We start from the raw sequence: 230,686 nt of genomic DNA, 5'->3' as shown, positions 1-230,686 counted from the left end.
AAGGGCACCTACAAGGACGGCGGTTCGCTGCAGAAGCGCAGCCAGTACGGTGACTCGCACCTGGTGCAGTGGACCGCCATCAACCAGCTCAAGGAACTGGGGTGCACCGAGTACGACTTCTGCGGCACCCCGCCCAGCGACAAGCTGAAGGACACCTCCAACCCGTTCCACGGGCTGGGCCTGTTCAAGACCAGCTTCAGCAAGACCGTGACCGACTTCGTCGGATGCTACGACCAGGTGCTCAGCCCGCTGAAGTACAAGGCCTGGACGGCCGCGGGGGAGCGGGTCGCCCGCCAGCTGTACACGCGGCGCACGGGCCAGCAGTTCTACTAGACGCCCGCCAGCCAGATTTGTGAGGAGGCCGGAATGACAAACCCACCCGACGGCCGCCGCGGGCCCCACACCGACGGTCTGCCCCGGACCCAGCCGATGTCCCCGCTGCAGGTCCGCCAGAACGTCGCAGCGAAACGCATGCTCCGCCGGCTCGTCCAGGGCGAGAATCCCCCGACCGCGCCGCTGAGCATCGTGGACCGCCTCGCCGGAAGCCCCTACGCCAACCCGATGATCCAGGTCGGCGGCGTGGATGCCTCCGCCCGCAAAACGATCGACTTCGCCCTGAAGCTCGCCGAAGCGATGTTCCGGTACGGTGCCGGCGCCCTTGAGGTCGAAACCAGCATCATCGCGATCACCGCGGCGCTGGGGCTGAAGAACATCGAGGTGGACATCACCAACCAGTCGGTGGCCATCAACTACGCCCCCAAGGATCAGACGCCCATCTCGCTGCTGCGCGTGGTGCGGTCCTGGACCAACAACTACGCCGGCCTTGCCGAAGTCCATCAGCTGGTTACGGACATCGTCGCCGGCGGGGTCGGCCGCGAGGAAGCGGTACGCCGGCTCGAAGACATCACCCACAGCGCGAAGCCGTTCCCGCGCTGGATGGTCACGGTGGCCTTCGGCGTGTTCTCCGCCGTGTTCGTCGGCGTGCTCGGCGGCGGCCTGGCCGCCTCCGGGATCGCGTTCCTGTCCAACCTGCTGGTCAGCCTGCTCGCCCGGCAGCTGGGCCGCTGGCGCACCCCGGACTTCTTCATCACGGCCGCCTGTTCGTTCGTGGTCACCCTCGTCGCCCTGCTGCTGTGGCGGTTCGGCGACCCACTGGGAATCCATATCGCGCCCGCCATCGTCGTGGTCGGCGGCATCCTGCTGCTGCTGCCCACCGGACGGCTCGTCTCCTCCGTGCAGGATGCGATCAACGGCTTCCCGGTGACCGCCGCCGGCCGGTTCCTCTCCACCATGCTCACCTTCGGCGCGCTCGTCGCCGGGATCGCCGTCGGCTTCGTCGTCGGCGCGATGACGGGGATGCAGTCCATCGACGTCACGGAAACATTCCCGCCCCGGTATCCGTTGTGGCTGCTCGTTCCGCTGGTGGCCATCGCCGTCGTCGCGATCGGCGTCACCGAGCAGACCTCGCCCAAGCTGCTGCTTCCGACGGCGGCCGTCGGCGTGGTGGGCCACCTGGCCCTGATCGGGGGCACCGCCGTCGGCATCGGGCCCCGCTTCGCACCGGCCGTGGCCGCCGTCGTGATCGGCCTGCTGGCCCGCGTCGTGGCGCTGCGGATGGGCGCCCCGCAGCTGGTGGTCGCCGTGCCCGCGGCGCTGATCCTGCTGCCGGGCCTGACCATATTCCGGTCGATGTATGTTTTGACGATCGAGGAATCGGAGATCCTGATGGGCGCCGGCGGCATGCTCAGCGCCGGTGCGATCGTCCTCGGAGTGGCCGCCGGCATTGTCCTGGGCGACACGCTCGCCCGGCCGCTGACCCGCAGCCTGGCCAGCAACGAGCGGCGCCGGGCACGGCGCCGCTAGGCCTAGATCTTTCCGATCGGGAGTTTCTTCTCGGCCTGGAAGTCGTCCTCCACGCGGCCGCGCGCCCAGTATCCGGACAGGGAGACCTGTCCGCGTTCGAGACCGCGCTCGGCGAAGAACACCTGCCGCAGGGCCTTCATGTAGCCGCGTTCCCCATGGGCGAAGACGGACACCCTGCCGTCGGGCCACGATGCCGTCCGGACCGCCTCCGGCAGCAGGTCCGCCCCGCCCGCCGGGGCACCCCGCCGCAGGAGCCAGCGGAGTTCGACGCCGGCAGGCGCCTCAAGCGGCAGGATGTCCGCCTCGCTGTCCACTTCAAGGAAGGCCAGTCCGCGGGCGTCCGCCGGGAGCGCTTCAAGGACCGCGCCGATGGCCGGCAGGGCCGACTCGTCGCCCGCGAAGAGGTGCCAGTCGGCCGTCCGGTCGGGGTTGTAGCCGCCGCCGGGGCCGGTGAAGATGAGCTCGTCCCCGGGCCGGGCGGAGGCGGCCCACGGGCCGGCGAGTCCCTCGTCGCCGTGGATGACGAAATCGATGGCGAGCTCCGCGGCGTCTTCGTCCACCCAGCGGACGGTGTAGGTCCGGGTGTGGGGCCACTGGTCGCGGGGATGGGATTCGCGCACGGCCCACAGATCCAGCGGCTGCGGGTAGTCGATGCCCGGCTGCGGGAAGGCGATCTTGATGTACCGGTCGACGTAGGCATTGTTGACGTAGCTCGCGAAGCCGGGTCCGCCGGCCACGATCCGGACCATATGCGGGGACAGCTGCTCGCGGCGCAGGACCGTGAGGGTAGTCTGCGGCCGGGAGTTCCGGTTGGCGGAGGTGGCGGCGGGAACGGAAGTCATGCAGCCAAGCCTAGCCAAGAAACCGGTCAGGGCAGCGGCTGCAGTTCCCAATCGACGGCGCCGTCGCCCTGCTCGGTGAGCAGTTCGTTGGCGCGGCTGAAGGGCCGGGAACCGAAGAAGCCGCGGGCAGCGGAGAGCGGACTGGGGTGGGCGCTGGCGAGCACGGCGGTCTGGCCCAGCAGCGGCCGTACCCCTTCGGCGTCCTTGCCCCAGAGAATCGCCACCAGCGGCACTGGCCTGCCGTCCTCGTTGCGCCGGTCGGCCAGGGCCGTGATGGCGGCGGCGGTCACGTCCTCCCAGCCCTTTTTGCGGTGCGAACCGGCGGCGCCGGCCCGCACGCTGAGGACCCGGTTGAGCAGGAGCACCCCCTGCTCGGCCCAGCGGCCCAGGTCCCCGTGGACCCGCGCCGGTAGCCCCAGATCCGCCTCCAGTTCCTTGTAGATGTTGGCGAGGCTGCGCGGGATGGGCCGGGTCGTGCCGTCCACAGCGAAGGCCAGTCCGATCGCATGCCCCGGGGTGGGGTAGGGATCCTGCCCGACTACGAGGACCCGCACCTCGGAGAACGGCTGCCGGAAGGCCCGCAGCACGCTGGAAGCCGCTGGCAGCACGGCGTGGCCGGCCGCGGCCTCGTCGGCACAGAACCGCAGGGCCGAGCGCAGCTGCGCCTCCACCGGCGCCAGGACCACGGCCCAATCCGGCGCCACGAGGTCCTCCAACGGCGCTGCAGCCATGGCCGCAAAATCTGTCGACGCCGTCCCTTCCGGGCCGCCGGGTCCGGGGGCGAGGGAGAAGAGCGCATCGGTGTCGTAGGGGTCCAGCACCGTCCCATTCTCGCAGGCCCGCGGGCCGCCGGCGCGGACCGGCAAATGACAAGCCTGTTATTCAGCCGTAAAATACAACGCGGACCTATTGGCATAAACGGGGGAGCGGCAGTGGCTGAAGCAGCATCCGAGTACCTGCCGGCGGAGGACGCCGCAGCGCAGACGGACGCGGCCGACTCGCCGCTGAGCAGCCGGGACCGGCAGATGCTGGCCCTGGAACGCCAGTGGTGGAAGTACGCCGGCGCCAAGGAACAGGCGATCCGGGAGCTTTTCGACCTCTCCGCCACGCACTACTACCAGCTCCTGAACGCGCTGATCGACACCGAGGCGGCGCTGGCCCACGATCCCATGCTCGTGAAGAGATTGCGTAGACTACGTACGTCACGACAACGTGCCCGTACTGCACGCCGTTTGGGCTCGGACGCGTAGACACGCGTCAGGTCCGGCCGGAAGCGCGGAAAATCCGCGCGGAGTCCGGCGTCGGACCCCAGCCAGAAAATCAGCAAGGACGTCGTTTTACCATGACCAAATACGCTCGGGACGAATTCGATCGGGTCCCGGAGACCTCCACGCGCCAGGGGGTCCACCGGGCCGTCGCGGCGGCCGGAACGCGCCGCCTGGGCCCCATCCTCGCGGTGGGAGCCGTGGCCCTGGCGATCGGTCTGTTCGCCTTCCTCCTGCTGCCCAAACTGGGTTTCGCCGGCTCCGGCCCCGCCGCCGTCGCCGTTGACCAGGCCGCCAGCAACGCCACCGCATCCCAGGCGCCCACCGCGGGCGCGACCGCGAGCAGCGGCCCGACGGCGAGCAACAGCCCCACCGCCAGCCCCAAGCCAACGGCCACGACGCCAACCGCTTCACCGGAAGCCGGCGTCGACAAGACCCAGCCCGTGGCGATCTACAACGGAACCACGACGCCGGGCCTCGCCGGCCGCGTCGGGTCCACCGTCACCGCGGACGGCTGGGCCGCAGGCCCGGTAGCCAACTGGGGCGGCGCACCGCAGCAGACCTCCGTCGTGTACTACAGCGGTCCGGCGCAGAAGGCTAACGCCGAAGCGCTGGCGGCCCTGCTCGGGATCGGCACCGTGGTGGATTCGGCGGAGTTCCAGATGCCGCTGGTCGTCGTGCTCGGCCCCGGCTTCCAGTAACGCCGCGGTACGGTGCCCGGTTACGCGTGAATAACTTTCGCGGCGGATCGGCGCCGACGCCGGCGCCCGGACCGTGGGCGCCGGTTAGAGTGGCTGCGGACTTCGTTCCGCAACCCCGGGCCACAGTGGGGTGGTCCGGGAGCAAGCTAGCTGAAAGCGTGGAAAACATGGCACTGGGGACCGTCAAGTGGTTTAACGCCGAGAAGGGCTACGGCTTCATCACCGTCGACAGCTCCGGCGCCGACGTCTTCGTGCACTGGTCAGCCATCGTCGCCGACGGCTACCGCTCCCTGGCCGAGGGCCAGCGCGTGGAGCTGGAAGTCGGCGAAGGGGACAAGGGTCCGCAGGCCGAGAACGTCAGGCCCGCCTAGTGCCGCTCGCAGCAGTACCGTCCCGCGAGCCAGCCGGCGCCAGGGCGCGCGGGGCCGCCCGCGGCCTGGCCGCAGGCCGCCGTCCGGCGCGTGCCGCGGCAGCCGCCGTCGTCGCGCTCCTGGCCGGAGCGTCGCTGGCCGCGTGCGCAGGCCCGGCCGGCAACGCCCGGGTGGCGACAGTGGATGCCAGCGGGGACGGCATCCTGCGCATCGGCCTCATCCTGGACAACACCGGAAACCAGGACTTCCTCAACGCATCCCAGCTGGCGGCGGCGAAGCTCGCGGTCAAGGAAATCAACGCCGCCGGCGGGCACAAGGGCAAGCCGGTGGAGCTCCTGCCGGAGGCCATCGGCACCGACACCGGCGCCCGGGCACGGGATCTCGTGGCGGCCAAGGCCGACGTCGTGATCGGACCCACCGACTCCAGCCGCGCAGCGGACGCCATCGACGTGCTGGCACGGGCCAAGGTGGCGGTCATTTCCCCGGCCAACACCGCCCCGGGGCTCACGAGCTACAAGAGCGGCGGCTACTACTTCCGCACCGCCGCGGCGGACATCGCCCAGGCCTCGGTCCTGGTCAAGCTGGCCAAGGACGGCGGCGCGAAGACGATAGCCGTGGTGCACGAGGAAGGCGACTACGGCAAGGACGTCTCCGTCGCCGTGTCGGCGGCCGCCAAGGCCGCCGGACTGGGCACCTCGGTGGACGCCGAGTTCAAACCCGGCCAGGCGCAGCAGGCTGCCGCGACCGCCAAGCAAGCCGCCCCGGACGCCGTCGTGCTCGTGGCCCGCGGCGGGGCCCAGGGCGCGATCGCCGAACTCAACAACGCCGGCCTGGCCGGGTCGAAACTGATCCTCAGCGACGGGGCCGTCAACCAGTACGGTGCCGGCCTCGGGTCGAAAGCCCTGGACGGCGCCCGGGGTCTCCTGCCCGGGACTTTCCCCTCGGCGCACTTCCAGGCCGAACTCGTGGCCGTCGACCCCGGGCTCAAGGACATGGCCTACGCGGCGGAGACCTATGACGCCGTGAACCTGGCCGCGATCGCGGCCGCGGCGGCCCAGGACGACGCCGGGGCTTCCATCGCCTCGAAGCTTCTCGCCGTCTCCGGCGGATCGGTCCCTAACGGCGGCGGTGATTCCGGGGAAACGCTGGCCTGCAAGGGCTACCAGGAGTGCCTGGACGTCCTGCGCCGGGACAAGCGGCCCGACTACGACGGCGAGTCCGGCCCGGTCAACTTCGACAGCAACGGCGACGTCACCGCTGCCGCGTACATGATCTACACGTTCGGCCCGGACAATTCGGCCAAGATGACGGGCGCGGAAACCGCCCGCAGCAGCGCTTCCTGATCGCTCCTAGCGAAGCGCGCCCGGCAGGGCCGCCCCCGCGCCGGCCACTGCTTGCACTCTCCCCGGGGGAGTGCTAATTATTGACTTAGCACTCCCGAGTACTGACTGCTAAGACGACGCCCGGTTTCGCCGGCGGCGGCGGGGCGGCGGAAGGGGCCGGGAGCGAAGAAATACCTGGCTGGGGTGAGATCCCCGGCCCGGCGGCGTACAGAGGCTGCCGGGCAGGGATCGTCCGTCGCGGGCACCAAAGCCACGGTTCATTCTTAACGACTGTCCCGAAAGGACTACTGCCGTTATGGCCAAGATCATTGCATTTGATGAAGAGGCACGCCGCGGTCTTGAGCGGGGCCTGAACATCCTCGCCGACGCCGTCAAGGTCACCCTCGGCCCGCGTGGACGCAACGTCGTCCTCGAAAAGAAGTGGGGCGCCCCCACGATCACCAACGATGGTGTTTCCATCGCCAAGGAGATCGAACTGGACGACCCGTACGAGAAGATCGGCGCCGAGCTGGTCAAGGAAGTCGCCAAGAAGACCGACGACGTCGCCGGTGACGGCACCACCACGGCCACCGTGCTGGCCCAGGCCCTCGTCAAGGAAGGCCTGCGCAACGTCGCGGCCGGCGCTGACCCGCTGTCCCTCAAGCGCGGCATCGAGAAGGCCGTTGACGCGGTCACCCGCGAGCTCCTGGCCTCCGCCAAGGAAATCGAGACCAAGGAAGAGATCGCCGCCACCGCGTCCATCTCCGCCGGCGACAACGAAATCGGCGCGCTGATTGCTGAAGCCCTGGACAAGGTCGGCAAGGAAGGCGTCATCACCGTCGAGGAGTCGAACACCTTCGGCCTCGAGCTGGAACTCACCGAGGGCATGCGCTTCGACAAGGGCTACATCTCCGCCTACTTCGTCACCGACGCAGAGCGCCAGGAAACGGTCCTCGAGGACCCGTACATCCTGATCGTCAACTCCAAGATCTCCAACGTCAAGGAACTGGTTGCGGTCCTCGAGAAGGTCATGCAGTCCAACAAGCCGCTGCTGATCATCGCCGAGGACATCGAGGGCGAGGCCCTGGCCACCCTGATCGTCAACAAGATCCGCGGCACCTTCAAGTCCGTCGCCGTCAAGGCCCCGGGCTTCGGCGACCGCCGCAAGGCGCAGCTGGCCGACATCGCCATCCTCACCGGCGGCCAGGTCATCTCCGAGGAAGTCGGCCTCAAGCTTGAGACCGCCGGCCTCGAACTCCTCGGCAAGGCCCGCAAGGTCGTTGTCACCAAGGATGAGACCACCATCGTCGAGGGTGCAGGCGACGCCGACCAGATCGCCGGCCGCGTCTCCCAGATCCGTGCCGAGATCGAGAACTCCGATTCCGACTACGACCGCGAGAAGCTGCAGGAGCGCCTGGCCAAGCTGGCCGGCGGCGTTGCAGTCATCAAGGCCGGTGCCGCAACCGAGGTCGAGCTCAAGGAGCGCAAGCACCGCATTGAGGACGCCGTCCGCAACGCCAAGGCTGCTGTGGAAGAGGGCATCGTCGCCGGCGGTGGCGTGGCCCTGATCCAGGCCGGCGCCAAGGCTTTCGCCAACCTGCAGCTCGCAGGCGACGAAGCCACCGGTGCGAACATCGTCCGCGTCGCCATCGATGCCCCGCTGAAGCAGATCGCCTTCAACGCCGGCCTCGAGCCGGGCGTCGTGGTCGACAAGGTCCGCGGCCTGTCCGCAGGCCACGGCCTGAACGCAGCCACCGGCGAGTACGTCGACCTGCTGGCCGCCGGCATCAACGACCCGGTCAAGGTCACCCGCTCTGCCCTGCAGAACGCGGCCTCGATCGCCGGCCTGTTCCTCACCACCGAGGCCGTTGTGGCCGACAAGCCCGAGAAGGCCGGTGCCCCGATGGGCGGCGGCGACGACATGGGCGGCATGGGCGGCATGGGCGGTTTCTAACCACCCGGCTACCAAGCCCTGAACTCCTGAGCTGACGGTTCCGTCAGCGACGGCCAGTTCGACGACGGCGGCGGTCCCACCTGCGGGTGGGGCCGCCGCCGGCATTTAACCCCGCCTCCAACCCAAACGCTCCCTCAGGTCTGACGGCGTTTGAGTGGACGCTCCCTCAGGTCTGGTCGGGGTTGAGGGGACGCTCCCTCAGGTTTGGTCGGGGTTGAGTGGACGCTCCCTCAGGTTTGCGGCGGAGGTGAGTGAGAGTTGGGGGGGAGGGCGCCGGATCTGAGGGAGCGTTGGGTGGGCGGGCGCCGGATCTGAGGGAGCGTTGGGCGGGAGGGGGCCGGATCTGAGGGAGCGTTGGGTGGGCGGGCGCCGGATCTGAGGGAGCGTTGGGTGGGAGGGGGCCGGATGTGAGGGAGCGTTGGGTGGCGGGGTCTGGCAGGATAGTGAAGTGACGATTAGAGCAGCAGCCGACGGTTCGGCTTTAGGAAACCCAGGCCCGGCCGGTTGGGCCTGGTACGTGAATGACGACTGCTGGCGGGCCGGCGGATGGCCGCACGGGACCAACAACCAGGGTGAGCTCATGGCGGTCCTGGACCTCTTCCGCGCCACGGCCCACCTGCCGGACGAGGATCTGCACATCCTGTGCGACAGCCAGTACGTCATCAACTCGGTGACGAAGTGGATGCCGGGGTGGAAGCGTAAAGGCTGGCGGAAATCCGATGGCAAGCCGGTGCTCAACGTCGACCTGCTCAAGGACATCGACCAGGCACTTGCGGGGCGCAGGTACACCTTCGAGTGGGTCCGCGGCCATGCCGGCCATGACCTCAACGAGGCAGCGGACGACCGTGCCCGGGCCGCCGCCACCGCCTATCAGCAAGGTGTGGCTGTCCGGCAAGGCCCCGGCTTTGTCCGCGCCGGCGACCCTGCGGCGCCCGCTGCGGGCCACGCTCCCCAGCCCGTGATGTCGGCGGCAGCGGCCCGGCCGACTCGCTCCGACGCCCGACAGCCGGCGGCGGCGCCCACCCTGTTCGGGGGGACGTCACTCCTGGCCGAACCTGACCTGTTCAGTGAACTCGAGGACGAGGCGCTGCCGCAGCCCGCCGGGGCGGATGAACTGCCCGAATTGATCGTGGAGGCCCTGGAGCGCGAACTGCTGCTCCCCGGGACCCGCTCCGACCTGGGCCGCACCTCGGTGCTGCTGCACCCGGACTTCACCGAGATCGGCAGCTCGGGACGCTTCTGGTCCCGCGACGAGATGCTGATGGCGCTGGAGGGAAACCCCGGAAGCCCTGCCGAACTGGAGCTCCTGTCCGCCGACCGCGTCGGCGACAGCTCCGTGCTGCTGACCTACCGCACCCACACCCGGGCCGGGGCGGTGCTGCACAGCTCCCTCTGGGTCCTGGACGGCGCCCAGTGGCGCCTGCGCTTCCATCAGGGCACCCCGGAGGCCTAGGGAGCCTCGTAGCGCGCCTAGCTGAAACGCTGGGCGTTGCTGAGCTCGGTCTGGGCGTAGTTGGCGGCGGCCGAGTTGAGCGCCAGGTTGATTGAGGCTAGCGAAGCCTCGACCTTGGCCTGGGTCAGCGACCATTCGGCGAGCAGGGCCTGGAAGTTGGTGGCGGCCGAGCCGCGCCAGCTGGCCTGCAGCTCGTCCAGCCCGTGCTTCATGGCCTGGACGTCCGCGCTGATGCGGTCGACGGTGGCCTGGACGTTGGCGGACTTGAGCTGGAGCAGGTCGGTGTCGACGGAGATGATGCTCACGGGATTGCCTTTCGGGGATCCTGCAGGCAGCCGGGGAGCCGGCGTTCGTCGCCGGCCGGGGTCCCCGGCTGCCCGGTGTGGGGGTCGTCCGGACCTTCCGGACACTGCGAGCGTAGGCCGGTCCGCGCCGCTGGCCATAGCGGTGCAAGCCGCTATGTGGAAAACCTAGCCGCGGGCTGCGCCGCCGCGTCCAGTCTCCGGACCCGATGCACCCGCAGATGCCTCCGACGCTTCGGCGCCGGCCTCCGACGCCTCGGGGCCGGCTTGCGGCGCTCCGGCTCCGGCGTCGGCCGAGTCGTCGGCCGAGTCGTCGGCCGTCTCCGCCGGCGCCTCCGCGTGTGCCTCCGCTTCCGCCAGATACGGCAGGCTGACCACGAGGGTCGCGCCGCCGCCCTCGGTGGGCTGCACCCGGACCGTGCCTGAATGCGAACCCACGATAGCTGCCACGATCGCCAGGCCCAGGCCGCTGCCGCCCGTTTCCCGGGTCCGGGACGTATCGGCCCGGTAGAAACGCTCAAAGATCCTGGCGGCCTCGTCCTCCGAAACGCCGGGACCGTGGTCGCGGACCTCGATCACCGAGTGGCGGATTCCGGCGTCGTCGGTCCGAACGCCCACGGCGAGTTCGATCGGGGACCCTTCCGGGGTGTACCGCAGGGCGTTGCCGACCAGGTTGCCCACCACCTGCCGGAGCTTGGCCTCGTCGCCCATCACCGGAGCTGCGGCGCCTGCGCCGCCGTCGAGCCCGCGGAGCGAGATCACCCTGCTGCGGTCGCTGGCCTGGGTGTCGACCACGGCATCGTGGGCGATCAGCAGCAGGTCCACGGGCTTTTGCTGCAGCGGGCGCTGCTCATCGATCCGCGCCAGCAACAACAGGTCCTCCACCATGGCACCCATCCGCTTGGCCTCGCTCTCGATCCGGCTCATGGCCGTGCCGACGTCTTCCGGGGTGGACAGCGCGCCGTGCCGGTACAGCTCGGAGTAGCCGCGGATGGTCACCAGCGGGGTGCGCAGTTCATGGGAGGCGTCCGCGGCAAACCGGCGCATCCGCGCCTCGGACGCCATCCGCGCGGCGAAGGCGGCTTCGATGTGCGCCAGCATGGCATTCAGCGACCGGCTGAGCCGGCCGACTTCGGTGTCCGGATTTTCCACCTCCACACGCCGGGAGAGGTCCCCGGCGGCGATCGCGGCCGCGGTTTTCTCCACCCGCGCGAGCGGCCGGAAGGACCGGGTGACGGTCCAGGTGGCGATGAAGAAGGCCAGCACCAGGGTCAGCAGTCCCACCCCGACCACCACGAGCGTGGCGTGCTCCATGACCGAATCCACCGGGTAGAGCGGCAGCCCGATGACGACGACGGCGGCCCGCTGGTTGCCGTCGAGGACGTTGACCGCCACCACGCGCCAGTTCCGCCCGTCGGTGCCGCGGACCTGGAACGGGGCCTCGCCCCGTTCGTGTGCCTGTTCGGGCGTGATGTCGGCGATGGCCGGGCGCGATCCCTTCGAGCCGCCGAAGATGTAGGTGGGCTGGCCCGGGCTGAAGAGCATCAACGAGTAGTCGGTGGGGACGTTCGAGTTCTGGTCCTGCAGCTGGCTGAAGGACTGCTGCTGCCGCGCTGTTCCGACGGCGGCCTTGAGCTTGTCGTCGACCTGGCCCTGCAGGTAGCTGTGCAGCAGCGCGAGCGTGCCCGCGCCCGTGGCGGTGAGTGCCACGAGCATCAGGGCCATCATGATGGCGACCAGCTGCGAGCGCAGCGACGCCGTCTTCCAGCGGTGCAGCAAGGTCAGCGCTTCTCGGCCGTCCGCAGCACGTAGCCGACGCCCCGCTTGGTCTGGATCAGGGCCGGGGCGGAGGGGTCGATGTCCACCTTGCGCCGGAGGTAGGAGATGTAGGACTCGACGATTGAGGCGTCCCCGTTGAAGTCGTACTCCCAGACGTGGTCCAGGATCTGCGCCTTGGACAGCACCCGGTTCGGGTTGAGCATCAGGTACCGCAGCAGCTTGAATTCGGTCGGCGACAGCTCGATCACGGTGCCGCCGCGGCGTACCTCGTGGGCGTCGTCGTCGAGCTCCAGGTCATCGACGCGGATGACGGCGTCGTCGTCCTGGAGCGGCTGGGTGCGGCGGAGCACGGCGCGGATCCGGGCCACGACCTCGTCGAGGCTGAACGGTTTGGTGACGTAGTCGTCGCCGCCGACAGTGAGCCCGGTGACCTTGTCCTCGGTGTCGTCCTTGGCGGTCAGGAACAGCACGGGGAAGTGCTTGCCGGCCGCGCGGAGCCGGCGGGTGACGGTGAAGCCGTCCATGTCCGGCAGCATGACGTCAAGGACGGCGAGGTCGGGGGCGTGGAGTTCGGCGGCGGCGAGGGCGTCGCGGCCGGTGCCGGCGGAGACGACGTCGAACCCGGCGAAGCGCAGCGAGGTGGAGAGCAGCTCGCGGATGTTGGGTTCGTCATCGACGACGAGCAGCTTGGCTTCGGGACCGTTCTTTTTCATGGTTCCCATGATGCTCCCAGACTCTGTGAGTTTTCTGAACAGCAGATGTGTGTTGTTTGGGCGCCAGCTACCCGCCGCCTACCCGCGGCCTAGCCGCCTGCGCCGACGTCCTTGGCGTCCATGATCCGGTAGGCGTAGCCCTGCTCGGCCAGGAAGCGCTGGCGCTTGGCGGCGAAATCCTGGTCCAGCGTGTCCCGGGCCACGAGGGAATAGAAGCGGGCGGCGCGGCCGTCCTGCTTGGGCCGCAGCAGCCGCCCCAGCCGCTGCGCCTCCTCCTGGCGGGAGCCGAAGGACCCGGACACCTGGATCGCCACCGAGGCCTCCGGCAGATCGATGGAAAAGTTGGCCACCTTGGAGACCACCAGGGTCTGGACCTCCCCGGCGCGGAACGCGTCAAAGAGCCGCTGCCGCTCCTTGACCGAGGTGTCGCCCTTGATGACCGGGGCCTGCAGGCGCTCGCCGATTTCGTCGAGCTGGTCGATGTACTGGCCGATCACGAGCAGTTGCTCGCCCGCGTGCTCGGCGACAAGCCGCTCCACGATCCCGGTCTTGGTCTCGGACGTGGCGCAGAGCCGGTACTTGTCCGCGTCCTCGGCCATGGCGTAGGCCACCCGCTCGTCCCGCGGCAGGTCCACCCGGACCTCCACGCAGTCCGCCGGCGCGATGTATCCCTGCGCCTCGATGTCCTTCCACGGGGCGTCGTAGCGTTTGGGCCCGATCAGGCTGAAGACCTCGCCCTCGCGGCCGTCCTCGCGGACCAGGGTGGCGGTCAGCCCGAGGCGCCGGCGGGCCTGCAGGTCCGCGGTCATCCGGAAGATCGGGGCCGGCAGCAGGTGGACCTCGTCATAGATGATGAGGCCCCAGTCGTTGCCGTCGACCAGTTCCAGGTGCGGGTAGAGGCCGCCCCGTTTGGTGGTGAGCACCTGGTAGGTGGCGATCGTGACGGGCCGGACTTCCTTGACCGAGCCGGAGTATTCGCCGATTTCCTCCTCGGTCAGCGACGTGCGCTTGAGCAGCTCGTCCTTCCACTGCCGGGCGGAAACCGTGTTAGTGACCAGGATCAGCGTGGTGGTGGAGCTGGTCGCCATCGCAGCCGCGCCCACCAGGGTCTTGCCGGCGCCGCAGGGGAGGACGACGACGCCGCTGCCGCCGGCCCAGAAGTTCTCCGTCGCCAGCTGCTGGTACGGCCGCAGCTTCCAGCCGGATTCGTCGAGCAGGATCGGGTGCGGGGTGCCGTCGACGTAGCCGGCGAAATCCTCGGCGGGCCAGCCGATCTTCAGCAGCAGCTGCTTAAGCTGCCCGCGCTGGGACGAGTGCACCACCACGGTTTCGGCGTCGATCCGGGGGCCCAGCAGGGGAGCGATCTTCTTGGCCCGGCTGACCTCCTCGAGGACCGGGTAGTCGGAGGTGCGCATCACGAGCCCGTGCTGCGGGTCCTTCTCCAGCCGGAGCCGACCGTAGCGGGACATGGTCTCTTCAATGTCGATCAGCAGCGAGTGCGGTACCGGGAAGCGGGAGTATTTGAGCAGGGTGTCGAGGACCTGTTCGGCGTCCAGCCCGGCCGCCCGGGCGTTCCAGAGGCCGAGCGGGGTGAGCCGGTAGCTGTGGACGTGTTCGGGGGCGCGCTCCAGCTCGGCGAACGCGGCGATCGCGTGCCGCGCCTCCGTCGCCTGGTCGTGGTCCACTTCCAGCAGGATGGTTTTGTCGCTCTGGACGATCAGCGGTCCGTCATTCACTGGAGCAGTTCCTCGGTGGCTTCGATGTCGATGATCCGGTGGATGGAGAGGACGCGCTCGGTTTCCTTGGCCGGATCAAACACCCGCACACGCCCGCCATTCACTGCTACCGGAACAACGGTTTCCCGGGTCGCATTCCCCAGGCTGTCGACGATGTTCATCACGACCCGCTGCTTGAGCCGGATCGCCTTCTGCAGCGTCTCCAGGCCCAGCTGCGTGGCGGCCTCGCCGGGGGTGCCCGTACCGCCGCGGCCGCCCGCCGTTCCGGCGTCGGCGCGGGTGCCGGCGTCCCGCAGCACCGCCAGTTGGGCGTCGACGTCGGCGTCCTCGGGGGCCGTGCGCGGGGCGGTGTAGACAGGGCGGGCGCTGCCGGGCGCGGCGGTGCTGCGCCGCAGCCGAACGGCAGAACCGTCGCCCTCGACCGCGGGGGAGAGGCCGAGCCCGCGCAGCAGCGCGGCGGCGTCCCGGGCCGGCGCGGGGCTGACCAGCACCGTGGGCGCGATCCGGACCAGGCCAAGGCCGGCGGCGGCGGGATTGTTCAGCAGTTCCAGCAACGCCGTCTCATCCTCGCTCTGGATGAAACTGCCCGCGGCGCCCACCCGGAGCCTGGCATGGCGGGCGGCGGTGTCCTCGATGAGGTACTGCAGCGGCTGCGGGACCGCCGTCGCCGAATGGTCGCGGAGGAACTCCAGCAGGGCAGCCGCGTCCTGGCCGGCGTCGAGCGCCCGCCGGACCGAGGCGACGGAGAACCGGTAGATCGTGGCGGGGCCCTGGCCCTCCGCGTCGGACATGGTCAGGAGTTTCTCGCTCAGCTCCGGATCCAGGTAGCCGGGCGCGACGGCGGTCAGGTCCGCCTGGAGCAGCACATGGTTCAGCGCCGCGGGGAGGTGTTCGCCGAGGATGGAGAGGGCCGCGTCGGGCTGTTCGACGGCGATCGCCGCGCCGATCTGGCTCAGGGCGCCGGAGCCGATCAGGCCGAGCATTTCGGCTTCGGCCAGGACACCCTGGACCAGGGAGCTGAAGCGGCGGGCCATCCTTGGCTGGGACCAGTCGGCACGTTCCAGCACGGCGGCGGCGTCGAGCACCGGCGCGTCCCCGTCGGCCGCGGCGGCCTCCCGGGTCAGTTCGTTCAGGATTTCCAGGATCCGTTTCCGGACCACCGGGGCGTCGGGCCGCTGCGCTTCGGCGGAGAGCGCATTGATGGTGCTGCCGGCCATTCCGCGGTGCGCCTGCGCGGCCGGCGTGCCGCTGAGCGGCTGCCCGACCAGCGACGGGACCCGCTCGCTGGCAAGCCACGCGTTGACCAGCCACAGCCACTGCTCCTGCCGGGGCAGGCCCAGCCACTCCAGCTGCGGCGCCTGGACCCAGGCGGAACTGTCCACATCGAGCCGGAGCAGCCCCGCGAGGGCGCACAGCTCGGCCAGCATGCCGGCCTCGTGCACGCCGATCCGCAGCGCGTCGGCGAGCCGCTTCATCTCCCGGACGCCCACCCCGCCGCTGCGCAGGGTGGTGAGGGGCTGCTCACGGACGGTGTGCAGCAGTTCGCCGGCCAGCCGCAGCGTTTCGGCGATGGCGCCGAGCGCGGCGTTCCGGCGCAGGGCCGCGCTGGTCTGCCCCAGGGTCGGCGCCGGCGGGGTCAGCGTGAAGTGCGAGATCACATACCCGCCGCGGAGCGCGACACCGACGCTGTGCGGAAGTTCCACGTGCGCGGCGTCCAGCGGCACCAGCAGCCCGCGGGCCAGCAGCCAGTCGACGGGGCCGACGTCGGGCCCCTCGTTCAGTACCGAGGCGCGGCGCTGCGCCTGCGGCACGGCACCCATGGCCCAGTTTCCGAACCGTGCCAGCAGCGCCGCCGTGCGCTCCGGGGCGGTCGCCAGGAGCGCCTGCAGGGCCTCGGGGGATGCCGTCCAGTGCTGCAGCGACAGTGCCGCTTCCATCGGCGTCGTCGCCGGGGAGACGTCGGCGCCGGCCTGGTGCAGCTCGCCGACCAGGTGCACCACGCGCTGGGCGAAGGCCGGCTGGAGCCGGACCAGCTCGGTGTAGCTTCGCCCCAGGCCCGCGGGGTAGATGCCGATGACGTCCCGGAGGCTGCCCACGGGCAGGTAATGCCGCTGCCGTGCCGCGGCCGCGCCGGTCCCGTGCGGCGGTTCGGCGCGGTGCACGAGGGCCAGGTCCTGGAGCGCCTGCAGGATCGGTTCCAGGGCGGCGAGGGTCGCGCCGTTGATCAGCCGCTTCAGCGTGGCCGCGGACGCACTCTGCCCGGTGTCGGTGTTGGTGCACAGGTACAGCGTCTCCAGGACCTGCATCTGCGGACGGTTGAGACGCTCCAGGGCCCGCTGCACGCTGACCCTGCCGCTGGCCCGGGCGGCGAGGGCAGCGAAATCCGGCACCGGCGGCGACATCAGGTCCGGCCGCGCGGCGAACAGCGCCCGCAACGAGTCGTCGCTGCGGGCCTGCAGTTCCTTGCTCAGCGCGCGGATGAGGGACATCAGTCCAACGTTACCTTTCGCCGGGGCCCGGTGTCCGGCGCCGGCCTGCGACGGCGTCAACCACGAGCACCAGCATCAGCAGGAACGCCACCGGGAGACCGTAGAGCGCGGCGGAGGTGACCCACGCCGGGGCCACCGAGTTGTTCAACGCCATCAGCATGACGGCGCCGACCGCCGCCAGGGACAGCGCGGCGGCGGCTGCCGCAACGATCAGCAGGGGCCGCCGGAAACGCTGGGGAATCATGGAGGCAACGCTAACAGGGCTGCTCTCCCCGTGCCTCAACCCGCCAAAGTGGGCAAGGCAGGATAACCTTGGAGGAACAGACCAACACGGTCCGGGCGGCCACACCCTGAACCCGCATAACCATGCGGATGCGCTGGCCGCCGGACGTGCACCCGCAGAACGAAGAAGGTTGATTACGTGCCCACCGGCAAGGTCAAGTGGTATGACAAGGAAAAAGGCTTCGGATTCCTCGCAGGCGAGGACGGCCAGGAGGTCTTCCTGCCCAAGTCCGCGCTGCCCGAGGGTGTCACGGACCTGAAGGCCGGCACCCGGGTGGAGTTCGGCGTGGCCGACGGCCGCAAGGGCGCCCAGGCCCTGGGCCTGCGGGTGCTGGACAAGACGCCGTCGATCGCGAAGGCCAAGCGGCCCAGCGCCCGGGATCTCGCGCCGCTGGTGCAGGACCTGGTGACGGTGCTCGACAACCTCTCCGGCACGCTGTCCGCGGGCAAATACCCGGAGGGCAACAAGGCCAAGGCCATCGCTGCGGCCCTGCGTAAGGTCGCCGACGAGCTGGACGCGTAAGGCCTCCATGACTCCGGAACCTGAACAGAACGCCGCCCCGGCGGCCGGCGCAGCAGCTGCGGCCGCCGGCGCCAAAGCCTCCAAAGCAGGATCCAAACCCCGCTACGGCGTGCCCGTGTGGCGCACCGGTAAACCCGACGCGTTCCTGGCCGCCGCCGTCGACGCCGCCCGGACCGCCGTGGAGGGCATCGCCCCGGCGGACCAGATCGGCCGGCACCTGGCGGCCAAGAGCGAAGGCGACCGCCTGGTCACCCACCTCTTCGAGTCCAAGCTGCCCGGCTACAGCGGCTGGCAGTGGTACGCGGTGCTGACCCGCAACTCGCGCTCCAAGGTGGTCACCGTCAACGAACTGGGCCTCCTGCCGTCCGAGGACTCCATCCTGGCCCCGGAGTGGGTGCCCTGGGCCGAACGGGTACGGCCCGAGGACGCCCAGCAGGACGAGGCCGCCGCGTCCGGCGCCGGCGATGCTTCCGGGGAAGCCCCGCAGGATGGGGCCTCCGGCGACGATGCCCCCGCCAACGACGATGCCCCCGAGGACGGCGCCGCTGAGGCCGACCCTGAGGACGACGCCGCTGAGGCCGCCCCTGAGGACGACGCCGCTGAGGCCGCCCCCGAGGACGACGACGCCCCCGCGGAAGCGCCGTCCCAGGTAGAGGCCGACTAGCGGTTTGGGACGGTTCGGGGGAATGCGGCGGCGGAAGGCCAGGACATGAGGTCCACCTTCAAGTCCCTGCACATCCTGAACTACCGGATCTGGTTCATCGGCGCCCTCGTCTCGAACATCGGGACCTGGATGCAGCGCACCGCCCAGGACTGGCTGGTCTTTGACCACCTGACCGGCCAGGACGCCGGGGCCATGGGCATCACGATGGCCCTGCAGCTGGGCCCGCAGCTGTTCCTCGCGCCGGTCGCCGGCCTGGTCGCCGACCGTTTCAACCGCAAACGCCTGCTGGTGCTCACCCAGTCGGCGATGGCCCTGCTGAGCGCGGCGCTGGGCGTCCTGGTGGTCTCCGGGGCCGCGCAGCTCTGGCATGTCTACGTCTTCGCGCTGCTGCTGGGCGTCGTCTCCGCCGTGGACGCACCCGTGCGGCAGACGTTCGTCTCCGAACTGGTACGCGACGACTACCTGCCCAATGCGGTCGCCCTCAACAGCGCCTCCTTCAACGTGGCACGCATGATCGGGCCGGCCGTCGCCGGGATGCTCACCGTGGCCATTGGCCCGGGCTGGGTCTTCCTGGTCAACACCGTCACGTTCGTGGCGCTGTTGCTGAGCCTGGCCAAGATCCCGTCCGCCTCGCTGCGCCAGCTGCCGCGCGCGGCCGCCGGCAAGGGCCGGATCCGGGAGGGCCTGCGCTACGTGCGGTACCGGCCCGACATCGTGGTGGTGCTGGTGGCGGTCTTCATCGTCGGCACGCTCGGGCTGAACTTCGTCCTGTTCATCGCCGCCATGGTGGGCACGGAGTTCGGCCTCGACGCCGGCGCCTTTGGCCTGATGAATTCGATCATGGCGATCGGCTCCGTCGCCGGCGCCCTGCTCTCGGCGGGACGGAAGAAACCCCGCATGCGGGTGATCTTCGGTGCGGCCGGAGCCTTTGGGGTGACCTCCGGCCTCGCAGCCCTGGCGCCGGACTACTTCTGGTACGGCATCGCCCTGGTGCCGGTCGGCCTGTTCGCGATCACCATGATGACCAGCGCGAACGGCTACGTGCAGACCACCACGGACCCGGTCATGCGCGGCCGGGTGATGGCTCTCTACATGGCAATCTTCATGGGCGGCACGCCCATCGGCGCCCCGCTGGTCGGCTGGGTGGCGAACGTCGCCGGCGCACGCTGGTCGATGGGCGTCGCGGCGGCCTCCGGCGTTGCCGCGGCACTGATCGGCATGGTCTGGATTGTCCGGGCCAAACACCTGCGGATTGCCTTTAACCGGCGCGCCCGCGGGCTCCGGTTCTTCCGGGTGGTGCCCGACGGCGGCGACCGCCATGCGGAGACCGCGGAAACCACAGACGGCGCCGCCCGGGGGACGAACCCGGGCGACGCCGTCGAACGCTGACGCGTCCCCGCCGGCCTACTTCTGCAGTTCACCCACGACGAAGTCGATGCACTCCAGCAGCGCGGACACATCGTCCGGCTCGATGGCCACGAAGGTGGCGATCCGCAGCTGGTTGCGGCCGAGCTTGCGGTACGGCTCGGTGTCCACGACGCCGTTGGCGCGCAGCACCTTCGCGATCGCAGCGGCGTCGATCGACTCGTCGAAGTCAATCGTGGCGATGACATTGGACCGGTCCTCTGCGCGGCCCACGAACGGCGTGGCGTAGGGGGAGGCTTCGGCCCAGCGGTAGATCCGCCCGGCCGAGTCCGCGGTCCGTGCGGCGGCAAAGTCGAGGCCGCCGTTGGCGTTGAGCCACCGCACCTGTGCATCCAGTGTCACCAGCGTGGCCAGGGCCGGGGTGTTATAGGTCTGGTTCAGCCGGGAGTTGTCGATCGCCGTCTGCAGGTCCAGGAAGTCGGGGATCCAGCGGCCGCCGGCTTTGATCCGCGCGGCCCGCTCCAGGGCGGCCGGGGAGAACAGCCCGAGCCACAGGCCGCCGTCGGAGGCGAAGTTCTTCTGCGGGGCGAAGTAGTACACATCGGTCTCCGCGACGTCCACGTCCAGGCCGCCGGCCGCGGACGTGGCGTCCACCAGCACGAGCGAGCCCTCGTCCGCGCCGGCGACGCGCTTGACCGGGGCTGCGACGCCGGTGGAGGTTTCATTGTGCGGCCAGGCATAGACGTCGACGCCGGCTTCCGCGCTCGGCACCGGCCGGGTTCCCGGATCCGAGGTGATGATCGAGGACTCCGCCAGGAACGGGGCCTTGTTGGTGGCGGCGGCGAACTTGGAACCGAACTCACCGAACGACAGGTGCTGTGCCTTGTTCTCGACCAGGCCGAAGCTGGCGATATCCCAGAACGCGGTGGAGCCGCCGACGCCGAGGATCACCTCGTAGCCTTCGGGGGCGCGGAAGAAATCACTCAGGCCCGTCCGGACCGAACCCACAAGGTTCTTCACCGGCGCCTGGCGGTGCGAGGTGCCCAGCAGTCCCGACGCGTCGGCGAGGGCCTGCATCTGCTCCGGCCGCACCTTCGAGGGGCCGGCGCCGAACCGGCCGTCCTTGGGCAGGAGGTTCGCTGGGATGGTGATGCTGCTGTCGCTCACTGTGGCTCCATTTTCGCTGGGTGCGTGGCGGGCTGGGGTCGGTCCCGGCGCGGTGGGGCCGGAACCTGCTCCTTCATTCTGCCCGACCGGCCGATGCGGGCGGGAAAAATGTCCGTCACAGTCCGGTCATCGAGACCCGGTCCCGGGCGGGTGGACCCGCGGCCGGCGCCGGGGCGGGGGAGCGGGCTGCCAAGCGGCGGCCACGCCCGGAATTATCCGGACTAATTCACAATAGGCTAGGCTGAACGGTGACGTACGGCGGATCCCGCCTGGGCGCGCGCCGCGCGCTGTACGGTGGGAAAGACGCAAGGGCGGCGCCCGAGGAGCTGAGCTGAATGACGGATCTGATCGACACCACGGAGATGTATCTTCGGACCATCCTGGAACTCGAAGAAGAGAACATCGTCGCCCTCCGCGCCCGCATCGCCGAGCGGCTGCGCCACTCAGGCCCGACCGTGTCCCAGACCGTCGGGCGCATGGAGCGCGACGGCCTCGTCGTCGTGTCCGGCGACCGGCACCTTGAACTGACCGCCGTCGGCCGGAAGCGCGCCATCGAAGTCATGCGCAAGCACCGCCTCGCCGAACGGCTCCTTGCTGACGTGATCGGCCTCGACTGGGCCTACGTCCACGAGGAGGCGTGCCGCTGGGAGCACGTGATGAGCGAGCGGGTCGAGCGCAGGATCTTCGAACTGCTGGACCACCCCACCGTCTCGCCCTACGGAAACCCCATCCCCGGCCTCGCCGAGATCGGCGGCCTGCCGCTCGAACCGGCACAGGGGCACGGCGTGGTGAACCTGCTCGACGCCATGGCCGGCTACGCGGAGGGCGCCCGGATCACCGTGAACCGGCTGGCCGAGCCGATCCAGGTCGAGCCGGAACTGCTGGCCCAGCTCGATGAGGGGGGCATCCGCCCGGGCGCCGCCGTGTCGCTGGAGCGCGTCGGCGAATACATCTCCGTCCGGGTTCCCGACATCCAGGGGGCCCTTGAGCTGCCGCCGGAGGTCGCCGCCCATGTCTTCGTTACTCTGGGGTAGCTCCCGTCCCGGGGCAGGCCGCCGGACACCTGGAAAGTTGTCCACAACCCGATAACGGAATTATCACTACGGGTCTTAATCCTCTATAGTTGATGACTAGCACTGATACTAAACCGTTATCTGATCCGAAGCCGAGCTCTGCCAGCGGATCAGTAGGCGAATCATCCTTCTGGCAGAGGCGGGGGAACCACTAACGGCTGCTGCGGCAGCCTTGGGGTGAAGTCCGCTAGCGGCAAGCAAACACCACGAGGATGTCCTTGGATTCCCCTGTGCCTGGATGCTTGCACCGGCGGACCGGGTCTTTGATCTCTCTGACCCGAATCCGACAGCTAACTTCGCAGGCTAGCCAGAGAGGAACCCTTCTTGACCACCCAGACCGTCAGGGGCCGCCGTCGTGCGACCGGCCCCGCTCCGGAGCCGCGCCCGGCCGCCGTCGTCCTTACCGGCCGCCCGCGTGACGCGCACCGCGACGAGCGCCGCGGCCGGCGCAGCCCGTTCCGCCAGGTAACTGACTTCGCCGCCGTCAGCGGAGTGGGTCAGAAGGCCGGCATTGCCCTGGCCGCCACCGGCCTGGTCCTGACCGTCGCCGTGCCTGCCACCGGCCCCGCGACAGCCACCGGCGCCGCCCGCACCGGTTCGGTCTCCGCCGCGGCGCAGCCTGAAGTGAAGGCCGCCGCCGCCGAGATCAACTTCAACCGCACCGCCGTGACCACCAAGGGCGACCCGGACGGCCGGCTCAAGCAGCTGCTCAGCGCCCAGTCGGTCGGTTCCATCACGCGCGCCGCCTCCGCCGGCAGCCTGGGAGCCCCGCTTGATTCCATGGTCACCGCCTCGGCCTTCGGTTACCGGGTCAGCCCGATCACCGGCGGGGCCGGCGAGTTCCACCGCGGCCAGGACTACGCCGCCCAGTGCGGCACCGCCGTGCACGCCGCCGCGAGCGGCACCGTTACCTTTTCCGGCTGGCACCCCTACGGGGGCGGCAACCGGGTCGTGATCGACCATGGCAACGGCCTGGAGACCACGTACAACCACTTGTCGTCGTCCAGCGTCCACGTGGGCCAGCAGGTCTCACGCGGCGATGTGGTGGCGATGAGCGGAACCACCGGCGCATCCACCGGCTGCCACCTCCACTTCGAGGTGATGGTCAACGGGGAAGTCGTGGATCCGCTCGGCTGGCTCTAGCTAGCCGAGGGGCAGCTCACATTTTTTTGACACGCCCGTGATCTGAATGTGACATTGAGCCCCAACTGCTGTACCGTTTGAACCACGCCAACTTCTCCGAAGTTGGCGCTCTTGAGTGGATTGCCTAACTCTGCCACCGCTCAAGGTCCGTTCGCATCACATCGTCTGGCAGGGGCGGGGGAACCAATTTTGGTCTTCGCAAGAAGACCTAGGGGTTAAGTCGCAAAGCTTCCCAGGAAGCGGCGCGGCCGGGTGACTCCCATCCGAATCCGACAGCTCACCTCGTAGGCATTGGGAGAGGCTACTTTCGTGTCTTCACGCCACAATGCTGCGCGTTCTCGCGCTGGCGAGGCTCCAGTGAGCCCGCTTACCTCCGTGTCCCGCGTTGCCCTTGCCGGCGCCCGGTCCGGAGTTCTGAACGCAGTTCCCGCTTTTGGCGCGTCTTCGCAGTACACCCTTCGCTAAAGAAACCCGTTTCGGGGCGATCCGGCGTACCCCCAAGATGCCGGAGCGTCCTTTTGTCCCGCCTTGTTGCGCGGACACCAGGATCACGAAAGAGAGAACTAAATGACTACTCGTGCAACTACTGCACGCCACCGCGCAGAGGTCACCAAGACCAACTCGCTGGCTGTCATTGCTAAGGCCGTAGGCGAGAACGCCGGCGGTATGGGTCGCCAGGCTGCGGTTATCGCTGCCGCCTCGGGCCTGGTTCTGACCAGCGGTATCGCAGCCAACGCTGCCGAGACCAACGTTCAGCGTGAATCGGCTTCCGCCTCCGCCACGGAGGTTCAGTCCAACGCTCCGGCCACCATCTCCGCGGCCTCCAGCATCGCCATCTCCTACGAGAAGCCGGCTGTCACCACCGCGCCGGGCCCGGTCGTCGAGGCGCCCAAGCCTGTCGTCGAGGTCCAGGAGAGCAAGGCTGCCGCCACGGACACCGCTGCCGCCGGCACCGGCACCGCCGCGACCGCCTCCCTGGCCACGAAGGCACCCGCAGCCGTCAGCGGCATGGGTGCTTCGATCGCCGCCGCCGCCTACGCGCAGATCGGTGTCTCCCAGGACTGCACCATGCTCGCCACCAACGCACTGGCCGCCGTCGGCGTCAACTACCACGGCTGGCCGGCCGGCTACCTGTCCCTCGGCCGCACCGTGAGCGCCGCCGAAGCGCAGCCGGGCGACCTCGCCTACTACCAGAACGGTGGCATGGGCATGGCCCACATCGCCGTCTACGTCGGTAACGGCATGGCCGTGCACGGCGGCTGGAACGGCGGAACCACCGCGCTGTACAGCGTCAACGTCGGCTCCGGCCCGGTCTTCATCCGCGTCGGCGGCTAAGACCAAACCCGGCCCCGCCGGTAACTGTGTGAAGGACCCCTGCCTTAGCGGCAGGGGTCCTTTGCGTTTCCGGAGCAGCCCGGCAGCCGTCGCCGCGCGCTTCCGACGGAGAAAAAAATTCGGCAATCCCGGCCATCGGTGTTTACTCTTGTGGTGTCGATCCATAGCCCGACCATGCACAGGGCAGCCGGCCCTCGTGCCCCTGGCGGGTGCGGCCGTGAAGAGGTATGCGGATGCGCACTCTCGTTCTGAACGCTGGATATGAGCCGCTGGCGGTAGTCACCTTCCGCCGGGCGCTGGTGCTTGTGCTGACCGGAAAGGCCAGTGTGGTGGCCGAAGGGGATGACCCCGTGGTCGGTCCGCAGGACATCCTCGGACGCCCCTCGGTGATCCTGTTGAACCGGTACATCAGGCCCCGCTACAACACCCTGACGGCCGTCAGCCGCAGGGGCGTGCTCCGCCGCGACAACCACCACTGCGCGTACTGCGGGAAAGCCGCCCACACCATCGACCACGTACAGCCCAAATCCCGCGGCGGCGCCGACTCCTGGGAGAACCTCGTCGCTGCCTGCCTGCGCTGCAACAACGCCAAGGGCGACCACACCCCGGCCGAAATGGGCTGGAAGCTCAGCTTCGTGCCCGGGCCGCCGAAGGGCACCATCTGGCAGATCAAGGAACTCGAAAAGCCGACGCCGGCCTGGGACCCCTTCCTGCTTCCCGAGCGCGCGCACTGAGCAGCTGCTGCCTGAGCCGCCGCTGCGGCAGCCGGTGCCGCCGCGCCGGCCGGGGCCCGGCTAGGCTGGGCTGGTGGACTTCGATGCTGTGATCCTGGCCGGGGGCCGGTCCTCCCGGCTCGGCGGTGTGCCCAAAGCACAGCTGACCGTTAGCGGGGTGAGCCTGCTGGACCGCGCCCTGCAGGCTGCGGCGGGGGCACGGCGCACGGTTGTTGTTGGCCCGGATCCAGGTGGCCTACCGCCCGGGGTGCTCAGCTGCCGCGAGGACCCGCCGTTCTCCGGTCCCGCTGCCGCGCTTACCGCCGGCCTCTCCGCCCTGGCCCGGGGGAGGGGCGGCCAGCCGGCGGCGCCCCTGACCCTGGTGCTCGCCTGCGACATGCCGCGCGCCGCCGCCGCCGTGCAGTCCCTGCTCGCCGCGCTGGCCGGCCCGGAGGCGACCCGGTGTGACGGCGCGGTAGCCGTCTCCGCGGACGGCCGGATCCAGCCCCTCGCCGCGGTGTATGACACAGGCGTGCTACAACGTGCGGTGGCCGACGCGGACCGCCGCGGCACCCTCTCGGGCGGTTCGGTCTTCGGTCTGCTTGCTAGTCTGGAGCTGCGGAGCATCCCGGTCCCGCCGGGCTCCACAGACGATGTGGATACCTGGGACGATGCAGCCGCGCTGGGAGTGTCCCAGCCCGGTCCCGGTCCCCTCGGGGCGTTGCGGCCCAACCCGACTTTGGAGGCAAACGGTGAAGAGCCAGGATGAAACCCTCGAGGAGTGGTGCCGCGCGCTGCTCCAGGCCCTTGAGCTCGAAGACATCGAGATCGACATCAACGAAGTGCTGGGCCTCGCCGGGGTGGCCGCGCACTCGGTGGTCCGCCCGGCGGCGCCGCTGACCACCTTCATTGCCGGCTTCGCCGCCGGGCTCGCTGCCGGTTCCGGCCAGGCGGACGACGGCGTCGCCATGCAGGCTGCCATGGGCGTCGCCCGGAAACTCGCCAAGGAGCACGCCGCCGCCGAGGCCCCCGGGGCATGACCCCCGAGCCACCTGCCGCCACCGGCGGCGCAGCAGCCGGCGGCCCCGGACCCGGCCACATCATTCCCGGCGAACCTGCTTCCGGCGAACCCGGCTCCGGCGAACCTGACGCCGGGAACGTTGCACACCGGCACCTGGCGCACACCTGGCAGGAGGCCCGGCAGCTTGCCTACGACTGCGCCGCCCCCATCCCGTCCGCCCCGGTACCGCTGCGCCAGGCCCTGGGCCGGACGCTGGCGGAAGACCTCGCCGCCGCGCAGGACATGCCGCACTACGCGTCCTCGGCCATGGACGGCTGGGCGGTCAACGGCAGCGGCCCCTGGATCGTCACCGATCCCGGGCAGCGGCTCGCCCCGCACCAGGCGAGCCCGATCGTCACCGGCGGCCTGGTGCCGCCCGGCGCCAAGGCGGTGCTGCGCGGCGAGAGCGGGGAGATCGGCCCCGACGAGGACGGGCTGCCGGTGCTCAGGCTTGGCGCCGGTGCCCGGCCCGGTGAACCGCGCAACGGCGAACACATCCGCAAGGCGGCCGAGGAGGCGGCCGCCGGCGACGTGCTCATCCGGGCCGGGACCGTGCTCAACCCCGCGCACCTGGCGCTGGCCGCCCTCGCCGGCCACGACGCCCTCCCGGTTGTGGGCAAGGCCGTGGTCCGGCTGGTCCTCACCGGCGGAGAGGTGATCCGCAGCGGCATCCCGGTCCCGGGCGAGGTCCGCGACACGTTCGGCCCGCAGCTGGCCGCCGTCGTCGGCATGCTCGGCGGCATCTGCACGGAGGAACTCAAGATCGGCGACAGCGACGCCGACTGGCTCGCCGCCCTCGAAGACACCGCCCCGGGCACGGACGCCGCCGCTTCCGTGGACGCCGCAGCGGCAGCGCCGCCTGAAGCGGCGGAACCGCTGCCGGCCGACGTCGTGATCACCACCGGCGGTACCGGGCGTTCCGGCACCGACCACCTCCGGCGCACGGTCGCCGAGCTAGGCGGCCGGCTCCTCATTGACGGCATCGCGATGCGCCCCGGCCACCCGGCGGTGCTGGCCGAGCTGCCCGACGGGCGGTTCGTCATCGGGCTGCCGGGCAACCCGCTCGCTGCCATGATGGCGCTGTCCACGATCGGTGCGCCGCTGCTGGCGGCGCTGGGCCACCGGCCGCTGCCGCCGGTGACCGAGGTGCCGTGCGGGTCCACCCTTGATCCGGACCCCGGCCGCACCCGGCTGATGCCGTTCCGGATGCTTTACGGCATGGCGTCGCCGGCCCAGCACACCGGCCCGGGCATGATGCGCGGGCTCGCCGCGGCCGACGGCGTCCTGGTGGTCCCGCCGCACGGCGTGCAGCTGGGGGAGCCGGTGCCGGCCTTCGCCCTGCCCTGGGGCCAAGCGCTGCCCGACCCCGCAGCCGCCAAGGCTCCGGCTAAGCCCGCCGCGAAACGCCCGGCCCGCAAGCCGGCAGCCACCGGTCCGGTGGACTGGAGCGAGCTGCTTGGCTGACCGCGCACCCGGGGTGATGATGGATTCAGGGACCTGCCGCGGCAACCGGCGGGATCCGAACGCAATGCTAATGAGGAGTATCTGATGGGCCGCGTGACACAGCGCCGCAAGGTGCACAAGTTTGTTCTGGACGGCTCGCCGCAGGCCCTGGAGTTCCCGGTGCGGCACCGCGAGGACGTCCTGGCTGTGGAGGAGCCCCTGGAAATCCGGCTGGACCAGCTCTCCTTCTCCGTCACAATGCGGACCCCGGGCAGCGACTTCGACCTGGTGGCCGGGTTCCTGGTCTCCGAGGGGGTCATCTGGGAACCCGAACAGCTCGTCTCGCTCCGTTTCTGCGCCGGCGAGGACGAGGACGGGGTCCAGACCTTCAATGTCGTGGAGGCGCAGCTGCGCCCCGACGTCGTCCGTCCCGATACCGGCCGCAACGTCTTCACCTCAAGCTCCTGCGGGATCTGCGGCACCGATTCGATCGACGCCGTGCACAAGTCCTCGCACTTCAGCCCGGCGGCGGATCCGCTGAACGTGCCGGTGGAAACCCTGGCCCTGCTGCCGGACCGGCTGCGCGAGGCCCAGGCCGTCTTCGACGCCACCGGCGGGGTCCACGCGGCAGGATTGTTCCGGATCGCCGACGACGGCTCGGCCGAACTGCTCTGCCTGCGCGAAGACGTCGGCCGGCACAACGCGGTGGACAAGGTGGTGGGCTGGGCGCTGCGCGAAGGCCTGTTGCCGCTGCGCGGCACCGTGCTGCAGGTCTCCGGCCGGGCATCCTTCGAGCTGGTGCAGAAGGCCGCCCTGGCCGGGATTCCGGTGCTGGCGGCCGTCAGCGCGCCCTCCAGCCTGGCCGTCGAGCTGGCCGCCGCCAGCGGGATGACGCTGGCCGGGTTCAGCCGGGGAACCACCCTGAACGTCTATGCCGGGCACGAACGGATCTCCCTGCCCGCCGCCGTCGGCTAAGCCGCCCGGACGCGCGGCCGCCGGCGGTCGTTGGTTATTCAACGCTGCGCGGGTAGATTTTATCCAACGACTGGACACAAGGCCCGGCCCGGCTCGGCAGCACCCGCCCCAGCGCTAAGAGGATCACATTGCACGACGACCGCCGTCTCACGGAAGTCCGGCTGGACCGCTTTGTCCGCGAACGCATCATCCCCGACGTCTACCCGCGCAGCGCTCCGCTCCGGCTCAGCAGCTGGGACGCTCCTGGCGAACCCGTCCCCGCGCTCGAAGCCATGCGCCAGCAGTTCGGACCGCAGGAACAGGGTGCCCTCTGGGGGAGCCCCTGGAGTACCAAGTGGCTGCGGGTCCAGGGCGAGGTCCCCGATGCCTGGGGCGCCGGCCCCGACACCGCGGTGGAAATCCTCGTGGACCTGGGCTTCAGCGCGGACCTGCCCGGGTTCCAGTGCGAGGGGACGGCCTGGCGGGCCGACGGCACCGTGATCAAGGCGATCTCCCCGCGGAACCGGTACATTCCCTTGAAACTGCTGGGCAGCGGCATGTCGGTGGACTTCTACGTCGAGGCCGCGGCGAACCCGGACCTGTCCCAGGGCTGGACCTTCGCCGCCACCCCGTATGGCGATAAGGCAACCGCAGGCTCCGAACCGCAGTACCGGCTGGGCCCGATCGTCGTCGCCGAACTCAACCAGGCCGTCTGGGAACTGCAGCAGGACATCGCGGCGCTCAGCGGGCTGATGCACGAACTGCCCCTGGAGCTGCCCCGCCGGCACGAGATCCTCCGGGCACTGGAGCGGATGCTCGACGTCATGGACCCGGATGACGTGGCCGGCACCGCCGCCGCCGGACGGGCCGCGCTCGCCGGCGTGCTGGGCCGGCCGGCCTACGCCTCGTCCCACACACTGGTGGCCACCGGCCACGCACACATCGACTCGGCCTGGCTATGGCCGGTCCGGGAAACCATCCGGAAGTGCGCGCGGACGTTCTCGAACGTCGTGGCGCTGATGGACGAGGACCCCGGCTTTGTCTTCTCCTGCTCCTCGGCGCAGCAGCTCGCCTGGATCAAGGAGTACTACCCTGAACTCTTCGGCCGGATCCGCGAGAAGGTCAAGACCGGCCAGTTCGTCCCGGTGGGCGGCATGTGGGTCGAAGCGGACAGCAACATGCCCGGCGGCGAGGCCATGGCCCGCCAGTTCCTCGAGGGCAAGAGCTTCTTCCTGGCGGAGTTCGGCGTCGAATGCCGGGAAGCCTGGCTGCCGGACACCTTCGGGTACTCCGCGGCGATGCCGCAGATAGTCAAGGCCGCGGGCAGCCGCTGGTTCCTGACCCAGAAGATCTCCTGGAACCAGGTCAACCGGATGCCGCACCACACGTTCAACTGGGAGGGCATCGACGGGACCCGGCTGTTCACGCACTTCCCGCCGGTGGACACCTACAGCTCCGAGGTCAGCGCCCGGGAGCTCGCCCACGCGGAACGCAACTACCGGGACCACGGCCGCGGGACCATGTCACTGCTCCCGTTCGGGTACGGCGACGGCGGCGGCGGTCCCACCCGCGAGATGCTGGCGGCCGCACGCCGGACCGGGGACCTGGAAGGATCGCCCCGGGTGCGGATGGGGTCGGCCGAGGATTTCTTCGCCGCCGCCGAGGCCGAGTATCCCGACCTGCCGGTCTGGGTGGGCGAAATCTACCTTGAGCTGCACCGCGGCACCTACACCAGCCAGGCAAACACCAAACGCGGCAACCGGCGCAGTGAGCACCTGCTGCGCGAAGCCGAACTGTGGTGTGCCACCGCTGCGGTCCGGGCCGGCGCGGAATACCCGGCGGCCGAACTCAAGCGGCTCTGGCGCCTGGTGCTGCTGCAGCAGTTCCACGACATCCTGCCCGGCAGCTCGATCGCCTGGGTGCACCAGGATGCGGAACGGAACTACGACGCCGTCGCCCGCCGTCTCGAGGCGGTCATCGCCGACGCCGCTGCCGCCGTGCTGGGCCCGGGCAGCCAGGAGTTCCTGCTCAACGCCGCCCCGCACCCGCGCGACGGGGTCCCGGCGCTCGCCGCCGGCCTGCCCGCCCGGGCCGAAGCGGACGTGCGCGCGGACGCCGCCCAGGGCGGTTACATCCTGGACAACGGCGTCATCCGGGCCGTGGTGAACGCCGACGGCCTCCTGGTCTCGTTGCTGGACCATGCCAGCGGTCGGGACGCGATTGCGCCGGGGGAGTACGGCAACCTTCTCGAACTCCACCGCGACACCCCGAACGAATGGGACGCCTGGGACATTGACGCTTTTTACCGCCGCAACGTCACGCCGCTGACCGAGGCCCGTTCCGTGGCGCTGGAGCGCTCCGGCGGCGGCGCCACGGTGGTCGTGGAACGGCTGGCCGGAGCCTCGGCGGTGACACAGCGGATCCGGCTGGAGCCGGGCGCGGCGTCCTTGGTGATCTCCACGGCAGTGGACTGGCAGGAGCGCGAGAAACTGCTTAAGCTCGGCTTCGCCCTCGACGTCCGGGCGGACCGGTCCGCCTCGGAGACGCAGTTCGGCCACGTGTTCCGGCCGACCCACCTGAACACTTCGTGGGAGGCCGCCAAATTCGAGATCTGCGCGCACCGGTGGATCCACGTGGCCGAGCCTGGGTACGGCGTCGCTGTCGCCAACGATGCCAGCTACGGTCACGACGTCACCCGGCACGTCCGGGAGACCGACGGCGGCACCACCACCACCGTCCGGGTCTCGCTGCTGCGCGCGCCGAAGTTCCCCGACCCGGACGCGGACCGCGGCCCACATGAGCTGACCGTCACCGTCCGGCCCGGCGCCAGCGTCGCCGACGCTGTCGAAGAGGGCTACCGGACCAACCTCGCCCCGCGTGTGGTCACGGGGGGCCGCGGCGTGGAGCCGCTGGTCACCGTGTCGAACGCCGCCGTGGTGGTCGAAGCGCTGAAACTCGCGGAGGACGGCTCGGGCGACGTGATTGTCCGGCTCTACGAATCCCTGGGGGAGCGCTCGGCGGCGACGGTGGCGGCGAACTTCGGCACGTCCGCGGCAGAAGCGGTGGACCTGTTGGAACGCCCGGTGGAGGCGCCCGGTGCGACGATCCGGCACGGTGCGGTGGACCTCGTGCTTCGGCCGTTCCAGCTAGTCACCGTCAGGTTCCGCCGCTAAAATCTGGGCTTAAACAGGCTGAGTGGGAGCGGTCCTGTCGGACCGCTACCACTCATCCCCCCAATGGCGCTTGGACGCAAGCCCGGCTCGTAAGACTGAATCCCCATTCACGAAACCGGCTTGCGCTTTCACACATTCATGATTGTGTCACGCTCTAATGATTTTGTGAACGCCAGGGCTGACTTTTAACGGAACGTTGCAGGAGCGTTATCTGCGTAGCTGGCCGCGCTTGCCGGAAATCCAGAAAACCAACAGCCCCAGCACATAGCCCAGCACCGCCGCGAAGTTCACCACCAGCTGCGCCGGTTCCCAGCCGTCCGGGGCGAAGGAGGCCGGCACCGAAAGGACCGCCGCTACGCTTCCGGTCAGGGTGGCGGCGGCGCCGGCCCGCACCAGACGGGGGAACGGGGCCCTGACGGTGCGCAGCAATGCCGGCAGCAGCAGCACCGAGACAAAGGCCGGGTAGCTGCGGCCGGCGGCAGCGTAAAAGGGACCCAGGGCGGCGTTCCGGGCCGTGTCCGCCGTCTCCAGCAGCCCCACCGAGGACCCTTGGGTGTCCATCAGCCAGAAGGCCAGACCCACCGCGACGCAGGCCGCAGCCAGACCCCACCGGCCCGGACGGCCGGTGAGCAGGCGCCGGGCGTCGCTGTCGCCGAGTCCCGTGGCGAGCCTTAGGCCCACCATAAAGACCATCCCGAAGACGATGTAGCGCAGGATCAGATTCGTCAGGTTCCGGCCGCCCAGCGCTTGGTCAATCGCCAGGTAGGGGCCGGGAATGCTCAGCACGCTGCAGAGCATCGCGAGCAGCAGGATCCCGAACACTGAGCGGTTGTGTCCGCGCAGGGCGTCCGGTGCCCGGACCAGCAAAGCGACACCGCACACCAGGAGGGTGCCCCACTCAAGCATGGGGCGCATTCCGCGCCCCGCGCCCCGGTTCTTCGCGGCCCGGCTCCGCGGCGCCCCGCGGACGGGCGGACGTGCGGGCCGCAGCCCGGCCCGCCAGCCAGATGGTGGCCAGCCCCAGGCTCATGCCCAGAACGGCGGTGAAATTGATGGTCGCCTGCGCGCCGGTCACATTGGCCCGCAGCAGCGGGTACACGGCTGCGGCCACTAGGGCAGCGCAGCCCACGGACAGCAGCAGGGCCCCGGCCCGGATCGCGGCCGGCAGCCGGCTGCGCGTCGCACGCACCGTGGACGGGAGCAGGCAGGCGGCCACGAACGCTGGATAGACCCGTCCCGCCGTCGCGTAGAGGCCGATCAGCTGGGCGTTCGAGGAACTCCGCAGCGACAGCCCGCCCAGGCCCGTGGCCGAGCCGGATGTGTCGGCGAGCAGGAAGAACACCGTGGTGGCCGCGGCGACGGCGCCGAGAACGGCTAGCCCGGCCGGTCCGGCGACGCGTCGCGCGGCCCTGCCGTCGTCGAAAGCCCGGGCGGTGCGGTAGCCGACCAGCGCCACCGCCCCGTAGACGAAGAACCGCAGGATCAGATTTGCGTAGTTTTCCCCGCCCAGCCAGGCATCGATAGCCAGGTAGGAGCCGTCGATGCTCAAAAGGATGGCGAAGGCCGCCAGCAGGAATGCCCCGAAAATGGAGCGGTTGCGTCCCCGGGCGGCATCCGGCAGACGGCCAAGGGCAACGCCCCCGCAGACCACCAGCGCCGCCCACTGCAGGATCTCGGTCACGGCGCTACGCCGCCTGCCGGGGGCCGCGGGAGGCGCCGTGCCGCGAGCCGCCCCGCCCAGATCAGGACCAGCCCCAGCACCAGGCAGAGGATGCCGGTGTAATTGATGACAAACCGCCAGCAACCGAATCCCGGCGGGATCAGCGGGAACCCCAGGCTCAGCGCGGTGGCCACCGACCCGACGGCCATAGAGACAGCGCTGCCGCGGATGATCAGCGGGAGCCGGCTACGGACCGTCCGCACCATCGCGGGCAGGAGGGCGAGCAGCACGAACGACGGATAAAGCCGGCCCGCCGCACCGTAGTACTCGACCAGCGCGCGGTTGCGCCCGCTCTTGGCCGCGACGTCGACCAGGCCGGCCGATGATCCGGTTGTATCCATCATCAGGAAGAAGCCGATGACCACCGCCGACGACAGCACAGCCACGCCAATGCCGACCTTGCCGGTGAGGAAGCGGCGGGCGTCCTCGGCCCCGAACCCTTTGGCGATCTGCAGTCCCAGGAAGAATACGGCCGCAAAAACCACGAAGCGCAGCACGACATTGGCCAGGTTGACGCCGCCCAAGAAGCGGTCGATCGCCTGGTATGGTTCCTCGATGCTCAGCAGGATGGCCACAATCAGCAGCAGCAGGATGTAGAAGACCGGCCGGTTCTCGCCCCGCCGGGCGCTGGGGATCCGGGCCAGGGCCACCAGGGCGCAGATCGCGAGCGTGCCCCATTGCAGTGCCGTGACAATCATCCGAGGTTCTCCCAGATCTTCTCGGTCTGGGCCTGTTCCTGCTCCTGCCGGCGCAGGGCCTTGCCGAGCGCCTGGAGCCGGTCCCCGGCCAGGGCTGCGAGCTCACCGTCGGAGAGCGCCTCCAGGGCGGCCTGCCGGGCGCCCGGGGCCCATCCTGCCTCCGCCTCGGTGATCAGGCCGGTGGCGACGAGTCCGCCGGCCAGGCCCACCCCTGCGGCGCGGGACGTGGCGACGGCCAGTTCCGGAGCCAGCCGGTTGGCGGTCAGCTGCGCGGAGAAATTCTGCGGCGCGACCCCTGTGGCTGCCGACACCCGGTGCCGGACGTCGCCGTCGTCGATCGCGTCCACCCAGTTGCGCACCGAGGTGGCATGCGGGGCGGGGCTGAGAGCGGCGGTAGCCTCGCCTCCGCCGCCGGTACGTGCGATGACGGCGCGAAGCAGGTCCGTGGTGGCGATCTGGCTGACCAGCTCCGCCTGTGTGGGTGGCCGGGACGTGTCCCGCAGACCCGCGTAGCTCTCGAAGCCGGCCAGACCGTCCACCGGGTTCAGGCCCAGCGCCCGGCTGATGCTCACCAGGGTGGCCTCCGCCACCTTGCCGCGCACGAGTTGCTGGGCCAGCGTGGTGCGTTTGACGCCGGAAATCCGGCAGATGTCGGCGGTACTCGTCGCCGGCGCGACACTGTGGAGCCAGTGCTGGAACGCCTTGGCGGGTAAGGGCATCTAGGGGCTTCCTGCCTGGTTGAACAACGGGCGTGCAAAATTTCGGGCATCACGGGGACGAGCAGGGGACGACTAGCGATTTTGCCTGCCTGCCATCTTCAACTATGCTAGTTGCTCGAACCCGCTGGTCCGTACACCCCCCAAGTCCGGACCGGCGGGTTCTTCTATGCCCGGCGGAATCCCGGCGGAATCGCGGCGGAATCGGGCCCTAGTCCGCGGGCCGCCGTTTTGGGCCACGGTGAGAGGATGGACTAATGACTGCAACCCTTGTTGCCAAGGATCTCTCCGGTGGTCACGACCACCGCACACTCTTCTCCAAACTCTCCCTCACCGTCGCCCCCGGCGACGTCGTCGGCGTCGTGGGCGCCAACGGCGCCGGCAAGTCCACGCTGCTGCGCCTGCTGGCCGGCGTGGACCAGCCGCAGGAAGGCACCGTCAGCCTGGCCCCGGCGGATGCCTTCGTGGGCTGGCTGCCGCAGGAACACGAACGGATCGAGGGCGAGACGATCGCCCGCTACATCGCCCGGCGCACCGGCTGCGGACAGGCGACGGCGGAGATGGAAGCCACGGCGGAGGCGCTCGCCACCGGCGCGCCCGGCTCCGACGACGCCTACTCAGCCGCATTCGACCGCTGGATGGCCTCCGGCGCCGCGGACCTGGAGGACCGGATCCCGGCCGTGCTTGCGGACCTGGGGCTCGAGGTGGGGCAGGACGCCGCGATGACCGGGCTCTCCGGCGGCCAGGCCGCCCGGGTGGCGCTCGCCGCGCTGCTGCTGAGCCGCTTCGACGTCGTGCTCCTGGACGAGCCCACCAATGACCTGGACCTGAACGGCCTCGCCAAACTCGAAGCGTTTGTCCGCGGCCTGCGCGGCGGCGTCGTGCTGGTCTCCCACGACCGGGAGTTCCTGGCCCGCTGCGTGACCACCGTGGTGGAACTGGACCTCGCCCAGAACGCCGTCGCCGTTTACGACGGCGGCTACGACGCCTACCTTGAGGAACGCGCCGTCGCCCGCCGGCATGCCCGGGAACGGTACGAGGAGTTCGCCTCCACCAAGGCCGACCTCGTCGCCCGCGCCCGCACCCAGCGCGAGTGGAGCTCCCAGGGCGTGCGCAACGCCATGAAGAAGAGCCCCGACAATGACAAGATCCGCCGGGCCGCGAACACCGAGTCCTCTGAAAAGCAGGGCCAGAAGGTCCGGCAGATGGAGTCGCGGATCGCCCGGCTCGAGGAAGTCGAGGAACCCCGCAAGGAATGGCAGCTGCAGTTCAGCATCGGGGCGGCACCGCGCTCCAGCGCCGTCGTCGCGACCCTGCGCGACGCCGTCGTGCGCCAGGGGGACTTCACCCTGGGGCCGGTGAACCTGCAGCTCAACGCGGGGGAACGGATCGGGATCACCGGACCCAACGGCGCCGGCAAGTCCACCCTGCTGCGCCTGCTGCTGGGGGCGAGGACGCCCGACGCCGGTGACGCCTCCATGGGCGCCTCCGTGGCCGTCGGCGAAATCGACCAGGCCCGCGGGCTGCTGGCCGGCCACCTCAAACTGGCCGACGCCGTCGAAGCCGTGCTTTCGGACTACACCCCGGCGGAGGTGCGGACCCTGCTGGCCAAATTCGGCCTCAAGGCCGACCACACCTCCCGGACCGTCGACTCGCTCTCGCCCGGCGAACGGACCCGCGCCGCGCTGGCGCTGTTGCAGGCCCGCGGCGTGAACCTGCTGGTCCTGGACGAACCGACCAACCACCTGGACCTCCCCGCGATCGAACAACTCGAGGAAGCCCTCGAAAGCTACGACGGCGCCCTGCTGCTGGTCACGCACGACCGCCGGCTGCTGGAAAACGTGCGCCTCGACGCGCGCTGGCACGTCGCCGATGGCACCGTCACCGAACAGCTGGTCACCACCGCCCCGAAAGGCACCGACAAATGAGCATGGACCGGGTGGCCTGGAGCTCCCTTTACAACATCACCCGCGGCGCCGACGGCTCCAGGACCTTCTCGAAGGCCTTGGTCAAGCGTGTCTTCGGCTTCGCCCGTCCGCACCGCAACCGGCTGATCGCGTTCGTGCTGCTCTCCATCGTGATGGCGGTCCTGGCGGTAGCCACGCCGGTGCTCGCCGGCCAGGTGGTCGACGCGATCATCGCCAAAACGGACGCCGGGACGGTGATCTGGCTGGCGGTCCTGATCGCGATCGTGGCCGTCGCCGAGGCCGGGCTCGGTCTGGTGACGCGCTGGCTGTCCTCGACGATCGGCGAAGGCGTGATCCTGGACCTGCGCACCCGGGTCTTCGACCACGTGCAGAAGATGCCGATCGCGTTCTTCACCCGGACCCGCACCGGAGCCCTGGTCAGCCGCCTGAACAATGACGTCATCGGCGCCCAGTCCGCGTTCGCCGGCACCCTCTCCGGCGTCGTCAGCAACGTCGTGGCACTGGCCCTCACCCTCGTGGTGATGCTGAACAAGTCGTGGCTGGTGACGGTGCTGGCCATGATTCTGCTGCCGATCTTCCTCATTCCGGCCCGGCGGATGGGCTCCCGGCTGGCTGAGTTGCGGCGCGAGGCGGCCGAGCACAACGCCACTATGGGCACCCAGATGACCGAGCGCTTCTCCGCGCCCGGGGCCACGCTGGTGAAACTCTTCGGCCGTCCGGACGAGGAATCCCATGAATTCGCCGTGCGCGCCGGCCGGGTGCGGGACATCGGAGTCCGCACAGCGATGCTCCAGTTCACCTTCGTCACCGCCCTGACCCTCGTCTCGGCCCTGGCCCTGGCGCTGGTGTACGGCCTGGGCGGCTGGCTGGCCCTGGCCGGGCAGCTCGCCGCCGGCGACGTCGTCGTGCTGGCGCTGCTGCTCACCCGCCTCTACGCCCCGCTCACCGCGCTCTCCAGTGCCCGGGTGGAGATCATGAGCGCCCTGGTCAGCTTCGAGCGGGTCTTCGAGATCCTGGACCTCAAGCCGCTGATCCAGCAGAAGCCGGACGCCGTGGAATCCCCGCGCGGGCCCCTGTCCGTGGAGTTCGACCACGTCCGGTTCTCCTACCCCTCGGCCGAGAAGGTTTCCCTGGCCTCCCTCGAGGACGTCTCCACCCTGGATACCCGGGGCGGCGAGGAAGTGCTGCACGGGATCAGCTTCCGGGTTGAACCGGGCCGGACGGTGGCCCTGGTGGGGTCCTCCGGGGCCGGCAAGTCCACCATTGCCCAGTTGCTGGCCCGGCTGTACGACGTCGACTCCGGCGCCGTCCGTTTCGGTGGCACCGAGCCCGGCACCGGCGTGGACGTCCGCGACCTGACCTTCGATTCGATGCGCGAGACCCTGGGGATGGTGACCCAGGACGGCCACCTCTTCCACGAGAGCATCGCCGCGAACCTGCGCCTGGCCCGCCCCGGTGCGAGCGAGGAACTGATGTGGGAGGTGCTGCGCCAGGCCCGGCTCGAGGACATGATCCGCTCCCTGCCGGACGGTCTGGACACCATCGTGGGGGAGCGCGGTTACCGGCTTTCGGGCGGCGAACGCCAGCGGCTGACCATTGCCCGGCTGCTCATCGCGGCCCCGCGGGTCGTGATTCTCGATGAGGCGACGGCCGCCCTGGACTCGACCAACGAAGCCGCCGTGCAGGAGGCGCTGGGCGCGGCGCTTGAAGGTCGCACCGCCGTGGTGATCGCGCACCGGCTCTCCACGGTCCGTGCCGCCGACGCCATCCTGGTGGTCGAGGGCGGGAACATCGTCGAGCGCGGGACCCACACCGAGCTACTCGCCGCCGACGGCCGTTATGCGCAGCTGTACCGGACCCAGTTCGCCGAGGCCACCGCCGTTGCCGCCGAGGCCGTGCCCGAGCTCTAGGCTCCCGGGGTCTGCGCCCGCAGGCCCCGGGCATCCGGGCCGTCCGGATCGTTTCGGTCCGGACCCTGTCCGTGCGGGCCTCCGGCGGCGAGGAGGGGCAGGACGTGGTCGGTGAGGAGCGGTGCGAGGTCATCGGGCCACGGTCCGGCCAGGTCCAGCCAACGGATCTCGGCGATCTCGGCCGAGGGCCGCGCGTCCCAGTGGCCCGGCGCGGTGAAGACTGTGGCCTCGATCTGCGTGGCGGCCTCGTTGGCGGCGTCCGCGAGCCAGCTCCCGAACGGCAGCAGCTGCTCCGGCGCGACGACGATCCCGACTTCTTCTTCGAGCTCCCGGGCCGCCGCCTGCGCCGCGGTCTCCCCGGCCTCGGGCTTCCCGCCCGGGTGCATGAACTTGTCCGTGCCGCGCTTGCGGACGGTCAGCAGGCGCCCTGCGGCGTCGAATACGCAGACCGCCGACACCACGATCAGCGGATTCGCCCCGCGGTGCAGCGCCGATTCGAGCAGCAGGTCCTTGGCCGGGCCGGTGACGTCCCAGCGGTAGCGGAACTCATCCGGGCCGGTCCTGGTGTAGTCCACCCGGTACAGGTCCGGGTCGCACCAGTGGCTGTCCCGGCTGTGCCCGCCGAACCCGATGCGGTGGAAGGGCCTGCCGTCGGGGAAGAACATGTCCATCGTGTCCGGCGCCGCGGAGGGCCGCAGCAGATAGTCGCGGGTGGCCGGGCCCGTGAACGGGGCGCCGCCCTCGGGAGTCCACGCCACGGTGCCTTCTTCGTGGAAGTGGAGGCCGCCGTCGGAGGTTTCGGTGAAGCGGACGACGCCGGCAAAGGTTCCGCGGTTGCCCGTGGCGCGGTCCAGCAGGGTCCGGGTGACGGTCCAGCTGCCGAGCAGGTAGGCGCGGAGGTCAAAGTGCGGGCCGCCGGACGGGTCCGTGCCTGCTGGTTGGGAGTCCAAGTGCCCTCGATTGGAATCGAACCAACGACACCGGCTTTAGGAGAGCCGTGCTCTATCCACTGAGCTACGAGGGCGCGTGTCCTGCCGCCCGGCCGCCGGCCGGCCCGTCCGGACACGGTTACCAGCATACAAGGTGAGGACGCGTACTACGCTCTTGGCATGAGCGCCCCTGCCCCCGCCGCGTCCGCGGAGACCATCTTCGTGCCCGACGTCGCCTCCACCCGAAGTTACGTCGGGGCGCTCGCGAAGCTGAGCGTGCTGCAGTACTTCGTCGCCGAGGCAGCGGTGATTGGCGCCTGGGCCGGACCGGAGCCGTACAGCCGCCGCACCGGCTACATCAGCGATCTCGGCGCGCTGGGCTGCGGTACCTTCTCGGGCCGGGATGTCTGTTCCCCGGCGCACCTGCTGATGAACGCGTCCTTCGTGGTGCAGGGCCTGGGCATGATCGTCGGCGCGCTGCTGCTGACCTCCGCCGTGGTCGGCGTCGCGGCCAGGGCCGGGGCTCGGCTCGCCGCTGGGTCGGGCTGGCGGTCGACGGCGGTTGCCGCCCTCGCGGCGCGGGTCCTCGGCGCGGGCGCCGGGGCCGGGACGGTGATCGTGGGGCTGGTCCCGGAAGACGCCGGCTCCGTCTGGCACCTGGTCGGCGCGCTGCTGTATTTCGCGGCCGGCGGCCTGGCGCTCCTGCTGGTCGGCTGGCTGTGGCGGCGGCAAACGCCGCTGGGCTGGTTCATCCTGGCCTGCGGCGCGGTGTCGCTGGCGTCCCTGGCCGCCGGCGGCCTGACCGGCATGCGCGTGCCGGAGCCGGGCACACTGGAGCGCCTGATGGGTTATCCGATCACGATTGGCATGGCTGCGCTGGGGCTGGTGGTGGCGCAGCGCGTGCGGCAGCAACTGGTGGCGCGCAAGCAGGAGCGGCTGCGGGGGAGATCTCCCCATCCCGCGGATCCGGTTTCGCCGGTAGCGTGAGCGCAGGACGTCATACCTATTGGGGGAACCGTGTTGGAACGAGCTGGGGATCCTGCCTCGGGCATCATCAGGATCAGCGGGCTGGCCTGGGCGCTGGCCGTCGACCGTACGCTGCGGACGCTCGCCGCTGAACCGGAAGTGGATGTCGCCGGCTACGAACGGTCGGCGCCCGCCCGGGCGCTGGGCGCACTCGACCCGGCGGACACCGGCAGGCTCGCCGCCGAACTGGCCGCTGCCGGCATCAGCGGCGCGGACGGCGCCATCCGGGAGCCGTGGCTGCTGGCGGTCATGATCGCCGTCAGCGCCCCGGTCCGTGTCAGTGCCGTCGCCCGGACCGGGGAGTGCTCGGTCCACACGGACCTCGGCCTGGCCGGCGGCCGGGGCGTTGCCGTGGCCTACCGGCGCCGGGTCCGCACCCCGGAGGGTCCGGAAACCAGCCCGGTGGACGTCGTCGGTGTTGATGACGCCGTGGAAGTGGCCCTGTTCGAGGAACAGGACGCCTGGGCGGCAGTGCGGCGGATCCTCCCCGAGGTCCCGGGACTCCGCGCCGCTGCCGGCGCTACCCGCCCGACGGGCTTACCGGCCGGGGGCCGAAGGAGACTGGATCCGCGGGACCTGCAGGGGACCGGCGGCGCCGCGGTGCCGCAGGACCTTCGGGACGCCGTCCTGGCCCCGCGCTGCACCGTGCATCTGCAGGTGTCGGCGGGCCCGGCGCCCCTCGTCGGCGCGGCCAGCGGTGCTGCGGCGTACAGCAGCGGTGATGTCTGGGCGCTGGCGGACCGGCTCTATTCCGTACGGACCACCGGCGGTGACCACGCGCTGGTGCTGGAAGACGTGCCCCCTGGCGACATCGCCACCACCTTGCAGTGGCGGCTGCTTGGCGCCCGCGAATTCCTCGCCACGTCCGCGGGACAGGTGGCCTGACCGTGGGCCTGTACGGGATGGACGTCGACTCCGGACGCCGGCTCAGCGAGCAGCTGGGCCGGGCCGGCGAGCGGCTGCTGGCGTTGAGCGCGAACCTGACCCCGGCGATCGCGGCCGCGCCGTGGGACGGCCGGGACGCCGCCCGGTTCAAGGACGACTGGACCAGACAGCGGCAGCAGCTGGTCGGGGCGGGGTTGGCGCTGAAAGCCGCGTCGAGCGCGGTGCGGCGCAACGTCGAGGAGCAACTGGCGGCGAGCGCCAGCGGAAGCACCGGCCCCGGCGCCGGCGGAAGCACTGGCCCCGGCGGTGCAGGCGGTGGCGGTTCCCCGGCGGAGGGTTCCCTCCTGGACCGCCTGGCGGGTGCCGTCGCGGGCGGCGCCGTCGATCTCTGGAAGCAGGGCGGACGTGCTCTCGCCGCGGTCGACGACGTTGCCGAAGCCCTCGCGGGCGCCGCGCCGGACACGGGCTGGAACTGGCTGCAGGATCATGCACCGCTGCCAATCAGGAACCTGATGGATGCCCAGGCCAACCTGCTGCACCAGGCCGGGCACGTCGGCGACATGGGCTGGCGCTGGCTGACCGCAGGGGAACCGCCGTCGCTCACCGAGCTCGCCTCGAACCGGGTCCTGCTGGGGGCTGGGGCGCTCTCGCTGGCCGCCACGGTCCTGACCGGCGGCTGGTACAACCCGCGACTGCTCGACGACGGGCGTCCCGTGGCCGGCGAACCGCTCCCTGTGGCGGTCGGCGATCCCGCCGGAATCGACCAGGACCTGCGGTTCAACACCCCCGTCCCATCGAGCATCAGCGCCATCCTGCAGGCCACCAATGCCGCCTACGGCGATGAGGGCAAACCCGGCACGCCGGACGCGGCAGTACGGATTACGACGGTGCACAAGCCGGGACAGGCCGACGCCTACATCGTGAGCATCCCCGGAACGACCCGCTGGTATCCGGACGGCGCGGCCAACCCCACCGACCTGACGGGCAACCTCGAGCTGGCGGGCGGCAACCTGTCCACGGCCGCGGAGTCGGTCCGGCTGGCCATGGAAAAGGCCGGCATCCCGCCCGGATCGCCGGTCATGCTCTCCGGCCACTCCCAAGGCGGGATGATCGCTGCCGCGCTCGCCTCGGACGGATCCTTCACGGACCGCTTCCACGTCACCAATGTCGTGACGTTCGGTTCCCCGGTGGATTCGGCGCCGATCCCCGCTGGCATCGACGTCCTCGCCCTGCAGCATGCCGGGGACCCGGTGCCCCGGGTCGACCTCGGCGACCTCACGGTCGGGGCCGGCGGGGACGTGACGGCCAGCCGCGACAACGGCGCCCTGATCGTCACCATGCCCAACCCCGACGTCCCACCGGGGGCGGCCGGCATCGGCTATCACGACGGCGGCGAGTACGTGAGGTCCACGGGCGCGCTTGAGCACGGGGGCCCGATCGCCGACTACGCTCAGAGGGAGTCAACCCGGCATTTCCTCACCACTGACCCAGGCCAGGTCAGCTCGAGTGTCTCCAGCATCTCGCGTAAACAATGACGGTGAGCTGGCGGGAGCCGGACCAACGCGGAAGTAAAACGATGAAAAAGCTAATTCACCCCTTGGCAGGAGCGCTGATCATGGGCCTTCTCGTAACCGTGCTCGCCGCTTGCGGGCTGGGCGGCCCCTCGAAAGAACAGCAGTTGGAATCGGCGCTGCAAAAGGCCGGAATGTCGGTCTCCGGGGTGACCTCCGCCGAAGCGGACGCCAACGTCAATACCTCCGGAGAATTCATCACAGTAAAACTCGTCGGTGAAACCGCGGAGAGGGAAAGGCTGGCCCGGACGCTGCAGGACGCCATGCCGGTTCTGTTGGAGAGCATCCGCGACGTCGACGGCGGAACATTCGGGGTCAGCATCTTCTCGCCGGACGGTGCTGTCAGCGCGGGTCCGCGGGACCTTGGCTATACCGGTTCGAGCTCGCTCTCAAGCGTCCGTGAGTTCTTCGCCAAGTAACAATCGGAATTGTGCAAGGGCTTTTGTCGCCGTGCCATCGTGAAAACCCGTTCCGGAGTGTCGCCGGTCTCACGATGTCGCCGGCTTGGACTATTATGAGGGCATTCGCCGGAACGCGCCGGTGCCTCGTGCGGGATTTGGTTCCAGCGCACGCCGAAATGCCGACTTTGTAGTCTGTGGGGGCAAATGTCTGATCACCTAATTGCGCCGTGCCAGGCAGCGGCCGGTCTCAGGGATCCCAGAGCGCACCGCGGATACCGCCCGGCTCCACCACTGCCCGCGCCGTCCGGTGCGGGGGTGGCCGAATGACAGTGGAAGCCCAGGCCGCAGCGGCCGGCGAGCTCCCGGAACGCAGCCCCGAGACGGACGCCCGTCCGGAGCCGCTCGACCTCGACGGCGCGCTCGAACCGGCGGGGGTGCCGGCAGCGGAAGGCGCCACGGACCCCTTCGACATCACCGAGGCGCCGGAGCCCTTCGGCCTGGCCGCAGCGCCGTCGTCTGCTGAACCGGTGATCGCCGTCCGGCAGCTCGAGAACGGGATCATAGAAGTGGCGCTGCCGCCAAACCGCGAGATCGAGGGGCCCGAAGCCCGGGTAGCCGGCTCAACCGTCCGCACCCTGGCCGACGGCAAACGCGTCCCGGTCCTGCTCACCATCTCCGGGGTGGTCGGCGTCAGCGTCGAAGCCCGCCAGGTCTACGCCGGGTCCATTGCGGCGTCGGCGTTCGCGCTGGTGGGCGAGAGCCCGGTTGACCGCGTGATCGCCCACTACCTGCTCCGTTCCAAGACTGAAACGATCCCGGCGCAATTTTTCGTCTCGCGCACAGAAGCCCTCGAGTGGTTAAGGCCTTATACGAGTGAAAAATGATGTTCCCGACCCCCGGCTGCACTCCCTCGTGGAGGGCATTGTCCGGATCGCCAGCGGCGACCTGAGCACCCGCATTCCGCACTCCGGCGCACGGGATGACGTCGCTGCGGTTATCGCCGGCATTAACCTGATGGCCGATGACCTGCAGACGATCTACCAGGAGCTCGAAGAGCGGGTGGAAAGCCGGACGGCCATGCTGCGGGAGGCGCAGGTGGAGCTGGAACGGATGGCGCTCACCGACCCGCTGACCCAGCTGGCCAACCGCACCGCCCTGAATTCGGTGCTCAGCCACGCACTCGCCGAAACGTCGCGGGGCGAGATGCCGCCGGCGCTGCTGATCCTGGACCTTGATTCGTTCAAGGGCATCAACGACACCCTGGGCCACAGTGCCGGCGACGACGTCCTGCGCGTCATCGCCCGGCGGCTCCAGGACGCCGTCCGGGTCACCGACACCGTGGCCCGGCTCGGCGGCGACGAGTTCGCGGTCATGCTGCCAAAGTCGAACCTGGTCCGTGCCCGGCGCGTGGCCAACCGCATCCTCAAAGCCCTCAGCGAGAGCCTGGAGATCGGCGACCTGCGTATCACCTGCGGCACCAGCATCGGCGTGCGCGTGGCCGAGCCCGGCCAGTCCGTCGATGACCTGGTGATGGAAGCGGACACGGCCATGTACGCGGCCAAGGCGCAGCCGCACAGCGGGATTAAGATCTTTGAACCGGCGCTGCTGTATGCCCGCAGGCTCCAGAGCCTCATGGTGACCGAGATGCGCGAGGCCATCCAGCAGGACCAGCTCACGCTGCACTACCAGCCGGTGGTGGAACTTGCGACGGGCCGAATTGAGGGTGTGGAGGCGCTGGTCCGCTGGAACCACCCCGAACGCGGGCTGCTGATGCCGGACCAGTTCATTCCGCTGGCGGAAGAGACCGGGATGATCGTGGAGCTCGGGCACTGGGTGCTGCGCGCCGCGGTCCGCCAGCTCCGGGACTGGCAGGACCGGCTGCCGCTGGACGACGCCTTCTCCGTCCGGGTCAACATTTCCACGACCGAACTGCAGAACCTCGAACTCATCGAGCACGTCCAGGACATCCTGCGGGAAACCGGCGTCGACGCGGCCAACCTCATCATTGAGCTGACGGAATCGATGGCCGTCACCGGGGGAGACGTGGACAAGTACTCCCTGAGCGGACTGCGGCAGCTTGGTGTCCAGCTGGAGATCGACGACTTCGGCACCGGGTATTCGTCCATCAGTTACCTGCGCAAGCTCCCCGTGAACGTGGTCAAAATCGACCGGAGCCTGATCGACGGGCTGGGAACCGATGCCGAACAGGGCGACTTCGTGGAGGCCGTGCTGCACCTGATCCACGCCTGCGGCCTCACCGCGGTGGCGGAAGGGATTGAAACGGCCGAGCAGGCCGACGAACTAGTACGCCTGGGGTGTGCCAGCGGACAGGGCTACTACTTCGGCCGGCCGGTTCCCGCGGAAGACCTGGAAGAGCTCATCAGCCTGGGCCGCTCCGTGGCCCAGTAGGGCCTCAAGAGCCGCATCACGCGGCGGACATAACAATGGGCGGGAATCGGAATTCACTCCGGTTCCCGCCCATTGCGGTTTGCTGACTCCGTTAGTTCTTCGGAGTTACGTTCGGCCAGTAGTCAACGGCCACTACGGAGCCCTGGCCGGAGTTGCCGCCGCTTGCGGAGACCGCAGATACGGCGGACATCCCCGCTGCGGCGAGTGCCCCGGCGACGAGCAGGGTTGCGAGAGTTTTCTTCATTATTGACTCCTGTTACGGGTGTGACTGATGTGACATGGACGATGCAGGATCATCATAGGCGCTTTCGACACGCCACCGTGTAACGATTTGCCGCGGGGGCTATGAGCTCGCGATAGCGGCGCAATCCGGTCCAACGCGTATGCGATGTTTGCGCGCCGCGTACGCATTAGCGGCTGCTGGCACCGATAATTGATTCATGCACTCCGTTTCACCCCTCTATGCAGCCGCCGAGCTCCGAGCGCACGAGCACCGCAGCAATCACGCCTTTGCTGAGGCGGCGGGCAGTGCAGAGCGGGCCGCGGAGATAGCCCTTCGCGACGGGAATTACGGCTCGTGGTGGAGCATGACGTTCCTTCAGGCCGAGAATCTCCTGGATGCAGGGCGTTTTGATGAATGCGCGGCATTGGCGAGCAGCCTCATCGTTGATCAAGCGGATGCCTCGAACCTTCACGACCAAGCGAGGACGCACATCCTGCTGGCTAAGGCCTGCCAGGGCGCTGGCCTGCTTGAACAGGCAACAGCCGCTGCCCGTGATGCAATTAAGCTGACGACCGGAGAGTCGGAGTCCGACATCAACATCAAGGCGAGGCAGGCTCTGATTGCCGCCTTGGCCGATGGTGGAAAGCTTTCAGAGGCTTGGGAGGAGAGCAAACTCCTCGCGGGTGTCGTTTCCGACGACGTCGACGACCAGCTGGCCGGCAAGGCCTACTGGGTCATCGGCAATGTCGCATTTCTCTTCGACAAGATCGAGGAAGGCCTGCGCTACCACGAACTTGCCGCAACCACGTTTTCGCCGACGAAGAATTTGGACGTGTGGGCCAAGTTCAACAAGGCCTCGGCGGCCATGCGCCTTGCGGCAAACGTCGCGGATGGCGACACCCTGCGTTGCATTGAACGCGCCGAGCTGGCGACTGACGTTATTGGCGGCAGTGAGGCCGACCTGCTCCTTTTGAAACGGAACCGGGCTCACTGGAGCTACCTGGCAGGCGACGCGGAATCGGCGATCGTGGCGTTGGAGGATATTCGGTCAACAGCGAGGAGCCTCACTCCTCAAATTCTGGGGGATTCTTGCCTTCTGCTGGGGAGGGCTTACATCGCGGCCGGGGACTCGGCCATGGCGCGGCAGGCTCTCTGGGAAGCTGTGGGCCACTTCGAAAGCGCAGGTGCGCCCGCACGCGCCGAGCAAGCCAGAAATATCCTCGCGACCGAGCTGGGCCGCGATTCCCTGTGGGCGCGCTTCCTGCGCGTGACAGGGCTGAGCCGCAACTAGGCCGCGGCGGGACCTGCGGCGTCCGTGCGGCTCGGGGCTTTCTTGCGCCCGAGGAACACCGCCGCGGCCCCTGCCAGCAGGCTCAGCACCAACAGCACCCAGCCGGCCACGGTGAGCGCCGAGGCCAGGGCGACCTGGCCGGCGTCGGGCGTCCCCGCCGACAGCATGGCGTCAACCGCCGAGTTGCCCCACAACCGGGTGACCACGAACAGCATCGGCACCGCCCACAGCGCCCAGCGCAGGGACTTCCGGGCCACGTTCGTGCCGATCAGCAGCAGCCAGGTGAAGCCGAAGATCAGCGGGAACAGGGTGCCGGCGGTCTTGTGCACGTAGTTGAGCTGGCCCCGGGCATCCTCGTCCATCGCCGAGCGCAACTGCTCCGCAAAGCCCCGGTCGAAGCCGCCGACCAGAGAGTCGGGCATCGGCAGGCCACCGCTGAGCTGCGTGAGCTGGTTCAGCGTCAGCAGGTGCAGGTACCAGAAGAGGAACAGGCTGGCCACCACCCCCGCAATCAGGATCAGGTTGCTGTTGCTCTGTGCCTTTTCCGGAGTCCGGGTGGTGCTCGGGTTGATCACCGCGGGCAGGTGGTGCTGGGGGACGGCCGCGTTCGCGCCGTGCTTCTTGATCCGCTGAGCGGGTGTCTTGGCCATGGCTCCATTATCGCCCACTGTCCCGCCGACGGCCGGGCCGGCCCCCGGCGGGGGCGCGCCTGTTGAGCATGCGGGCGCGGCGGATAGGCTGAACCCGTGAGTGAATCAGGCAGCAATGAACTTGGCAGGCACCGGCTCGGCCGGCACAGCACCGCGGAACTGAGCCCCGAGCTGGATGACTACCAGCTCGCCGAGGCGCTGGTGCGGGAGGCCGGCAACCTGGCGCTGTTGATGCGGCAGGCCGGACTTGAGGGCCACCGCAAAACCTCGGTATCCGACGTCGTCACCGCCGCCGACCATGCCGCCGAAGCCTATGTGCTCGAGCAGCTGCAGCGCTGCCGGCCCGACGACGGCATCCTCGGCGAGGAGGGCGCGTCCAAGCAGGGCACCAGCGGCCGCACCTGGGTGATCGACCCGGTAGACGGGACATATAACTTCCTCCACGGCTCCAGTTACTGGTGCTCGGCGCTCGCCCTGAAGGACTCCTCCGGGGCACTCCTGGGTGCGGTGTTCCAGCCGGAGGCGGACAAGCTCTGGCTCGGCGGCACCAGCCGGGCCGCCACGCTCAACGGCGAGGTCCTGACCAGCTTCGGCCGTCCCGCGGACGGCGGCCGGGGCCGGAACGAGGCGCCGGTGGCGGAACTCGGTGCGGCGACCTACATCCACCCCACCTGGCTGGCCGATCCGATGTGCGCCATGCCATGGCATGCGGCGGCGACGGCCGCCGCGGCCCTGCGGATGTTCGGGTCCGGCTCCTGTGACCTTGGCCGCGTAGCCGACGGCGAGCTCGACTGCTGGTTCCAGCACAGTTCCCCGGAATGGGACTGGCTGCCGGGCCAGGCGATCGTGCACGCTGCCGGCGGCACGACCGACGTCGTGCGCGTCAACGGACTGGACTGGCACGTGGCCGGAGGAACGACGGCGGTGCGGCAGCTTCGTGCCGCGCTGGAGTCCGCCTCCATCGGCTGAGCCACCGGACGCCGGACCGCCCTCCCCTCTGACGTACATGCTCAGTGCTCAGCTCTAGGAGTGGGCATACCGGCGTATGCCCACCCCCAGGCCGGGCTGACGGGCATGTCCGTCAGGGTGGGCGGGCGGGCCTTTGACGGACGTGCCCGGTCCTGGGCGCCACCGTTGGGCATGCCGGGATATGCCCAGTCCTGGGTAGCACTGTTGGGCATGTCCGATCGTGGGGTGGCGGCCCTCTGACGGACATGCTCAGTGCTCAGCTCTAAGCATGGGCATGCCGGGATATGCCCGGTCCTGGGCCGGACTGACGGGCACGTCCGCCGGTCCGGCCCGGGTGCGGGGCGGGCCGTCGGTGCCACCGCCTAGACTTGTTAACACCATGGATATGTTGTTTGACCCCTATGCCGACGGACCCTTCCAAGCTGCCTCCCATCCGGCCGCGCCCGCCAAGGCGTCCGGGAGCCGGGGGGCCGGCAGCGGCATGCCGGACCTTGCCCCGGCCTACGGATCGGGCGCCCCGGCAGGCGTCCCGGCCGCAAACGGGGGTTGGAACAACGCGCCCGGCGGCGGCACCAACCACGGCGGCCCGGGCAACCAGGGCGGCGATCACCACGGGAATTCATCCCACCACGGCGGCGCCGGCCACGGGGACCACCACCGCCTGCCGCAGGCCGAAGAGCTGCTCCAGGGACTGAACCCGCAGCAGGAAGAAGCCGTCAAGCATGCCGGCAGCGCCCTGCTCATTGTTGCCGGCGCCGGCTCCGGCAAGACCCGGGTGCTCAGTAACCGCATCGCCTACCTGATCGCCACCCGCCGGGCCCACCACGGCGAGATCCTGGCCATCACCTTCACCAACAAGGCCGCGGCGGAAATGCGCGAGCGGATCGAGCAGCTGGTCGGCCCGCGCGCCAAGACCATGTGGATCTCCACCTTCCACTCCTCCTGCGTCCGGATCCTGCGGCGCGAGGCGTCCAACGTCGGGCTGAACTCGAACTTCTCCATCTACGACTCCGCCGATTCGCTGCGCCTGATCACGCTCGTGGCCAAGAACCTGGACCTGGACCCGAAGCGCTTCGCGCCCAAGGCCATCCAGCACAAGATCTCCGCGCTCAAGAACGAACTGATCGACGCGGACAGCTATGCCTCCAGCGCCAACTACAACGACCCCTTCGAGCAGGCCGTCGCCGAGGTCTTCAAGGGCTACACCCAGCGCCTGCGGCAGGCCAATGCCATGGACTTCGACGACCTGATCGCCGAGACCGTCTACATGTTCCGGGCCTTCCCCGCGCTCGCCGACTCCTACCGCCGCCGCTTCCGCCACGTGCTCGTGGACGAGTACCAGGACACCAACCACGCCCAGTACGCCCTGGTGCGCGAGATCGTGGGCGAGGGCCCCGGCGCGGCCGAACTCACCGTCGTCGGCGACTCGGACCAGTCCATCTACGCCTTCCGCGGCGCGGACATCCGCAACATCGTGGAGTTCGAAAAGGACTACCCGGATGCCCGTACCATCAAGCTCGAACAGAACTACCGCTCCACCCAGACCATCCTCAGCGCCGCCAACTCGGTGATCTCGCGCAACCCCAACCGGCCCGAAAAGCGGCTCTGGACGGCGGAGGGCGACGGCGAGAAGATCGTCGGCTATGTGGGGGAGAACGAGCACGACGAGGCGCAGTTCATCGCCAAGGAAATCGACCGGCTGCAGGACGAGGGCAACCTCCGCCCGGGCGACGTCGCGATCTTCTACCGCACCAACGCCCAGTCCCGCTCGATCGAGGACGTCCTGGTCCGCGTCGGACTGCCCTACAAAGTGGTTGGCGGCACCCGGTTCTACGAGCGCAAGGAAATCAAGGACGCCCTCGCCTACCTGCGGGTGCTGGTCAACCCGGACGACGACGTCAACCTGCGCCGCATCCTCAACGAGCCCAAGCGCGGCATCGGCGACCGGGCCGAGGGGGCCGTCGCCTCGCTGGCCCAGCGGGACCGGATCTCCTTCATGGCCGCCGCCCGCCGCGCCGACGAAGCGCCGGGCATGGCCACCCGTTCCGTCAACGCCGTCCTGGGGTTCGTGAAGCTCCTCGACGACCTGGCCGAGGTGGCCGCCGGCTCCGGCGCCGCCGCGGCCCTGGAAGCCGTCCTGGAGCAGACCGGCTACCTCGCCACGCTCCGCTCCAGCACCGACCCGCAGGACGAATCCCGGGTGGAAAACCTCGCCGAACTCGTTGCCGTCGTGCGTGAATACGAACGGGACAATCCAGAAGGCTCGCTCGGCGCCTTCCTGGAGCAGGTCTCCCTGGTCGCCGATGCCGACCAGATCCCGGACGCCCCGGGCGCCGACGCCGAGGACACCGCCGCCGCCGTCGCCGAGGCCAAGCGGCTCGGCGTCGTCACCCTGATGACGCTGCACACTGCCAAGGGCCTGGAGTTCCCGGTGGTGTTCCTGACCGGCATGGAGCACGGGCTCTTCCCGCACCAGCGCTCGGCCACGGATCCCAAGGAGCTGGCGGAGGAACGCCGGCTCGCCTACGTGGGGCTGACCCGCGCCCGGAAACGGCTCTACCTGACCCGATCCGAGGTCCGCAGCATGTGGGGCCAGAGCCAGTACAACCCGGCCAGCCAGTTCATCGAGGAGATTCCGGCCGAGCTGGTCGAATGGAAGCGCGAGGGAACCGTCCGCCAGGCCGGCGGCTGGGGCGGCGGATCGATCGGGTCCAGCCGCTACAGCGGCTCCTTCTGGGGCGCCGGCACCGCCCGCGGCACCGGCGCGGATTCCGCCGCCGGCTTCAACGCCGACGTCCCCGCCGCCATCGCGAAAAACCGCGTCCAGCCCCAGAAGGAGATCGTCGCCGTCGGGGTGGGGGACAAGGTCAACCACACCAGCTTCGGCAACGGCACGGTGCTGGCCGTCGAGGGCGCGGGGGACAAGACGGTCGCGAAGGTGAAGTTCGACGTCGGCGAGAAGCGGCTGCTGCTGCGTTACGCCCCGCTGACCAAGCTCGAGGCCTGACCGGGCCGGCGGGGCCGCCGGGCATAATGGAGGCCATGCAACGGACGATCCTGGGGATACTGGCCGGCCTGGCCCTGCTGGCCACCTCGGCGTGCACCATCACGCAAAAGGACCCGGACTACGTTCCGCCGGCACCACTGCCGCCCCTGGAACAGCTCCGGCAGGCGCCGCTGACCGACCCCACCGCTCTGGGCTCGGGCCAGGACTACCTGAGCTTCGTCACCGCCGACCGCAACATCGTCTGCTCCCTGACCTCGGCCCGGGGCGAGCACGTCAACCTGCCGTATGAGCCGAACTCCTTCGGCGCCAGCGGCAACGGCAAATGGGCCACCGTGCCGGTGGCGCACTGCGAACTCGCCGCCTACCCGAAACCCGAGGCGAAGGACATCCGCGACGACTGCTCCGGCACCGGCCTCGGCTACCTCGGCGGCACGGCCCTGCTGACCCCGGACAAGGCCGTCTACGGCGAGTGCCGCTCCGGCGTCACACAGCAGGAGGCGGAATTCGGTCCCAAGGGCACCCGCAAGGGTCCGATCTCGCAGCTTCCCGTCCTCGAGGACGGGAAGAACGTCGAGCGCAACGGCCTGCGCTGCTCCGCGTACGACGGCGGCGTCGCCTGCGGAAACATCTCCGCGGGGGTGGCGTTCTTCATTTCGCGGGACCGTTACGAACTGGTCCGGGCACCCTCGCAAACCGCCTCCCCGGCGCCGTCGGAGGCCCCGAAATCCCCGTAATCTAGCGGTTTTTCTACGCCCAATAGAATAGTGTCCTTACTCACATAAGCGGTACTCTGGGTCGGGCTGGTCCCCGCGAAGGACTAGAGTTCCCAAAGGAGCATTGCGCCGTGTGGCTCGTTTCCAAGCTTGTCGCAGGGTGCGTTTATTCCGCAGCCCGGTCACCGCAAATGCGTGGCGTCCGGCTGTACAGAAACTACTTCGACGTAGAAGGACACTAAACCGTGGACCTGTTTGAATATCAGGCGCGCGATATGTTCGAGGCGCACGGTGTACCCGTGCTTGCTGGCATCGTGGCGCACACCCCTGAAGAAGCAAAGGCAGCTGCCGAGAAGATCGGCGGCGTAACTGTCGTCAAGGCACAGGTTAAGGTCGGTGGCCGAGGCAAGGCCGGCGGCGTTAAGGTCGCAAAGACCGCCGATGAAGCGCTGGAGCACTCCACCAACATTCTCGGCATGGACATCAAGGGCCACACCGTCAACAAGGTGATGATCGCCCAGGGTGCGGACATCGCCGAAGAATACTACTTCTCCGTCCTGCTGGATCGAGCCAACCGCAACTACCTGGCCATGTGCTCGGTCGAAGGCGGCATGGAGATCGAGCAGCTCGCCGTCGAGCGCCCGGAGGCGCTGGCCAAGGTCGCGATCGACCCGGCCGTCGGCATCGACCAGGCCAAGGCCGACGAGATCGTCGCCGCCGCAGGCTTCGCTGAGGAACTGCGCGGCAAGGTCGCCGCCGTCATCCTCAAGCTCTGGGACGTCTTCAAGAAGGAAGACGCCACCCTCGTGGAGGTCAACCCGCTGGTCAAGACCGGCGCCGGTGACATCGTTGCCCTCGACGGCAAGGTCTCCCTCGACGAGAACGCCGACTTCCGCCACCCGAAGCACTCCGCCCTGGAGGACAAGGACGCCGCGGATCCGCTCGAGGCCAAGGCCAAGGCGCAGGACCTCAACTACGTCAAGCTCGACGGCGAAGTCGGCATCATCGGTAACGGCGCCGGCCTGGTCATGTCCACGCTCGACGTCGTCGCCTACGCCGGCGAGAACCACGGCAACGTCAAGCCCGCCAACTTCCTCGACATCGGCGGCGGAGCCTCCGCCGAGGTCATGGCCGCCGGCCTCGACGTCATTCTCGGCGACGAGCAGGTCAAGTCCGTCTTCGTCAACGTCTTCGGCGGCATCACCGCCTGCGACGCTGTCGCCAAGGGCATCGTCGGCGCTCTCGCCGAGCTCGGCCACTCCGCGAACAAGCCGTTGGTCGTCCGTCTCGACGGCAACAACGTCGAGGAAGGCCGCCGCATCCTGGCCGAGGCCAACCACCCGCTGGTTACCCTGGCCGCCACCATGGACGAGGGCGCCGACAAGGCTGCCGAGCTCGCCAACGCAGCTAAGTAAAGGGACACGACTATGTCTATTTATCTGAACAAGGACTCCAAGGTCATCGTCCAGGGCATCACCGGCGGCGAAGGCACCAAGCACACCGCCCTGATGCTCAAAGCCGGCACCAACATCGTCGGCGGCGTCAACGCCCGCAAGGCCGGCACCACGGTCCTGCACGGCGATAAGGAAATCACCGTCTTCGGCACCGTCAAGGAAGCCATGGCCGAGACCGGCGCCGACGTCTCCATCGTCTTCGTGCCGCCGGCCTTCACCAAGGACGCCGTCGTTGAGGCCATCGAGGCCGGCATCGGCCTGGTCGTCGTGATCACCGAGGGCGTGCCGGTCCAGGACTCCGCCGAGTTCTGGGCTCTGGCCCAGTCCAAGGTGGACGCCAACGGCAAGCAGGTCACCCGCATCATCGGACCGAACTGCCCCGGCATCATCACCCCGGGTGAGGCGCTCGTCGGCATCACCCCGGCGAACATCACCGGCAAGGGCCCGATCGGCCTTGTCTCCAAGTCGGGCACCCTGACCTACCAGATGATGTACGAACTGCGCGACCTGGGCTTCTCCACCGCCATCGGCATCGGCGGCGACCCGGTCATCGGCACCACGCACATCGACGCCCTCGAAGCGTTTGAAGCTGATCCCGAGACCAAGGCGATCGTCATGATCGGCGAAATCGGCGGCGACGCCGAGGAGCGGGCCGCGGATTACATCAAGGCCCACGTCACCAAGCCGGTCGTCGGCTACGTGGCCGGCTTCACCGCCCCGGAAGGCAAGACCATGGGCCACGCCGGTGCCATCGTCTCCGGCTCCGCGGGCACCGCCCAAGCCAAGAAGGAAGCCCTCGAGGCTGCCGGCGTCAAGGTCGGCAAGACGCCGTCCGAGACCGCCAAGCTGCTGCGCGAAGTTTACGCCGCACTCTAGGCCGTCCCTGCTGCGTCCCGCAGCGCTGCGACACCGCAACGCGGGGCCGCCTCCGGTCCATCCCCTGGGATGGCGGAAGGCGGCCCCGCGTTCGCTGTTTAACCGGGCCCGTGCCGCCGGAGGCCCGCGCTTCGTCTAGTAGGGTGGAGGAGAGGCAATGCGCCCGGTCCGGGGCGCGCAGGCAGGGGATCACCATGGCAGAGACGCGGCGGACACTGGTCGACGTCGTCGTGGACCAGGTCCTCGAATACATCCTCAGCGGGCAGATCAAGCCCGACGACGCCCTGCCGCCGGAAGCGGACATCGCCAAGGAATCCGGCGTCAGCCGGCTCACCGCCCGCGAAGCGATGAAGGCGCTCAAGGCGCAGAACGTGGTGTACGTCAAACGCGGCCTGGGCACCTTCGTGAACCCGCCTGAGCGCTGGACCGGCCTGGACGCGATCATGCGCGCCGCCTCCCGGGGCGTGGCCTCGGACCAGGTGGCGCTGCGCCTGCTCGAAGTCCGGCGGATGGTCGAGACCGGCGCAGCGGAACTGGCCGCCTCCCGCCACACCGAGGCCGACCTGGCCGACCTGGCCGAGAGTGTCCGCCTGATGGAAGCCGCGCACCACGCCGGCGACGTCGAGGCGCTCACCGTGGCGGATATCGCCTTCCACGACACCGTGCTGCGCGCCTCCGGCAACCCCTTCGTGCCCGCCCTGCTCGGCCAGCTCTCCACCCTGCTTTTCGCCATGCGGCGGGAGACCTCCGCGTTCCCCGACGTGCAGCGGCACGCCATCCACCACCACAAGCAGGTCCTGGCCGCAGTCGCATCCGGCGAGCCCGCGGCCGCACGCTCGGCCATGGACGCACACATCACCCAGACTTTCGAGGACTACGAACGCTACCTCGCGGTCGCCGCCCGCGGCGCCGCCGCCAGCTGACCCACCCGACGGGCGGCCCGGCCCGGCGCGTCCGGCCCTGCCGCGCCGCAGCGCCCGGCCCTGCCGAGCGCGGCCGAGCCCGCCGTTGTCCGGCCGATGCCGCCGTCGTCCGGTCGGGCAGGGGCCCGCGACGCATTCCGTGAGCTGTTGACCCGGCCCCTCCGTGTGATTAGAATCTCAGACAGATATCAGACATCTGACATCATCGATTGTCACGAATGCCGCCAGCCAAAGGAGTCTTCATGCGCGCGCACGTCCCTGCCCTGGGTACCACGAATACCGGTGGAGGCCCGCGATGACCTCCCTGACCGCCACCCCGGCCCTGAGCGAACTGGGCCAGACCACGCTGCGCAAGGTGCGCCGCCGGCTCATGCCCCTGATCGTCCTGCTCTACTTCATCGCCTACCTTGACCGTAACAACGTCGGCTTCGCCAAGCTCGGCATGCAGGGCGATATCGGCCTCACCGAAGCCGCCTACGGCCTCGGCGCCGGCATCTTCTTCCTCGGCTACGCCTTGCTGGAAATCCCCAGCAACGGCGGCATGTACCGCTACGGCGCCCGCAAGTGGATCGCCCGCATCCTGATCACCTGGGGTATCTTCGCCACCGCGATGTTCCTGGTCAACGGCGAGACCACGTTCTACATCGTCCGCTTCCTGCTCGGTGCGGCCGAGGCCGGCTTCTTCCCGGCCATCCTGTTCTACCTGACCCTCTGGTTCCCGGCCGCGCAGCGCGTGACCGTGCTGGGTATCTTCATCCTCGCCCAGCCGATCTCCAACGCCCTGGGCGCTCCGGTCTCCGGCATGCTGCTGGGCCTTGAGGGTGTCGCCGGCCTGCACGGCTGGCAGTGGCTCTACATCATCGAGGGCATCCCGGCCATCGCGCTGGGCATCATCACCCCGTTCGTGATGACCGACCGGCCCGAACACGCCAAGTGGCTCAAGCCCGAAGAGCGCGAGTGGCTCTCCAGCACCATGAACAAGGAACTGGCCGAGAAGCAGAAGTCCGGCAACCACAACTTCCTTGCCGGCCTGAAGGACCCCCGCACCCTGGCCTACTCGGCCCTGTACTTCGGGCTGGTTTGCGGCATCTACGGCCTGGGCCTCTGGTTGCCCACGATCGTCAAGGCGCTGGGCAAGTTCGACTCCGTCCAGGTCGGGTTCATCGTCTTCATCCCGTACGCCATCGCGGCGGTGTTCGTGTACTTCTGGAGCAAGCGCTCGGACCGCACCGGCAACCGGGTCTGGCACGCCAGCACCAGCATGGTGCTCGCCGCCGTCGGCCTGCTCGGCGCCGGCTTCCTGCTGCCGGTCAACGCCGTGCTCGCCATGGTCTTCCTGACCCTCGCGGCCATGGGCATCTACTCCGCGATCGCCCCGTTCCTGGCCATGCCCTCCGCAGCCCTGACCGGCGCCGCCGCCGCGGCAGGCCTCGCAATGGTGAACTCGCTCGGCAACCTCGGCGGCTTCGTCGCCCCGTACATCGTCGGCCTCCTCAAGGACGCCACCGGCAACAGCCAGAGCGGACTGGTCTTCCTGGCCGCCTGCCTGGCGGTCACCGCCGTCGCCACCTACCTCTACGCCCGTAACCGTCCGGAAGGCGTCTCCGCCGCCGCGGCCGACTCCGTCACCGAAAGCCACTAGGAACCACCCATGACTGAAACCAGCACCTTCCCCGCCGAACGCACGGTCGTCCTGACCGGAGCCGCCTCGGCCCGCGGCATCGGCCGCGCCACGGCCGACCGGCTGGCCCGCGACGGCTGGTCCATCGCGATCCTGGACATCAACGCCGAAGACGCCAAGGCCGCCGCCGCGGAAATCGGCTCCAACCGGGCCGTCAAGGCGCTCGGCGTCGGCGCCGACGTCTCGGACGAGGCGTCCGTCGACCGGGCGATCAGCGAAATCGAGGCGTCCCTGCCGCCGATCGTCGGGCTGGCCAACCTGGCCGGCATCAGCTCCCCGACGCCGTTCATGGAAACCTCCGTCGCCGAATGGGACAAGGTCTTCGCGATCAACATGCGCGGCACCTTCATCGTTTCGCAGCGGGTCCTCAAGGGCATGATCGAACGCCGGCTCGGCCGGATCGTCAGCGTCTCCTCGATCTCCGCCCAGCGCGGCGGCGGCACCTTCTCCAAGGTCGCCTACAGCGCGTCGAAGGCCGGCATCCTCGGCTTCACCCGCGCCCTGGCCCGGGAAGTCGGCGAGTTCGGCATCACCGTCAATGCGGTCGCACCGGGCCCGATCGACACCGACATCATGGGCGGCACGCTGACCGAGGAACGGAAGGCCGCCATGTCCGAGGGCATCATGATGGGCCGCGTGGGCACCCGCGACGAGGTCGCCGCCCTGATGGCATTCCTGCTCAGCGAGGACGCCGGCTACATCACCGCCGCGACCTACGACATCAACGGCGGCCTCCAGGTCTCCTGACCGGACGCTTCCCAGGACGTGCCGTGCGGCTCCAAGCCGCACGGCACCACCCGGAAGGACCACAGCATGACCCACGAAACCTCCCCGGCCGGAACGGCTGCCCCCGCTGCCGCCGCCCCCGAGCCGGTGCGACTGCCCGATGCCCGGCAGCGGATCCGTGCCTACCGTGAGGCGACCGGCCGGCGGACGGCCGTGCTCGACGACGATCCGACCGGCTCGCAGTCCGTGCACGGCGTCTCCGTCGTCACGGTCCTTGAAGCCGACGAGTACGCCGCGGCCCTGGCCGAACCGGCGTCGACCTGCTTCATCCTGACGAACACCCGCAGCCTGGACGAGGCCGACGCCGTCGCCCTGAACCAGGAAGCGGGCCGGGCCCTGTTCACCCTGGAAGCCCGCCTCGGCGTGCCCCTGGACGTGGTCAGCCGCAGCGACTCGACCCTCCGCGGCCACGTCATGGCCGAGATCCGGGCCCTCGACGCCGTCCGACGCGAAGTCGCCGGCCGCGGTTTCGACGGCGTCCTGCTAGCCCCGTCCTACTTCGAAGCCGGCCGCTTCACCGCCGGCGACGTGCACTGGGCCATGGTGGGCGGCGAACCCGTCCCGGCCGGTGAAACCGAATTCGCCAAGGACGCCACCTTCGGGTACCGCTCCTCGGACCTCAAAGACTTCGTCGCGGAAAAGAGCGGCGGCACCGTCCACCCGGACCAGGTGCTCAGCATCGGCCTGGACGACATCCGGACCGGCGGGGAGGACCGGGTCGCCGAGATCCTGCGCGCCGCGACCGGCCTGCAGCTCATCATCGTCAACGCCACCGAGTTCGCCGACCTCGAAATCGTGGTCCTGGGCCTGCAACAGGTCCAGCGCGAGGGCAAGGTCTTCCTGCACCGCACCGGCCCGTCCTTCGTCCGCGCCCTCGCCGGCCTGGATCCCAAGCCCACCCTGCAGGCGCAGGATATCTGGCCCGGCGGACGCCCCGCCGGGCACGGGCTCGCCGTCGTCGGCTCCCACGTCGGCCAGACCGCCCGCCAGGTCGCCGCGGCGCAGGCGCGCGGCGGCGTGACCGAGGTCGAGCTGTCCGTGGCCGAGCTGATCGACCCGGCAGCCCGTGCCGGGCACATCGCGGCCACCGCCGAACGGGTCGTCGGCGCCCTCGCCGACGCCGACGTCCTGCTCTACACCTCCCGCACCCTGCTCAAGGGCGCCGACGCGGCGGCCAGCCTGGAAATCGCCCGCAGCGTCTCCGCCGCCGTGATCGAGGTGGTCAAGGCCGCCCTCGCCGCCCGGCCCGCCTGGGTGATCGCCAAGGGCGGCATCACCTCGCACGACGTCGCGGTCCGCGGCCTCGGCATCCGCCGGGCCACCGTGCTGGGCCAGCTGTTCCCCGGCATGGTCTCGGTGCTCCGCCCGGATGAGGCGGCCCCCGGCGTGCAGGGCATGCCGTATGTCGTCTTCGCGGGCAACGTCGGCGACGAAAACGCGCTCGCCGACACCATTGAACTCTTCCGCGGCACCACGTCCGCGGCGCATGAAAGGAAGTAGCCCGATGAGCAAAGTCGGATGGATCGGACTGGGCGCGATGGGCGGCCCGATGGCTGTCGTGCTGGCCAACGCCGGACACGAGGTCACGGCGTTCGACGTCGCCGACGGACGGGCGCAGTCCCTGGCAGTCCCCGGCCTCACCCCCGCCGCCACGGCCAAGGAAGCGGTGGCCGAGGCCGACGTCGTCGCCCTGATGGTGGCGACACCGGCCCAGGCGGATGCCGTGCTCTTCGGCCCGGACGAACTCGCCGCGGCCCTGCGTCCGGGCACTGTGGTCCTGCTGATGGCCACGGTCGGCCCGGCCGCCGTCGTGTCGCTGGCCGAACGGCTGGCACCGTTCGACGTCGAACTGGTGGACGCCCCGGTCTCCGGCGGTACCAAGCGCGCCGCCACCGGCGACCTGCTGATGATGGTCAGCGGCTCCGAGCGGGCCCTCGCCGCGGTCCGGCCGCTGCTGGATGCGATGGCGAGCTCAGCGCCGGTGGTGGGAGCCGCCGTCGGCGACGGCCAGAAGGTGAAGCTGGTGAACCAGCTGCTGTGCGGTGTGCACATCGCCGCGGCGGGGGAGGCCCTGGCCTTCGCGGAGGCGCTCGGCCTGGACCCGAAGGAGACCTGGGAGGTGCTGCGCGCCGGTGCGGCGGCGTCGTTCATGTTTGATGACCGCGGTTCCCGGATGGTAGATCCGGACAACACCGAGGTCCGCAGCGCCCTGGATATCTTCGTCAAGGACATGGGGCTCGTGGTGGACGCAGCGCGGGACAGCACCTACCCCGCCCCGCTGGCCTCCGCCGCCGAGCAGCTGTACCTTAGCGGCCGGCGCGCCGGCCTGGGCCGGCGGGACGACTCGTCCGTGATCGAGGTGCTGCGCGGGCGGTAGCGCCCGCGGTTACGGCTATAGGATTCCAAGTATGGCAATCAAGGATCAGGCCTCCCGGGGCGTCAGCAGGCAGGTCCTCGCCGACCATGTCTACGAGGCGCTGCTCATCGCGCTGATGGACGGCCGGCTCGAAGCCGGCACGCCGGTCAGCATCGACGGGATGGCCCGGGAGCTGGACGTCTCGCCGACGCCTGTCCGGGAGGCGCTGGCCCGGCTCGAGGCCACCGGGATGGTGCGCCGCACCGCCCTGCGCGGCTACCGGGTGGCGCCGCTGTTCACCGCGGCGGAGCTCGCGGACCTGATGGACGCGCGCCTGGTGATCGAGCCGGCCAACGCCTTCATGGCCTGCGGCCACGCCGACGCCGACCTCACCGCCCAGCTGTCCCAGGCCATCGACGATCTGAAGGCCGCGCCGCGGGGGCCCTCGTTCGCCGAGTTCCGCGCCTACTGGGAAGCCGACGAGCGCTTCCACCGCCTCATCGCCGAGCACGCCAACAACCAGTTCCTGCTCTCCGCGTACAACGCCCTCGGCGGCCAGGTGCAGCGGTTCCGGTTCTTCGGAGGCCTCGGCGTCACCGACGCGGACTTCGCGATCGCCGAACACACCGAAATCCTGCGCGCCTTCGAGTCCGGCGACGCCGACCTGGCGCGGCGGAAGATGATCGAGCACATCGAAGGCGTGAAGCAGCGCTCGCAGCACGACAGCGAAGTGCACGACAGCGAAGTGCGCAACTAGGCCGGACGGCCTCTAACCGCCCCGCGCCGGCGCCCGCCGGAAGGTTCACGTGGCAGAAACCTCTTGACAAGGTCTTCGTAGCCGGTGAATCCTATAGGAAATGTGATTCAAGATTTGGAGTGACAATGTCGTACACCGCTGAAAACTGGCCCATCACCGCGGCCCTCCTGCAGTTCCCGGGTACCCGCCCCGACGGAACGTCGCTCCAGGATGCCCCCGCCTCCGACTGGCAGCAGGTGTTCGAGGAAGTCGCCGATGCCGGCTTTGCCAACGCCGACCTGACCGACAGCTGGGTGCGTCCCGGTGACCTCAGCCCGGCCCGGCTGGAGGAGTTCGGCGCCGCGGCCCGAGCCGCGGGCGTCGGCCTGCCGGTCATCTCCGCGATCCGGCGCAGCGTCATCGACGCGGCCAACTGGGAAGACAACCTGGCCTACACGCACCGCACCCTCGACGCCGCCGCAGCCTTGGGCTGCGAGGTCGTCTCGATCGGCCTGCACCAGGCGCTGACCCCGGCCCAGCGCGAGCAGCTCTGGTTCTGGACCGTGGAGGGCCACAAGGACCCGGTGGGGGACAAGGAGACCTGGAACAAGGCCGTCACCCGCATCCGCGAGGTCGGCCGGCACGCGGCCGAACTCGGGCTGCTTGTCTCGCTCGAAATGTACGAGGACACCTACCTCGGCACCGCCGACTCCTCGGTGCAGCTGGTCCAGGACATCGACCTCACCAACGTTGGCCTCAACCCGGACATCGGCAACCTGATCCGCCTGCACCGTCCCATTGAGGACTGGCGCGAGATGGTCCACAAGACGCTGCCCTACGCCAACTACTGGCACGTCAAGAACTACTTCCGCGACGAAAACGGGGCAAAGAACCAGTTCGTCGCCATCCCGGCACCGATGGAAGCCGGCCTGATCAACTACCGCGAAGCGTTCCAGTTCGCGATCTCGGTCGGATTCCAGGGCATCATCTGCACCGAGCACTACGGCGGCGACGGCCTCAGCGTCACCGCCGCCAACCAGGACTACCTGCGCCGCCAGGTCCTGCCCAAGCGGGAGGGCTACGCCCTCGGCACCTCCCTGGTGGCCCAGGGACGGCAGCAGCCCGCGGCCGTTTCCGCAGTCTAGGGCAGCGGCGCCCCGGCGTCCCGCCCGTCCAACCGCCCCAACCGGTTCAACGAGGAATCATGACCAAGATATTTGACGATCCCGCAAGCTTCGCCGACGACGCCCTCGACGGCTTCGCCGCGGTCCACCGCCAGTACGTGGCCCGGGTCGACGGCGGCGTGGTCCGCTCCACCGAGACCCCGGCCGGGCAGGTCGCCCTGGTGATCGGCGGCGGCTCCGGCCACTACCCGGCCTTTGCCGGGCTGGTCGGCGCCGGCCTGGCCGCCGGCAGCGCCTGCGGCAACATGTTCGCGTCCCCGTCCGCCGGGCAGGTCTACCGCGTCGCCAAGGCCGCGGAAACCGGCGGCGGGGTGCTGCTCAGCTACGGCAACTACGCCGGCGACGTGCTCCACTTCGGCCAGGCGCAGGAGCGGCTCAACGCCGAGGGCATCGAAACCCGGACCGTGCTGGTCACCGATGACATCGCCAGCGCCCCGCTGGCCGAAATCACCAAGCGCCGCGGCATCGCCGGGGACCTGACCGTCTTCAAGGTCGCCGGTGCCGCCGCCGAGGCAGGCCTGGACCTCGACGCGGTGGAACGGCTGGCCATCAAAGCCAACCACCACACCCGGTCCCTCGGCGTCGCCTTCGCCGGCTGCACCCTGCCCGGCGCCGCGGAACCGCTGTTCACGGTGCCCGAAGGCATGATGTCGGTCGGACTGGGCATCCACGGCGAACCGGGGATCTCCGAACAGCCCCTGCCGACCGCCAGCGAGCTGGCCTCCCTGCTGGTGGACGGGCTGCTCAAGGACAAGCCGGACGCCGCGGGGTCCCGGGTGGTGCCGATCCTCAACGGGCTGGGCACCGTCAAGTACGACGAGCTGTTCCTCCTGTTCGGCAAGATCGAGGCCCTGCTGACCGCAGCCGGCCTGGAGATCGTGGAACCCGAATGCGGCGAACTCGTCACCAGCCTGGACATGTCGGGGCTGTCCCTGACGCTGTTCTGGCTGGACGAGGAACTGGAACAATTCTGGTCCGCCCCCGCCGACACCCCGGCCTTCCGCAAGGGCAACCTCGCCCCGCGCCGGGCCCGGTCCGTCGCGGTCCAGGCAGGGGCCGGGACGGCGACGGCGTTCACGGCCACCGCCGCGTCGGCCGCGCTGGCCGGCACCGCCGTCCAGGCGCTCAAGGTGGCGCAGTCCGCCGTCGTCGAACACGAAGAAGCCCTCGGCAAGCTCGACGCCATCGCCGGGGACGGTGACCACGGCATCGGCATGCGCCGCGGCGTGGACGCCGCCGTCGCCGCGGCGGAGCAGTCGCACGCCGCCGGAGCCGGGCTGGAAGAAGTCCTCGCAGCGGCCGGCGAGCAGTGGGCCGAGCGCGCCGGCGGGACCTCGGGCGCCCTTTGGGGCGCCGCGGTTACCGCTGTCGGCCGGGCCCTGGGCAGCAAGGACACCTACACCGAGGCGGACGCGGCCGCCGCCGTCGACGCCCTCCGGGACGCGATCCTCACGCTCGGCAAGGCCGAGGCGGGGGACAAGACCATGGTGGACGCGCTGCTGCCGTTCGCCGACGTCTTCAACCGGGGCATCGACGACGGCGACGGCCTGGTCCGCAGCCTGCGGACGGCCGCCGACGCGGCCGCCCGGGCCGCCGACGCGACGGCCGGGCTCAGCCCCAAGAAAGGCCGGGCCCGCCCCCTGGCCGAAAAGAGCGTGGGCCACCCCGACCCCGGGGCCGTGTCTTTCGGCCTGATCGCGGACCGGGTCGCCGACTACGCAGCCTCGATCGAACGCAGCTGAAGGAGTACCCCATGACAGAACCTACAGAAACCACAGCACCCGGCGCCGCTGAGGCCCGCCCGGGCTGGCGGATCGTCGTCGGCAACGACGAAGCCGGCGTTGAATACAAGAATGCCCTGCGCGCCCTCCTCGAGGCCGACCCCCGGGTCGCCTCCGTCGAGGACGTCGGCGTCGGCGCCGACGACACCACCGCCTACCCGCACCTGGCCGTCGCGGCGGCCCGCAAGGTCGCCGCCGGCGAGGCCGACCGCGCCCTGCTGATCTGCGGCACCGGGCTGGGGGTGGCCATTTCGGCCAACAAGGTGCCCGGTATCCGCGCCGTCACCGCCCACGACAGCTACTCCGTGGAGCGGTCCGTCCTCTCCAACAATGCGCAGGTGCTGACCATGGGCCAGCGCGTGATCGGCCTGGAACTGGCCAAGAAGCTGGTCGGCGAATGGCTGGACCACCGCTTCGATGACACCTCCGCATCCGCGGCCAAGGTGGACGCAATCCACTCCTATGAAGGAGCTTCGGAAGGATCGGAAAGCAAATGAGCACTCGTAACATCGCCGTCGTCGGCTCCGGCTACATGGGCGGCGGCATCGCCCAGGTCCTGGCCTTGGCCGGCGCCCGCGTCGCACTCGCCGACGTCTCCGCCGAGATCGCCCAGAGCAACTACGAACGCCTCCTGAAGGAATCCGACGAGTTCGTTGCGGCCGGGCTGTTCCCCGCAGGCTCCACCGAGAAGCTCAAGGAGAACCTCTGGGCCGCCAAGGACATCGAGGAAGCGGTCGCCGGCGCCGACTACATTGAAGAAGCGGTACCCGAGGTCCTCGAGATCAAGCACGCCACCCTGGCCCGGATCAGCGCCGCCGCGCGCCCGGACGCCATCATCGGCTCCAACACCTCCACGATCTCCATCGCGAAACTGGCCGAGGCCGTGGCCAACCCGGAGCGGTTCCTCGGCGTGCACTTCTCCAACCCGGCACCGTTCATCCCCGGCGTGGAGGTCATCCCGCACGAGGGCACCTCCGAGGCCACCGTGGAGACGGCCCGCGCGATCGTGGGGGAGACCGGCAAGGAAACCGCCACCGTCAAGGACGTCACCGGTTTCGTGCTCAACCGGCTGCAGTACGCGCTCTTCCACGAGGCCGCGCAGGTAGTCGAGGAGGGCATCGCGACCGCGGAGGACGTGGACACCATGGTCCGCACCACCTTCGGCTTCCGCCTGCCGTTCTTCGGCCCGTTCGCGATCGCGGACATGGCCGGGCTCGACGTCTACGCCTTCTGCTACAAGTCCCTCCAGACCGGCTTCCCGGAGCGCTTTGCCACCCCGCAGATCCTGCAGGAAAAGGTCGACGCCGGCCAGCTCGGCACCAAGACCGGCTCCGGGTTCCTCAACGTGCCGGCCGAGCGGACCGCCGAACTGGTCGCGTACCGGAACAAGGCCTACGTCGCCATGCAGAAACTCATCGAGGAACTCGGCCCCGCGCCCCTCGCCTGAGCTTCCCGCACGCACCAAACACTTCCCAAGGAGATACCCATGACCACCTTCCCCGCAGAGCGCACCGCGATTGTCACCGGTGCCGTCTCCGAGCGCGGCATCGGCCGGGCCACCGCGGACTACCTCGCCGAGCGCGGCTGGAACATCGGCGTCATCGACCTCGATGACGCCGCCAGCAAGGCCCTGGCCAAGGAGCTGGCCGACAAGCACGGCATCAAGGCCCACGGTGCCGGCGCCAACGTCGGCGACGAGGCCTCGGTCCGCGCCGCGATCGACGAGATCGAGGCCGAACTGCCGCAGCTCGTGGCCCTGGCCAACGTCGCCGGCGTCAGCTCCCCGGTGCCCTACCTCGAGCTCGACGCCGCCGAATGGGACCGGGTGCTCAACATCAACATGAACGGCGTGCACTACGCGACCCGCCGGGCCGCCGAATCGATGGTGAAGAACCGGCTCGGCCGGATCGTGAACATCTCCTCGGTTTCCGCCCAGCGCGGCGGCGGCACGTTCAGCAAGACTCCGTACTCCGTGGCGAAGGCCGGCGTGATCGGCCTGACCCGCGCCACCGCCCGGGAACTTGGCGAGTACGACATCACCGTCAACGCCATCTCTCCGGGCCCGATCGACACCGACATCATGGGCGGCACCCTCAGCGAGGAACGCAAGGACGAACTCGTCAAGGACCTGGTGGTGAACCGGGTGGGCAGCACCCGCGACATCGCGGCCGCGATCCACTTCCTGATCGGCGAGGACGCAGGCTACATCTCCGGTCAGACGCTCAACGTCGACGGCGGCCTGTACATGCACTGACCCGGAGTCCGGAGCTTCATGGCACCGGAAACCACCCAGACCGCGGGCCGCCGGCCCGCGGGGGAACCACCCACCTCATCACTCGAAGGAGAGTGCTGTGTCCGTTACCACCGCAACATCCAAGGAACTTCTGGGCCGCCCGGTCCTGAAGTCCGCGATTTCCAAGGCGGCCCGCCGGCTGATGCCGATGCTGGTCATTCTGTACGTCGTCTCCTTCCTTGACCGGACGAACGTCGGCTTCGCCGAAGCGGCCCTGGGCGCGGACAAGGGCGTCTCCGCCGCGGCGTTCGCCCTGGGCGCCGGCATCTTCTTCATCGGCTACGCGATCTTCGAAATCCCCAGCAACCTGCTGCTGAAGAAGGTCGGGGCCAAGATCTGGCTGGCACGGATCGCGATCACCTGGGGCATCGTCTCCGCCTGCTTCGCGTTCGTGCAGGGTGAAACCTCGTTCGTGATCCTGCGCTTCCTCCTCGGCGTGACCGAGGCCGGGCTCTTCCCGGGCGTCATCATGTACCTCGCCGAGTGGTTCCCGAACAAGGTCCGCGTACAGATGTTCGCCATCTTCTACCTGGCCCAGCCGTTCTCCCAGATGATCGGCAACCCGCTCTCCGGCTGGCTGATCAACATCGGCGACCAGGTGCCGGGCCTGCGCGGCTGGCAGGTGATGTTCTTTGTCGAGGGCCTGCTCGCAGTCCTCGCCGGCATCGCAGCCTTCTTCTTCCTGATCAACGGCCCCGAGAAGGCCAAGTTCCTCAGCGGCGAGGAGAAGTACGCGCTCAAGGAAGTCATGGCCCTGGAGGACAACATCAAGGATGAGACCGGCCCCCGCGGCATCCTCGCCGCGATGCGCAACGGCCGGGTCTGGTATTTCACCGCCATCTACTTCTGCCTGCAGATCGCCGTCTACGGCGTGACCTTCTTCCTTCCGCAGCAGGTCTCTTCGCTGACCGGCCAGAAGGTGGGCCTCGCGGTCGGCCTGCTGATCGCCGTGCCGTGGTTCTTCGGCATCTTCTCCTGCTACTTCATCGGCAAGGCGGCCGACACGGTGGTCAAGCGGCGCAAGTTCGGCACGATCCTGTTCATCTCCACCGGCCTGTGCATCTTCGGCTCGGCCTGGGCGGGCACCAACCACCAGCCGGTCCTGGGCATGATCTTCATTACCCTGGCAGTCTGCAGCTTCCTGGCCGTGGGCCCGGTGGTGTGGTCCTACCCAACGGCTTTCCTGGCCGGTTCCGCCGCGGCCGCCGGCATCGGCCTGATCAACTCGCTGGGCAACCTGGGCGGCTTCGTCGCTCCGATCCTGCGCACCGCGGTCAACGAAGCCACGCATTCGCCAACCGGCTCGATGGGTGTCTATGCCTTGGGTGTGCTGCCGTTCGTGGCGGCGGCGATGATGTTCGCCACCAAGCGGTTCAAGAACAAGGCCGACGAGCTGCTCGACTAAAACCGGCCGACGTACCGCCCCGCACCAAGGAGATCCATGAACCGCACCTCCGGCACCAGCGCCGAACCCCTGTACATCGGTGTCAGCACCAAGATGTACCTGGGCTACCAGCAAAGCCTGCGCTGGCTGTCGGAGGTGCGCTCCGTGGTGGACGCCCGCCCCGCCCTGGGCCGGGAGGTCCGGGTGTTCGTCATCCCGTCCTTCCCCGTCCTGGCGGCGGCGGGGGAAATCCTGGCCAGCTCGCCGGTCCTCCTCGGGGCGCAAAACTGCGCCTGGGGGGACGGCCCGCTGACCGGGGAGGTCGGCCCGGGCATGCTGGCCGAGCTCGGGGTGTCACTGGTGGAGATCGGCCACGCGGAACGCCGGGCGCTTTTCGGCGAGGACGACGGCGTCGTCGCCCGCAAGGTGCGAGCCGCCGTCGACGCCGGGCTCACGCCGCTGCTGTGCATCGGCGAACAGGCCCGGACCGGCCCGGAGGAGGCGGCCGGCGTCTGCCTCTCCCAGGTGCGGGCCGCGGTGGCCGGCGACGAGGAGCTGGTCCGGCGCCTGGTCCTGGCCTACGAACCGGTCTGGGCCATCGGCGCGGACCGGCCCGCCGCGCCGGACTACGTCAACGCGGTGGCGGCACTGATCCGCGAGGGCCTCGGCGGCGCCTGTCCCGTCATTTACGGCGGCAGCGCCGGCCCCGGCCTGCTGCCGCAGCTTCCCGCCGTCGACGGCCTGTTCCTGGGCCGCTTCGCGCACGACGCCGGCAACCTTGGCCGGGTGCTCGACGAGGCGCTTCAGACCTTGGCGGCGGAGAGCAGCTCCTCGAGCCGCTCGTAGCCCTCGCTGACGCCGGACTCCATTCCGGACTGCGCCATGCCGTCCCGTGCCTCCATGCTGGGGTACACCGCGTGCGCGGACAGCCGGGTGCGGCCGCCGCCGAGGTCCGTGAAGGTCAGAAATTCGATACTGACCACGTCCGGGTAGCCGTCGAACTCAAAGGTCTGGATGGCGAAGTCGTTCTCCCGGACCGTGTGGAAGATCCCGCTGAAGACGTGCGGGACACCGTCCGGGCCGGTGTGCGTGTAGCTGTAGCTGCCGCCGGTGCGGAAGTCATAGTGGTCCACTTCCATGGTCAGCCCGCGCGGGCCGAGCCACTGCACGATGAGGCCGGGGTCTTTGTGGGCGCGAAAGACGTCGGCGACGGGGAAATCGAAGTCCCGCTCGAAGTCGATGAAGGGCAACCCTTCCGGGACGGTGAGTTTCAGGGCGTTGCTCATGATGAGTCCTTTGCCTGCGTGCCGCGTGCTGCGGCCTGTGAATGGAGCACGGCGTCGAGGTTGCGGAACTGCCCCTCGCGGACCAGCCGGTACTGGTCGATCCATGCGGTGAGAGCCTCCAGCCGTGCGGGGTCCAGGTGGACGGGCCGGCGCTGGGCGTCGCGCGTGCGCGTGACCAGCCCCGCCTGCTCGAGGACCTGGATGTGCTTCGAGACCGCCTGCTTGGTGATCGCGAAGGGTTCCGCCAGTTCGTTGACCGTGGCCGGCCCCCGGCTGAGCCGGGCGATGATCCGGCGGCGGACAGGGTCGGCCAGCGCCAGGAAGGCGGAGTCGAGGTGTTCGTCGTCGTGGATCACGGGCACGATCCTCTTGTCGGGAGTTCAACTACTTTCCAAGACCGCCCGGCGCGGCTTCGGGCCCGGCCGGGCAGCTGTTCAATGAAGGCTATTCAATGAACAGGTTGATCAACCTCTTGGTTGTTTAACCCTACGCCCGGAAGGCGCCGGGCGCTAGACCCCGGCGTGCAGCCGGGGGAGCGCCTCCACCAGGGTTGCCAGTTCCGGCACCTCTCGCGCTTGGTCCAGGGCGCGCTCCAGGGCCGCGTCGTGCGCCGGCCGGGTCTGCTCCAGCAGGGTGATCCCGCTGGGCGTGAGTTCGGTGTAGATCCCGCGGCGGTCATCCGCGCAGAGGATGCGGGTCAGCAGCCCGCGGTCCTCGAGTCGGTTTACCAGGCGCGTGGTGGCGCTCGGGCTCAGCGCCGTGGCCCGGGCCAGCTGTTGCATCCGCATATGCCAGCCGTCCTGCCGGCCCAGGGCATCGAGCACGGTGTATTCCACCACCGACAGCTTCGCCTCGGCCTGCAGCGAGCGCTCCAACTCCGCCTCAATGAGTCCGTGCAGTGCCGCGAGGGTCCGCCAGCCTTGCGCCCGGACCTCGACGGCGTCGTCCTTGATGCCCATCTGTGTGCTTCCTTTCAACTCCGGCCCGCGCCGCCGATCCTGCCCGCTGGCGGCGCCCAGAAATAGTTGCTTGCGCGGCATAGTTGCGTGTGCAACAATAAATACCGCGTCTGCAACTAATAGCTTACGACGCTCCCATCCCCCCGTACAGTTCAAAAGGAGTTTCTCCATGCCTATCGGGCTGATTGCACTCGCCCTCGGCGGGTTCGGCATCGGACTCACCGAGTTCGTCATCATGGGCCTGCTGCCGCAGGTGGCCGCCGACTTCCACGTCACCGAAGCCACCGCCGGCTGGCTGATCTCCGGCTACGCCCTCGCCGTCGTCGTGGGGGCGCTGTTCCTGACCGCCGCCGTCACGCGCTTCGAACGCAAGCCGGTCCTCGCCGTGCTGATGCTGCTGTTCATCGCCGGCAACCTCGTCTCCGCGACCGCGCCCGACTACGGCCTGATGATGGCCGGCCGGATCATCGCGGCCCTCTCCCACGGCGCGTTCTTCGGAATCGGTGCCGTGGTCGCCGCCGGCATGGTTGCGCCCACGAAGAAGGCCGGGGCCATCGCCATCATGTTCACCGGCCTGACGGCGGCGAACGTCCTGGGCGTCCCCTTCGGCACCATGCTCGGCCAGGCCGCCGGCTGGCGTTCCACCTTCTGGGCCATCACCGGCATCGGCGTGCTCGCGCTGGTGGGCATCCTGGCCCTGGTGCCCAAGACCGGCCCGGGCGAGGCGGCTGCCGGCGGCCTGCGCGGTGAACTCCGGGCGTTCCGTTCCGGGCAGGTCTGGCTGTCGATCGCCGTGACCGTCCTCGGCTACGGCGGCATGTTCGGCGCCTTCACCTACATCGCGTTCACCCTGACCGAGGTCACGGGCTTCTCCGCGGCCACCGTGCCGTGGCTGCTGATCCTCTTCGGCGTCGGCCTCTTCATTGGCAACACCCTCGGCGGCAAGGCCGCGGACCGGAACGTGGACCGAACGCTGCTGGTGGTGCTGGCCGCCCTCGTCGTGGTGCTGGTCGCCTTCGCCCTCACCTCGGCCAACCAGCCGATGACCATCGCCTCGATGGTGCTGCTGGGCGGCTTCGGCTTCGCCACCGTGCCCGGGCTGCAGATGCGGGTGATGAAGTACGCCGACGGCGCCCCGACCCTGGCCTCCGGGGCTAACATCGGCGCGTTCAACGTCGGCAACGCCCTGGGGGCATGGATGGGTGGCGTGACGATCACCGCCGGGCTCGGCTACACCTCACCGATCTGGGCCGGTGCCGGGATCACCCTGCTGGGACTGGCCGTGATGGCCCTGGCCGCAGGCGCCGCCCGGAAGACTGCCGCCGCCCGGATGACCGCGGCCCGCGCGGAGGCCCCTGCCAGCGCGGATGCAGCCGTCCCCGCGGAGGCGCGGGTTCAGGAGGCGGGAACGCCAGTTGCCGCCACGCGGGCCTAGCGGCGGCGCCGGGCGCCGGTCAGGCGGAAGCCGGAGTGTTCCGGCAGACGTCCACGAAGGCCCGGAACGGAGCCTGCCGCTCCCCGGCCGGCAGCTCCAGGGCCTCCGGGTGCCACTGCACCGACGCCACCCAGCGCTGCGGGTCCTCTAGGGCCTCCACCGTCCCGTCGTCCGCCACCCCGGTGACCATGAGACCGTCGGCCACGCGGGCCACGGCTTGGTGGTGGCCGGAGGCAATCTTGACCGTCAGCGCCCCGGCCGCCCCGTACAGGGCGGCCACCTTGGAACCGCCCGCGATCCCCACCTCGTGCCACGCCCAGGGCCCGGCACCGTGCACCGGGGCGGGCTCCCGGTGCGGCACAGAACCCTGGTCCATGTCCTGGACCAGGGTTCCGCCGTACAGCACGTTCAGCAACTGGTGCCCCCGGCAGATCCCCAGCACCGGGACACCGGCGGCGATCGCCTGCCGGGCTACGGCAAGGTCCAGGGAGTCCTGGTCCCGGTTGACGTCGTAACAGGCGGGCCCGGGCTCCTCCCCGTACAGCCGGGGATCCAGGTCGCCGCCGCCGGGAAGAATGACGCCGTCGAGCCGGCCGGGTTCCTCCGCCGCGGTGAGCAGCACCGGGTCGCCGCCGCCGTCGCGCACGAGGTCGACGATGTAATCGAACAGGGCGTTGGCCTCGCCCACCCGCGGATCGGGGTCCGAGGAGTTGGTGAGCCGGACCGGAATGCCGATGCGGGGGCGGACGCCGCGGGGGCCAGCGGGATTCTGCATGCTTCATTCTGCATCACCGCCGCGGTGCCAGCGCATCATGACGGCGCGCGGGGCAGGGCTAGGATTGCCGGATGAACAGCAAGTACCTCGTGTCCCGAAGCCGCTTCATCGCCGCCGCCCCGGAAGCCATCTTCGACGTGCTGGCCACACCCGCGCTGCACAGCGTGATCGACGGCTCGGACACCGTGAAGGGAGCCCAGCCGCGCGGGCCCGAGCGGCTCAGCCTCGGCGGGAAGTTCGGCATGGAGATGAACATCAAGCTGGACTACAAGATCCTCAACACGGTCTGCGAGTTCGAGGAAGGCCGGCGGATTGCGTGGCGCCACTTCGGCGGCCACGTCTGGCGCTATGTGCTGAGCCCGGTGACCGACGACGCCGGGACACCCGGCACCCTGGTCACCGAGCAGTGGGATGCGCGGCACGTGCCGGCCCGGATCCTGCTCCGCTTGGCCGGTTATCTCCGCCGCCACCCCGCGAGCATCGAACAGACCCTTGCCAAGCTTGACGCCTACCTGACCTCGGGAGCCGGGACTGCCGCCGGCGCCGCCCCGGATCCCCAGCACTAGGGCCGCCGGATGAGCGCCGCCCGCAGCCTGCACCCGAGCCCGCGCACCCTGGAGGTCGAAAGCCTCGACGCCTTCGACCGGCTGGTCGCAGCCGGCGCCCGCAGCATGCACGGCTGGCACCTGCAGTCCCTGGACCTGCGCGGCCGGGGCGAACCGCTGGAAGCCCTCGACGCGCAGGGCGCGATCTTCCTCGGCTGCAGCTTCGACGACGGCGTCGAGGAATCACTGCGCAGCCGCGGCGCCCTGATCTTCCCCAAGCTGGAGGCGGTGCCGTTCAACCCCTACCGCGGCCGGCTCTACACGCCGCAGGAGCTTTACGCCGGCGTCGAGCACCACCGCTACGAGGCCACCCTGGATGCCCGGGTGTACCAGTGGAGCATCCGGCCCGGCCAGCGGCACCGCCTGGACGCCACGCTCGCCGCGGCGCTGCACGACCATTCGATCGGCGACGCACTGGAGGAACTGACCCGCTCCGAGCTGTGCCATGGCCGGACCATGGTGGGGGTGATGGGCGGGCACGCCGCGAGCCGCGGCTCGGCAGGCTTCACCGGGGCGGCGCAGCTGGGCCGCCTGCTGGCCCGCAGCGGCCGGGTGGTCGCCACCGGCGGAGGGCCAGGCACGATGGAGGCCGCCAACTTCGGCGCCTACCTCAGCAACGCCGCCGAAGCGGACTTCGACCAGGCGCTGGCCAGCCTCGCCGCCGTGCCCGGGTTCCGGCCCTCGGTCTCGGCGTGGGCGCGGGCCGCGGCCGCCGTCGTCGACCGGCACCCGGACGGGGTCCCGTCGCTGGGCATTCCCACCTGGTTCTACGGGCACGAGCCGCCGAACTATTTCGCCACGCATATCGCCAAGTACTTCGCCAACGCCATCCGCGAGGCGATCCTGCTGGAGCTGTGCAACGGTGGCGTGATCTTCCTGCCGGGCTCCGGCGGCACCGTGCAGGAGATCTTCCAGGACGCGTGCGAAAACTACTACGGGGCGCCGGAGACCATCACGCCAATGGTGCTGGTGGGCGCCGAGCACTGGCTGCGCCGGTTCCCGGCCTGGCCGCTGCTGCAGAGCCTCGCCGCGGGCCGGCGGATGGAGCGGCGGATCTTCCTGGTCGACAGCGTCGAGGAAGCGCTCGCCGTCCTCGACCGATAGGACGGTCGGGCCCGGCAGCGTGCGGCGTGCCTGGCGGCCCGGCAGCGGCGCACGGAAGTGCTCAGAGGTCCTTGCGGCAGGGGGCGCGGCCCAGCTCGTGCAGGCCGGTCAGGTCACCGGCGGCCAGCCCGTCGGGTGCGCCGATCTCGGGATACATCAGCTGGGTCGGGTCGTCGACGTGTTCGAGGCCCATCACGTGGCCGAGCTCGTGCAGGATCACGGCGGTGGCGTACGCCGAACCGTCCCCGCGGCGCAGTTCGTCGGTGATCTGGGGCGCGTCTAGCTCCAGGCTGCCGGTGACGAAGCTCTTGGGCCCGTCGCCGAAGCTGAAGTGCGTGCTGCCGCCGGTGCCGATCACGGCGCCCTTGAGCTGCGGTGCCTGTTCCGGGGTGGTCCACGCGATCAGCAGCGGCGCCCAGCGCTCGCCGTAGCGCTCCTTTTGGTAGGGCGCGCGGGACGGGGAGGGGTTCTCGGTGGTGGCGCCGTCGTCGACGAACTTGATCCCGGTTGCCTCGGACACGGTCCTGATGGCGTTTTCCACCAGCTGCCCGGCGCCCGCCGGGGCGAGCGCGGTGTTCACCACGTAGTGCAGCGGCCGGCAGGGGGAGTAGCCCACGGGGGTGCCGTCGGCGTTGGTGGCCAGGAACTTATAGGAGGCGCTGGCCGACGGCGGTGCCGCCGGCTGTCCGAGCGGCTGGTCCTGCTCCTCGTAGCCCGGCGGCGGAACGGCCATCTGGGAGCCGTCCTCCGGAACACCGGCCTGCCGGCCCACCGGGCTGGCCGTCGGATGGGCGGCCGGAGCGGCAGGCTGGGTGCGGGCGCCGTCATTGAATTCGAACAACCCGACGAAGCGGGGATCCCCGTAGACCAGGCTGGCGGCGAGGAACGCGGAACACCCGATCAGGACGACGGCGGCCAGGTCGCGGACCACCCGGGCCGACCCGCGGGCGCGGCTGTGCCGCGGGCCGCGCGGCCTCAACCCGGGATCGTCCACTAGGCGACCACCGCGCCGAAGGCCATGCCAAGAAGATACGTGACGCCGGCCGCGCCGATGCCGATGGCGAGCTGGCGGAACGCCCGGCTGGCGGGCGAGGTGCCGGAGAGCAGCCCGACGACGCCGCCGGTGAGCAGCAGTGCGATGCCCACCAGGGCCGCCGATACCACCAGGGCGGCAACGCCGGTCATGCCAAGCAGGAACGGAATGATCGGCACGATGGCGCCGGACGCGAAGAAGCAGAAGCTCGACGCCGCCGCGCTCCAGGCCGTGCCGACAGCCTCGTGCTGGTCCTCGGCTTCGGGCAGCTCGGGGCGGAGGGAGAGGCTGGGATCGCAGTCGCAGTCCCGCAGGCCCATCCGCTCCGCGACGCGGTGCTCGGCGGCCTCCCGGGACATGCCGCGGGCCAGGTAGACCAGCAACAGTTCGTTGTGTTCGATGTCCAGTGACGGGGCCGCGGCCAGGGTCACCTGGGTCGGCCGGGTGGCGGCGAGGAGTTCCCGCTGGGAACGGACGGAGATGAACTCGCCGGCGCCCATGGACAGGGCCCCGGCCAGCAGCCCGGCGACGCCGCTGAGCAGGACCACGGAACTGCCGACGCCGGACGCCGCCATGCCCATGACGAGCGAGAGGTTGCTGACCAGGCCGTCGTTGGCGCCGAAGACTGCGGCACGGAAGCTGCCGGCGAGCCGGTTGCGGCCGCGGGTCGCCAGGCCGCGGACCACTTCCTCGTGGATCTGCTCGTCGGCGACCATCGCGGGGGTGGCATGCGGATCGGTGGCGTAGGGGGAGCGGCTTTCGGCGCGCTGGGCCAGCGCGAGGACAAACACCGAACCGAAGTGCCGGGCCAGGAAGCCCAGGAACTGGCTCCGCAGCGACGCCGGCCGCGGTTTGCCGGCCTGTCCGCCGAGCAGCTGCAGCCAGTGTGCCTCGTGGCGGCGTTCCGCCTCGGCCAGGGCCAGCAGGATCTCGCGTTCTTCGCCGCTGCGGTTCTGCGCGAGGTCACGGTACACGGCGGCCTCGGCCCGTTCATCGGCGAGGTACTGCCGCCAGCGCTTGATGTCCGCGGCGCTCGCCGGTGACGACGCCCCCGGTGCGGGCGCGGCGGCGGGCTCCGGCTGGGGACCGGGCGCTACGGAGGGCACGGTGCGGCCGGGTCCTGACTGGTTGTGGTCAGATGGCGCGTGCTGGGACACGGAAAACTCCTGGGTTGACGGGGCATGGTTCGGCCCCATTGCCACCCCAGCCTACCCCGGATTTCCGCGGATTTTCGGCCGGTAATCCTCAGCGGAAAGTTTCGGCGCACCGTAAAGTAAGCCAACTTAGCATCCTGCCGCGGTGCGGCGGCAGCACCCTTGACCGCCACCGCCCGCGGTGTTCGAATAAACACCTGGGCGGGTTCAACGGCAGGCCCGCCCGGCCGCTTCCGGGACCGTCCTGCGGCCCCCGCGGCGGTCCGCACTCTACTGCCGCCGCCCCACCGCACGGAGGTTGCACCATGGACACCACCGGACCACACGCCGCCCAGCCGGCCAGGGATTCCGTTGAATCGGATCCCGCCTACGACTTTGCCGAGGACGCCCCGGTGGGGGACGCCGAAACCGTCGACGTGGAACTGCTGGAGGAAGCCGACCGACTCGTGCCGCTGGACGCGGAGGATTTCCTGGGCGACGAGCAGCCCATCGAGCCCGCCGACGCGGATGAATTCCGGGCGCCGGAGGACGAGGAGTAGACCGCGGCGGTGCGCCGGACGCTCCGGCACCCGCAGACACGACGACGGCGGCGCCTCCCCGCGGAGGGAAGCGCCGCCGTCGTCGTAGCCGGAACTGGTGCCGGCCCCGCCGGGCAGCCGCGCTGAAACGCTGCCGCCCCGCCGGCGTCGTGCCGCTAGTGGCTCAGCGCCGGTGCCTTGTCCTCCTCGGCAACGGCGCCGCCGGCGACCCGTTCCTGCCAGTGCCGCATGACGGCCGGATCCGTGGGCTTGGTCAGCAGGGAAACTGCCAGGTAGACCACGGCGGAAGCCAGCAGGCCGTAGTAGATGGGTTCGTTGGCGTAGATGCCGTCCAACGGCACCTCGGCGTTGACCTCCAGGACAATCATGGTGCCGAGGGTGATCACCGAACCGACCGCCATGGAGGCGGCCGCTGCCGCTCCGGTCCCGCGCTTCCACACCAGGCCGCCGAGGATCGCGACGAGCAGTCCGCCCACCAGGATGTCGTAGGCAATGGTGAGGGCGGCGACGACATCCTTGGTGATGATCGCGATCACGATCGCCACGATGCCCAGGCCCAGGACCCAGAGGCGGTTGGCCCGGACGTCGTGTTCCGGGTTGTCCGTGTCATCGGTGCTGATGTGCTTGCCGAACCAGCTGGCGACGAACGGCAGGACGTCGGCGCGGGCCACGGTGGCCGCGGCGATCAGGGCGCCGGAGGCGGTGGACATCATGGCGGCAACGGCCGCGGCGAGGACCAGGCCGCCGATGCCGATCGGCAGCAGGTTCGTGGCGACCTCGGCGTAGACCACGTCCTTGCCCAGGGCCTTGACGTCGATGTCCGGCAGGGCCACGCGGGCGCCGAGGCCGATCATGGCGCCGGCAGCGCCGTAGAGGATGCAGTAGATGCCGGCCGTGGCCCCGCCCCAGCGGGCGACCGTGGGGGTCTTGGCGGTGAAGACGCGCTGCCAGATGTCCTGGCCGATCAGCAGGCCAAGGGTGTAGACGACGAAGTAGGTGATGATCGTCTGGACGCCGATGCCGTCGATCTGGAAGAAGCTGTCCTCGACGCGGCTGCGGATCCCGTCGATGCCGCCGGCGGCGTTGAGCGTGAAGGGCAGCATGAGCAGGAAGATGCCCACCGTCTTGATCACGAACTGGACCTGGTCGGCCAGGGTGATGGACCACATGCCGCCGATGGTCGAGTAGACCAGGACGATCGCGCCACCGATGGCTATGGCCAGAGCGCGGTCCCAGCCGAAAAGGACCACGAAGATTGTGGCGTAGGCGCTGGTGGACGTGGCGCAGAGCATCAGGGTGTACGCCAGCATGACGATGCCCGAGGTCTGGGTGGCGCGGCTTCCGTAGCGCAGGTTCAGCATCTGCGAGACGGTGTAGATCTTCAGCTTCTGGATGGTGCTGGCGAACAGCAGGCTCAGCAGCAGGACGCCGGCGCCGATGGCGACCACCAGCCACATGCCGGAGATGCCGAACTTGTAGCCCAGGCCGACGCCACCGACGGTCGAGGCACCGCCCAGGACGACGGCGGCCATGGTGCCGGTGTAGAGGAACGGGCCGAGCCGGCGTCCGGCTACGAGGAAGTCACTATTGGTCTTGGTGCGGGATTTACCCCACCATCCGAAGGCCAGCATGGCGATCAGATAGACCACCACGATGGCGATGTTGACGAAACTTGCGTCCATTGAATGCTCCTCGGAGCGGTTGGGCGGCGACGCCGCCGGACCGCAACATTGCGGCCGGTGGTCGGCGATGCCAGACGGTTTAGGGCTGACGGGTTCGGTATCGGTGGCCAGGAGCCGGGGCTGAAGACTGGAGCCTCGGCCGGATTATGCGACCGGACGCCTGCAATGATTGCCTAATAGGCAACACTTGTTGCCACACACTAGGGTGTGACCCCCGCAACAGTCAAGGCGGACCGGCCCCGTGTCCCGGCGGGCCGTCCCGCGCTGCAGGGGGCTAGGATTGGCTCCAGTACGGGGCCGCGCGGCCGACCGTGAAAGGTTCCCAGATGAAAGCTCTTCCCGTTGAACCAAGCAACGTACCCGTTGCTATTGGTTCCAGGATCCGTGCCGCCAGGCAATCGCAGCGGCTCACGATCGAGCAGGTGGCCGACGCCACCGGCCTGACCAAAGGGTTCCTTAGCCGGGTGGAACGGGACCTGACCTCGCCGTCCGTCAGTTCGCTCGTGACCCTGTGCCAGGTCCTGTCCATCTCGATTGGCGACCTCTTTGCCGCTCCGGAAACCCATCTCACCCGGCAGGGCGAGGGGCCGCGGATCTCACTCGGCGGCGAGGGCATCGTCGAACGCCTGCTGACGGCCCGCTCGGAACGCCGGGTCCAGATCATCCAGGCCGTGATCGAACCCCGGGGCCGTGGCGAATCCGAGCTTTACGCCGTGGACTGCGACGTCGACGTGCTGCACGTCGTCAAGGGCCGCATCCGCCTGGTGCTGACCAACGAGGAGTTCGAGCTGCAGACCGGCGACACCGTCACCTTCCCCGGCCGGGAGCCGCATACCTGGATCAACCCCGCCGACGAGCCCGTCGAAGTGCTCTGGGTGCTGGTCCCGGCCGCCAGCCGCTAGGCGCCCCGGCCGCTGGTCCCCGCTGCCCCCGCTTGGTGCGCTGGCCGACCCTCAACCCTCAATCCTTCGGCGCGCCCCGGGCCTTCCCGCCCAGTTACTCCCGGCAGCACCGCGCCCGCCGCGCCAGGGACCCCGGTTTTCCGCGGACGTCCCGACGTGTCCGGCCAAGTAACCGGGCGGGAGCGTCCGCACCCTGACCCTTCGGCGCCCCGGGCCTTCCCGCCCAGTTACTCCCGGCAGCAGTGCGGTCGCCGCGCCAGGGACGCCGGTTTTCCGCGGACGTCCCGACGTGGCCGGCCAACTAACCGGGCGGGAGCGTCCGCACCCTGACCCTGGCTCTACCGGACACGCCGCGGTCCCTCGGCCAAAACCGCCCGGATCTCGGCCAGCACGCGCTCCGGTTCGACCCAGATGTCCTCGGGCATGTAGTGGAGCGACGCGAAACCCCCGAGGGCCGCGGCATTGTTCCGCTGGAGGTCCCGACGAAGGTCTTTCCGGCTCGAGTGGAACGCAAAGCCGTCCACTTCGACGATCAAGAACCCTTCCAGCAGGAAGTCGACCCGGCCGATGCCGGGCAAAAAGATCTGGGCGTCGTAGCCGATGCCGTTGGTCCTGAAGAGATGCTGGGCGTCCACTTCAACAATGGACTCTGCCCGCAGATCGAGTAACCGAAGTGCCCGCCGGGCAGTCCCGGACCGGTCGGCGGTGAGTTCGGCTTTCAGCAGTGCCAGCGGGACGCCGAGCAGCCGCATGGCCGACGTCGCGATAGCGGTGGACGCCGGGGGAGCGAGGCAGCCCAGGGCATGCAGCACCACATCTTCGACGGCGGCCACGGGAAGCTCCGCGGGCCCCTCGAACCGAACCGTCCGGTGCCGGACAAAGCCGCGGCCGTGGCCGTGGTTGCACGCGAGGTGGTGCCGGGCGGGCGGGTCCCGCAGCCAGAGGCCATAGTGGCGGGCGGCGCTGGCACAGCTGACCCGGGCATTGTGCTGCAGGGCGGCCAGGAACTCGGGTCTGCAGTCGGGCAGGGCAAAGACGCCCCTTCGTGGCTGGCGGGCAACCAGGGACAGCCGGGCAACATCCCGGCGGCTGTAGCCGGCGGACAGGAACTGGCCGGTCCGGGCGACGCCGCCCAGCTGGGCCAGGTAGGCGAGGGGATCCATAGGACAAGTGCAGATTGCCGCCGCCCCGGCTGGAACCGGGAAGCCCTGCTATCTGGACAACTTTGCGGGCTCCGCGGTCGCCGGCCCCGAGCGTTCCCGCCCAGTTACTTCCCCGGCCGGCGTGTCGCGGCAGCCGACATCCGCGGATCCACGCGTCTTCGGCCGAGCGGCGCGACCGGCGGCGGCCAGTAACTGGGGAGGAACGTCCGGCCCTCGCGGAGAACCGGGCAATTGGGCGGCCCGGGCGGGGGAACGGTAGCGCCCGGGGCGTCGACAGCGGCAGTCAGGTAAACATCTGATGCGCCACGGGCAACTTGAAGTGTATGATGGCAATCACACCCGCCGGACCACCCCCTAAGGAGACGCCACTCGTGGAAGAGCTGCGCATCGAAGCCAACGGCAACCTCGGCCCCATCGATTCCTCCCGCATCCCGCGCTATGCCGGGGCCGCCACCTATGCCCGGCTGCCGCGGCTGGACCGGGTCTCCAAGGCCGATGTCACCGTCGTCGGGGTGCCGTTTGACTCCGGCGTCTCCTACCGGCCCGGCGCCCGCTTCGGCGCCAACCATGTCCGGGAGGCCAGCCGCCTCTTGCGGCCCTACAACCCGGCCTGGGATGTAAGCCCGTTCGAAAACATCCAGGTGGCCGACGCCGGCGACATGGCCGTCAACCCGTTCAACATCAACGAGGCGATCGAGACCATCCAGCAGAACGCGCTGGACCTGACCGCCTCCGGCAGCAAGCTGCTGACCCTCGGCGGGGACCACACCATCGCCCTGCCGCTGCTCCGCGCCGCCGCCGAACGCGCCGGCCAGCCCGTCGCCATGCTGCACTTCGATGCGCACCTGGACACCTGGGACACCTACTTCGGCGCCGAATACACCCACGGCACCCCCTTCCGCCGCGCCGTCGAAGAAGGCATCCTCGACACCGAGGCAATCAGCCACATCGGCACCCGCGGCCCGCTCTACGGCAAGAAGGACCTCGACGACGACCACCGCTTCGGGTTCGGCATCGTCACCTCCGCCGACGTCTACTACCAGGGCGTGCTGGAAACGGTCGCCAAGGTCCGCGACCGGATCGGCAACCGCCCGCTCTACATCTCCGTCGACATCGACGTCCTCGACCCGGCCCACGCCCCCGGCACCGGAACCCCGGAAGCCGGCGGCCTCACCAGCCGCGAACTGCTCGAAATCATCCGCGGCTTCCGCGGCATGAACCTGGTGGGGGCCGACGTCGTCGAGGTCGCCCCCGCGTACGACCACGCCGAGATTACCGGCGTCGCGGCCAGCCACGTCGCCTACGAACTGGTCACCCTAATGGCGGACAACGCCGTCGACGGCGACCGTGCCGGCGCGCCGAACGGCTACGCCGCGCAGGCCCTCGGCCAGGAGTCCCGCCGCCCGGCCGGCTTCGCCGCCGCCGGAACCCGTCCCGCCGAGACCGGGGCTGCGCTGTGACCGGCGTGCGCAACGGCGGCGACCTCGTCGTCGAAACCCTCGAGGCGCTCGGCGCCAAGACCGTCTTCGGCATCCCCGGCCAGCACGCCCTCGGCCTCTTTGACGCCATGGGCCGCGGCAATCTGCACTTCGTCTCCTCCCGGGTGGAAAACAACTCGGCCTTCGCCGCCGACGGGTACTCCCGCGCCACCGGCGAGGTCGGCGTGCTGTTCCTCTCCACCGGACCGGGCGCCCTGACCTCGCTCGCCGGCCTGCAGGAGGCCTACGCCACCGGCGTGCCGATGGTCGTCGTGGCGAGCCAGATCCCGCTCGAAGGACTGGGCGCCCGCCGCAAGGGCATGCTGCACCAGCTCGATGACCAGAAGGCCTCCGCGGCCAACGTCACCAAGAGCCAGCGCCTGATCCAGCACGCTTCCGGCATCCCCTCGGCCATCCAGGACGCCTGGACCGAGGCCATTTCCTCGCCGCAGGGCCCGGTGTGGATTGAAATCCCGCAGAACGTGCTGCTGGATCCGATCATGGTGCCGCCAGTGGAGGATGCCCTCGCTGAGGCCGCCGATAACCCGCCCCGGGTGGAGCTCGTTCGCGAGGCGGTCCACTGGCTGTCCGAGGCGAAGCGCCCGGCCATCATCGCCGGCGGCGGCACCCGCCGCGGGCACGCGGAGAAGTCGTTGCTGTCCATCTCGGAAAAGCTGCGCGCGCCGGTGATCTGCACCCCCGGCGGCAACGGCGCCTTTCCGTGGAACCATGAACTCTCGCTCCAGTCCTGGATCGAGGATCAGTACATGACCGAGCTGCTCGAGGACGCCGACGTGCTGGTTGTCATCGGGTCCTCGCTGGGGGAGGTCACCTCCAACTACTTCACCTTCGAACCGCGCGGCCGGATCATCCAGATCGACGCCGAACCCCGCGTACTCGAGTCCAACCGGCCCGGCCTGGGCATCCGGGCTGACGCCGGCCAGGCGCTCGCGGCCCTGGACGAGGCCCTGGTCTCCGCCGACGCCCGCCCGGACTGGCACGGCCGCGCGCCGGAGGACCTGGTCAAGGACACCCTGGCCAAGGTCAAGGCCCGGCTGGAATCCCAGGACCTCGCCAAGGAGCTGAAGTTCATGGCCGACATCCGCGAGGCCGTGCCCGCGACGATGCAGACCTTCTGGGACATGACGATCTCCGCCTACTGGGCCTGGAGCTGCTGGGACGCCCGCGAGGGCCAGTTCCACTCCGCCCAGGGCGCCGGCGGCCTCGGTTTCGGCTTCCCGGCAGCTATCGGCGGGGCCGTGGGCCTGGAAACCACCGGGCAGGGCGGCGGCTCGTCCCGCGTGCTCGCGGTCTCCGGCGACGGCTCGGCGATGTACTCGATCTCCGAGCTGGCCACCGCCAAGCAGCACAACGTTCCGGTCACCTGGCTGATTGTCGACGACGGCGGCTACGGCATCCTGCGCGAATACATGGTGGGCGCCTTCGGTAAGGCCACCGCCACCGAGCTGGCCCGGCCGGACTTCGTCAAGCTCGCCGAGGCGTTCGGCGTCCCGGCCGTCCGGGTGGCGCCCGAGGACGTCGGGGACGCGCTGAAGGCGGGCTTCGCCGCAGACGGCCCGAACGTCGTCGTCGTCGAAACCCTGCTCAAGATGTTCGCCCCCACCCACCTGGACGTCTAGCACCCCTCCCCACCCACCAACACCTCCAATAGCGCGAACGGACACTTGAGGCCCCGAATCCCAACGGATTCGGGGCCTCAAGTGTCCGTTCGCGCAGGGGCGTGAGGGCTTCTTAGTTTCCCAAAGCAATCAAATTAAGCTATTGTTGCTTCGGGCAAGTAATTAAGGGGTGTCCTCTCATGTCAGTTGCATCGAGCACTGCGGCCAAACTGGTCCATCAGATTTTCGACCTCCAGCGCGCCGTCCGGTGTGTTGCCGCGGCCAACCTCCGCGGCGAAGACACGGGCGTGGCGCTGCAAGGCGTGCTGCGCTTCGTGGGGGAGGGGGAGACCCGGGCTACCCGCCTAGCGGAACGGCTCGGTGTCAGCGCTCCCGTCCTCAGCCGGCACCTCGCCGAACTGCTGGAGCAGGGCTACGTGGTCCGCCGGCCGGACCCGGAGGACGGGCGGGCGCAGCTGATTGCGCTCTCGCCGGCGGGGGTCGAGAAGCTGCGCTCCATCGAGGCCCAGCGCGCGGCCACCCTGCAGGCCTTCCTGCAGGACTGGAGCGAGGACGACGTCGAAGACACCGCGCGCACCCTGAAAAAACTCGCTGAATCCCTACGGACTTCAGCCCGGGCAAAGACGGCCGGATCCACCAATACGACCACCTTTGTTGAGGAGTAAAACCATGGCCAGCCACGCTGCCGCCGCCGGGCCATCCCCGGCTCCCACACCGCACTCACATCCCGCACCTCCGGTGGCCATGAGCCACCGCCAGATCATGGAGGCCCTGACCGGCCTGCTGGCGGCGTTCTTCACCGCAATCATCAGCAGCACCATCGTGGCCAACGCCCTGCCGACCATCATGTCGGAACTCAAGGGCACCCAGACCGACTTCGCCTGGGTCATCACCGCCGCGCTGCTGGCGAACGCCGCCACCACCCCGATCTGGGGCAAGCTCGCGGACCTGTTCGACAAGAAGTTCCTCGTCCAGCTGAGCATCGTGATCTTCGTCGCCGGTTCCGTCATGGCCGGTTTGTCCGAAACCATCCCGCTGCTGCTGACCGCCCGGGTGATCCAGGGCGTGGCGATGGGTGGCCTGACCGCGCTGGCCCAGGCGATCATTGGCTCGATCATTCCGCCGCGCGACCGCGGCAAGTACTCCGGCTACATGGGCGCCGTGATGGCCGTCGGTACCGCGGGCGGCCCGCTGCTGGGCGGCTTCATCGTCGACAGCCCGCTCGGCTGGCGCTGGACCTTCTTCGTCTGCGTCCCGCTTGCCATCGTCGCCCTGATCCTGCTGCAGATCACCCTGAAGCTGCCGCACGTGAAGCGCCCCGCCAAGATCGACTGGCTCGGCTCCATCCTGCTGACCTCCGGCGTCAGCCTGCTGCTGATCTGGGTGTCCTTCGCCGGCAACCCCGACTACTACGACTGGTGGTCCTGGCAGACGGCCGCGATGGTCGGCGGCGGCGTTGCCCTCCTGGCCCTGCTGGTGTTCGTCGAATCCCGCGTGGCCCAGCCGATCATCCCGCTGAAGATCATCTCCGAGCGCACCACCGCGCTGGCCATCCTCGCCTCGGTGGCCGTGGGCGTCGGCATGTTCGGCTCCTCCGCCTTCCTCGGCCAGTACTTCCAGGTGGCCCGGGGCGCCAGCCCCACCGAAGCCGGCCTGCTGACCCTGCCCATGATCGCCGGCAACCTGATCGGTTCCGTGCTCTCCGGCCAGCTGATCAGCCGCACCGGCAAGTGGAAGCGCTACCTGATCGCCGGGTCCATCCTGCTGATCGGCGGCCTCGGCCTCGCCGGCACCATCGACCACACCACCGAACTCTGCGTGACCGGCCTCTACACCGCCGTGCTCGGCCTGGGCCTGGGCCTGCTGATGCAGAACCTCGTGCTGGCCGTGCAGAACACCGTCCGCGCCACCGACATCGGCACCGCCAGCGCCTCCGTCGCGTTCTTCCGCTCCGTGGGCGGCGCCATCGGCGTCTCGGTCCTGGGCGCCGTGCTCGGCAACCGGGTCAAGGAACTGGCCACCGAGGGCCTGGCCGCCGCCGGCATCCCGGTCGCCGGAGGCTCGGCCGGCGGCAGCATGGACCTGAAGGACCTGCCCCCGCAGATCCGCGATATCATGCGTGCTGCCTACGGTGACGCCACGGCGGAAATCTTCCTGATCTCCGCAGTGATCGGCATCATCGCCCTGATCGCCATCCTTTTCATCAAGGAAAAGCCGCTGCGCCGCACGGTGGACATCCAGCCGGAGGCGACGGCCGCTGCGGCCGTCACCGGTTCCGGAGCAGACGCCGACGGCGTGGCTGCCGCCGGCGGCGCGGTCGCGAGCCCCGCCCACGGCGCGGCCAGCACCGCCACCAACGCCGCCGCCACGGACGGTGCCCCGCAGCGCGCCACCGGCGTCGTCGACTTGGACCGCGAGTTCATCGAGGTTCTGGGCCGGCAGCGCGCCAACGGCTCCCGCTTCCCGGAAGCTGCGCGGCTCTCCCCGGACAGCCGGCGCGACGGCGAGCCCCGGGCCGAACGCGAAGGTGCCCGCTCCCGCTCCCGGACCATGCTGGCCGAGGCGGAGACCCGGGCCGACGCCGCGGACCTGCTGCCGCTGCTGCTGCAGACCCAGCAGTTGCTGGCCGAACAGCAGGTGCAGCTCTCCGAGGCCCTGCGCGCGGTCCAGGAGCAGGCCGCGGAGCAGCGGGCCATCGCCGCCGAGCAGGCCAAGGCCAGTGAACAGCTCACCACCCTGCGCCGTCAGCTGGCCAAGGAACGGAAGCTGCAGCGCGCGGCGGCGGACTACATCGCCACGCACGGCCGGCACCGCAGCGAATAGCGCTCCCCGGCACGCCACAGCGGCCCCGCACCACCCGGACCCCCGGGTGCTGCGGGGCCGCTGCGTCCCCTGCGGGCACCCCCCGGCGGGCACCCCCGCCAAGCTGTCCGCTTCCGGAACGGCCCGGAGGTGTTGCCCCGGCGGGAGATTCCGTAGAGTAGGACAGCTCAGGGTGTCGGCCCGGGCTGCTATTACTTTCTTCTCAGCATTTTTGACCCTCCCCAAAGGACCCGTGGGCATGCTTGTCACCCTCATGCGGCGCTACTCCAAGCCGTATCTGCCGTATATCGCGGCCGTCGTCGTATTCCAGCTGGCCTCCACCATCGCGGCCCTGTACCTCCCCAGCCTCAACGCCCAGATCATCGACGAGGGCGTCTCCCGCGGCGACACCGACTACATCTGGCGCACCGGCGGCCTGATGCTCGGCGTCGCCCTCATCCAGGTGGTCACCGCGATTGCCGGGGTCTACTTCGGGTCCAAGGCCGCCATGGCCTTCGGCCGGGACCTGCGCCGGGCGGTCTTCCGCAAGGTCGGCAGCTTCTCCGCCCGGGACGTCAACGTCTTCGGCGCCCCGACGCTGATCACCCGCGGCACCAACGATGTCCAGCAGGTCCAGATGCTCATGCTGATGGGCCTGAACTTCATGGTCGCCACCCCGATCATGTGCATCGGCGGCATCGTCATGGCCCTCCGTGAAGACCTCAACCTCTCCTGGCTGGTCTGGGTGTCCGTCCCGCTGCTGGTCGTGGTGGTCGGCTACCTCGTGGTCCGGCTGATGCCGCTCTTCCGCGCCATGCAGACCAAGATCGACCGGCTCAACGGGATCCTGCGCGAGCAGATCATCGGCATCCGCGTCGTCCGCGCCTTCGTCCGCGAACCGCACGAGACGCAGCGCTTCGGCACGGCGAACAAGGACCTCACCGACGTCTCGCTGAAAATCGGCGCCCTGTTCGTGCTGATGTTCCCGGCCATCGGCATGATCCTGCACGTTTCCACCGCCGCCGTGCTGTGGTTCGGCGGCCAGCGGGTGGACGCGGGGGAGATGCAGGTCGGTTCGCTGACCGCTTTCCTGCAGTACCTGCTGCAGATCCTGATGGCCGTCATGATGGGCACCTTCATGGCCATGATGATCCCGCGCGCCTCGGTCTGCGCCGACCGCATCGGCGAGGTGCTCGACGTCGAGCCCTCCCTCCACGAACCGGCCGCCCCCGTCACCCCGGCCGCCAAGGCCGGCCGGGTGGAGTTCCGCAACGTCTCCTTCGCCTACCCGGGCGCGGAAGCTCCGGTGCTCAGCGACATCAGCTTCACCGCCGAGCCGGGCCAGACGGTCGCGATCATCGGCTCCACCGGCGCCGGCAAGACCACCCTGCTGGCGCTGCTGCCGCGGCTCTTCGACGCCGCCTCCGGCGAGGTACTGCTCGACGGCGTCCCCGTCACCCAGCTGGACCGCGCCGAGATCACCGGCCGCGTCGCGATGGTGCCGCAGCGGCCCTACCTTTTCTCCGGCACGATCGAGCACAACCTGCGCTTCGGCAAGTCCGAGGCCACCGATGCGGAACTCTGGGATGCCCTCACCGTCGCCCAGGCCGCCGACTTCGTCCGCGAAAAGAAGAACGGCCTCGGCGCCCGGATTTCGCAGGGCGGCACCAACGTCTCCGGCGGGCAGCGCCAGCGGCTCTGCATCGCCCGGGCCCTCGTGACCGAACCCAAGGTTTTCCTCTTCGATGACTCCTTCTCCGCCCTGGACGTCGCCACCGACGCCCGGCTGCGGAAGGCCCTCAAGGCCAAGACCGCTGACGCCACGGTCATCATCGTCGGCCAGCGCGTCTCCACGATCGCAGACGCGGACCAGATCCTGGTGCTGGACAACGGCCGGATCGTGGACCGCGGAACCCACGAGGAGCTGCTCGCCAGCTCCAGCACCTACCAGGAAATCGTCGAATCCCAGCTGACCGCGGAGGCCATCGCGTGAGCACCAAAGAAAAGCCCAGCCCCGACGCCGCAGACACGGCCCCTGCGGACGCCCCCGAGGAGGACTTCCACGAGGAGGAATTCACCCCCGGGGAAGCCGACGGCGGCATGTTCGGCGCCGTGCCGGCCAAGAAGGCCCAGCACTTCTGGCCCTCCGCCAAGCGGCTGATGGGCCTGCTCAAACCCGAACGCGCCGGCATCGCCGCCGTCCTCGCGATGGTGACGGTCGCCGTCGTCCTCAACGTGATCGCCCCCCGGATCCTCGGCCAGGCCATGGACGTGATCTTCAGCGGCGTCGTCGGCAAGCAGCTGCCGCCGGGCGCCACCAAGGACCAGTTCATCGACGGCCTGCGCGCCCAGGGCCAGGACAACTTCGCCGACATGCTCGCGCGGATGGATGTGGTGCCCGGTGCCGGCATCGACTTCCAGAAGCTGGCGTTCCTGATCAGCGTGGTGCTGGTGATGTACTTCGTCGCGAACATCTTCCTGTGGCTGCAGGGCTATGTGCTCAACGTGCTGGTCATGCGCGTGGTCCGCAAGCTGCGCGACGACACGGAGAAGAAGCTCAACCGGCTCCCGCTGAACTACTTCGACACCCGGCAGCGCGGCGACACCCTCTCCCGCGTCACGAACGACGTCGACAACATCCAGCAGGCGCTGCAGCAGGCCTTTGCCCAGCTGGTGAACTCGGCGCTGACGGTGATCGGCATCGTCATCATGATGTTCATCGTGTCCTGGCAGCTGGCCCTGATCGCGCTCATCGCCCTGCCGCTCTCCGGCGTGGCCGCCGGCATCATCGGTGCCCGCAGCCAGAAGCTCTTCGCCGCGCAGTGGAAGAACACCGGGGACCTCAACGGCCAGATCGAGGAATCGTTCTCCGGCCATGACCTGGTCCGGGTTTTCGGCCGCGACGCGGACATGCTGGCCCGCTTCGACGAACGCAACGAGGAACTCTACAAGGCCAGCTTCGGCGCCCAGTTCGTCTCCGGCATGATCATGCCCGTCATGCAGTTCGTCTCCTACCTCAGCTACGTGGGGATCGCCGTCGTCGGCGGGCTGCGCGTGGCCTCGGGCGGGATGAGCCTGGGCGACGCGACGGCGTTCATCCAGTACTCACGCGAATTCACCCAGCCGCTGGGCCAGATGGCCGGCATGGCCAACATGCTCCAGTCCGGCGTCGCGTCCGCCGAGCGGGTCTTCGAGTTCCTGGACGCCGACGAACAGGACGCGGAGACCGCCACCGAGCAGCTTCCGGCCAAGACCGACGGGCACGTCGAGTTCCGGCACGTCACCTTTAGCTACACCCCGGACAAGCCGCTGATCGAGGACCTGTCCTTCACCGCCGAACCGGGACATACCGTCGCGATCGTGGGCCCGACCGGCGCCGGCAAGACGACCCTGGTGAACCTGGTGATGCGCTTCTACGAGCTGAACGCCGGAACCATCACCCTGGACGGTGTGGACATTACCCGGCTCAGCCGCGCGGAGCTGCGCTCCAAGGTCGGCATGGTGCTGCAGGACGCGTGGCTGTTCGGCGGGACCATCTACGAGAACATCCGCTACGGCAAGCTGGACGCCACCGAGGACCAGATCATGGCCGCGGCGAAGGCCACGTTCGTGGACCGCTTCGTGCGGGCGCTGCCGGACGGCTACGACACGGTTATCGACGAGGAGGGCAACAACGTCAGCGCCGGCGAAAAGCAGCTGATCACCATCGCCCGGGCTTTCGTGGCCAACCCCTCGCTGCTGATCCTGGACGAGGCCACGAGCTCGGTCGATACCCGCACCGAGGCCCTGGTGCAGAAGGCGATGGCGGCGCTCCGCTCGGACCGCACCAGCTTCGTGATCGCCCACCGCCTCTCAACCATCCGGGACGCCGACACCATCCTCGTGATGGAGGCCGGCCGGATCGTCGAGCAGGGCCGCCACGTGGAGCTGCTGGAACTCCGGGGCGCCTACTACCGGCTTTACATGTCGCAGTTCGCCGGGGAGGACGCGGACGCGTCCCTGGAGGAGGAGCCGACGGCGGTGCACAGTTGAGCGCCGGGATCCCCGACGCCGGGACGGAGTCCACCGCCGGGACGCCCGACGCCGGGCCGGAGCCCAGCGCCGCGGCAGCGCCTCGGCGGCTGGAGGTCCGCGTGCCGATGCGCTGGGGCGACATGGACGCCTAAGGGCACATCAACAACGTGCAGCTGGTCCGGATCCTCGAGGAAGCGCGGATCGCGGCCTTCGGCCCGCCGCGCGGAGCCGGCCTGCCCGGGATCGAACCCGAGGTGCCGCTGTTCAACGACGTCCCGGAGGGCACCCTGGCGCTGGTGGTGGAGCACAAGATCCGCTACGTGAGGACCCTGGAGTACCGCAACGTGCCCGCGGTGGTGCAGCTGTGGATCGGCGCGGTCAAGGGCGCCAGCTTCGACATCCACTACCTCGTCCAGGACCCCGTCACGGGGGAGGACTGCGTCAAGGCGAGCAGCCACCTGGCCTTCGTCGATGAGGCGACCGGCCGGGTGCTGCGGCTGACCCCTGACCAGAAGGCCAAATTGGCCCCCTACACCCGCTCCGCCGTCGGCTGACCATACCGTTGGCTGACGGGGCGCGGGCCCGACTGGGCCGCCGCCGGCTGACGGGCCCAGGCCGGCTGAGGCCCCCGAGCACCCTGCCCCTACCTTGGCGGTGTGATGGGTCCTAGACTGGACGGGCCCCGCGGGTAGCGGTCGACGACGAGAGCTAGGAGCACGGACCATGGCCAAGCGAAGCAAGGCGACGGCGCGCAAGAAGAAGACCTGGAAGGAACTCTCGCCGATGGCGAAGTTCGGCACGATCACGGCGGCCGTCGTGCAGCTGTCGCTGCTGGTCGCGGCGCAACGGGACATCTCCCGCCGCCCCGCGGAGGAGATTCGCGGGAGCAAGGCCTTGTGGCGGGCGGCAACCCTGATCAACTTCGTCGGTCCCGGCACGTACTTCACCTTCGGCGTGAAGCGTCACCCGGCCGCCAAATAAGGCGCCCCGCCGACCGGCCGCTGGCTTCGTCGTTCGCGCAGGTCAGGGCCTTCCGGCGCGGCCGCCAACGAGGCCGAGCCGGCGCCCTCTCCGGAGCCGCGACGACGGTCCCGGGAAAGCTACCCGCCGGTAATTAAGTTTCGCTGCAGGGAGCCCTCGTGATGCGGGCGCCCAGCTTAAGGCTGTAAATTGAAGGGATGACCCCCACCAAAAAGCCCGCCATGCACCGCGCCCTCGGCATCTCCAAGGAGATCGAAGACGCGGCGTGGTTTGTGCTGGGACCGGGCCTGCTGGGGAAGGCTTCACCGCTGGACGGCCGGACCCGGACCTGGTCCGTGGCAGCGGCCTCGGAGCTGCTGGAGCGACTGGAACGGGGCGTCCCGGACCCCAAGGCGCCGATGATGACCAACCTCCGCGAAAACCTGGAGGGCGCCACCCGCGGGGCCAAGCAGCTGGCCGTTGAGCTGTTGTTCCTGCAGTCGTTGCCGCTGGCGCACGAGGTCAAGTCGCTCAAGGTCAAACGGGCCCGGGTGGCCGAGGCCGCGTCCTGGCTGGAGCCGCCGCTGGAGCTCCCCGACGAGCTGTACGCCGGCATGACGGACCACGGCGTCATCCGTGACCGGACCGCCGAATTCAACTGGACCATTTGGGACCACCTGAAGTGGCTGTGCCGCTTCGTCCGGCACGTCGCCCAGCGCCCGGCCGGCGTCGTCCAGGCAGCGATCAAGGACCCGCTCGCCTTCCATGAACTGACCATGGGCACCCCCGAGGACCAGCCCGCGATCCGGCGCAGCATCGAGTTCCTGGTCTGGCCGGCCTACTTCGAACCCGTCGTGGCCGACGTCGAACGCCAGGAGATCCGCGACGCCTTCGCCTCCCTGGTCGGCGGGGCCAAGGGCGACTCGGATGAGGAAGTTTCCGCGGACATCCACCGGATCCGGCTGCACCTCGACGAGCAGGCCGGGCAGCGGATCGACTGGTACTCCCGGCAGCTGGTGAGCCAGTGGCGGAAGGTCGGGGACCCCGGCCGCCGCGCCTGGCTGCTGCGCAGCCACCATGACAACGCCGAGGTGCTCGCCGCCTGGCACGACGAGGAAGCGGTGACGCTCGACGTCGAACACCTCCGCCTGCTCGATCCCGGCGTCACCGCGGGGCTGGTCCAGCACGCCGTCGACGAGGACTACAAACACCTCAGCTACGTCGAACGCGAGGACACCAAGAGCGCGGTTTTCGCGTTCCTGACCGTGATGAAGCCCGGCGACCTGGCTCTGTACCAGACCGCGGGCACCGTCCGGGTGGGTGTGGTGCTCGGCGAGCCCGAACACCAGGACGACAACCGCCGGCTGCGCCGCAAGGTCCGCTGGTTCGACGAGGTCCACGCCATGGCCGAGCTGCCCCGGCACGTGCAGCGGCAACTGGCCAGCTCCGGCCTGATTGTCGATGTCACCCGGGTGATCCAGGCGCTGGATACGCTGATCCCGGCCGAAGCCGAGGCGGAGGGCGCCGACGGCACCGAGCCGGACACCGCCGTCGAACCCTGCGAGGGTTTCCGCCCCCTGTCCGCGGAGTTCGCCGCGTCCCTGCACATGGACCTCGAACCGCTGCAGGAAATCGCCGAACTGCTGGAGGAAAACCGCCAGCTGGTGCTCTACGGCCCGCCCGGCACCGGCAAGACCTACCTGGCCAAGCACCTCGCCGCGGAGCTGGCCGGAGACACCAGCGACGAGCGGGTCAAGCTGGTCCAGTTCCACCCCTCCTACGCCTACGAGGACTTCTTTGAGGGCTACCGGCCGGACAAGACCGACGACGGCCAGGTCTCCTTCAAGCTGGTGGCCGGGCCGCTGCGGCGGCTCGCCGAGGAAGCGGCCAAGCCGGGCAACGAGAACAAGCCGTACTTCCTGATCATCGACGAGATGAACCGGGCCAACCTGGCGAAGGTCTTCGGTGAGCTGTACTTCCTGCTGGAATACCGCGATGACCGGATCTACCTGCAGTACAGCCCCACGGAGCCGTTCTCGCTGCCGGACAACCTCTACATCATCGGCACCATGAACACCGCGGACCGCTCCATCGCCATGATGGACGCCGCGATCCGCCGCCGGTTCTCCTTCATCGAGCTGCACCCCAAGACGGAACCGGTGAAGGGCTCGCTGCTGCGGTTCCTGCAGGCGCGGGACCTGGACACGACGCCGGCGCTGCTGCTTGACGAGCTGAACAACGCCATCGACGAAGGGGACCGCGACCTGATGATCGGACCGTCCTACTTCATGAAGCAGGCCGCGCAGAGCCCCGCAGGGCTGCGCCGGATCTGGAAATACGAGCTGATGCCGCTGCTCGAAGAGCACTACCACGGCCAGCTCAACCGGGCGCAGCTGGAGGAGCGGTTCGGCCTGGAGCAGCTGCTGTCCCGCCTTGCGCGTGGCTAGCCCTGCCGCCGGCCGGGTCCGCCACATTGTCCTGGACGAACTGTCCGGCGGGGTGGTGGAGCGCCTCGACGCCGGCAGCGCCGCCTACCTCAACGGCAGCGGACTCGCGAAGGCCTCGCCGCTGGGCATGGGCCTGTTCCGGATCGAACCGGTCGGCAAGGTCGGCTCCGTCCGCACCCCGTCGGTGCAGGTCGAGGTCCGGCCCAAGGAACGGCTCGGCCTGGACCGGCTGCTGTTCCTGCTCGGCTACACGGAGGACCAGGGCTTTCGGGACGACGCCGTCGCCGCCGTCGAGGACACCGACCTCTGGAGCGCCCTCGCCGAGTCCCTCGCGCAGCTGGCCGACCGGGCGCTGAGCCGGGGGGTGCTGCAGGGGTACCTCACCGTCGATGAGTCGCTGCGCACCGTCAAGGGACGGATCCGGATGTCGGACCAGATCTCCCGGCGTCCCGGCATGCTCGTGCCCCTCGAGGTCTCCTATGACGAATTCACCGAGGACATCCCGGAAAACCGGATCCTGCGCGCGGCCCTCGAACGCATGGCGCAGGTGCCGGGCGTGCGGGCCGACGTGCTCAGCCGGCTGCGCCGCCTCAAGGGCAAGCTCGACGCCGTCACCCGCCTGCAGTCCGGTGCGCCGCTGCCGGTATGGCGGGCCAGCCGGATGAACCTGCGCTATCACGCCGCCCTCCGGCTGTCCGAGGTGATCCTGCGCAACGCCTCCGCCGAGGCAGGCGACGGAACGCAGCACTCGGCGTCGTTCGTGGTGGACATGTCCAAGGTTTTCGAGGACTTCGTCGGGACCGCGCTGCGGGAAGCCATGGCCTCCTACCCGGGGGAGATGCGGCTGCGCTACAACGCCATGTTGAACGAAGCCGTGCGGGATTCGGACCGCATCATGGTCCAGCCGGGCGCGGTGCACCTGCTCGGCGGCCGACCGGTGATGGTGTACGACGCCAAGTACACGGCAGCGTCCGACGCCGGCGCGTCGCTCTCCGGCGACCACTACCGCATGCTGGCGTACTGCACCTCGCTGCGGGTGCCCACGGCGTGGCTGGTCTACCCGGGGGCGGGCGAGATCAAGCTCCGCCGGATCCTGAATACCGACATCGACGTCGTCGAGTTCCCGCTGGACCTGTCCCTGCCGCCAGCGGGCATCCTGGCCGCGGTGGCGGACCTCGCCCAGCAGTCCTGGGGCGAAGTGGTGCGCCAGGCGACCGTCAGCCGCTGACCCCCGGGGCCGGCGGAACCTGCGTCCGCCGTGGCCCGGGGCCTTGGGTCGACCCCGGCGTTAGGCGGGTTCGTCCTGGACGGCCGTGGAAATGGCGAGCAGGTGGTTGAGCAGGGCTTTTTCCGGTTCTCCGGGATTGTCCGCGACGTGCTGGCGGAGCTGTTCCCGGACGAGGGCCTCATCGGGTTTGGTGTCGTTGAGTATCGCATCGATGATGGCTGAGACCTGCCGGCGCAGGGGCTCCAGATCCTCAGGTGTTTCGGGACTCCGGGCGGCGTGCCGCGTGCGGGTCTCGGTAGACAACAACAAGTGTGGCATGGTGCTCTCCTGCGGAGTAAGTAGTATCCCCACATACCGGTCGATAGAGTCCTAGTCCCCGAGGTTCGATCTTAACCCGGAAGAGACCAGTCTGTCTCGTGCAGCGGTACGATTATTTTGATGTCTTCTTCAAGCAAATCCCAGGCTGCACTTCCGCCGCCCGAACCGTCGGGCAGTGGCGGCGCTCCTGCGACCGGCGGTGAGACCATCGCCGGTGCTGCCGAGACTACCGGCATCCATGAACGCATTTTGGACGTGGCGTACGAATTATTTTCGCGTCGCGGCGTCCGTGATGTCGGCATCAACGAGCTGATCAGCCGGTCCGGGGTGGCGAAGGCCAGTTTCTACCGGCACTTCGGTTCCAAGGACGAGCTGGTCCTGGCCTTCCTGGAGCGCCGCGACCGGCAGTGGACGGTGGCCACGATTATTTCGGAGGCGCGCCGCCGCGGCAGCACGCCGTCCGAGCAGCTGCTCGCCATCTTCGATGTCTTTGCCGACTGGTTCGCCCGGGACGACTTTGAAGCTTGCTCCTTCGTGAACATCCTGCTGGAGATGGGCCCGACCCATCCGCTGGGCCGCGCCAGCATCGACTACCTCGACAAGATCCGCGGGCATGTCCAGAGCCTTGCCGAGGAAGCCGCATTGCGCGATCCGGAGGGCTTCGCCCGCTCGTGGTACATCCTGATGAAGGGCTCTATCGTGGCGGCGGCCGGGGGAGACCGGGCCGCCGCGGGCCGCGCCCGTGTCATGGCCGAATGGCTGATCGCGCACCACCGGGCCTAGTTGCCGGACGCCCAGACGTCCCGCGCCCCGGCTGCCTGCCCTAGCTGCGCAGGAACCCGTCCAGCTGCTGCTCCAGGGCCGAGCGGTCCTTGAGCTCGCACTCCCACACGGTGAGTACCTCCCACCCAGCGTCTTCCAGCAACCGCCGCTGTTCGGCGTCGCGCGCCCGGGTCCTGGCCCGCTTGGTTTCCCAAAACTCGGCATTGGATTTCGGGGCGTGCTGGCCGACCCGGCAACCGTGGAAATGCCAAAAACAGCCATTGACGAAGATGACCTTCTGGCGGCTGGCGAATACCAGGTCCGGGTTGCCCGGAAGGCGGCCGCCGCGGGCCGTGCCGTGCAGGCGGTAGCGGTAGCCCTTGGCGTGCAGCATCCGGCGGACCAGCAGTTCTGGCTTGGTGTTCTTGCCCCGGATGCGCGACATGTTCCAGCTGCGCCGCTCCGGGGTCAAACTGTCCGCCATGGTTCAAGTCTAGGCGGCGGTTCGGGAGCGGGTGCGGCCTAGATCTCGCGTTCGGGGTGTTCGCCAAACTGGAAATGCCGGCCGCTGACCGACGTCGGGGCGATCTCCACGTAGAAGTCCTTCAGCGTCGGGACCCAGGGCTTGAGCCCGAGTGCCTCGGCAGCAGCGATGTCCGCTGACTCTTCCAGGACCCGGGCCGTGCCGCGGACGACCACGGACCAGGCCTCGTCCGAGAGGATCCCGTCTGTTTCGAAGAGCACCGACGCATTGATGGTCAGCTCGGCCAGTTTGTTGCCCGGCGCGGTGCGCAGGTACAGCTTCCGGTCCTTCACCGCGTAGTTCACCGGGAAAATGTCCGGTTCTCCGGCGACGGTGACTACCAGCCGTCCGTGCTGGGTTCCCTCAATAAGCTTCCACGACTCGTCCTCGGCCAGGCGCAGGATCGGGTTGCCGTCTTCGTGTTCGAACATCATGGGCCCATTGTTCTGGGTGCTGTAGAAAAGCGCCAGAGGCCTGTGCGCTATCTGGCATCACGCTAAATTGTCGGACCCCGTCCTTACCGTTTTTCTTGTTCGGTTTGCATCGCCGCCGTCGGTCGTTCCGCAGGGAAACCCTGCGTATTTGGCCGCTGGCAGGATGCGCCTTTGCGCCATTGGGGGCGCGCGGGCCCGGACACTTCGCCGCCAGGCGCAGCCTGGCCAGAAAACATGGGGAAATCATGAGCAATTTCAATTCGCACGGCACCGCGGCCGCGGATCAGCCGACGTCGACCGTTCCGTCCGCTTCCGCGGCTCCGGCCTCTCCTGTTGCGCCGGCGCCCCGGGGCAACGGCTGGGGCGTCGCCGCCCTGGTTATCGGCATCGTGGCGGTCGTCTTCTCGTTCATTCCGGTGATGGGCGTTGTCGCCTTCGTGCTGGGTCCGCTCGCCGTACTGTTCGGCATCATCGGCGCCACCCGCAAGTTCGCCAAGAAGGGCGCGTCGATCGCCGGCCTGGTCCTGGGCGTGCTGGCCATCGTGATCGCCGCCATCTGGATGGCCGTCGTGTCCGCCGCGGTGTCCTCGGCGGACCAGGCGCTCAACTCGGAGCACAAGATGCAGTACGTCGTGACGACGAACGGCAAGGCATCCGTCAACTACTGGACCAGCGGCGGGATGTCCTCGGAGGACGTGACGGGTGGTTGGAAGAAGGAGCAGACGGTGAAGAACTCGGAGTTCGTTTCGCTGACGGTCACCGGTGATTACACGAATGCCGCGGCGAAGGTGGGCTGCGAAATCCTGATTGATGGAAAGTCGATTTCCAAGAACTCGGGAGCAGGCCAGGGGGCCATGGCAAGTTGCAGCGGCTCCGGGCTCGGCGCCGACAGCAAGAAGTAGCGCAGCCGCGGGGTCGCAGGACCTCGCGAATCGACAGGGCGTTGCGGAAGCGTGAGCTTCCGCAACGCCCTTTTGCCGTCTCGGCCTGAGATGCGGTTCCTTACGCCCCGGGCGGCCAGCGTTTCGGGGCCGCCTGCGGTGACCCGGGCGGTGCAAAAAGTGCGAAAAAAGGGGTGTGGATAACTCTTACCGCCGGGATGCGGTGTCAGTTACCCTTAGGCATTGTTTGGATTCAGGCGTCTTGATTTCTATCGGGGGATTAGCTGAACATGACAGCTCGCATTCCAAGCTCCACCCGCCGGTTACCGGCCACCGCCACATTCCTCACCGCCCTCGTGCTGGCCACGTCCGCTTGCACCAGCGGCCAAGCATCCCCGACGACGGCGCCGGATCCCTCTGCGTCGGCCTCTGCCAGCGCGCGTCCAGTGGTGAGCCCGACCGCCACGGCCACCCCCAGCTACAAGCCCGCCAACTTCAAAGGCAAAGCGCAAAACGTTCCCGTGCCGGTGTTGCCGGAGGTCGCAAAGAAAAAGACCAAGGAAGGGCTGGAAGCGTTCGCGCGGTACTGGTTCCAGCTCCTCAGCTACGGCTATGAGACGGGGGATACGGGACCCCTAGATTCTGTAACTTCGAACGACTGCGAGCCGTGCGCCAAGGCTAAGAAGGTAATTCATGCGTGGAACACGGACGGAAGGTGGCTTGTGGGTGGAAAGCTGACCGCCCGCTCCGTAAGTACTCAATTCGAAGAGAGCCCCGAAAAAACATATCAAGTTGCTGTGCAGGCCCATCAAACGCCGCTTACGTACGTTCGAAAGGACGGCAGTATCGCCCGTAGCGACCCCCAGCCCGACGACACAGGAAACCTGTTGTTTGTCTCGTACGTCGGGGGAGCATGGCGACTCGTGAACATCGGTCGAATTGTCGGTTGACCATGCGCAGTGCCGTTGAGTCTACGACGCGAATTTCAACCATGCTGGTTTTCGTCCTCATCTCAATGCTTGCCGGAGCCGCCGTGGTGCATGCGGACCCAGACATCTTTGGGGACTGGGAACCTGATGGGGCGCAGCTTAGCGCGTGGGCTTGGGATGACTCCGCGGGCAAATTCGTGCGGCAGGAACCAGGATTCATTTCGAGCGACCCGAATCAGTACAAATACGAGCTCCAGTGCCACCTCGGGGGCGGCGACTTCGACGCGGATTGCCTTGCGACGGTCCTGGAATGCAAGAACGGGCCCGACGGGAAGGACGGGATTCCGGTCACGTGGCTCAAAGCTCCCGCCGGCGTGCCCAACCCGGTATGGAGTTACCACTCCGGCCCAACATGCCTCTTCGACGCTAGGCCCGAAGACCTGCTTCCGCGCATCGCCGCAATGATTCAGAGCGAGTTTCAAAAGCTGCCGATTTCCGCCGGCCGGGTGACTGCGCAGCCCAGCCCGCATACCCTCCGGGGCGCGGACACGAACTTCTACGCCGAAGCCGCCGAACAGCAATTCGACATCAAGATCCTGGCCCAGGACGTCCACGTCGAGGCCAGGCCCGTCCAATACACCTGGAACTACGGTGATGGCACGACGCTCGGGCCGCAAAGCTCGGCCGGTGGTCCGCTGCCTCAGGACCGGTGGGGCGAAAAGACGGCAACCAGCCACGTCTACACCCGGACCGGGGACTTCTCCGTGGTGCTGACCACCTCGTTCCTCGGTACCTACTCGGTCAACGGCGGGCCGCCGCTGCCCATTCCCGGCCAGGGACAGTTCAACGCCCCGCCCCGCACCGTCAGCGTGTGGCGCTCCATCACCCGCAACTACGCCGACGACTGTCTCAAGAATCCCCAGGGCGCGGGATGCCCGGGAGCGCCGCCGACGTCGCGCTGACCCGGCGTGATTCGAGTCTCAAACGGAATAGATGCGGGCGCATTGATGCTTTCGACAGTGGACTCAAACCACTGCGAAAGGAACCGCGCATGCTGTTTTCCACTCTCACCGTTGGCCAGTTGGAGCTGCCGAACCGCCTCGTGATGGCGCCGCTCACCCGGCTTCGTTCCGGCCGGGAGGGTGTGCCCGGGCCGCTGGTCGTGGAGCACTACCGGCAGCGCGCCTCCCTGGGACTCATCGTCAGCGAAGGCACTTACCCCAGCCCCGCCGGCCGTGGCTTCCCCGGCCAGCCCGGCCTGGTCACCGAGGAACAGCTGAAGGGCTGGGCCGATGTGACCGCCGCCGTGCACGCGGAGGGCGGACGGATCTTTGCCCAGGTCATGCATGCAGGCCGCGTCACCCACGAGGAGACCACCGGCGGACACGAGGTTGTCGCGCCGAGCGCCATCGCCATCGACGGCCAGACCCGCACCTACAAGGGCAAGCAGCCGTTCCCGGTCCCGTGCGCCCTGACCACCGAGGAACTGCCCGCCATCCGCGAGGAGTTTGTCCAGGCCTCCCGCAAGGCGATCGAGGCCGGGTTCGACGGCGTCGAGCTGCACTCCGCGAATGGCTACCTCCTGCACGAGTTCCTGACGCCGGCCGCTAACCAGCGCGACGACAACTACGGCGGCTCGCCCGAAAACCGGGCCCGCTTTGTCATCGAGGTCGCCCAGGCAGTCGTGGACGCCGTCGGGGCGGACCGCGTCGGCATCCGTATTTCGCCGGAACACAACGTTCAGGGCGCGCTGGAGCAGGACGCCGCCGATGTGCGCGAGACCTACGGCCACCTCGTGGACGCGCTGGCGCCGCTGAAGCTGGCCTACCTGAGCGTCCTGCACAAGGAGCCGACCAGCGAGCTCGTCCAGGAGCTGCGTACGCGGTTCAACGGAACCTTCCTGGTGAACACCGGCTTCGGCGTCGTCACGACCAGCGAGGAAGCCCGCGCCCTGGTCTCCGACGGGCACGCCGACGCGGTCGTCGTCGGACGCCCGGCGATCGCCAACCCGGACCTGATGCGTCGCTGGCGCGAGGGGCTTCCCGTGAACGAGCCCAACCCGGCCACCTTCTACACCGATGGTGCCGAGGGCTACACGGACTACCCGGCGTACCAGAACTAAGGGTTCCCGTCCGGCCGCCGTCCTCTGGGGGCGGACATGCCCGACCGGCGCCTCGAGGAGTGGGCAGGATGCCATCCTGCCCACTCCTCGCGTTTAAGAATGAGCATGTCCATCGGGGGACTCCTGCGAAGAATGGGCATGTCCGTCCACTACGACGGGGCGGATACCGACCGTTGGCACAGGCCGATGAAGCCGCCGAGTTGTTCCAGGGCCTCCGGCCTGCCGGGCAGGTAGTTGGTCAGTTCGGGGGAGCGGACGACGACGGCGCGCCACTGCCCGCGCGAGATGGCCACGTTGATCCGGTTGCGGGAGAGCAGGAACTCCATGCCCCGCGGCGCCTCGGCCACCGCCGAGCAGGCCATCGACACGATCACGACGGCGGCTTCCTGGCCCTGGAACTTGTCCACCGTGCCGACGCGCACCTCGGCCAAGCCGGCGTCGTCCAGGGCATCCCGGACGAGGTTCACCTGGGCGTTGTAGGCGGCAACCACCAGCAGGTCGGACTGGCCCAACGGCCGCTCCTCCTCCGGGGCATAGTGCCACTGCAGCCCCAGGTGGCGGCGGACCTGGCGGACCACCTCCGCGGCCTCTTCCGGAGACGACGTCGTATTTCCGCTGTGCGGCACCAGCACGGTTTCGATCCCGGCGGGCACCCCGTCCAGGCGCCGCAAGTCCGCGGACGGCGCGGACTGCAGCCGGCCATCGTAGGAGAGCTCGGAGACGGCCCGGCACAGCTCGGAATGCATCCGCCACGAATCGGCCAGGAAGTAGCCCAGTTCGGGCGGGAGCGTGGCGTGGCCGGCGGACACCCAGCCCAGGGCCGACTCGTCGACCGGTTCCGGGTGCCTTCCCTGGCTGACCTGCGGAAGCTGCTGCGGGTCCCCAAGCAGGAGCAGCCGGCTGCTTGCCTGGGCCACCGCCAGCGTATTGGCCAACGAGAATTGCCCGGCCTCGTCGATCACCAGCAAGTCCAGGGCGCCGGGCGGAACGGTGGACCCCGTCAGGGTCCAGGCGGTGCCGCCAATGAGGGCACCGCCCGGCGAGGACAGCAAAGCCGCCACATCCTGGGCGGCGCGCGAGGTCCAGGCCACCGGATTGTTGTGCTTGACGTCCTTGGCCACCCGGGCGGGGTCGACGCCGGCTTTGGTCACCGCGGTGGTGAGCAGATTCTCCACCACCGCGTGGGACTGCCCGACGACGCCGACCTTCCAGCCCCGGGCCACGAGCCGGGCAATGACGTGCGAGCCCACATACGTCTTACCGGTTCCCGGCGGGCCCTGCACAGCCAAGTAGGAATGGTCGAGGTCCAGGACCGCGGCGGTGATGGCGTCCACGAAGCGGTCCGGTCCGACACCGGCGCCCGGCAGGGCGGCCCCTCCGCTGAGCCGGGGCGGCAGCCGGCGGACGAGGTCCAGCGCCGGATGCCCGGGGAGGCCGCCGTGGGCAAGGCCGGCCGCCACGGTGTCGGCCAGCGCCTCGAGGGCCTGCTCCAGACTCTTGGTGGCGAGCGGCTGGTTTTCGGTCAGCGCGATCGGCAGGTCCGCGTACGGCTCGATGTTCCGGTGCAGGCGGTCCCGGATAATGACCGTGTCCTTGCCGTCCTCGTGGCCCAGTTCCAGGACTTCGGTTTCGAACCAGCCGTTCCGGCCGGCTCCGTCCTTTCCGGTGCCCTCGAGCCCGGCCGGCAGCGGCTGCCCGTACATGCGGAACCACTTGCTGCCTTCCCGCAGGTCCGAGCCGGGGCTGACGGTGCCGGTCAGTTTCACCCGGCGCTCCGGCAGTTTCCGGCCGTCCTGTTGCCAGTCGCCCAGGACCTCGGCGGCTTCGACCAGGAAGACGTTGCGGTCCCGGTCGTGCGTGTCCGGTCCCTGCTCGCACCGGTCGAAGTGCGCCCACCAGAACGATTTCCGTTCCCGGCGGTGGTAGCTGACGGCCGCGGCCAGCATCGCGACGGCCTTGCGGTCCGCCTCGGGCAAAGTGGAGCCGGGCTCGGCGAAGGCCAGCAGTGCCGCCTCGGCCGGGCTCAGGACGGTTCCGGCGTGAGCTGATCCTTCCCCGCCGCCGTTGTCGACGGCCGCGGACGGCGGCCGCTTCGTGTCACCCCCGGACCCGGTCTCGGTGCGGCGCCCGGCATCCACGCCGGCGCCAGCCCCCGCCCCGTGCTGGGAATCGGCGTCGGCCTGCGCCCCCGTTCCGCGGGGCTCGATGCCGCGTTCCCGGGCGCGGTCGAGCAGCCAGTTCCGCAGTTCCAGGGTGGAGAGGCAGTCGTATTCGTTGTAGTCGGAGATGCCGGCCAGGATCGCGGCGGCGTCCTCGGCGCGGTGCTCGTCCCGGGCGGCGCAGTACTTGGCGTAGGCCACCACGGAGGCGCCGGCGTCCTTGACCTCGCCGGTGCGGAGGTGCGCGCCCATGTAGAGCGGCTCGAGTTTCTTGATGCTGTACGAGTTGTCCGAGACGCGGATGCTGTTCCGGACGGTCTGGTACAGATCCACCAGCAGCCCTTCCCGCAGCCAGTCGTCCACGACGTCCTCACCGGCGACATGCTGGACGGACAGTTTGCGCAGGGCGGTCTTCTCGTAGGCGGCGTAGTGGTAGACGTGCATGTCCGGGTAGTCGCGCCGCCGCTTCTCGACGTAGTCCAAAAAGTCCAGGAATGCCTGCTTCTCCGCTGCCCGGCTGTGCGCCCAGAACGGCCGGAACACCCCGGCGGCCCCCGGGGCGACGGGTGCCTCGACCACGCCGAAGAGATATTCCAGCCCCCACACGCCGGTGTCGGTGTCCTGCCAGAGCGGATCGCCCTCGAAGTCGAAGAAGATGTCGCCGGCGCTGGACGGCGGCAGCTCGGCCAGGGTGTTCTGCGGCAGGACGCCGTAGCGGAGGACATGCTCCGCGCCGTCCTTGGTGTAGCGCACCTGACCGTCGGCGGCTCCGACGCCGGACTGCATCCGGGCCTGGTCCTGCAGCCGCTGCAGCACGGGGGTGGGCCGGGCCAGGGTCGCCGTCGCGAGCTGCCTGACAGTGTAGATGCCCTCGTCGTGCAGGATTTTCCGCTGCGCGGTGTTCATCCGGGCCACCAGCAGCAGGTCGTCGGTGGCCTTCACCTGCTCCTGGCAGTAGTCGCACCGGCCGCAGGCACTGACGCCGTCCGCGCCCCAGGCGACTGCTCCGGGCTGTGCGATATGGGTGGCGGTCAGGGCGAGGAAACGGTCCCGCCGTTCGCGGAAGACCGGCAGGATCTCGGCCAGCCGGTGATCGCTCCGGACGTTGTCGTAGCCGCCGTCTGCCCGCTGCACCGTGGCGCCGAGCACCAGGGTCACCGCCGGGTCGACCGGAATGCCCGCCTTCAGCAGCTGGTCCCCGTAGGCGGCAAGCTGCAACAGCGCCGTCACCTTGGCATGGCGGGCGAGTTTGGTGTCGAAGACGGCGTAGCCGCCGTCGGCCCGGCGCACCAGGAAGTCGGAACGGCCGTGGAACTGCCCGTCGAAAAAGGCGGCCTGGAAAACGACGTCGGCTCCGGCCCGCAGCGCCTCCAGGGATTCCTCGTGCTTGGCGGTGAGGGTGGCACGGTCCAGGGTCTCGGCGGGAACGACGTCGTACACGCCGCGTCCGCGGTCCGGATCCCACGGCCCAAACTCGGCCACGAACCCGTCCAGGACCTTGCGCTCATGCACATCACCCAGCCGGGCCGCGTGTTCGAGCATCTCGTCGGTGCCGAAGTCCGCCTTGGCGGCGCGGCCCAGTTTCTCGTCGAGCTTGCGCAGCAGCTGGTACTCGCAGTCCGCGGCGACCACCAGGTCACTCGCGGAGTAGACCAGGTCCGGTCCCGCCCCCGGTACCTCCGGTTCAAGAAAAAACACTGCGCCCCGCTTTACTTGGTTGGTCCCGCTGCCGTCCGTCCCTCTGCTGCCAAGCTACCAAAGCCCACCGACACCGAAACCCCGGCGGTCGCCGGGCCGCCGAACCGGCCGCCCCGGGGTCTGGCCGCGGTCCGGGGTCCGGCGTATGGTCGGTTACACCATGACCGAACAGCAACCCTATGAGCTGGTCCGCCAATACCCGCATTTCGAGCTCCGCCGCTACCCGCCGTACGTGGTCGCGGAGGTGCGGGTGAACGCGAGCTTCGACCGGGCCGGGAACGCTGCCTTCCGGCACCTGTTCAACTACATCAGCGGCAACAACACCGCCGCGCAAAAACTGGCCATGACCGCTCCGGTACTCCAGGCCGCCGGCAGCGCGGTAGCCGGATCCGCCCAGAAACTGGCGATGACCTCCCCGGTATTGCAGAGCGGTCCGCTGCCGGGGAACGCGACGGGAGCGTCGAACGGGCCGGGCACCGGAAACGCCGGACCGGCCGAGTTCGTGGTGGCCTTCGTGCTGCCGGCCGGCGTGAGCGCCGCGACCGCCCCGGTTCCAACGGACCCGCTGGTCCAGATCCGGGCCGTCCCCGGTGCCCTCGCCGCGGTGGTCCGGTTCTCCGGCAGTGGCTCCGAGGCGGCTTTCGCACGCCGCAATGAGGGCCTGCAGGCCGCCCTGGCGCTCGCCGGCCTGACGGCGCTGGGGCCGCCGCGCTTCGCCCGCTTCGACCCGCCGTTCAAGCCGTGGTTCCTGCGCCGCAACGAGCTGGTCCAGGACGTGGCAGAGCCCGGCAACGCACCCGGCGGAACCGGTGCCGTAACCGGGTAAGGCAAAATGGGGTGAGTGAGTAACGTCCCGCAGCAGCCCGCCCCAAGTTCGCAGATCGAGACCCTGATCGCCGCCGAGCTGGGTGTGAAACCCTGGCAGGTGAAGGCGGCGGTCGAGTTGCTCGACGCCGGTTCCACGGTCCCGTTCATCGCCCGCTACCGCAAGGAAGCCACCGGCACCCTGGACGACACCCAGCTCAGAACGCTCGAGGAGCGGCTGCGCTACCTGCGCGAACTGCAGGACCGCCGTCGGACAATCCTTGAGGCGATCGCCGCCCAGGGCGCGCTGACCCCCGAACTGGAATCCGCCGTCGCCGCCGCCGACACGAAGTCCCGGCTCGAGGACATCTACCTGCCGTTCAAGTCGAAGCGTCGCACCAAGGCCCAGGCCGCCCGGGAAGCCGGGCTCGAGGCGCTCGCGGACGCGCTATTGCGCCGGCCGGAACTGGACCCCGAACGCGAAGCCGCCAAGTACCTCAACGCCGACCACGCGATCGGCGACGCCGCCACGGCGCTCGCCGGGGCACGGTCCATCCTGGTCGAGCGCGCTGGGCAGGACCCCGACCTTGCCCAGACGCTGCGCGAACGGCTCTGGACGCAGGGCCGGATGGTCTCCCGCGTGAAAAAGGGCAAGGAAGCCGAGGGACAGAAGTTCAAGGACTACTTCGACTTCTCCCAGGCGCCCTCCGGGATGCCCTCCCACCGGGTCCTCGCGCTCCTGCGCGGCGAGAAGGACGGGGTACTGGAGCTGGACCTCACCGAGGCGGACCCGGACGACGACGCCGCGCTGGCCGCCGCGCGCGCCCGCTACGAGGGCGCCGTGGCCAGGTTCCTCGGGGTCGCCGACCGCGGCCGGCCCGCCGACGCCTGGCTGCTGCAGACCGCGCAACTCGCGTGGCGCTCCCGGGTGCTCAGCCGGCTGAGCGGCGACCTGCGGAGCCGGCTGTTCGCCGCCGCCGAGGACGAAGCGGTCCGGGTCTTCGCCGCCAACCTCCGCGACGTGCTGCTCGCCGCCCCGGCCGGGAACCGGGCCACCCTGGGCCTGGACCCGGGCTTGCGGACCGGCGTGAAAGTCGCCGTCGTCGACGGGACCGGCAAGGTCGTCGCGACGGACACGGTCTACCCGCACGCCCCCGCCCGCAAGTGGGACGAGGCGCTGCGCACCCTGGCCGCCCTGGCCCGCAAGCACGGGGTTGAACTCGTCGCCATCGGCAACGGCACCGCCTCCCGGGAGACGGACAAACTCGCGGCGGAACTGATCAAGGAACTCGGCGCCGGAAGCGTCCCGGTGCCGCAGAAACTCGTCGTCTCCGAGGCCGGCGCGTCCGTCTACTCCGCCTCGGCGCTCGCCGCGGCCGAGCTCCCCGGCATGGACGTGTCGCTGCGCGGGGCGGTCTCGATCGCCCGCCGGCTGCAGGATCCGCTGGCGGAACTGGTCAAGATTGAACCGAAGTCGATCGGCGTCGGGCAGTACCAGCACGACGTCACGGCGTCGAAGCTGGACCGCAGCCTGGACGCCGTGGTCGAGGACTGCGTCAACGCCGTCGGAGTGGACGTCAACACCGCATCCCCTGCCCTGCTGAGCCGGGTGGCCGGCGTCGGACCCCTGCTGAGTGAAAATATCGTGGCGTACCGGGACGAACACGGCCCCTTCAACAAGCGCAGCGAGTTGAAGAAGGTGCCCCGGCTGGGGGCCAAGGCCTTCGAGCAGTGCGCCGGCTTCCTGCGGATCACCGGGGGAGCGGAGCCGCTGGATGCCTCCAGTGTGCACCCGGAAGCGTATCCGCTGGCGCGCCGGATCAGGGCTGCCGCCGGCGCCGGCGGCGCCCTGTCCGGGCTGGATCCGCAGGACTTCGTGGACGGTTCGTTCGGTCTGCCGACGGTCCGGGACATCCTCGCGGAACTGGATAAGCCCGGACGGGACCCGCGGCCGGCATTCGCGGCGGCGGCGTTCCGCGAGGGCGTCGAGAAGATCTCCGACCTGCGGCCGGGGATGGTGCTGGAGGGGACGGTGACCAACGTGGCGGCGTTCGGCGCGTTCGTCGACGTCGGCGTGCACCAGGACGGGCTGGTGCACGTCTCGGCCTTGGCCAACCGGTTTGTCTCAGACCCCCGCGAGGTGGTGAAGTCCGGGCAGGTGGTCCGGGTGAAGGTCCTCGAGGCGGACCCGGAGCGCAAACGGATCTCGCTGACGCTGAGGCTCGACGACGAACCGGGTGCCGCCCCGCGGCAGGCACCCGGTGGGCGCGCGCCCGGCCGGCAGGCCCAGGACCGAACGGCCCCGGACCGAAAGGCGCAGACCCGCCAGGCCCCGGCGAAGGGCACCGTGGACCGCACGGGGAAGCCTCGGCGGCCGCAGCCCACGCCACCGCCGGCCAATACGGCCCTGGCCGCGGCGCTCCGGGAGGCCGGCCTGGCCGACTAGCAACCCCGCCCCCATAACCGCTTATCGCGAAAATGCTACCGCTCGTCGTGAAAACGGCCCCGGCAGCCGCGGAAATCGGCCACGACGCTGTGATCTGCACCATGATTGCCGGAGGCAACGGCCGAATCCGGGGCCTTCGCCTCTATGCCAACGGGCCCCGCGCCCGGGCGGCGCAGAGACAGCGACGTCGTCGATGAGCAAAGGGGAGCAATTATGGGCTGGCTCGACCGTGAACGGACAATCGCCCCGCCGGGCTTCAACCGCTGGCTGGTGCCGCCCGCGGCGCTCGCCGTCCACCTCTGCATCGGCCAGGCATACGCCACCAGCGTCTATAAGACGGCGCTGGTCAAGCACTTCGGGGCCAGCCTGACCGAAATCGGCGTGATCTTCTCCATCGCCATCGTGATGCTCGGCCTCTCCGCCGCGATCATGGGCACCTGGGTGGACACCAACGGCCCGCGCAAGGCGATGTTCACCTCGGCCATGTTCTGGGCCAGCGGCTTCCTGATCGGCTCGCTCGGCATCTTCACCCACCAGCTGTGGCTCGTCTACCTGGGCTACGGCGTCGTCGGCGGCATCGGCCTGGGCATCGGCTATATCTCGCCCGTGTCCACGCTGATCAAGTGGTTCCCGGACCGCCCCGGCCTCGCCACCGGCATGGCCATCATGGGCTTCGGCGGCGGCGCCCTGATCGCCAGCCCGGTCTCCACCGCGCTGCTGAAGATGTACGACCCCAACTCCGGTGCCAAGGGCTGGGTGGCCAGCGGCGACTCCGTCGGCAAGCTCTTCCTGACCCTCGCCGTCGTCTACCTCGCCTACATGCTCTTCGGCGCCTTCACCATCAAGGTGCCGGCCGAGGGCTGGAAGCCCGCCGGCTTCGACCCCGCCAAGGTCAAGGCCTCCAAGCTGGTCACCACGGACAACGTCTCGGCCAAGAACGCGGTCAAGACCAAGCAGTTCTGGCTGGTCTGGATCGCGCTGTTCTGCAACGTCACCGCCGGCATCGGCATCCTGGAGCAGGCCGCCCCGATGATCCAGGACTTCTTCCGGCAGTCCGACGGCGCGTCCCTGGTCACCGCCGGCGTTGCCGCAGGCTTCGTCGGCCTGCTCTCCATCGGCAACATGGCCGGGCGCTTCGCCTGGTCCGCCACCTCCGACCTGACCGGCCGCAAGCGGATCTACATGGTCTACCTCGGCGTCGGGGCGGTGCTCTACACGGTGCTCGCGCTGGCCGGTTCCTCCACCACGTTCCTGTACGTCGTCCTGGCGTTCTTCATCATCTCGTTCTACGGCGGCGGCTTCGCCACGGCCCCGGCCTACCTGCGGGACCTGTTCGGCACCTTCCAGGTCGGCGCCATCCACGGCCGGCTGCTGACCGCCTGGTCCGCCGCCGGCGTCGCCGGGCCGCTGATCGTCAACGCGTTCCTGGACGCCCAGGGCAAGCCCGGCCAGCTCAACGCCGCGGACTACCAGCCCGCCCTGCTGACCATGGTGGCGCTGCTGGTGGTCGGCTTCGTCGCCAACCTGCTGGTCAAGCCGGTGGACGCCCGATTCCACGAACCACGCCCGGACAGCGTCCGGTCCGCCGAACCCGCCATGGAGGCCTAGATGAGCACCACAAACACCCCGGATGCACGCTCCGCCGTGAACCCGTCCACCGGCAAACTGGTGGTGGGCTGGGCCCTGGTGGGAGTGCCGCTGGCCTACGGGGTCTACGAGACCCTGACCCGCGTGGCGGCGCTGTTCGGCTGACCATGACCTTCACCGCGCCCGACCAGTTCACCACCCGGCCCACCCTGCAGGGCACCTTCGGCATGAGCGCGTCCACGCACTGGCTCGCGACGGCGGCGGCACAGGCGGTGCTCGAACGCGGCGGTAACGCGTTCGACGCCGCCACGGCCGGCGCCTTCGTGCTGCATGTCGTGGAGCCGCACCTCAACGGACCCGGCGGTGACATGACCGGCGTCTTCGTGACCGCGGACGACCCCGGTACACCGGTGGTGCTGATGGGGCAGGGCCCGGCCCCGGCCGCGGCCACGGTGGAGCATTACCGTGCCGAGGGCCTGGACCTCGTCCCGGGATCCGGGGCGCTGGCCGCGGCGGTACCGGCCGCCGTCGACGCCTGGCTCCTGCTGCTGCGGGACCACGGGACGTGGGAACTGGCGGAGGTGCTGGACTTCGCCATTGGCTACGCGCGGGACGGGCACCCCCTGCTGGGCCGCGTCGGCACCACGATTGCCGCGGTGGCGGAGCTGTTCCAGGAGCACTGGCCGACGTCGGCGGCGCTCTGGATGCCCGGCGGCGCCGTCCCGGCCGAGGGCGCCCTGTTCCGGAACCCGGCGTACGCCCGGACCCTGGAACGCCTGATCGAGACGGGACCCGCCGACGCCGCGGCGACCCGCGAGGACCGGATCGACGCCGCCCGGCGCGAATGGCGCGAGGGTTTCGTCGCCCAGGCGATGGCGGAGTCGGTGCGGACGCCGCACCGGCACTCGTCCGGGACCGACCACGCCGGCGTGCTCGAGCTGGCCGACCTGGCCGGCTTCGAAGCCGGCTTTGAGCCTGCCGCCACCGTCGAGTTCCGTGGCCACACCATCGCCAAGACCGGTCCCTGGGGCCAGGGGCCGGCGCTGCTGCAGACCCTGGCCATCCTTGAAGGGTTCGAGGACCGGTTCCTTGATCCGTCCACCGAACTGGGCGTGCACACCATCCTGGAGGCGCAGAAGCTGGCATTGGCCGACCGCGAGGCCTACTACGGGGATACCGAGGTGCCGCTGCCGTACCTGCTCTCCGAGGCGTACTGCGCCGAGCGCCGCGCACTGATCACGGACCGCGCCTCCCACGATTTCCGGCCCGGGACGGTCCCGGGACGCGAGCCCTACGTTCCGGTGCTGCGGACCGAGTACACGCCGCCGGCTCTGGCCCGCAGCGGTTCCGCCCCGGCGGGGCTGGGCGTCGGCGAGCCCACGGTCGCGCCGAGCGGGGAGACCCGGGGCGACACCTGCCACATCGACGTCGTCGACCGCTGGGGCAACATGGTCTCGGCCACGCCGTCCGGCGGCTGGCTGCAGTCCTCACCGACCATCCCCGACCTTGGCTTCTGCCTGGGCACCCGGCTGCAGATGACCTGGCTGGAGCCCGGCACGCCGTCGACCCTGACCCCCGGCAAGCGACCGCGCACCACCCTGACACCCACCCTGGTGCTGCGGGACGGCCAGGCCGTCACCGCGCTGGGTTCCCCGGGCGGGGACCAGCAGGACCAGTGGCAGTTGCCGTACCTGCTCCGGACGATCGTCGGCGGCTACACGCCGCAGCAGGCCATCGACGCGCCGACGTTCCATACGACGTCGATGCCCGGGTCGTTTTGGCCGCGCACCTGGGAACCCGGCGGCGCCGTCGTCGAGGAGCGGCTCGGCGAGGACGTCATTGCCGGCCTGGAACGCCGCGGCCACGTTGTCGCCCGGGCGGGCGGCTGGACGCTGGGCCGGCTGTCGGCCGTGACCAGGGATCCGGCCACCGGCGTGCTGCAGGCGGCGGCCAACCCGCGCGGCGCACAGGGCTACGCTGCCGGTAGGTAGGGCGGGCTACAACGCCGGTTACGTCCCAGCGCCAGCAGCCGGCCGGTAGATGTTGACCAGCACACCGGAGGAGAGCGGCCGGCTCTCCACCAGGGTGAGCCTTGTCAGGGGGAACCCGGGAGGGAACAGCTTCTTCCGGGTCCCCAGGACCAGCGGGTAAACGACCAGCCGGTATTCATCGACCAGGTCATGGCCGGCCAGGGTCTTGACCAGTTCCGTGCTGCCCCAGACGCGGATTTCGCCGTCCGTGGACTCGCGGAGCGCCCGCACCTCGGCCGGGACGTCGGGGCCCAGCAGCTGGGAGTTCTTCCAGCCGAGCCCGGTCAGCGTGCGCGAGGCGACGTACTTGGGGATGCGGTTGTACCGCCGGGTCAGCTCACCCTGGAAGCCGCCCGCCGCTTCGTCCCAGACGCCCCAGGAGCCCGCGAATATTTCGTAGGTCTTGCGGCCCAGCAGTAGCGCCGCGGTCCGGCCCTCCCACTCCGGTACGATCTCGCCGTCCTCCGCGGAGCTGTAGCCGGACTGCCAGCCGCCGTACGGGAATCCGCCCTCACGGTCCTCGTCCGGACCGCCGCCGGCCTGGACCACGCCGTCGAGGGTCATGAACGCCTGCACCACGATTGAGCCCATTGTCCTTACTCCTTTCCTACGGTCAGGTTCCGTCCAGCACCCGTGGCCGGCCGAACTGGGTGCGGACGCCGGGGGAGAACAGCACCGATTCCGGCGGACCGGTCACGGTGATGCCGGCAGCCGCGACCAGCTGGTCGTCCAGTCCGGACAGCCGGGCGTTGTACAGCGGCCACGGGGTGTGGGTGTTGGGAATGTAGAGGGTGCGGCCACGGAAGCGGCTGTGCAGTCCGAACCGCGCCGTGAGGTGCACGGCGAGCGGGTCGGCGGTCTCGGCGTCGAGCTCCGGGATCACCGCAAAGTCGCTGCGCGCCCCATCGCCGAAGCGCCGGACCGAAAACCCGGTGGCCGGGTCCGCACCGCCCGGAGCGGAGCAGCGGGTACGCGACCACACGTAAGGGATTCCTGCGGCGCGCGCGGCCAGGACAACCGCCAGGCGGGAGGCATCCAGGCTGACGAACACCACGCCCCGGGTCCCGTCCGGCTCGCGGGAGTAGAGCCGGACATTGATCTCGTTGAAGCTTCCGAAGTAGGGGATCCCCGGCCCGTGCCCCAGGCCGGCGCCCTGCATGCGGAAGCCGATCAGGCCCACCCAAGCCGACCCGTCGAAGGTATCCGGTTCCACGCCGCGCGGCATGAACGGCGCCGCGACCGCCCGCGGGATACGCCAGTGCAGGAAGACGGCGTCGGTCCACCGCTGGTGCATGATGCCCGGCCGGGGCAGCTCGGGCGGCAGGGGCCACGGATCGGCACTCACGGCCGGGCTCACTCGGCGGCCGACGGCGTCTGCGCGCCCGAAGATTGCTTCTGCCACGGCCAGCGTCCGGTGATCTCAAGCTCCAGCGAGAAGCTCAGGAAGGTCCGGATCAACACGATGATGGCCAGCACGCCCACGCTTTCGAACGTCGGGGTGACGGCCACGGTCCGGATGATGTCCGCCGCCACCAGCAGCTCCAGACCCAGCAGGATCGAACGGCCCAGCAGTTGCCGGTAGGACCGGTACACCGAAAGCGACTCGACGCCGGCCGGCAGCTGGCGCGGTTGGAAGCCCCGCAGCGCCAGCGGCAGCGACACGAGCGCCCCCACGACCATGACCGCGACGCCGGCGGCATCCATGAACCGGCCGACGGTCTCAATGATGTGCTGGAAGTCCATGCTGCCCCTCGGGGATAGTCGGGAGAACTAACTGTGCGCGCGGCCGGGACCCGTCAGGGGTGCCGCTCGCCGGCGCCGGCCAGGACCGCGCGGTAGCCCTCCCGGAAGCTTGGGTACGCGAAGGTGAAACCGGTGCCGCGCAGCCGCGCGTTGCTGACCCGTTTGTTCCCGCCGCGCCCGGGCTCCCCGCCCTTGGAGCCCGCGCCGCCCTTGGGGACGCCCTTGGAGCCGTCCGACGTCGAACCGGCCGCTTCCGGCGCCGGCTCCGGCAGGCCCATCTCGGCGGCAAGGAACCGCAGCACTTCGCCGAGCTCGGCCGGTTCGTCGTCGACGCCCACGTACAGCGGCGCCGGCTCGGTATCCATGGTGCAAAGGTGCACGATCGCGGCAGCGGCGTCGTCGCGGTGGATGCGGTTGGTGAAGCGGGACTCCGCCGGTACAGCGGCCTTTCCGCTGCGCACCTGGTCAATCAGCCTGGTCCGGCCCGGCCCGTAGATCCCGCCGAGCCGCAGCACCACGGGCGCGATCCCGGTGCCCTCGAGCCGGCGGGAGAGCAGTTCCTCCGCCTCGAGGATGATCCGGCCGGAGAACCCGCCGGGGTCCGGCGCCGTCGTTTCGTCCACCCAGCCGCCGTCGGCCCCGCCGTACACGGCCGTGGAGGAGACGAACAGCACCCGCCGGACCGGTGCGCCGGAGGCCGTGACGGCGTCGAGCACCCGCGCCAGGCCGTCCACATAGGCCGCCCGGTACGCCTCCTCGGTGGGTGCATCCGCGGCAACAGCGACGACGACGGCGGTGGTGTCCGCGGGGACCGGCGGCAGGTCCCCGGCGGTCAGGTCAGCCCGGGCTCCGTCGATCGCGGCCGGCAGCTTTTCCGGCGAACGCCGCCAGCCCACCACGCGGTGTCCGGCCGCGGCAAAACGCAGGCCCGCCTCAGTCCCCAGGTCGCCGCAACCGGCCAGCAGTACAGTCATACCGCCAGTTTGCCAGCAAACGCCGTCCGTTGCCGCTGGCACGGGAACGACGACGGCGGCTCGCGTACCGCTAAACCAGCCGGCTCAGGGCGCGGCGATCGGGAAGAAGACCCGGGGGTCCTGCAGCAGGGCCGGGTAGTCGAAGTCGTTGCGGGCGAGGATCTCCTTGACCTGGAAGTTCCGGGCGAACTGGCCTTCCACCGTGATCGGCTGGCCCTGGACCTCGCCTACGGCGAACGAACGCCCGCCGTCGAACGGGATGGCCACCACGGACTTGCCGGGCAGCGTGGTGAAGGCTTCCTCCTGCGCCTGGCGCTTGCGGGTGGGCTTCTTCACGGGCGGCGCGGCCGGGCGCTTGCGCGCGTTCTTCGCCGGGCGGCGCGACCGGTCGTCCACGTAGACGAACTGGTATTCGTCGGTGGCGGGTGCGGCCTTGGCGCGGCCAGCCGGGGGCAGGCTGATGGTCTTCAGCTGTTCCGGATCGGTGTCCTCGAGCGGGAGGCGGAGTACCCACATCCGGTCGCCTGCGGGATCTTCGGGAAGTAGTTCGTGCTTGGGCTCCGGCCACACGTACTCCAGGTCGGGGTCCGTGCCGGGGAAGACGTCGGTGTAGAAGCCCGGTTCCTTCGCCAGCAGCCGGGACCGGTGGCTGAGGTGGAATTCCGGGTTCCCCAGCCAGTACGGCATGGGAATTTTGGCAGCATAGTCCGGGTGCGCCGCCTGCGGGGCGAACTCCATGATCTTGTCCCGGGTGGTGTCCTCGCCGCCGCGGGCGACCCATTCATCCGCCATGGCCAGGCCGTACATGGTCAGCGCCGGGACGTGTCCCATCCACATCCGGACCGCCGGGTGGGACTGCCAGCCGTAGTGGGGGATCACCAGCGCGCGCAGCATCTGCAGCGCCTCGACGCGCTGCTTGCCCAGCCGCAACTGGTCCAGGGCGGCCGCGCTCTGCCGGAAATCGGGGAAGGGAAGGAAAGTCTGCATCTCTCCAGTTTGGGGCCACCGGCGCGCATCACCAATTGCTGGCCGCCGCGGGTGAGGGTGTTCACATTTCGGATACCCACAGACAGCTCCCAGCCCGGAGATTTATCATTTACCGGAACCACCCCGCCGCACGGAAGACCCCGCCATGACCCCTTCAACCACGGCGCCCTCTGCGCCCAAATACGGACAGATGCTCGGCCCGGAAGCCAACGGCATCCTGGTGCTTGAAGAATTCACCCTGGACCCCGCCGCCGCCCGCAAGGAACAGCACGGGTTCCGCGCCGCGCTCGCTTCGGTCGCGCTGACGATGCGCCGGATCCTCGCGTTCCGCCTCCTGATCGCCGTCGTCGCGATCGCCAACCTTCCGCTCTTCCTACTCTCCAGCGGCTGGGAGATTTACGCGGTCTCGCTGGCGGTGGTGGTGGCCGTCCACGCCGCGGTGTCCTGGCTGAACCGGCACGAACCGCGGCTGCGGCAGCGCCGGATGCTCGAACTCCACCTGCACCGTGAGCGCAGCGACAACTACCGCAAGGTCCGCGACGCCGTGAAGTACGTCATCGACACCCCGGCCCGGATGAACGAACAGCTCTACCTGGAACTGCTCGCCGCCAAGCGCGTCGCCCTGCACCTTGCGCACGGCACCGTCGCCCTGCTGGACACCAGCGACGACGCCGCGTGGAAGGTGCGGATCATCCGCGAACTGCCGCGGACGGCCTAGCCGAGCGCACCCCGCGTGGCGCACCCCGCTGCCCTGCGCGGCAGCCTGACACCATAAAAAACGACGACGCCGGAGCGTCCCCCAAGGGCGTCCGGCGTCGTCGTCTAATGCTTTCGCGGTGCGTCACCGCCCCTCGGCTTAGGCCGGAAGCTGCAGCACCTGGCCGGCCAGCACGACGTCCGGATCGGAAATCGTGTCCGCGTTCGCGTCCGCGAGGGCCTGCCAGCCGCCGGTGATCTTGAGGGCCCTGGCGATCTTGCTGAGGCTGTCGCCGCTCTTGACGGTGTAAGTCTCGCCGCTGAGCGCCACCGGGGCGGCGTGCCGCGGCGCCGTCTGCACCGGCGCGGCGGCCGGGACCGCGCCCTGGACCGGGACGGACTGGACCGGGGCCTGCGCCGCCGGGGCGGGGACTGCGGCCGACGCCCCGCCGCTGAGGCCAAGCTGCGCGGCGCAGGCCGGCCACGCACCCCAACCCTGGCTGGCCTGAACCTTCTGGGCTACCGCGATCTGCTGCTCGCGGCTGGCGTCCGCGGCCGATCCGGTGCCGCCGTTCGCGGCCCAGGTGCTCTGGGTGAACTGCAGGCCGCCGGAGAAGCCGTTGCCGGTGTTGGTGCTCCAGTTGCCGCCGCTCTCGCACTGGGCGAGGGCGTCCCAGGTGGACGTGCTGGTCGCGGCGGGGGTGGCTGCGCTCGCAGCGGTGGCGGAGAGGGCGACGCCGGCGACAGAGATGGCGGCCAGAGTGGCTCCACGGCGCGCGACAGTGCTGAGTGATGAAGTCTTCATGGGTTTAGCTGCTCCTGAGGGCCACCTGCGCTCGGTCCGTCCCCGGACGTTGTCGCGCCACTACCCACCCCTGACAATAGAGGTCATCTTGCGGTGTCTGCCGGTTGGGTAGTTCACGGTGGAGGCAGCACCTGGCATCCATGCCGGGGAACCCCGGACACGGTCCCCACGCTAGACGAGGCCGTGCCCGTTATCAAGCCGTTACCAATACTGACCGGGTTCTGTGAAGCAGGGCCTGACCTGCGGCGACGCGTTAGCTGCCGCCCAGCACAGCAGCCAGGTACGGGGCGGTGCGGCTCTTTTTGGACTCCGCGACGGCGGCGGGTTCCCCTGCGGCGATGATCTTTCCGCCGGCGTCGCCGCCGGCCGGTCCCAGGTCAATCACCCAGTCCGCGGCGGCAACCACGGCCATCTCGTGTTCGACCAGCACCACAGTGTTGCCCGCGTCCACCAGGCGGTGGAGCTGCGCCATCAGGAGTTCGACGTCGGCCGGGTGCAGCCCGGTGGTGGGCTCGTCCAGCAGGTACAGCGAGTGGCCGCGCTGGGCGCGCTGCAGCTCGGTGGCCAGCTTGATGCGCTGGGCCTCGCCGCCGGAGAGTTCGGTGGCGGGCTGGCCCAGCCGAAGGTACCCCAGGCCCACCTCGCGCAGCGCCTGCAGGGCCCGCGCGGCGGCGGGGACGCCGGCCAGGAACTCGGCGGCTGCGTTGACGGTGAGCCCCAGGACCTCGGCGATGTTCTTGCCGTGGTAGCTGACCTCGAGGGTTTCCGGGTTGTAGCGGGAGCCATGGCATTCCGGGCAGGGGCCGTAGCTGCCGGGCAGGAAGAGCAGTTCGACGGCCACGAAGCCCTCGCCCTGGCAGGTTTCACAGCGTCCGCCGGCGACGTTGAAGGAGAAGCGGCCGGCGCCGAAGCCGCGGGCTTTCGCCGCGTCGGTGGCGGCGAACTCCTTGCGCACCGCGTCGAACAGTCCGGTGTAGGTGGCCAGGTTGGACCGCGGGGTCCGGCCGATCGGCTTCTGGTCCACCTTCACCAGCCGGTCGATCCGCTCCAGTCCGGAGACGTGTCCGATGCTCAGCGGCGCGGCAATTTCCCCGGTCTCGTCCCCGGCATCGGTGTCCGTGTCTTCGGGGGCAGCGCTGCCCCCGTGCAGCCACGTCCCGGCGACCTCGGCCAGCACCTGGCTGACCAGCGTCGACTTGCCGGAGCCGGAGACGCCGGTGACGGCGGTCAGGACACCCAGCGGGAAGCGGGCGTCAAGGCTTTGCAGGTTGTGGCGGCTGATGTCACGTAACTCCAGCCAGCCCGCAGGCTCCCGGGTGCCGCCCTCCGGCCTGCCGCCGCGGGCGGGACCGCCGTCGTGCTCTTCGCCATTGCTGTCCGGGAACAGGAAGGGCCGGGTGACGGAGGCCTCGATCTCGGCGAGCCCGGCGACCGGCCCGCTGTAGAGCACCTCGCCACCGCCCTCGCCGGCCCGCGGGCCGACGTCCACCAGCCAGTCGGCGCGGCGCACCACGTCCATGTTGTGCTCCACCACGAACACCGAGTTCCCGGAGGACTTCAGCTGGTCCAGGACCGCCAGTAGGGGTTCGGCGTCGGCCGGGTGCAGGCCGGCGGAGGGCTCGTCCAGGACGTAGATCACGCCGAACAGGCCGGAGCGCAGCTGGGTGGCGATCCGCAGCCGCTGCATCTCGCCGGGGGAGAGCGTGGGGGTGGAACGGCCCAGCGCGAGGTAGCCCAGGCCTAGGTCCAGCAACACGGTGACGCGCTGCAGCAGGTCCCGGGTGATGGCGACGGCAACCTCGTTGGACTCGCCGGAGGACTGCTTCCGCGAGGCGGTCCCGGCGGAGGTGAGCTCGGTGGTGGGGCGGATGATCTGCGCCAGTTCGGTCATCGGGACGGCGTTGAGCTCGGCGATGGTCTTGCCGGCGAAGGTCACGGCCAGGGCCTCCGGGCGCAGGCCGCTGCCGCCGCAGCGCGGGCACGGCCCGGTTTCCATGTACCGCAGGACGCGGTCGCGCATGGTGCTGCTCTTGGAATCGGCGAGGGTGTGCAGGACGTAGCTGCGGGCGCTCCAGAACCGGCCCTTGTACGGCTTGGCGACGCGGTCCCGCTGCGGGGTGACCTCGACCACGGGTTGTTCTTCGGTGAAGAGGATCCAGTCGCGGTGCTTCTTGGGCAGTTTCCGCCACGGGGTGTCGACGTCGTAGCCGAGGTGGGTGAGGATGTCGCGCAGGTTCTTGCCCTGCCAGGCGCCGGGCCAGGCGGCGATCGCGCCGTCGCGGATGCTCAGCGACGGGTCCGGGACCAGCGAGGATTCGGTGACGGTGTGGGCGATGCCCAGGCCGTGGCATTCGGGGCAGGCGCCGGCGGCGGTGTTGGGGGAGAACGCGTCCGAATCGAGCGGCGCCGCGCCGTCGGGGTAGCTGCCGGCGCGGGAGAAGAGCATGCGCAGCGAATTGGACAGCGTGGTGACGGTGCCCACCGTGGAGCGGGAGCTGGCGGTGCCGCGGCGCTGCTGGAGCGCGACGGCGGGCGGCAGCCCGGTGATCAGCTCCACCTTCGGGTTGTGGCCCTGCTGGATGAGGCGGCGGGCGTACGGTGCCACGGATTCGAAGTAGCGGCGCTGGGCCTCGGCGTAGATGGTGCCGAACGCCAGCGAGGACTTCCCGGAGCCGGAGACGCCGGTGAAGGCGACGATCGCATCGCGCGGCACGTCGACGTCGACGTTGCGCAGGTTGTTCTCCCGGGCGCCGCGCACCCGGACGTAGCCGTCCGCGGTGTGGTCCGGCGTCGGGGCGTCGGGATCGAAAGCCTGCTGGGTATTCTGCATCTGATCGACTCTATCCGCCTTCGGTTGCGCCGGGCATATCCTTACCGAATGGAAACTTACGACGGCGGCGCCGGGGCGCCGCAGGCGGAGGGCGTTCCGGGGGACGCCGCCGAGGCCCGCACTGCTGAAGTCCGCGCCGATGAAACCCGCACCGAAGAGCCCAGCGCCGAAACCCTCGCCGGCGAGGTCCGCCCGACGGATGCCCGCACGACCCTGCCGGTGGCGGAGCTGCACCTGCACATCGAGGGCACGCTGGAGCCGGAGCTGATCTTCGCGCTCGCCGAACGCAACGGCATCACCCTGCCCTACGCCGACCTCGACGAGCTTCGGGCCCGCTATGAGTTCACGGACCTGCAGTCATTCCTGGACCTGTATTACGCGAACATGGCTGTGCTGCAGACGGAGCAGGACTTCGCGGATATGACCCGCGCCTACCTGGCGCGCGCCGCCACTGCCGGGGTGCGGCACGCCGAGATCATGATGGATCCGCAGGCCCACCTGTCCCGCGGGATCCCCCTGGCCACCTGCGTGAACGGCGTCGCCTCGGTGCTCGCCACGTCCCAGCAGGAGTTTGGCATCTCCACCCTGCTGATCGCGGCGTTCCTGCGCGACCTGTCCGAGGACTCCGCCCTGGAGGTCCTCGAGCAGCTCCTCGCCATGGACGCCCCGATCGCCGGGATCGGCCTGGACTCCGCCGAGGTGGGCAACCCGCCGTCGAAGTTCCAGCGGCTTTTCGCCCGGGCCAAGGAGGCCGGGCTGCGGCGGATCGCACACGCCGGTGAGGAGGGCCCGCCGTCGTACATCATTGAGGCGCTGGACGTCCTCGGCGTGGAACGGATCGACCACGGCATCCGCTGCATGGAGGACCCCGACCTGGTGGAGCGGCTGGTGCACGAGCTGATGCCGCTGACCGTCTGCCCGCTGTACAATGTCCGGCTCCGCGCCGTCGACACCCTGGCCGAGCACCCGCTGCCGGCCATGCTCGCCGCCGGGCTCAACGTCAGCGTGAACTCGGACGATCCCGCGTACTTCGGCGGGTACGTCGATGACAACTTCACCCGGCTCCAGTCCGAGATCGGCCTGTCCGACTTCGACTGCGTGCGCCTCGCGGCCAACTCCATCCGGTCCTCCTTCGCGGACGAGGACCGGAAATCGGAGCTGCTGGCCGAACTGGCCGCCTCCGGCCGCTGACCCCGCCGTTGCTCTATCACTTATGGCTGCCAAACCTGCCGGATAGGAGCCATAAGTGCTAGAGCAACCGGGGGTTAGCCGGGAGCAGGGCTTAGGCGTCGATGCTGCCCATGTTGGGGTAGCGGGCACCCGCGGCGGCGCCGGCCGGGGCCAGCTCATCGAGCCGGGCCAGATCGCTCGCGGAGAGCTCGACGTCGACGGCGCCCAGGTTCTCGCGCAGCCGCTCGCGCTTCTTGGTCCCCGGGATCGGCACGATGTGCTCGCCCTGGGCCAACAGCCAGGCCAGAGCCAGCTGCGCCGGGGTGCAGCCCTTCTCCGTCGCGAGCTCGGTCACCCGGTCCACGAGGGCCAGGTTGCGGGTGAAGTTCTCACCCTGGAAGCGCGGTGAGTGCCGGCGGAAGTCATCCTCGGCGAAGTCCTCCTCGCTGCGCAGCTGGCCGGTGAGGAAACCGCGGCCCAGCGGGCTGTAGGGGACGAAGCCGATGCCGAGTTCGGCGAGCACCGGGAAAATCTTGGTCTCGGGCTCGCGTTCCCAGAGCGAGTACTCCGTCTGCAGCGCGGTGATCGGGTGCACGGCGTGGGCGCGGCGGACCGTGTCGGCGCTGGCTTCGGAGAGGCCCAGATGCCGCACCTTGCCGGCCTGGACCAGCTCCGCCATCGCCCCGACGGTGTCCTCGATCGGCACGGTCTTGTCCACCCGGTGCTGGTAGTACAGGTCGATGTGGTCGACGCCGAGGCGCTGCAGGCTGGCGTCGCACGCCGCCCGGACGTACTCGGGCCGGCCGTTGATGCCCACCCAGGAGCCGTCCACCCGGCGTTCGTTGCCGAACTTGGTGGCCAGCACGACGTCGTCGCGCCGGCCGGCAATGGCGCCGCCGACGAGTTTTTCGTTGGTGAACGGGCCGTACATGTCGGCGGTGTCGAGCAGGGTTCCGTCGGCGTCGAGGAACGCGTGGATGGTGGCGACGGACTCCCGCTCGTCGCCGCGGCCGTAGAACTCGCTCATGCCCATGCAGCCCAGCCCGAGGGCCGAGACGGTAAGCGAGCCGAGGGTACGTGATTCCATGGGGTTCTCCTGACCAGAGGGGGAGGTGCCGCGGATCGGCCCTTACGGGCGGCGGCGGTCAGGCAACTCTAGCCAGCCTGATTGCCCCGGGCAACGGTCGTTCAGTCCCTGGCGGGCGAGGTCCCGGAGCGGGGGCGGTGCAGGCGCAGGATCACTGCGGTGAGGGCGGTGACGACGGCGCACACCGCGGCGCCCCACGCGATGTCCGTGACGGCAACGACGGCGGGGAAATCCTTGAGCACGGCGAAGGCCGTCAGCGCCCACGTCGCGTAGGTGAAGAAGCCGAACAGCGCCCCGCCGGCGGCCCGGCTCCGCAGCGTGGCTCGGTCGTCGCCGGGCCGGATGCCGTAGTGGACGATGCCCGCCACGTAGACGAGGTAGAACAGGACGGCGCCGACGGCGTTGAAGCTGGCCGGGAGCAGGTGCCCGATCTGGCTGCGGTACTGGGGGTTGGCCACGGTAAAGATCCAGACGGCGTCGATCCCGGCGAAAATCACGGCGGCCACGGCGTAGGCCAGCAGCCATTTCCTGAGCGGACGGGTCATGGGGGCTCCTTCTGGGCTGGATGCACGTTCAGTGATGGGGGCCTGACCGGTGGAACTGGAACTTTTCCCAATACTAGTTCGTAGGCTTAGTAGTCAGTGCCGGCTACCAACTTCTGGGCCGCCAACGGAAGGAACGATCCATGAAGGAATCCGAACGCAAGGCGCTCGCCGCCATCCCGGTGGTGGTGCTGCTCGGTGCCGGGCTCGCCTGGGCCGGCAGCCAGGGCGGGGCGGCAGTGGGCGGCGTCCCGGTGTTCGCGCTGGCCGTGGGGGCCGCGTTCCTGATCCAGTGGCTGGTGTTCATCCCCGCGTACCTTGCCCAGACGGAGCGGTTCTATGACCTGACCGGGTCGCTGAGCTATGTCGCGGTCACGCTGTTGCTGGTCCTGCTCACTCCGGGGATCGACGCGCGGGGGCTGCTGCTGGCCGCGCTGGTGCTGGTGTGGGCGGCGCGGCTGGGTTCCTTCCTGTTCCGCCGGATCAGCAAGGCCGGCAAGGACGACCGCTTCGATGAGATCAAACCCTCCTTGGTCCGCTTCCTCAGCGTCTGGACCATGCAGGGCATCTGGATCGCGTTCACCGCCGCCGCGGCGTGGGTGGCCATGACGTCAGCGACCCGGGCCGGGCTGGACTGGTTCGCCCTCGTCGGCGTGCTGGTGTGGGCCGCCGGATTCGGCGTCGAGGTGGCAGCCGACGGGCAGAAGAGCCGGTTCAGCGCGGACCCGGCCAACAAGGGCAAGTTCATCTCGACGGGCCTCTGGGCGAAATCCCGGCACCCGAACTACTTCGGCGAAATCCTGCTCTGGATCGGCGTGGCCATCATCGCGCTGCCCGTGCTGCAGGGGTGGCAGTGGGTGGCCCTGATTTCGCCGGTCTTCGTCGCCCTGCTGATCACCAAGGTCAGCGGTGTCCCGCACCTAGAGAAGAAGGCGGACAAGAAGTGGGGCGGGCAGGCCGACTACGAGGCCTACAAGAAGAACACCCCGGTCCTGATCCCGAAGTTCTGAGGCCGTCCCGAGCCCGCTCGGGTGGCCGGAGCCGTCCGCCGGAGCGTCACATCGGGTCACGACACACGGGGGATCTTTGCCTTCGGTCGCGGAACCGGGCGAACCTTGGCAAAATGCAGGTGGATCAATAGCTTCTAAAGGAGACCCATGGGCGCGAACGCTGCGGAAAACACCAACCTTCGACTGAAGGCCGTGCTGGATGTCCTGGCCGAGGGGGTGTGGTCGGGCGAGAAGCTGAACGCCGGCGTCGTGCTCGGCGAGGCGATTGCCCGGGTGCCGCTCAACGAGCGCGAGCGCGAGCTCCTCAGCGGCGGAATCCCGCGCGGCCACAAGGCGCTCACCACCGCCACCGCCAAGCTGGTCAAGGCCGGCTGGCTGGTCAAGGGCCGCTCCGGCTGGACCATCACCGAAGACGGCCAGCGGGCCACGGTGGCGTTCGCCGACCCGGCCGCGTTCACCGCGGCGCTCGACGCCGGCACGCAGGCTCCGGCGGACACCCCGCTGCCGGCCGCCCCGGCCGGGAAGCCCGCGGCCAAGACCGCGCCGAAGGCGGTTCAGGTGGCCGAGAAGGTGGCGGACGCCGCCGCCAAGCTGGTCGAGGAAGCCGTCGCCCCGGTGGCGAAGGCGGTCCGGAAGCGGAAGGCTGCGGACAAGACCGCCGCCGAAGCCGCCGCCGAGGCAGCGCCCGCCGAGGCTCAGGCGCCCGCGCCGGAAGCCGTCCAGCAGCCGGCCGAGGTGGCCGTCGCCGGTGACTTCAACGTGCTGCTCGGCGCGCCTGCCAACTGGGCGCCGCAGTACGACGAATCCCAGATGCAGCTGGACGAGGTGGACCAGCTCTGGAAGCTCGCCGCTGACCTACCGGCCGGTTCCTACAGCTTCAAGATTGCAATCAACCGTTCCTGGGACGAGAACTACGGGGCCTTCGGCCACTTCGACGGAGCGAACCACGAGATCCACCACCGCGGCGGCCTGCTGGTCATCCAGTACGACCACCGCACCAAGGACATCGTCTTCGGCTAGCCACCGGCCGGCAGCCGTCCCGCCAATACGCGAAAGAGCCTGCGCCTCCTGTACCCGGGGGTCGTAGGCTCTTTCTTCGCGTGGCGGGAGGATTTGCGCCTCCCGGACCTGCCGGGGAACGCGCAGCGGCCTAGCATTACCTCATGGATACCGTGGAGGTTGCGGGCCTGCGCATCCGGTACCGCCGTGCGGGCGAGGGGCCGCCGCTGGTCCTGCTGCACGGCGCCTACGAGGACAGCCGCATCTGGCGACGCCAGCTCGACGCGTTGTCGGATCGATTCGCGGTCTTCGCCTGGGACGCCCCTGGCTGCGGCAGCTCGGACCATCCGCCGGCTGACCTGACCGCAAAAGACTTGGGGGACGCTCTGGCCGGGTTCCTTCGGGAAGTGGTTCCGGGCAGGCCGCACATCCTCGGATTCTCCATGGGCTCCGGCATCGCCCTGGAGCTCTACCGGAACCACCCGTCCGTCCCCGCGTCGCTGCTGCTGGTCTCGGCCTACGCCGGGTGGGCCGGATCCCTCCCGCCCGAGGAAGTCGAGCGCCGGTACGCCCAGATTTTGGCCGAACTTGAGCAACCGCCGGAACGGTTCATCCCCGCGTGGCTGCCAACCCTCTTCACAAGCCGTGCAGCTCCCGCGGTGGTGGAAGAAGCCAGCGCCATCATGGCGGACTTCCATCCGGCCGGCATGCGGGCCCTCTTGAACGCCAGCGCACGGGCCGACTACCGCGACGTCCTGCCGGCCATCGCGGTGCCAACCCTGCTTCTGTATGGTGCAGAGGACGTGCGCGCGCCGCTGAGCGTGGCGCGGGAGATGCACCGGCAAATCCCGGGCTCGGAGCTCGTCATCATTCCCGACGCCGGCCACATGGCGGCCCTTGAAGCGCCGGAGGACTTCAACGCCGAGGTGCGCCGGTTCCTGGCAGGCCTCAGCGAAGCGTGACGCCGACTAGAACCGCGTAGAGTCCGCCGGGATGGCGGCGCAACCGGGCCGGGATCCGGGATCGGTAGCGGCCCGGGCGCGGGCCCCGGCGTCGGACTTGGCCCCGGGGCGGGGATGGGCGACGGCGGCGTGGGCCCGGGCTCGGGCGGGAACGGGTCGCCAGGCTGCGGCTCGGGCGACGTCGGCCCGGGCTCCGGCGGAAACGGATCCGGCTCGGGCGATGGGGGAATGGTCATGGCACCGATTATCGACCCGCTCCGGCGGCGAGGGAAGAGAAGCGGGCCCGCCTAGTTTTGCGCCGCGATCGACTTGTCCCGGTCCTCGAACACGTCCTCGCCGGGACCGGAGAAGGCGCGGGAGCGCTGCACGGCCTCGATCGAACCGGTGAACAGCTGCGAATCGTGCGGGTCGGACGGCAGCCGGGCGGTCGTCTCGTCCGCGGCAGCGACCTTGCCCGGCCGCCGGGCCGCCGGCTGAGTGGAGGCGGCGCCGGAAGAGGGCATGGATTCGAGCCGCACGTGCGGCAACGCCGTCGGGTACTCCTGCTGCAGGAACAGCACCAGCTCTTCGCGGATCAGGCAGCGCAGGTCGAAGAGCGAGGCGCTGTCCCCGGCGCTGACCAGGATGCGCACCCGGACGAAGCCGGCCGTCGCGTCCGTGATCTGCAGGATCCCCACCCGCTGGTCCCACAGCTCGGTGGAGGCCAGCACCTTCTTCAATTCGGCCCGCATGGCCTCGACCGGAGCGCGCCAGTCCAGGTCGAACTCCACGGTCCCCATGACCTCGGACTGGCGCCTGGTCCAGTTTTCGAACGGGGTGGTGGTGAAGTAGGTCGAGGGCAGGATCAGCCGCCGGTCATCCCAGATGTGGACCACCACGTAGGTCAGGGTGATCTCCTCGATCCGGCCCCACTCCTTCTGCACCACGACGACGTCGTCCACCCGGATCGCGTCGGTGAAGGCGAGCTGGATGCCGGCGAAGACATTGACCAGCGAGGTCTGCGCGGCGAGGCCGGCAACGATCGAGATGACGCCGGCAGAGGCGAGCAGGCCCGCGCCCAGGGCCTGGATGGCCGGGAACGTCAGCATGATGGCGCCGAGGGCCACGATCGCGACCAGCGCCACGCCGATCCGCCGGGCCAGGATGACCTGGGTCCGGAGCCGCCGGGCGCGCCGGTTGTCCGCCACGTCCACCCGGTAGCGGGTCAGGACCATGGTCTCGATGATCAGCAGCACGGCGATGGCCAGCCACGCGACCGATCCGATCAGCCCAATCAGCAGGGCGTGGTCGACGTTGCGGCGCCACTCGGCGTCGTCGGTGGTGAGCACCAGCGCGATCCGCACCGCGATCAGGCAGAGCGCGAACCGCAGCGGCAGGCGCGCCACCCGGGACGTTTCCCGCAGCGCTTCCTGCTTGCGGTTGAGCTGCAGGACCACGCGCCGGACCAGCCAGGAGGCGGTCAGCCCGGCGGCCACGGCCAGGGCCACGGCGATGAAGGGCATGGCTGGGTTAAGGAAATCTTGCATCCTTTAAGGACTAGCAAGGTTCGGCGGGCATTTGAAATCGGCGTACCGTCAAGGTGAGTTGGCTCACGCCGCAGCGTTCGGGCTTTCACGCGCCGCCCCGGGCTGAGGCGCTGCCGCGCCGGCGGGACCTTAGGCCCTTGATTCCGCGGCGCAACGCCCCAGAATGGAGCCACCACTTGCGGCTCAGGGGGAGGGTGACATGCGTCGACGCGCATCTGCTGGCGGATTCGGACTGATTGGAGCAGCCGGCCTGGCGATCGTGCTCTCCGGCTGCGGGTCTCCCGCCTCGGCACCGGCCACCAGCAGCCCGCCGGAGACGACGTCGACGTCGCCTTCCGTTACTGCTTCCGCTTCCGCCACGGCGTCACCCGGCACTGCCTCGCCCACCACTGCGTCGCCCACCACGACGGCCGCCCCGGCGGGCTGGAAGTCGTACACCACCTCCGACGGGACCCTGACCTTCGACTACCCGGACACCTGGTCCGTCAAGGAATCCGACGGCGGTGCGGCGCTGGTCAGCGACTACGGCAAGACGATGGCCCGGCTGCGCACAGGCGTGGGACCCGGACCGGCGTGCACGGCCAAATCGCAGTTCATGGTCTACGACTCCGCCCCGATTCCGGCGCTGGCCCGGGAGGGTGTGACGCCGCGGTTCAGCTACGAGGCGCGGGTCAACGCCACCTCCGCCGACCCGGGCAAGCCCAATACCTTCGCCTACGGCATCACCACTGCGCCGGAGCCCACCGGGACGGACGCCTGCCCGATCTCCCACGTCTTCCCCTGGCCGCCCCGCTCGGCATCGTTCGGCGGCGTCTATGACCCGTTCGACACCACCCCGGGCAAGCCCATGCACGTGGATACGCCTGAGGTGTACAAGGACACCGAGGAATACAAGATCATCAAGCGGGCCATGATGTCCCTGCGGCCGGCGGGGAAGTAACCCGGCGATGGCGCGCTGCGGGGGAGCGGCTGCTGTTGTGGGTGCCGTCCTGCTGCTGGGCGGCTGCGGGATTGCGCCCGCTCCCGGCGACGGGGGCACCGCCGCTTCGACACCGGCTTCTTCCGGGCCGGCATCCACTTTGCCGGGTGCGACGTCGGCTTCCGCTTCGCCAGGGTCGACGCCGGGGTCCCCGGCGCCGGTGCCTGCTCAGTCCGGCTCCGGTTCGCTCTCAGGGCTTGAGGATCCTCCGCCGGACTGGAAGACCTTCACCACCTCGGACGGATTGTCCTTCGACTATCCGCCGGACTGGACCGCGAAAGATCCCGGCGGTGCGCTGGGCGGGGCGTTCGTGGATGTCACCAATGCGTCCGGGAAGCGGATGGCGGAGCTGCGCACCAATATCGTCACCGGAGCCGAGTGCATCGAACAGTACCCCTACCGGATCTTCGACTCGCACCCGGTCCAGTCCCTGGTTGAGCCGGGGGCTGCGGACCACGCCGTGCCGCGGTTCGTGTTCGAGTCCCGCGGCGACGACACCGGCCCGGGCCCCACCCGGACCACCACGGCCGCCTACGGAATCACGATGATGCCGGAAGCGACCGGTGCGCTGGCCTGCCCGATGTTCCATCTGTTCCTCTGGCCGCCGAGCGGGGCGCTCTTCGGCGGGACCTACGACCCGGTCAAGAACCAAACCCCCGGTCCGCCGACCCTGCCGTACCTCGAGAAGGCGGAGCGGTACGCCACGACCCCGGAGTACCAGCAAATCCGCACCATGATCACCTCGCTCCGGCCCGCGAAACTCGCCAGCTAGCCCCACCCCACCCCCAACGCTCCCTCGGAACCGGAGCTGTTTTCCCCGACGCTCCCTCACCTCCGGCGGTGTTTTCCCCGACGCTCCCTCACGTCTGGCGGTGTTTTCCCCGACGCTCCCTCACCTCCGGGGGTGTTTTTGGGGACGCTCCCTCACTTCTGGTGGTGTTTTCCACGTCGCTCCCTCAAGCGCGGCGGTGCTGCCCCCTGCGGGCTGGTAGACCGCAGACGTGAGGGAGCGTCGGGCAAATAGCTACCGGACGTGAGGGAGCGTCAGGCGGATAGCCGCCGGACGTGAGGGAGCGTCGGGCGGATAGGCGCCGGAGGTGAGGGAGCGTTGAGTGAATGGGCGCCAAATCTGAGGGAGCGTTTGGGCTAGACGGCCGGGGAGTGGCGGCGCCGGGACGGGTGCGGGTGGGGAGTTTTGCTGCTCGTGGTCCACGTCGTGCCGCCCCAGGGCGTGGAGTGCGTTTCGCGGATGAGTCCGGTGCCGGCGCACTCGCGGACCGCCATGATGCCGTCCGCCGCGGAGCGCTTATCCTCGAAGGCCTTGGAGACCGCGAGTACGGTGCCGTCCGCGCCGAGCAGCCGGAACCGGACGTTCGATTCAGCGTCGGTGAAGATCTCGAATTGTCCTGCCATGTTCTTTACCTTTCAGGCGGTCCGGCGGGCGGCGCGGGGTGTCCGCTGCATGCCGCGTCCGGAGGTCTTCTTCCACCCTCACAAGGGCCGGCGGGCGGTTGAAGGGGCTAAAGTCCCGGATGCCGCGGGCTGGCGTGCGGGGCTAGGGTGGTTGCATGGCTGAATTCGCTGGGCATTCCGCGGCGCCGGATTCCGGAACCGCGGTGCGGCTGACGGCCCGGGTCGAGGGCATGGTGCAGGCGGTCGGCTTCCGCTACTGGACGGTACGCAAAGCCGAAGAACTGGGCCTGCGCGGCACGGTGCGGAACAACGACGACGGCACGGTCGGCGTCGTCGCTGAGGGCCCCCAGGCGGTGGTGCTGGAGTTCCGGCGCTGGCTGCGCTCGGCGGACGCGCCGGGCCGGGTGGACCACGTCGAGGAACGCATGTCCCCGGCCACCGGCGCCTTCAGCAACTTCCGGGTGGTGTACTGAGCCAGCCTGGTTTCACTCCGCGGCGAGGGTCAGCAGGCCCCGCTCCAACACGGCCTTGCGGGACAGCGTCTTGTACCCGGCGCTCTCGAACAGCACGGTGAGCACGTCGCCGTCGTGCTGCATGACCAGGCCCGGGCCCCACTCGGCGTGGACGACGGCGGCGTTCACCGGGAAGCCCGAGTCGTTCCGGCCGTCATGCCCGTCGGCGGCAGCGGCGGCGCCCCCGGCCGCCCCGGTCTTGGCAGCAGCTGCGCCCGAGGCGCAGTTGTCACAATTGCCGCAGCTGTCCGGGTGGTCCTCGCCGAAGTAGCCGAGCAGGAACTGGCGCCGGCAGCGGCGGGTCTCCGCGTACCCCCGCATCATCTCCACGCGCGACTGCTCCACCCGGCCGCGGGCCGTTGCGAGCTCCACCGCCCGGTCCAGCACCCGGTCCGGGTCTGCCGCAGCGTCGAGCCGTGCCCCGTCCCGGCCGGCGGTGACGGCCCCGGTGTCCTGCAGTTCGTTCAGCAGCCCGGTGAGGCGCCGGGCCGGGAATCCGGTCCGGACGGCCAGCTCCGACCGGGGCAGCGGACCTTCGGCGGCGCGCAGGGCGGTGAGGACGGCGCGGAGTGACGCCTCGTCCGGGGTGTGCGTGGTGAAGAACCGGCGCAGCCCCAGGTCCTCCGAGCGGTAGTGCAGCACGGCCAGGGCAGGGGCCCCGTCCCGCCCGGCGCGGCCGAACTGCTGGTAGTAGCTGTCCAGCGACTCGGGGATGTCGGCGTGCAGGACGAACCGGACGTCGGGCTTGTCGATTCCCATGCCGAATGCGGTGGTGGCGACGACGACGTCCAGCTCGCCGTCCAGGAACCGCTCGTGGACGTCCGCCCGGTCCGCCGCGGCCATGCCCGCGTGGTACGCGGCGGCGCGGAGCCCGTTGCGGGCCAGCTTCTGCGCGTACTTCTCCGTGTCCTTGCGCTTGGCCGCGTAGACCAGGCCGCAGGACGTGTGCACCGGGTTGGTCCCGGGTTCGACGCCGGGGCGCAGCTGCCTGATCAGCTCGGTGGCCTGCCGGATCACGGCCCGGCGCTTCTCCTTGTCCTCGTGGTGCCGGACGACGTCGAGGGTGATGTTGGGCCGGTCGAAACCGCGGACCAGAACCAGCGGGTTAGCCAGCCCGAGGCGCGCCTGGATTTCCTCGCGGACCGGGGGAGCGGCGGTGGCGGTCAGCGCCGCCGTCGTCGGGTTTCCGAGCCGGGCGCGGACTTCGCCGAGCCGCAGGTAGTCGGGCCGGAAGTCGTGCCCCCAGGAGGTGACGCAGTGCGCCTCGTCCACCACGAACAGCGCCGGCGCCAGGGCGGCGAGCCGTTCCACCGTGCTGTCCTTGGCCAGTTGTTCGGGCGCCAAGAACAGGAACGCCGCGGTGCCGTTTTCCGCCGCCTGCCACGCCAGTTCCTGTTCGGCCGGGCTGTGCGAGGAGTTGATCGCGACGGCGCCGCCCGGCCCGGCGGCCTCCAGCAGCCCGTCGAGCTGGTCTTCCTGCAGCGAGATCAGCGGCGAGACCACCAGGGCAGGACCGCGACGGGCCGGCTCCTGCTCCCGGCGGTGCAGCAACAGGGCGGGCACCTGGTAGATGGCCGACTTGCCGTAGCCGGTGGGCATTACGGCCAGCACGTCCCGGCCGGCGGCGAGGGCGCGCATGCCCTCCAGCTGGCCGTCGCGCAGGTGCGGAAGGTGGAACGCGTCCGCGGCGAGGCGGCAGAGACCGACGTCGGCCGCGTCCCGGGCGCGGGTCGTCGGTGCGTCGGGTGCAGGAGCTCCTGCGGTGGTGTTGGTCATGGGTACTACTCCGCGGGGACGTTCGACGGGCCGTCTGCTTCAGCCACCTCTTCAGCCTAGCCCTTACCCCGGCGGCCGCCGGGGCTGCGAACGGGGGAGGACCCGGCTCACGGGCGCCCCGGGGGCGGAAAGCCCTCGGCACCGGCGGTGATCGTGAGTACGGTAGGGCCCATGCAGAAAATATCGATCGAGGCCCTGGCCCGGCAGCAGGTCGCGGCGGCACTGGAAGCCGGCAGCGGGCGGGCCGCCGACACCGTCTTCGGCGGACACGAGAAGGTGCTGCGGCAGACCGTGATGGCCTTCAAAGCCGGAACCCAGCTGAGTGAACACCAGAACCCCGGGGAGGCCACGGTGTTCGTGCTGCGCGGCTGCGTCCGGCTGCAGTCCGCCGGCGAATCCTGGCAGGGGAAGGCCGGGGACCTGCTGATCGTCCCGGACGGCCTGCACAGCCTGCACGCCGAGGAGGACTCGGCCATCCTCATGACGGTGGCCAAGCTGAAGACCTGACCCCCGGATGACGTCCCCATGACGCGGACCCCGGCCGGGATAGGACAGACTGTTGCCGTGAGCAACTCTCCCCGAACCGGCGCCGCCATCGCTGGACTGAGCCTGGGCACCGCGCTGAACCCGCTGAACTCCTCGATGATCGCCGTCGCCCTCGTGGTGCTGCAGGCTGACTTCAGGCTCGATGTCGCCACGGTCACCTGGGTGGTCACCTCGTTCTACCTCACCTCCGCCGCCGGCCAGCCGCTGATGGGCCGGCTCGCCGACCGCTTCGGCCCGCGCCGGCTGTTCCTGCTCGGGATGGCCCTGGTGGCGGTGACCTGCGCGCTCGCCCCCTTCGCACCGAACTTCGCGCTGCTCTGCGTGGCCCGGGCCTTCATGGCCCTTGGCACCGCAAGCGCCTACCCGAGCGCCGTCGTCATGGTCGCGGAACTGGCGCGGCAGGCGGACGTGAACTCCACCCGCCCGCTGGGCCGGATCCAGATGGCCAACACCTCGGCGGCCGCCGTCGGGCCCGTGGTCGGCGGGCTGCTGGTGAGCCTGGTGGGCTGGGAGGCGCTGTTCCTGATCAACGTTCCGCTGGCCCTGGCGTCCATCCTGCTGGTCCGCCGGTTCGCGCCGCAGGATGGCGAACGTGAGCAGGGGAAGGTCTCGGAGCTGCTGCGGGACTCCGACCTGCCCGGCATCGGCGCGTTCATCGGGTCGCTGGTGCTGGTGATGATGGCGTTGCTGAACGTTGTGCCCGGCTATCGGTGGTGGCTGCTGGGCGGCGGGCTGCTGCTGGGCGTGCTGTTCGCGGTGCGGGAGCTGCGCTTCAACCCGCCGTTCCTGGACCTCCGGCTGCTCGGCCGGAACCGGCCGCTGCTGTTGATCTATCTGGGATTCGCGCTGTTCAGCGGCGTCTACTACTTCGCGTTCTTCGGCCTGCCGCAGTTGCTGCAGACCGCCGGCGGCTACGACCCCGGAATCGTGGGCCTGCTGATGCTGCCGCTCGCCGCCATCTCCGTGGTCGGCACGCCCGCCGCAGTCCGCGCCATCGACCGGTTTGGCGTGCGGCGGGTGCTGATCGCCGGCGTCGCGCTGCTGATCGCGGCGTCCGGCGCGATGTGGCTGCTGACCGGATCACTCGCCGTCCCGCTGGTGCTTGCCATGACCGCCCTGCTGGGGGTGCCCTACTGCGTCGTCAGCATCGCCACGAGCCAGGGCATGTACCTGTCCACCCGGCTGGAGGAGCGCGGGGTGGCCGCCGGGATCTACCAGACCTGCCGCTACCTCGGCGCGATCACGGCAACCGTGCTGATCGGCATCTTCTACGGCACCGGCGTGACCCAGGCCAACTGGGGCCTGATGGTGCTCGTCATGCTGGGCCTCGGCGCCGTGGTGCTGGTCGTCTCGCTGGCCTGGCGGGAGCGCCGGACGGCCTGAACCGCTCGGTGCCCCGCCGTCGTCAGCGGACCGTCAGTAACTGGCCCGGCTGCCGCCCTCGGCAGAGGGAATGAACTGCGCGGCGAGGGCTTCGGAGCCCCGCGCCAGGAGCGCGACGTCGGCGCCTACCAGGATGAACGCCGCGCCGTGGTCCAGGTAGTGCCGGGCCGTGTCCGGGTTGAAGGCGTTCACCCCGGCCGGCTTCCCGGCAGCCTTCGCCGCAGCCAGGCAGTGCTCGACGGCGGCACGCACCTCGGGGTGCTCCTGCTGTCCCAGCAGCCCCATCGAGGCGGCCAGGTCCGAGGGGCCGACGAAGATGGCGTCCACGCCGTCGACCGCGAGAATGTCCGCCACCGCGTCCACGGCGGCGGCGGATTCGATCTGGACGGTGACGCTGATGGTCTCCCCGGCCCGGGCCAGGTAGTCCGGCACCCGGTTCCAGCGGGCAGCGCGGGCCAGGGCGGACCCCACCCCGCGGACCCCGTGCGGCGGGTAGCGGGTGGCGGCCACCGCGGCTTCGGCCTCCGCGACGGAGTTAACCATGGGGATCAGCAGGTTCTGCACGCCTAGGTCCAGGTACTGCTTGATCAGCACGGTGTCGTTCACCGGCGGCCGGACCATGGCGTGGACCGGGTAGCCGTGGATGGCCTGGAGCTGGGCGAGGATGGACTCCAGGCCGTTGGGGCTGTGCTCGGCGTCCACCAGCAGCCAGTCCAGCCCGGCCCCGGCGCAGAGCTCGGCAATCAGCGGGCTACCGGAGCAGACCCACATCCCGGCGAGCGGCCGGCCCGCCTGACCCTCCTGCGCGGCGAGCGCGGAGCGGAACGTATCGGTTACTCGAAACGGCATGTCACTGCCCCCAGGGGTCCGTAGTCGGCGTGGACGGTGTCGCCCTTGTAGACCCAGAGCGGCCGGGTGAAGGATCCGGCGAGGATGATGTCTCCGGCCTTCAGCGCGTCGCCGTGGGCGGCGATCTTGTTGGCCAGCCAGTGCACGCCGTTCGCCGGGTGGTCGAGGACGCCGGCGGCCACCCCGGTCTCCTCCACGGTCTGGTTCTTGTAGAGGATGGCGGAGATCCAGCGGAGGTCGACGGCGTCGGGCTTCACCGGGTTGCCGCCCACCACCATGGCGCCCATTGCGGCGTTGTCGGAGATGGTGTCCACGATGGTCCGGCCCTCCATCTCGATCCGGGAATCCAGGATCTCGAGGGCCGGAACCACGTAGTCGGTGGCGCGCAGGACGTCGAAGATGGTCACGCCGGGGCCCTTGAGCCCGTCCTTGAGGACGAACGCGAGCTCCACCTCCACTCGCGGGTGGGCGTACTGGTCCCACGCCACCGAGCAGCCGGTCTCCAGCACCATGTCATCGAAGATGGCGCCGTAGTCCGGCTCGGTGATGCCGGTGGCGTCCTGCATGGCCTTGGACGTGAGGCCGATCTTGCGCCCCACGAGGGCCCGTCCGGCTTCCTCGTTGCGGCGCCGCCACAGCTGCTGCACGGCGTAGGAGTCCTCCACCGTCATCTCCGGGTACCGCGCGGTCAGGCGGGGGACCGGGGTGCGGCTGCGGCCGGCTTCCACCAGCTCGTCGGCTATGGCCTCAATCGTCGTTGGCTCCAGCATCGCTTAGACCTGGACGCCCAGCTTGAACCCGGTGCGGTCGCCCTCGGGGGAGCCGTCCTTGCGGGTGTAGGAGAAGCCGTCGGCGCCCACGGTGACCGCCATCTCGCTCTTCTCCTCGCGGACGACGACGGGCTGCGGGTTGCCGTCCAGGTCCAGGACCAAGGACGCCTCGGTGTACCAGGACGGGACCACGGGGTTTCCCCACCAGTCGCGGCGCTGGTTGTCGTGCACATCCCAGGTGATCGTGGGGTTGTCCGGGTCGCCGGTGTAGTAGTCCTGGGTGTAGATCTCGATGCGGTGCCCGTCCGGGTCCAGGATATAGAGGTAGAAGGCGTTTGAGACGCCGTGCCGGCCGGGGCCGCGCTCGATCCGGTCGCTGATCCGCAGGGCGCCCATCTTGTCGCAGATCTGGATGATGTTGTGCTTCTCGTGCGTGGCGAACGCGACGTGGTGCATGCGCGGGCCGTTGCCGCCGGTCAGGGCGGTGTCGTGCACGGTCTGCTTGCGGTGCATCCACGCGGCGTAGGTGACGCCGTCGGAGTCCTTGATGTCCTCGGAGACCCGGAAGCCCAGGTCCTCCAGGTAGGCCCGGCCGCGCGGGACGTCCGGGGTGACCTGGTTGAAGTGGTCCAGCCGGACCAGCTCGCCGGCGCTGTAGAGGTCGTAGCGCTGGGTGAGGCGCTCGACGTGCTCGACGTCGTAGAAGAACTCGTACGGGAAGCCCAGCGGGTCCTCGACCCGGACGGAGTCGCCGACGCCCTTGGTGAAGCCTTCCTTGCGGCGTTCGACCCGGCAGCCGAGCTCCTTGTAGTACGCCTCGGCGGCGTCGACCTCGGCGGGGGACTTCACCCGGTAGGCGAAGGCGGCGACGGCGGCGACCGGTCCCTTGCGCAGCACCAGGTTGTGGTGGATGAACTCCTCCAGGGAGCGCAGGTAGATCGCGTTCTCGTCTTCCTCGGTCACGTGCAGGCCCAGGACGTCGACGTAGAACTCGCGGGAGCGGGCGAGGTCGGTGACGACGATTTCCATGTAGGCGCAGCGGACGATGTCCGGGGCCGGGACGGTGGGGGTGGGGACGAAGTTGGTCATGGGATTCTCTCTTCTTTGAAAGTGGGCTGGGGGAGGGTCCGACGGCGGCCGGCCGGCGGGGCCGGCCCGCCGGTAGGCCTAGGCGCCGAACTTGGGCGTGTGGACGGTGCCGAGGGTGATGTGGACGGCCTGCTGGTCGGTGTAGAAGTCGATCGAGCGGTAGCCGCCCTCGTGGCCCAGCCCGGAGGCCTTGACCCCGCCGAACGGGGTGCGCAGGTCCCGGACGTTGTGGCTGTTCAGCCACACCATGCCGGCCTCGACGTTCTGCGAGAAGTTGTGCGCGCGGGTCAGGTTCTGGGTCCAGATGTAGGCGGCGAGGCCGTACTTGGTGTTGTTCGCCAGGGCGAGCGCCTCCTCGTCGGTTTCGAACGGGGTGATCGCGACGACGGGGCCGAAGATCTCTTCCTGGAAGATCCGGGCGTCGGGGGCGACGTCGGCGAACACGGTCGGGGCGATGTAGTTGCCCTCGGGCAGGTGCTCCGGGCGGCCGCCGCCGGCCAGCAGCCGGCCCTCGGACTTGCCGATTTCGACGTAGGACGCCACCTTGTCGTAGTGCTCCGGGTGGACGAGGGCGCCCACCTCGGTCTTGGGGTCGTGCGGGTCGCCAACCACGATCTTCTTGGCCCGGGCGGCGTACTTCTCGCAGAACTCGTCGTAGATGGCGCGTTCGACGAGGATCCGGGACCCGGCGGTGCAGCGCTCGCCGTTGAGCGAGAAGACCCCGAACAGGGCGGAGTCAATCGCGGCGTCCAGGTCGGCGTCGGCGAAGACGACGCAGGGGGACTTGCCGCCGAGCTCCATCGAGAGGCCCTTGAGGTTGGCCGCGGCGTTCCGGAAGATCGTCTGGCCCGTGGTGGTCTCACCGGTGAAGGAGATCAGCGGCACGTCCGGGTGCTTGACCAGCGCGTCGCCGGCTTCCTCGCCCAGGCCGTTGACCAGGTTGAACACACCGTCCGGCAGGCCGGCGTCCTTGAAGATCGTGGCCCACAGGGAGGCCGAGAGCGGGGTGAACTCGGCCGGCTTGAGAACCACTGTGTTGCCGGTGGCCAGGGCCGGGGCGAGCTTCCAGGACTCCAGCATGAACGGGGTGTTCCACGGGGTGATCAGGCCGGCGACGCCGATCGGCTTGCGGTTGACGTAGTTGATCTGTGCGCCGGGGACCTTCATGGCGTCGTCGAACTGGGCGACGATCAGGTCCGCGAAGAAGCGGAAGTTCTCCGCCGCGCGCAGGGCCTGGCCCTTGGCCTGGGTGATCGGCAGGCCGGTGTCGAAGGTTTCGAGTTCGGCGAGCCGGGCTTCCTGGGCCTCGACGGCGTCGGCGATCTTGTTCAGCACGCGGGCGCGTTCGCGCGGCTTCATCTTCGGCCACGGGCCGTTGGTGAAGGCCTCGCGGGCGGCGGCAACGGCGAGGTCGATGTCCTCTTTCTGCCCGGCCGCGGCGGTGGCGTAGGTCTGGTTGGAGACCGGGTCCAGCACGTCGAAGGTCTTGCCGCCGACGGAGTCGACGAACTGGCCGTTGATGTAGTGCTGGATGTGGCGGGGCAGGTCCTGCGGCACGTAGTGCGTGGCGGTCTGTTCTGCAGTGAACGTCATTGTTGCTTCCTTACTGCTCGGGGCGTGAAAGGTGGGAAATCTTCAGGCGGTTTCGGTCTGGGCGAGGTAGGCGTCCAGGGTGGCGGAGCGGTGCAGCCGGGCGGCCTTTTCGATCTGGTCCGCGTCGGCGCCGGATTCGATCAGCCGCAGCAGGTTTTCGTGCTCCTCCACGGATCCCCGGGCGCGGCCGGGGACGAAGCCGAAGGTGGAGGACCGGAGCGAGGCGAGCCGGTTCCACCCGCGGTGGACGAGGTCCAGGATGTGCGGGTTGGGGCAGTGCTCGAACAGGACGCTGTGGAAGTCCTGGTTGAGCCGGGTGAACCGGATGGGGTCGAAGTGGTCCAGGCAGTCGCGCATCTCCTCGTTCACCGCACGGGCCCGGGCGATCGCGGCCGGGTCGATCAGCGGGGCGGACAGGGCCGTCGCGGCGCCCTCCACGATGCTGAGCGTCTGCATGGTGTAGAGGTACTCGGTGGGGTCGATCCCGGCGACGGTGGCGCCGATGTTGCGTTCGAACGTCACCAGGCCCTCGGCTTCGAGCCGCCGGATGGCTTCGCGGACCGGGACCACGCTGACGCCCAGGTCCTTGGCGATCGCGCCCAGGACCAGCCGGTAGCCGGGGGTGTAGGCGCCCTCGATGATCCGGGCCTTGACGGCCTGGTAGGCCTGCTCGGACTTGCTGCCGGCCACCATCGCGGTCTCAGTCACCGTCGGTGCCTGCTTCCCAGTCGGCGTAGCGGTGCTGCCACTGCGCGTTCATCGGGTAGAGCCCGTCGACGCTGTTGCCCTGCTTGACCATCTCGAAGATGAACGTCTCTTCCTTCTCCTGCCGGATGCAGTCATCCACCAGTTCCTCGGCGATGGCCGGCGGGATGACCAGGATGCCGTCCGAGTCGGCGACGATGATGTCCCCGGGCTGCACGGTGGCGCCGCCGCAGGCGATGGTGATGTCCGTATCCCAGGGCACGTGCCGGCGGCCCAGCACGGCGGGGTGCGGGTTGGCGAAGTAGGTGGGCATGTCCAGGCCGGCGACGGCGGCGTAGTCGCGGACGCCGCCGTCGGTGATGATGGCGGCGGCGCCGCGGACCTGGGCGCGCAGGGCGAGGATGTCCCCGACCGTGCCGGTGCCCTTTTCGCCGCGGGCCTCCATGACCAGGATTTCGCCCTCGTTGACAGAGTCGATGGCGCGTTTCTGGGCGTTGAACCCGCCGCCGTGGGTCTTGAAGAGGTCTTCGCGGTTGGGGACGTAGCGGAGGGTGCGGGCCAGGCCGACGACGCGGCGGTCCGGCCGGGTGGCCTGGAGCCCGTCGATGCTGACGTTGTTCAGGCCGCGCTTGCGCAGCTGGGAGGACAGGGTGGCGGTGGCAACGGACTCGAGCTTGGCCTTGAGTGCCGGGTCCAGGCCGGCGGCGGGGAGTCCGGCGGCTTCGCGGGACCCGTATGCCTCCTCGCGCTGCAGGTCATCGGCCTTGGGGCCGGCGCCGAAGTCCGCGAACGGCGTCGTGCCTTCCTCGACGGTGGTGGCCAGCCGCCCGGTGCTGAGGGCGCCGTCGAGCGTGGTGACCTCCACTTCCAGCACATCGCCCGGGTGGGCCACGGAGGCGCCGGCCGGGGTGCCGGTGAGGATGATGTCGCCCTCCTGCAGGGTCAGGAGCTGGGAGAGGTCTGCGACCAGCCGGGCGAACGGGAAGAGCAGGTCCTCGGTGGTGTCGTCCTGGACCAGTTCGCCGTTGTGCCAGGTTCGGATCCGCAGCTGGGCGGGGTCGACGGCGTCTGCCGGGATCAGGGCCGGGCCCACCGGGGTGAACCCGTCGCCGCCCTTGGATCGGAGGTTCGAGCCCTTGTCTGCGTAGCGCAGGTCGTAAACGCCGAGGTCGTTGCTGGCCGTTACGGCCGCGACGTGGCTCCAGGCGTCCTCGACGCTGACCCGCCGGGCGTTCTTGCCGATGACGAGGGCGATCTCGCCCTCAAAGCCGAGGAGTTCGCAGCCGGCCGGGCGCTCGACCGGGCTGCCGGTCAGAGCCAGGGAAGAGGAGGGCTTGAGGAAGTAGGACGGCTGGGCCGGGGTGCGGCCCCGCTGGGCGGCTCGGCTGGGGTAGTTGATGTGCACCGCAATGACCTTGCGTGCCGACGCCAGGGTGTCGTCGCTGACCTGCTCCAAAACAGCCTCCTGATCAAGTACGAAATCGTATACGACGACTATGGGCCCTCGGGTGCTCCGGCGTCAACCCCGGGATTCCGGGCCTTTACGGCGGCCCTTGTAACCCACGTCATAACTGGCGTACAGTTTTGAATCAAAGCCGGTGATTCTATTATCGAACACTTCGTTCGATTATCGAACACACGATGGCGGACAAGCCCCCTCAGCAGTAAGGAAAGCCCGTGCACTTCCACCAGTACGGATATGTCTCCGGTGACCCGCGGGTCCAGCCGGCCGCCGGCGTCGGCCTTGACCGCCCCGCCGACCTCCCCGCCGAGGTTGACGTGCTCATTGTGGGCACCGGCCCCGCGGGCATGCTGGCCGCCGCCCAGCTCTCCCAGTTCCCCGGCGTGACCACCCGGATCGTCGAACGCCGGCCCGGCCGGCTGGCCATCGGCCAGGCTGACGGCATCCAGGCCCGCAGCGTGGAGACCTTCCAGGCCTTCGGCTTCGCCGAGCGGATCATCGCCGAGGCGTACCGCATCACCGAGATGGCCTTCTGGAAGCCGGACCCCGCCGACCCGACCCGGATCATCCGCACCGCCCGCGCGCTCGACGACCCGGCCGGGATCAGCGAATTCCCGCACCTGATCGTCAACCAGGCCCGCGTCCTGGACTACTTCGCCGAGTTCATGGCCAACGCCCCCACCCGGATGAGGCCCGACTACGGCTACGAATTCATCCGGCTGGAGGTCGGCGAGGGGGAGTACCCCGTCACCGTGACGCTCGCGCACACGTCCGGGCCCGACGCCGGCACGGAGCGCACCGTCCGGGCCAAGTACGTTATCGGCGCCGACGGGGCCCGGAGCCGCGTCCGCGACTCGATCGGCTGCACCATGGCCGGGGACAAGGCCAACCACGCCTGGGGCGTGATGGACGTGCTGGCCAACACCGACTTCCCGGACATCCGGACCAAGTGCGCGATCACCTCGGGCGGCGGCGGCAGCATCCTGCTGATTCCCCGCGAGGGCGGCCACCTCTTCCGGATGTACGTGGACCTGGGCGTGGTCCCGGAGGGCGACGCCGGCGCGGTGCGCAGCACCAGCATCGAACAGATCATCGCCAAGGCCAACGCCATCATCCACCCCTACACGCTCGATGTGCGCAACGTCGCCTGGCACAGCGTCTACGAGGTGGGCCACCGGCTGACCGACCGGTTCGACGACGTCGTCCCGGAGGACCTCGGTACCCGCACCCCGCGGGTGTTCATCACCGGCGACGCCTGCCACACGCACAGCGCCAAGGCAGGCCAGGGGATGAACGTTTCCATGCAGGACGGCTTCAACATCGGCTGGAAGCTGGGGCACGTGCTGGAGGGCCGCAGTCCGGAGGCGCTGCTGGCCACGTACTCGGCCGAGCGCCAGGTGGTGGCCAAGAACCTGATCGACTTCGACAAGGAATGGTCGACCCTGATGGCGAAGAAGCCGGAGGAGTTCAACAGCCCCTCGGAGCTTGAGGACTTCTACGTCAGCACCGCCGAATTCCCGGCCGGCTTCATGACCCAGTACGCGCCGTCCATCCTGGTCGGCGAGGCCACGCACCAGGAGCTCGCCACCGGCTTCCCGATCGGCAAGCGCTTCAAGTCCGCCCCCGCGGTGCGGGTTTGCGACACCAACCCGCTGCACCTGGGCCACCAGGCCACGGCGGACGGCCGCTGGCGGATCTACGTCTTCGCGGACCCGGCCGCGGCGGGTGCGCCGTCGCCGACCACTGACCTGGCGGCCTGGCTGGCAGAGGCACCGGATTCCCCGCTCGCCGCCACCCCCGAAGGGCTGGACCGGGACGCCTGGTTCGACGTGAAGGTGATCTACCAGCAGGAGCACACGGAGGTGGACATCACCGCCGTGCCGGAGGTCTTCAAGCCGCAGGTGGGCCCGTTCAAGCTGAACTACCTGGAGAAGGTCTACGGCACCGATCCGAAGGCCGACATCTTCGAACAGCGCGGCCTGGACCGCGGCGGCGTCGTCGTGGTGGTCCGGCCGGACCAGTACGTGGCAACGGTCCTGCCGCTGACCGCGACGGCGGAACTCGCCGCGTTCTTCGCGCCGCTGCTGCCGAAGCGCGCGACGGTCTAGTCAGGCTGCATTAAGCAAAAGGGGCATCCGGTCACACTCGACCGGATGCCCTTTTGCGTTGTCGGAACGACGGGTGCAGTTCGGCGAGGTCCGAGCTGCACCAGCCTTTCCTTACTTCGTTACGTGGACGACAACCGCTTTGGTGAGGGGCTGCTTGGCGCCCGGATTGTCGATGCCGGTCACTGTCCAGTTGCTGAGCAGAAGTACCGTCTTGCCCGTATCGGAGTTGTAGATGATGTTTTCGAAGCCCAATGCCGCCAGGTCCTCATCCAGGGCCTGAGCATTCATGCCCGCGACGGCGGCCGGAATGACGGCGGTCGCGGGCGGAGCGGGTGCAGCAGGTTTGGCGGCTACCGGCGCAGCGGCAACCGGTGCCGCGGCCTCGGCTGTCACCGTGGCGGTTACGGTCGCGGTGGCCGTTTCAGTTACCGTCACGGTCTCCGTGACGGTCGGAGCGGCTTGCGGCGCGTTGCCTCCGGCGCATCCTGATAGTGCCAGACACAGCAAGCCCGTCAGGGCCAGTTCCTTCTTCATTTTCCCCATTTTTTCTAATTTCTTGAGTCCCACCCACCAAGGGGCGGGACTGTACGTCTGCGTGTCTTAGAGACCGGTCTTGCTGACGCCGTACTCGGCTTGCGCGGGGGTGTAGCCCTCGAAGATCAGCTGGTCGACCAGGCCGGAGTGGGAGAACGCCGTCATATCGAGGTAGTCCTGCGCCTTCTTAGCTGCCTGCTCGTTCCAGTTGACCGTTAAGTGGTCCACAGCCCAGGTCGCGTCAGCGGCTGAGTACTTTTCAAATACCAGCTGGTCGATCAAACCGGAGCGCGAGAATGCCGCGAAGTCGAGGTAGTCAGCAGCCTTGTTGCGTGCGTTCTGCTGGCTCATGGTCCCGGCGTCGGCAATCGCCTTGGCCGCTGCAGCAGCGTCTGCCTTGGCCTTTGCGTCGGCGTCAGCCTTGGCCTTCTTGGCAGCGGCGTCAGCCTCCGCCTTAGCCTTCGCATCGGCGTCTGCTTTTGCTTTGGCTTCCTTGGCTGCGGCGTCCGCTTCTGCCTTAGCTGCCTTGGCGGCGGCTTCGGCTTCCGCCTTAGCAACGGCGGGGTCCACAGTCGCCGTCTCGGACGGAGCGGCAGCGGCGGTGGCGCCGGAGGAATCGCTCAGGGCGGACGCAGGAGTAGCGGACGTGGTGGCAGCGCCCGCGCGGCTGCCGTTGACGATGATGCTCAGCAGCAGGAATGCCCCCGTGACGATCAGGGCGACTTTCTTGTGCTTGTCGTACCCTTCCAGCGGCAGGCCCTGCTTATCGCGGGTCTTGTTGGCCAAGACGAGGATCAGATCGATCAGGGCCCAGATGCCCAGGCCGCCGAAGGTCACCAGCTTGAGGATGCCGGTGCCGACCTTGCCCAGATAGAACCGGTCGACGCCGAGGACACCGAGGAGCAGAGACAGCAGCCAGGTTACGAGGAACGACTTGGTGCTCTGCGGCGCCATTCCGTAACCGGGGGCCGGCGGGTAGGGCGCGAGATTGGGATATTGGCTCATGAGAGTCCCTTCATAGGACACCAGACCGACGTGCGATGTGAAGCGTGCGGAGTGGGTGCGGATGCGGACGCGCGAAGAGGGGAGTCCGGTCCGCATTGCGGTCCGCGGCGGCGTCACACCAGCCAGCCAACAGACGCAAGCATGTTCGCTTCCCCCAAACAGCGCAACGGGTGTTGATACCCGCAAAACGGATATTACACCTAATTCGCCAAAGCGAAACTAAAAGTATCGAAAATGCGATGGGGCGATATAAGAATTGGAAGTAAGCTGACCTTTTTCAATTTGGGATCCCCGGTCCGGTAGTGGCTCAAGGCCCCTCACAGCCTGCATCCCGACCCGTAATCCAGAGGCCCGTGGGCCATTTCCATGGTCTTCAAAGGGGAAATGCATTTCGATTGATTGTCGCGGCCTCAGAAGAACCCATAAAGAGGAGACGCGGAGCAGCCGGTCGAAAACTCGCGGGCAGCCGCGATGATTACTGACGAGGGCGGGGGACGGTGCGGCAGCCCGGCACGAGAGGCCCGTCCCCGGCGCTGATCAACGTGCTGCGGAACAGGGTCACGCGTGTGCGCCACCCGCCGAAGTTAACCGACGCCGGAGGACCGGTTCGCCAGCTGGAGCTTCTCTGGAGTTTCCTCGCGCGCGATGCTTTTCCCTTGACCCGGCGTCCGGGCGACGCCGCCGGCCACGGCGACGCCCAGGGTCAGCAGGGCAGTCAGCAGCACCCCGAGCCCGGGGTGGATGTGCAGCAGGGCCGCGCCGGCGGTGGCGCCGGCGAGGATCAGGACGACCGCTCCCAGTCGGCGGCCGGTGTGCTTTCCGGACCCGCCGCCCAGGCGGGAATCGGCGGCGAGGCCGGTCAGGGTGGAGGTGACCACGACGGTGGTGACGTCCTTGACGGCCAGGTGCCGGGCGGTGGCGGCCTGGATGCCCATCGCGACCGCCAGCGCGCCGGTGATCGCCAGGGTGACGGGGTCGCCGGCGTGCGGGGCGTGGCCGAACAGGACGGCGGCGACCGCTGTCATGGTCGCGCCGACGGCGGTCAGCAGGGCCGTGGTCCGGCGGCTCCAGCCCGCGGCTTCGGGCCGGAGGACGCGGCCGGCCAGCACAGCGCCGAGCATGAAGCACGCCAGCGCGATTAACGGTCCGACGACGGGCAGGTTGTCCGCGCCGATCAACGCCATGCCGAGGATCACGACGTTGCCGGTCATGTTGCCGGTGAACACCCGGTCCAGGCCGAGGTAGCCTACGGCGTCGATCACTCCGGTGGAGAAGGTCAGCACCAGCATCAGGCCCAGGTGCAGCCGGTCCGGCTCGGCGGACTTTAGTTTCTTGAGCATGGGTCAGCTTTCCTTGCTGGAGCCGGAGGTCTTGGCGCGGCGCTTCCTGAGCACTTCGATCCCGATCGGAATGACCGAGATCAGCACAATGACGATGAAGATGAGGTCGATGTTCGATCCGATCCAGTCGTACTGGCCCAGCCCGAAACCCAGCAGGGTCACCCCGAAGCCCCAGAGCAAGGCACCCATGGCGTTGAAGGCGATGAAGGTCCGGTGCCCCATGTTCCCCACGCCGGCCGTCACGGGAAGGAAGGTCCGGACAATGGGTACGAACCGGGCCAGCACCACCGAGCGGCGGCCGTACTTTGTGAAGAATTCGTGGGCGCGGTCGACGTAGTCACTGCGCAGCAGCTTGGAATCGGGTTTGTTGAAGACGGACGGCCCGGCTTTCCGGCCGATCAGGTAGCCGGTCTGGTCCCCGGCGAACGCCGCGGCAGAGGCCGCCGCGCCGAGGAGAACGATGTTGACCGGGACGGAGCCGGTGGCCACCAGCAGGCCCGCGGTGAACAGCAGGGAATCTCCGGGCAGGAAGAATCCCACCAGCAGGCCGGTCTCAATGAAGAGGAAGGCGCAAACGACGGCGAGGAGCCAGGGCGCCACCGCGGGGTCCCGGAGGAACACGTTCGGGTCCAGCCACGGCGGGAGAAGGCCGCTCACCGGGTGGACGAACAGCATGGCACTCACCGGCAGGGCAGTCATGGGCCCATCTTAGGGGTGGTTGCTGGAGGTAACGGTCAGACGACGGCGCTGAGCCGTTCGCCGTTGAAGTATTCGAGGTTCCAGCCCTCGGCGGGGTGGTGGTGGGCCAGGTTGAGGACGGCGTTGTCGACACTTCCCAGCCGGCGGCCGGCGGCGCGGCTGAGGCTGACCCGCAGCAGCGACCCGTGGGCCACCACCAGGACGTGCCCGCCGCGGTACTCCTCGGCCAGGGCTTCGAGGGCGGCGAGCCCGCGCTCGGCGGCGTCCTCCTCGCTCTCGGCGCCGCGGAAGCCGTTGGGGATGCGCAGTTTGTCCAGCTCAGGGCCGTCCGTCATGCCCTCGGCCGGGCCGTAGGAGCGCTCGGTGAGCTCCGGGACGCGACGGGCGACGCTGAGGCCCAGCCCGGCGGCGATCAGGTCGGCCGTTTCGGCGGCGCGGCTGAGCGGCGAGGACACGACGGCGTCCCACTGGTAACCGGCCAGGGCGGCGACGGCGTCCCGCGCCTGGGCGCGGCCGACGTCGTTCAAGGGAATGTCGGTGGACCCCTGAAGCCGGCGCTCCGCGTTCCAGTCGGTCTGGCCATGGCGGATGAGCGCGAAGGTGGTGAGGGTCATGACTCCATTCTTTCAGACGGCTCCCCGGCCCTCCGCCGGTCCTATCCTTTGAGCCCCGCCGCTATCGCGTCCAGGTCGCGGACGGCGTAGCGCAGGTGCTCCCACTCCTCGTTCAGGATGGTGTGCAGGCAGGACCGGACCGTCACCGCATGCTCCGGCCCCCACGGGTTGCGGCGCCGGGCGGACAGCTCCTCATCGGTGACCGTGGCGATGTAGTCCCGGACCATCGCCTGACGGCCGGCCCGGACCTCCAGCGCCTCCGCATACGGCGGGGCGGCGGCGAAGACCGACAGGTCGTAGCCGTCCATCGCGTACTCCGCATGGGGCTGCCCGGCCGGGTGGTAGGGCTCCTCGAGTTCCAGGATGGCCTTGCGGAACCACGTGTCGGTGGCCATCACCAGGTGGCGCAGGGTCTGGGCAAAGGACCACTCGCCGTCCACCGAAACATCGACGGTTCCGGCCGGCATCGCCGCTGCCCGCTCAAGCGTTGCCTGCCACGTGCGTTCCAGCGCTGCCCACGCTTCCCGCAGCCCGACCGGGTCCTCGGCGCGCCGCTGCTCCCGGCCGGGGAAGCGACGGTTGAGTTCGGCCTCAACGAAGGGAACGACGTCGACGCCGTTGACGAGCAGCGTGTTCCCCTCCTCGACCAGCCAGGGCGCGTCGATGTCCGCGCCGGCCGCGTCCACCCCGCGCATCACCGCGCCGGAGAGAATCGAGCGGACGAACCGGGCTCCGCGCAGGTCCACGTCGGTGAAGGTCGCGCCCAGGAGATTATCGGTGTGATCGAAGGCCGCCATGGCGGCCACTCTGCCACGACCGCTGCTGCCGCGCACCCCTGTTTCCGCGAGTCCGGCCGGTCCATAATGGCCTCATAAGCTTCGGGGACCCCCTGCACCGGCGACGGCTGGCGCGGCGTGGACGAGTCCCAGGTGGCTGCCTCCGCCCGGCGCGCGCGGCGGTCACGGCCGGACCGGATTCCGGGGACCGGCACCGGGGGAGCAACGCCAACATTGCGAACATCAACGCACAGATTGGAAGCATCATGCTCAACAACGCAAGCATCATGGCCGTCCTGCCCGCGAAGGACATCGACCGGGCCAAGGCGTTCTACCGGGACAAGCTGGGAGTCGAACCCTCCGAATCCATGGAGGAGGGCACGGTGATGTACACCTGCGGCCAAGGAACCCGGTTCCTGCTCTACCAGACGGACAATGCCGGCACGGCTAAGAACACCCAGATGGGCTGGGAGACGACGGACCTTGAGGGGGAGATGGCGGAGCTGCGCGGCCGCGGCGTCGTCTTCGAGGACTACGACTTCCCCGGCCTGAAAACCGAGAACGGCGTGGCCACCGCCGACTGGGGGAAGGCCGCCTGGTTCTTGGACAGCGAGGGCAACATCATCAACATCGCCCAGCGCGGGTAAACCAGCCGCGATGCCCTATCACTTGTTGTCGTTATCAGGGCTGAGAACGACAACAAGTGATAGGGCAACGAGTCCGTGCGGAGAGACTTAGCCCCGTAGTACCCAGGCGGCGTTGTTCGGCTGCAGCCAGCCGGCCTCTTCCAGCGGGGCCGAGCTGAGCAGCACCGTCCCGGCCGGGAGCTGCACGGGTTGGTCGCCCATCGCGACGGCGACCAGGAAGCGCTCGTTGCGCTCGCAGACCAGCAGGTTGCCGGGCTCGACGCGCCAGGTGCCGCCGTCGCCGGGGGTGAAGACCCCATCGCGCCACAGCGTCCGGCGCTGTTCCAGTGCGGCCTGGGTGAGATTCAGCGCAGACGCAGGGTCCTGCTCCTGGAGCTCGACGGCGTGGGCGCCCCACCCTGCGGGCTGGGGGAGCCAGGGCTCCGAAACAGATGCAGAGGCACCAAGGGAGAAGCCGTAGTTCTGCCGGTCGTCGACGGTCCACGGCAGCGGCACGCGGGCGCCGTCGCGGCAGACACCGCCGCGGGCCCACATCGGGTCCACCCGGGCCTCCGCCGGGACGTCGACCTCGGGCAGCCCGAGCTCCTGGCCCTGGTACAGGTACGCCGGGCCGGGCAGCCCCAGCAGGGCCACCAGCGCCGCGCGCGCCCGGTGGGCACCGAGCTCCCCGCCGCCGAACCGGGTCGCAGTGCGGACAATGTCGTGGTTCTCCAGCGCCCACGTCGGCGTCGCACCGTGCAGGAGGCGGGCGGCCTCGAGTTCGTTCCCGACGGCGGCCCAGGCGCCCGGGTCCCAGCCGAGCTTCACGAACGCGAAGGCGAACGCCTGCTGCATCTCGTCGGACCGGGTGTAGCGGGCGGCGCGGGCCGGTTCCAGGTTCACCTCACCAACCAGCAGGCGGTGCGGCTCGTAGTTCTCGGCCAGCGTGCGCCAGCGGCGGTACACCTCGTGGACGTCCTCCTGGTCCGAGACCTGCGGGTTGGACCGCAGCCCGTCCACCACGCCGCCCTCCGACGGCGAATCGGGGAGCCCCTCGGCCTTGAACAGAGCGTGTGCGACGTCGATGCGCAGCCCGTCCACGCCCTTATCGAACCAGAAGCGCAGCACGCCATCGAAGTAGTCGCCGACGGCGGGGTTGCGCCAGTTCCAGTCCGGCTGCGCGGGGGAGAAGAGGTGCAGGTACCAGTCGGTGTCCGCCTCGGAGGACGGGTTGGCGCGGCTCCACGCCCGCCCGCCGAAGACGCTCTGCCAGTTGTTCGGCGGCACGTCACCGCCGGGACCGGCCACGAAGTGGAACATGTCCCGTTCCGGCGAGCCCGGCCCGGCGGCGAGGGCAGCCTGGAACAGCGGGTGCTCGGAGGAGCAGTGGTTGGGGACGACGTCGAGCAGGATCCGTAGCCCCAAAGAATGGGCCTGCTCCAACAAAGACTCGAACTCCTCAAGAGTTCCGAACAGCGGGTCCACGCCGCAGTAGTCGGTGACGTCGTAGCCCTGGTCCACCTGCGGGGAGGGCTGGAACGGGGTCATCCAGATTCCATCCACCCCCAGGGAGGCGATGTACGGCAGCCGGGCGGTGAGCCCGGCGAGATCGCCCACGCCGTCGCCGTCGCCGTCGGCGAAGGAGCGCGGGTAGACCTGGTAGATGACCGCGGACTCCCACCAGGGGGCCGGCGCCAGGGCGGCTTCCTCCGACACACTCATGTGCCGGCACCCGCGGGCCGTAGGCAGTCGCGTCGAGCGGCCCCCGGGTGCGACGTTGAGGAAGAGCTCATCGTCAGCCGGCCACCGCCGCCTTTTTCGCGGCCTGTGAGGCCGCCATCCACTCGGTCAACCACGGGGCCCGGACGCTGGCGGTGATCCGGCAGTCGAGCACGAAGGTTCCCTTCGCGCCGGCGTCGATCCAGTCCGTGAGCGCCGAAAGGTCCTCCAGCGAGCGGATGATCGCCGATTCGGCACCAAGCGCCCGGGCGACGCCGCTGAAGTCCACTTCGGGGATCAGCATGGGCGCCTCGGTCAGGCCCTGGGAGCCGTACTGGTGGATTTCGGCTCCGTAGGCGGCGTCGTTGTAGATCACGACGACGGCGCTGCTGGCCGCGCCGATCAGCGATTCGAGGTCGGACAGGCCCATCAGGAAGCCGCCGTCGCCGGAGGCCAGCACCAGGGTGCGGTCCTCCTCCACCGCGCGGGCTGCCCCGACGGCGCTGGCCAGGCCCAGCCCGATGGTCTGGTAGGCGGTACCGACCATGACCAGGTCCTGCGGCCGCGGGATATTCCAGTACATGGGTGCCCAGCCGACGAAGTGCCCGCCGTCCTGGACCACCGTGCGGCGCTCGGGCAGCGCCGCGTCCAGTGCCTTGGCGAGGGCGCGCGGGTCCAGCCGCCCGTCCGGGGTCTCCGCTGCGCCGGGGTGGTGGGCCGGTCCCTCGGCCAGGCGTGTGAGGGCTTCCGCGCGCCAGGCTCCGGAGGGGCGTGCGGCCGGCGCGGCCGGGTCATCCAGCAGCGCGAGGAGGCGTTCCGCAGCAACCTTCACGTCCGCGCTGACGAACGTGTCCACCCGGGGGTGGGTCGGCTGCAGGGCGGCGTCGATCTGGATGACCGTGCTGTCGGGGCCGATCAGGTGCCCGAACCGCATGGTGAAGGGGCTCAGGCTCGCGCCCGCCACGAGGACGACGTCGGCCTCGCCCATGAGCCCGGCCGCGGTGTCGGTGCCGAAGCCGCCCGCGACGCCGAGATACCCGTCGCCCTCGAGGAGGTTGAGTGCCAGCGCGGTTCCGGCGGTCAGCGCGCCGAGGCGGTCGGCGAGCTTCCGGAGCTCGGTTCCTGCGCCGGCCAGATGGGCGCCGCGGCCGGCGAGGATCAGCGGCCGCTGCGCTCCGGCGAGGAGGCGGGCCACCTGCGCAAGGTCGCCGTGGCCGCCGCCGTCGACGTCGTCACGCACGGCCGGTGCTAACGGCGCCGGGAGCTCTTCATCCGCCGCCTCGAGTGCCGCGAGGTCGTAGGGGATGGCGATCACGACGGCGGTGCGCTTGGTGAGTGCGTACTCCACCGCCTGCTGCGTGATGGCGCCCGCGGCGTCGCGGGTGACGGTGAAGGTGGCCGCGCCGAGGCCTGCGGCGATGGCTGCCTGGTCCACGTCCTGCGGGCGGGCGCCGGTGCTCGGGGCGTCGCCGGTGACCAGCACGACGGGGATTTGCGCCTGGACCGCTTCGGCCAGCGCGGTGAGTGCGTTGGTGTAGCCGGGGCCGTAGGTGGTGGTGCCCGCGGCGAGACGGCCCGAGGCCCGGTAGTAGGCGTCGGCTGCGGCGATGGCGGCGCCCTCATGGCGGACGGCGGAGAAGCGGAGGCCCAGCTGCTCGGCGGCATCCAGGAAGTAGACGTTTCCGTTGCCCATGACACCAAACAGGTCGGTGAGGTAGCTGCTGAGAACCTGTGCCACGCGGCCGGAAACGGTGAGTGAAGTCATGCAGAAAGTTTGTGGGCTGGGTCACGAATGGGCAAGAGCGGTGCTTTTGACCGGGACTTTTGGCAGTCAGGAGGCGTCCGGAGTGAAAATCTGCCCACCTGCGGTGCGGTTTAGAAGCTCTAGTCGGCGGGGCGGGATTCCTGCTCCGAGAGCCGGGCCAGGAGGCCGTCGTAGCGCGGGGGCATGAGTTCCAGCACGGAAATGGCGGTGCTGGTCCGCTGGATGCCGTCGATGCCCAGAATCTCGTTGGTAATGCGGTACAGGTCGGCCGTGCCGCGGGCCACCACCTTGGCCATGAGGTCCGCATCCCCGGTGGTGGCATGCACCTCGATGACCTCCGGGATCGCGGCGAGCCCGTCTTCCACCGCCCCGGTCCGGGTCTGGCTGATGGACAACGACAGGAAGGCCATGAGCTCATAGCCCAGCGCGGCGGGGTCCAGTCGACGGCTGAAGGACCGGAGGGCGCCGCTACGCTCGAGCCGCGCCAGCCGGGCATGGACGGTGTTCCGCGCGACGCCGAGGGTCCGAGAGAGGGCCAGGGCGCTGGCTTCGGGATCCTTGTCCATGGCGAGGATGATCCTGCCGTCGAGGGAATCCAGGGCACGAGGGTTCGGCGTGGTCATATTTTCACCGCAGACTGTAGAAGTTGAGCAGAAATCCCAATGTGATGAGGGTATCTTGCATTGTGTGGCGGGTCACAATCATCATCGGACTTCATGAGCCACGATCAACTCCTCCCCGCACCGGACACCGTACTTCCCGCTCTTCGCGGCGCCGTGGCCGGACTGCCGGCCTACGTCCCGGGACGGAAGGGTGCCGGCCTGGACATCGCCGCCCTGGCCAGCAACGAAAGCCACTACGAGCCGCTGCCCGCGGCCGCCGCTGCCGTGACCGAAGCGGCCGGCACCATGAACCGCTACCCGGACAGCGCCGCCGTCGAACTCCGCGAACGGCTGGCCCGTCACCTGGGCGTCACCGCCGCTGAGGTCGCGGTGGGACCCGGCAGTGTGGGCGTCCTCCAGCAGATCATCACTGGACTATGCGACGCCGGCGACGAAGTGATCTTCGCCTGGCGCTCCTTCGAGGCGTACCCCATCCTGGTTGAGCTGGCCGGCGCCCGGCCGGTCCGCATCCCGCTGGACGACGCAGAGGGCCACGACCTCGAGGCCATGGCCGCGGCCGTCACCGACCGCACTAAGGTGATCCTGCTCTGCACCCCCAACAACCCCACGGGCGTGCCGATCAGCCACGAACGCATCGAGGCCTTCCTGCGGTCCGTCCGTTCCGACATCCTCGTGGTGGTCGACGAGGCTTACGTGGAGTACGCCGAGGCCGGCAGCGGCCCCGATTCCCTGGCGCTCTACCGCCAGTACCCGAACGTCTGCATCCTTCGCACCTTCTCGAAGGCCTACGGGCTAGCCGGCCTGCGCGTGGGCTACGCCGTGGCCGCGCCGGCCATCGCCGAGGGACTTCGCCGCACCGCCCTTCCCTTCTCGGTGAGCGCGCTGGCCCAGAAAGCTGCGATCGCGTCGCTGGATGCCGGGGACGAGATGGAAACGCGGGTGGCAGCTGTCAAGCAGGAGCGCGCACGGATGGCCGCGGAGCTGGAGGCGCAGGGCTGGAAACTGCAGCCCAGCCAGGGCAACTTCCTGTGGATCCGGGCCGATGACACCCTCCGGGAGGCGCTGGTGGACGCGTTCGACCGCGCCGACATCCTGGTGCGCGGATACCAGGGCGACGGCGTGCGGATTACAGTCGCCGACCCCGCCGCCAACGACCGCGTGCTTCGGCTCCTGGCGGCCCACGCAGGCTGACAACTGATTTACCCACCCCTTAACTCCGTTCCGCCTACAACCAGAGGAATCCCCATGGAACAACAGACAAAGACGTCTGCCCGCGCGCTCGGCGCGGCCCTAAAACCCCGGCAGCTCACCATGATGGGCCTGGGCAGCGCGATCGGCGCGGGCCTGTTCATCGGCTCCGGCGCCGGCATCCAGGCCGCCGGTCCGGCGGTGCTAATTTCGTATCTCGTGGCCGGCACCCTGATCATCCTGGTGATGTGGGCGCTCGGCGAGATGGCCGCCGCCAACCCGGACAGCGGCGCCTTCTCCGTCTACACCGCCAAGGCCTATGGGCCGGTGGCCGGCGCCACCGTCGGCTGGCTGTGGTGGATCCAGCTGGTGGTGGTCATCGCGGCTGAGGCGCTCGGTGCGGCCGGGCTGCTGGCGACCATCTTCCCGGCCCTGCCGGTGTGGCTGATGGCCTTCGTCTTCATCGTGGTGCTCACGGCCGTGAACCTGACCAGCGTGAAGAACTTCGGCGAGTTCGAGTTCTGGTTCGCCCTGCTCAAGGTGGCGGCGATCATCGGGTTCCTACTGGTGGGCTTCGCATTGCTCTTCGGCTGGCTGCCGGGTGTGCAGTCGCCGGGCCTGTCCAACTTCATGGGAGAGGGCTTCGCGCCCAGCGGCTTCGCCGGGATTGCGACGGCGCTGTTCGTGGTGGCATTCGCCTTCGGCGGCACCGAGATTGTGTCCGTGGCCGCCGCCGAGACGGCCGAACCGGCCCGCAGCGTGAAGAAGGCAGTCCGGACGGTGCTATGGCGCATCCTGGTGTTCTACATCGGCGCCATCTTCATAATCGCGGCCGTGGTCCCCGTGGGATCGGACGGGCTGAAGAGCCCGTTCGCCGCAGTGCTGGACGCCGCCGGCATGCCCGGTGCCGCCACCGCAATCACCCTGGTGGCCGTCGCCGCGCTGCTCTCGGCGCTGAACGCCAACCTCTACGGCGCGTCCCGGATGGCGTACTCCCTCGCGGAGCGCGGCGAAGCGCCTCGCCTGCTGGCCTCGGTGTCCAAGGCTCGCGTCCCAGTGGTTGCCGTCCTGGCCAGCGTTGCCTTCGGCATCGTCACCGTGGTGCTGGAGCTGGCCTTCCCGGAAATGGTCCTGCCCGTCCTGCTCAACATCGTGGGTTCGACCTGCCTGCTGGTGTGGACCTCCGCGCTCCTGGCCCAGCTGGCGCTGCGACTCCGCGCGGACCGTGCGGGCACCGAGCTTCCCCTGCGGATGCCCGGCTTCCCGGCGCTCACGGTGTTTGGCCTGGTGATCCTCGCGGCGATCTTCACCGTGGGCTTCATCGGCGAGGATTCCCGCCCCCAGCTCCTGAGCACCTTCACGCTCGTGGCGCTGCTGGCAGTGGCTAACTGGATGAACCAGCGGAACCGGAAGGCTGCGCTCGTTGAGGAGTCCTCGGACCGTGCCAAGGAGCCGGTGCTGATCGACTAGGTCAGTAGGGGCTGCCCTGGCTCGCGGGGTTGGCGCACGAGGAGGGCGCGTCCGGTCTAACCGGACGCGCCCTTCTCCCTATAGACGTCGGGCTCCGTTAGCTGCCGCGACTCAGGGGTGTTCACCGCGGAGATGAGGATGACGCCGGCGCGCCGGTTGGTGCGCAGGGTGCGGAGGTAGCCGGCGATATAGGCGGACTTGGCACCGGTGCGGCTCAGCATCACGGCGTAGCCGCGCTCCGGGGTCTCCTCCTCGACGAACTTGCATCACTTGGGCGGCCGACGCATCCGAGACCATGGGGGCGAGGAGCCCGATCACGGTTCCTTGCTGGCTCGACAAATCGGCGGTGAGAGCTGGATCGCGTTACGTTGCGTAAACAGCGAAAGACTCTTTGAGGTAAACCCGCCAGGCTGCCCTTCGTCTCGCTACTCTCGTGCCCGACAGCGCATCTATCGCTGGCACGAGTCCGGGGTGCTACTTTCTTTCCAGGCAGCGACAGGGGGAGCTAAACATTGGCACATGTATACATCTACAAACCATGCGAAAACTGCGGAGAGACTTTCACCATGAAAGGACTCCAGACCGTTCGGCGTCAGGAGCAGGCTCGATTTTGTTCGATTGCCCGCGTGAATATGTCAACGTAACTCAGGACCACCAGGACGGCCTGATCCAAGACCACCCACCATCGATGACCGGCCCATGCTAACCGGCAGATGCCTTGTTGGGGTCTCCGAATTCGAGTCGAGGGCGTTTCCAGGCTACCCACGCACCGACAGGGGCAGCCAAGAAGCAGAGGATCGAGAGGGTACCTGGTTGCACAAAGCCCGCAAACAGGTCACTCAGCGGCAGCGGCAAGGCCGCGATGCTGATGAGGACCACCAAAGGGAGCTCTTTCCGACGTGCGACCAGAATCGCTGTTGCCAGGAGGAGAATCTCAGCAGCTGATCGCGACAAGGACAGCACATCCACTACCGGGAGCAGGGAACCGTAAAAGGTTCTCTGGGAGCCACCACCCTGCAGGTAACTGGTGAGAGTCAGGAACAGGGCTGTAACGGGGGTTGCCCACAGGACAGTTCTTGTGAGCTCCCTGGTCCTGGTTGGTTGGCCGACAAGGGCTAGCAAGCTGCTGCCGGCGAACAAAACCGGGACATACCAAGGCACGGGAACGGTTGCCCCGGCAACCTGTGAGAGCAGGGGCATAGCAAGGCACACGGGGAAAATAAGGGCGAGTAGCAGCTTCCGGAGCCCGTCCCGACTCAGGACTGTAGCCCCGAAGGATGCGAGGGTGAGAAGGTAGATACTGGAGGCTGCAGTTGTGAACGGGCCATAGAGTCCATCGGCCAGTGTGTAAGAGTTCCAACGGAACCAGCGGCCGAGTTCGCCCAGGACCATCATGATCGCGGCCAGCGATGTGATCGTGATAGTAGCCGCGGCGGCCACACGATCCCTTCTCCTTGCCGGCGCGATCCTCGCGAGAATCTGCACTACGCGAGCGGTGAGGCCGTGGAATACGACACCGATCAACTCCGCCTTGGTCGGCCGTATGCGGTGCTGGCTTTCAGCCACATCGAGCAGGACACCGATGAATTCCTCGCCGTATCGGGCTCTCCACTTCCCAGGGTAAGCCTTCAGTGCTCGGCGGTAACTGTGCTCCAAACGGGACACCTCGACGCTCATGCGAATCCTCCAGCCGTGCGGATTTGGAGACTGGCGCGGGCAGCCGTGACGTTCGCCTCGAGCCGGTCGATTTCGGAACGCAGTTGCTGCTCTCCCTGGTTCGTCAGCCTGTAGTACCGCCGGAGGCGCCGATCAATGATTTCCTCGCCATCGACGGTAATCGATCCCTCTTCAGACAACCGATCCAGGGTCGCATAAAGACTGCCTGGCTGAAGCTTCACCCGCCCTTGGGAGAGCCGGTTGGTCTCGGCAATCAGTGAATAGCCATGCTGCCGCCCCCTCGCCAAAGCCGAAAGTACCAAGAAGGTAGGTTCCCTCATCTCACGCTTAGTCATGCAAGCAACATACTCATATGAAATGACTATTGGGCGGTGGTGACCCCTGCGTGTCTTCGCAAACGCCACTCAGCGCATATGCGACACGACCGGTATGGGGGCAACCAGTTCCGTCAGCTCTCAAATTTCAGCAATAACAGTGCGAGCAGGGACCTGGCGTTGTCCTGCTGGTACTAACTGTTTTGTTGGGCGATGGTGTGGGCGAGGCGGTAAGAGTCTGTTCCGGTTTCGATGATGGTGCCGTTGAAGGTGAGGCGGTCCACGATCGCCGCGCACAGTCGTGGGTCAGTGAAGGTCTTCGTCCAGCCAGAGAATGACTCGTTGGAGGCGATGGCAATTGAGTTCTTTTCTTCCCGTTCGGTGAGGACCTGGAACAGCAGTTCGGCGGTGCAACGGGCGCAAGAGAAACACTTGGCCGTTATCCCCAGAGGCTCTGCGGGCAAATTTCACACACCCATCGCCGCGTCAGGGTGATGGACGTGACGAAGTTGTCGCACGTCAGCCCCGCATCGCATGGACCTGTCCGCAGTGCAAGAAGACGGATGTCATTACGGCGCATTTGGCCCGGACACGAGTTTTCTGCTCCCGGGAGTGCGCCGCGAATGCCAAGCGGTTCCCTGTGGTCGTCAAGACTTGCCAGAACAGCGCGTGCATGAAGACCTTTATCCTGGCGGGCAGTGCCGGGTCCGAACACCGCAAATTTTGCTCAATCGAGTGCGCGTGGGTTGCAAGAAATCGGCCGGCGCACTGGAATAAGATTCCGGACGGGCAGCTCACCCTTTTCTAGACGAGTGAATTTGATCAAGGAAACATGTGGGCCTTGCCGAAAGGAACGGGAATATGAATCTAAGCGACCTGACCAGTGCCGACGCGGTGCGTCAGGCGGCAGCGGAGATCCGCCGACTTGGGAGGCGAGTCTTTTTGGACCGCTACGGTTACACGGAATCAGCGAAGTTCGTGGCCATAGTGGACGGCGTCGCTTACGATTCGAAGCCTCTGTTGTCCTTTGCCTACGGGATCCAGTTTCCTCCCCGGGGTCCACTGTCGACCGCGTCCTTCAGTGGCGGGGGGCAGGCCCGGCAGGCGCTGAAACGGCTGGGCTTCGTGCTGGTCCCAAAATCCAACATAGAGGAATGGAGAGACTCACCTGCGAGTGCTGGTCTCTCGCGCGCGAGGCAAATACCACTAGAGACCAGCGTGGCCTCGGAGTTCCGGCGGGCCACCGTCGATGCTCTTGTTGCAACAAAGGCCGAACAGATACTGATCGATGAGTTTGTTAATTTCCAGAGAGCCAAAGGTAGAACGTTTACCCGGTGGGAGATCTTTCCGCGGGGCTCCAGAGAGCGCCTGCTCACCGATATCTACGACGAGGAGACGCTCACCCTCTACGAAGCCAAGGCATCCTCGACCAGACCCGACGTCAGGCTGGGTTTGGGCCAGATATTGGATTACGCGAGGTTTATCGACGAGTGCGAAGCTTTGGCTCTGCTGTTGCCATCCCGACCGGCAGACGACTTACTCGATCTATTACACGCATTTGAAGTTAGAGCCGTTTGGCGCAAGAAGGCAGGAATCTTCGAGTCGTCGCACGAATCGATCTATCTGGGCTGAGAAATTGCGCGTGCTGAAGATCAAAGATAAGGACTTAAATTCCGGCTGGGCCATTCCGTCGTCGACGTTTCATTCAGCGGTGATGGGACCTTTGAAGTAGTCATAGATCTCAGGCAGGACCGGCGCCTCAAATTTTAAATTCATCTGCACCACGCTCAACGAAGTGTCGTTCGCCATCGTGCCTTCAATCGCCTTCTCTGACCGTGCTCGGCCGAGGTAGAAGAAGTCGGCGCCGTCGTTATCATCTTTCTTGACGAAAACGTGCAGTGCAACGCTGTTGGCGACAATAGGCATCACTTCGCGGCTTGTCAGTCGCCGTCGGCTACGGGTAAACCACCGCATGGTGGAGTGGTCTAGCAGTTCATCTCCGTAGTCGATGCTTGCCAGGACCTCTTCGGCCTTGTGGTAGGTGACAAAGATGGGGCAGCTCAGCGTGTGATGGTCCACTTTGTATCCATAGATGGTGGACATCAGGTTTTTAGGCCAGCAGAGCAGGCGGCTCGCGTCCTTCCGGGAATACTGTTTGCCCACCTTGAATGGATCGCCGCCGGAGTACCTATCGCCTATGAGCGCTGACGCTGTAGCTAGGACATCATCCACGGCCGCTGAAAAAATCCGAGAGGAGCTGTAGTTTTCGGCCAGCTCAGGTGTCAACTTGACCGTTATGTTGTCCAGCCACTGCACCGCCGGGCTGTACTTGCTCCGCTCGCCGTCGGTGTTAAAGTCCGTCGTGAGCGATCGGACCGCGCTCAGCACATGAGGGAGATCTGCTGTTATCCCTAGGCTAGTGAATTTACTTTGGATCTCATCGATCGTGAGTTGTCCCGTGATAAGAAGTTCTCTCAAAAGGACAGTCTCATGAAGCCGTTTCGCAGGCATGACCTCGTGGGATAGCAGCCTCAGCAAAATGTTCTGGGCTGACGTGAGGCCGCTGGGTGTTTGGGTCAAACGCGAGACCAGCATCGGATAGTTGTCGGACCTGGTTGCCAGGAGCAAGGGATCCACGGACTCAAATCGATAAAAGTCCATCAGCCGCGGGTTGCCGCCCAGCCGATTCTTCAACGCTTCGAAAGCACTCTTGATGTTCTGCAGCTTGTCGAGAGTCGTGTCGACGATAGACTGCAACACTCGTTTCTGCGAAATGCGATCGAAGCGCACACTGGAGAGACCCGGCAGCACCCCACTTTCCTCCGCAGCGATTAGATTTTGCCGTAGAGACTCCTTGTTCAGGGATTCGTCGCCAAACAGGGCGATGGGAATCAGATAATTATTGGCATAATTTCCTATAAAGTCGATTACCACCAGGTACTCCTTGCTCGCGTGCTTTCGGAGGCCTCGGCCGAGCTGTTGGACGAAAACAATGGCAGACTGAGTCTGCCGGAGCATGATTACCTGGTTGATGGAGGGAATGTCGACGCCCTCATTGAAGATGTCCACGGTCAGGATGTAATCCAATTCACCGCGCTCGAGGCGATCCACCTGCTCTTCGCGCTGTGCGATGGAGTCCTCGCCGGTCAACGCGACCGTCCTCAGAGGCCGGCCGCGCAGGGTTCGTTGGTTGAGCTGTTTAGAAAGTTCGGCAGATTCGTCTTTTCGACCGCAGAAAATCAATCCCCGGGGCGGAACTCCAGCCTGGCCGTACAGCGAGATCGCTTCCAGAACGTGGTCAACTCGGTCTTCGCTCGTTAGCTGGTTGAGGGAGGACAGGTCGGTCGTAGTCGTCCCGTCGTCGATTTCGAAGTCTGCGACGCCGTAATAGTGGAAGGGGCTCAGCATGTTTGCCTCTAGGGCATGGTTGAGGCGGATCTCATAAGGAACGTTGAAATCGAAGAGCTCATAGATGTTTGTGCCGTCGGACCTCTCTGGTGTGGCGGTAACCCCCAAGAGGTACTTTGGCTTGAAGTGATCCAGTATCCGCCGATAGCTTGCCGCTCCTGCTCGGTGAACTTCATCAACCAAGATGTAGTCGAAGGTGTCCGCTGCGAGTTGCTTCATGATCTCGGGTTGAGAGAGCGTCTGGACCGTGGCGAAAACATACTTTGTGTGAAAGCTCTTGGATCCGCCTGCCAACTTGCCAAAGTCCGTGGCGTTGCCCCCCAGTACACGTTGGAACTCGCGGATGGCTTTGTCGAGTATCTGCTCCCGGTGCACAACAAACAACATGCGCTCCGGGTCCGCCTGACGAACGTCCAGTGCGGCCAGAATCGTCTTGCCTGTTCCCGTGGCGGATATTACGAGTGCTTTGCGTTTTCCATCCAGACGCATGGTTTGAATGGCCTCCAGCGCGGCCTGTTGCATTGCATTCGGAACAATGGTCTGGAGGGCGGTCTCTTCGTCGGTCGCCAGTGAGATCGACTCTCTTCCGGCGTCTCCGGTCGAAAGCCCATTGCGGCCGAGGCCCGCTCGTCTTCCTGTGAGGATGTCCTGGCGGGGAGATAGATAAGTTGCACGATACTGTTCGATCCAGTCGGCTGTCAGTACATCTGAATCGGTGACTTCGTTTTTTAGCAGTTCGTCAAGCTGGCTAGCGAGGTCGCTGCTGTGGGCGGCGGCAACTTTGAGGTTCCACTCGTGGTTCCTGACCAGCGCGTTCTCGGTCAAGTTCGAGCTTCCCAGGATGGCCGTTACGTTGTCGGCGTGGTGGAAGACGTAACCCTTGGGATGGAAGTCGCTGCGATGGTGCAATCGGACGTCGATGGAGGCCTCGGAGAGTTTGCTTGGCCGTGCCAGGTTGAGTAGCTCAGAGAACGCGTCCGGGGAGTTGAAGCCCAGGTAGTCAGAAGTGATGATTCGGCCCTTGCCACTGAACTCCGCGAATTCCTGCTTGAGGAGAGCGATTGCGCGCGGTGACACAAATGCCACCGAAAAGGTAAATGACGTGCATGTTCTGAGGTTCTGTCGCAAGACTCTCAGCATTGTATTGCTCTTGGTATTAAAGACTATTTCTGGGCTGAACTGTCTCGAGGTCAAAAGATGACGGTTCAGGTACCCAAAGTGAACGTCTTGCTCAAGCTCGGTCTGTGCGGAGTCCCATGTGAGATCAACCATTAGTGGCGAGAGCCGACTGGATAATGTCGACTGCAGGAATGTCGGCTGGGGCCCATGTGAGGCTGTCGAGCATTTCTGGCGTGAGCCACTTCACCGCCGCGTGCTCAGTAAGGCGTGGCTCTCCGGCTACCAGCTCGCAGAAGAAAGTTGTGAGACTCACGATGCCAAAATCGTACTCATGGTCGGTGGTAGTAATTTCGGCTCCAACTTCAACCTGACAGTGGAGCTCTTCAACGATCTCGCGCTCAAGAGCTTCACGGGGCGTTTCGCCTGCCTCGATCTTTCCACCAGGAAACTCCCACATGCCGCCAAGAGCGCTGCCATGGCCTCGCTGGGCACAGAGAACCTGGCCGTCTTTGAGAATCACCGCTCCCACAACGTGGATCTGCTTTGCCACAAGTACCTCGTTTCGTCGGTCCCAGTCTAGGGCAGTTGGCATCCGGAAATGCCGATGCCGTGACCGCGGAGTTTGCCTAAGTCCCCAGCGCGGCTGCCCGCTGCTGTCTATAGCTACTCGCCGCCCGCGGCCTCCTGGCCGCACGAGCTAAGGTGCCCGAACCATTGGCGTTCAGGACTCGAGTCCGGGTTTGCGCGGATGCTCGACAGGGTAGCCGGCCGGTCCTGCCAGAACTGGTTCGGAAGGCTTCCTGTTCCAGGACCACAACGGTGTCGAACGCTTGGGTGTGGCCGATTTCGGGCAGCTGCGTTCGTGTCTTGTCAATGCAACAACGTACCAAGCCGAGGCCTTCTGGTTTGCGGGTGGGGGAACGGCCCACAAATCTTCCTCGGCTGTTAACAAAGATCGTCGTGCGGCTCCTGCGCCGATAGCGTGGCGTTGCGCGACACCTACTCGACGGCGATATGATCGCAGCATCTAATCGAGCGGTTTGACCACCCTTTGAATCTGGTCGACGTTTTGGGGCATGTCGAAAGGAAGCAATGTGGTCAAAGATGCCACAAGGCGAGTCAACGAGGCGCAAAGTTGTCTTGGGGTTTTCCGAGATCAAGTCTCGGCACCTCCCATAGGCATTTTCTGGGACGCGGACAGAGTTGTTTGGGCCTGTACAAGCGTGGTCAAGAAGGCGACGAATGACTGCCGCGATTTTTATGTGCCAACAGACATGCTCCGTGCCGATGCCCGGCATGCCTTTGCTGCTGGCTTCCTTGAGCTGAAGCCAGCAGCGGGTTAGGCGGATATGGGTTTCTGGCACACCGGATATTTGGAGTTCCATGAGCAAACGGGCGAAGGCCCGGACTCAAGGGTCGCGCCAAAGCCACCTACATTTCCCTGCGTGCGATGCCGTGTGGATTTTCTTACTGAGCGCGATCTTCGTGTTCATAACTTTGAGGGACACACGATTCAACGTCCGGTTCTGGTGTTCAAGGGGCGGGAATGCGGTAGAAGCCGGTTGACAATCACCGCGAAGACTGCGGTGAATGATTGGGTAATCCGTAACGCCGATAGCGTCACGATCAACGGTGTCCCGACACCTGCCGCTAAAGCTGTAGAAGTCCTATCATCTCAGCGGACGGGCATTTTTGATGTGTCTCTGGCGAACATGGACGTCGTCCAGACGTCCCAGTTCGAGTTTGATCTTGCGGAAGAGGAAGATCTGGCGGGTGTGGATGCTGCGCTCGAGCGCTTCATCGACGGTGGTGAGTTGAGCCTTCGTGCCATCGACGACTTCATCATGCGCGCGAAGCGGTACTCGACAGCTGGAAGATATCTGTCGGGTCTAGCCAACTACTTGTACGGCGTGCTGGCCCGTGAAGACGTCGCTGAGTCAGGGCTACACGGCCAACTACACGAAGGCGGCGGATATGAAGGCAAATACGACCAAGCAGTCGGGATCCTCGGAGCGTTCGATCGTCCGCCAGCAGAGGCGATCTGTGGCATGGTCGCCTTTCATTACAATCAGTTCCAACGAGCAATGACCAAAACCAAGAGCCAACGAGTCGCCGAGGTCTCCCTGCGTTTTCAGTCGCTACTCAAAGGTGAACCTTTGCGCACTGAGGGTTTGTCGCAGTCGCCGCACACTAGCCTCGATTTTGCCCTCAGCGACTCGGTTCTCGAGCAGGTCCTGGCGTGGAGCGCCTTACCCCTCGACGGCACCGCTGCCAGCAGCATCGCCGACATGGCCTCCGAAATCGGGGCTCAACTACCCCGCGACGCCTTTAAGCTGCACTTAGTCGCAGCGGAACATGCCATCGCCGCGAAGGACTTTGCTTCGGCAGGCCACCACGCCGAGCGCCTCCGCCACAGCCGTGAAGCGGAGACCTGGTATGCGGGCCTTCGAGCGCGGCTTCAATCTCAAGGAGTTTCATAGAAGTGACCACTGATTCCGGACCGAATATCGACCTCCCCGCAGCCTCTGGCGAGATCGTGCGCGAAGTGGCCGTGGTTACACCGGCGCATCCGGTCGAACAGGACAGGGAAACGAAGGTCGTTCGACCAAAGTCCATCCTGGCGTTGATGGAGTACGCATACAGTGAGGGTGGCCGCAAGCTGAATCTCGCACGGCGGGACTTGGAGGGGCTCTCTGTCGACAAGACGCAGAGGGATAACGAGATCGAGGCTGTTCGGCGACTGGCAGTCTCGGATCCGTTTCTTGCTGTGCCACCCACGTTGCTTGCTGCCCTGGGGGAACATGCATTGAATTCGCATGTCGTCCGAAGAATTCTTGAGCTAGTACTGGTCGCTTTGGCGAGCCACAAGATTTTTGAGAACAAGATGGGGGGATTGGCAGACCCGAGCGCGAAACCCGCTCTCACCGCTGACGTCGTGAGCGCTGCGGCCAATGACATCACCTTCGAAGCATTGGGGCTCCAAAAGGCCTCAGAATTCTCAGCATCCGCTCGGGAGCGTATGCGGGTTAATGCCGTCACCACCTTTTCGCTCTTCCGCGTTCTCCGCGATCGATGGACTTCGGAGCAGTTCATAAATGATATGAAGGCCTTCGTCTGGCGGGCGCCCCGCCAGCGAAGCGCCACGAAATTAGCGGCGACACTCGCGAATGCCAAAAACCCGCAGGCCTTGAGCCAGTTGTCTCGATATTTCGAGGTTCTTCTCCATGACTCGGAAAGGGCGGCGGCCGAAGCGCGGTCGCAAACGAACTACCAAAAGCGTCTTGCGGAGGAGGCGCAGACACTCCAAAAGACCTTGTCAGCCGAACTGCATGCGGCAAAGGCTCAAACCGCTGATCTGACCGCTCAGATCGCGGAGCTGTCACGCCGTCTGTCTCAGGAACAAAGCAGTCGGGTGGTCGACAAGAGTCACCTGGTAGACGACTACGAGACCCTCCGCACGCAAGTCGTCCGGCGACTAACCGCTCAAGTCGAGCTGCTTAGCGACGGTTTGCACGCTCTTCGCCACGGAAGCACCAGCGTAGCTGAGGAGTTCGTAGATCGGGCTCTCGGCGCCATAGACGCTGAGGTCAAGCGACTTAGGAACGTTGATGGAGGTACGCAGTGATTGCGGGATTCGACTTCGGGACAACAAACAGTCTCGTATCTGTGGTCGTGGGAGATCGCGTCATCGACGTTCTCGATGAGGAGGGACGACCCCACCCTTCTGTGGTCCGCTACGAAGGCGAAGAAGTGATCGTAGGCCGGGAGGCCCGCCACGCTCTCGAAGAGGTCGGCTTGGGTGTCCACGGCAGTACCGTGCGATCACCTAAGTTTCAGCTGGGAAAAGAGGTGATAAATGTCGGCGGAGTAGACCGCAGCCCGGTTGATATCGTGGCCGACGTTATTCGCCACGTACGTTCCGAATCTCGTCAGAGCCCTCAACGCCGCGTGCTGGGAGCGCTGGATCGTGCTGTAGTTACAATCCCCGTGAGCATGGATGGGCAGCGCCGAGCCGCACTTAGGGATGCATTTGGGCGGGCTGGAATTTCCGTCGCTCAGTTTGTGCACGAACCGTTGGCCGCTCTGTACGGTCATTTGCGGGGGGCGTCTAATCCTGAGAACGAGATTCGGCGGCTGATGCGGCGCCACGTGCTCGTTGTCGATTGGGGTGGCGGAACGCTCGATCTCACATTGTGTCGAATCGAGCCCGGACGCATCCTCCAGCTCCGGAACGGCGGAACTGACCAAGTTGGCGGTGACGAATTCGACAAAGTTATCCGTGATGAGGTTGTAAAGCGGTTCTCGGAAAAACACGGGATCGCAGAATCAGATCGCCCGCGGCGCGAGGCTCGCTTGCGGCTCCTGCAAACTACAGAGCGCAATAAGATAGCGCTCTCAGAGCGTCCTGAAGTTACGTTCTATAGCCCCGACTATTTTTCTGACTCGGGAACCACCTTGGAATACCCGCTAAGCCGACAGGAACTTGACTCCATTACCCGGCCCCTAGTAACACAAGGCATTGGTGAGATCGAATCGCTTCTGGACAGCGTTGGGATGGCTCCTGCCCAGGTTTCGCTCTGTCTCGTGGCCGGCGGAATGGCTGCGATGCCGGGCATACGTGGCCGGTTGCACGAGCTATTTGGGCCTGAGCGGGTTCTGGTCCCAGAGAACAGCGCGACGCTTGTTTCGCAAGGGGCCGGGTGGATCGCTCACGACTCGCAAAGGCTAGTTCTGGCCAAGCAGGTCGAGTTGGAGATGGCACGTGGATCTCGTCTCCCCCTCCTCAGAGCAGGAACACCTATGCCAAATGATGGCGAGGTGCGCCAAGATCGGATCCATCTTTACTGCACGGATCCTACGGACGGTGTGGCAAAATTCTCAATCGTGGCTCCCTCTCAGTTGTCTGAACAACCGCAGGCGAGCGATCCTCGAACCACGTTGGGCGTCGTTGCCATAGCTGTGGACCACACCGCGCCGCCGTTGGTCGAACGCCTCGAGCTCGATGTCGAGATCGACGAAAATCTTATTTTGTCTGTTAGAGCTTCTTCAAGCCAGCGCAAAGATGAATCGAGCGCCTCCTACTTCGACCTGGAGTTCGGAATCGGACTTCCCGTCAGCGACACGAAAGAGTTCCTTGATTTTGCTGATGCGGAGATATGTACGCCCAGCGGCGGCCTAGCCATTCGCGCCAACGTGGCAGATAAGAAGGACGCAGCGCTTATTCCCGGGGATGTGTTGTACAAACATAAACCCGGTGCTTTTGCTCGGCTTTCCGACCAGGCCACGCGAGAGCAATTGACCGAGCATCTTTACTACCAGCCATGCGCCGTCTGTAAACGTCCGTGGGGTGACCCGGCTTGCCGGTGTGCATCTGTGGCTTAACAGGTGGCTGCACAGCAAATCCTCGTTCGTGTCGTTAATGACTCGTCCGAGGTCGAAGAGGTTCGACGCCCTGTTCGGTTGACTCCTGACGGGCGCGCCGGTGTCGTTTACGCGGGGGCGGTCTACCCCGTCTTAGACGGTGGCGTAGTCAATATTGCCGGACCATCGTGGGAAGTGGGGGACTGTAACAGGTTCCTCCTCGCAGGTACTGCTATCCCGTACGCTCCGCAGCCTAACGCGGCCTCCCGCCCGCCCGAGTTCACAGGTTTCCGGGGCGATTGGAACGTAGACACCAACGCATTCGGCCACTATGTCGTCTTTAATGGCCCGGAACGTGTCGCTGGTGATGTTGTTCGTGCACTGGAAGCCGCCGGCCTCGCCGTGCAGCGTTGGGATGTCAGCCACCGACCTGCTAGTGATGGCAAGTTTTATGACTGGTTTGCACGCCTCCGGACAAAGATTTCCCACGATGATGCGGTAGCCCGTGTGTCTGCGGTGTTCTCGCCTGAGCTGGGAGCTGCGGAGCCTCCACCCGCGCCAACAGCCACTCCGGTTGAGGACCTGGCGGCACGGGTCGAGGAGCTGCTCGACCTCACGGCCGAGCTAGGGAGTCGTCTCAAACAGTCGGAAAATGAGATAGCTCTCCTGCGCCAGCGGCTTGCAGCCGCGACCGATCACGAAACCAAACTCTTGGAAGACTTGGATCGGTCGCTGATTTACCAGAAATCGCTGCACGATCAAATCTCAGAGTTGAGCAACGCTCATGAGCTAAGTGCCGATGCCAAGGCTTATCTTGTCAAGCAGTCGGACACGGAAGAACTTCTGGAGCTGGCTCTGAGCGAGAATTCTGAGCTTTCCAACGCTGTTGTGATGTTTCGGAAGCACACAGAGGAGAGCGATTACCGAATTCTCGCTTTGGAAGCGCTGGTAGTTTCCCTTCAGGAGCGCTTGGATGAACTCGGGCAGCAGGACCGAGAACGGCGCCGAGCTGCTGCCGCCCATGTAGTTCCTCGTCGTGGTGTTTCCGGCTTCTTGGACAATGCCTTCTTGCGCCTCACATTCGTACTGGACAGCGTGGAAGTGCTGGCTAATTTGGACGCGCCGGCCTCTGTGCTGCGGGTGCTGACGCAGATAGATATGGGAGAGCTTCTAGGTAAGGATCTCGAGGGCTTCCGGGGTTGGCGCGAGGTGTCCAAACTGGCGACGGGCATCGCAGGCAGCGAGGACATGGGGCGCATCTATTACAAACCGGACGGCGCCCAGGTCCTAGTCAGTGTCCACGTAAAGCAAGACGAAAAAGAACAGCGGCGCCATATTGAGAAGCTCCGGTTCGTGTGAGGACATCAAGCACCGGTTCAGTGCTTGATAAGGTTGTCCCCACCCGAGAACCTAAAACCAACAGGAGTCCGTGACCGACGGACCTGTCGGGTCTAACGGGCATTGGTGCGGGGAAGCTTCGGCACTTATCTCCTTCGCACCCATCAGGGCCGCAAATTCAGCGGCTTGATCTCGGTCCCGTCCTTTATCAACCCCAGCAAGTCATCCTGCCGCGCCTGGCCCAGCGTGAGCCGATACTTCGCGAGCCCCGCAAGCATGTGCTTGGTCCTGGGCACGTCGCGGCTCAAAGGGTGGTCCAGCAGCCGCCGCTCGATTTTGTGTGCGCCGGGGTGGATCCAGTGCGGGGCGAACTCGGTGCTGGAATCTTCCGGGTGGGCGGCAACGTCAGCTGCGGCAACGGAGAAGAGCGTCTCCCAGGGGTCCGTGACGCCGGGCTTCAGTACCTCTGCGCCGTGGGCCTCGGCAACATTCTTTCGCACCGCGTGCCCCAGGTACCGGTGCACCCGCCCCTCGCGCTGTTCGAAGTCGACTGGGTTGCCGGGCACGTTCCAGTGGATGACCGAGTGAGCCCACCAGTGGAAGTCGATGCCCTCCTGGCCCACAGACGTAGACGCAAGAACGAACGGCCAGAAGGGACTGTTGAAGGCCCGGCGGACGTCCGGCATACGGTTGCTGTCGCCGTCGTCGGTCTTGGCGTTGCTGTAGCGCACGGCGAAGCGGCTGCCCATGCGGAGATCCTCGTGCGAACCGTCCGGATACTTCGCGAGCATCTGCGCAGGCTTGAGGGACAACGAGCGCCGGATGTCGTCCGCCAGCGACAACAGCTGCTCGACGGTGATTTCCCCGGGAGCCTGCTGGCTTCGGAGCTGGAAGACGTACTCGTCCAGCACTGCTTGGAGGTTTCCGGCTTCGCAGTAGCGCAGGACCTTCTGCCAGTAGTCGCCTTCGGGGTAGAGCTTGTCCAGCAGCTCGGTGGCATCGAGCCGGTTGAACAGCGTACGCAGGCCAGTCGCCGCTAACCCGGCGGCCTTCCACAGCTCGGCGCCGTCAAAATCGTCCGGAACCACACGCTTCAGGGCGCGGTAGACGCAGTTGGCGGGGGAGTTGACGGCCAGGTCTTCGATTCCGTCCTCCCACCCTGCCGGCTCGCCGCCCACGGCCTCGAGCATCCGGTCAACGTGTGCGAGGTAGAGGCCAGCCTCCGACCCACCCTCCTGCTCGGTGTCCCCGTCGTCCGAGGCCTTGCCTTGCCGTTGGGTGAGTTCGTCCAGCTCCCGCAGCTCACGCGCCGCCAGTTTGGCGTCGTCGTTCCACTCTGCCGGCAGAGCGCCAGGCACCGAGAAATAGGCCGCCCATGCACCGAGCCGACTGGCCGAATCAACGACGGCGCCGCCAACCATTGCCTTAGCGGTAGCCGCTGCGGCATCCCGCACTGCGTCTCCGGCCACGAGGGAACCGCTCATGGAAGCGCTCTCCAGCGGGTCGCCTGACAGTGCCAGGGCCGCGTGGGGAATGAACAGCGCCAGCGTGGACATCGCCTGCGGCTCGCCGTCGCGGACGCGGAACCGGAGCCTGCCACGGAAACGTTTGCGGGCCTCGGCCGTGTTTTCGCCGTGCAGCGGTGACCCCTCAAGGATCTGCCGCTCGGCCTCGTAGGAGAGCATCGTCGTGATCGCCGTCGGGGCCGCGTTCCAGGCGGAGAAGACCAGCTGCTTGGTGACGTCCGAACCCACCTCGGCGAACACCCCGGAGGGCTTCACGTAGGGGAGCGACGGCGGCATCCACAGCAGCTTCCACCAGCCCTGGCCGACGGTGTGCTCGCGCACGGTCCGGAATTTCGCGTTGTCGGTCTCCACGGCACCGTAGCTGCGATACGCATCCGGATCGATGGTGGTCAGGGCCGGCAGTACCGGGTCAACGGTCTCGCGGTCGCAGTGGATTCTGCCGTCCAGCATCCTGCCAACCTTGTAATCGGTAAGGAAGTGAGTGAACATCGGCACGGATTTCCAGTACTCCATCGGGTTACCGGTGCGCGCTGCCCGAAACAGCGCGGAGAGGGACTTGTAGCTGGTGAGATCCCCGGCGCGGACGTCGGTCGGTGCCATCTCGATCACGGACAGCATGTCGTCTTTGCCCAGCTGGGGCCGCTCCGTGCGGCTCATGAACAGCTTCAGGCCGTCCTCGATGCGGTGCGTCAGGGCATTGTCCGGGACCTGCTTCAGCAGCTGGGTCCGGCGTCCGTCGAGGTCAGCTTCAAGGCTTTCCATGTACCCCGGCCGTTCGCTGCTCAGGAAACGCAGCAGCTGCCGGAAATCCGCGGCGTGGTCATCGCCGTCTTCCTCGTTCGCCCCGGTGTGGGCCTTGTATGGCGTAGCCGAGAGCAGGATCAGCTTGGCGCCCTCGTAGTTCAGGAACTGCCTGGCCAGCTCTGCCGCGGAATCTTCGTCGTCGGGCGCGGTGCCGGGGGAGTAGAGCAGATCGCGGAAGCGCTGGAACTCGTCCAGGATGATCAGGTCGGGTTCCAGGCAATCGAGCCCCGCTTGGGCAAGGTCTCCGCGAAGCCCGCCGATGATGGCGCTCATGCGCGGCCGGACCGTCTCCGCCCCATCACGAGTCGCCTCGCGCAGTGCCTTGCGGAACGCCGGGAGGTTGCCGCTCTGGTGCGCCAGCGTGCGGAAGCGGTTCCGTACAGGGACGGCAAAACCGTCGGGGAACTGCTCGTGCATGTACTGGACAAGGCGTCCGAAGTTCTGCGTGGCCGAGCCCGCGCGCAGGAGCTCGACGGCGTCGTCGTGCTGTTCCTCGCCGATCACGCCGAGCTGCGTGATGATGCGGAAGAGCACCGCGCGTTCCTTGGCCTGCCCTGTTGCCCCGCCGACGTTGAATGACGTTCCGGGGGTCAGAGAGATGAAGTTGACGCGCTTGTGTGTTCCCGGCGCGGCCGGAGCGTTGAGCTTGGCCAGTTCGGTAGGCAGGAGTGTCAGCCGGCCGGACTCAATGATGTCCTTCTGCCCGGTGACGTTCAGCCGGCTGAGGTTCTGCTTGGCCAGGTCCGCGTTGGAGCAAACGTAGACGACATCGATGCGGTTCACCCCGGAGTCGGGCCGGTCGAGCAGCTCAATGGCCTTGGCTATGACGCCGCGGGCCACCATGCTCTTGCCCAGCCCGGTCTCGTCCGCGACGAGGAAGCGGTCTGCAGGCTGGTCATCCAGGTAGAGCCGCTTGAAGACATGTTCCACGGTGCGGCGCTGGAACCCCCGCAGTCCGTCCAGCGCGGGCGTTGCGTCAAACCCCATGAAGTTCCCCCATGTCCAATGCTTCGGTGGCTGCCGTCCAGAGCGCGTGCAGCTGCTGAATTTCCGGGTCATCGCCGCGAAGGGCGAGCAGCCGGTCCATGACGACCTTCAGATCCGGGAAGACCGAGGCGGCGTCCGGGCCCGCCATCGCGCCCACCATCGCTTCGAAGAGCCCGGCGGTGGATCCGTCGCCGAAGCCTGAGCCGGCGAACCAACCTGTGCCCGTTCCCGACCCTGGCAGGGCATCTTCCGGGGTGAGGAACAACAGCAGGAACTGGCGAAGCTTCTGGGGGTCGTCCAGCTGGCGGGCGATGATCTCATCAAGCCGTCCCGCGGGATCGGTGCGCAGACTGCCCTGGATCACCGTGCTCTTGGACAGCCCGGCCGCCGGGTCCTCCAGAGTGAGCACCAGGTACGGCGTCACATCAGCCAGCGGGATGGCGCGGAAGGCATGTTCGTGCTGGCCGCCGGACGGCTCGACGACGGCGCTCGGCTGGGCGAGTGAGAGGAGCCGCAACTTCGCGGTGAACTCGGGCTTCGGCGACCAGTCATGCGAGACGGTCACCGTGAACGTGTTTTTGGTATCGCAGTCGGGGACGGCATCGAGGAGGAACCGTTGCGCTGCAGCGTCCCGTAGGGCGTTCTCCAGCCGGAAAGCGGCAACGTCCTCTTCCGAGCGGGCCGCGCCGCCGGTGCCCAGATAATCGGCGAAGGGCACATCCTTGAGGCTCTCCCGGATGCGCTGCACCCCGAGGCGTTTCTTGGCTCCTCGCATTTCCAGCAGGAACTCCACGTTCCGGGTGAACCCTGCCTCGGTGGCATTCGCCGAGCCCAGGAGCGCGTAGGTGAAGTGGTCGTAGTCGCAGAAGTAGGCCTTCGCGTGCAGGCCGGTGAGATCGTCGGCGACGCGCTGGAGTCCGGATTCATCCGAATCATCCTGTCCTGACTCCGACGATTCGGGGATGCCGAGCTCGTCAAAGGCTTTGAACGACGTGTGGCTATCGGCGACCGTCTGTTGTTGGAGAAGGTTCAGTTGATCGTCGCGCGAATAGACGTAGAGGTTCCGCGTCCACGTGTCCTGCAGCCGGCCAATGAGTTTGTCATCAAGGAAGGGCGAGATGACCAGTTTGTCGTAGCCCAGGAAGGCGTCCTTCCCGGTTTTGTTGTTGAGCGCGATGAAGTTCTCCGGGTCGCGGAGGTGCGCCGCGATTGAGCCCTGTTCGAAGTCTTCGCCCATGCCCATCGGCCGGAATGCCAGACGGTGGATGTCCTCGGGCAGGTCCCAGCGGACGTCCGCCAGGCGGGAGGCGAGGCCTCGCACCCTGGCCAGTCGCCCGGCGTCGGGCGTCACGGTGCAGAGGTCGGGGAGCCCGGCGATGAAGCGTGCCAGGGGCCCGCTGTCCGTCCCGGCATCTTCGGTGTCCTGAACGGGTTCGCCGTCCAGCCGGACGAGGAGGTCCCAGCTGGCGTCGGTGGTGAGGTTGCGGCTGCTGCACAAGAAACGGTAGCGGCGCTCGGCTCCGTTCTCGAATTCGAGGAGCCAGACCTTCGGGTGGAAAAGCCCGCTCCGGACGCTGACCTGGTGGACCATCGGTTCCAGCAGCGCGAGCAGGTCCGAGGCGTCCGAGGGTGCCTTGATGTGGCCGGCCTGGCAGAAGATGTCAACGCGGTCGGAGACCTTGCGCAGGGCGCTGAGTACCGCCACCGGGTTGGTGAATTCTTCGCCGGAACCCGCGACGAAGCTCAGCGGAACGGAAAGGGCGCTGGTCATGTCCAGGGTGAAGGTGGTGCCCACGGCGTGGGAGAGCCGGAATCCTGCCGGCGGGCGCAGCTGCTGGGTGAGTGCCTGCCGGTTTGCTGCCTCAAGCATTCGACTGCCCTTCCAGTGCGAGCCCTGCATGGATGTCCAGGACGTTCCGGCGGACCTGCGTCCAGCGGAAGGTCAGGGCGCCAACCCGGGCCGGCGGTTGCCAGGCGCGGAGCCGGCGTTCGTTGCGGAACCGCGAGTTGGACTTCTTTATCAGCTTCTCCCGGGTTTCGACGGCGGCACGGAAGTCCTGGTTGTCGATCAGTTTTCCGGGGCTTGTGGCTGCCTCGGCCATCTGCCGGGCAAAGCCGGCGGTGTTGCTGTTGATGCCGCGGTTCAGTGCCGTGGCGCGGGCGATGAAACCGTCGACGTCCCATTCGCTGAGGAGCTCGCGTTTACTGTCCCGCTGGACTTCCCACGCTGCGAGGAGCTCGCGTGTGGGCTCCAGGGTATCCGCGCCGGCGGAGAAGACCTTTGCCGAGAGTTCCGCGAGCAGGTGCTGGTAGAGGATGGTGGCGCCGTTGTGGATGAAGGAGAACGCCTCTGCGTCCGTGAGCCACCGCGCGGGCTCGCCTTCCGCGCCGCGGCACGCCGGGTCAAGCCATGGTGCCCAAAGTCCCGGGGTAGGACTGACCTCGGATCCGACGACGTAGGCCAGCATGGTGCCGGGACAGGTGGTCAGGATGCGTTCCTGCAGCCAGCGGGCTTCGTTGTGGGACAGCTTCAGTCCGCGATCTTCGGCCTGCGGGAAGCCGGCCGGCGGTTTGGGGAGGGTCTGGTTCCAGACCGAGTAGCTGTTTTCGCCGTCTTCAGGGGCGGGGGCGTCGGCGCACATGAGCTGGGCGACGGCGGAGCGGTCGGTGTCCGGGTTGACAATGCCGTAGGTTCGCAGCGCGGTCCAGTACGCGGCCGAGGGCAGCTGCTGGACGTTTCGGCCCGCGTCGCGGCCGATGTAGCTTTCCTCTCCTCGCTCCTTGAGCCGGACGATTAGTTGCCGCTCCGATTCCTCGGCTCGCTTCCGCAGGTCATCAGGATTCCGGGTGCCGCGGTGGGCGGTTTGATAGGCCCACGGGACGAGCAGCATGTAGCGCGCGCCCAAGTGCAGCACGGACGTGCCCGGGAACAGACTGTTGCTGATCGTGTCGCGCAGCTGGCCCATGCCGAGGTCATCGGTGGTTTCCGGCGTGCCGAAAAGCTTCACGAGCTCGCGCATCTTCGAGTTCTCCTCGGTGGACGCGTCGAGCCATGAGATGAGGGAGGTCATATGGGTGGTGCGCTCGCTTTCTATTCAGAACTTGGCCTTGCCCGCGGCACGGATCGACGGGGTTTACCGCACCACCCCCTGACTTCAGGTCGAGCTCCGATCAGCTCCCCTCTCCCGCTATCGCGAACTCCGTTTGGGCAGCCATCTCCGCGTCCGGCCCAACGAGCTGCATGAGCTCGCTATAGTCCGTGACGACGTTGTACGTGACGTCGTGACCGTGCTTATCGTTCAGGGAGGCGAAGAACTTGCGAGCGCATTCGATCTTGGCGTCTTCAATGCCTTTGAGCTGGAGGGTCGAGAGGGAGCCCTTGGTCTCGGCGACAAAGTAGACGTGCTTGACGCTGCCCTCGGTGAACGCAATTGCCCAGTCCGGGTTGTAGTCCCCGACCGGGGTCGGGATGAAGAACCCACGCGGGAGTTTCGCATAGACCGCGACTTCCGTGCTCGTGTCCAGCTCAGTGACGAACGCACGTTCGATCTTCGAGTCGGTAACTACGTAGTCGTAGATGTGCTTCGTCAGTGTGCTGCCTGCATGAGTCAGATCCTGCTTCGTCTGGTTGTCCGTGAAGATCGCCGAGTCGAATCGGTCCTCCAGTGCGTCATACGTCAGATGTTCTACGATGACGGTGGCCTTCTGTTCATTTATGAGCCGGGCAGCTTCGGTGATGAACTGCTCTGGGTTGAGCCTGAACTTCGCGAATGTACCCGGTGCAACCCCACCGAGGATCTCGGCGACCGTGCGTCGAGTTAGCTGCGTCTTCTCGGTAATCTCTCCCAGCAGGTCGTACTTCACCTGCGAACCGGCAGTGACGGATTCGGTGTGGGTCTTCGTACTCGACACGTTGAACCCCACACCACTCGTGAGGTCGCCCGCCTCCAGCGACTTGCGCTGCTCACCGGCCTGCACGACGTACTGCATCGCAGTGACATTGAGGTGTTTGTCGAGCACCTCTATGCATTTACGGATCAACTCCTGGGAGTCGAACTCGACCTGGTAGATGGCCTTGTGGTTAATCCGGCCCCAGAGTGCTTGGAACTCCTTCTTCTCGAAATTCGCCTCGTTGAGCGGAATCTTCTTCGGCTTACGATCGTCGATCGGTAGTGGCACGTCGAGGTACAGCATTTCCACGAGCGGCCAGACGAAGTCGATGACCGGCCGCAGTACCTCCGAGGTCGGCTCGACAAGCGTTCCGGTCTCCTTCGCCCGCTTGTAGTTCTCGGAAACGGTGTCGTCGTCGTTGAGGTAGTCGTTCTTGATGAGGTACTTGTAAAGGGCCTGCGCAAGTGCCTCCTCGACGATCGACTCGCCGCTGGGTGTCTGGATAGTCTTACCGGTGAAGAACTTGATGCTCGCCTTGCGCGGCCGCGCAGCCAGGGACTCCGCGATCTCCCTCTGGAGACCGGCGACGAAGTCGGTGTACGCCTCGTCGGTAACCACGGTCAGTTCGTTGATGTCGTGCACCGTCACCGGGTTGTCCATGCGTTCGCCATGTTGATCGACTGCCAAGCGCAGACCACGTCCGATCTCCTGGCGGCGGGAGATGGTGTTGTCGCTCTTCTTGAGCATGCCCATCACGAATACGTTGGGGTTGTCCCAGCCCTCCCGCAGAGCAGAGTGCGAGAAGATGAACCGGACCCGTTCCTCGAACGACAGCAGACGTTCCTTTTGTTTGAGGATCAGGTCGTACGCGTCCGAGTCGGTAGACTGGCCCTTGTCGTCCCCCCGGCCGCTCACCTTGCCCTCCACCTGACGCTTAGTCTTCTTGTCGATTGAGAAGTAACCCTCGTGCACGGCTCGTGCGTCGTCTCGGCGGAGATACTCCTGATAAGCGGAGGCTGCTTCGTCGATAGCGAGCTCACTTAGCACATCGTCGCGGACGGCGGTGTACTCTTCCTCGAACACGCGGGCATAATCGCCTAGTGTGTCCTCGCGGTCGTAGTCGCGATACTTAGTGACCTCGTCGATGAAGAAAAGGGAGAGCACTTTGATCCCCTGGCTGAAGAGCTCGCGCTCCTTGTCGAGGTGGGCGCGGATCACTTCACGAATCTGGATGCGCCGCTTCGTCTCCTGGGTCACATCGCGGTCGGCAAGCTGACCGGCGATGACGACGTCACCGTTGCTCAGCTCGATCACGTCGCGATTGGCATCGATCTCCGTAACGAAGAGGCCCTTGTAGGCTTCGATTCCGTTGGACAGGTCGTGTAGGTTACTACCCACGTCGAGGCGCTTCACCTGACGTTTGATGGGGCCACCCTTCGTCTGCACTTCGATCTCGACCCTGGCTTTGGGTTTAGCGCCCTTGGCGATCTCGATCGCATCCAAGTACAAGTACGCGGTGGAACCGGCCAAGCCTTTGACGGTGATACCGCGGACGGCGATCTTCTTGACCAGCTTCTGGTTGTAGGCGTCCAGCGCGTCAAGCCGATGGACCTTAGTGTGCTCGACCTTATGGGTGGCCGAGTAGCGCAGCATCATGAGCGCGTTGAACTGCGCCAGAGCCTTTAGTGAGTTGTCTGCGCCGATCTTCTGGGGTTCATCGATGATGACAATCGGGCGATTGGCCTTAATAACGTCAATCGGGCGGCGGGACTGGAAGTCGTCGAGCTCGTCATAGATACGCCGCTGGTCTTTCCCAGTGGCGTTGAAGGCCTGGATGTTGATGATCATTACCTGCACGCCGGCGTCCGAGCTGAACCGCTCCAGCTCGTGGAGCTGTGAGGAGTTGTAGACGAACGATCGTGGCTTCGTGCCGTAGACCTGCTGGAAGTGCTCGGCCGTCACTTCAAAAGTTTTCTTTACACCCTCGCGGATCGCAATCGAAGGCACAACAATAATGAATTTCGACCAGCCATACCGCTTGTGCAGTTCCATGATTGTTTTTATGTAGACGTAGGTCTTGCCCGTACCCGTCTCCATCTCCACGTCAAGATTAGGGGCTCCGGGGGCGGCCTTGCTGTCGACCAGCTTGGCCGAGAGTGGCAGGTTCCGGGACCGCTGCACTTTGTGCACGTTTTCCAGCAGCTGCACACCAGTGAGCGCGATCTCCGCGTTTCGCAGACCCGAGTCAGGTGTCTGGCTTGTCTCGAACAGCGTGGGGTTAGCGGCGAGCCTCACTTGCCCGGGGTCCATCCGGTAGGACATGCCGTCGTGTTTGGGTTGCCCCGCGAGGACCTGGACTACGGAGTCGACGGCGTCTGTCTGGTATTGCTGGACCTTAAATTGAAGTTTCATCCGGATCAAATCGCCTTCACGTCTGTCGCAGGAGACACCTCGCGAAAAATCTGCTCGGCATTGATGCGGGCGTCATCTGAGGCGAATCCAGAATCCCGGAACACAGCACGCAGCGGCTCTCGCTTGGCGATTGCGCGAACAAGTTCCGGGCTTACGGGTGAATCGAAGCAGCCAATAAGCGCACCGTCTTCGACTACGAAGACCTCGAGACCGTCGGCCTGGTCGACCTCGATGGGCATGGTCAGTTCGAGCCCCCAGTCGAGCAGCACCTGGAACAGAAGGTCCTCACCTGAGCGGTCCGGCTTCACGCTGCCCTCCAGCTGATCCAGCGCGAGCTGGTATGTCTCGTCCGGTGAACGCAGAACGTCGGCCATATTCGTGGTGTCGACGCGGAGGGTACGGAATCCAACGTCCAGCGCTCCTTGTTCGATCCCGAGCGCCTCACCCACCTTCAATCCGGCGCGGCGGATACGTTCGCGAGAGAGTTCGGCAATGTTCGTAAACTTGGCATTCCTGGCGTCTTTCTCCGCGACGAGCTCGGGAACCTGCACCACCACAAACGGCCGATTCAGACGATCCTTGGCATTCTGAGCCATGACGGCGTGTGCCGTGGAACCGGAGCCAGCAAACAGATCCAAGACGATGTCTCCATTGCCGGGCGCCAAGGCGTCTATGAGCTTTCGAAGCATGCCAGTCGGTTTGGGGAACGGAAACACTTTTGCATCCCCAAAAAGGTCGATCATCTCGTTCGTCCCATGCTGGGTGAACACATCGTCGATGATCGAGAATGGCTTGCCACGCCGCTGAGTGCCGTCAGTGTCTCTCAGATACTGCTTGGTGTGCACCGTAACCTTGCCGCCACGTCCCGTGACGAACTCCAGCTCACCTGCTTCAAGAGCAGCTAGGGCACGGTCCTTGCCCCAAAGCCACTGTCGCTCAGGCCAGATGTCGCCTTTAGGCCCAGGGATTGGATAGACCAAGTTCGGGCGCGCGTCCATGCTCTTGGTTGCTTCAAGCGGGTGGGTCCTATAAGGCCCCCGAGCGGCAAAATTTGCATCGCGACTCGTATAGTAACGGGTGATCGATTCCTCAGTCAGTGCGATCTCAAGGTTGGGGAGCTCGGCTAGATTTCGAGCGAAAACCATCACGTATTCATGAAGAGAAACGAAATGTCGTTCCTTTGCGCCTCCACCGTAGCGTTTTTTCCAGATTAAGCAGTCAACGAAGTTCTCGGGCCCGAAAACTTCAGACATCAACTTCCCGAGGTTGTCTCGTTCAATGTCGTCAATCGAAATGCAGATGACCCCGTCATCTCTCAGAAGGTTGCGCGCCAGCCGCAGGCGCGGGTACATCATGCTCAACCAGTCGGAGTGGAAACGACCGTTGGAATCGGGGTTCGCAACTAGTCGCGCACCAGAGTCATCTATTTGCCCCGATCTTTCGAGGAAATCCTTCGTCGACTCAGCAAAGTCATCGTCGTAGACGAAGTCGTTGCCCGTGTTGTACGGCGGGTCGATGTAGATGAGCTTGATCTTGCCGAGGTAGGACTCCTGGAGCAACTTTAGTGCGTCTAGATTGTCGCCTTCGATGAAGAGATTCTTGGTGGTATCGAAGTCGACGGACTCCTTGCGGACCGGTCGGAGGGTTTTGGCGATGGGAGCGTTGGCGGCAAAGGCGGCTGCGCGCTTGCCCGGCCAGTCGAGCTGATAGCGCTCCTGGGGTCCGTCCACGAGGTGGTCGGAGAGCTCTTGGCGCAGGAGGTCGAAGTCGATGGCCTTCGTCGGGTTGCCATTGGCGTCGAGTGTCTCGGTCATGACGTTTGGGAACAGCTCAGCAAGCTTGTCGACGTTTGCGTCGGTCAGGTCTGGCGATGTTGTGCGTAATTTTTCCACGGATTACCTCTGTTGCTCTAGCTCTGATTGCTTTGTCCTGAGGGTGCGCCGCAGCTCGACCTTGCGGTTTATTTGAGGCTCCGTGCGGAGCTTTCTCTCCAGCGCGGTGATCTCGCGTTCGAGCTTGCGCACGGTTTGAAGCCTGGCCGCCAGCGCCGGCAATTCTTCACCCGGCCGGACTGGCGCCGGAATCAGCGGGCCCAGGAGTGCGGTGTAGAGGGAAGACAGGGTGATGGCGGTCGGCACCGGCTTCCGCTCCGTGTCGACAGGCTGCCACCCCGTCGAGTAGTAGGCGCTGAGTTGGGGTGCGCCGACGCCGAGCTGCTTGTGTGCCGCGACCATGCGAACGGACCGATGGGCGCCGTCGCCGCGGGTGATCTCAAAGACAACCGGGAACGGGATCGCTTTGTCGATCGCAGTCAACACCGGCTCGGACACGTCGTCCATCTTAGCGTCGATCTGGAAGACCTGGACCTCGGGCACCGCAGGGCTGCCGGGGAGATTGATCGTGACTTCTGCGAGCTTGTATGCCCAAGTGATGCGCTGGACCTCGGTGACGAACTTCTCCCGGATGGGGTCGGTGACGTGGCCGTTCACGTAGAACTTCTCTTTCGGCACCCGGCTGCCGAACTTCGCCGCAACAGGCCACCGGTACAGCAGATCAACCATTGGCTGGTACACCCTGGACGGGGCGGACCACGGCGACAAAAGCGATCAGTTCGAAGTCGTCCAGACCCGCGATGGTCTGGGTCAGGGCCGTGGTGTGGCCGCCGGTGAAGAGGCTGTCGATGTCGCGCTCCTCAGTGATATCGATCATCGAGCGGATCGCATCCGTGAGCAACTCGGAGTACTTGCTCATCTCGGCTCCCTCGTTCGTGGCTGTATTGAAGGCGTGCACGACGTCGGTAACGGGTTCGTCGTAGGGCCGGCAGCCCCGGCGGATGAGATCGAGCAGCTGCTTGGCCTCTGTGTGGTCGGCGATGACGTTCCCCTCCTGGTCGAGGTAGACGAGGTAGTGCGGGTGGAGCCGGTTGCCGCGGTTGATGTCCTCACCTGCGTTCACGTTCCGCAACACGAAGATCACCCCGGGCTTCAGCCCGTTGGCGGGGTCGGCGGGGATGACGGCGTGGAGGCCCTTGGGAGCTGTGGCGAGGTCGCCGTACTCCTTGATGTAGCCGAGCAAGTCCATACGGAAGTCGTTGAGGCCCAAATCGGTGATGGAGACACCGGCGCGGACGTCCTCCAATTCGATGACCTCGTCTTGGAGCTTGCGAAGCTGGTCTTTTCGGAACGCGGCGTCCGAGTCTTCGAGGGTGAGGACGTTGTCGTTCGCGGTGCCCGCGAGGTCGGCGATGACCATGCGGTTCTCGACGCGCTCTTTGAGATTGATGTACTCATCAAGAGAGATATCGGGCCAGAAGTTCACCAACTGAATCTGGGCATTGATGGAACCGATACGGTCGATGCGGCCGAAGCGCTGGATGATTCGGACCGGGTTCCAGTGGATGTCGTAGTTGATCAGGTAATCGCAGTCCTGAAGGTTCTGGCCCTCGCTGATCACGTCCGTGCCGATGAGCACGTCCAAGTCACGGGTTTCGTTCGGCATGGTCGCGTGGCGTTGCTTTGAGCGCGGGGAGAACAGCGCCATCACCTGCTGGAAGTCGAACCCGGTACCCAAGCTTGTCTTAGAGCCGTGGCTTCCGCCCGTGATCACGGCGGCCTCGAGCCCAGCCTTCTGGAGGGTGGGGGCGAGTTCGCGGTAGAGATAGTTGGCGGTGTCAGCAAAGGCGGAGAACACCAGCACCTTGCGGTTACCCTCATTGATTGGATTTGCGGCCTTGTCGGTGATGAGCTGCTTGAGCCGCTGTAGCTTCAAGTCGCGCGCGGGGACGACCTTGCGCATCTCGTCGAGCAGCTCGCGCAGAGTCTCGCGGTCGTTCCACAGGTCGCGCTGCCAGGATGCGATGTCGAGATCGTCGAGGTCGATCTTGATCTTCTCGCCGAACGAGAGTGCCTCGACGTTCGCGTCGTCTTCGTCGTCAATATCGAGGTCGAGACCCGCCAGGTCAGCGCTCACTTCTGTGAGCGGGCCTGCGTGGGAGTCAAGGCGCTGCAGGGTCCGGTTTACGGAGCCTTCGATCTTCGCCAACGTCAGCCGGAACGCGTCAACCGAGCTTTCCAGTCGCTTGAGGAGGTTCACGGTCATGAGCTTCTTCAGGCCCTGCTCGCGTCCTTGCTGGCCGAGGTTAGAGCGGGCGCTGCCTGCGGTAACGTTGTAGAGATCCTCGTACTTGCTGATCCTGCTCGGGAATACGTAAGCCAGCGGAGTGTAGACGGCAAGAGTGAGAGCCTGGAGCTGCTCGAAGATGTCATTGAAGCTCGGCGCTTCCGCCAAGTCGGTCAGTGGTTCACGGATCGACACTGGGGCCAGCCGTTCGGGGAAGCCGCCAATGTCTGTGGTGTCGTAAAACGCCTGGATGTGCTTGCGTGACCGGGCGATCGTCACCGAATCGAGGAGTTCGAAAAAGTCGAAGTCGAGCATCTGAAGGATGCGCTCGCTCGTGCGGTCCTCCGGGGCGAGCTTGGACCACTCGTTGAAGACGCGCTGGGCGTCGCTGAAGACCTTCTCGACCGTCGTCGATATGTTCAAGTGCCGGGCAAGGTTCTCCGACTCACCCTCGTAGGCGAGCTGGAGCTGATTCTTCAGGTCGTTGAACCGGTTGTTTACCGGAGTCGCCGACAGCATCAACACCTTGGTCTTCACGCCTTCGCGGATGACCTTCCGCATGAGCCGCTGATAGCGGGACTCTTTCTCCTCGGCGTAGTCGGCGTTGCGGAAGTTGTGCGACTCGTCGATGACGACCAGGTCGTAGTTGCCCCAGTTGATCCGGTCCAGTCGCAAGCCCAGAGACTCGCCACCGGTGCGCGAGAGGTCGGTATGAGCGAGGACGTCGTAGTTTAACCGGTCTTCGGCAAAAATGTTTGTCGTGAGGTTGGCGTTGTAGTTCGTCCAGTTCTCGGCGAGCTTCTTAGGACAGAGCACTAGCACCGACTTGTTGCGCAGTTCGTAGTACTTGATCACCGCTAAAGCGGTAAACGTTTTGCCGAGGCCGACGCTATCGGCGAGGATGCAGCCGTTGTAGGTCTCCAGCTTGTTGATGATTCCCGTCGCCGCGTCGCGCTGGAAATTGTAGAGGCTCTGCCAGACCTTCGTGTCCTGGTAACCGGTGCGGTCGTTGGGCAACACGTCCTCGTTGATCTCATCGAGGAACTCCGCGAACAAGTTGTAGAGGATCAAGAAATATATGCGCGCGGGGGAGTTCTCTGCGTACACGCTGGCGATATGGTTGTGGACCGCCTCGGTGACGTCGTCGAGCTGTTCCGCATTGTTCCAGATCTGGTCAAACAGCTGGATGTACTGGGCCGTCATCGGGGCCTCGTCGATGCGCTGCACCATGTTTGAGACTGCGTTGCCGCGCTCGTAGCCAAGGTCGGCGGTGGTGAAGCCCTGGAGCGGCATGTACGCGGCTTTTTCGTCCACGACAGCGAACTGCTGCATGGGGTTTCCAGTCGCGTTGGACCGGAAGGTGACCTTGCGGTGCACCCACTCGGCGCATTCCTTCGCGATTGCGCGCTGGGTGAGCTTGTTCCTGAGCCGCACCTCGAACTCGGAGCCGTGCAGGTTCGACTCGGCTCGACCTTCCGGGGGAATAAAGAACTCGCGTCGCTCTTTGTGGAGTTTGCCGGTCACCTGAGTCGTCAGGAAGGACGGCGACGTGAAAATGAATTGCAGCTCATCGACCTGCTCCAGTTCTTTGCGCAGAGCCTCAAAGGCGAAGATCGAGAACGTCGACGCGGCGATGCGCACCTTGGACCCGGACATGACCTCGGCCTTGAGATCGTCACCGAGCAGGTCGTTGACGTTGTCGATGATCTTCACGAGCCCCCCGGCAGACTTGAGAACCTCTGTTAGTTCAGGGCTCACTCAGCCGAAATTTATCATGAAACCTGATGGTTCAGGCATTTGCGCCATCGGCATTGCAAGGCCCATTCACGGCGGTCCGTTTGGCTGGCCAACAGTGTCAGGCCAGTCGTCCATCCGCGGCCCACGCCCGCCCGGATGGACGAGCCGTCCCTGGTCGGCCGCGGCAACCCGACGGCGTGCAGGTCGAGTGTGGTGACGCTCCAGCCCTTGTCACTTTCGCACGCAGGTCTGGTCAACGTACTCCTCTTGTGACGACCAGATGAGTTCCAAGCGACCTATGTGGTGTTTCCGTTGTAGCGGCTCCTGAATCACCAGAAGGTTTTTTGTGCCAACCCCCGTACGCTCATCTGGCTAGGGCACCGGCAGTAGAAGCCGAAGGACTTGAGTTGCCTTGAGTTTGAACTTCCTAGACGCATTACGGGTCGATAGGGAAGCGGTGAAGGACGAATCCACGACGCTTGGGAGGATGGGCGGCGATGGTGAGTAGCTGAGGACCGTCGCCGATTATTGCCCGGTAAGCTCCACCTAGGTGGGACAGGCGACTTGCGCGAGGCTAAAGAAGCCACTGGCTGGCAGGAAAGGCGCAAGCCGAAGAAGTTGAGAACGCGTCCAAAGGACATTTAGGAAGTTGAATGAGCAAGCAACCCGATTACACCATTCGCGCGATGTCAGAGCGTCACTGCAAGGCCGTAATGGCCTTGGCCTACGATGCTTTCCCCTTTGAAAAAGACCGTGAGCTTGAGAAGTTCGGGCCGGACTATGATCCCGTGGCGAAGCTCAAAGGAATCGTAGGGCCGTTCAATATAACCGGGTCGGTACATTTTGTCGCCGTAGATAAGAAGGATAAAGTACTCGGCTTCGCGGTGGTTCAACGCATGGTGTCGACCGATGGGCGCGTAAGCAAGTCCGTGCTGTTGATGCCCCGCGTAACCGTCGCCGAGAGGAATCGCAGGAAAGGAATCGGGACATTGCTGCTGTCCCGGGTTCGCAGCTTCGCTGCAAAGCAGGGATACGGAGAGGTTATGGCATCCATCCCTGAGCGCTTGGAAGGCTGGTACAAAAGCGCGGGGTGGACGGTATCTCCCGCGGGCCATATCTACACTATCCTCGAACTCCCTCACACTGGCGATGATCGCTTCCTTCCTATACCGGTCCCGAAGGGGCGCCATGGACAATTCACGCCGTTCCAAAGCCAGGAGCCCGGCCCAACGGAACACGGCTATTCCTTGGCTGCCAGGGCTACCACCAACGTCGAGTCAGCGCTCATCACCAGCTGGACTTACGTGGCCGACGGGGACGATCAGTTCCGTAGTTTGTGGAGCCATTTGATGGACAACCCTGACCGCATTCCGGCTGTGCCATTCATGAATTGCATCGTCTTGGGAGAGTTTATGAGGCAAGCCGGCGCACCGGAGAATGAAATGAAGGTTTTTGTCGATGCCCTCAAACGAGCGGCGCCCCGCAACCCTGACGGGGGTAGGGCCGTCATCTCATCGTCGATGGACCCTATCTGAGAACGTCGTTGTGGGGCAGTGAGCTGACCCAAGCAAGGCATCCCCGCTCGAATAGGACTCGCACCGTGGCGTCACCGCCCCGTGATGTGCCCCGCCACGAACTCCGCGTCGTCGCCCACCACGGACGGCGTGGCCGACAGGTGCTTCGTGAGCCAGGGAGGCCCACGGCGTAGAGGCCCGGACTTCGGTGATGCCGCGGCCGTGCAGCGGGTAGTTCCACTCGTCGAGCACCGGCACGTCGAGGAAGGTGAGGTCCAGGTCGTAGCCGGTGCACCAGATGACCGAGGTGACGCCCTCGGCAGCCAGGTCCAAGCGCGCCCCGGACTCGGCAGGGAGCCAGTCATCCGCCGGCAGGGCTCCGTGGCCGGGGCATCGATGCCGGCCACGGCGATGTAGGTGTCGGCCATCCGCCCCAGCCGCGGACCGAACCCCGCCTCCACCGGGGCGAGGCGTGCCGGGAGGTCGTCGCTGACGACGAGGCCGCCGTCGTCCGCTCCCTCACACTGCTGTACAGGCGGACGCCCCGGCGGCCGACGTCCCGCAAGTGGATGCAGCTGCCGCCGCCGTGAAACGAGCAAAGCTGCGCAGCTCGCGACAAACCAAACAGGCAGGCCAGCTATGGAAGCCAGCCCGCCTTTTGCGGGTGAGAGGAGCGTCCCGCCTACATAACTCCCGTCGGCACCAGCAGCGCCCAAGCCAACGCTGGTGCCACCAGAACCACGCCACCGGCGTACATCATGAGCTGGCGGTAGACGCGCTGGCGGTCGTTGTCGCGGGCGTTGGCCACCACCAGGGCGCCGTCGGTGGAGAAGGGGGAGACGTCCACCACGGTGGCCGCGATGGCAAGAGCCGCGACCGTGCCGGAGGCGCTCAGTGAGCTGGTGGCCAGCAGCGGCCCGGCCATCGGGATGAACGCGGTGAGCAGCGCCGTCGACGACGCGAACGCGGAGCCGACGCCGATGACGTAGCAGAGGACCAAGGCGATCAGTAGCGGCGCCCCCAGGGCCAGGGCCATCTCGGCGAGGGTGTCGATGACGCCCACGTGCTGGAGCAGCGAGACGTAGGTGATCATGCCGGCCACCAGCAGCACGGTGGACCAGGAGACACCGCCGATGAACGTCTTGTGTTCCTTGATGTTGACGAAGGCCAGCAGCAGGCCGGCAGAGAGCGCCACGAAGCCGATCGGCAGGTGGAAGCCCAGCGTGCCCACCAGGATCGCCGCGATCAGAACCAGGGTGAAGAGCTGCTGGCCGCTCGGGCGGCCGGCTCGGGGCGTCTCCAGGCCGGTGTACGCGTTGCCGTGCTTGTCACGCAGCTTGCCCAGCAGGGCGAACAGCACGATCGTCAGGGCGGAAAGAATGAAGTTCAGCGCGAAGCTGGCCGTGAACAGCCCGCCCTGCGAGATGGGGAAGCCGTTCTTCAGCGCGATGTCGTGCACCAGCACACCAGCCACGGAGAGCGGGGAGAAGCCGCCGGCGTGGGCTCCGTTGATCACGAAGGCGCCCATCAGGACCGGGTGGATGCGCGACTCGTAGGCCAGTCCCAGGGCCGCCGGGGCCAGCAGCGCCACCGCCGCCGGGGAGAAGGTGCCCAGCGCCGTCAGCCCCGCGGCCAGGAGGAAGAACACCCAGGGCAGCAGCATGGTCTTGCCCCTGACCAGCCGCACGCAGGTCTGGACGATGATGTCGATCGACCCGTTCCGCTGGGCCATGCTGAAGAAGTAGGTGACGCCGATGATCGTCAGGACGATGCTGGCCGGGAAGTCCTCCAGGATTTCCTTGTCGCTCATGCCCAGCATGAAATAGCCGACGCCGAAGGAGGCGACCAGCCCCATGACGCCGATGTTCAGCGGCCATTTCGTGGCGACGACGAACATCACCACGAGGATGACGAGCGGGATGATCTGGGTGGCGGTCATGGTCGGCTCCGATTCAGAGGCGGCCGCGGGGTTGAACAGGCCACCTCCGAACAGGAGGGCCAGCAGACCCAGGACAGCGATCGCGGCTACCGTCACCAGCAGGATACGGCGGCGGCGGTCGGGACGCCCGGAGGGCTGGGCCCGGGTGTCGCCGGGGGTCGTCTGTACGGTGGTCTGTTCTGTGGTCTGTTCTGCAGTCTTTTCTGCGATGTTAGTCATGATGCTCTCTCCTCATCGAGTAGCGCTGGCAAGGGAGGCGCCGACGGCGGTGCCGAGGGCCTCGGGAAGGTGGATGGTGGTGGTGGCGATCGTGCGGGCGGTGCGGTCGACGCCGACGAGCAGCGACCCGTCCCGTTCCTCGCTCCAGGTTTCGATCACCCCGGCCGGGGTGCGCAGCCGCAGGGTGGGGCGGACGGTGCCGCCCGTGATGTCGGCAAGCAGCGTGCCCGGGGTGCGGGCCGCGAGGGTCAGGGCGATGCTTCCGGTGATGGCCAGGGCCGGGTGCGGCTTGCTCATCGAAAGCATGACGACGGCGACGTCGCTCTCGGCGTCGGAGCGCGTCGGGGCGGCGACGACGGCGACCTTGGGGACGGCTCGGGCCGCCTCGCCGGGCGTTGCCGCGAGCCCCATCCGCACGGCTGCCTGGCGGCGGATGTGTTCCAGGGTGTCCAGCTGCAGTTCCAGCCCGGCGGTCCAGCTGCTGTGGCGCTCCGGGTCCAGTCCCAGCTCCTCGGCGCGCAGCATCACGACCGGTGCTCCGGCGTCGACCATGGAGACAGTCCAGCGGGTTCCTCCGGCGACAATGGTGTCCGTGGCTGATCCGGTGGGAAGCAGCCTGCCGGTGGTTTTGCCGGCCGGGTCCAGGAAGCCGAGCCCCACCCGGTAGCCGGGGAACGGAACGCCGGGCATCTCGGCCTGCGGGACGATCGGCAGGGCGCCGGCCGGCGTCGACACCCGCTGGATGATGACCTGGCCGGTGTTGGTGTTCCGGGTGACGATCCGGGTGACGTCTCCGGTGGGGACCACCCAGCCCTTTTCGATGGCGTACAGGCCAACGACTGCCGAGCAGTTGCCGCAGTTGCTGCCCCAATCCACGGCGGCCTCTTCGATGCCCACCTGGGCGAAGGTGAATTCGACGTCGACGCCGGCGTCGGCGGGGCGGTGCAGGATCATCGCCTTGCTGGTGGTGGAGGTGGCGCCGCCGACGCCGTCGATCTGCCGGTGGTCGGGGCTGCCGAACAGCCGGGGCAGCAGGACGTCCGGGCTGGTCCCGGTCTCGTCCAGCTGGCCGGTTTCGAAGACCCAGCATTTGCTGGTGCCTCCGCGCATCCACTCCGCTTCGATCTTCATGGTCTGTTCCTAGCTTCGGTCCTGCCCCGAGGAGTTCAAGGGCTTGATTCGAGATTGATCCAGATCACAAATGAAGACAAGGTTGGATTTCTGAACGGGACTGTAGCGATGCTTCATTCACTGTCAAGACGGCGGCCTGTGGCCCGGCGGAGCGCGAACCGCGGTCGAATTGGTGCGCAAACCCCCGCCAATTCGCGGCGGAATGTATAGAATTAACCGATTCAACAGAAGGGCAAAGCGTTGCTTAACGATCCTGACCGGGAATTGTTCGACATTCGGCGCCTTGCCTTGCTGGTGGAGGTGGTGGAGCAGGGATCGATCACTGCCGCGGCCGAGCTGATGATGTACACGCCCTCCGCGGTTTCGCAGCAGCTGCGGAAGCTTGAGCAGGAAGTGGGGCAGCCGCTGCTGAACCGCCGCTCCCGCGGAGTGGTGCCTACCGAGGCGGGCCAGGTGCTTGCCGGGCACGCGCGCAAGGTCATCGGTCAGATGCGGGCCGCCCAGTCCGACCTGGACCAGATCGCCGGCCTGAAGCGGGGCTCGCTGACTGTGGGTACCTTTCCGACGCTCGCCGGCTCGTTCCTGCCGGTGGTCATCCGGGCCTTCAAGAAGCGGTACCCGGCGATTGGCCTGTCCCTCCGCAGTGCGCGCTTCGACGACCTGGTGAGCGACCTGCAGTCCGGAGTGACCGGGCTGTGCCTGCTCTGGGACTACCCCTGGAACCGCTTTCACGACGATTCCATCCGGATCACGGAGGTTTTCCAGGAAAGCACGGTCCTGCTGGTGTCCCGCAGCCATCCGCTGGCCGACCGCGACGAGATCCGGATGGAGGAGCTCCGCAAGGAATCCTGGATCGTGCGGGCCGAGGCGCACCCCGTCGTCGAAGTGCTGCAGCGCTCCGCCCATGAGGCCGGGTTCGAACCGACCATCGGCTTCCTGGCCAACGACTACCAGGAAGCGCAGGCGATGGTGAGTGTCGGCATGGGCGTGGCCATGGTGCCAAAGACGGCCGTGGCCCTGCAGCACCCTGACGTCCGGGTGATCAGCCTCGGCTCCGCCGCGCCCCTGCGGCGGGTGCTGCTGGCCCAGCGACAGGACAAGGTCTACGCCCCGGCCGAGGTCGCGTTCCACTCGACGCTGTTGGAAATCGCCCGCGAACGCGCCGGGGACTACTTATAGCGGTCGCGGCAGCGCCCGGGTCGGCGGCGGGGGACCGGGCGGCGCCCGCGGGCGTTTCGTTTAGCGCCGACGCACGTCAGGGGAGCGGCTGCCGCTCGCCGACGTTCAGGGCAGCCCCCGGCGCCACGTAGCCCAGCCGCCGTCGTTCCAGCCGTTCCTGCTGGCGCGGTGACGGAACCCTGGCTCCCTTGGCTCGGTTGCACCTGGCGCAGGCGGCAACAAAGTTTTGCAGGCTGCTGGACCCGCCTTTAGACCACGGGTAGAAGTGGTCGCCGTGCTCAGCGGGCCGCGAGCAGCGGCGGCCGTGACCTGCCTCCATCTCGCACTGGCCGCCGGCACGTGCCATTCCTTCCCGGCGCTGCTGGCGGGTGAAGCGCCGCGCCGGATCCCGGCGTCGGACGTCCCGGGCGGTGATGACGCCCGCGATAACTGTGAGGACGATGGCGAGCAGGCCCGGCAGTATCACCGCGGCCACGATCCCGTCGACCATCCCGCGGAATACCTCTGACACGGTGGGTGTCTTGGTGCCGGCGCTCGTCTTCGGCATGAAGGCCAGAGCAAGCGACACGGCCAACCACATCATCGTGGCTGCGAACGCCAGCCGAAGTCCCACGCGGGTCCAGTAAATGCGCTTCAAGTCCAGCATTGAGTTGCCCCCATCATCCTCAGCTCCGCAAAGCCGCTGCCCCTGGCTGGGCCAGGGAGATCCTATCTCCGGTTCAACGCCCAAGGCTGCCCGACAGGCTCAGCTGTCAGGGCGCAGGCTGCCGTTCGCCGATGCTCAGCGCACCCGCAGGTTCGAGGGCTTGCCGGGAACGTCCTTCGGCTGGAGGCCGGCGGCTTCGGCCTGCAGCACGCACCACTTGCGCAGCGGCATGCCGAGAACCTTCGGAAGGGATCCATGGCGCTCCTTCACCAGCGGCATTCCCACGTTGCCGAAAAGGGACACGCTGATGCCCGATTCGCCGTGCAGGAGAGGGTCGCCGAGGATCGACCTCCATGCCTCCTCCAGCGCCTTGGTTGCCGCGGCTGCACTGCCGTTGACTCCCTGGAAGCTTCGCGTCAGATGCGCTTGCATGCGTTGGTATTCGGTGAGTGCCGGGGTCTGGGAGGCCGCTGCGTGCGCGGTGTTCACCTTTGGTTGCGGGTTCTTCACTGCCGCCAGGGGTGCCGTGCCGACGGCCGGCGGCGGGGTCGGCGAGCTGCGCATGCCCGCGGCGACTATCAGGTCGGCGAGTTCCCCGTGCAGCGCCGCGATCTGCCGGTGGATGGCGCTGATGCGGAGGACGACGTCGGTGTCCCCGCCGTTGGGTGAGACGCGTAGCTTGGTCTCTGCCTCGTGGGGGAAGGTGGTGCGGAACAGCGCACACAGCGCCTTGGCCAGCTCAAGCCGGGCGCCGGCGTCGGGCAGCAACAGCGGAGCCGGGCTGGTCGAGTTCGCAATCACCGCAGCCAGTTCCGGCAGGTCGCCGTACACCTTGCCCCAGCGGATCCGCTCAATGGTCGTGTTCCGGTCCACCTGCGGGGAGTAGACGCTCTGCATGATGCGCAACTGCAGCGCGTCGAACGCCGGGAAGTGCTGGGGGAGGATGCCGCCGCGCAGGGCTGCACGGACGGCGTCGAGCTGCCGCGACACCTGCTCGATCGGATTCGACACGGCCATGCCGCCCTCCAGCAGCCAAGGCGTGCCCGTGTCGGTTGCGAGCGCGACGCGTTGGGGGAATCCCTTCCACTCGCTGACCATGAGGGTGCCGTGCCGGGCGTTATAGAAGATCCAGTCGACTTCGGCCACGGGCCTGCCCGGGGCGTCCACCCGGCAGTTGCTGAACGCCCATACGTCGTCATCGAACAGGTCCTCCAGCCGGGCAACATCGCGGGGAGACGGTCGGTGGGCGGCCGAATTGGCGGAAGGAAAGTGCAGCAACGGAAGCCTTCTGGGGCGCTATGCCAGCTGAGGGATCCCCAGGCCCCGAGCCGGTGGCGCGTCGTGCGCTACGCCACATCATCACCGGTCGGAAGGCGCGGCGGCAAGTAAACCGCGCGGGCGGCCTCTGGCAGCTTCGCCGCGTTGACATGGCAGAAGTCGACGAACCGCACCTGATGAACATTTGTGCAACAGCTCACACCTCCCTTCGCAGTGGGCTCCGGATGCACCGCAAGCTACTGACCAGTAACTTCGTCCTGCGGAGGACTCGTTCCACCGGCCGGGCAGGACCCGGCCGCGTGCCGATATTCCTGCACATCCGTGCAAATCCATGGTGCTGCCGGCCCGCGGGCTGCCTAGCCTGTGAAGACCGAGGCCAAGCCCCGGTTGCGAAAGAACACCATCTGGCGCCACCCGCCGACACGAACAAAGAGGTTTCCATGTCGCTGCTCACCAGAGCCCTGTCCATCGCCGCCGCCGCGGTCCTCGCCGCTTCACTCTCCGCCGTTCCGGCCCAGGCGGACACCCTTGATGTCGCCCCTCCCGGCGCCAACGACTGGACCTGCAAGCCGTCCGCCGAGCACCCCTATCCCGTCATCCTGGTGCCCGGCACCTTCGAGAGCATGGCCAAGAACTGGTCCACCCTCTCGCCCTACCTGAAGAGCCAGGGGTACTGCGTGTTCGCCCTCAACTACGGTGAAACCAACGGCGTCTACGCCACCGCGCCGGTGGCCGACTCCGCGAAGGAACTGGCCCCGTTCGTTGACGCGGTCCGCGCCGCCACCGGCGCCAAGAAGGTGGACCTGGTGGGCCACAGCCAGGGCGGCATGATGCCCCGCTACTACATGGGCTTCCTCGGCGGAGCGAAGTACGTCCGTCACCTGGTGGGCATCGTACCCTCCAACCACGGCACCAAAGGCCTGATCGTCCCGCCGCCGGACTACACCGCCTTGAACTGCGCGTCCTGCGCCGACCAGCAGGCAGGGTCAGCCTTCATGCAGCAGCTGAACTCCACCGGTGACACCGTTGCCGGACCGTCGTACACCGTCCTCTCCACGGTCTACGACGAGGTGGTCATTCCCTACAACAGCCAGTTCCTTAGCGGCACGGCGAAACAGGTCACGAACATCACCATCCAGGACAAGTGCCCCGCCGACGTCTTCGAGCACGACCAGACGCCGAATGACCCCGTGGTGCACCAATTCGTGGCCCACGCCCTGGGGCAGGCCTCCGGCCCCGCCGATCCGGCGTACCAGCCGAGCTGCCTCTGGCCGGCTTCAGCGCTCTCGGGCCCAGCTCGGACCCAGCCGGCATGCTCCGACGGCGGGATCCACCAAACGGTGGGTCCCGCCGTCGGCGTTGGGAAGCGGTTTGGCCATCGATGCAGGCTACTTGGCCCCCTTCGGCGGCAGGCCGGCCACGTGCCAAAACGCCTTTTCCACCCAGGCCCTGGCGCGAGCCTCGCCGCCGTCGCCGTTCCAGCTGTCCGGCAAACCGGTATAGCCGCCCATGGGCCGCTCGGCCGGGCCGAACGGTACGGTCCGTTCGGTACTTTCGAGCGTCTCCTTGTCCTCCGCCGAGAGCTTCACCCCGATGGTGGAGCCGAAGAGGCCGGCGAACATATTGCCGTTCACGAATGCCCCCAGATTCCCGAACATAGGCTTGGTGACCACCTCGGGTCGGCGGGGCAGTACCGAGCGGAAGTGTTCCTTGTCGGCGTCGGACGCTTTGGGCATTTCCATGGGGTGCCTCCGGAAAGCTGCGGATGATGGACCGTCTGCCTGCAGGATATGCCCGAGCGTGCAACCGGTTCTAGCCGAATGGTTACCGCCCCGGGCGTACGAGCGTAACCCACAAATGCCAGATCATCGCGGCGAGGGTGGCGAGGAACGCGGCGACGGCCAGCCACAGCTCCATCCGGCCGATCAGCGCCACCAGGGGAAGCCGGTCGGCGCGCCCCAGGTAGATCCCGGCCACAGCGTACATGCCCAGCGGAAAGATCACACTCCACAGGCCGGGTTCGTAGGACAGCGGCACCTTGTGCACCACGTGCCGCCACCAGCCCGCGGCGAGGAGGACCGGGAAGAGCCACGAGGCGAAGGCCCAGAACACCACCGAGGAACCGGCCACCAGCCCGCGCGTCGCGTCCACCATCGGCGCGCCGGCCATCTCGACGATCCGCGCGCCCGCGAGGACGCTGATCGCCATGGCGCCCATGGCCACGAAGTAGGGCGGGCGCAGGTCCTCGGGCCGGATGGGGTACGTCATGAGCCGCAGCGACACGAAGATCCCCACCGCGGCGTACAGGATGAGCCCCACCGACCAGGCCACGACGGCGACCAGCGCCAGCACGGCGCGCTGGTCCGGCGCCGCCGAGGGCTCGAGTGACGCCGCCGCGACCGCCACGGACTGGCTGGCCACGCACCAGATGAACCAGCTGCCGTTGGCGTCCTTCACCACCGGCCGCTCGGCCCGGCCCAGGACGGCGGTCCACGGCACCACATAGCCCAGCACCACCCAGGCGAGCACCGCGACGGCCAGCAGCGCCGCCGTCGTCCCCGGCCACCCGGCCATCCCCAGCCGCACCCCGAGCACATTCGTGCCGGCGATGAAGGTGAAGAACCCGAAGGCCCGTGCCGGGTCCATGAAATCGTGGCGCATGTCCGCGCGGAACTGCACCAGGCGCACCAGGCTGAGGACCAGGATCACGGCGTACGAAACTCCGCAGACCACGAGGAGCGCCGCGGACAGGGCGGTGAAGCCTTCGAGCTCGAGGCCCACCGAGATGATCCCGCTGGCCATCGTGAGCGCGAAGTAGCCCGGCGTGAGCGTCTGCACCGCCTGGGCGACGCGGGAACCTAACGGGCTGCGGCCGGCCATGGCTGTCGTCATGGCACCCAGCTTAGGACCTCCCAGGTTCACCCCTCCGGCACCTGGCGCGCGGCATCGCGGAGCGCCAGCGCCGCCTGGACCAGTGCGGCGTGGGTCAGCGCCTGGGGGTAGTTCCCAAGCAGGGCCCCGGTGCCCGGATCGGCTTCCTCACTGAACAGGCCGAGCGGACCGCCGAGACCCAGCAGTGCGTCGAACAGTGTCGCCGCCTCCGCGGTCCTTCCGGTCAGGGCCAGGGCCTGGACCAGCCAGAAGGAGCAGGGCAGGAAGGCCCCCTCGTCCCCGGGCAACCCGTCCTGGCCGGGCGGATAGCGGTAGAGGAGGGGGTAGCCGGCGGAGAGTTCCGCGGTGACGGCGTCCACCGTGCCCCGCAGCCGCGCCGAGCCCGGCGCCTCGAAGCCGGTCACCGGCAGGATCAGCAGGGCTGAGTCCAGGTCGGGCGAGCCGTAGGAGCGGGTGTAGGTGTTCCGGGCCGGGTCGAATCCCCGGGCGCTGATGTCGGCGGCGAGGGCGGCCCGCGCGGTGTCCCAGCGGCGCCGCCGCCGGGCGCTGATCCGGTGCGTGTCCGCGATGCGCAGGGCCCGGTCCAGGGCCAGCCAGCCCATGAGCTTGGAGTGCACATGGTGGGCCGGGCCGTCGCGGATCTCCCAGATGCCGGCATCGGGCTCCGGCCAGCGCCGCGCCACGAGGTCCGTGAAGCCGCGCATCGCCCGCCAGGTCTCCGAATTGAGCCGGTGGCCCTGCCCGACAAGGTTCCACGCGGCGTCCAGGACCCAGCCGTAGCCGTCGAGCTGGTGCTGGTGCGCGGCGCCGTTGCCCGTCCGCACCGGCGCGCTGCCGGCGTACCCGGGCCAGGCCTGCAGCGTGCGCTCGCGGGGAACGTGCCCGCCGGTCAGCGTCAGCAGGGCCTGCAGCCGGGGCCGCTGCAGCCGGCTGGCGTGCAGGAGCCAGTTCAGGAAGTTCAGCGCCTCGCCGTCCTTGCCCAGGGCAAGGAACGCCGCGATCCCGATGCTGGCGTCCCGCGGCCAGGCGTACCGGTAGTCCCAGTTCCGGACGCCGCCGGGGTCCTCCGGCAGGGAGGTCGTGGGCGCCGCCACGGGCGCGCCCGACGGGGAATAGGTCAGCAGCTTCAGCGTCAGCAGGCTGCGCAGCACCGTTTCCCGGAACGGGACGCCGTTGCTGACCCCCGACGTCCACTCCTGCCAGCGCCGTTCATCGGCGTCCACCAGCTCCCACGCCGTTTCGGGGTCCATCCAGACCAGCGGTTCCGCGTACGCCAGGGCGAGCACCAGCACCACCGGACGCCCGGGCACCACGGTGACCTCCGCCGTCGTTCCCGGCTCCACCCGCAGCCCGCCGCTGCAGCCCAGCGACAGGGCCAGGGCTCCCCACTCGCAGACCAGGTGCGGCCCCGGCCGGACCCGCGGGCGGCGGTGGCGCTCGCCGAGGCGCGGGTCAAAGACGACGGCGGCCCGTACCGGGGCGTCCGTCGCCTCCAGCCGCCGCACGAGGAGTGTGGTGGGTAGCAGTTGACCGGCGACTTCCCCGATCATCGCCTCGGTGAGGGTCAGCGTTCCGCCGTCGGTGGCCCAGACCGTCTCGAGTGTGGCGGTGTGCGGGCGGTAGCGGCGGCTGAGCCGGTGCGCCGGCAGGGCGGGACCGGCGCGGAAGGTGCCGGCCTCCGGGCCGCCGAGCAGGGCGCCGAAGACGGGGTCGCCGTCGAAGGCCGGCGCGCACAGCCAGTCGATGCCGCCGTCGTCGGAGACCAGGGCGGCGGTGCGGGTGTCGCCCAGCAGCCCGTAGCCGGCGAGGGCGGGGGAGGGGGCCGTGGCTTCCATGGTGCGCCGCCTTCCTTCACGCCGGGCGGGTCAGCGGACCGTGAGGAGCAGTCCGAGCAGCGAACCGTAGACCAGGTGGGCTGCCACGGCCACGGCGGGCGTCTGGATCCCGTAGTTGAGGCCCAGCAGGCCCGGCGGCTCCAGGGCCGCCCGGCTGGTGGGCCCGGCCCGGGTGCTCGCCATCCGGGGATGGATGCCGGGCAGCAGCGGCAGGATGATGGTCAGCGCCACGGTGACGTGGAGGAGGCCCAGCAGCGCGCCGGTCCACCAGGTGGCCCGGCCCAGCAGCGCGAAGACCGCCGCGTAGCCGAGGGCGAAGACCTGCCCGGCGGCGAGGTGGATGAAGAATCCCGCGATCCGGGCCCTGTCGGGGTCCGGCGTGACGAGGCTGCCGAGGACCAAGGGCAGGTCGAGCCGGGTCCAGCCGGCCATCTGGCAGGCGATCAGCACCGCGGTCAGGGCCGTGGTGGCGAGCAGGCCGAACAGCGCCCAGCCGGGCCAGTCCACCTCAACCGCCGCCGTGGGTGCGGGGCGTGCGGGCCGCCGGGATTGGTTCCATCTCGCACCTTCTAAAACAGGATGCTTCGATTTTAGAGCGGTGCCGGCATCGCGGGCAAGGGCCGGACGGTGCTGCTGAGTGCCGCGATTTTGGAGCAGGGTGTTGAGCAGCCAGCCGGAGCACGCGGCGACACCCGCCGCTGAGCAGTCGCTCGTCCACGACGTCGCCCCCGGCCCGCAGTTACTCGAAGCAGCGGCGGGGACGCTGCGGATGCTCGCCGAACCCGCCCGCCTGCACCTCTTGTGGCAGCTCGCCGACGGGCCCAAGACCGTCACGGAACTCACCGCCGCGTCCGCGGCGCCGCGGACCGTGGTCAGCCAGGTGCTTCGTTATGGCGCCGGCTGACGGGCTGCCTCGTAGGAGGGCTTCCGCAGCCTCCGCGCCCAGCCGTAGGTGCCGGCGCCGGGCAGAGAATGCTCCAACGGATCGAACCGGGTGGGGAGATCCGCCGCTACCGGGTCCAGACTCAGCGCGAGGGTGCCGAAACGGACCCAATTCCCCGAGGGCCGGGCGTAGTGGAGACCGAGGGTCCAGGTCGCGGTGCCCAGCGCCCGGCGGAACGCGCCCGGGGCGGCAGGAAGCCACTTCCCAGTTTTCTCCGGGCGGGCTGCCACTAGAACCGGACCCGCAGACCCTTTATAGGGCATGAGTGAGGTCAGCTTGCTACGGCTGGCATACCGGCGAGCCGTGAGTACCAGCCGGCCGGGCCGCGACATCCCCGTAGATGCCAGCAGCACGTCGGCCGGGCCCGTCTCCGTGGGGATCCGCAGCGCCAGCCCGAGGATATCCGGCCAGTCCGGGGGCGTGCCAACGGACCGTGACAGCCGGGCGCTCACGGCGCCGCTCCCGGGGGTGTCGACCCACAGGATCCCGCTTTTCCCCTCCCCGGGCTGCCGGTCGATGGTTCCCGTGAGCGCCACGCCCGCGGGGTGGATGGGCCGATCCGGGCGCAGCACCTTGAGGGCTTTGAAGCCGGCGGCGAACGCCAGCCCCGCTGCGCCGCTAAACGGTTCGTTCATACCATCTCCTCCGTAAGCCGGGCGAGTCAGCTGCCGCACCCAGTAAAGCACGCGGCAGGAGACTGTCCGGCCGCGGGGCCTTTGAGTGCATGGTTATGCCTTAGCGGAGCAGTACCGTGTTCGCCGGTAACAGTTGAAGGGACCCTGTAGCGCCAAATAGTAATATTGCTTACTATTTTTGCAGGCATGGAATGCCAGAACCGAATGCAAGTCCCGGTAGTAGGAATGAAAGCTTTTCCGACTAAGGAGAGTGCGCAGTGACAAATACCAGCCGCGATGTCAGCCAGAAGTCGACTATGCAAAAAGCCGCACTAGCGGTGGGGGTGGTGTTCCTGCTGGTCGGTGTCCTGGGATTCATTCCCGGAATCACCAGCGGCTCGCTGGGGTTGGCCGGCCACGAATCCGAGGCACTTCTCCTCGGGCTCTTCCAGGTGTCCGTCCTGCACAACATCGTTCACTTGCTCTTCGGTGTCGCGGGGATCTTGATGGCGCGCAGCCACCCGCAGGCCAAGAACTTCCTTCTCTACGGCGGCGTCGTCTACCTGATTCTCTGGATCTACGGCCTCCTTATCGGCCACGACACAGCCGCGAACTTCGTCCCAGTCAACAACGCGGACAACTGGCTCCACCTGGTCCTCGGAATCGGCATGATCGCGATGTCGCTGCTGCTCTCCCGCGGCACCACCAGGGCCGCTTCCACCCGACCCTGACCTTCCGGTACAGCCGCAACGGCAGGGCACGACAGGGGCCGGGCACCTAAGGATGCCCGGCCCCTGTCGTGCCTAAGACGGACGGATCACGCCAACGGCACCACGCCGGTCCTGCGTACCGGGTGGCCTTATGACTCCCGCCGAACCCCGGGTACGCCGTCGTCGATCCGGAACGACGCCTTCGTCGCCACGGGGGCACCCGGCGTCGTGACGTAGTCCAGCGTCCGGAAGTCCGCGGTCATCGCGTCCCTGGTGATCCGGGTGGTCACGTAGCCGCGGTTGTCGTTGAAGAACTTCAGATGCGGGTTCCAGGCCATCGTGGGGTCCGTGGTGGCGCCGGTGCCGTTGCCCGTGGAGCTGATGGACGTGCACACCAGTTCCGAGCCGACGACGGGGGCGTCCGGGTTCTTGTAGTCGACCTTGACGTCGTTGGCCCAGTTGCGGTGCACGTCGCCGGTGAGGACGACGGCGTTGCGCACCTTCGCGTCCACCCAGCCCTGGGTGATCCGGCGGCGGGACGCGGCGTAGCCGTCCCAGCCGTCCATGGAAACGTCGTCGATCTCCGGGGCCTGGTTGCGGTCCCGCTCGGCGAAGAAGACCTGCTGGCCCAGGATGTCCCAGCGCTGCGTGGAGTTCCGGAAGCCCTCCAGCAGCCACTGCTCCTGCTCGGCGCCGGTGATGGTGCGGTCCTCGGCCAACCGCTCGGCCACGTTCTTCCGCCAGCCGTCGCCGGCCAGCTGGTCATCGCGGTACTGCCGGGTATCCATCATGTGGAAGGCGGCCAGCTGGCCCCACTGCAGCCGACGGTAGATCTTCATGTCGGCGCCGGCCGGCACGGACGAGGGCCGCAGCGGCATGTTCTCGTAGTACGCCTGGAACGCCGCCGCCCGGCGCTGCCGGAAGTGCCCGGTGGTGTCGTTGAGCTGACCCGGGTTCCGGTTTTCCGGCACGTCGCCGGCCCAGTTGTTGTCCACCTCGTGGTCGTCCCACACCAGCAGCCACGGCGCCACCGCGTGCGCGGCCTGCAGGTCGGCGTCGGCCTTGTACTGCGCGTGCCGCTGTCGGTAGCCGGCCAGGTTTACCGTCTCCGGGCCCGCGTGGTCGCGCGGGTTGCCGCCGCCGATCACGTAGCTGTCCTTCTTGTACTCGTACAGGTAATCGCCCAGGTGCAGCACCAGGTCCGGGTGGTCCTGCGCCAGCCGCGCGTAGCCGGTGAAGTAGCCGTGCTCGTACTGCGCGCAGCTGGCGAACGCCATGGCCAGGGCCGCCGGCGTCTCGTGCCGGGCCGGGCTGGTCAGGGTCCGGCCGACGGCGCTGAGGTGACGGCCGGTGCGGAACCGGTAGAAGTACTCCCGCCCCGGCCGCAGGCCGCGCAGCTCCACGTGCACCGAGTGCGCGGTCTCGATCCGGGCGTGCTCGACGCCGCGGGCCATGACCGTGCGCATGCCTTCGTCCTCCGCCACTTCCCAGGACACTGCGACGTTCCGGGCGGGCATTCCGCCCAGTCCGTCCTCGGCCACGGGGTCCACGGCCAGCCGGGTCCAGAGCACGAAGCCGTCCGGCCACGGTTCCCCGGAGGCGATGCCGAGCCGGAACGGGTCGGTGCGGAGACCGGCGTCGTCAGCGGTGGAAACGGCGACGGCGGCACTCGGCCAGGCGGCGACGAGCCCGGCGCCGAGGCCTGCGGTCAAGAGGGATCTACGGGAAATGTTGTCCATGCCCCGACGGTATTTTCGGCGCATTGACAGATCCCGGGGGCGACGTGAATGCGGCGTTAACTGCGTGACAAGGCTTGGCAACCCGTCGCGGATCCGGCCCAAAGGTCCCTACCCAGGTCCCACCGGCGGTGTGAGGATGGGCGGACGCAGTCCGGTTGCTCTCGCGCCGGGTCGTTCCTGGAACTCCTGCGCACCTCACTATGCACGCGCTCCCCATCGGAAAGGACCACCATGAAGGCAGCACGCTTCCACGCCCGCAAGGACATCCGGATCGAGGACATTCCGGAGCCGGAGCTCCGGGCCGGGGCGGTGAAGATCGACGTCGCGTGGTGCGGGATCTGCGGCACGGACCTGCACGAATACCTGGAAGGTCCGATCTTCTGCCCGGCGCCGGGACACCCGCACCCCCTTTCGGGCGAGGAGTCGCCGGTGACCCTGGGGCACGAGTTCTCCGGGACTGTGTCCGGGGTCGGCGACGGGGTGGAGGGGCTCGCGGTGGGGGACAACGTCGTCGTCGAACCATACTTTGTGGACGGCGACTGCGACATGTGCCAGGCCGGCAGCTACCACCTGTGCCGGCAGATGGGCTTCATCGGGCTCTCCGGCGGCGGGGGCGGGCTCAGCGAAAAGATCGTGGTGGACCAGCGCTGGGTGCACCCGATCGGCGACATCCCGCTGGATGAGGCGGCGCTGATCGAGCCGCTCTCGGTGGCCCACCATGCGGTGGCGCGGAGCGGCGCGAAGGCCGGGGACGTGGCGCTGGTGGGTGGGTCGGGCCCCATCGGGCTGCTGACCGCGGCGGTGCTCAAGGGCATGGGCGTGACGACAATCATCAGCGAGCTGACCCAGGCCCGGAAGGAAAAGGCCGTCTCCAGCGGCGTCGCGGACCATGTGCTGGATCCGAGCCAGGAGGACGTCCCGGCCCGGGTGCTGGAGCTCACCGGCGGGACGGGTGCCGACGTCGCCTTCGAGTGCGCCGGCGTGAACGCGGTGCTGGACACCATGCTCGACGCCGTCCGGCCCGCCGGCGTAGTGGTGAACGTGTCCATCTGGGGGGCGCCCGCGACCGTGGACATGCAGAAGCTGGTACTGAAGGAAATCGACCTGCGCGGCACTATCGCCTATGTCCGGGACCACCCCGCGGTGATCAAGATGGTGCAGGAGGGCAAGGTGGACCTCAAACCGTTCATCACCGGCAGGATCGCCCTGGAGGACCTGGTGGAGCAGGGCTTCGACACCCTCATCAACCACAAGGACACTGCCGTGAAGGTGCTGGTGCATCCCTAGCGGAAGGGCCATGGAAGACGCGGCGCCGTTTCGCGGTCAGGGGGAGCCGGCGGGCAAAGGTGGGGGGCCATCTGTAAGGATGGACCCATGAATGAGGGCAGCATCCGCCAGTATCAGGAGTCCGTCACGGTCCAGGCATCAGCCGATGCGCTCTACGACCTCGTCTCAGACATCACCCGCACCGGTGAGTGGAGCCCGGTTTGCACGTCGTGCTGGTGGGACGACGAGGACAGCGCCGGCCGCGTCGGGGCCTGGTTCACCGGCCGCAACGAGATCCCGCAGCGGACCTGGGAGACCCGTTCGCAGGTGGTGGCTGCCGAGCGCGGCCGCGAATTCGCCTGGGTGGTAGGCGGCAAATACGTCCGGTGGGGGTTTGCCCTCAGCCCGGCCGACGCCGGAACAGTCCTCAGCGAGTCCTGGGAATTCCTGCCGGCAGGGATTGCCATGTTCGAGGAGAAGTACGGCGACAAGGCACAGGCGCAAATCGCGGAGCGCACCCAGCAGGCGCTGGACGGCATCCCGAAGACACTCGCCGCGATCCAGCGGATCGCCGAGTCCAGCAATGAAACTGGAGACGTCCGGTCCTAGACCTACGCGGTCCAGGGCAGTGCCAGCCGGGCCCAGGCGTGAACGTGCTGTCCCCGGGCCCGGCCGACACCCCGATGCTGCACGACCCGGGCCGGGCCGCCACACCGGTCAAGCTTCCGGCGCTGGGTGCCTTGGTGGATTCGGACGACGTCGCCGCCCTGGCCGCGTTCCTCCTCAAACCGCATGGCACATCGATTACCGGCCAGAACCACGTCATCTGCGGCGGCGCGTCGCTGTAGGCAGCCTCCGCCCACGTACGCCCCTACGGACGCTCCGCGGCGTTGTGGCGGCACCTTTTCAGCCGCCCCAATGTAACGAACTGGTAACATGGAGCTGATGCCGAAACAGCCTGGAACCACCCGAGTCACGCAACTGGACGGCCTCCGCGGGCTTGCCGCCCTGGTGGTCGTGGCCTGCCACGTGCTGTCCGTGGTGCCCGGAATCGGCCACGTTGTCTTCGACGAGCGCTCCCGCCCGCTCAGCAGCGCAGAGTTCTGGGCGGTGTTTTCGCCGCTGCATCTGCTCTGGAACGGCACGCCCGCGGTCCACGTGTTCTTCGTGCTCTCCGGATTCGTCCTCATCCTGCCCTTCACCAAGACCGGGCGCGGTAAGGGCTGGGCCTCCTACTACGTGAAACGGCTGCTGCGGCTCTACCTTCCGGCGTGGGCGTCGCTGGCCCTGGCCGCCGCGCTGATCGCGCTGGTGCCGCGAACGGCGTCGCCGCTGCAGAGTTCCTGGGCGGACATGTATGTCGTGGATTCGGACTGGGGGCGCGTGGCCCGGGACGGCCTGCTGCTGCTCGGTGCGAGCACCGTCAACACCCCGCTCTGGACCCTGCGCTGGGAGGTCTTGTTCTCGCTGCTGCTTCCGCTGTACGTCCTGGTCGCCCTGCGGTGGCGGCGCTTCTGGCACCTGAAACTGGCGCTCGTCGTCGGCCTCTCCGTGGTGGGGGCCGTGCAGGAAGTGCAGTGGCTGATCTACCTGCCCATCTTTGCCATCGGCGCCATCCTGGGCGTCGAGCGGGATCGGATCCGTGAACTGACCGGCGCCTGGCCGAGGCTCGTCTGGCTCCCATTGTCCGCCGCCGGCCTCCTCCTGGCCAATGCCGAATGGCTCAGCCCCGCCAAGCCCGTCGAGAGCGTCGAAGCGCTCATCACCGTCGGCGCCACGCTGATTGTTCTGGTGTTCCTGCGCTGCGGTTCGGCGAAAAAGCTCGGCGACACCGCCGCCGTGCAGTGGCTGGGCCGCATCTCCTTCAGCCTCTACCTGGTGCACCTGCCCATCATCCTGGCCGCCGTCACGCTGCTGCGGCCAGTTTCGTTGCCCCTGGCGCTCGCCGTCGCCGTCGTCCTCTGCTTCGTCGCGGCCGAGCTGTTCTACCGGTACGTGGAGCAGCCCGCGCAGCGCCTGTCCACTGCGGCCGGGCGCGCTGTGGACCGGCGCGTGGCGCGCAGGCGCGGGGGAGGTACAGCGGAGCCGGACACCGCGCGGCCGGGCGCGCCGCGGGGCGGGTCGACGCAGGTGACCGCCACGTCGTCGAATGCCGCGCCGTCGAACGCCGGCGTCGCAGGGGCCCAGCAGCCCGCCCGCTAGCAGCGGGGGCCGGAGGGCTGCAGAGTACCCGCCGAGGACGCTATGTGACGTGTGGTCGCATGCCCCGGAAATCTCCTGTAGTGTTGAACCTGTTGTTGTGTTTATGCAGTTCGTAGTTCAGGCAGTACGCGCGGTCGAAAGTCCGTGTTCTTCTGAAGCAGCGGTTTTGAGCACCCCACACTGGAGGACCCGAAAGTCGGGACTTTTCCTCCACCTTCACGAAGGACAAAAATAATGGCTACTGGTACCGTCAAATGGTTTAACGCTGAAAAGGGCTTCGGCTTCATTTCCCCCGATGACTCCTCGCAGGACGTTTTCGCGCACTACTCCGCGATCAACTCCTCCGGCTTCCGCTCCCTCGAAGAGAACCAGAAGGTCTCCTTCGAAACCGAGCAGGGCCCCAAGGGTCCCCAGGCTACCAACATCCAGGCTCTCTAATTTCCTAGAGATCCGGGACCGTTAGGTTTCGAGCAGGGCCCGTCTTCGGACGGGCCCTGCTTTTGTTTAACCCGGGTGTGCCTCGGCGGCCCGCGGATGCCTCACCACGTCGGGTTGCTCTCTCACATCGAGCTTGATAGATCCTTCAGAACAGCCCTAAGTGAGAGCGCAACCGTGCCGCACCCGCCCGACGTCGGACCCATTGCCTGCGTGGCTCAACCGGCTGTCTGCCGCTCCACCCATCCGGCCAGGACCGGGTTGTCGATTTCCTTCGCCAGCCACCGGGCAGATTCGGCGGCGGCGGCATCGCCCAGCGAAGCCCGGTGCGACTGCGCCCGCACCGCGAACTCGCGCATCCCGGACCGGCCGGCCAGCGCGGCCAGCCGGTCCGCGAACTCGGCAGCCTGCGGCGAACCGGCGGCCAGCGCCACCTCCGTTGCAACGTCCAGCAACCTGGCCGAATACCAGAGATACCACGGGCTGGGCGCCAGCCCCCGGCCCACCCAGTGCTCGGCCGCCGCCAGGTCGCCACGGGCCAGGAACAGCCGCGCTTGAGCCCCGGCCGCGAGGGCCATGTAGCAGTGGTCTCCGGCCAGCTCCGCCATTACCCAGGAACGGTCGATCAGCGCAGCCGCTTGCTCAAACTTTCCTTCGGCGAGGTAGGTCTCACCCCGCAGCCCCGCCACGAACGGCTCGAATGCCGTCCAGTGTTCCGCGGCCACGCCGTCCAGGGCCCGGTCCAGGCACGCAGCGGCCAGGTCCAGCTCGCCGCGAATCAGATGCACGCGGCCCAACAGCGCTTCGCCGAACGCCTGCTGCCGGCGGTTCCCCGCGTCGCCGGCAAGCCGCACCGACTCGGCCAGCGCGGCCGCCGCCTCCCCGTATCGTGCGGTGTCCGAGGCCAACATCCCCTGGATAGCCAGAATCCTGGACTGTTCGTCCGGGAAACCGGTGGCGGCGCGCATCGCCTTCGTCAGCCAGGCGGCGGCCCGGTCCGGCACGCCGCGCTGCACGGCGAGGTAGCCCAGCTCACGGTACGCGGCCGCGGCGGTGCGGGAGCCGCCGTCGGGTGCCTCCGCCGACAGTGCGCGGTGCAGGAAATCTGCCACCTCGGCGCCCCGCCCGCCGGCCTGGTGGATCACCGCTCCGGCGAGGGTCACCAGCGATTCGGCGAGCAAACGCCGTTCGCCGGCACGCTGCGAGAGTTCGACGGCGAGCCGCAGCTGGGCCAGCCCGCGGTCCACGGCGCCGGCCGAGAGCGAGGCGGCACCGGCGTCGAGGTAGGACCGCACGGTGGCCGCATTTGCCGGCGTTCCGGAATCCGCGCCCGCGCCAGGGTCCGAGAGCGCCCGGCGGACCTCCTCGGGCAACGGCAGCCCCAGCTCCGCGCGGTATAGCTCCCCGAACCTGGTGACCTGTTCGCGGGCGCGGCCTGGCTGGCCGAGGGCCACCAGCGCCTTGACCAGCACGGCGGCGCAGTCCGTGTGGAATGGATCCCGCTGCAGCACCTGGGACGCGAGGGCGGCCGCATCCGACGGGGTGCCCGCCGCCAGCGCCGCCAGCGCGGCGTCGTAGAGCAGCGACTGCACGGCGGTCTCCAGCCGGTAGCGCTGGTCCGCGAGCCAGGACTCAAACACCGGGTTGTCGGCAAAGTCCAGGCCCTCCAGGAGCTGCCCCTCGAACCGGCGTGGATGCAGGTCCTGCACGCTGGCGGAGGCCAATTCGGACACGTCGCAGCGCCAGCCCGGCCGCAGGTCCAGCCGCAGGGGGTCGCCCGCGATCGCCGCCCCGCCGAGGGCTCGGCGCAGTTCCGATAGGTTCCAACGCAGGGCACCCAGGGGATCCGCGGCGTCGGGAAACAGGAGCGCCGCAGTCCGGGTGCGGATCACGCCGGCCGGGTTCAAGGCAAGGTAGGCCAGCACCGCCCACGCCTTGCGGCCGCGGGGCTGCAGGGGAGCGACGTCCCTCCCGGGAGGGCCCGGGGGCGCTGCGTCAGGGGGCTCGATCCGGGGCGGGCCGAGGAGCCGAATCCACGTGTCGGCCATACCGGCATTTTACCGCTCACACGGCTGCTCACACGGCCCCTGCAGACACTGAAGTCATCCCTCACCACCCACCATCGAGGTGCATCATCAATGGAAGTACTCGCAGTCCTGCTCGCCGGTTCCGCCCTGGTCGCCATCCCCGGTACGTTCGCTGCCATCCTTCGGGACGGCCACGGCCACACTCCGACGGTGCGGTCCGACGAACCGTGGAGCGCCGGCAACCTGCCCAGCGAGCCGTACGGGTCCGCGAACCGGAGTTTCCCGCCCGCTCTCTGGTTCCGGTAACCGTCGGCCCCGAAACGCGCGAGGGCCCCTCCCGGAAGTTCCGGGAAGGGCCCTCGCACACTGCTGGGGGCTGGAGCGGTGGAGCGGTGCCGGTGTTACGGCGTCGGCATGCCGCCGTTGACGTTCAGCGTCTCGCCGATCACATAGCTGGATTCGGAGGACGCGAGGAAGACGTACGCCGGGGCCAGTTCGGCCGGCTGCCCGGCGCGGCCCAGCGGGGTTTCCTTGCCGAACTCGGGCAGGTCCTCGGTGGGCTGGCCGCCGCTGGGCTGCAGCGGGGTCCAGATGGGCCCGGGCGCCACGGCGTTGACCCGGATGCCCTTGGGCGCCAGCTGCTGGGCCAGGCCCTTGGTGAAGTTGTTGATCGCGCCCTTGGTCGAGGCGTAGTCCACCAGCGTCTCCGACGGGCTGTAGGCCTGGATCGAGGTGGTGTTGATGATGCTCGATCCCGCCGGCAGGTGCGGCAGGGCCTCTTTGGTCAGCCAGAACATCGCGTACACGTTGGTCTTGTACGTGTGGTCGAACTGCACGTCCTCGATGTCGCCGAGGGCCTTCTGCGCCACCTGCTTGCCGGCGTTGTTGACCAGGATGTCCAGACCGCCGAGCTCCTTGACCGCGGTCTCCACCAGATCGCGGCAGACGGCGGAGTCCTTGAGGTCGCCCGGCACCTTGACGGCCTTGCGGCCCGCCTTCTCGATGAGGTTCGCGATCCGGGTTGCGTCCTCTTCCTCCTCCGGGAGGTAGGACATGACGACGTCGGCCCCCTCGCGGGCGAACGCGATCGCCGTTGCGGCGCCGATCCCGGAGTCCGCGCCGGTGATGAGCGCCTTCCGGCCCTCCAGCCGCCCGGTGCCGCGGTAGGTGTCTTCGCCGAGGTCCGCCTTAGGGGTCATCTTCGCGTCCAGGCCCGGTTCAGGCTGGCTCTGCTCCGGCGGCTCGATCTGCTCGTACGCGGTGACGGGGTTCCTGAACGTGTACTGGTCAGTCATGGTTCTCCTCCGGTTGGTGCGTCGCTCGGTTCCTCGGTGGGGGCCCTTGGCGTACGCGGCGGGTGGGTCAGCCGCATGCTAAGCATGCTTAGTAATCACCCTAGTGGGGGCGGGGGAGCGGACGCAACGACGACGGGATGGTCGGGGGAGCGAGCGGAACGACGGCGGGTGCCGGGTCGCGGGGGCAGCGCTGTGGCCGGGCGGGCCGGGCCGGCATCGGCGCGGGCCGGGCGAGGGGCCGGGATGACACGTGGCGGCAGCGGCGCCGTTACGGCGTTGACATAGGGCGGGTCGAAGGTCTGCAGCGCGGGAGGAGTAGACCGGACGGGATGGTGCGCACCCAGGCTCCCGTTGCTGCGCTCTGCGGATGCCTGTCGCCCGGGGGCCAGGGAGGGCGGGGCGGTGTGACTCACTGCATATCGGGCGCCTGTAGGTCTGCCGGTCAATTACGAGCGGTTCGGGCGGCAGAAAACCGCACCATTCCGGGTCGGCAGGGGTATGCCGACCCGTTTGGGGGTGGATTTGCGTGGGGTCGTGGGGGTGTGTAAAGTTATTCGAGTCGCCGCCGCTGAAGCGGAAAGATAGCGACCGACCCCCTGATGAACAGCCTGAAAAATGGCGCGGATTACTGCGCGCCGCTTTCGGGTGGGGACCCTTTCGTTGCTTCGAAAATTGGCGGAAACGCCGGTTTGCGAAGCGGTTCGAAACCGGGTAAGTTTGAAAAGTTGCTCCGGAGCGAGCCGGGACCCTTGAGGGGTTGTGGTGGTGCCGGGTGTGTCTGTTGTTTGAGAACTCAATAGTGTGCCAAGTTTGTTGATACCAATTGTTTTATTGATTGGTTGTTTTGGCTGTGTTGTCCACCCCGTGGATGGCATGGTTTTTACAGCTGGTTTCAAATTTTGTGCAGCCTTCTTTCCCCGTTTTCCCGGGGTTGTTGGTTGTGTCTGTTTGTTTTCAACGGAGAGTTTGATCCTGGCTCAGGATGAACGCTGGCGGCGTGCTTAACACATGCAAGTCGAACGATGATCCGGTGCTTGCACCGGGGATTAGTGGCGAACGGGTGAGTAACACGTGAGTAACCTGCCCTTAACTCTGGGATAAGCCTGGGAAACTGGGTCTAATACCGGATATGACTCCTCATCGCATGGTGGGGGGTGGAAAGCTTTTGTGGTTTTGGATGGACTCGCGGCCTATCAGCTTGTTGGTGAGGTAATGGCTCACCAAGGCGACGACGGGTAGCCGGCCTGAGAGGGTGACCGGCCACACTGGGACTGAGACACGGCCCAGACTCCTACGGGAGGCAGCAGTGGGGAATATTGCACAATGGGCGGAAGCCTGATGCAGCGACGCCGCGTGAGGGATGACGGCCTTCGGGTTGTAAACCTCTTTCAGTAGGGAAGAAGCGAAAGTGACGGTACCTGCAGAAGAAGCGCCGGCTAACTACGTGCCAGCAGCCGCGGTAATACGTAGGGCGCAAGCGTTATCCGGAATTATTGGGCGTAAAGAGCTCGTAGGCGGTTTGTCGCGTCTGCCGTGAAAGTCCGGGGCTCAACTCCGGATCTGCGGTGGGTACGGGCAGACTAGAGTGATGTAGGGGAGACTGGAATTCCTGGTGTAGCGGTGAAATGCGCAGATATCAGGAGGAACACCGATGGCGAAGGCAGGTCTCTGGGCATTAACTGACGCTGAGGAGCGAAAGCATGGGGAGCGAACAGGATTAGATACCCTGGTAGTCCATGCCGTAAACGTTGGGCACTAGGTGTGGGGGACATTCCACGTTTTCCGCGCCGTAGCTAACGCATTAAGTGCCCCGCCTGGGGAGTACGGCCGCAAGGCTAAAACTCAAAGGAATTGACGGGGGCCCGCACAAGCGGCGGAGCATGCGGATTAATTCGATGCAACGCGAAGAACCTTACCAAGGCTTGACATGAACCGGTAAGACCTGGAAACAGGTCCCCCACTTGTGGCCGGTTTACAGGTGGTGCATGGTTGTCGTCAGCTCGTGTCGTGAGATGTTGGGTTAAGTCCCGCAACGAGCGCAACCCTCGTTCCATGTTGCCAGCGCGTTATGGCGGGGACTCATGGGAGACTGCCGGGGTCAACTCGGAGGAAGGTGGGGACGACGTCAAATCATCATGCCCCTTATGTCTTGGGCTTCACGCATGCTACAATGGCCGGTACAAAGGGTTGCGATACTGTGAGGTGGAGCTAATCCCAAAAAGCCGGTCTCAGTTCGGATTGGGGTCTGCAACTCGACCCCATGAAGTCGGAGTCGCTAGTAATCGCAGATCAGCAACGCTGCGGTGAATACGTTCCCGGGCCTTGTACACACCGCCCGTCAAGTCACGAAAGTTGGTAACACCCGAAGCCGGTGGCCTAACCCCTTGTGGGAGGGAGCTGTCGAAGGTGGGACTGGCGATTGGGACTAAGTCGTAACAAGGTAGCCGTACCGGAAGGTGCGGCTGGATCACCTCCTTTCTAAGGAGCACCTACAACAACCCCGCCAAGCCTGTGTTTGTGTGGTGGTGTTGTCAGGAGTAACGCCCGTTGCGCAGACGCAAGTTCTGCGGCGGGTGCTCACGGGTGGAATATCAGCAAATAGCGGCCGCCGGATTTTCTGCCGGCACCCAGTACGGACACGTACCGCTCCTTTTGGGGCGGGTGTCCTGGAACGGTGCGGGCGTGTGAATGGGTGGTTTCGTGTTTGGCACACTGTTGGGTCCTGAGACAACAGGACCATGGCCTGTGCTTTTCTTTCCCTCGGGGAAGGGGGTGCGGGGTGTGGGGCTTGTGTTTCTGGTTTCCCGGCTGCGACGCGTCGCGCACTGGTTGGTTCCCTTGGGGGCCTGGTGTGTGGGGTGTGTGGTACGGGGTTGTTGTTTGAGAACTACATAGTGGACGCGAGCATCTTTTATAAGAAGCAATTTCCAAGAAAATTTGAACCTGGATCTGGTTCCACACCCGTTTGGGTGTGGGGTTGGTTTCCATGGTTTTCTCGAAATTACTCCTTGATCTTTGTGGTCAAGTTTTTAAGAGCACACGGTGGATGCCTTGGCATTAGGAGCCGAAGAAGGACGTAGGAATCTGCGATAAGCCTGGGGGAGTCGATAACCGGACTGTGATCCCAGGGTGTCCGAATGGGGAAACCCCGCCAGACGCGCGAGTGATCTGGTGACCCGCATCTGAACACATAGGGTGCGTGGAGGGAACGCGGGGAAGTGAAACATCTCAGTACCCGCAGGAAGAGAAAACAATAGTGATTCCGTTAGTAGTGGCGAGCGAACGCGGATCAGGCTAAACCGTTCCATGTGTGATAGCCGGCGGGCGTTGCATGGTCGGGGTTGTGGGACTTTCCGTTCCAGTTCTGCCGGACTGGTGAGGTGAGTGCGTGGGTATAGGTGAACGGTCTTGAAAGGCCGGCCAGAGAGGGTGTGAGCCCCGTAACCGTAATGCTGTCACGCCGCCTGGGAAGTATCCCAAGTAGCACGGGGCCCGAGAAATCCCGTGCGAATCTGTCAGGACCACCTGATAAGCCTAAATACTCCCTAATGACCGATAGCGGACCAGTACCGTGAGGGAAAGGTGAAAAGTACCCCGGGAGGGGAGTGAAACAGTACCTGAAACCGTGTGCTTACAATCCGTCGGAGCAGCCTTGTAGTTGTGACGGCGTGCCTTTTGAAGAATGAGCCTGCGAGTTAGTGTTACGTCGCGAGGTTAACCCGTGTGGGGAAGCCGTAGCGAAAGCGAGTCTGAACAGGGCGTTGCAGTGGCGTGATCTAGACCCGAAGCGAAGTGATCTACCCATGGCCAGGTTGAAGCGACGGTAAGACGTCGTGGAGGACCGAACCCACTTCAGTTGAAAATGGAGGGGATGAGCTGTGGGTAGGGGTGAAAGGCCAATCAAACTTCGTGATAGCTGGTTCTCCCCGAAATGCATTTAGGTGCAGCGTTGCGTGTTTCTTACCGGAGGTAGAGCTACTGGATGGCTAATGGGCCCTACAAGGTTACTGACGTCAGCCAAACTCCGAATGCCGGTAAGTGAGAGCGCAGCAGTGAGACTGTGGGGGATAAGCTTCATAGTCGAGAGGGAAACAGCCCAGACCACCAACTAAGGCCCCTAAGCGTGTGCTAAGTGGGAAAGGATGTGGAGTTGCGAAGACAACCAGGAGGTTGGCTTAGAAGCAGCCATCCTTAAAAGAGTGCGTAATAGCTCACTGGTCAAGTGATTCCGCGCCGACAATGTAGCGGGGCTCAAGTACACCGCCGAAGTTGTGGCATTCACATTTTATCCAAGCCTTCGTGGTTCAGGAGTGTGGATGGGTAGGGGAGCGTCGTGTGGGCAGTGAAGTCGCGGTGGAAACCAGCGGTGGAGCCTACACGAGTGAGAATGCAGGCATGAGTAGCGAAAGACGGGTGAGAAACCCGTCCGCCGAATGATCAAGGGTTCCAGGGTCAAGCTAATCTGCCCTGGGTAAGTCGGGACCTAAGGCGAGGCCGACAGGCGTAGTCGATGGACAACGGGTTGATATTCCCGTACCGGCGAAAAACCGCCCATGCTGAACAGGGGATACTAACCGCCCGAGACCTGCCCGACACCCCTTGTGGGTGAAGGGTTTTGGTGGAGCGCGGGACCTGATCCTGGGAGGCAAGCGTATTAACAGGTGTGACGCAGGAAGGTAGCCGGGCCGGGCGATGGTTGCCCCGGTCTAAGGATGTAGGGCGAACGGTAGGCAAATCCGCCGTTCATTCAAGCCTGAGACCCGATGGGACCCCCGTACGGGGGGATCCGGTGATCCTATGCTGCCGAGAAAAGCATCGACGCGAGGTTTTAGCCGCCCGTACCCCAAACCGACACAGGTGATCAGGTAGAGAATACTAAGGCGATCGAGAGAATTATGGTTAAGGAACTCGGCAAAATGCCCCCGTAACTTCGGGAGAAGGGGGGCCCCTATCGTGATGGACACACGCTGTCCGGAGCGTGCAGGGGCCGCAGAGACCAGGGGGAAGCGACTGTTTACTAAAAACACAGGTCCGTGCGAAGTCGCAAGACGATGTATACGGACTGACTCCTGCCCGGTGCTGGAAGGTTAAGAGGACCGGTTAGCCGCAAGGCGAAGCTGAGAATTTAAGCCCCAGTAAACGGCGGTGGTAACTATAACCATCCTAAGGTAGCGAAATTCCTTGTCGGGTAAGTTCCGACCTGCACGAATGGAGTAACGACTTCCCCGCTGTCTCAACCATAAACTCGGCGAAATTGCAGTACGAGTAAAGATGCTCGTTACGCGCAGCAGGACGGAAAGACCCCGAGACCTTTACTATAGTTTGGTATTGGTGTTCGGAGTGGCTTGTGTAGGATAGGTGGGAGACGTTGAAGCCCGGACGCCAGTCCGGGTGGAGTCATCGTTGAAATACCACTCTGGTCACTTTGGACATCTAACTTCGGCCCGTAATCCGGGTCAGGGACAGTGCCTGATGGGTAGTTTAACTGGGGCGGTTGCCTCCTAAAAAGTAACGGAGGCGCCCAAAGGTTCCCTCAGCCTGGTTGGCAATCAGGTGTCGAGTGTAAGTGCACAAGGGAGCTTGACTGTGAGAGAGACATCTCGAGCAGGGACGAAAGTCGGGACTAGTGATCCGGCGGTACATTGTGGAATGGCCGTCGCTCAACGGATAAAAGGTACCTCGGGGATAACAGGCTGATCTTGCCCAAGAGTCCATATCGACGGCATGGTTTGGCACCTCGATGTCGGCTCGTCGCATCCTGGGGCTGGAGTAGGTCCCAAGGGTTGGGCTGTTCGCCCATTAAAGCGGTACGCGAGCTGGGTTTAGAACGTCGTGAGACAGTTCGGTCCCTATCCGCTGCGCGCGCAGGAAATTTGAGAAGGGCTGTCCTTAGTACGAGAGGACCGGGACGGACGAACCTCTGGTGTGTCAGTTGTACTGCCAAGTGCACCGCTGATTAGCTACGTTCGGATGGGATAACCGCTGAAAGCATCTAAGCGGGAAGCTCGCTTCGAGATGAGATTTCCATACACCTTGTGTGTGAGAGGCCCCCAGCCAGACCACTGGGTTGATAGGCCGGATGTGGAAGCGAGGACTAACGACTCGTGAAGCTGACCGGTACTAATAGGCCGATAACTTACACCACACCTTCCCTCCGTGAACCGTTCCTTCAAAAGAGGTTCACACCAGGAGAGAAGAAAAGAGAACAAGACTGCTTGCGTCCACTATGTGGTTCCCAACCAACAAACCCGCCACGGGCACGTTGCAAGGAACCAAAACAACTAAATACAACACCACACCTGCCCTCTGGGCAGGAGAGTTGTAACCACACAGATTTCCCACCACCCCGCACGGGGTTGGGTCGGGTAACAGGGTTACGGCGGTCATAGCGTGGGGGAAACGCCCGGTCCCATTCCGAACCCGGAAGCTAAGACCCACAGCGCCGATGGTACTGCACCCGGGAGGGTGTGGGAGAGTAGGTCACCGCCGGAACATCATTCAGGTCGAGAGCCTCCAACCACCAGGTTGGAGGCTCTCCCACTTTAACCACCCATAACCGGAACCAGGACCCTCCCTCACAACCGGCACCCAAGCCGGGGGACGCTCCCTCACAACCGGCGGCTATGGAACGGACGCTCCCGCAGATCACCCCGGGAGTGCCGGGGAGGCCTGCGCGAAAGCTGAGGCAGCGTACGGGGCGGATCGCCCCGACGTGAGGGAGCGTCGGGCAGTGCGGAACACCAAGCGCCCCGGCGGCGTTGATTACTCTTGAGTAGCTTGACCGAACAGCTCGAACCCCACCGGCCCAGGGAGGCCCCCAATGACTGCACGGACCATCATCCTCACCGGCGCCAGCGACGGGATCGGCGCCTCGGCGGCCCGGACCCTTGCCGCGCGAGGTGAGCGCATCGTCGTCGTCGGGCGTTCAGCGGAGAAAACCGAACGCATCGCCAAGGAAACGGGCGCTGACTTTTTCGTGGCCGACTTCGCCGATCTGTCGCAGGTGCGGCGTCTGGCCGCTCAGTTGAAGGAGCGCTACCCGCGGATCGACGTGCTGGCCAACAATGCCGGCGGGATCATGGGCGACCGCGAGCTGACGGTCGACGGCCACGAGAAGACCTTCCAGGTCAACCACCTTGCTCCTTTCCTGCTGACGAACGAGCTGCTGGATGTCCTGACAGCCAGCAACGCCACGGTCATCAACACCTCCAGCGTCGCCAACTCGATCTTCGCCAAGTTCGACATCAATGACCTCGACGCGGAGAGCGGCTATTCCACAAACCGCGCCTACGGCAACGCGAAGCTGGCCAACATCCTGTTCACGGCTGAGCTGCACCACCGTTTCCACGCTGCCGGCATCTCGACCGCGTCCTTCCACCCGGGCGGTGTGGCGACCAATTTCGCCGCAGAGTCCACCAGCCCCATGCGGCTGGCCTACAAGTCGTTCTTAAAGCGATTCATGCTGACCCCGGAACAGGGCGCGGACACCCTCGTATGGCTCGCTACGGCCGTCCCAGAGCGGGACTGGACCTCCGGCGGCTACTACGTGAAACGGAAGCTCTCCAAGGCCAACAAGCAGGCCTATGACGCTGCTCTGGCTCGCGAGCTGTGGGAGCGCAGCGCCGAGATGGTGGCAGAGGACTCCGACAGGCTCGATCCGCACGCCTGATCGTCACTCCCCACGCCCTTCGCCGTCGTCCGGCCGGCGTGACCGGGGTGCCAGGCAGCCGGTCGCAACGCTCCTGCCCAGTTACTCAGCCGGGCAGCCGAGCGATTCCGCGGCAGTCCGGGGATTACCGAAGGAACCAGGGCCGCAAGGAAGCGGTAACTGGGCTGGAGCGCCCGCACCCGGTTGCCGGATGTGAGGGAGCGTCGGGCGGGAGGTTGCCGGATGTGAGGGAGCGTCCGCGGTTAGCCGGCGGCTTCGACCTTGTCGATGGCGTTCAGGGCGCTCTCCATGGTCCCGGCGAGGTCGCTGGCCGGAGCGGGCTTGGCGAAGAGGTAGCCCTGCAGCGAGTCGCAGCCAAGATCCATCAGGTACCGGGCCTGCGCGGGGGTCTCAATGCCTTCCGCCGTGACCCTCAGGCCTAGGTCCTGCGCGGCGCGGATCATCGTGCGGAAGAACGGCAGGTGTTCCTTGCCGGTCTTGATCATCGCCACGAACGACCGGTCGATCTTGACCTTGTCCAGCGGCAGCTCCTTGAGCCGGCCCAGCGTCGAGTACCCGGTCCCGAAGTCATCCATCGCGATCCGCACGCCCGCCTCGCGCAGCTGCGCCAGCTGGCGGAGCACGTCCGAGTCGGCGTCGAAGAACACGCTCTCGGTCAGTTCGAGCATGAGCTGGCGCGGGTCCACACCGGTGGAGGCGACGATCCCAAGCACGTCGGTGGCGAAGTCGCGGTGCTGGAACTGCAGGCCGGAGACATTCACGGCCACGCTGTAGGCGGCGTCACCCGCCAGCCATGGGCGGATTTCGGCGCAGGCGCGGCGCATGACCTCGTCGCCGATCTCACGGATCAGGCCGCTCTGTTCGGCCACCGGCAGGAACTGGTTCGGCGGAACCAGCTTGCCGTGCCGCTCCCAGCGGGCAAACGCCTCGAACTGGACGACGGCGCCCAGGCCGGGGGAGACCACGGGCTGGTAGTGCACGGAGATCTGCCCCAGTTCCACGGCCTGCCGCAGCCCGGTCTCGCCCTGCGGGGTGTTCACGGCGACGGTCAGCATCTCCGGCCGGAACTCCAGCCAGGTGTTTTTCCCGGCCGCCTTGGCCGCCGACATGGCCGAATCCGCCTGCCGCAGCAGTTCCGCGCCGTCCTGCGTGCTAGCGGTCCGGGCCGCCAGGCCCATGCTCACGCCGGGCCGCACCAGCGATCCGCCGATCCGAGCGGGCACGTACAGCGATTCGGAGATCCGCTTCGCCACGGCTCCGGCGTTGAGGCATTCGGTCAGCAGGACAGCGAATTCATCCCCGCCCAGCCGGGCGACGGTGTCGTGCGGCCGGACGCAGTTCCGCAGCCGGCTGGCCACCTCCACGAGGAGCTCGTCCGCGGCGGACCGGCCCAGCATGTCGTTGTAGCTCTTGAAATCGTCCACGTTCAGCAGCAGCACATCGACCGGATCCGGCCGGCGCAGCGCCGCGGCGAGCCGTTCGTTGAACAGCGTTCCGTTCGGCAGCCCGGTCAGCGTGTCCCGCAGCACGGCCGCCTTGAGCTGGTCGTCGTGTTCGGCCGGACTCAGGCGGGGGAGGACCCCGGTGGTGCCGGGCACCAGTTCCGCCTCCAGGGCGCTGAACGTCCGACGCCGGGCAGCCGCCGCCGCGCCCGGGGCGCCTGCCGCCGGGCTGCCTGGTGCGGCCGCCGCGGTGGTGGCGGCTGCCGGGTTGTCTGCCGTCGGCGTGCGGACGCCCGCAGCGGCACCGGGAATGGTGCCTGCCGCGGTGCCGCCGTCGTGCGGGGAAACCCTGGGTGGGGCCGGCCGGACGGCGACGGCGACGCTGCCGGCCGCGCCGGATGCCGGCGGCAGGGCCGCGCAGGTGATCTCCAGCGGAAACTCCGAGGCGTCGACGCGCCGGCCCGCGCCGGCAAAGGGGCGCCGCGCAAGCCCTGCGGCAGCAGACCCGGCCGCTCCGGTGGTGCCAGGGAAGCCGGCCGCGCCAGGGGTGCCCGCCGGGGAGGCTAGGCCGGTTAGGAACTGGTGGAAGGCTTCGCGGGAGGACTCGGCGAGCAGCAGGCTGCAGTCCGCGCCGAGCAGCTGCGCCCGGGGGTAGCCGAAGAGCTGCTCGGCGGCGGCGTTCAGGAATGATACGGACCTGTCCGGTCCGAGCAGCACGAGTGCGTCGGGGCTGTGCTCCAGCACGAGCTGAGCGAATGCTGCGTCCATAACGTGTACTGCCCCCAAAGCGGTGAATCGGTGGAAAGAAAGACCTGTGCCGTTCGGCCCGTGCAGGGGGACTCGCGGCGCACGGCGCGGGCCGTGTGTTCTGAAATCATATGTGTTCGGCCGCACAGTTCCGTCCTGCGCGGGCACCGGACACGAAAGCGTCGAAATACGTCGCCGGCCGGAGCTGCGGCAACGCCTCCGAGGGACGCGCGGCGTTGCGCCCCGGGCTTGAGCTGCACAGCGCCCCGGGCCTCGGTGCCCGGTCCCGCGCCCCGGTCCGGCCAGGAACCCAGGCTTCCCGGACCGCCTAGAGCACCCCGACCGGCTCCTGCAGCGCCTCGATGGCTTCCGCCGACTGGGCCTCGGCGGCGGCCCGCCCTGCCTCCGGGACCGGGCGGGAGAAGAAGTAGCCCTGCAGGGCGTCGCACTCGTGGTCCATCAGGTAGCGGGCCTGCACCGGCGTCTCGATCCCCTCGGCCGTCACGCGCAGGCCCAGGCTGTGCGCCATGTGGATCATCGAGGTGAGGATCGGCAGGCGTTCCTCGCCGGTGTGCAGCATCGACACGAACGACTTGTCGATCTTCACCGCATCCACGGGCAGCTCCTGCAGCCGGCCCAGCGAGGAGTAGCCGGTGCCGAAGTCGTCCAGGGCCACCCGGATGCCGGCCGCGCGCAGGGTGATCAGCTGTTGGATCACGTGCGAGTCGGCGTCGAAGAACACGCTCTCGGTGACCTCCAGCACCAGCTGGTGCGGGTCCACCCGGCTCCACGCCGCGATGTCCAGCACCCGCTCGGCGAAGTCCTTGTGCTGCAGCTGCACCCCGGAGACGTTCACCGCGAGGGTCCGGCCGGGGTCCTCGGCCAGCCAGGACTGCAGGGCGGCGCAGCTTTGCCGGAGCACCTCGGCGCCGATCTCGCGGATCAGGCCGCTGCGCTCGGCGGTCTGGATAAATGTATCCGGCGCCATCAGCAGGCCGTCGCGCTCCCAGCGGGCCAGCGCCTCGTACTGCACCACTTCGCGCCGGTTGGTGGAGACCACGGGCTGGTAGAAGACGGTGATCTGGCCGAGTTCGACGGCCTGGCGCAGCCCCGCGGTCAGCTGGGTGCGTTCCAGCAGGCTCGCCAGCATCTCCGGCTGGAAGTGGACGTAGCAGTTCTTCCCGGCCTCCTTGGCTGCGTACATCGCCACGTCCGCCTGGCGGAGCAGTTCGGAGGAGGACATGCCGGCCATGTCCCGGGTCGCGACGCCCAGACTCAGGCCCGGCCGCATGAGAGTTCCCTCGATCGAGACCGGGGCGTTCAGGGTGGACACGATCCGCTGCGCGACGGCGTCGGAGTCGTTGCAGCCCACCAGCAGCACCACGAACTCGTCGCCGCCGAGCCGGGCGACGGTGCCGTGCGGTCCCACGCAGTTCTGCAGCCGGCGGGAGATTTCCACCAGCATCTGGTCCCCGGCGTGGTGGCCGAGGATGTCGTTGACTTCCTTGAAGTCGTCCAGGTCCAACAGCAGCACCGCCACGGGGCCGGGGTCTTCCAGTGCGGCGGCCGCGCGCTCGTTGAAGAGCATGCGGTTGGCCAGCCCGGTGAGCGGGTCCTGGAAGGCCAGGGCCTTGAGCTGGTCCGCCTGCTGGGCCAGCTCGTCGAGGGCGCGGCGGGCCTGGTCCTGGGCCATGGTGCGGGAGGTGACGTCACGGAAGTTCCAGATCCGGCCCACGACGGCGTCCGCCACCTTCTGCGGGCGCGAATAAAGCTCCACCGTGCGGCCGTCCTGGAACTCAAGCAGGTCGTGGCTGTGCAGCTCGTGGTTGGCGTAGAGCTCGGCGACCTTGGCCTTGAAGGAGTCCGGGTCCACCAGTTGCTTGGCGATGAACTTCACCAGCGCGTACGCGTCGTCCTCGGCGAGAATCTCCCGCGGCATGCCCCAGAGCCGGAGGTATTGCTCGTTCACGCCCGTGATGTGGCCGGTGTTGGAGACCACCACGATGCCGTCCGCCGTCGTCTCCAGGGCCGCGTCCAGCAGCGACACGGCGTGCCGGCGTCCGGCGTCGCTGTCCTGGCGGTGGGTGGTGTCCCGTACCGCCACCGCCATGGACGTCACGGTGCCGGTGGTGACTAGGGAGCAGGTGATTTCCAGCGGGATCTCGGTGCCGTTGCGGTGCAGCCCGACGGCGGGGAAGGGCTTGGTGCCGAAGGTTCCGGCCCGGCCCAGCCGGCTCAGGACGCGAAGGAAGCCGCCGCGGTCATCCTCGACCAGCAGCCGGTGGTGCGAGGCGCCGATCAGCTGCTCGCGTTCGTAGCCGAAGAGGCGCTCGGCGGCAGGGTTGAGAAAGGAAATAATCCCCTCGGTGCTGAGCAGCAGCAACGCGTCAGGACCCTGTGACAGCAGGGTTTCCGCCAATCCTTGTTCCACGTCGATGCCAGCCCCCAGGCGCTCGGTACTCGAAGCCACCGGCAGGGCGGTGGTCACTAAACTTCAAGAATCATAGGGCCATGAGACCCAAATCACAGCACCGGCTGCGTTTGGGTGTCGGTGTCGGCGTGCAGGCCCGCGATCACGCGGCCGGACGCGGCGACAGCGTCGGGCAGAACGTCCGCCGGCTGGGGCCGGGAGAACAGGTAGCCCTGGAGCGAGTCGCAGCCGCGCTGGATCAGGTACTCGGCCTGTTCCCGGGTCTCGACGCCCTCGGCGGTGACGGTCAGGCCCAGCCCGTGCGCCATGGAGATCATGCAGTTCAGGATGGGCAGGTGCTCGGTGCCGCTGCGGATCATCCCCACGAACGACTGGTCGATCTTGAGTGTGTCCACCGGCAGGTCCTGCAGCCGGCCCAGCGAGGAGTAGCCGGTGCCGAAGTCGTCCAGCGCGACCCGGACGCCGGCGCTGCGCAGCTGCACCAGCTGGCGGCGGATCTGGCAGTCGTCGTCGAAGAAGACGCTCTCGGTGACCTCGACGACCAGCTGGTGCGGGTCGACGCCGCAGGACTCGGCGGTCGCGAACAGCAGCTCCGGGAAATTCCCCTGCTGCAGCTGCACCCCGGAGACATTCACGGCCAGCGACCGGACGGGGTCGGCGGCGAGCCAGGGCGCCAGTTCGGTGCAGCCGCGCAGCAGGACCTCGGTGCCGATCTCCACGACCAGCCCGCTGCGTTCGGCGGCCGGGATGAACTGCTGCGGCGCCACCAGGACGCCGTCGCGCTCCCAGCGGGCCAGCGCCTCGACCTTGACCACTTTGCCCAGCGGGGCAGAGACGATCGGCTGGTAGTGCACGGCGATCTCGCCGTTGTCGACGGCGGCGCGGAGCCCGGCGTCGAGGTCGGTGCGCTCCAGCAGTGCGCGCATCATTTCCGGCTGGAAGCGCAGGTAGCGGTTTTTGCCGGCCGCCTTCGCCGCGTACATGGCGATGTCGGCCCGGCGGAGCAGCTCGGAGGCGTCGACGGCGTCTTCGCTGATGGAGGCCAGGCCGAGGCTGAGGCTGGGACGCAGCATGGTGCCGTCGATCCACACCGGGGCCTTGAGCGATTCGACGATCCGTTCGGCGGCGGCGTCGGCGTCGAGGGAGCCGACCAGCAGCACCACGAACTCGTCACCGCCCAGGCGTGCTACAACGTCCCCGGGCCGCACGCAGGCGCGCAGCCGGCGGCCCACTTCGATCAGCATCTGGTCGCCGGCGTGGTGGCCGTGGATGTCGTTGACTTCCTTGAAGTCGTCCAGGTCCAGCAGCAGCACGTCGACGGCGGTCCCGCAGGGGCCTGCCAGCGCGTAGGCCAGGCGGTCGTTGAAGAGCTGCCGGTTGGAGAGTCCGGTCAGCGGGTCCTGGAAGGCGAGGGTTTTGAGCTGGTTCGCCTGCTGGGCCAGGTCCGCCATGGCCCGGCTGATCTGGTCTTGGGCGAGCCTGGCCTCGGTCACGTCGCGGAAGCTCCAGACCCGGCCCACCACGTGCTCGTCCACCTTCTGCGGGCGTGAATACCGTTCGAAGGTCCGGCCGTCGCGGAAGCGCAGCACATCGTGGCTTTCGGCGTCGGGGTCCGCGTAGAGGGCGGTGACCTTCTCGAGGAACTGCCCCGGGTCCGCCAGCTGGTCCAGGACGGAGTTCATCACGGCCTCGTCGTCGCCGGTGTCCACGAGGTCGCGCGGGATGCCCCACATCGCCAGGAACTGGTTGTTCACCAGGGCAATGCGGCCCTCGGCGCTGACCACGAGGATCCCGTCGGCGGTGGATTCGAGGGTGGCCGAGAGCAGCGACGTGGCTTCGCGGAGCCGGGCGTCCTCCTCGGCGCGTGCTGAAGTGCTCACGCGGCCGGAACCGGATGAAGCTGAGACCTGTATCGGTGCATGATGAATCCTCCCCTCAGGAATCATAGGGTGTGCATCCGGCCCCGGCCGCCACGGCGCGCGCCGGACGGGCGGCGGGGTCGCTGAGTGGGGCGTCAGCCCTGCGCCCCTGCCGGTCAGCCGAGCGGCGGCGGGTCAACGCTCCGGCCCTGCCGGTCAGCCGGCAGCGGCCGGGCCGTGCGCGGGGGAGGACCGCGGGGCCGGCGCGTGCGGGAGGGCCGGGGAACTGGGCCGGCCGGGTCCGTGCACCGTCCAGCCGGCCGCGGACCACGCCGCGGCGTCGACCGCGTTCCGGGCGTCGAGCAGCACCCGGCGCCGGACCAGCCCTCCGGCCGCCGTGGGCGAGAGGGTGCGGTAGGCGTCCCATTCGGTCAGCAGCAGCACCAGCTCGGCGCCCTCAAGCGCCTGCTCCGTAAAGGGCTCAAAGCGCAGCTGCGGGTACCGCAGCCAGGCGTTGTTGATCGCGGCGGGGTCCGTGACGGTGACGTGCGCACCCGCCGCGGCCAGCTGCGCGGCCACATCCAGGGCCGGGGAATCCCGGATGTCGTCGGTGTCGGGTTTGAACGCCGATCCCAGCACGGTCACGCGCCGTCCGCCGAGCCGCCCGCCGCAGAGTTGCCTTGCGGTGTCCACCGTGCAGGAGCGCCGGCCCTCGTTGATGCTGTCGACCGTGGCCATCCAGGCCGCGACGGAGTCCACTCCCAGCGCGGCGGCCTGCACCCGGAGGGAACGGATGTCCTTGGGCAGGCAGCCGCCGCCGAAGCCGGGGCCCGCGTGCAGGTAGCGGCCGCCGATCCGCGGGTCCAGGCCCATCGCTTCGCCGAGCTCTGTGACGTCGGCGCCGGAGGCTTCGCACAGTTCGGCCACCGCGTTGATGAAGCTCAGCTTGGTGGCAAGGTAAGCGTTCGACGCCGACTTGATCAGCTCCGCCGTCGCGAAGTTGCAGACCAGCCGGGGGATCCCGGCGGCGAGCAGCGGCGCGTAGGCGGCGTCGAGGACGGCGGTGACCGCCACGCCGTCGGCCTGCGTTCCGGAGCTGCCGCCGGGCGCGCCGCCGGAGTTTCTGCCGCCGGGCACGCCGTAGACCAGCCGGTCCGGGACTAGGGAGTCCTTGACCGCGGTGCCCTGCCGCAGGAACTCCGGGTTCCAGCCCAGCAGCACGTCGGGCCGGTCCGCGAGCACACCGCGGAGCATGTCCACCGTTCCCACCGGCACGGTCGACTTGCCCACGACGGCGGCGCCCGGCGCCAGGAAGGGGACCAGGGCCTCGACCGCGGACACCAGGTAGCTAAGGTCGGCGTCGTTCGACGTTTTGGACTGCGGTGTCCCGACGCAAAGGAAGTGCAGCTGCGCCCCGGCGGCGTCGGCGAAGCTCGTGGTGAAGCTGAGCCGGCCGCCGGCCCGGCAGTCGCGGAGCAGCTCGTCGAGGCCGGGTTCGTGGAACGGCGCCGCACCCCGGTCCAGGTGCGCGACCTTGGCGGCGTCGACGTCGATCCCCACGACGGTGTGGCCCATCGAGGCCAGGGTGGCGGCGTGGACCGCGCCGAGGTAGCCGCAGCCGATGACGGAAATCTTCACAGCGCCGCTCCCCGTGCGGCGACGGTGCCCACCGCTTCGTAGTGCCGGACCAGCTCCTCGCCGAGGGTGTGCCAGGTCCGGCCCTGGACCGAGGCGTGGGCTGCGGTGGCGAAGGCACGGCGCTTGGCATCGTCGCCGGTCAGGTCCATCACCCGGGACCGCAGCCCGCCGAGATCCCCGGGTTGGTAGAGCCAGCCGGTCCGGGAGTTCTCCACCAGGTCCAGCGGTCCGCCGCGGCCGGTGGCGACGACCGGGACCCCGGAGGCCATGGCTTCCTGGATCGTCTGGCAGAAGGTTTCGAACTCGCCGGGGTGGACGAAGAGGTCGAAGGATGCGACGGCGCGGGCCAGGTCCTCGCCGCCGAGGAACCCGGTGAACACCGCCGTCGGGAGCGCGGCCTCGAGGGCCGCACGCTGCGGGCCGTCACCGACGATCACCAGCCTCGTGCCCGGCACGTCCGCGAGGGCGGCCAGGTCCTCGACCTGCTTTTCCACGGCGAGCCGGCCGACGTAGCCGATGATGCGCTCGCCGCCCGGGGCGAAGGAAGCCCGCCACGCGTCGTCGCGCTTTGCCGGGCTGAACCGCAGGGTGTCCACGCCGCGCCGCCACATCTGCACCCGCGGAATACCCCGGCCGCGGAACTGGCGCAGGGCGAAGCTGGACGGGACCAGGGTGCGCGAGGCCAGCAGGTGGATCTGCTCCACCCGGTTCCACGCCCAGTTTTCGAGGAAGGGGACGCCGTACCGCGCGGCGTAGCCGGGGACTTCGGTCTGGTAGACGGCGACGGTCGGGATGCCCAGCAGGTGCGCCGCCTGCGCCGCCCGCCAGCCGAGCACGAACGGCGAGGCAAGGTGGACGACGTCGGGGGCGTAGCCGGCAAGGATGCGCTTGACCCGGGCCACACCTCCCAGCGCCACCCGCACGTTCGTGTAGCCGGCCAGCGGTACCGACGGCAGCCGGAGGACCCGCGCGCCGTGGATCTCGTCCGGGACGCCGCTGTCCTGGGTGGACGGCGCGATCACGAGCACCTCGTCGCCGCGGCCCTGCAAATGCTCTAAGACCCGCAGGATGGAGTGCGTGACCCCGTTCATCTGGGGAAGGAATGATTCGGCGACTAGTGCGATCCTCACGCCTCCACCGTGGCCGCGGCGGCTGACGGGCCGGCGTCACGGATGTGGCGGACGGGGGAAGCGTAGGTGAACAGGCGGGGCCCCTGGTGCTTGGGCGTTGTGGGTGCGGGGCGGCGGGGGAGCGGGCTGCCCTCGCCGCCGTAGGGATAGGTGCCCATTTGCCACAGATGGCCGCTAAGCGGGGTTCCGAAGCAGCCACTTACGGCAAACGGACGACTAGACAAGCGACCCCGCCGGTTGGAGTGGGCCGCAGCGGCGGGTCTGGCCGGGCATGCCCACCGGCCAGCCCGAGGGCTGGGGATAATCCGTTATGCCCAACCTTCGGCGGCACGAATGAGCATGTCAAAGTCCGCCGGACGACGGCCCAAACAGACGCGAACGGGCCGGCGCCGGTCCCGCCGTCGTCAGTCCGCCAGCGTAGTGAGCCGGGCACAAAGGAAGCTGGTGCGGGGCCTGCAAGCAGGCACCCGCACCAGCAGGTAGTACGAATTGTTGGATTGCTATGAAACGTTCCTCATCCGCGGCTCCCTTTTCCCGGTGTTCGCTTACCGGGTTTGTGCGTCATCGGCCAGGTGCCGCGACAGCAGCCAGCCGGCGCCAATCATGGCCACGCCCAGCACCATGTGCGTCCAGTTGTCCATGGTGTTGAACGCCAGGAAATTGGCCGCCGACCCCACGCCGACGATCAGCCCGTAAACGCTAAAGACGATGTACAGCAGGCCGAAACCCATCAGGAAGTTCCGGGCCCCCATGCCGCTGCGGGACATGGTCAGGCCGGTGGCGCCGATGGCCAGCTGAACAATGTTCAGCAGCATGGACACCTGGAACAGGCCGAGGAACAGGGCCCCGGAATCAGGTCCGAAGAACCTCAGTTCGCTGTACTGCGTGGTGATGCCCGGAATGAATCCCAGGACGCCCACGACCATTAGGACGATACCCACACCCATGCCGACATTTTGGACATCCGTCCGTCCGAAATGTACGCCGTGCGCATGTGGGGATGCGGTAGTCATTTTCTGCCTCCAACCACTGATTGCGGACACTTAAAATTTTACGGCGAGGCGGGCCAAAAAGCGCCGCCGCGGGGCCTCCGGACGCCCGGCTGGCCCCGGTGAAAACCGCTGGCCAACGCCTGTCGAAACCCGGCAGCCGCCCCGGTCCGTGGCACGATGGAAGACGATGAAACTGCGCGCTGATCAGACCGGAATCCGTGGCCTCCCCATGCCCTTGTGGCTGCAGGGGGCTCTCGAGTCCGCGCAGGCCGCCGTGATCTCCGCGCTCGCGGTGATAGCCCCGATCATCGCGGTCTGGGCCTCGGCAGGGTTCGGCGAGGGCGGCTTTGAATTCCTGGCCCGGCTGGCCGGCCAGGCGTGGCTGCTGATCCACGGCGTCCCGCTGCTGCTCGAGACCGTCGGCCCCGGCGGCGCGGGCCGGGCCGAATCCGGCGTCTTGTCGCTGATCCCGCTGGGCCTAACCCTCATCCCGTTCCTGCTCGCCTGGCGGGCCGGCCGCCGGCTGGCCCGGGCGTCCTATACGGACCAGCTCTGGCAGGCACTCCTGGGCTCCTGGCTGATGTACGGCGCCTTCGGGTTCGCCACCGGGTTCGTCTGCCGCACCTCCGACGTCGGGGTCAGCCTCTGGGCCGCCTCCTTCATCCCCCTGATCCCCTTCGCCCTGGGCATGGTCATCGGCGCCCGCCGCGAGGCCGGTTCCTGGAGCCGGCTGATCGGCGTCGACGCCGTCGCATGGCTCTCGCGCACCAGCCAGCATTCGCGCTGGGCAGGGTCCTACCTCGGCTCCGCCGCCAAGGCCGGCTTCGTCGCCGCGATGGCAGGCCTCGCGATGGCCTCGGGCCTGCTCGCTGTGGACCTGATCATCCACTGGAACCTCATCATCGCCGTCTATGAGGCGCTCGATGCCGGTCCGGTCGGCGGTGCGGCCCTCACCCTGGCCCAGCTGGGTTACCTTCCCAACCTTGCCGTCTTCGCGCTGGCCTGGACCTCCGGGGCCGGCGTCGCGCTCGGCGTCGGGTCGCAGGCGGGGGCCCTGGGCACCGCCGTCGGGCCGCTGCCCTCCATCCCGGTGTTTGCGGCGCTGCCGTCCGGGGTTCTGGACTACGGGTTCGTGGCGCTCGTGGTGCCGGTGCTCGCCGGCCTCCTGGCAGGCTGGTGGTTCCTGCGCGAGGGCGAGAACCACTTCGACGAATGGCTCTCCATCAAGGTCAAGGCCCGCTGGTTCACCGCCGCCGTCTCCACCCTGGTCCTCGGGGCGATGGTCGGCGCCGTCGCCGGGCTGCTCGCGGCGGGGTTGGCGTGGTTGGCGCGGGGGTCCGCGGGCATCGGCCGGCTGACGGACATCGGCCCCGACCCACTGAGGACCGCGCTGTTCGTCGCGGTCGAGACGGGTATCGGCGTCGTGATCGGCTACGCCGCAGGGCCCTGGCTGGAACGCCGGCAGAAGCTGCACGAGGTGCAGCTGGAAACCGCCGCCGACGCCGACTAGGACCGGGCGGGCGTCGCCGGGCGGGTGCCGCGGGACCCCGGACAGGTGCTGCCTTCGCCCCCGGCCAGGGCGTCGAGATGACACTTCACGGCAATGTTTCCACGAAACACTGCCGTGAAGTGTCATCTCGCTAACGGCCTGGGCGGCGTGGGCGTCGTGGCGCGTGCCGGCGTCGGGAGGCCTGCCAGGCCTAACGCAGCTGTGTGGGCAGCGACTTTTCCAGCTGCGTCCGGCAGGCTGAGGAGGCCTGCTCGGTGAGCGCATGCCGGGCGCACTGCTGGTAGTCCCGGATCTGGGTGAAGAAGACGGTGGAGGCGAGGATCATCAGGACCATCACCGCCGAGACGACCAGGCCGGAGATGGTCCCGAACAGCACCAGGCGGGATTCCTTGAGCCTGATGGCGCGCACCAGGAGCGTGACGCCCAGCGCCACCCCGGCTGCGGTGAGGATGGCGGCGAGCCAGAGGTAGTTGACGTCCAGCTGGAACACGAAGAACGCCCCGAGGACGGCCACGATGAAGGCCCGGAACAGATTGTGCGTCCGGAGCAGCGACGCTTTGGCCGCTTCGCTGCGCGGATTCTGCTGGCGCGGGCTGCCGCCGGGGACCTGGGGGGAGTTCATGTTTTCCAGCGTACGCGAGCCGCACCTTAAGCTAGGGCAATGCGCATCGTTGTCCTCGTCTCCGGCACCGGCTCCAACCTCCAGGCCGTCATCGACGCCGTCCGGGCCGGCGAGCTCGACGTGGAACTGGCCGCGGTCGGCGCCGACCGGCCCGGCACCTACGGGGTGGAGCGCGCCGCGGCCGCCGGCATCCCGACCTTCGTAGTGGACTTCAAGGCCTACCCGGACCGGACCGCCTGGAACGCCGCCCTCACCGACGCCGTCGCCGCCTACCGGCCCGACGTCGTCGTGTCCTCAGGGTTCATGCGGATTGTCAGCGCGGACTTCATCGACGCGTTCGGCGGCAGGTACCTCAACACCCACCCGGCCCTGTTGCCGGCCTTCCCCGGCGCGCACGGCGTCCGCGATGCCCTGGCCTATGGCGTGAAGGTCACCGGCTGCACGGTGCACTGGGCCGACGCCGGGGTGGACACCGGGCCGATCATCGCCCAGGAAGCCGTGGCCGTGGCCGACGACGACACCGAAGAGACGCTGCACGACCGGATCAAAACCGTCGAACGCCGCCTGCTGGTTTCCACACTGGCCTCCCTCGCCGCTGCCGAGTCGCACGCGGGAGCGACCACACCCAACTGAGCTCCTTCACCCGCGTCTAGCAGCAGATGCTCTTTCACTTATGGCGCTTATGAGGCTTTCAAAGCAGCCATAAGTGAGAGAGCATCCGGGCGGGGGTTGGCGGACCGGACCGGCCAGGCGCAACCGGACCTAGGAAGCCCCGGCGGCGTTACTCCAGGCGGCGCTGTTTGGTCTCCGGGGCGAAGAACGCCATCCACAGGACCGAGACCAGCACCAGCCCGCCGGCCAGGGCGAACGACGTCGCCAGCCCGAGCTCCGGCCACAGGAACGCGGCGAAGACCAGCGGCCCGAAGCCGGCGCCCAGCCGGGAAAACGTGGAGGCCCAGCCGAAGCCCGAGCCGCGAAGCTCCGTCGGGTACAGCTCCGAGACGTAGGCGTACAGCACCGGGATGGCCACCTGGACCACAAAGCCGAACACCAGCAGCCAGAACACGGCCGCCGTCGGGATGTCGACGACGACGGCGACGATCACCAGGGTCAGCGCCGACAGTGGCCCGGTGACGGCCAGGATCCATTTCCGGCCGGTCCGCTCCACCAGCAGCGCCGCGATCACCACGCCGAGCAGCCCGACGGCGGCCATAGACGCCGTCGTCAGGAAGGCCTTGTACTCGGCAAAGCCGGCCCCGATCAGGATCCGCGGCATCCAGGTCAGCGACAGGTAGTAGACCAGGAGGATGCTGAAGAACAGGGCCCACGCCGCCGTCGTAATTTTCCAGTCGAACTGCCAGAGCGCACGCAGCTGCGTCCACGCGCTGCCGGCGGAAAGCCGGGGAGCATCCTGCGGTGCGGGCAGGCTGTACACGCGGGCCTCGGCGCCGGTGGCCGCAACCAGGTCATCGATCACCCTGGCGGCCTCCTCGCGGCGGCCCTTGCGGATCAGGAACAGCGGCGACTCGGGGACACTGCGGCGGATCCAGAACACCAGCAGCGCGGGCAGCACCATGACCAGCATCGTCAGCCGCCAGTCCGCGAAGGCGGCGACCAGCCCTGCCGAGACGAAGCCGCACAGCGCGGCGCCGATCGGCCACCAGCCGTCCATCGCGGTGAGGACCTTGCCGCGCTGTTTGCGGGGCGTGAACTCGCCCACCAGCGCGTAATCCACCGGGATGCAGCCGCCCAGGCCGAAACCTGCCAGGAAACGGAACACCACGAACCAGCCGAAGTCGGGGGAGAAAGCGCCCAGCACCGTGAAGATCGAGAAGATCAGCAGGGTGGCGGTGAAGGCCTTCTTGCGGCCGATCGTGTCCGCGATGGTGCCCCAGATGAACGCGCCCAGGGCCATGCCGATCAGGTTTGACGTCCCGATCCAGGCGGCGTCCGCCGGGGTCAGGGACCAGTGCTTGGACAGCAGCGGAATGAGGATGCCGTTGAGCGTCACATCCCAGGCATCGAACATAAAGCCCAGGCCGCCGATCAGGAAGATCCGGCCTTGGACCTTCCACCGCCACGGCAGCTCCTGGACCACCTGTTCGCCGCTGGGCACAGTGGTGTACGTATTCATTTCGGCCTCCTGTGGCAACTCTACGTGCCGGGCGGCCGCGCGGGGATGCTTCACACTCCGGGGCGCTGGGACCACCGCGGGTGTGACGCGATAAACTGGCCGCATCCCCACCACCCGCGGCCGCGCCGCGATATAAGACGGAGACTTTTGTGAGCTTTACGCAGCTTGACCGTGTATCCATCGACCGTGTTCCCATCCGCCGGGCCCTGATCTCGGTTTACGACAAGACCGGTCTGGAGGAGCTCGCGCAGGGCCTGCACGCAGCCGGCGTCAAGATTGTCTCCACCGGCTCCACGGCCAAGAAGATCGCCGCCGCGGGCATTCCGGTGCAGGAAGTCGAGGAAGTCACCGGCTCCCCGGAAATGCTGGACGGCCGCGTCAAGACCCTGCACCCGCGCGTGCACGGCGGCATCCTCGCCGACCGCCGCGTCCCGGCCCATATGAAGACCCTCGAGGACATGGAGATCGAGCCGTTCGACCTCGTCGTCGTGAACCTGTACCCCTTCGTGGAGACCGTGAAGTCGGGCGCCGCGCAGGACGACGTCGTCGAGCAGATCGACATCGGAGGCCCCGCCATGGTGCGCTCGGCCGCAAAGAACCACGCCGCCGTCGCGATCGTCGTGGACCCGGCGTCCTACGGTTCCGTGGTGGAGGCCGCCTCGTCCGGCGGCTTTGACCTGAAGACCCGACGCCGGCTGGCCGCCAAGGCGTTCGCGCACACCGCCTCCTACGACACGGCGGTGGCGACCTGGACCGCCAGCCAGTTCCTCGACGAGGACGGCGACGGCGTCATCGACTGGCCCGCCTACGCCGGCCTGGCGCTGGAGCGCTCCGAGGTGCTGCGCTACGGCGAAAACCCGCACCAGCAGGCCGCCCTCTACGTGGACAAGGCCGCCCCGGCCGGCATCGCGCAGGCCGACCAGCTGCACGGAAAGGCGATGAGCTACAACAACTTCGTCGACGCAGACGCCGCCCTGCGCGCCGCGTTCGACTTCG

Annotated in this window: 193 protein-coding genes, 1 tRNA gene, 3 rRNA genes, 4 pseudogenes and 2 riboswitches (2 of these 203 cut by a window edge); of the genes and pseudogenes, 110 read left to right on the top strand and 91 right to left on the bottom strand. The window is 67.9% G+C overall.

Annotated features, from left to right (window positions below; translation table 11 throughout):
- Together ACTWLI_RS03015 and ACTWLI_RS03010 are read left to right on the top strand one after the other, a co-directional pair.
- Positions 1-333, top strand: partial view of a lipid II:glycine glycyltransferase FemX gene (locus ACTWLI_RS03015; RefSeq protein WP_445155218.1) — the 3' portion only. Its footprint begins 741 nt before the window's first position; only the last 333 of its 1,074 coding nucleotides appear in the window; its start codon lies beyond the left edge, outside the window; it ends in the stop codon at positions 331-333.
- A 33-nt stretch (positions 334-366) separates the two neighbouring features.
- Positions 367-1,863: a threonine/serine ThrE exporter family protein gene (locus tag ACTWLI_RS03010; protein ID WP_445155217.1), complete on the top strand. Its 1,497-nt coding sequence runs from the start codon at positions 367-369 to the stop codon at positions 1,861-1,863.
- Positions 1,864-1,865: 2 nt separating this feature from the next.
- On the opposite strand, the gene ACTWLI_RS03005 is transcribed toward ACTWLI_RS03010, so the two are convergent.
- Together ACTWLI_RS03005 and ACTWLI_RS03000 are read right to left on the bottom strand one after the other, a co-directional pair.
- Positions 1,866-2,705 carry a siderophore-interacting protein gene (locus tag ACTWLI_RS03005; RefSeq protein WP_445155216.1) on the bottom strand — a complete coding sequence of 280 codons (840 nt, stop codon included), beginning with the start codon at positions 2,703-2,705 and terminating at the stop codon, positions 1,866-1,868.
- A gap of 26 nt (positions 2,706-2,731) precedes the next feature.
- Positions 2,732-3,523: a uracil-DNA glycosylase gene (locus tag ACTWLI_RS03000; protein ID WP_445156109.1), complete on the bottom strand. Its 792-nt coding sequence runs from the start codon at positions 3,521-3,523 to the stop codon at positions 2,732-2,734.
- A 114-nt stretch (positions 3,524-3,637) separates the two neighbouring features.
- Between ACTWLI_RS03000 and ACTWLI_RS02995 the strand changes: the two genes are divergently transcribed.
- The 6 genes from ACTWLI_RS02995 to ACTWLI_RS02970 all read left to right on the top strand — a co-directional run bounded on the left by ACTWLI_RS02995 (position 3,638) and on the right by ACTWLI_RS02970 (position 9,771).
- Positions 3,638-3,955 carry a DUF3263 domain-containing protein gene (locus ACTWLI_RS02995; protein WP_445155215.1) on the top strand — a complete coding sequence of 106 codons (318 nt, stop codon included), beginning with the start codon at positions 3,638-3,640 and terminating at the stop codon, positions 3,953-3,955.
- 92 nt (positions 3,956-4,047) lie between these two features.
- Positions 4,048-4,671 (top strand): LytR C-terminal domain-containing protein, encoded by a 624-nt coding sequence (locus tag ACTWLI_RS02990; protein ID WP_445155214.1) that lies wholly within the window; start codon positions 4,048-4,050, stop codon positions 4,669-4,671.
- Positions 4,672-4,838: 167 nt separating this feature from the next.
- Complete coding sequence (locus ACTWLI_RS02985; protein ID WP_445155213.1) at positions 4,839-5,042, top strand: cold-shock protein; 204 nt, start codon at positions 4,839-4,841, stop codon at positions 5,040-5,042.
- A 65-nt stretch (positions 5,043-5,107) separates the two neighbouring features.
- Positions 5,108-6,385, top strand: coding sequence for an ABC transporter substrate-binding protein (locus ACTWLI_RS02980; RefSeq protein WP_445156108.1), 1,278 nt, complete (start codon positions 5,108-5,110; stop codon positions 6,383-6,385).
- Between the two features lie 295 nt (positions 6,386-6,680).
- Positions 6,681-8,318 (top strand): chaperonin GroEL, encoded by a 1,638-nt coding sequence (gene groL, locus ACTWLI_RS02975; protein ID WP_056739055.1) that lies wholly within the window; start codon positions 6,681-6,683, stop codon positions 8,316-8,318.
- Positions 8,319-8,766: 448 nt separating this feature from the next.
- A complete protein-coding gene (locus tag ACTWLI_RS02970; RefSeq protein WP_445155212.1) occupies positions 8,767-9,771 on the top strand; it encodes an RNase H family protein in 1,005 nt (334 codons plus the stop codon).
- A 17-nt stretch (positions 9,772-9,788) separates the two neighbouring features.
- Here the strand turns inward: ACTWLI_RS02970 and ACTWLI_RS02965 are convergent, their stop codons facing one another.
- The 6 genes from ACTWLI_RS02965 to ACTWLI_RS02940 form a co-directional block, all read right to left on the bottom strand.
- Positions 9,789-10,076 carry a WXG100 family type VII secretion target gene (locus ACTWLI_RS02965; RefSeq protein WP_056739052.1) on the bottom strand — a complete coding sequence of 96 codons (288 nt, stop codon included), beginning with the start codon at positions 10,074-10,076 and terminating at the stop codon, positions 9,789-9,791.
- Positions 10,077-10,241: 165 nt separating this feature from the next.
- Positions 10,242-11,852: an ATP-binding protein gene (locus ACTWLI_RS02960; RefSeq protein ID WP_445155211.1), complete on the bottom strand. Its 1,611-nt coding sequence runs from the start codon at positions 11,850-11,852 to the stop codon at positions 10,242-10,244.
- Positions 11,853-11,854: 2 nt separating this feature from the next.
- Positions 11,855-12,565 (bottom strand): response regulator transcription factor, encoded by a 711-nt coding sequence (locus ACTWLI_RS02955; protein WP_445155210.1) that lies wholly within the window; start codon positions 12,563-12,565, stop codon positions 11,855-11,857.
- Positions 12,566-12,654: 89 nt separating this feature from the next.
- A complete protein-coding gene (locus ACTWLI_RS02950) occupies positions 12,655-14,301 on the bottom strand; it encodes a DNA repair helicase XPB (protein ID WP_056739050.1) in 1,647 nt (548 codons plus the stop codon).
- Entirely contained in the window at positions 14,298-16,790 is a 2,493-nt protein-coding gene (locus ACTWLI_RS02945) for a helicase-associated domain-containing protein (RefSeq protein WP_445155209.1), read from the bottom strand. Before ACTWLI_RS02945 ends, ACTWLI_RS02950 begins: the two co-directional genes overlap by 4 nt.
- Before the next feature lie 10 nt (positions 16,791-16,800).
- Positions 16,801-17,034 (bottom strand): hypothetical protein, encoded by a 234-nt coding sequence (locus ACTWLI_RS02940; RefSeq protein WP_445155208.1) that lies wholly within the window; start codon positions 17,032-17,034, stop codon positions 16,801-16,803.
- A gap of 177 nt (positions 17,035-17,211) precedes the next feature.
- Here ACTWLI_RS02940 and ACTWLI_RS02935 point away from each other — a divergent pair, with 177 nt between their 5' ends.
- The 3 genes from ACTWLI_RS02935 to ACTWLI_RS02925 are packed head-to-tail and all read left to right on the top strand — an operon-like array spanning position 17,212 to position 19,648.
- The gene (locus tag ACTWLI_RS02935; protein WP_056739044.1) at positions 17,212-17,595 is read left to right on the top strand and encodes a cold-shock protein; all 384 of its coding nucleotides are present in this window, start codon (positions 17,212-17,214) and stop codon (positions 17,593-17,595) included.
- A 7-nt stretch (positions 17,596-17,602) separates the two neighbouring features.
- The gene (locus ACTWLI_RS02930; protein ID WP_445155207.1) at positions 17,603-18,259 is read left to right on the top strand and encodes a DUF3027 domain-containing protein; all 657 of its coding nucleotides are present in this window, start codon (positions 17,603-17,605) and stop codon (positions 18,257-18,259) included.
- A 45-nt stretch (positions 18,260-18,304) separates the two neighbouring features.
- A complete protein-coding gene (locus tag ACTWLI_RS02925) occupies positions 18,305-19,648 on the top strand; it encodes an MFS transporter (RefSeq protein WP_445155206.1) in 1,344 nt (447 codons plus the stop codon).
- Between the two features lie 15 nt (positions 19,649-19,663).
- On the opposite strand, the gene serC is transcribed toward ACTWLI_RS02925, so the two are convergent.
- Positions 19,664-20,791 (bottom strand): phosphoserine transaminase, encoded by a 1,128-nt coding sequence (gene serC / locus ACTWLI_RS02920; protein ID WP_445155205.1) that lies wholly within the window; start codon positions 20,789-20,791, stop codon positions 19,664-19,666.
- A gap of 335 nt (positions 20,792-21,126) precedes the next feature.
- Here serC and ACTWLI_RS02915 point away from each other — a divergent pair, with 335 nt between their 5' ends.
- From ACTWLI_RS02915 to ACTWLI_RS02875, 9 genes are all read left to right on the top strand, one after another.
- Positions 21,127-21,825 (top strand): metal-dependent transcriptional regulator, encoded by a 699-nt coding sequence (locus ACTWLI_RS02915; protein WP_445155204.1) that lies wholly within the window; start codon positions 21,127-21,129, stop codon positions 21,823-21,825.
- Positions 21,826-21,978: 153 nt separating this feature from the next.
- A riboswitch (cyclic di-AMP (ydaO/yuaA leader) is annotated at positions 21,979-22,184 on the top strand.
- Between the two features lie 4 nt (positions 22,185-22,188).
- The gene (locus tag ACTWLI_RS02910) at positions 22,189-23,007 is read left to right on the top strand and encodes a M23 family metallopeptidase (RefSeq protein WP_445155203.1); all 819 of its coding nucleotides are present in this window, start codon (positions 22,189-22,191) and stop codon (positions 23,005-23,007) included.
- 127 nt (positions 23,008-23,134) lie between these two features.
- Positions 23,135-23,312, top strand: a riboswitch (cyclic di-AMP (ydaO/yuaA leader).
- A gap of 262 nt (positions 23,313-23,574) precedes the next feature.
- A complete protein-coding gene (locus tag ACTWLI_RS02905) occupies positions 23,575-24,342 on the top strand; it encodes an NlpC/P60 family protein (RefSeq protein ID WP_445155202.1) in 768 nt (255 codons plus the stop codon).
- 233 nt (positions 24,343-24,575) lie between these two features.
- Entirely contained in the window at positions 24,576-25,076 is a 501-nt protein-coding gene (locus ACTWLI_RS02900) for an HNH endonuclease (RefSeq protein ID WP_056739934.1), read from the top strand.
- A gap of 73 nt (positions 25,077-25,149) precedes the next feature.
- Positions 25,150-25,824: a molybdenum cofactor guanylyltransferase gene (gene mobA / locus ACTWLI_RS02895; protein ID WP_445155201.1), complete on the top strand. Its 675-nt coding sequence runs from the start codon at positions 25,150-25,152 to the stop codon at positions 25,822-25,824.
- A complete protein-coding gene (locus ACTWLI_RS02890) occupies positions 25,808-26,095 on the top strand; it encodes a DUF6457 domain-containing protein (protein WP_056739032.1) in 288 nt (95 codons plus the stop codon). The genes mobA and ACTWLI_RS02890 overlap by 17 nt, the downstream gene beginning before the upstream one ends.
- Positions 26,092-27,579 (top strand): molybdopterin molybdotransferase MoeA, encoded by a 1,488-nt coding sequence (locus ACTWLI_RS02885; RefSeq protein ID WP_445155200.1) that lies wholly within the window; start codon positions 26,092-26,094, stop codon positions 27,577-27,579. Before ACTWLI_RS02890 ends, ACTWLI_RS02885 begins: the two co-directional genes overlap by 4 nt.
- An 84-nt stretch (positions 27,580-27,663) precedes the next feature.
- The gene (fdhD, locus tag ACTWLI_RS02880) at positions 27,664-28,533 is read left to right on the top strand and encodes a formate dehydrogenase accessory sulfurtransferase FdhD (RefSeq protein WP_445155199.1); all 870 of its coding nucleotides are present in this window, start codon (positions 27,664-27,666) and stop codon (positions 28,531-28,533) included.
- 128 nt (positions 28,534-28,661) lie between these two features.
- Entirely contained in the window at positions 28,662-31,685 is a 3,024-nt protein-coding gene (locus tag ACTWLI_RS02875; protein WP_445155198.1) for an alpha-mannosidase, read from the top strand.
- A gap of 207 nt (positions 31,686-31,892) precedes the next feature.
- On the opposite strand, the gene ACTWLI_RS02870 is transcribed toward ACTWLI_RS02875, so the two are convergent.
- Genes ACTWLI_RS02870 through ACTWLI_RS02855 form a run of 4 tightly spaced genes read right to left on the bottom strand, consistent with a single transcriptional unit; the run spans position 31,893 to position 34,822 of the window.
- Positions 31,893-32,591 carry a hypothetical protein gene (locus tag ACTWLI_RS02870; RefSeq protein WP_445155197.1) on the bottom strand — a complete coding sequence of 233 codons (699 nt, stop codon included), beginning with the start codon at positions 32,589-32,591 and terminating at the stop codon, positions 31,893-31,895.
- The gene (locus ACTWLI_RS02865; protein WP_445155196.1) at positions 32,584-33,366 is read right to left on the bottom strand and encodes a hypothetical protein; all 783 of its coding nucleotides are present in this window, start codon (positions 33,364-33,366) and stop codon (positions 32,584-32,586) included. Before ACTWLI_RS02865 ends, ACTWLI_RS02870 begins: the two co-directional genes overlap by 8 nt.
- The gene (locus ACTWLI_RS02860) at positions 33,363-34,103 is read right to left on the bottom strand and encodes a hypothetical protein (RefSeq protein ID WP_445155195.1); all 741 of its coding nucleotides are present in this window, start codon (positions 34,101-34,103) and stop codon (positions 33,363-33,365) included. Before ACTWLI_RS02860 ends, ACTWLI_RS02865 begins: the two co-directional genes overlap by 4 nt.
- A complete protein-coding gene (locus ACTWLI_RS02855) occupies positions 34,100-34,822 on the bottom strand; it encodes a hypothetical protein (protein ID WP_445155194.1) in 723 nt (240 codons plus the stop codon). Before ACTWLI_RS02855 ends, ACTWLI_RS02860 begins: the two co-directional genes overlap by 4 nt.
- A gap of 254 nt (positions 34,823-35,076) precedes the next feature.
- Here ACTWLI_RS02855 and ACTWLI_RS02850 point away from each other — a divergent pair, with 254 nt between their 5' ends.
- Both ACTWLI_RS02850 and ACTWLI_RS02845 read left to right on the top strand, forming a co-directional pair.
- Positions 35,077-36,747, top strand: a complete 1,671-nt coding sequence (locus ACTWLI_RS02850) for an ABC-F family ATP-binding cassette domain-containing protein (protein WP_445155193.1) — start codon at positions 35,077-35,079, stop codon at positions 36,745-36,747.
- Positions 36,744-38,657 (top strand): ABC transporter ATP-binding protein, encoded by a 1,914-nt coding sequence (locus ACTWLI_RS02845; protein ID WP_445155192.1) that lies wholly within the window; start codon positions 36,744-36,746, stop codon positions 38,655-38,657. The genes ACTWLI_RS02850 and ACTWLI_RS02845 overlap by 4 nt, the downstream gene beginning before the upstream one ends.
- 83 nt (positions 38,658-38,740) lie before the next feature.
- On the opposite strand, the pseudogene ACTWLI_RS02840 reads toward ACTWLI_RS02845, so the two are convergent.
- The 3 genes and pseudogenes from ACTWLI_RS02840 to ACTWLI_RS02830 all read right to left on the bottom strand — a co-directional run.
- Positions 38,741-39,145: pseudogene (locus ACTWLI_RS02840) on the bottom strand (NUDIX hydrolase); the annotation flags it as partial.
- A pseudogene (locus tag ACTWLI_RS02835) lies at positions 39,137-39,607 on the bottom strand (DUF6314 family protein); the annotation flags it as partial. The pseudogenes ACTWLI_RS02840 and ACTWLI_RS02835, both read right to left, overlap by 9 nt.
- A 1-nt stretch (position 39,608) precedes the next feature.
- Positions 39,609-39,681: transfer RNA gene (locus ACTWLI_RS02830), tRNA-Arg, on the bottom strand.
- Between the two features lie 85 nt (positions 39,682-39,766).
- On the opposite strand from ACTWLI_RS02830, the gene ACTWLI_RS02825 reads away from it, so the two are divergent.
- From ACTWLI_RS02825 to ACTWLI_RS02800, 6 genes are all read left to right on the top strand, one after another.
- On the top strand, positions 39,767-40,573 hold the full coding sequence (locus ACTWLI_RS02825; protein WP_445155191.1) for a DUF998 domain-containing protein: 807 nt from the start codon (positions 39,767-39,769) through the stop codon (positions 40,571-40,573).
- A 30-nt stretch (positions 40,574-40,603) separates the two neighbouring features.
- Positions 40,604-41,497: a hypothetical protein gene (locus ACTWLI_RS02820; protein ID WP_445155190.1), complete on the top strand. Its 894-nt coding sequence runs from the start codon at positions 40,604-40,606 to the stop codon at positions 41,495-41,497.
- Between the two features lie 2 nt (positions 41,498-41,499).
- Positions 41,500-43,032 carry a PGAP1-like alpha/beta domain-containing protein gene (locus ACTWLI_RS02815; protein WP_445155189.1) on the top strand — a complete coding sequence of 511 codons (1,533 nt, stop codon included), beginning with the start codon at positions 41,500-41,502 and terminating at the stop codon, positions 43,030-43,032.
- 80 nt (positions 43,033-43,112) lie between these two features.
- On the top strand, positions 43,113-43,487 hold the full coding sequence (locus ACTWLI_RS02810; protein WP_445155188.1) for a hypothetical protein: 375 nt from the start codon (positions 43,113-43,115) through the stop codon (positions 43,485-43,487).
- Between the two features lie 305 nt (positions 43,488-43,792).
- Positions 43,793-44,353, top strand: a complete 561-nt coding sequence (locus tag ACTWLI_RS02805) for a DUF7793 family protein (protein ID WP_445155187.1) — start codon at positions 43,793-43,795, stop codon at positions 44,351-44,353.
- Positions 44,343-45,878, top strand: coding sequence for a putative bifunctional diguanylate cyclase/phosphodiesterase (locus ACTWLI_RS02800; RefSeq protein WP_445155186.1), 1,536 nt, complete (start codon positions 44,343-44,345; stop codon positions 45,876-45,878). Before ACTWLI_RS02805 ends, ACTWLI_RS02800 begins: the two co-directional genes overlap by 11 nt.
- 91 nt (positions 45,879-45,969) lie before the next feature.
- Here ACTWLI_RS02800 and ACTWLI_RS02795 read toward each other — a convergent pair whose 3' ends face one another.
- Complete coding sequence (locus ACTWLI_RS02795) at positions 45,970-46,122, bottom strand: hypothetical protein (protein WP_445155185.1); 153 nt, start codon at positions 46,120-46,122, stop codon at positions 45,970-45,972.
- Positions 46,123-46,318: 196 nt separating this feature from the next.
- On the opposite strand from ACTWLI_RS02795, the gene ACTWLI_RS02790 reads away from it, so the two are divergent.
- Entirely contained in the window at positions 46,319-47,392 is a 1,074-nt protein-coding gene (locus tag ACTWLI_RS02790; RefSeq protein ID WP_445155184.1) for a hypothetical protein, read from the top strand.
- Here the strand turns inward: ACTWLI_RS02790 and ACTWLI_RS02785 are convergent.
- Positions 47,389-48,042, bottom strand: coding sequence for a hypothetical protein (locus ACTWLI_RS02785; protein ID WP_445155183.1), 654 nt, complete (start codon positions 48,040-48,042; stop codon positions 47,389-47,391). The two genes, ACTWLI_RS02790 and ACTWLI_RS02785, sit on opposite strands and share 4 nt — an antisense overlap.
- 96 nt (positions 48,043-48,138) lie before the next feature.
- Between ACTWLI_RS02785 and ACTWLI_RS02780 the strand changes: the two genes are divergently transcribed.
- From ACTWLI_RS02780 to ACTWLI_RS02695, 18 genes are all read left to right on the top strand, one after another.
- Positions 48,139-49,011 carry an inositol monophosphatase family protein gene (locus tag ACTWLI_RS02780; RefSeq protein ID WP_445155182.1) on the top strand — a complete coding sequence of 291 codons (873 nt, stop codon included), beginning with the start codon at positions 48,139-48,141 and terminating at the stop codon, positions 49,009-49,011.
- 385 nt (positions 49,012-49,396) lie between these two features.
- A complete protein-coding gene (gene pcrA, locus ACTWLI_RS02775; protein WP_445156107.1) occupies positions 49,397-52,018 on the top strand; it encodes a DNA helicase PcrA in 2,622 nt (873 codons plus the stop codon).
- A gap of 26 nt (positions 52,019-52,044) precedes the next feature.
- Positions 52,045-52,752 carry a hypothetical protein gene (locus ACTWLI_RS02770; protein ID WP_445155181.1) on the top strand — a complete coding sequence of 236 codons (708 nt, stop codon included), beginning with the start codon at positions 52,045-52,047 and terminating at the stop codon, positions 52,750-52,752.
- Positions 52,753-52,976: 224 nt separating this feature from the next.
- Positions 52,977-54,146, top strand: coding sequence for an ADP-forming succinate--CoA ligase subunit beta (gene sucC / locus ACTWLI_RS02765; protein WP_056738991.1), 1,170 nt, complete (start codon positions 52,977-52,979; stop codon positions 54,144-54,146).
- Between the two features lie 12 nt (positions 54,147-54,158).
- Positions 54,159-55,061 (top strand): succinate--CoA ligase subunit alpha, encoded by a 903-nt coding sequence (gene sucD / locus ACTWLI_RS02760; protein WP_445155180.1) that lies wholly within the window; start codon positions 54,159-54,161, stop codon positions 55,059-55,061.
- A gap of 194 nt (positions 55,062-55,255) precedes the next feature.
- On the top strand, positions 55,256-55,984 hold the full coding sequence (locus tag ACTWLI_RS02755) for a FadR/GntR family transcriptional regulator (protein ID WP_445155179.1): 729 nt from the start codon (positions 55,256-55,258) through the stop codon (positions 55,982-55,984).
- A gap of 295 nt (positions 55,985-56,279) precedes the next feature.
- Positions 56,280-57,626, top strand: coding sequence for an MFS transporter (locus ACTWLI_RS02750; protein ID WP_445155178.1), 1,347 nt, complete (start codon positions 56,280-56,282; stop codon positions 57,624-57,626).
- 9 nt (positions 57,627-57,635) lie between these two features.
- Complete coding sequence (locus ACTWLI_RS02745; protein ID WP_445155177.1) at positions 57,636-58,412, top strand: SDR family NAD(P)-dependent oxidoreductase; 777 nt, start codon at positions 57,636-57,638, stop codon at positions 58,410-58,412.
- 66 nt (positions 58,413-58,478) lie between these two features.
- Positions 58,479-59,951, top strand: a complete 1,473-nt coding sequence (locus tag ACTWLI_RS02740; RefSeq protein ID WP_445155176.1) for a four-carbon acid sugar kinase family protein — start codon at positions 58,479-58,481, stop codon at positions 59,949-59,951.
- Between the two features lie 4 nt (positions 59,952-59,955).
- Positions 59,956-60,828 carry an NAD(P)-dependent oxidoreductase gene (locus tag ACTWLI_RS02735; protein WP_445155175.1) on the top strand — a complete coding sequence of 291 codons (873 nt, stop codon included), beginning with the start codon at positions 59,956-59,958 and terminating at the stop codon, positions 60,826-60,828.
- 31 nt (positions 60,829-60,859) lie between these two features.
- Positions 60,860-61,564 carry a GntR family transcriptional regulator gene (locus tag ACTWLI_RS02730; RefSeq protein WP_445155174.1) on the top strand — a complete coding sequence of 235 codons (705 nt, stop codon included), beginning with the start codon at positions 60,860-60,862 and terminating at the stop codon, positions 61,562-61,564.
- A 125-nt stretch (positions 61,565-61,689) separates the two neighbouring features.
- Complete coding sequence (locus ACTWLI_RS02725; protein ID WP_445155173.1) at positions 61,690-62,688, top strand: sugar phosphate isomerase/epimerase family protein; 999 nt, start codon at positions 61,690-61,692, stop codon at positions 62,686-62,688.
- Positions 62,689-62,747: 59 nt separating this feature from the next.
- On the top strand, positions 62,748-64,469 hold the full coding sequence (locus tag ACTWLI_RS02720; protein WP_445155172.1) for a dihydroxyacetone kinase family protein: 1,722 nt from the start codon (positions 62,748-62,750) through the stop codon (positions 64,467-64,469).
- A gap of 11 nt (positions 64,470-64,480) precedes the next feature.
- Entirely contained in the window at positions 64,481-65,005 is a 525-nt protein-coding gene (locus ACTWLI_RS02715) for a ribose-5-phosphate isomerase (protein ID WP_445155171.1), read from the top strand.
- Positions 65,002-65,955 (top strand): 3-hydroxyacyl-CoA dehydrogenase family protein, encoded by a 954-nt coding sequence (locus ACTWLI_RS02710; RefSeq protein WP_445155170.1) that lies wholly within the window; start codon positions 65,002-65,004, stop codon positions 65,953-65,955. The genes ACTWLI_RS02715 and ACTWLI_RS02710 overlap by 4 nt, the downstream gene beginning before the upstream one ends.
- A gap of 39 nt (positions 65,956-65,994) precedes the next feature.
- A complete protein-coding gene (locus ACTWLI_RS02705; protein WP_445155169.1) occupies positions 65,995-66,762 on the top strand; it encodes an SDR family NAD(P)-dependent oxidoreductase in 768 nt (255 codons plus the stop codon).
- 97 nt (positions 66,763-66,859) lie between these two features.
- Positions 66,860-68,206, top strand: a complete 1,347-nt coding sequence (locus tag ACTWLI_RS02700; RefSeq protein ID WP_445155168.1) for an MFS transporter — start codon at positions 66,860-66,862, stop codon at positions 68,204-68,206.
- Between the two features lie 36 nt (positions 68,207-68,242).
- Complete coding sequence (locus ACTWLI_RS02695) at positions 68,243-69,031, top strand: triose-phosphate isomerase family protein (RefSeq protein WP_445155167.1); 789 nt, start codon at positions 68,243-68,245, stop codon at positions 69,029-69,031.
- On the opposite strand, the gene ACTWLI_RS02690 is transcribed toward ACTWLI_RS02695, so the two are convergent.
- From ACTWLI_RS02690 to ACTWLI_RS02680, 3 genes are all read right to left on the bottom strand, one after another.
- Positions 68,989-69,471: an SRPBCC family protein gene (locus tag ACTWLI_RS02690; RefSeq protein ID WP_445155166.1), complete on the bottom strand. Its 483-nt coding sequence runs from the start codon at positions 69,469-69,471 to the stop codon at positions 68,989-68,991. The two genes, ACTWLI_RS02695 and ACTWLI_RS02690, sit on opposite strands and share 43 nt — an antisense overlap.
- Complete coding sequence (locus ACTWLI_RS02685; protein ID WP_445155165.1) at positions 69,468-69,827, bottom strand: ArsR/SmtB family transcription factor; 360 nt, start codon at positions 69,825-69,827, stop codon at positions 69,468-69,470. Before ACTWLI_RS02685 ends, ACTWLI_RS02690 begins: the two co-directional genes overlap by 4 nt.
- 153 nt (positions 69,828-69,980) lie before the next feature.
- Entirely contained in the window at positions 69,981-70,430 is a 450-nt protein-coding gene (locus tag ACTWLI_RS02680; protein ID WP_445155164.1) for a MarR family winged helix-turn-helix transcriptional regulator, read from the bottom strand.
- A 169-nt stretch (positions 70,431-70,599) separates the two neighbouring features.
- On the opposite strand from ACTWLI_RS02680, the gene ACTWLI_RS02675 reads away from it, so the two are divergent.
- Complete coding sequence (locus tag ACTWLI_RS02675; RefSeq protein WP_445155163.1) at positions 70,600-71,865, top strand: MFS transporter; 1,266 nt, start codon at positions 70,600-70,602, stop codon at positions 71,863-71,865.
- 19 nt (positions 71,866-71,884) lie between these two features.
- On the opposite strand, the gene ACTWLI_RS02670 is transcribed toward ACTWLI_RS02675, so the two are convergent.
- Positions 71,885-72,640 (bottom strand): gamma-glutamyl-gamma-aminobutyrate hydrolase family protein, encoded by a 756-nt coding sequence (locus ACTWLI_RS02670; protein ID WP_445155162.1) that lies wholly within the window; start codon positions 72,638-72,640, stop codon positions 71,885-71,887.
- 71 nt (positions 72,641-72,711) lie between these two features.
- Here ACTWLI_RS02670 and ACTWLI_RS02665 point away from each other — a divergent pair, with 71 nt between their 5' ends.
- Entirely contained in the window at positions 72,712-73,206 is a 495-nt protein-coding gene (locus ACTWLI_RS02665) for a polyketide cyclase / dehydrase and lipid transport (protein ID WP_445155161.1), read from the top strand.
- 9 nt (positions 73,207-73,215) lie between these two features.
- Entirely contained in the window at positions 73,216-74,349 is a 1,134-nt protein-coding gene (locus tag ACTWLI_RS02660) for an LOG family protein (RefSeq protein WP_445155160.1), read from the top strand.
- A 61-nt stretch (positions 74,350-74,410) separates the two neighbouring features.
- Here ACTWLI_RS02660 and ACTWLI_RS02655 read toward each other — a convergent pair whose 3' ends face one another.
- Together ACTWLI_RS02655 and ACTWLI_RS02650 are read right to left on the bottom strand one after the other, a co-directional pair.
- Positions 74,411-75,343, bottom strand: a complete 933-nt coding sequence (locus ACTWLI_RS02655) for a matrixin family metalloprotease (protein ID WP_445155159.1) — start codon at positions 75,341-75,343, stop codon at positions 74,411-74,413.
- Positions 75,343-76,539 carry a VIT1/CCC1 transporter family protein gene (locus ACTWLI_RS02650; RefSeq protein ID WP_445155158.1) on the bottom strand — a complete coding sequence of 399 codons (1,197 nt, stop codon included), beginning with the start codon at positions 76,537-76,539 and terminating at the stop codon, positions 75,343-75,345. The genes ACTWLI_RS02655 and ACTWLI_RS02650 overlap by 1 nt, the downstream gene beginning before the upstream one ends.
- Before the next feature lie 302 nt (positions 76,540-76,841).
- Here ACTWLI_RS02650 and ACTWLI_RS02645 point away from each other — a divergent pair, with 302 nt between their 5' ends.
- Positions 76,842-77,075, top strand: a complete 234-nt coding sequence (locus ACTWLI_RS02645) for a hypothetical protein (protein WP_445155157.1) — start codon at positions 76,842-76,844, stop codon at positions 77,073-77,075.
- Positions 77,076-77,230: 155 nt separating this feature from the next.
- Here the strand turns inward: ACTWLI_RS02645 and ACTWLI_RS02640 are convergent, their stop codons facing one another.
- Complete coding sequence (locus ACTWLI_RS02640) at positions 77,231-78,757, bottom strand: sodium:solute symporter (RefSeq protein ID WP_445155156.1); 1,527 nt, start codon at positions 78,755-78,757, stop codon at positions 77,231-77,233.
- Positions 78,758-79,083: 326 nt separating this feature from the next.
- On the opposite strand from ACTWLI_RS02640, the gene ACTWLI_RS02635 reads away from it, so the two are divergent.
- Positions 79,084-79,659 (top strand): helix-turn-helix domain-containing protein, encoded by a 576-nt coding sequence (locus ACTWLI_RS02635; RefSeq protein ID WP_445155155.1) that lies wholly within the window; start codon positions 79,084-79,086, stop codon positions 79,657-79,659.
- 338 nt (positions 79,660-79,997) lie between these two features.
- Here the strand turns inward: ACTWLI_RS02635 and ACTWLI_RS02630 are convergent, their stop codons facing one another.
- Complete coding sequence (locus tag ACTWLI_RS02630) at positions 79,998-80,822, bottom strand: DUF559 domain-containing protein (protein WP_445155154.1); 825 nt, start codon at positions 80,820-80,822, stop codon at positions 79,998-80,000.
- Positions 80,823-81,193: 371 nt separating this feature from the next.
- On the opposite strand from ACTWLI_RS02630, the gene speB reads away from it, so the two are divergent.
- The 11 genes from speB (at position 81,194) to ACTWLI_RS02575 (ending at position 95,391) form a co-directional block, all read left to right on the top strand.
- A complete protein-coding gene (gene speB, locus ACTWLI_RS02625; protein ID WP_445155153.1) occupies positions 81,194-82,282 on the top strand; it encodes an agmatinase in 1,089 nt (362 codons plus the stop codon).
- Entirely contained in the window at positions 82,279-83,940 is a 1,662-nt protein-coding gene (locus tag ACTWLI_RS02620; RefSeq protein WP_445155152.1) for a thiamine pyrophosphate-binding protein, read from the top strand. The genes speB and ACTWLI_RS02620 overlap by 4 nt, the downstream gene beginning before the upstream one ends.
- A gap of 179 nt (positions 83,941-84,119) precedes the next feature.
- Positions 84,120-84,605: a MarR family winged helix-turn-helix transcriptional regulator gene (locus tag ACTWLI_RS02615; RefSeq protein ID WP_445155151.1), complete on the top strand. Its 486-nt coding sequence runs from the start codon at positions 84,120-84,122 to the stop codon at positions 84,603-84,605.
- A gap of 4 nt (positions 84,606-84,609) precedes the next feature.
- A complete protein-coding gene (locus ACTWLI_RS02610; protein ID WP_445155150.1) occupies positions 84,610-86,763 on the top strand; it encodes an MFS transporter in 2,154 nt (717 codons plus the stop codon).
- A 238-nt stretch (positions 86,764-87,001) separates the two neighbouring features.
- Positions 87,002-88,735: an ABC transporter ATP-binding protein gene (locus tag ACTWLI_RS02605; protein WP_445155149.1), complete on the top strand. Its 1,734-nt coding sequence runs from the start codon at positions 87,002-87,004 to the stop codon at positions 88,733-88,735.
- Between the two features lie 107 nt (positions 88,736-88,842).
- Entirely contained in the window at positions 88,843-90,774 is a 1,932-nt protein-coding gene (locus ACTWLI_RS02600; RefSeq protein WP_445156106.1) for an ABC transporter ATP-binding protein, read from the top strand.
- A complete protein-coding gene (locus ACTWLI_RS02595) occupies positions 90,771-90,908 on the top strand; it encodes a hypothetical protein (RefSeq protein WP_445155148.1) in 138 nt (45 codons plus the stop codon). The genes ACTWLI_RS02600 and ACTWLI_RS02595 overlap by 4 nt, the downstream gene beginning before the upstream one ends.
- A 6-nt stretch (positions 90,909-90,914) precedes the next feature.
- The gene (locus ACTWLI_RS02590) at positions 90,915-91,310 is read left to right on the top strand and encodes an acyl-CoA thioesterase (RefSeq protein WP_445156105.1); all 396 of its coding nucleotides are present in this window, start codon (positions 90,915-90,917) and stop codon (positions 91,308-91,310) included.
- Positions 91,311-91,479: 169 nt separating this feature from the next.
- Positions 91,480-91,737, top strand: a complete 258-nt coding sequence (locus ACTWLI_RS02585; protein ID WP_445155147.1) for a hypothetical protein — start codon at positions 91,480-91,482, stop codon at positions 91,735-91,737.
- 197 nt (positions 91,738-91,934) lie between these two features.
- Positions 91,935-94,163: an McrB family protein gene (locus tag ACTWLI_RS02580; RefSeq protein ID WP_445155146.1), complete on the top strand. Its 2,229-nt coding sequence runs from the start codon at positions 91,935-91,937 to the stop codon at positions 94,161-94,163.
- Positions 94,150-95,391: a 5-methylcytosine restriction system specificity protein McrC gene (locus ACTWLI_RS02575; RefSeq protein WP_445155145.1), complete on the top strand. Its 1,242-nt coding sequence runs from the start codon at positions 94,150-94,152 to the stop codon at positions 95,389-95,391. Before ACTWLI_RS02580 ends, ACTWLI_RS02575 begins: the two co-directional genes overlap by 14 nt.
- Positions 95,392-95,451: 60 nt before the next feature.
- Here the strand turns inward: ACTWLI_RS02575 and ACTWLI_RS02570 are convergent, their stop codons facing one another.
- Entirely contained in the window at positions 95,452-95,709 is a 258-nt protein-coding gene (locus tag ACTWLI_RS02570; protein ID WP_445155144.1) for a hypothetical protein, read from the bottom strand.
- Positions 95,710-95,829: 120 nt separating this feature from the next.
- Here ACTWLI_RS02570 and ACTWLI_RS02565 point away from each other — a divergent pair, with 120 nt between their 5' ends.
- Positions 95,830-96,492, top strand: coding sequence for a TetR/AcrR family transcriptional regulator (locus tag ACTWLI_RS02565; protein ID WP_445155143.1), 663 nt, complete (start codon positions 95,830-95,832; stop codon positions 96,490-96,492).
- A 40-nt stretch (positions 96,493-96,532) separates the two neighbouring features.
- On the opposite strand, the gene ACTWLI_RS02560 is transcribed toward ACTWLI_RS02565, so the two are convergent.
- Together ACTWLI_RS02560 and ACTWLI_RS02555 are read right to left on the bottom strand one after the other, a co-directional pair.
- Complete coding sequence (locus ACTWLI_RS02560) at positions 96,533-96,955, bottom strand: very short patch repair endonuclease (RefSeq protein WP_445155142.1); 423 nt, start codon at positions 96,953-96,955, stop codon at positions 96,533-96,535.
- A 38-nt stretch (positions 96,956-96,993) separates the two neighbouring features.
- Positions 96,994-97,428, bottom strand: coding sequence for a pyridoxamine 5'-phosphate oxidase family protein (locus ACTWLI_RS02555; RefSeq protein WP_445155141.1), 435 nt, complete (start codon positions 97,426-97,428; stop codon positions 96,994-96,996).
- Between the two features lie 245 nt (positions 97,429-97,673).
- Between ACTWLI_RS02555 and ACTWLI_RS02550 the strand changes: the two genes are divergently transcribed.
- The 4 genes from ACTWLI_RS02550 (at position 97,674) to ACTWLI_RS02535 (ending at position 101,360) form a co-directional block, all read left to right on the top strand.
- Positions 97,674-98,330, top strand: a complete 657-nt coding sequence (locus ACTWLI_RS02550) for a DUF308 domain-containing protein (protein ID WP_445155140.1) — start codon at positions 97,674-97,676, stop codon at positions 98,328-98,330.
- Positions 98,331-98,758: 428 nt separating this feature from the next.
- Positions 98,759-99,259 (top strand): DUF6318 family protein, encoded by a 501-nt coding sequence (locus tag ACTWLI_RS02545; RefSeq protein WP_445155139.1) that lies wholly within the window; start codon positions 98,759-98,761, stop codon positions 99,257-99,259.
- Positions 99,260-99,300: 41 nt separating this feature from the next.
- The gene (locus ACTWLI_RS02540; RefSeq protein WP_445155138.1) at positions 99,301-100,200 is read left to right on the top strand and encodes a PKD domain-containing protein; all 900 of its coding nucleotides are present in this window, start codon (positions 99,301-99,303) and stop codon (positions 100,198-100,200) included.
- An 89-nt stretch (positions 100,201-100,289) separates the two neighbouring features.
- Complete coding sequence (locus ACTWLI_RS02535) at positions 100,290-101,360, top strand: alkene reductase (RefSeq protein WP_445155137.1); 1,071 nt, start codon at positions 100,290-100,292, stop codon at positions 101,358-101,360.
- 149 nt (positions 101,361-101,509) lie between these two features.
- Here the strand turns inward: ACTWLI_RS02535 and ACTWLI_RS02530 are convergent, their stop codons facing one another.
- A complete protein-coding gene (locus tag ACTWLI_RS02530) occupies positions 101,510-105,217 on the bottom strand; it encodes a TM0106 family RecB-like putative nuclease (protein ID WP_445155136.1) in 3,708 nt (1,235 codons plus the stop codon).
- A 160-nt stretch (positions 105,218-105,377) separates the two neighbouring features.
- On the opposite strand from ACTWLI_RS02530, the gene ACTWLI_RS02525 reads away from it, so the two are divergent.
- The 5 genes from ACTWLI_RS02525 to ACTWLI_RS02505 all read left to right on the top strand — a co-directional run bounded on the left by ACTWLI_RS02525 (position 105,378) and on the right by ACTWLI_RS02505 (position 112,045).
- On the top strand, positions 105,378-106,043 hold the full coding sequence (locus tag ACTWLI_RS02525) for an SOUL family heme-binding protein (protein ID WP_445155135.1): 666 nt from the start codon (positions 105,378-105,380) through the stop codon (positions 106,041-106,043).
- A 15-nt stretch (positions 106,044-106,058) separates the two neighbouring features.
- Complete coding sequence (locus ACTWLI_RS02520; RefSeq protein WP_445155134.1) at positions 106,059-108,467, top strand: Tex family protein; 2,409 nt, start codon at positions 106,059-106,061, stop codon at positions 108,465-108,467.
- 213 nt (positions 108,468-108,680) lie between these two features.
- Positions 108,681-110,075 (top strand): OFA family MFS transporter, encoded by a 1,395-nt coding sequence (locus tag ACTWLI_RS02515; RefSeq protein WP_445155133.1) that lies wholly within the window; start codon positions 108,681-108,683, stop codon positions 110,073-110,075.
- Complete coding sequence (locus ACTWLI_RS02510) at positions 110,076-110,219, top strand: MFS transporter small subunit (RefSeq protein ID WP_445155132.1); 144 nt, start codon at positions 110,076-110,078, stop codon at positions 110,217-110,219.
- Positions 110,220-110,221: 2 nt separating this feature from the next.
- Positions 110,222-112,045, top strand: a complete 1,824-nt coding sequence (locus ACTWLI_RS02505; RefSeq protein WP_445155131.1) for a gamma-glutamyltransferase family protein — start codon at positions 110,222-110,224, stop codon at positions 112,043-112,045.
- Positions 112,046-112,063: 18 nt separating this feature from the next.
- Here the strand turns inward: ACTWLI_RS02505 and ACTWLI_RS02500 are convergent, their stop codons facing one another.
- From ACTWLI_RS02500 to ACTWLI_RS02480, 5 genes are all read right to left on the bottom strand, one after another.
- Positions 112,064-112,675 carry a dihydrofolate reductase family protein gene (locus tag ACTWLI_RS02500; protein ID WP_445155130.1) on the bottom strand — a complete coding sequence of 204 codons (612 nt, stop codon included), beginning with the start codon at positions 112,673-112,675 and terminating at the stop codon, positions 112,064-112,066.
- Positions 112,676-112,697: 22 nt separating this feature from the next.
- Positions 112,698-113,429, bottom strand: coding sequence for a YqjF family protein (locus ACTWLI_RS02495; protein WP_445155129.1), 732 nt, complete (start codon positions 113,427-113,429; stop codon positions 112,698-112,700).
- A gap of 8 nt (positions 113,430-113,437) precedes the next feature.
- On the bottom strand, positions 113,438-113,827 hold the full coding sequence (locus ACTWLI_RS02490; protein ID WP_445155128.1) for a DUF1622 domain-containing protein: 390 nt from the start codon (positions 113,825-113,827) through the stop codon (positions 113,438-113,440).
- A 53-nt stretch (positions 113,828-113,880) separates the two neighbouring features.
- Entirely contained in the window at positions 113,881-114,801 is a 921-nt protein-coding gene (locus ACTWLI_RS02485) for an NAD-dependent epimerase/dehydratase family protein (protein WP_445155127.1), read from the bottom strand.
- Between the two features lie 84 nt (positions 114,802-114,885).
- Positions 114,886-115,788, bottom strand: a complete 903-nt coding sequence (locus tag ACTWLI_RS02480; protein ID WP_445155126.1) for an MSMEG_6728 family protein — start codon at positions 115,786-115,788, stop codon at positions 114,886-114,888.
- A 145-nt stretch (positions 115,789-115,933) separates the two neighbouring features.
- Here ACTWLI_RS02480 and ACTWLI_RS02475 point away from each other — a divergent pair, with 145 nt between their 5' ends.
- Entirely contained in the window at positions 115,934-116,506 is a 573-nt protein-coding gene (locus ACTWLI_RS02475; RefSeq protein WP_445155125.1) for a hypothetical protein, read from the top strand.
- Between the two features lie 138 nt (positions 116,507-116,644).
- Here the strand turns inward: ACTWLI_RS02475 and ACTWLI_RS02470 are convergent, their stop codons facing one another.
- Both ACTWLI_RS02470 and ACTWLI_RS02465 read right to left on the bottom strand, forming a co-directional pair.
- On the bottom strand, positions 116,645-117,289 hold the full coding sequence (locus ACTWLI_RS02470; RefSeq protein ID WP_445155124.1) for a transglycosylase family protein: 645 nt from the start codon (positions 117,287-117,289) through the stop codon (positions 116,645-116,647).
- Between the two features lie 253 nt (positions 117,290-117,542).
- Positions 117,543-120,119 (bottom strand): ABC transporter, encoded by a 2,577-nt coding sequence (locus ACTWLI_RS02465; protein ID WP_445155123.1) that lies wholly within the window; start codon positions 120,117-120,119, stop codon positions 117,543-117,545.
- 48 nt (positions 120,120-120,167) lie between these two features.
- Here ACTWLI_RS02465 and ACTWLI_RS02460 point away from each other — a divergent pair, with 48 nt between their 5' ends.
- On the top strand, positions 120,168-121,310 hold the full coding sequence (locus ACTWLI_RS02460) for an adenosine deaminase (RefSeq protein ID WP_445155122.1): 1,143 nt from the start codon (positions 120,168-120,170) through the stop codon (positions 121,308-121,310).
- A 91-nt stretch (positions 121,311-121,401) separates the two neighbouring features.
- Here ACTWLI_RS02460 and ACTWLI_RS02455 read toward each other — a convergent pair whose 3' ends face one another.
- Positions 121,402-122,376: an aldo/keto reductase gene (locus ACTWLI_RS02455; RefSeq protein ID WP_445155121.1), complete on the bottom strand. Its 975-nt coding sequence runs from the start codon at positions 122,374-122,376 to the stop codon at positions 121,402-121,404.
- A 101-nt stretch (positions 122,377-122,477) separates the two neighbouring features.
- Positions 122,478-122,921 carry a DUF2177 family protein gene (locus ACTWLI_RS02450; RefSeq protein WP_445155120.1) on the bottom strand — a complete coding sequence of 148 codons (444 nt, stop codon included), beginning with the start codon at positions 122,919-122,921 and terminating at the stop codon, positions 122,478-122,480.
- A 140-nt stretch (positions 122,922-123,061) separates the two neighbouring features.
- On the opposite strand from ACTWLI_RS02450, the gene ACTWLI_RS02445 reads away from it, so the two are divergent.
- The 3 genes from ACTWLI_RS02445 to ACTWLI_RS02435 all read left to right on the top strand — a co-directional run bounded on the left by ACTWLI_RS02445 (position 123,062) and on the right by ACTWLI_RS02435 (position 125,889).
- Positions 123,062-123,928, top strand: a complete 867-nt coding sequence (locus ACTWLI_RS02445) for a DUF1295 domain-containing protein (RefSeq protein WP_445155119.1) — start codon at positions 123,062-123,064, stop codon at positions 123,926-123,928.
- Positions 123,929-124,075: 147 nt separating this feature from the next.
- Positions 124,076-124,948 (top strand): pullulanase X25 domain-containing protein, encoded by an 873-nt coding sequence (locus ACTWLI_RS02440; protein WP_445155118.1) that lies wholly within the window; start codon positions 124,076-124,078, stop codon positions 124,946-124,948.
- A gap of 143 nt (positions 124,949-125,091) precedes the next feature.
- Entirely contained in the window at positions 125,092-125,889 is a 798-nt protein-coding gene (locus ACTWLI_RS02435) for an alpha/beta fold hydrolase (RefSeq protein ID WP_445155117.1), read from the top strand.
- 287 nt (positions 125,890-126,176) lie between these two features.
- Here ACTWLI_RS02435 and ACTWLI_RS02430 read toward each other — a convergent pair whose 3' ends face one another.
- Entirely contained in the window at positions 126,177-127,415 is a 1,239-nt protein-coding gene (locus ACTWLI_RS02430; protein WP_445155116.1) for a mechanosensitive ion channel family protein, read from the bottom strand.
- 199 nt (positions 127,416-127,614) lie between these two features.
- Between ACTWLI_RS02430 and ACTWLI_RS02425 the strand changes: the two genes are divergently transcribed.
- Positions 127,615-128,355: a hypothetical protein gene (locus ACTWLI_RS02425; protein WP_445155115.1), complete on the top strand. Its 741-nt coding sequence runs from the start codon at positions 127,615-127,617 to the stop codon at positions 128,353-128,355.
- A gap of 199 nt (positions 128,356-128,554) precedes the next feature.
- Positions 128,555-129,166 carry a hypothetical protein gene (locus tag ACTWLI_RS02420; protein WP_445155114.1) on the top strand — a complete coding sequence of 204 codons (612 nt, stop codon included), beginning with the start codon at positions 128,555-128,557 and terminating at the stop codon, positions 129,164-129,166.
- 374 nt (positions 129,167-129,540) lie between these two features.
- On the opposite strand, the gene ACTWLI_RS02415 is transcribed toward ACTWLI_RS02420, so the two are convergent.
- Positions 129,541-129,807, bottom strand: coding sequence for a YegP family protein (locus ACTWLI_RS02415; protein WP_445155113.1), 267 nt, complete (start codon positions 129,805-129,807; stop codon positions 129,541-129,543).
- A 155-nt stretch (positions 129,808-129,962) separates the two neighbouring features.
- On the opposite strand from ACTWLI_RS02415, the gene ACTWLI_RS02410 reads away from it, so the two are divergent.
- A complete protein-coding gene (locus ACTWLI_RS02410; protein WP_445155112.1) occupies positions 129,963-130,280 on the top strand; it encodes an acylphosphatase in 318 nt (105 codons plus the stop codon).
- 12 nt (positions 130,281-130,292) lie between these two features.
- Here the strand turns inward: ACTWLI_RS02410 and ACTWLI_RS02405 are convergent, their stop codons facing one another.
- Positions 130,293-132,095 carry a RecQ family ATP-dependent DNA helicase gene (locus ACTWLI_RS02405; RefSeq protein ID WP_445155111.1) on the bottom strand — a complete coding sequence of 601 codons (1,803 nt, stop codon included), beginning with the start codon at positions 132,093-132,095 and terminating at the stop codon, positions 130,293-130,295.
- A 171-nt stretch (positions 132,096-132,266) separates the two neighbouring features.
- On the opposite strand from ACTWLI_RS02405, the gene ACTWLI_RS02400 reads away from it, so the two are divergent.
- Entirely contained in the window at positions 132,267-132,602 is a 336-nt protein-coding gene (locus ACTWLI_RS02400) for a cupin domain-containing protein (protein WP_056738848.1), read from the top strand.
- Positions 132,603-132,659: 57 nt separating this feature from the next.
- Positions 132,660-134,024, top strand: coding sequence for an MFS transporter (locus tag ACTWLI_RS02395; RefSeq protein ID WP_445155110.1), 1,365 nt, complete (start codon positions 132,660-132,662; stop codon positions 134,022-134,024).
- A gap of 33 nt (positions 134,025-134,057) precedes the next feature.
- On the opposite strand, the gene ACTWLI_RS02390 is transcribed toward ACTWLI_RS02395, so the two are convergent.
- The 6 genes from ACTWLI_RS02390 to ACTWLI_RS02365 all read right to left on the bottom strand — a co-directional run bounded on the left by ACTWLI_RS02390 (position 134,058) and on the right by ACTWLI_RS02365 (position 140,486).
- On the bottom strand, positions 134,058-134,873 hold the full coding sequence (locus ACTWLI_RS02390; protein ID WP_445155109.1) for an aldolase/citrate lyase family protein: 816 nt from the start codon (positions 134,871-134,873) through the stop codon (positions 134,058-134,060).
- A complete protein-coding gene (gene hpaH / locus ACTWLI_RS02385; RefSeq protein WP_445155108.1) occupies positions 134,858-135,643 on the bottom strand; it encodes a 2-oxo-hept-4-ene-1,7-dioate hydratase in 786 nt (261 codons plus the stop codon). Before hpaH ends, ACTWLI_RS02390 begins: the two co-directional genes overlap by 16 nt.
- A 3-nt stretch (positions 135,644-135,646) precedes the next feature.
- A complete protein-coding gene (hpaD, locus tag ACTWLI_RS02380; protein WP_445155107.1) occupies positions 135,647-136,732 on the bottom strand; it encodes a 3,4-dihydroxyphenylacetate 2,3-dioxygenase in 1,086 nt (361 codons plus the stop codon).
- A gap of 78 nt (positions 136,733-136,810) precedes the next feature.
- On the bottom strand, positions 136,811-138,325 hold the full coding sequence (hpaE, locus tag ACTWLI_RS02375) for a 5-carboxymethyl-2-hydroxymuconate semialdehyde dehydrogenase (RefSeq protein ID WP_445155106.1): 1,515 nt from the start codon (positions 138,323-138,325) through the stop codon (positions 136,811-136,813).
- A gap of 42 nt (positions 138,326-138,367) precedes the next feature.
- On the bottom strand, positions 138,368-139,018 hold the full coding sequence (locus ACTWLI_RS02370; RefSeq protein WP_445156104.1) for a GntR family transcriptional regulator: 651 nt from the start codon (positions 139,016-139,018) through the stop codon (positions 138,368-138,370).
- A 7-nt stretch (positions 139,019-139,025) separates the two neighbouring features.
- Complete coding sequence (locus ACTWLI_RS02365; protein WP_445155105.1) at positions 139,026-140,486, bottom strand: fumarylacetoacetate hydrolase family protein; 1,461 nt, start codon at positions 140,484-140,486, stop codon at positions 139,026-139,028.
- A 221-nt stretch (positions 140,487-140,707) separates the two neighbouring features.
- On the opposite strand from ACTWLI_RS02365, the gene ACTWLI_RS02360 reads away from it, so the two are divergent.
- Positions 140,708-142,600: an FAD-binding monooxygenase gene (locus ACTWLI_RS02360; protein ID WP_445155104.1), complete on the top strand. Its 1,893-nt coding sequence runs from the start codon at positions 140,708-140,710 to the stop codon at positions 142,598-142,600.
- Positions 142,601-142,711: 111 nt separating this feature from the next.
- Here ACTWLI_RS02360 and ACTWLI_RS02355 read toward each other — a convergent pair whose 3' ends face one another.
- From ACTWLI_RS02355 to ACTWLI_RS02330, 6 genes are all read right to left on the bottom strand, one after another.
- A complete protein-coding gene (locus ACTWLI_RS02355; protein WP_445155103.1) occupies positions 142,712-143,134 on the bottom strand; it encodes a hypothetical protein in 423 nt (140 codons plus the stop codon).
- A 66-nt stretch (positions 143,135-143,200) separates the two neighbouring features.
- Positions 143,201-144,139: an Ltp family lipoprotein gene (locus ACTWLI_RS02350; RefSeq protein ID WP_445155102.1), complete on the bottom strand. Its 939-nt coding sequence runs from the start codon at positions 144,137-144,139 to the stop codon at positions 143,201-143,203.
- Positions 144,140-144,723: 584 nt separating this feature from the next.
- A complete protein-coding gene (locus ACTWLI_RS02345; protein ID WP_445155101.1) occupies positions 144,724-145,479 on the bottom strand; it encodes a YoaK family protein in 756 nt (251 codons plus the stop codon).
- A 3-nt stretch (positions 145,480-145,482) separates the two neighbouring features.
- On the bottom strand, positions 145,483-146,178 hold the full coding sequence (locus tag ACTWLI_RS02340) for a VTT domain-containing protein (RefSeq protein ID WP_445155100.1): 696 nt from the start codon (positions 146,176-146,178) through the stop codon (positions 145,483-145,485).
- A gap of 35 nt (positions 146,179-146,213) precedes the next feature.
- The gene (locus ACTWLI_RS02335) at positions 146,214-146,792 is read right to left on the bottom strand and encodes a histidine phosphatase family protein (protein WP_445155099.1); all 579 of its coding nucleotides are present in this window, start codon (positions 146,790-146,792) and stop codon (positions 146,214-146,216) included.
- A 41-nt stretch (positions 146,793-146,833) separates the two neighbouring features.
- Entirely contained in the window at positions 146,834-147,589 is a 756-nt protein-coding gene (locus ACTWLI_RS02330; RefSeq protein ID WP_445155098.1) for a DinB family protein, read from the bottom strand.
- A gap of 245 nt (positions 147,590-147,834) precedes the next feature.
- Between ACTWLI_RS02330 and ACTWLI_RS02325 the strand changes: the two genes are divergently transcribed.
- Positions 147,835-148,215, top strand: coding sequence for a VOC family protein (locus ACTWLI_RS02325; RefSeq protein ID WP_445155097.1), 381 nt, complete (start codon positions 147,835-147,837; stop codon positions 148,213-148,215).
- 87 nt (positions 148,216-148,302) lie between these two features.
- Here the strand turns inward: ACTWLI_RS02325 and ACTWLI_RS02320 are convergent, their stop codons facing one another.
- From ACTWLI_RS02320 to ACTWLI_RS02310, 3 genes are all read right to left on the bottom strand, one after another.
- On the bottom strand, positions 148,303-149,916 hold the full coding sequence (locus tag ACTWLI_RS02320; protein WP_445155096.1) for an alpha-amylase family glycosyl hydrolase: 1,614 nt from the start codon (positions 149,914-149,916) through the stop codon (positions 148,303-148,305).
- A gap of 73 nt (positions 149,917-149,989) precedes the next feature.
- Positions 149,990-151,678 carry a thiamine pyrophosphate-binding protein gene (locus ACTWLI_RS02315; RefSeq protein WP_445155095.1) on the bottom strand — a complete coding sequence of 563 codons (1,689 nt, stop codon included), beginning with the start codon at positions 151,676-151,678 and terminating at the stop codon, positions 149,990-149,992.
- Positions 151,679-151,797: 119 nt separating this feature from the next.
- Positions 151,798-152,301: an Lrp/AsnC family transcriptional regulator gene (locus tag ACTWLI_RS02310; protein WP_441418380.1), complete on the bottom strand. Its 504-nt coding sequence runs from the start codon at positions 152,299-152,301 to the stop codon at positions 151,798-151,800.
- A 93-nt stretch (positions 152,302-152,394) separates the two neighbouring features.
- On the opposite strand from ACTWLI_RS02310, the gene hisC reads away from it, so the two are divergent.
- Both hisC and ACTWLI_RS02300 read left to right on the top strand, forming a co-directional pair.
- On the top strand, positions 152,395-153,492 hold the full coding sequence (gene hisC, locus ACTWLI_RS02305; protein ID WP_445155094.1) for a histidinol-phosphate transaminase: 1,098 nt from the start codon (positions 152,395-152,397) through the stop codon (positions 153,490-153,492).
- Between the two features lie 54 nt (positions 153,493-153,546).
- A complete protein-coding gene (locus tag ACTWLI_RS02300; protein ID WP_445155093.1) occupies positions 153,547-154,959 on the top strand; it encodes an amino acid permease in 1,413 nt (470 codons plus the stop codon).
- Between the two features lie 56 nt (positions 154,960-155,015).
- Here the strand turns inward: ACTWLI_RS02300 and ACTWLI_RS02295 are convergent, their stop codons facing one another.
- The 4 genes and pseudogenes from ACTWLI_RS02295 to ACTWLI_RS02280 form a co-directional block, all read right to left on the bottom strand.
- Positions 155,016-155,180, bottom strand: coding sequence for a hypothetical protein (locus ACTWLI_RS02295; protein WP_445155092.1), 165 nt, complete (start codon positions 155,178-155,180; stop codon positions 155,016-155,018).
- Positions 155,181-155,661: 481 nt separating this feature from the next.
- Positions 155,662-156,636 (bottom strand): hypothetical protein, encoded by a 975-nt coding sequence (locus ACTWLI_RS02290; protein WP_445155091.1) that lies wholly within the window; start codon positions 156,634-156,636, stop codon positions 155,662-155,664.
- Positions 156,633-156,971: a PadR family transcriptional regulator gene (locus ACTWLI_RS02285; RefSeq protein ID WP_445155090.1), complete on the bottom strand. Its 339-nt coding sequence runs from the start codon at positions 156,969-156,971 to the stop codon at positions 156,633-156,635. Before ACTWLI_RS02285 ends, ACTWLI_RS02290 begins: the two co-directional genes overlap by 4 nt.
- Positions 156,972-157,144: 173 nt before the next feature.
- Positions 157,145-157,357: pseudogene (locus ACTWLI_RS02280) on the bottom strand (ATP-binding protein); the annotation flags it as partial.
- Between the two features lie 454 nt (positions 157,358-157,811).
- Between ACTWLI_RS02280 and ACTWLI_RS02275 the strand changes: the two are divergent.
- Positions 157,812-158,582: a hypothetical protein gene (locus ACTWLI_RS02275; protein ID WP_445155089.1), complete on the top strand. Its 771-nt coding sequence runs from the start codon at positions 157,812-157,814 to the stop codon at positions 158,580-158,582.
- A 69-nt stretch (positions 158,583-158,651) separates the two neighbouring features.
- Here the strand turns inward: ACTWLI_RS02275 and ACTWLI_RS02270 are convergent, their stop codons facing one another.
- Both ACTWLI_RS02270 and ACTWLI_RS02265 read right to left on the bottom strand, forming a co-directional pair.
- The gene (locus ACTWLI_RS02270; RefSeq protein ID WP_445155088.1) at positions 158,652-161,486 is read right to left on the bottom strand and encodes a DUF3427 domain-containing protein; all 2,835 of its coding nucleotides are present in this window, start codon (positions 161,484-161,486) and stop codon (positions 158,652-158,654) included.
- 136 nt (positions 161,487-161,622) lie between these two features.
- Complete coding sequence (locus tag ACTWLI_RS02265; RefSeq protein ID WP_445155087.1) at positions 161,623-162,027, bottom strand: (deoxy)nucleoside triphosphate pyrophosphohydrolase; 405 nt, start codon at positions 162,025-162,027, stop codon at positions 161,623-161,625.
- A gap of 1,012 nt (positions 162,028-163,039) precedes the next feature.
- Here ACTWLI_RS02265 and ACTWLI_RS02260 point away from each other — a divergent pair.
- Genes ACTWLI_RS02260 through ACTWLI_RS02245 form a run of 4 tightly spaced genes read left to right on the top strand, consistent with a single transcriptional unit; the run spans position 163,040 to position 168,197 of the window.
- A complete protein-coding gene (locus tag ACTWLI_RS02260; protein WP_445155086.1) occupies positions 163,040-163,957 on the top strand; it encodes a hypothetical protein in 918 nt (305 codons plus the stop codon).
- A gap of 2 nt (positions 163,958-163,959) precedes the next feature.
- Entirely contained in the window at positions 163,960-165,102 is a 1,143-nt protein-coding gene (locus tag ACTWLI_RS02255; RefSeq protein ID WP_445155085.1) for a hypothetical protein, read from the top strand.
- A complete protein-coding gene (locus ACTWLI_RS02250; protein ID WP_445155084.1) occupies positions 165,099-166,859 on the top strand; it encodes an Hsp70 family protein in 1,761 nt (586 codons plus the stop codon). Before ACTWLI_RS02255 ends, ACTWLI_RS02250 begins: the two co-directional genes overlap by 4 nt.
- Before the next feature lie 3 nt (positions 166,860-166,862).
- Positions 166,863-168,197, top strand: a complete 1,335-nt coding sequence (locus tag ACTWLI_RS02245) for a hypothetical protein (protein WP_445155083.1) — start codon at positions 166,863-166,865, stop codon at positions 168,195-168,197.
- 143 nt (positions 168,198-168,340) lie between these two features.
- Here the strand turns inward: ACTWLI_RS02245 and ACTWLI_RS02240 are convergent, their stop codons facing one another.
- The 7 genes from ACTWLI_RS02240 to ACTWLI_RS02210 form a co-directional block, all read right to left on the bottom strand.
- Positions 168,341-171,493, bottom strand: a complete 3,153-nt coding sequence (locus tag ACTWLI_RS02240) for a DEAD/DEAH box helicase (RefSeq protein ID WP_445155082.1) — start codon at positions 171,491-171,493, stop codon at positions 168,341-168,343.
- Positions 171,483-173,363: a phospholipase D family protein gene (locus tag ACTWLI_RS02235; RefSeq protein ID WP_445155081.1), complete on the bottom strand. Its 1,881-nt coding sequence runs from the start codon at positions 173,361-173,363 to the stop codon at positions 171,483-171,485. The genes ACTWLI_RS02240 and ACTWLI_RS02235 overlap by 11 nt, the downstream gene beginning before the upstream one ends.
- On the bottom strand, positions 173,356-174,564 hold the full coding sequence (locus ACTWLI_RS02230) for a DUF6361 family protein (protein WP_445155080.1): 1,209 nt from the start codon (positions 174,562-174,564) through the stop codon (positions 173,356-173,358). Before ACTWLI_RS02230 ends, ACTWLI_RS02235 begins: the two co-directional genes overlap by 8 nt.
- Before the next feature lie 100 nt (positions 174,565-174,664).
- Positions 174,665-177,796 carry a type III restriction-modification system endonuclease gene (locus tag ACTWLI_RS02225; protein ID WP_445155079.1) on the bottom strand — a complete coding sequence of 1,044 codons (3,132 nt, stop codon included), beginning with the start codon at positions 177,794-177,796 and terminating at the stop codon, positions 174,665-174,667.
- 5 nt (positions 177,797-177,801) lie between these two features.
- Positions 177,802-179,688 (bottom strand): site-specific DNA-methyltransferase, encoded by a 1,887-nt coding sequence (locus ACTWLI_RS02220; protein ID WP_445155078.1) that lies wholly within the window; start codon positions 179,686-179,688, stop codon positions 177,802-177,804.
- 3 nt (positions 179,689-179,691) lie between these two features.
- Positions 179,692-180,357 (bottom strand): DUF4391 domain-containing protein, encoded by a 666-nt coding sequence (locus ACTWLI_RS02215; protein WP_445155077.1) that lies wholly within the window; start codon positions 180,355-180,357, stop codon positions 179,692-179,694.
- Complete coding sequence (locus tag ACTWLI_RS02210; protein ID WP_445155076.1) at positions 180,350-183,628, bottom strand: helicase-related protein; 3,279 nt, start codon at positions 183,626-183,628, stop codon at positions 180,350-180,352. The genes ACTWLI_RS02215 and ACTWLI_RS02210 overlap by 8 nt, the downstream gene beginning before the upstream one ends.
- 677 nt (positions 183,629-184,305) lie before the next feature.
- On the opposite strand from ACTWLI_RS02210, the gene ACTWLI_RS02205 reads away from it, so the two are divergent.
- On the top strand, positions 184,306-185,187 hold the full coding sequence (locus ACTWLI_RS02205) for a GNAT family N-acetyltransferase (RefSeq protein ID WP_445155075.1): 882 nt from the start codon (positions 184,306-184,308) through the stop codon (positions 185,185-185,187).
- A gap of 661 nt (positions 185,188-185,848) precedes the next feature.
- Here the strand turns inward: ACTWLI_RS02205 and ACTWLI_RS02200 are convergent.
- Positions 185,849-187,105: an SLC13 family permease gene (locus tag ACTWLI_RS02200; RefSeq protein ID WP_445156103.1), complete on the bottom strand. Its 1,257-nt coding sequence runs from the start codon at positions 187,103-187,105 to the stop codon at positions 185,849-185,851.
- 231 nt (positions 187,106-187,336) lie between these two features.
- On the bottom strand, positions 187,337-188,455 hold the full coding sequence (locus ACTWLI_RS02195; protein WP_445155074.1) for a PrpF domain-containing protein: 1,119 nt from the start codon (positions 188,453-188,455) through the stop codon (positions 187,337-187,339).
- A 240-nt stretch (positions 188,456-188,695) separates the two neighbouring features.
- On the opposite strand from ACTWLI_RS02195, the gene ACTWLI_RS02190 reads away from it, so the two are divergent.
- Positions 188,696-189,634, top strand: coding sequence for a LysR substrate-binding domain-containing protein (locus tag ACTWLI_RS02190; RefSeq protein ID WP_445155073.1), 939 nt, complete (start codon positions 188,696-188,698; stop codon positions 189,632-189,634).
- A gap of 76 nt (positions 189,635-189,710) precedes the next feature.
- Here ACTWLI_RS02190 and ACTWLI_RS02185 read toward each other — a convergent pair whose 3' ends face one another.
- Both ACTWLI_RS02185 and ACTWLI_RS02180 read right to left on the bottom strand, forming a co-directional pair.
- Positions 189,711-190,280, bottom strand: coding sequence for an HNH endonuclease (locus ACTWLI_RS02185; protein ID WP_445155072.1), 570 nt, complete (start codon positions 190,278-190,280; stop codon positions 189,711-189,713).
- A gap of 135 nt (positions 190,281-190,415) precedes the next feature.
- On the bottom strand, positions 190,416-191,558 hold the full coding sequence (locus ACTWLI_RS02180; protein WP_445155071.1) for a hypothetical protein: 1,143 nt from the start codon (positions 191,556-191,558) through the stop codon (positions 190,416-190,418).
- Between the two features lie 440 nt (positions 191,559-191,998).
- Here ACTWLI_RS02180 and ACTWLI_RS02175 point away from each other — a divergent pair.
- Positions 191,999-192,826 (top strand): annotated as a pseudogene (locus ACTWLI_RS02175) (lipase family alpha/beta hydrolase); the annotation flags it as partial.
- Positions 192,827-192,946: 120 nt separating this feature from the next.
- On the opposite strand, the gene ACTWLI_RS02170 reads toward ACTWLI_RS02175, so the two are convergent.
- From ACTWLI_RS02170 to ACTWLI_RS02155, 4 genes are all read right to left on the bottom strand, one after another.
- Entirely contained in the window at positions 192,947-193,300 is a 354-nt protein-coding gene (locus ACTWLI_RS02170; protein ID WP_445156102.1) for a TfoX/Sxy family protein, read from the bottom strand.
- Positions 193,301-193,382: 82 nt separating this feature from the next.
- Positions 193,383-194,450 (bottom strand): tellurite resistance/C4-dicarboxylate transporter family protein, encoded by a 1,068-nt coding sequence (locus ACTWLI_RS02165; protein WP_445155070.1) that lies wholly within the window; start codon positions 194,448-194,450, stop codon positions 193,383-193,385.
- Between the two features lie 26 nt (positions 194,451-194,476).
- Positions 194,477-196,285, bottom strand: a complete 1,809-nt coding sequence (locus ACTWLI_RS02160) for a glycoside hydrolase family 15 protein (RefSeq protein ID WP_445155069.1) — start codon at positions 196,283-196,285, stop codon at positions 194,477-194,479.
- A 30-nt stretch (positions 196,286-196,315) separates the two neighbouring features.
- On the bottom strand, positions 196,316-196,792 hold the full coding sequence (locus tag ACTWLI_RS02155) for a hypothetical protein (RefSeq protein WP_445155068.1): 477 nt from the start codon (positions 196,790-196,792) through the stop codon (positions 196,316-196,318).
- A gap of 154 nt (positions 196,793-196,946) precedes the next feature.
- Here ACTWLI_RS02155 and ACTWLI_RS02150 point away from each other — a divergent pair, with 154 nt between their 5' ends.
- The gene (locus ACTWLI_RS02150) at positions 196,947-197,189 is read left to right on the top strand and encodes an ArsR/SmtB family transcription factor (protein ID WP_445155067.1); all 243 of its coding nucleotides are present in this window, start codon (positions 196,947-196,949) and stop codon (positions 197,187-197,189) included.
- Here ACTWLI_RS02150 and ACTWLI_RS02145 read toward each other — a convergent pair.
- Positions 197,174-197,863 carry a hypothetical protein gene (locus ACTWLI_RS02145; RefSeq protein ID WP_445155066.1) on the bottom strand — a complete coding sequence of 230 codons (690 nt, stop codon included), beginning with the start codon at positions 197,861-197,863 and terminating at the stop codon, positions 197,174-197,176. The two genes, ACTWLI_RS02150 and ACTWLI_RS02145, sit on opposite strands and share 16 nt — an antisense overlap.
- A 296-nt stretch (positions 197,864-198,159) precedes the next feature.
- Here ACTWLI_RS02145 and ACTWLI_RS02140 point away from each other — a divergent pair, with 296 nt between their 5' ends.
- Positions 198,160-198,573, top strand: a complete 414-nt coding sequence (locus tag ACTWLI_RS02140) for a DUF4383 domain-containing protein (RefSeq protein ID WP_445156101.1) — start codon at positions 198,160-198,162, stop codon at positions 198,571-198,573.
- A gap of 128 nt (positions 198,574-198,701) precedes the next feature.
- Here ACTWLI_RS02140 and ACTWLI_RS02135 read toward each other — a convergent pair whose 3' ends face one another.
- Positions 198,702-200,291 (bottom strand): alkaline phosphatase D family protein, encoded by a 1,590-nt coding sequence (locus tag ACTWLI_RS02135; RefSeq protein WP_445155065.1) that lies wholly within the window; start codon positions 200,289-200,291, stop codon positions 198,702-198,704.
- Positions 200,292-200,522: 231 nt separating this feature from the next.
- Between ACTWLI_RS02135 and ACTWLI_RS02130 the strand changes: the two genes are divergently transcribed.
- The 5 genes from ACTWLI_RS02130 to ACTWLI_RS02110 all read left to right on the top strand — a co-directional run bounded on the left by ACTWLI_RS02130 (position 200,523) and on the right by ACTWLI_RS02110 (position 204,197).
- Positions 200,523-201,578 carry a 2,3-butanediol dehydrogenase gene (locus tag ACTWLI_RS02130; protein ID WP_445155064.1) on the top strand — a complete coding sequence of 352 codons (1,056 nt, stop codon included), beginning with the start codon at positions 200,523-200,525 and terminating at the stop codon, positions 201,576-201,578.
- 87 nt (positions 201,579-201,665) lie between these two features.
- Positions 201,666-202,166, top strand: a complete 501-nt coding sequence (locus ACTWLI_RS02125) for an SRPBCC family protein (RefSeq protein WP_445155063.1) — start codon at positions 201,666-201,668, stop codon at positions 202,164-202,166.
- A 38-nt stretch (positions 202,167-202,204) separates the two neighbouring features.
- Complete coding sequence (locus ACTWLI_RS02120; RefSeq protein ID WP_445155062.1) at positions 202,205-202,405, top strand: SDR family oxidoreductase; 201 nt, start codon at positions 202,205-202,207, stop codon at positions 202,403-202,405.
- Between the two features lie 97 nt (positions 202,406-202,502).
- On the top strand, positions 202,503-203,759 hold the full coding sequence (locus ACTWLI_RS02115) for an acyltransferase family protein (protein ID WP_445155061.1): 1,257 nt from the start codon (positions 202,503-202,505) through the stop codon (positions 203,757-203,759).
- Between the two features lie 234 nt (positions 203,760-203,993).
- The gene (locus ACTWLI_RS02110; protein ID WP_056738746.1) at positions 203,994-204,197 is read left to right on the top strand and encodes a cold-shock protein; all 204 of its coding nucleotides are present in this window, start codon (positions 203,994-203,996) and stop codon (positions 204,195-204,197) included.
- Between the two features lie 215 nt (positions 204,198-204,412).
- Here ACTWLI_RS02110 and ACTWLI_RS02105 read toward each other — a convergent pair whose 3' ends face one another.
- Positions 204,413-206,242, bottom strand: coding sequence for a tetratricopeptide repeat protein (locus ACTWLI_RS02105; RefSeq protein ID WP_445155060.1), 1,830 nt, complete (start codon positions 206,240-206,242; stop codon positions 204,413-204,415).
- A gap of 90 nt (positions 206,243-206,332) precedes the next feature.
- Here ACTWLI_RS02105 and ACTWLI_RS02100 point away from each other — a divergent pair, with 90 nt between their 5' ends.
- A complete protein-coding gene (locus ACTWLI_RS02100; RefSeq protein ID WP_445155059.1) occupies positions 206,333-206,527 on the top strand; it encodes a hypothetical protein in 195 nt (64 codons plus the stop codon).
- Between the two features lie 95 nt (positions 206,528-206,622).
- Here the strand turns inward: ACTWLI_RS02100 and ACTWLI_RS02095 are convergent, their stop codons facing one another.
- Positions 206,623-207,516, bottom strand: coding sequence for an SDR family oxidoreductase (locus ACTWLI_RS02095; RefSeq protein WP_056738737.1), 894 nt, complete (start codon positions 207,514-207,516; stop codon positions 206,623-206,625).
- Positions 207,517-208,470: 954 nt separating this feature from the next.
- Between ACTWLI_RS02095 and ACTWLI_RS02090 the strand changes: the two genes are divergently transcribed.
- The 4 genes from ACTWLI_RS02090 to ACTWLI_RS02075 all read left to right on the top strand — a co-directional run bounded on the left by ACTWLI_RS02090 (position 208,471) and on the right by ACTWLI_RS02075 (position 215,185).
- Positions 208,471-209,994: ribosomal RNA gene (locus ACTWLI_RS02090) — 16S ribosomal RNA — on the top strand.
- 541 nt (positions 209,995-210,535) lie between these two features.
- Positions 210,536-213,661 (top strand): 23S ribosomal RNA (locus tag ACTWLI_RS02085).
- A gap of 230 nt (positions 213,662-213,891) precedes the next feature.
- A 5S ribosomal RNA gene (gene rrf, locus ACTWLI_RS02080) occupies positions 213,892-214,008 on the top strand.
- The 16S, 23S and 5S rRNA genes sit together here, the layout of an rRNA operon.
- A gap of 328 nt (positions 214,009-214,336) precedes the next feature.
- Positions 214,337-215,185, top strand: coding sequence for an SDR family NAD(P)-dependent oxidoreductase (locus ACTWLI_RS02075; protein WP_445155058.1), 849 nt, complete (start codon positions 214,337-214,339; stop codon positions 215,183-215,185).
- Between the two features lie 242 nt (positions 215,186-215,427).
- Here ACTWLI_RS02075 and ACTWLI_RS02070 read toward each other — a convergent pair whose 3' ends face one another.
- The 7 genes from ACTWLI_RS02070 to ACTWLI_RS02040 form a co-directional block, all read right to left on the bottom strand.
- Positions 215,428-217,395: a putative bifunctional diguanylate cyclase/phosphodiesterase gene (locus ACTWLI_RS02070; RefSeq protein WP_445155057.1), complete on the bottom strand. Its 1,968-nt coding sequence runs from the start codon at positions 217,393-217,395 to the stop codon at positions 215,428-215,430.
- A 307-nt stretch (positions 217,396-217,702) separates the two neighbouring features.
- Positions 217,703-219,862, bottom strand: coding sequence for a putative bifunctional diguanylate cyclase/phosphodiesterase (locus ACTWLI_RS02065; RefSeq protein WP_445155056.1), 2,160 nt, complete (start codon positions 219,860-219,862; stop codon positions 217,703-217,705).
- A gap of 35 nt (positions 219,863-219,897) precedes the next feature.
- Positions 219,898-221,751 carry a putative bifunctional diguanylate cyclase/phosphodiesterase gene (locus ACTWLI_RS02060; protein ID WP_445155055.1) on the bottom strand — a complete coding sequence of 618 codons (1,854 nt, stop codon included), beginning with the start codon at positions 221,749-221,751 and terminating at the stop codon, positions 219,898-219,900.
- Between the two features lie 129 nt (positions 221,752-221,880).
- Complete coding sequence (locus ACTWLI_RS02055; RefSeq protein ID WP_445155054.1) at positions 221,881-223,302, bottom strand: UDP-glucose dehydrogenase family protein; 1,422 nt, start codon at positions 223,300-223,302, stop codon at positions 221,881-221,883.
- Complete coding sequence (locus ACTWLI_RS02050) at positions 223,299-224,432, bottom strand: glycosyltransferase family 4 protein (RefSeq protein WP_445155053.1); 1,134 nt, start codon at positions 224,430-224,432, stop codon at positions 223,299-223,301. Before ACTWLI_RS02050 ends, ACTWLI_RS02055 begins: the two co-directional genes overlap by 4 nt.
- Positions 224,429-224,590, bottom strand: coding sequence for a hypothetical protein (locus tag ACTWLI_RS02045; RefSeq protein ID WP_445155052.1), 162 nt, complete (start codon positions 224,588-224,590; stop codon positions 224,429-224,431). Before ACTWLI_RS02045 ends, ACTWLI_RS02050 begins: the two co-directional genes overlap by 4 nt.
- 387 nt (positions 224,591-224,977) lie before the next feature.
- On the bottom strand, positions 224,978-225,445 hold the full coding sequence (locus ACTWLI_RS02040) for a DUF4383 domain-containing protein (protein WP_445155051.1): 468 nt from the start codon (positions 225,443-225,445) through the stop codon (positions 224,978-224,980).
- 166 nt (positions 225,446-225,611) lie between these two features.
- Between ACTWLI_RS02040 and ACTWLI_RS02035 the strand changes: the two genes are divergently transcribed.
- Positions 225,612-226,934 carry a cell division protein PerM gene (locus tag ACTWLI_RS02035; RefSeq protein ID WP_445155050.1) on the top strand — a complete coding sequence of 441 codons (1,323 nt, stop codon included), beginning with the start codon at positions 225,612-225,614 and terminating at the stop codon, positions 226,932-226,934.
- 190 nt (positions 226,935-227,124) lie between these two features.
- On the opposite strand, the gene ACTWLI_RS02030 is transcribed toward ACTWLI_RS02035, so the two are convergent.
- On the bottom strand, positions 227,125-227,556 hold the full coding sequence (locus ACTWLI_RS02030; protein ID WP_445155049.1) for a hypothetical protein: 432 nt from the start codon (positions 227,554-227,556) through the stop codon (positions 227,125-227,127).
- Positions 227,557-227,595: 39 nt separating this feature from the next.
- Between ACTWLI_RS02030 and purN the strand changes: the two genes are divergently transcribed.
- On the top strand, positions 227,596-228,189 hold the full coding sequence (purN, locus tag ACTWLI_RS02025; RefSeq protein WP_445155048.1) for a phosphoribosylglycinamide formyltransferase: 594 nt from the start codon (positions 227,596-227,598) through the stop codon (positions 228,187-228,189).
- Positions 228,190-228,337: 148 nt separating this feature from the next.
- Here the strand turns inward: purN and ACTWLI_RS02020 are convergent, their stop codons facing one another.
- On the bottom strand, positions 228,338-229,690 hold the full coding sequence (locus ACTWLI_RS02020; RefSeq protein ID WP_445155047.1) for an MFS transporter: 1,353 nt from the start codon (positions 229,688-229,690) through the stop codon (positions 228,338-228,340).
- Between the two features lie 149 nt (positions 229,691-229,839).
- Here ACTWLI_RS02020 and purH point away from each other — a divergent pair, with 149 nt between their 5' ends.
- Positions 229,840-230,686 carry the 5' portion of a bifunctional phosphoribosylaminoimidazolecarboxamide formyltransferase/IMP cyclohydrolase gene (gene purH / locus ACTWLI_RS02015; RefSeq protein WP_445155046.1) on the top strand. The gene runs 839 nt beyond the window's last position, so 847 of the gene's 1,686 nt are visible here — the first part of the coding sequence; it begins with the start codon at positions 229,840-229,842; the stop codon falls past the right edge of the window.

The sequence above is a fragment of the Arthrobacter sp. Hor0625 genome (assembly GCF_052567525.1).
Note: the sequence above shows the minus strand (reverse complement) of the source record. Positions and strands in the feature narration are given on the sequence as shown.

Coding starts and splice junctions, on each gene's coding strand:
- ACTWLI_RS02985 (WP_445155213.1), top strand. CDS start 4,839: ATGGCACTGGGGACCGTCAAGTGGTTTAACGCCGAGAAGGGCTACGGC.
- ACTWLI_RS02675 (WP_445155163.1), top strand. CDS start 70,600: ATGCCTATCGGGCTGATTGCACTCGCCCTCGGCGGGTTCGGCATCGGA.
- sucD (WP_445155180.1), top strand. CDS start 54,159: ATGTCTATTTATCTGAACAAGGACTCCAAGGTCATCGTCCAGGGCATC.
- ACTWLI_RS02930 (WP_445155207.1), top strand. CDS start 17,603: ATGACTCCGGAACCTGAACAGAACGCCGCCCCGGCGGCCGGCGCAGCA.
- ACTWLI_RS02510 (WP_445155132.1), top strand. CDS start 110,076: ATGAGCACCACAAACACCCCGGATGCACGCTCCGCCGTGAACCCGTCC.
- hpaD (WP_445155107.1), bottom strand. CDS start 136,732: ATGACCAACTTCGTCCCCACCCCCACCGTCCCGGCCCCGGACATCGTC.
- ACTWLI_RS02630 (WP_445155154.1), bottom strand. CDS start 80,822: ATGGATCCCCTCGCCTACCTGGCCCAGCTGGGCGGCGTCGCCCGGACC.
- hisC (WP_445155094.1), top strand. CDS start 152,395: ATGAGCCACGATCAACTCCTCCCCGCACCGGACACCGTACTTCCCGCT.
- ACTWLI_RS02480 (WP_445155126.1), bottom strand. CDS start 115,788: ATGCAGACTTTCCTTCCCTTCCCCGATTTCCGGCAGAGCGCGGCCGCC.
- ACTWLI_RS02195 (WP_445155074.1), bottom strand. CDS start 188,455: ATGAAGATCGAAGCGGAGTGGATGCGCGGAGGCACCAGCAAATGCTGG.
- ACTWLI_RS02885 (WP_445155200.1), top strand. CDS start 26,092: ATGACCCCCGAGCCACCTGCCGCCACCGGCGGCGCAGCAGCCGGCGGC.
- ACTWLI_RS02680 (WP_445155164.1), bottom strand. CDS start 70,430: ATGGGCATCAAGGACGACGCCGTCGAGGTCCGGGCGCAAGGCTGGCGG.
- ACTWLI_RS02405 (WP_445155111.1), bottom strand. CDS start 132,095: ATGACCAACACCACCGCAGGAGCTCCTGCACCCGACGCACCGACGACC.
- ACTWLI_RS02850 (WP_445155193.1), top strand. CDS start 35,077: ATGACTGCAACCCTTGTTGCCAAGGATCTCTCCGGTGGTCACGACCAC.
- ACTWLI_RS02735 (WP_445155175.1), top strand. CDS start 59,956: ATGAGCAAAGTCGGATGGATCGGACTGGGCGCGATGGGCGGCCCGATG.
- ACTWLI_RS02660 (WP_445155160.1), top strand. CDS start 73,216: ATGAGCGCCGCCCGCAGCCTGCACCCGAGCCCGCGCACCCTGGAGGTC.
- ACTWLI_RS02345 (WP_445155101.1), bottom strand. CDS start 145,479: ATGCTCAAGAAACTAAAGTCCGCCGAGCCGGACCGGCTGCACCTGGGC.
- ACTWLI_RS02955 (WP_445155210.1), bottom strand. CDS start 12,565: ATGAAAAAGAACGGTCCCGAAGCCAAGCTGCTCGTCGTCGATGACGAA.
- ACTWLI_RS02690 (WP_445155166.1), bottom strand. CDS start 69,471: ATGAGCAACGCCCTGAAACTCACCGTCCCGGAAGGGTTGCCCTTCATC.
- ACTWLI_RS02580 (WP_445155146.1), top strand. CDS start 91,935: ATGACCCCCACCAAAAAGCCCGCCATGCACCGCGCCCTCGGCATCTCC.
- ACTWLI_RS03010 (WP_445155217.1), top strand. CDS start 367: ATGACAAACCCACCCGACGGCCGCCGCGGGCCCCACACCGACGGTCTG.
- ACTWLI_RS02105 (WP_445155060.1), bottom strand. CDS start 206,242: ATGGCCGACACGTGGATTCGGCTCCTCGGCCCGCCCCGGATCGAGCCC.
- ACTWLI_RS02505 (WP_445155131.1), top strand. CDS start 110,222: ATGACCTTCACCGCGCCCGACCAGTTCACCACCCGGCCCACCCTGCAG.
- ACTWLI_RS02040 (WP_445155051.1), bottom strand. CDS start 225,445: ATGACTACCGCATCCCCACATGCGCACGGCGTACATTTCGGACGGACG.
- ACTWLI_RS02035 (WP_445155050.1), top strand. CDS start 225,612: ATGAAACTGCGCGCTGATCAGACCGGAATCCGTGGCCTCCCCATGCCC.
- ACTWLI_RS02115 (WP_445155061.1), top strand. CDS start 202,503: ATGCCGAAACAGCCTGGAACCACCCGAGTCACGCAACTGGACGGCCTC.
- ACTWLI_RS02440 (WP_445155118.1), top strand. CDS start 124,076: ATGGGCGCGAACGCTGCGGAAAACACCAACCTTCGACTGAAGGCCGTG.
- ACTWLI_RS02560 (WP_445155142.1), bottom strand. CDS start 96,955: ATGGCGGACAGTTTGACCCCGGAGCGGCGCAGCTGGAACATGTCGCGC.
- ACTWLI_RS02465 (WP_445155123.1), bottom strand. CDS start 120,119: ATGCAGAATACCCAGCAGGCTTTCGATCCCGACGCCCCGACGCCGGAC.
- ACTWLI_RS02070 (WP_445155057.1), bottom strand. CDS start 217,395: ATGGACGCAGCATTCGCTCAGCTCGTGCTGGAGCACAGCCCCGACGCA.
- ACTWLI_RS02515 (WP_445155133.1), top strand. CDS start 108,681: ATGGGCTGGCTCGACCGTGAACGGACAATCGCCCCGCCGGGCTTCAAC.
- ACTWLI_RS02425 (WP_445155115.1), top strand. CDS start 127,615: ATGCGTCGACGCGCATCTGCTGGCGGATTCGGACTGATTGGAGCAGCC.
- ACTWLI_RS02160 (WP_445155069.1), bottom strand. CDS start 196,285: ATGGAAGCCACGGCCCCCTCCCCCGCCCTCGCCGGCTACGGGCTGCTG.
- ACTWLI_RS02730 (WP_445155174.1), top strand. CDS start 60,860: ATGGCAATCAAGGATCAGGCCTCCCGGGGCGTCAGCAGGCAGGTCCTC.
- ACTWLI_RS02335 (WP_445155099.1), bottom strand. CDS start 146,792: ATGACCCTCACCACCTTCGCGCTCATCCGCCATGGCCAGACCGACTGG.
- ACTWLI_RS02370 (WP_445156104.1), bottom strand. CDS start 139,018: ATGGTGGCCGGCAGCAAGTCCGAGCAGGCCTACCAGGCCGTCAAGGCC.
- ACTWLI_RS02570 (WP_445155144.1), bottom strand. CDS start 95,709: ATGCCACACTTGTTGTTGTCTACCGAGACCCGCACGCGGCACGCCGCC.
- ACTWLI_RS02165 (WP_445155070.1), bottom strand. CDS start 194,450: ATGACGACAGCCATGGCCGGCCGCAGCCCGTTAGGTTCCCGCGTCGCC.
- ACTWLI_RS02125 (WP_445155063.1), top strand. CDS start 201,666: ATGAATGAGGGCAGCATCCGCCAGTATCAGGAGTCCGTCACGGTCCAG.
- ACTWLI_RS02470 (WP_445155124.1), bottom strand. CDS start 117,289: ATGAAGACTTCATCACTCAGCACTGTCGCGCGCCGTGGAGCCACTCTG.
- ACTWLI_RS02905 (WP_445155202.1), top strand. CDS start 23,575: ATGACTACTCGTGCAACTACTGCACGCCACCGCGCAGAGGTCACCAAG.
- ACTWLI_RS02770 (WP_445155181.1), top strand. CDS start 52,045: ATGGAGGCCATGCAACGGACGATCCTGGGGATACTGGCCGGCCTGGCC.
- ACTWLI_RS02060 (WP_445155055.1), bottom strand. CDS start 221,751: ATGATTCCTGAGGGGAGGATTCATCATGCACCGATACAGGTCTCAGCT.
- ACTWLI_RS02100 (WP_445155059.1), top strand. CDS start 206,333: ATGGAAGTACTCGCAGTCCTGCTCGCCGGTTCCGCCCTGGTCGCCATC.
- ACTWLI_RS02315 (WP_445155095.1), bottom strand. CDS start 151,678: ATGACTTCACTCACCGTTTCCGGCCGCGTGGCACAGGTTCTCAGCAGC.
- purN (WP_445155048.1), top strand. CDS start 227,596: ATGCGCATCGTTGTCCTCGTCTCCGGCACCGGCTCCAACCTCCAGGCC.
- ACTWLI_RS02715 (WP_445155171.1), top strand. CDS start 64,481: ATGACAGAACCTACAGAAACCACAGCACCCGGCGCCGCTGAGGCCCGC.
- ACTWLI_RS02810 (WP_445155188.1), top strand. CDS start 43,113: ATGGGCCTTCTCGTAACCGTGCTCGCCGCTTGCGGGCTGGGCGGCCCC.
- ACTWLI_RS02490 (WP_445155128.1), bottom strand. CDS start 113,827: ATGGACTTCCAGCACATCATTGAGACCGTCGGCCGGTTCATGGATGCC.
- ACTWLI_RS02940 (WP_445155208.1), bottom strand. CDS start 17,034: ATGATTCCCCAGCGTTTCCGGCGGCCCCTGCTGATCGTTGCGGCAGCC.
- ACTWLI_RS02605 (WP_445155149.1), top strand. CDS start 87,002: ATGCTTGTCACCCTCATGCGGCGCTACTCCAAGCCGTATCTGCCGTAT.
- ACTWLI_RS02825 (WP_445155191.1), top strand. CDS start 39,767: ATGAGCGCCCCTGCCCCCGCCGCGTCCGCGGAGACCATCTTCGTGCCC.
- fdhD (WP_445155199.1), top strand. CDS start 27,664: ATGGGCCGCGTGACACAGCGCCGCAAGGTGCACAAGTTTGTTCTGGAC.
- ACTWLI_RS02145 (WP_445155066.1), bottom strand. CDS start 197,863: ATGAACGAACCGTTTAGCGGCGCAGCGGGGCTGGCGTTCGCCGCCGGC.
- ACTWLI_RS02020 (WP_445155047.1), bottom strand. CDS start 229,690: ATGAATACGTACACCACTGTGCCCAGCGGCGAACAGGTGGTCCAGGAG.
- ACTWLI_RS02410 (WP_445155112.1), top strand. CDS start 129,963: ATGGCTGAATTCGCTGGGCATTCCGCGGCGCCGGATTCCGGAACCGCG.
- ACTWLI_RS02130 (WP_445155064.1), top strand. CDS start 200,523: ATGAAGGCAGCACGCTTCCACGCCCGCAAGGACATCCGGATCGAGGAC.
- ACTWLI_RS02355 (WP_445155103.1), bottom strand. CDS start 143,134: ATGAAGAAGGAACTGGCCCTGACGGGCTTGCTGTGTCTGGCACTATCA.
- ACTWLI_RS02990 (WP_445155214.1), top strand. CDS start 4,048: ATGACCAAATACGCTCGGGACGAATTCGATCGGGTCCCGGAGACCTCC.
- ACTWLI_RS02860 (WP_445155195.1), bottom strand. CDS start 34,103: ATGATTGTCACGGCACTGCAATGGGGCACGCTCGCGATCTGCGCCCTG.
- groL (WP_056739055.1), top strand. CDS start 6,681: ATGGCCAAGATCATTGCATTTGATGAAGAGGCACGCCGCGGTCTTGAG.
- ACTWLI_RS02615 (WP_445155151.1), top strand. CDS start 84,120: ATGTCAGTTGCATCGAGCACTGCGGCCAAACTGGTCCATCAGATTTTC.
- ACTWLI_RS02610 (WP_445155150.1), top strand. CDS start 84,610: ATGGCCAGCCACGCTGCCGCCGCCGGGCCATCCCCGGCTCCCACACCG.
- ACTWLI_RS02485 (WP_445155127.1), bottom strand. CDS start 114,801: ATGACTGTACTGCTGGCCGGTTGCGGCGACCTGGGGACTGAGGCGGGC.
- ACTWLI_RS02290 (WP_445155091.1), bottom strand. CDS start 156,636: ATGAGCGTCGAGGTGTCCCGTTTGGAGCACAGTTACCGCCGAGCACTG.
- ACTWLI_RS02790 (WP_445155184.1), top strand. CDS start 46,319: ATGCACTCCGTTTCACCCCTCTATGCAGCCGCCGAGCTCCGAGCGCAC.
- ACTWLI_RS02030 (WP_445155049.1), bottom strand. CDS start 227,556: ATGAACTCCCCCCAGGTCCCCGGCGGCAGCCCGCGCCAGCAGAATCCG.
- ACTWLI_RS02720 (WP_445155172.1), top strand. CDS start 62,748: ATGACCAAGATATTTGACGATCCCGCAAGCTTCGCCGACGACGCCCTC.
- ACTWLI_RS02205 (WP_445155075.1), top strand. CDS start 184,306: ATGAGCAAGCAACCCGATTACACCATTCGCGCGATGTCAGAGCGTCAC.
- ACTWLI_RS02525 (WP_445155135.1), top strand. CDS start 105,378: ATGACCGAACAGCAACCCTATGAGCTGGTCCGCCAATACCCGCATTTC.
- ACTWLI_RS02600 (WP_445156106.1), top strand. CDS start 88,843: ATGTTCGGCGCCGTGCCGGCCAAGAAGGCCCAGCACTTCTGGCCCTCC.
- hpaE (WP_445155106.1), bottom strand. CDS start 138,325: ATGACGTTCACTGCAGAACAGACCGCCACGCACTACGTGCCGCAGGAC.
- ACTWLI_RS02705 (WP_445155169.1), top strand. CDS start 65,995: ATGACCACCTTCCCCGCAGAGCGCACCGCGATTGTCACCGGTGCCGTC.
- ACTWLI_RS02665 (WP_445155161.1), top strand. CDS start 72,712: ATGAACAGCAAGTACCTCGTGTCCCGAAGCCGCTTCATCGCCGCCGCC.
- ACTWLI_RS02185 (WP_445155072.1), bottom strand. CDS start 190,280: ATGCTGGACTTGAAGCGCATTTACTGGACCCGCGTGGGACTTCGGCTG.
- ACTWLI_RS03005 (WP_445155216.1), bottom strand. CDS start 2,705: ATGACTTCCGTTCCCGCCGCCACCTCCGCCAACCGGAACTCCCGGCCG.
- ACTWLI_RS02915 (WP_445155204.1), top strand. CDS start 21,127: ATGACGGATCTGATCGACACCACGGAGATGTATCTTCGGACCATCCTG.
- ACTWLI_RS02555 (WP_445155141.1), bottom strand. CDS start 97,428: ATGATGTTCGAACACGAAGACGGCAACCCGATCCTGCGCCTGGCCGAG.
- ACTWLI_RS02475 (WP_445155125.1), top strand. CDS start 115,934: ATGACCCCTTCAACCACGGCGCCCTCTGCGCCCAAATACGGACAGATG.
- ACTWLI_RS02325 (WP_445155097.1), top strand. CDS start 147,835: ATGCTCAACAACGCAAGCATCATGGCCGTCCTGCCCGCGAAGGACATC.
- ACTWLI_RS02540 (WP_445155138.1), top strand. CDS start 99,301: ATGCTGGTTTTCGTCCTCATCTCAATGCTTGCCGGAGCCGCCGTGGTG.
- pcrA (WP_445156107.1), top strand. CDS start 49,397: ATGTTGTTTGACCCCTATGCCGACGGACCCTTCCAAGCTGCCTCCCAT.
- ACTWLI_RS02240 (WP_445155082.1), bottom strand. CDS start 171,493: ATGGGGTTTGACGCAACGCCCGCGCTGGACGGACTGCGGGGGTTCCAG.
- ACTWLI_RS02225 (WP_445155079.1), bottom strand. CDS start 177,796: ATGAAACTTCAATTTAAGGTCCAGCAATACCAGACAGACGCCGTCGAC.
- ACTWLI_RS02945 (WP_445155209.1), bottom strand. CDS start 16,790: ATGTCCCTCATCCGCGCGCTGAGCAAGGAACTGCAGGCCCGCAGCGAC.
- ACTWLI_RS02330 (WP_445155098.1), bottom strand. CDS start 147,589: ATGGCGGCCTTCGATCACACCGATAATCTCCTGGGCGCGACCTTCACC.
- ACTWLI_RS02640 (WP_445155156.1), bottom strand. CDS start 78,757: ATGGACGCAAGTTTCGTCAACATCGCCATCGTGGTGGTCTATCTGATC.
- ACTWLI_RS02445 (WP_445155119.1), top strand. CDS start 123,062: ATGAAGGAATCCGAACGCAAGGCGCTCGCCGCCATCCCGGTGGTGGTG.
- ACTWLI_RS02670 (WP_445155162.1), bottom strand. CDS start 72,640: ATGCAGAATCCCGCTGGCCCCCGCGGCGTCCGCCCCCGCATCGGCATT.
- ACTWLI_RS02200 (WP_445156103.1), bottom strand. CDS start 187,105: ATGACCGCCACCCAGATCATCCCGCTCGTCATCCTCGTGGTGATGTTC.
- ACTWLI_RS02275 (WP_445155089.1), top strand. CDS start 157,812: ATGAATCTAAGCGACCTGACCAGTGCCGACGCGGTGCGTCAGGCGGCA.
- ACTWLI_RS02710 (WP_445155170.1), top strand. CDS start 65,002: ATGAGCACTCGTAACATCGCCGTCGTCGGCTCCGGCTACATGGGCGGC.
- ACTWLI_RS02350 (WP_445155102.1), bottom strand. CDS start 144,139: ATGAGCCAATATCCCAATCTCGCGCCCTACCCGCCGGCCCCCGGTTAC.
- ACTWLI_RS02215 (WP_445155077.1), bottom strand. CDS start 180,357: ATGGTTGATCTGCTGTACCGGTGGCCTGTTGCGGCGAAGTTCGGCAGC.
- ACTWLI_RS02845 (WP_445155192.1), top strand. CDS start 36,744: ATGAGCATGGACCGGGTGGCCTGGAGCTCCCTTTACAACATCACCCGC.
- ACTWLI_RS02855 (WP_445155194.1), bottom strand. CDS start 34,822: ATGCCCTTACCCGCCAAGGCGTTCCAGCACTGGCTCCACAGTGTCGCG.
- ACTWLI_RS02415 (WP_445155113.1), bottom strand. CDS start 129,807: ATGGCAGGACAATTCGAGATCTTCACCGACGCTGAATCGAACGTCCGG.
- ACTWLI_RS02235 (WP_445155081.1), bottom strand. CDS start 173,363: ATGCTTGAGGCAGCAAACCGGCAGGCACTCACCCAGCAGCTGCGCCCG.
- ACTWLI_RS02230 (WP_445155080.1), bottom strand. CDS start 174,564: ATGACCTCCCTCATCTCATGGCTCGACGCGTCCACCGAGGAGAACTCG.
- ACTWLI_RS02740 (WP_445155176.1), top strand. CDS start 58,479: ATGACCCACGAAACCTCCCCGGCCGGAACGGCTGCCCCCGCTGCCGCC.
- ACTWLI_RS02805 (WP_445155187.1), top strand. CDS start 43,793: ATGACAGTGGAAGCCCAGGCCGCAGCGGCCGGCGAGCTCCCGGAACGC.
- ACTWLI_RS02340 (WP_445155100.1), bottom strand. CDS start 146,178: ATGACTGCCCTGCCGGTGAGTGCCATGCTGTTCGTCCACCCGGTGAGC.
- hpaH (WP_445155108.1), bottom strand. CDS start 135,643: ATGCTGGAGCCAACGACGATTGAGGCCATAGCCGACGAGCTGGTGGAA.
- ACTWLI_RS02390 (WP_445155109.1), bottom strand. CDS start 134,873: ATGCCGTTTCGAGTAACCGATACGTTCCGCTCCGCGCTCGCCGCGCAG.
- ACTWLI_RS02300 (WP_445155093.1), top strand. CDS start 153,547: ATGGAACAACAGACAAAGACGTCTGCCCGCGCGCTCGGCGCGGCCCTA.
- ACTWLI_RS02750 (WP_445155178.1), top strand. CDS start 56,280: ATGACCTCCCTGACCGCCACCCCGGCCCTGAGCGAACTGGGCCAGACC.
- ACTWLI_RS02400 (WP_056738848.1), top strand. CDS start 132,267: ATGCAGAAAATATCGATCGAGGCCCTGGCCCGGCAGCAGGTCGCGGCG.
- ACTWLI_RS02110 (WP_056738746.1), top strand. CDS start 203,994: ATGGCTACTGGTACCGTCAAATGGTTTAACGCTGAAAAGGGCTTCGGC.
- ACTWLI_RS02870 (WP_445155197.1), bottom strand. CDS start 32,591: ATGCTTGAGTGGGGCACCCTCCTGGTGTGCGGTGTCGCTTTGCTGGTC.
- ACTWLI_RS02285 (WP_445155090.1), bottom strand. CDS start 156,971: ATGACTAAGCGTGAGATGAGGGAACCTACCTTCTTGGTACTTTCGGCT.
- ACTWLI_RS02045 (WP_445155052.1), bottom strand. CDS start 224,590: ATGGGCACCTATCCCTACGGCGGCGAGGGCAGCCCGCTCCCCCGCCGC.
- ACTWLI_RS02900 (WP_056739934.1), top strand. CDS start 24,576: ATGCGCACTCTCGTTCTGAACGCTGGATATGAGCCGCTGGCGGTAGTC.
- ACTWLI_RS02075 (WP_445155058.1), top strand. CDS start 214,337: ATGACTGCACGGACCATCATCCTCACCGGCGCCAGCGACGGGATCGGC.
- ACTWLI_RS02725 (WP_445155173.1), top strand. CDS start 61,690: ATGTCGTACACCGCTGAAAACTGGCCCATCACCGCGGCCCTCCTGCAG.
- ACTWLI_RS02645 (WP_445155157.1), top strand. CDS start 76,842: ATGGACACCACCGGACCACACGCCGCCCAGCCGGCCAGGGATTCCGTT.
- ACTWLI_RS02450 (WP_445155120.1), bottom strand. CDS start 122,921: ATGACCCGTCCGCTCAGGAAATGGCTGCTGGCCTACGCCGTGGCCGCC.
- ACTWLI_RS02535 (WP_445155137.1), top strand. CDS start 100,290: ATGCTGTTTTCCACTCTCACCGTTGGCCAGTTGGAGCTGCCGAACCGC.
- ACTWLI_RS02140 (WP_445156101.1), top strand. CDS start 198,160: ATGCAAAAAGCCGCACTAGCGGTGGGGGTGGTGTTCCTGCTGGTCGGT.
- ACTWLI_RS02745 (WP_445155177.1), top strand. CDS start 57,636: ATGACTGAAACCAGCACCTTCCCCGCCGAACGCACGGTCGTCCTGACC.
- ACTWLI_RS02170 (WP_445156102.1), bottom strand. CDS start 193,300: ATGGAAATGCCCAAAGCGTCCGACGCCGACAAGGAACACTTCCGCTCG.
- ACTWLI_RS02455 (WP_445155121.1), bottom strand. CDS start 122,376: ATGGAATCACGTACCCTCGGCTCGCTTACCGTCTCGGCCCTCGGGCTG.
- ACTWLI_RS02295 (WP_445155092.1), bottom strand. CDS start 155,180: ATGCTGAGCCGCACCGGTGCCAAGTCCGCCTATATCGCCGGCTACCTC.
- ACTWLI_RS02695 (WP_445155167.1), top strand. CDS start 68,243: ATGAACCGCACCTCCGGCACCAGCGCCGAACCCCTGTACATCGGTGTC.
- ACTWLI_RS02635 (WP_445155155.1), top strand. CDS start 79,084: ATGAAAGCTCTTCCCGTTGAACCAAGCAACGTACCCGTTGCTATTGGT.
- ACTWLI_RS02135 (WP_445155065.1), bottom strand. CDS start 200,291: ATGGACAACATTTCCCGTAGATCCCTCTTGACCGCAGGCCTCGGCGCC.
- ACTWLI_RS02585 (WP_445155147.1), top strand. CDS start 91,480: ATGGCCAAGCGAAGCAAGGCGACGGCGCGCAAGAAGAAGACCTGGAAG.
- ACTWLI_RS02755 (WP_445155179.1), top strand. CDS start 55,256: ATGGCAGAGACGCGGCGGACACTGGTCGACGTCGTCGTGGACCAGGTC.
- ACTWLI_RS02785 (WP_445155183.1), bottom strand. CDS start 48,042: ATGGCCAAGACACCCGCTCAGCGGATCAAGAAGCACGGCGCGAACGCG.
- ACTWLI_RS02795 (WP_445155185.1), bottom strand. CDS start 46,122: ATGAAGAAAACTCTCGCAACCCTGCTCGTCGCCGGGGCACTCGCCGCA.
- ACTWLI_RS02565 (WP_445155143.1), top strand. CDS start 95,830: ATGTCTTCTTCAAGCAAATCCCAGGCTGCACTTCCGCCGCCCGAACCG.
- ACTWLI_RS02320 (WP_445155096.1), bottom strand. CDS start 149,916: ATGAGTGTGTCGGAGGAAGCCGCCCTGGCGCCGGCCCCCTGGTGGGAG.
- ACTWLI_RS02460 (WP_445155122.1), top strand. CDS start 120,168: ATGGAAACTTACGACGGCGGCGCCGGGGCGCCGCAGGCGGAGGGCGTT.
- ACTWLI_RS02095 (WP_056738737.1), bottom strand. CDS start 207,516: ATGACTGACCAGTACACGTTCAGGAACCCCGTCACCGCGTACGAGCAG.
- ACTWLI_RS02435 (WP_445155117.1), top strand. CDS start 125,092: ATGGATACCGTGGAGGTTGCGGGCCTGCGCATCCGGTACCGCCGTGCG.
- ACTWLI_RS02550 (WP_445155140.1), top strand. CDS start 97,674: ATGAGCAATTTCAATTCGCACGGCACCGCGGCCGCGGATCAGCCGACG.
- ACTWLI_RS02500 (WP_445155130.1), bottom strand. CDS start 112,675: ATGGGCTCAATCGTGGTGCAGGCGTTCATGACCCTCGACGGCGTGGTC.
- ACTWLI_RS02925 (WP_445155206.1), top strand. CDS start 18,305: ATGAGGTCCACCTTCAAGTCCCTGCACATCCTGAACTACCGGATCTGG.
- ACTWLI_RS02430 (WP_445155116.1), bottom strand. CDS start 127,415: ATGCAAGATTTCCTTAACCCAGCCATGCCCTTCATCGCCGTGGCCCTG.
- ACTWLI_RS02310 (WP_441418380.1), bottom strand. CDS start 152,301: ATGACCACGCCGAACCCTCGTGCCCTGGATTCCCTCGACGGCAGGATC.